This window comes from Carnobacterium inhibens subsp. inhibens DSM 13024 (assembly GCF_000746825.1).
In the GTDB taxonomy this organism is placed as follows: Bacteria; Bacillota; Bacilli; order Lactobacillales; family Carnobacteriaceae; genus Carnobacterium_B; species Carnobacterium_B inhibens.
This window is the reverse complement of sequence record NZ_JQIV01000006.1, coordinates 519,043-749,728: the sequence shown is the minus strand read 5'-3', so window position 1 is coordinate 749,728 and position 230,686 is coordinate 519,043. Positions and strand designations below refer to the sequence as shown.

The 230,686-nt window shown below is 34.9% G+C and carries 199 protein-coding genes, 25 tRNA genes, 6 rRNA genes, 3 pseudogenes and 1 other annotated feature (1 of these 234 cut by a window edge); of the genes and pseudogenes, 199 read left to right on the top strand and 34 right to left on the bottom strand.

Annotated elements, in window-relative coordinates:
- From BR65_RS04710 to BR65_RS13445, 30 genes and pseudogenes are all read left to right on the top strand, one after another.
- Window positions 1-1,190, top strand: the final stretch of a protein-coding gene (locus BR65_RS04710) for a GW domain-containing glycosaminoglycan-binding protein (protein ID WP_034537012.1). The gene continues 1,705 nt to the left of window position 1, outside the view; 1,190 of the gene's 2,895 nt are visible here — the last part of the coding sequence; its start codon lies off the left edge, out of view; it ends in the stop codon at window positions 1,188-1,190.
- A gap of 464 nt (window positions 1,191-1,654) precedes the next feature.
- Window positions 1,655-2,614, top strand: coding sequence for a glycosyltransferase family 2 protein (locus BR65_RS04705; protein WP_034537011.1), 960 nt, complete (start codon window positions 1,655-1,657; stop codon window positions 2,612-2,614).
- Window positions 2,615-2,628: 14 nt separating this feature from the next.
- Window positions 2,629-3,681, top strand: coding sequence for a glycosyltransferase family 2 protein (locus BR65_RS04700; protein ID WP_034537009.1), 1,053 nt, complete (start codon window positions 2,629-2,631; stop codon window positions 3,679-3,681).
- 50 nt (window positions 3,682-3,731) lie between these two features.
- Window positions 3,732-4,709, top strand: coding sequence for a beta-1,6-N-acetylglucosaminyltransferase (locus tag BR65_RS04695; RefSeq protein WP_034537007.1), 978 nt, complete (start codon window positions 3,732-3,734; stop codon window positions 4,707-4,709).
- On the top strand, window positions 4,693-6,177 hold the full coding sequence (locus BR65_RS04690) for an O-antigen ligase family protein (RefSeq protein WP_034537005.1): 1,485 nt from the start codon (window positions 4,693-4,695) through the stop codon (window positions 6,175-6,177). The genes BR65_RS04695 and BR65_RS04690 overlap by 17 nt, the downstream gene beginning before the upstream one ends.
- A gap of 2 nt (window positions 6,178-6,179) precedes the next feature.
- Window positions 6,180-7,250 carry a polysialyltransferase family glycosyltransferase gene (locus BR65_RS13450; RefSeq protein ID WP_051932656.1) on the top strand — a complete coding sequence of 357 codons (1,071 nt, stop codon included), beginning with the start codon at window positions 6,180-6,182 and terminating at the stop codon, window positions 7,248-7,250.
- A 34-nt stretch (window positions 7,251-7,284) separates the two neighbouring features.
- Window positions 7,285-8,688 (top strand): oligosaccharide flippase family protein, encoded by a 1,404-nt coding sequence (locus tag BR65_RS04680; protein WP_051932653.1) that lies wholly within the window; start codon window positions 7,285-7,287, stop codon window positions 8,686-8,688.
- Window positions 8,689-8,714: 26 nt separating this feature from the next.
- On the top strand, window positions 8,715-9,701 hold the full coding sequence (locus BR65_RS04675; protein WP_034537004.1) for a Gfo/Idh/MocA family protein: 987 nt from the start codon (window positions 8,715-8,717) through the stop codon (window positions 9,699-9,701).
- Entirely contained in the window at window positions 9,698-10,612 is a 915-nt protein-coding gene (locus tag BR65_RS04670; protein ID WP_034537003.1) for a Gfo/Idh/MocA family oxidoreductase, read from the top strand. The genes BR65_RS04675 and BR65_RS04670 overlap by 4 nt, the downstream gene beginning before the upstream one ends.
- The gene (locus BR65_RS04665; RefSeq protein WP_034537002.1) at window positions 10,613-11,380 is read left to right on the top strand and encodes an acylneuraminate cytidylyltransferase family protein; all 768 of its coding nucleotides are present in this window, start codon (window positions 10,613-10,615) and stop codon (window positions 11,378-11,380) included.
- Window positions 11,381-11,517: 137 nt separating this feature from the next.
- Entirely contained in the window at window positions 11,518-14,847 is a 3,330-nt protein-coding gene (locus BR65_RS04660; protein ID WP_034537001.1) for a GW dipeptide domain-containing protein, read from the top strand.
- Between the two features lie 182 nt (window positions 14,848-15,029).
- Complete coding sequence (locus BR65_RS04655) at window positions 15,030-15,992, top strand: LCP family glycopolymer transferase (RefSeq protein ID WP_051932651.1); 963 nt, start codon at window positions 15,030-15,032, stop codon at window positions 15,990-15,992.
- A gap of 178 nt (window positions 15,993-16,170) precedes the next feature.
- Window positions 16,171-17,336 (top strand): annotated as a pseudogene (locus BR65_RS04650) (nucleotide sugar dehydrogenase).
- A gap of 35 nt (window positions 17,337-17,371) precedes the next feature.
- On the top strand, window positions 17,372-18,256 hold the full coding sequence (gene galU / locus BR65_RS04645; protein ID WP_034537000.1) for a UTP--glucose-1-phosphate uridylyltransferase GalU: 885 nt from the start codon (window positions 17,372-17,374) through the stop codon (window positions 18,254-18,256).
- A gap of 211 nt (window positions 18,257-18,467) precedes the next feature.
- Window positions 18,468-19,208: a YveK family protein gene (locus BR65_RS04640; RefSeq protein WP_034536998.1), complete on the top strand. Its 741-nt coding sequence runs from the start codon at window positions 18,468-18,470 to the stop codon at window positions 19,206-19,208.
- Window positions 19,209-19,222: 14 nt separating this feature from the next.
- Window positions 19,223-19,930, top strand: coding sequence for a CpsD/CapB family tyrosine-protein kinase (locus BR65_RS04635; RefSeq protein ID WP_034536993.1), 708 nt, complete (start codon window positions 19,223-19,225; stop codon window positions 19,928-19,930).
- A 451-nt stretch (window positions 19,931-20,381) separates the two neighbouring features.
- Complete coding sequence (locus BR65_RS04630) at window positions 20,382-22,268, top strand: nucleoside-diphosphate sugar epimerase/dehydratase (protein ID WP_034536992.1); 1,887 nt, start codon at window positions 20,382-20,384, stop codon at window positions 22,266-22,268.
- The gene (locus tag BR65_RS04625; protein WP_034536990.1) at window positions 22,237-22,860 is read left to right on the top strand and encodes a sugar transferase; all 624 of its coding nucleotides are present in this window, start codon (window positions 22,237-22,239) and stop codon (window positions 22,858-22,860) included. Before BR65_RS04630 ends, BR65_RS04625 begins: the two co-directional genes overlap by 32 nt.
- A complete protein-coding gene (locus BR65_RS04620; RefSeq protein ID WP_034536988.1) occupies window positions 22,853-23,719 on the top strand; it encodes an NAD-dependent epimerase/dehydratase family protein in 867 nt (288 codons plus the stop codon). The genes BR65_RS04625 and BR65_RS04620 overlap by 8 nt, the downstream gene beginning before the upstream one ends.
- A 10-nt stretch (window positions 23,720-23,729) precedes the next feature.
- Window positions 23,730-24,944 (top strand): glycosyltransferase family 4 protein, encoded by a 1,215-nt coding sequence (locus BR65_RS04615; protein ID WP_034536987.1) that lies wholly within the window; start codon window positions 23,730-23,732, stop codon window positions 24,942-24,944.
- Between the two features lie 22 nt (window positions 24,945-24,966).
- A complete protein-coding gene (locus BR65_RS04610; RefSeq protein ID WP_034536985.1) occupies window positions 24,967-25,989 on the top strand; it encodes a polysaccharide biosynthesis protein in 1,023 nt (340 codons plus the stop codon).
- Window positions 25,989-26,843 (top strand): SDR family oxidoreductase, encoded by an 855-nt coding sequence (locus BR65_RS04605; RefSeq protein WP_034536984.1) that lies wholly within the window; start codon window positions 25,989-25,991, stop codon window positions 26,841-26,843. Before BR65_RS04610 ends, BR65_RS04605 begins: the two co-directional genes overlap by 1 nt.
- A gap of 10 nt (window positions 26,844-26,853) precedes the next feature.
- The gene (gene wecB / locus BR65_RS04600; RefSeq protein ID WP_034536982.1) at window positions 26,854-27,981 is read left to right on the top strand and encodes a non-hydrolyzing UDP-N-acetylglucosamine 2-epimerase; all 1,128 of its coding nucleotides are present in this window, start codon (window positions 26,854-26,856) and stop codon (window positions 27,979-27,981) included.
- Between the two features lie 44 nt (window positions 27,982-28,025).
- Complete coding sequence (locus BR65_RS04595) at window positions 28,026-29,363, top strand: hypothetical protein (RefSeq protein ID WP_034536981.1); 1,338 nt, start codon at window positions 28,026-28,028, stop codon at window positions 29,361-29,363.
- Between the two features lie 39 nt (window positions 29,364-29,402).
- On the top strand, window positions 29,403-30,677 hold the full coding sequence (locus tag BR65_RS04590; protein ID WP_034536980.1) for a glycosyltransferase family protein: 1,275 nt from the start codon (window positions 29,403-29,405) through the stop codon (window positions 30,675-30,677).
- 41 nt (window positions 30,678-30,718) lie between these two features.
- Window positions 30,719-31,591: a glycosyltransferase family 2 protein gene (locus BR65_RS04585; protein WP_051932649.1), complete on the top strand. Its 873-nt coding sequence runs from the start codon at window positions 30,719-30,721 to the stop codon at window positions 31,589-31,591.
- A 50-nt stretch (window positions 31,592-31,641) separates the two neighbouring features.
- Entirely contained in the window at window positions 31,642-32,961 is a 1,320-nt protein-coding gene (locus BR65_RS04580) for a nucleotide sugar dehydrogenase (protein WP_034536979.1), read from the top strand.
- Window positions 32,962-33,013: 52 nt separating this feature from the next.
- The gene (locus tag BR65_RS04575; protein WP_034536977.1) at window positions 33,014-34,438 is read left to right on the top strand and encodes an oligosaccharide flippase family protein; all 1,425 of its coding nucleotides are present in this window, start codon (window positions 33,014-33,016) and stop codon (window positions 34,436-34,438) included.
- Between the two features lie 1,020 nt (window positions 34,439-35,458).
- A pseudogene (locus BR65_RS04570) lies at window positions 35,459-36,534 on the top strand (PTS transporter subunit EIIC); the annotation flags it as partial.
- 361 nt (window positions 36,535-36,895) lie between these two features.
- Window positions 36,896-37,087, top strand: coding sequence for a hypothetical protein (locus tag BR65_RS13445; RefSeq protein ID WP_051932645.1), 192 nt, complete (start codon window positions 36,896-36,898; stop codon window positions 37,085-37,087).
- Between the two features lie 143 nt (window positions 37,088-37,230).
- On the opposite strand, the pseudogene BR65_RS04560 reads toward BR65_RS13445, so the two are convergent.
- Window positions 37,231-38,411, bottom strand: a pseudogene (locus BR65_RS04560) (IS256-like element ISEf1 family transposase).
- Between the two features lie 438 nt (window positions 38,412-38,849).
- On the opposite strand from BR65_RS04560, the gene BR65_RS04555 reads away from it, so the two are divergent.
- The 7 genes from BR65_RS04555 (at window position 38,850) to BR65_RS04530 (ending at window position 46,682) form a co-directional block, all read left to right on the top strand.
- Complete coding sequence (locus BR65_RS04555) at window positions 38,850-39,626, top strand: zinc ribbon domain-containing protein (protein ID WP_034536975.1); 777 nt, start codon at window positions 38,850-38,852, stop codon at window positions 39,624-39,626.
- A 24-nt stretch (window positions 39,627-39,650) separates the two neighbouring features.
- Window positions 39,651-41,060 carry a zinc ribbon domain-containing protein gene (locus BR65_RS04550; protein WP_034536973.1) on the top strand — a complete coding sequence of 470 codons (1,410 nt, stop codon included), beginning with the start codon at window positions 39,651-39,653 and terminating at the stop codon, window positions 41,058-41,060.
- 21 nt (window positions 41,061-41,081) lie between these two features.
- Window positions 41,082-41,417 (top strand): TM2 domain-containing protein, encoded by a 336-nt coding sequence (locus BR65_RS04545; RefSeq protein ID WP_211251484.1) that lies wholly within the window; start codon window positions 41,082-41,084, stop codon window positions 41,415-41,417.
- A 342-nt stretch (window positions 41,418-41,759) separates the two neighbouring features.
- Window positions 41,760-42,995, top strand: a complete 1,236-nt coding sequence (locus BR65_RS04540) for a hypothetical protein (RefSeq protein WP_034536971.1) — start codon at window positions 41,760-41,762, stop codon at window positions 42,993-42,995.
- 393 nt (window positions 42,996-43,388) lie between these two features.
- A complete protein-coding gene (locus BR65_RS13810; protein WP_156098846.1) occupies window positions 43,389-43,556 on the top strand; it encodes a hypothetical protein in 168 nt (55 codons plus the stop codon).
- Window positions 43,557-43,885: 329 nt separating this feature from the next.
- Window positions 43,886-45,223 carry an FAD-dependent oxidoreductase gene (locus BR65_RS04535; protein WP_034536966.1) on the top strand — a complete coding sequence of 446 codons (1,338 nt, stop codon included), beginning with the start codon at window positions 43,886-43,888 and terminating at the stop codon, window positions 45,221-45,223.
- Window positions 45,213-46,682, top strand: coding sequence for an AcpB/EbpR/MafR family transcriptional regulator (locus tag BR65_RS04530; RefSeq protein WP_034538612.1), 1,470 nt, complete (start codon window positions 45,213-45,215; stop codon window positions 46,680-46,682). Before BR65_RS04535 ends, BR65_RS04530 begins: the two co-directional genes overlap by 11 nt.
- Window positions 46,683-46,933: 251 nt before the next feature.
- Here BR65_RS04530 and BR65_RS04525 read toward each other — a convergent pair whose 3' ends face one another.
- Entirely contained in the window at window positions 46,934-47,851 is a 918-nt protein-coding gene (locus BR65_RS04525; protein WP_034536965.1) for a nuclease-related domain-containing protein, read from the bottom strand.
- Window positions 47,852-48,339: 488 nt separating this feature from the next.
- Between BR65_RS04525 and glpK the strand changes: the two genes are divergently transcribed.
- The 5 genes from glpK (at window position 48,340) to BR65_RS04500 (ending at window position 54,479) form a co-directional block, all read left to right on the top strand.
- Entirely contained in the window at window positions 48,340-49,845 is a 1,506-nt protein-coding gene (glpK, locus tag BR65_RS04520; protein ID WP_034536964.1) for a glycerol kinase GlpK, read from the top strand.
- Window positions 49,846-49,861: 16 nt separating this feature from the next.
- A complete protein-coding gene (gene glpO, locus BR65_RS04515; protein WP_034536962.1) occupies window positions 49,862-51,700 on the top strand; it encodes a type 1 glycerol-3-phosphate oxidase in 1,839 nt (612 codons plus the stop codon).
- A complete protein-coding gene (locus tag BR65_RS04510) occupies window positions 51,697-52,413 on the top strand; it encodes an MIP/aquaporin family protein (protein ID WP_034536961.1) in 717 nt (238 codons plus the stop codon). The genes glpO and BR65_RS04510 overlap by 4 nt, the downstream gene beginning before the upstream one ends.
- Before the next feature lie 222 nt (window positions 52,414-52,635).
- Entirely contained in the window at window positions 52,636-53,403 is a 768-nt protein-coding gene (locus tag BR65_RS04505) for a tyrosine-protein phosphatase (protein WP_034536957.1), read from the top strand.
- A 260-nt stretch (window positions 53,404-53,663) separates the two neighbouring features.
- Window positions 53,664-54,479, top strand: a complete 816-nt coding sequence (locus BR65_RS04500; RefSeq protein WP_034536955.1) for an SGNH/GDSL hydrolase family protein — start codon at window positions 53,664-53,666, stop codon at window positions 54,477-54,479.
- Between the two features lie 60 nt (window positions 54,480-54,539).
- Here BR65_RS04500 and BR65_RS13805 read toward each other — a convergent pair whose 3' ends face one another.
- On the bottom strand, window positions 54,540-54,689 hold the full coding sequence (locus tag BR65_RS13805; protein ID WP_244877146.1) for a hypothetical protein: 150 nt from the start codon (window positions 54,687-54,689) through the stop codon (window positions 54,540-54,542).
- Window positions 54,690-55,055: 366 nt separating this feature from the next.
- On the opposite strand from BR65_RS13805, the gene BR65_RS04495 reads away from it, so the two are divergent.
- The 9 genes from BR65_RS04495 (at window position 55,056) to BR65_RS04455 (ending at window position 62,835) form a co-directional block, all read left to right on the top strand.
- Window positions 55,056-55,361 carry a PTS sugar transporter subunit IIB gene (locus tag BR65_RS04495; RefSeq protein WP_034536953.1) on the top strand — a complete coding sequence of 102 codons (306 nt, stop codon included), beginning with the start codon at window positions 55,056-55,058 and terminating at the stop codon, window positions 55,359-55,361.
- 57 nt (window positions 55,362-55,418) lie between these two features.
- Entirely contained in the window at window positions 55,419-56,741 is a 1,323-nt protein-coding gene (locus tag BR65_RS04490) for a PTS sugar transporter subunit IIC (RefSeq protein WP_034536952.1), read from the top strand.
- An 89-nt stretch (window positions 56,742-56,830) separates the two neighbouring features.
- Window positions 56,831-57,133: a hypothetical protein gene (locus tag BR65_RS04485; RefSeq protein WP_034536950.1), complete on the top strand. Its 303-nt coding sequence runs from the start codon at window positions 56,831-56,833 to the stop codon at window positions 57,131-57,133.
- A 46-nt stretch (window positions 57,134-57,179) separates the two neighbouring features.
- Window positions 57,180-58,355, top strand: coding sequence for a GNAT family N-acetyltransferase (locus tag BR65_RS04480; protein ID WP_034536949.1), 1,176 nt, complete (start codon window positions 57,180-57,182; stop codon window positions 58,353-58,355).
- Window positions 58,356-58,379: 24 nt separating this feature from the next.
- Complete coding sequence (locus tag BR65_RS04475) at window positions 58,380-59,471, top strand: DUF871 domain-containing protein (protein ID WP_034536947.1); 1,092 nt, start codon at window positions 58,380-58,382, stop codon at window positions 59,469-59,471.
- Between the two features lie 14 nt (window positions 59,472-59,485).
- Window positions 59,486-59,806, top strand: a complete 321-nt coding sequence (locus BR65_RS04470) for a PTS lactose/cellobiose transporter subunit IIA (RefSeq protein ID WP_034536945.1) — start codon at window positions 59,486-59,488, stop codon at window positions 59,804-59,806.
- A 13-nt stretch (window positions 59,807-59,819) separates the two neighbouring features.
- Window positions 59,820-60,956, top strand: coding sequence for an anhydro-N-acetylmuramic acid kinase AnmK (anmK, locus tag BR65_RS04465; RefSeq protein ID WP_034536944.1), 1,137 nt, complete (start codon window positions 59,820-59,822; stop codon window positions 60,954-60,956).
- Between the two features lie 53 nt (window positions 60,957-61,009).
- Window positions 61,010-61,861: a MurR/RpiR family transcriptional regulator gene (locus BR65_RS04460; protein ID WP_034536942.1), complete on the top strand. Its 852-nt coding sequence runs from the start codon at window positions 61,010-61,012 to the stop codon at window positions 61,859-61,861.
- Window positions 61,862-62,124: 263 nt separating this feature from the next.
- On the top strand, window positions 62,125-62,835 hold the full coding sequence (locus tag BR65_RS04455) for a GntR family transcriptional regulator (protein WP_034536940.1): 711 nt from the start codon (window positions 62,125-62,127) through the stop codon (window positions 62,833-62,835).
- A gap of 60 nt (window positions 62,836-62,895) precedes the next feature.
- Here the strand turns inward: BR65_RS04455 and BR65_RS04450 are convergent, their stop codons facing one another.
- On the bottom strand, window positions 62,896-64,095 hold the full coding sequence (locus BR65_RS04450) for an enolase C-terminal domain-like protein (protein ID WP_034536939.1): 1,200 nt from the start codon (window positions 64,093-64,095) through the stop codon (window positions 62,896-62,898).
- 264 nt (window positions 64,096-64,359) lie between these two features.
- Between BR65_RS04450 and BR65_RS04445 the strand changes: the two genes are divergently transcribed.
- From BR65_RS04445 to BR65_RS04435, 3 genes are read left to right on the top strand one after another with little or no spacing between them, the layout of a single operon-like run.
- Entirely contained in the window at window positions 64,360-66,189 is a 1,830-nt protein-coding gene (locus BR65_RS04445) for a glucose PTS transporter subunit IIA (protein ID WP_034536937.1), read from the top strand.
- Between the two features lie 38 nt (window positions 66,190-66,227).
- Window positions 66,228-66,878, top strand: a complete 651-nt coding sequence (locus BR65_RS04440; RefSeq protein WP_034536936.1) for a bifunctional 4-hydroxy-2-oxoglutarate aldolase/2-dehydro-3-deoxy-phosphogluconate aldolase — start codon at window positions 66,228-66,230, stop codon at window positions 66,876-66,878.
- A 1-nt stretch (window position 66,879) separates the two neighbouring features.
- The gene (locus BR65_RS04435; RefSeq protein ID WP_034536934.1) at window positions 66,880-67,893 is read left to right on the top strand and encodes a sugar kinase; all 1,014 of its coding nucleotides are present in this window, start codon (window positions 66,880-66,882) and stop codon (window positions 67,891-67,893) included.
- Window positions 67,894-68,203: 310 nt separating this feature from the next.
- Here BR65_RS04435 and BR65_RS04430 read toward each other — a convergent pair whose 3' ends face one another.
- The 3 genes from BR65_RS04430 to BR65_RS04420 are packed head-to-tail and all read right to left on the bottom strand — an operon-like array spanning window position 68,204 to window position 71,711.
- On the bottom strand, window positions 68,204-69,595 hold the full coding sequence (locus BR65_RS04430; protein WP_034536932.1) for a PTS transporter subunit EIIC: 1,392 nt from the start codon (window positions 69,593-69,595) through the stop codon (window positions 68,204-68,206).
- 15 nt (window positions 69,596-69,610) lie between these two features.
- Window positions 69,611-70,339, bottom strand: coding sequence for a chitin disaccharide deacetylase (gene chbG, locus BR65_RS04425; protein ID WP_034536930.1), 729 nt, complete (start codon window positions 70,337-70,339; stop codon window positions 69,611-69,613).
- A 49-nt stretch (window positions 70,340-70,388) separates the two neighbouring features.
- Window positions 70,389-71,711, bottom strand: a complete 1,323-nt coding sequence (locus BR65_RS04420; protein WP_034536928.1) for a family 4 glycosyl hydrolase — start codon at window positions 71,709-71,711, stop codon at window positions 70,389-70,391.
- A 110-nt stretch (window positions 71,712-71,821) separates the two neighbouring features.
- Here BR65_RS04420 and BR65_RS04415 point away from each other — a divergent pair, with 110 nt between their 5' ends.
- The 6 genes from BR65_RS04415 (at window position 71,822) to BR65_RS04390 (ending at window position 77,886) form a co-directional block, all read left to right on the top strand.
- A complete protein-coding gene (locus tag BR65_RS04415) occupies window positions 71,822-72,547 on the top strand; it encodes a GntR family transcriptional regulator (protein ID WP_169741891.1) in 726 nt (241 codons plus the stop codon).
- A 302-nt stretch (window positions 72,548-72,849) separates the two neighbouring features.
- On the top strand, window positions 72,850-73,632 hold the full coding sequence (locus tag BR65_RS04410) for a MurR/RpiR family transcriptional regulator (RefSeq protein ID WP_034536926.1): 783 nt from the start codon (window positions 72,850-72,852) through the stop codon (window positions 73,630-73,632).
- A gap of 121 nt (window positions 73,633-73,753) precedes the next feature.
- A complete protein-coding gene (gene malX, locus BR65_RS04405; protein ID WP_034536924.1) occupies window positions 73,754-75,316 on the top strand; it encodes a maltose/glucose-specific PTS transporter subunit IIBC in 1,563 nt (520 codons plus the stop codon).
- 19 nt (window positions 75,317-75,335) lie between these two features.
- A complete protein-coding gene (locus tag BR65_RS04400; RefSeq protein WP_034538610.1) occupies window positions 75,336-76,538 on the top strand; it encodes a MalY/PatB family protein in 1,203 nt (400 codons plus the stop codon).
- A 182-nt stretch (window positions 76,539-76,720) separates the two neighbouring features.
- On the top strand, window positions 76,721-77,428 hold the full coding sequence (locus BR65_RS04395; protein WP_034536923.1) for a nuclease-related domain-containing protein: 708 nt from the start codon (window positions 76,721-76,723) through the stop codon (window positions 77,426-77,428).
- A 176-nt stretch (window positions 77,429-77,604) separates the two neighbouring features.
- On the top strand, window positions 77,605-77,886 hold the full coding sequence (locus tag BR65_RS04390; RefSeq protein WP_023178323.1) for a hypothetical protein: 282 nt from the start codon (window positions 77,605-77,607) through the stop codon (window positions 77,884-77,886).
- 221 nt (window positions 77,887-78,107) lie between these two features.
- On the opposite strand, the gene BR65_RS04385 is transcribed toward BR65_RS04390, so the two are convergent.
- On the bottom strand, window positions 78,108-79,028 hold the full coding sequence (locus tag BR65_RS04385; protein WP_023178321.1) for a helix-turn-helix domain-containing protein: 921 nt from the start codon (window positions 79,026-79,028) through the stop codon (window positions 78,108-78,110).
- A 229-nt stretch (window positions 79,029-79,257) separates the two neighbouring features.
- On the opposite strand from BR65_RS04385, the gene BR65_RS04380 reads away from it, so the two are divergent.
- From BR65_RS04380 to BR65_RS04360, 4 genes are all read left to right on the top strand, one after another.
- Complete coding sequence (locus BR65_RS04380; RefSeq protein WP_034536921.1) at window positions 79,258-79,482, top strand: hypothetical protein; 225 nt, start codon at window positions 79,258-79,260, stop codon at window positions 79,480-79,482.
- 462 nt (window positions 79,483-79,944) lie between these two features.
- Window positions 79,945-81,390 (top strand): amidase, encoded by a 1,446-nt coding sequence (locus BR65_RS04375; RefSeq protein ID WP_034538609.1) that lies wholly within the window; start codon window positions 79,945-79,947, stop codon window positions 81,388-81,390.
- Between the two features lie 342 nt (window positions 81,391-81,732).
- Window positions 81,733-83,124 carry a hypothetical protein gene (locus BR65_RS04365; protein WP_034536919.1) on the top strand — a complete coding sequence of 464 codons (1,392 nt, stop codon included), beginning with the start codon at window positions 81,733-81,735 and terminating at the stop codon, window positions 83,122-83,124.
- 145 nt (window positions 83,125-83,269) lie between these two features.
- Window positions 83,270-83,815 carry a sigma-70 family RNA polymerase sigma factor gene (locus tag BR65_RS04360; protein ID WP_034536918.1) on the top strand — a complete coding sequence of 182 codons (546 nt, stop codon included), beginning with the start codon at window positions 83,270-83,272 and terminating at the stop codon, window positions 83,813-83,815.
- Window positions 83,816-83,856: 41 nt separating this feature from the next.
- Here BR65_RS04360 and BR65_RS04355 read toward each other — a convergent pair whose 3' ends face one another.
- Window positions 83,857-84,789, bottom strand: a complete 933-nt coding sequence (locus BR65_RS04355) for a competence protein ComK (RefSeq protein WP_034536917.1) — start codon at window positions 84,787-84,789, stop codon at window positions 83,857-83,859.
- 283 nt (window positions 84,790-85,072) lie between these two features.
- On the opposite strand from BR65_RS04355, the gene BR65_RS04350 reads away from it, so the two are divergent.
- From BR65_RS04350 to BR65_RS04305, 10 genes are all read left to right on the top strand, one after another.
- The gene (locus tag BR65_RS04350) at window positions 85,073-85,957 is read left to right on the top strand and encodes a VOC family protein (RefSeq protein ID WP_034536916.1); all 885 of its coding nucleotides are present in this window, start codon (window positions 85,073-85,075) and stop codon (window positions 85,955-85,957) included.
- 54 nt (window positions 85,958-86,011) lie between these two features.
- Window positions 86,012-86,533, top strand: coding sequence for a dihydrofolate reductase family protein (locus tag BR65_RS04345; protein ID WP_034536915.1), 522 nt, complete (start codon window positions 86,012-86,014; stop codon window positions 86,531-86,533).
- A 255-nt stretch (window positions 86,534-86,788) separates the two neighbouring features.
- Complete coding sequence (locus BR65_RS04340; protein ID WP_034536913.1) at window positions 86,789-87,772, top strand: LacI family DNA-binding transcriptional regulator; 984 nt, start codon at window positions 86,789-86,791, stop codon at window positions 87,770-87,772.
- The gene (rbsK, locus tag BR65_RS04335; protein WP_034536911.1) at window positions 87,765-88,670 is read left to right on the top strand and encodes a ribokinase; all 906 of its coding nucleotides are present in this window, start codon (window positions 87,765-87,767) and stop codon (window positions 88,668-88,670) included. The genes BR65_RS04340 and rbsK overlap by 8 nt, the downstream gene beginning before the upstream one ends.
- Window positions 88,645-89,043 carry a D-ribose pyranase gene (rbsD, locus tag BR65_RS04330; RefSeq protein ID WP_023178303.1) on the top strand — a complete coding sequence of 133 codons (399 nt, stop codon included), beginning with the start codon at window positions 88,645-88,647 and terminating at the stop codon, window positions 89,041-89,043. The genes rbsK and rbsD overlap by 26 nt, the downstream gene beginning before the upstream one ends.
- A gap of 12 nt (window positions 89,044-89,055) precedes the next feature.
- A complete protein-coding gene (locus BR65_RS04325; protein WP_034536909.1) occupies window positions 89,056-90,537 on the top strand; it encodes a sugar ABC transporter ATP-binding protein in 1,482 nt (493 codons plus the stop codon).
- Between the two features lies 1 nt (window position 90,538).
- Window positions 90,539-91,510, top strand: coding sequence for an ABC transporter permease (locus BR65_RS04320; protein ID WP_034536907.1), 972 nt, complete (start codon window positions 90,539-90,541; stop codon window positions 91,508-91,510).
- Window positions 91,511-91,524: 14 nt separating this feature from the next.
- Window positions 91,525-92,463, top strand: a complete 939-nt coding sequence (locus BR65_RS04315) for a D-ribose ABC transporter substrate-binding protein (RefSeq protein ID WP_034536905.1) — start codon at window positions 91,525-91,527, stop codon at window positions 92,461-92,463.
- A 316-nt stretch (window positions 92,464-92,779) separates the two neighbouring features.
- A complete protein-coding gene (locus tag BR65_RS04310) occupies window positions 92,780-93,538 on the top strand; it encodes an alpha/beta hydrolase (RefSeq protein ID WP_034536903.1) in 759 nt (252 codons plus the stop codon).
- Between the two features lie 619 nt (window positions 93,539-94,157).
- Window positions 94,158-94,778, top strand: coding sequence for a VanZ family protein (locus BR65_RS04305; RefSeq protein WP_051932641.1), 621 nt, complete (start codon window positions 94,158-94,160; stop codon window positions 94,776-94,778).
- 65 nt (window positions 94,779-94,843) lie between these two features.
- Here BR65_RS04305 and BR65_RS04300 read toward each other — a convergent pair whose 3' ends face one another.
- Entirely contained in the window at window positions 94,844-95,467 is a 624-nt protein-coding gene (locus BR65_RS04300) for a histidine phosphatase family protein (protein ID WP_034536901.1), read from the bottom strand.
- Between the two features lie 280 nt (window positions 95,468-95,747).
- Between BR65_RS04300 and BR65_RS04295 the strand changes: the two genes are divergently transcribed.
- The 10 genes from BR65_RS04295 to BR65_RS04250 all read left to right on the top strand — a co-directional run bounded on the left by BR65_RS04295 (window position 95,748) and on the right by BR65_RS04250 (window position 105,769).
- Complete coding sequence (locus BR65_RS04295; RefSeq protein WP_034536899.1) at window positions 95,748-96,824, top strand: DUF871 domain-containing protein; 1,077 nt, start codon at window positions 95,748-95,750, stop codon at window positions 96,822-96,824.
- A gap of 4 nt (window positions 96,825-96,828) precedes the next feature.
- Complete coding sequence (gene murQ, locus BR65_RS04290) at window positions 96,829-97,719, top strand: N-acetylmuramic acid 6-phosphate etherase (protein WP_034536896.1); 891 nt, start codon at window positions 96,829-96,831, stop codon at window positions 97,717-97,719.
- Window positions 97,720-97,737: 18 nt separating this feature from the next.
- Window positions 97,738-99,237, top strand: a complete 1,500-nt coding sequence (locus BR65_RS04285) for a PTS transporter subunit EIIC (protein WP_034536894.1) — start codon at window positions 97,738-97,740, stop codon at window positions 99,235-99,237.
- A gap of 127 nt (window positions 99,238-99,364) precedes the next feature.
- Window positions 99,365-100,222, top strand: coding sequence for a MurR/RpiR family transcriptional regulator (locus tag BR65_RS04280; protein WP_034536892.1), 858 nt, complete (start codon window positions 99,365-99,367; stop codon window positions 100,220-100,222).
- Between the two features lie 192 nt (window positions 100,223-100,414).
- Complete coding sequence (locus BR65_RS04275; protein ID WP_034536891.1) at window positions 100,415-100,672, top strand: hypothetical protein; 258 nt, start codon at window positions 100,415-100,417, stop codon at window positions 100,670-100,672.
- Window positions 100,673-100,716: 44 nt separating this feature from the next.
- Window positions 100,717-101,526 carry a Cof-type HAD-IIB family hydrolase gene (locus BR65_RS04270; protein ID WP_034538607.1) on the top strand — a complete coding sequence of 270 codons (810 nt, stop codon included), beginning with the start codon at window positions 100,717-100,719 and terminating at the stop codon, window positions 101,524-101,526.
- Between the two features lie 320 nt (window positions 101,527-101,846).
- On the top strand, window positions 101,847-102,170 hold the full coding sequence (locus tag BR65_RS04265) for a four-helix bundle copper-binding protein (RefSeq protein WP_034536887.1): 324 nt from the start codon (window positions 101,847-101,849) through the stop codon (window positions 102,168-102,170).
- A gap of 357 nt (window positions 102,171-102,527) precedes the next feature.
- Window positions 102,528-103,487, top strand: a complete 960-nt coding sequence (locus BR65_RS04260; protein WP_034536885.1) for a glycosyltransferase family 2 protein — start codon at window positions 102,528-102,530, stop codon at window positions 103,485-103,487.
- Between the two features lie 193 nt (window positions 103,488-103,680).
- Entirely contained in the window at window positions 103,681-105,072 is a 1,392-nt protein-coding gene (gene lpdA, locus BR65_RS04255; protein WP_034536883.1) for a dihydrolipoyl dehydrogenase, read from the top strand.
- A gap of 151 nt (window positions 105,073-105,223) precedes the next feature.
- On the top strand, window positions 105,224-105,769 hold the full coding sequence (locus BR65_RS04250; protein WP_034536882.1) for a hypothetical protein: 546 nt from the start codon (window positions 105,224-105,226) through the stop codon (window positions 105,767-105,769).
- 118 nt (window positions 105,770-105,887) lie between these two features.
- On the opposite strand, the gene glmS is transcribed toward BR65_RS04250, so the two are convergent.
- Complete coding sequence (gene glmS / locus BR65_RS04245; protein WP_023178254.1) at window positions 105,888-107,696, bottom strand: glutamine--fructose-6-phosphate transaminase (isomerizing); 1,809 nt, start codon at window positions 107,694-107,696, stop codon at window positions 105,888-105,890.
- Window positions 107,697-108,091: 395 nt separating this feature from the next.
- On the opposite strand from glmS, the gene BR65_RS04240 reads away from it, so the two are divergent.
- From BR65_RS04240 to BR65_RS04225, 4 genes are all read left to right on the top strand, one after another.
- Window positions 108,092-109,552 carry a PTS mannitol transporter subunit IIBC gene (locus tag BR65_RS04240; RefSeq protein WP_034536881.1) on the top strand — a complete coding sequence of 487 codons (1,461 nt, stop codon included), beginning with the start codon at window positions 108,092-108,094 and terminating at the stop codon, window positions 109,550-109,552.
- A gap of 98 nt (window positions 109,553-109,650) precedes the next feature.
- The gene (locus BR65_RS04235) at window positions 109,651-111,744 is read left to right on the top strand and encodes a BglG family transcription antiterminator (protein WP_081901350.1); all 2,094 of its coding nucleotides are present in this window, start codon (window positions 109,651-109,653) and stop codon (window positions 111,742-111,744) included.
- A gap of 21 nt (window positions 111,745-111,765) precedes the next feature.
- Window positions 111,766-112,206 (top strand): PTS mannitol transporter subunit IIA, encoded by a 441-nt coding sequence (locus BR65_RS04230; protein ID WP_034536877.1) that lies wholly within the window; start codon window positions 111,766-111,768, stop codon window positions 112,204-112,206.
- 1 nt (window position 112,207) lies between these two features.
- Window positions 112,208-113,356: a mannitol-1-phosphate 5-dehydrogenase gene (locus tag BR65_RS04225; protein WP_034536874.1), complete on the top strand. Its 1,149-nt coding sequence runs from the start codon at window positions 112,208-112,210 to the stop codon at window positions 113,354-113,356.
- Window positions 113,357-113,391: 35 nt separating this feature from the next.
- Here the strand turns inward: BR65_RS04225 and BR65_RS04220 are convergent, their stop codons facing one another.
- The 4 genes from BR65_RS04220 to BR65_RS04205 all read right to left on the bottom strand — a co-directional run bounded on the left by BR65_RS04220 (window position 113,392) and on the right by BR65_RS04205 (window position 115,816).
- Window positions 113,392-114,060: a deoxynucleoside kinase gene (locus BR65_RS04220; protein ID WP_023178251.1), complete on the bottom strand. Its 669-nt coding sequence runs from the start codon at window positions 114,058-114,060 to the stop codon at window positions 113,392-113,394.
- Window positions 114,061-114,167: 107 nt separating this feature from the next.
- Entirely contained in the window at window positions 114,168-115,268 is a 1,101-nt protein-coding gene (locus BR65_RS04215) for a peptidoglycan-binding protein (protein ID WP_034536872.1), read from the bottom strand.
- A gap of 73 nt (window positions 115,269-115,341) precedes the next feature.
- The gene (locus BR65_RS04210; protein WP_034536870.1) at window positions 115,342-115,566 is read right to left on the bottom strand and encodes a DUF2922 domain-containing protein; all 225 of its coding nucleotides are present in this window, start codon (window positions 115,564-115,566) and stop codon (window positions 115,342-115,344) included.
- Between the two features lie 46 nt (window positions 115,567-115,612).
- Window positions 115,613-115,816 (bottom strand): DUF1659 domain-containing protein, encoded by a 204-nt coding sequence (locus BR65_RS04205; protein ID WP_034536868.1) that lies wholly within the window; start codon window positions 115,814-115,816, stop codon window positions 115,613-115,615.
- A 371-nt stretch (window positions 115,817-116,187) separates the two neighbouring features.
- Here BR65_RS04205 and BR65_RS04200 point away from each other — a divergent pair, with 371 nt between their 5' ends.
- From BR65_RS04200 to BR65_RS04160, 9 genes are all read left to right on the top strand, one after another.
- On the top strand, window positions 116,188-116,943 hold the full coding sequence (locus tag BR65_RS04200; protein ID WP_034536866.1) for a hypothetical protein: 756 nt from the start codon (window positions 116,188-116,190) through the stop codon (window positions 116,941-116,943).
- Window positions 116,944-117,068: 125 nt separating this feature from the next.
- Window positions 117,069-118,172, top strand: a complete 1,104-nt coding sequence (locus tag BR65_RS04195; protein WP_244877145.1) for a cation diffusion facilitator family transporter — start codon at window positions 117,069-117,071, stop codon at window positions 118,170-118,172.
- 173 nt (window positions 118,173-118,345) lie between these two features.
- Window positions 118,346-119,284 (top strand): YflT domain-containing protein, encoded by a 939-nt coding sequence (locus tag BR65_RS04190; protein ID WP_034536863.1) that lies wholly within the window; start codon window positions 118,346-118,348, stop codon window positions 119,282-119,284.
- Window positions 119,285-119,519: 235 nt separating this feature from the next.
- Window positions 119,520-120,389, top strand: coding sequence for an SDR family oxidoreductase (locus tag BR65_RS04185; RefSeq protein ID WP_034536862.1), 870 nt, complete (start codon window positions 119,520-119,522; stop codon window positions 120,387-120,389).
- 157 nt (window positions 120,390-120,546) lie between these two features.
- Window positions 120,547-121,488, top strand: coding sequence for a general stress protein (locus tag BR65_RS04180; RefSeq protein WP_034536861.1), 942 nt, complete (start codon window positions 120,547-120,549; stop codon window positions 121,486-121,488).
- Window positions 121,489-121,627: 139 nt separating this feature from the next.
- Entirely contained in the window at window positions 121,628-122,482 is an 855-nt protein-coding gene (gene recX / locus BR65_RS04175; protein ID WP_051932639.1) for a recombination regulator RecX, read from the top strand.
- Window positions 122,479-123,693 carry an A/G-specific adenine glycosylase gene (mutY, locus tag BR65_RS04170; protein WP_034536860.1) on the top strand — a complete coding sequence of 405 codons (1,215 nt, stop codon included), beginning with the start codon at window positions 122,479-122,481 and terminating at the stop codon, window positions 123,691-123,693. The genes recX and mutY overlap by 4 nt, the downstream gene beginning before the upstream one ends.
- Window positions 123,694-123,939: 246 nt before the next feature.
- Window positions 123,940-124,476: a nucleoside tri-diphosphate phosphatase gene (gene ntdP / locus BR65_RS04165; RefSeq protein ID WP_023178240.1), complete on the top strand. Its 537-nt coding sequence runs from the start codon at window positions 123,940-123,942 to the stop codon at window positions 124,474-124,476.
- 193 nt (window positions 124,477-124,669) lie between these two features.
- Window positions 124,670-125,512, top strand: coding sequence for a hypothetical protein (locus tag BR65_RS04160; protein WP_034536859.1), 843 nt, complete (start codon window positions 124,670-124,672; stop codon window positions 125,510-125,512).
- 69 nt (window positions 125,513-125,581) lie between these two features.
- Here BR65_RS04160 and BR65_RS04155 read toward each other — a convergent pair whose 3' ends face one another.
- Together BR65_RS04155 and BR65_RS04150 are read right to left on the bottom strand one after the other, a co-directional pair.
- Window positions 125,582-126,679: an FUSC family protein gene (locus BR65_RS04155; RefSeq protein WP_034536858.1), complete on the bottom strand. Its 1,098-nt coding sequence runs from the start codon at window positions 126,677-126,679 to the stop codon at window positions 125,582-125,584.
- A 126-nt stretch (window positions 126,680-126,805) separates the two neighbouring features.
- Window positions 126,806-128,098 (bottom strand): glutamate-1-semialdehyde 2,1-aminomutase, encoded by a 1,293-nt coding sequence (locus BR65_RS04150; RefSeq protein ID WP_034536857.1) that lies wholly within the window; start codon window positions 128,096-128,098, stop codon window positions 126,806-126,808.
- A gap of 234 nt (window positions 128,099-128,332) precedes the next feature.
- Here BR65_RS04150 and BR65_RS04145 point away from each other — a divergent pair, with 234 nt between their 5' ends.
- The 3 genes from BR65_RS04145 to BR65_RS04135 all read left to right on the top strand — a co-directional run bounded on the left by BR65_RS04145 (window position 128,333) and on the right by BR65_RS04135 (window position 130,853).
- Window positions 128,333-128,797: a Fur family transcriptional regulator gene (locus BR65_RS04145; RefSeq protein ID WP_023178235.1), complete on the top strand. Its 465-nt coding sequence runs from the start codon at window positions 128,333-128,335 to the stop codon at window positions 128,795-128,797.
- A gap of 169 nt (window positions 128,798-128,966) precedes the next feature.
- The gene (locus BR65_RS04140; protein WP_034536855.1) at window positions 128,967-129,920 is read left to right on the top strand and encodes a LacI family DNA-binding transcriptional regulator; all 954 of its coding nucleotides are present in this window, start codon (window positions 128,967-128,969) and stop codon (window positions 129,918-129,920) included.
- A gap of 42 nt (window positions 129,921-129,962) precedes the next feature.
- Window positions 129,963-130,853, top strand: a complete 891-nt coding sequence (locus BR65_RS04135) for a diacylglycerol/lipid kinase family protein (protein WP_034536853.1) — start codon at window positions 129,963-129,965, stop codon at window positions 130,851-130,853.
- A gap of 573 nt (window positions 130,854-131,426) precedes the next feature.
- On the opposite strand, the gene BR65_RS04130 is transcribed toward BR65_RS04135, so the two are convergent.
- Window positions 131,427-132,806, bottom strand: a complete 1,380-nt coding sequence (locus BR65_RS04130; RefSeq protein WP_023178230.1) for a D-serine ammonia-lyase — start codon at window positions 132,804-132,806, stop codon at window positions 131,427-131,429.
- Window positions 132,807-133,033: 227 nt separating this feature from the next.
- Here BR65_RS04130 and BR65_RS04125 point away from each other — a divergent pair, with 227 nt between their 5' ends.
- From BR65_RS04125 to BR65_RS04000, 26 genes are all read left to right on the top strand, one after another.
- Window positions 133,034-134,737: a glycoside hydrolase family 13 protein gene (locus BR65_RS04125; protein WP_034536850.1), complete on the top strand. Its 1,704-nt coding sequence runs from the start codon at window positions 133,034-133,036 to the stop codon at window positions 134,735-134,737.
- 123 nt (window positions 134,738-134,860) lie between these two features.
- The gene (locus BR65_RS04120) at window positions 134,861-136,540 is read left to right on the top strand and encodes an alpha-glucosidase (RefSeq protein WP_034536848.1); all 1,680 of its coding nucleotides are present in this window, start codon (window positions 134,861-134,863) and stop codon (window positions 136,538-136,540) included.
- 57 nt (window positions 136,541-136,597) lie between these two features.
- On the top strand, window positions 136,598-138,379 hold the full coding sequence (locus BR65_RS04115; protein WP_023178224.1) for a glycoside hydrolase family 13 protein: 1,782 nt from the start codon (window positions 136,598-136,600) through the stop codon (window positions 138,377-138,379).
- A 125-nt stretch (window positions 138,380-138,504) separates the two neighbouring features.
- Window positions 138,505-139,779 carry an extracellular solute-binding protein gene (locus BR65_RS04110; RefSeq protein WP_034536846.1) on the top strand — a complete coding sequence of 425 codons (1,275 nt, stop codon included), beginning with the start codon at window positions 138,505-138,507 and terminating at the stop codon, window positions 139,777-139,779.
- 209 nt (window positions 139,780-139,988) lie between these two features.
- A complete protein-coding gene (locus tag BR65_RS04105) occupies window positions 139,989-141,269 on the top strand; it encodes an extracellular solute-binding protein (RefSeq protein ID WP_023178220.1) in 1,281 nt (426 codons plus the stop codon).
- An 82-nt stretch (window positions 141,270-141,351) separates the two neighbouring features.
- Window positions 141,352-142,662 carry a sugar ABC transporter permease gene (locus tag BR65_RS04100; protein ID WP_023178219.1) on the top strand — a complete coding sequence of 437 codons (1,311 nt, stop codon included), beginning with the start codon at window positions 141,352-141,354 and terminating at the stop codon, window positions 142,660-142,662.
- A gap of 1 nt (window position 142,663) precedes the next feature.
- A complete protein-coding gene (locus BR65_RS04095) occupies window positions 142,664-143,515 on the top strand; it encodes a sugar ABC transporter permease (RefSeq protein WP_023178217.1) in 852 nt (283 codons plus the stop codon).
- Window positions 143,516-143,556: 41 nt separating this feature from the next.
- A complete protein-coding gene (locus BR65_RS04090) occupies window positions 143,557-144,417 on the top strand; it encodes a DUF1189 family protein (protein WP_034536844.1) in 861 nt (286 codons plus the stop codon).
- A complete protein-coding gene (locus tag BR65_RS04085; protein WP_034536842.1) occupies window positions 144,410-146,689 on the top strand; it encodes a glycoside hydrolase family 65 protein in 2,280 nt (759 codons plus the stop codon). The genes BR65_RS04090 and BR65_RS04085 overlap by 8 nt, the downstream gene beginning before the upstream one ends.
- A gap of 111 nt (window positions 146,690-146,800) precedes the next feature.
- Window positions 146,801-147,460: a beta-phosphoglucomutase gene (gene pgmB, locus BR65_RS04080; protein ID WP_034536840.1), complete on the top strand. Its 660-nt coding sequence runs from the start codon at window positions 146,801-146,803 to the stop codon at window positions 147,458-147,460.
- Between the two features lie 12 nt (window positions 147,461-147,472).
- On the top strand, window positions 147,473-149,101 hold the full coding sequence (locus BR65_RS04075) for a glycoside hydrolase family 13 protein (RefSeq protein ID WP_034536838.1): 1,629 nt from the start codon (window positions 147,473-147,475) through the stop codon (window positions 149,099-149,101).
- A 548-nt stretch (window positions 149,102-149,649) separates the two neighbouring features.
- Window positions 149,650-151,211 (top strand): 16S ribosomal RNA (locus tag BR65_RS04070).
- Between the two features lie 215 nt (window positions 151,212-151,426).
- A 23S ribosomal RNA gene (locus BR65_RS04065) occupies window positions 151,427-154,347 on the top strand.
- A gap of 91 nt (window positions 154,348-154,438) precedes the next feature.
- Window positions 154,439-154,554, top strand: a 5S ribosomal RNA gene (gene rrf, locus BR65_RS04060).
- Together the 16S, 23S and 5S rRNA genes with 12 tRNA genes alongside form the textbook arrangement of a ribosomal RNA operon.
- A gap of 16 nt (window positions 154,555-154,570) precedes the next feature.
- Window positions 154,571-154,644 (top strand) — tRNA-Asn (locus BR65_RS04055).
- Window positions 154,645-154,703: 59 nt separating this feature from the next.
- Window positions 154,704-154,792, top strand: a tRNA-Ser gene (locus tag BR65_RS04050).
- A 12-nt stretch (window positions 154,793-154,804) separates the two neighbouring features.
- A tRNA-Glu gene (locus tag BR65_RS04045) sits at window positions 154,805-154,876 on the top strand.
- Window positions 154,877-154,927: 51 nt separating this feature from the next.
- Window positions 154,928-155,000 (top strand) — tRNA-Val (locus BR65_RS04040).
- 11 nt (window positions 155,001-155,011) lie between these two features.
- Window positions 155,012-155,084: transfer RNA gene (locus tag BR65_RS04035), tRNA-Asp, on the top strand.
- 38 nt (window positions 155,085-155,122) lie between these two features.
- Window positions 155,123-155,198 (top strand) — tRNA-Phe (locus tag BR65_RS04030).
- A 5-nt stretch (window positions 155,199-155,203) separates the two neighbouring features.
- Window positions 155,204-155,287, top strand: a tRNA-Tyr gene (locus tag BR65_RS04025).
- Between the two features lie 33 nt (window positions 155,288-155,320).
- Window positions 155,321-155,394, top strand: a tRNA-Trp gene (locus tag BR65_RS04020).
- A 35-nt stretch (window positions 155,395-155,429) separates the two neighbouring features.
- Window positions 155,430-155,502, top strand: a tRNA-His gene (locus tag BR65_RS04015).
- Between the two features lie 10 nt (window positions 155,503-155,512).
- Window positions 155,513-155,584: transfer RNA gene (locus BR65_RS04010), tRNA-Gln, on the top strand.
- 33 nt (window positions 155,585-155,617) lie between these two features.
- Window positions 155,618-155,688 (top strand) — tRNA-Cys (locus BR65_RS04005).
- A gap of 33 nt (window positions 155,689-155,721) precedes the next feature.
- Window positions 155,722-155,805 (top strand) — tRNA-Leu (locus tag BR65_RS04000).
- A gap of 204 nt (window positions 155,806-156,009) precedes the next feature.
- Here the strand turns inward: BR65_RS04000 and BR65_RS03995 are convergent.
- Window positions 156,010-157,197, bottom strand: coding sequence for an ROK family transcriptional regulator (locus BR65_RS03995; RefSeq protein ID WP_034536831.1), 1,188 nt, complete (start codon window positions 157,195-157,197; stop codon window positions 156,010-156,012).
- A gap of 364 nt (window positions 157,198-157,561) precedes the next feature.
- On the opposite strand from BR65_RS03995, the gene BR65_RS03990 reads away from it, so the two are divergent.
- The 21 genes from BR65_RS03990 to BR65_RS03890 all read left to right on the top strand — a co-directional run bounded on the left by BR65_RS03990 (window position 157,562) and on the right by BR65_RS03890 (window position 171,150).
- Entirely contained in the window at window positions 157,562-158,461 is a 900-nt protein-coding gene (locus BR65_RS03990) for a DUF7916 family protein (RefSeq protein WP_034536829.1), read from the top strand.
- 62 nt (window positions 158,462-158,523) lie between these two features.
- Window positions 158,524-159,816, top strand: coding sequence for a PTS sugar transporter subunit IIC (locus BR65_RS03985; RefSeq protein WP_081901349.1), 1,293 nt, complete (start codon window positions 158,524-158,526; stop codon window positions 159,814-159,816).
- Between the two features lie 213 nt (window positions 159,817-160,029).
- The gene (locus tag BR65_RS03980) at window positions 160,030-161,379 is read left to right on the top strand and encodes a PTS sugar transporter subunit IIC (protein ID WP_034536826.1); all 1,350 of its coding nucleotides are present in this window, start codon (window positions 160,030-160,032) and stop codon (window positions 161,377-161,379) included.
- Window positions 161,380-161,616: 237 nt separating this feature from the next.
- A complete protein-coding gene (locus tag BR65_RS03975; protein ID WP_034536825.1) occupies window positions 161,617-162,336 on the top strand; it encodes a GntR family transcriptional regulator in 720 nt (239 codons plus the stop codon).
- A 419-nt stretch (window positions 162,337-162,755) separates the two neighbouring features.
- A 16S ribosomal RNA gene (locus BR65_RS03970) occupies window positions 162,756-164,317 on the top strand.
- 216 nt (window positions 164,318-164,533) lie between these two features.
- Window positions 164,534-167,454: ribosomal RNA gene (locus tag BR65_RS03965) — 23S ribosomal RNA — on the top strand.
- Between the two features lie 91 nt (window positions 167,455-167,545).
- Window positions 167,546-167,661 (top strand): 5S ribosomal RNA (gene rrf / locus BR65_RS03960).
- Window positions 167,662-167,677: 16 nt separating this feature from the next.
- Window positions 167,678-167,751, top strand: a tRNA-Asn gene (locus tag BR65_RS03955).
- A gap of 60 nt (window positions 167,752-167,811) precedes the next feature.
- Window positions 167,812-167,900 (top strand) — tRNA-Ser (locus tag BR65_RS03950).
- A gap of 12 nt (window positions 167,901-167,912) precedes the next feature.
- Window positions 167,913-167,984: transfer RNA gene (locus BR65_RS03945), tRNA-Glu, on the top strand.
- A 51-nt stretch (window positions 167,985-168,035) separates the two neighbouring features.
- Window positions 168,036-168,108, top strand: a tRNA-Val gene (locus BR65_RS03940).
- 11 nt (window positions 168,109-168,119) lie between these two features.
- Window positions 168,120-168,192, top strand: a tRNA-Asp gene (locus BR65_RS03935).
- A 39-nt stretch (window positions 168,193-168,231) separates the two neighbouring features.
- A tRNA-Phe gene (locus BR65_RS03930) sits at window positions 168,232-168,307 on the top strand.
- 5 nt (window positions 168,308-168,312) lie between these two features.
- Window positions 168,313-168,396: transfer RNA gene (locus BR65_RS03925), tRNA-Tyr, on the top strand.
- 33 nt (window positions 168,397-168,429) lie between these two features.
- A tRNA-Trp gene (locus tag BR65_RS03920) sits at window positions 168,430-168,503 on the top strand.
- Between the two features lie 35 nt (window positions 168,504-168,538).
- A tRNA-His gene (locus tag BR65_RS03915) sits at window positions 168,539-168,611 on the top strand.
- A 10-nt stretch (window positions 168,612-168,621) separates the two neighbouring features.
- A tRNA-Gln gene (locus tag BR65_RS03910) sits at window positions 168,622-168,693 on the top strand.
- A gap of 33 nt (window positions 168,694-168,726) precedes the next feature.
- Window positions 168,727-168,797, top strand: a tRNA-Cys gene (locus BR65_RS03905).
- A gap of 33 nt (window positions 168,798-168,830) precedes the next feature.
- Window positions 168,831-168,914 (top strand) — tRNA-Leu (locus tag BR65_RS03900).
- Window positions 168,915-169,238: 324 nt separating this feature from the next.
- Window positions 169,239-170,498 carry an aspartate aminotransferase type Ic gene (locus BR65_RS03895; protein ID WP_034536824.1) on the top strand — a complete coding sequence of 420 codons (1,260 nt, stop codon included), beginning with the start codon at window positions 169,239-169,241 and terminating at the stop codon, window positions 170,496-170,498.
- A gap of 142 nt (window positions 170,499-170,640) precedes the next feature.
- A complete protein-coding gene (locus BR65_RS03890) occupies window positions 170,641-171,150 on the top strand; it encodes a YtxH domain-containing protein (RefSeq protein ID WP_034536823.1) in 510 nt (169 codons plus the stop codon).
- A 60-nt stretch (window positions 171,151-171,210) separates the two neighbouring features.
- Here the strand turns inward: BR65_RS03890 and BR65_RS03885 are convergent, their stop codons facing one another.
- On the bottom strand, window positions 171,211-171,645 hold the full coding sequence (locus BR65_RS03885; protein ID WP_034536818.1) for a DUF2188 domain-containing protein: 435 nt from the start codon (window positions 171,643-171,645) through the stop codon (window positions 171,211-171,213).
- 203 nt (window positions 171,646-171,848) lie between these two features.
- Between BR65_RS03885 and BR65_RS03880 the strand changes: the two genes are divergently transcribed.
- From BR65_RS03880 to BR65_RS03860, 5 genes are all read left to right on the top strand, one after another.
- Window positions 171,849-172,697, top strand: a complete 849-nt coding sequence (locus BR65_RS03880; protein ID WP_034536817.1) for a methyltransferase domain-containing protein — start codon at window positions 171,849-171,851, stop codon at window positions 172,695-172,697.
- A gap of 359 nt (window positions 172,698-173,056) precedes the next feature.
- Window positions 173,057-174,223: a tRNA epoxyqueuosine(34) reductase QueG gene (queG, locus tag BR65_RS03875; RefSeq protein WP_023178189.1), complete on the top strand. Its 1,167-nt coding sequence runs from the start codon at window positions 173,057-173,059 to the stop codon at window positions 174,221-174,223.
- A gap of 39 nt (window positions 174,224-174,262) precedes the next feature.
- On the top strand, window positions 174,263-174,772 hold the full coding sequence (gene trmL, locus BR65_RS03870) for a tRNA (uridine(34)/cytosine(34)/5-carboxymethylaminomethyluridine(34)-2'-O)-methyltransferase TrmL (RefSeq protein ID WP_034536815.1): 510 nt from the start codon (window positions 174,263-174,265) through the stop codon (window positions 174,770-174,772).
- A gap of 189 nt (window positions 174,773-174,961) precedes the next feature.
- Window positions 174,962-176,221: a thiolase family protein gene (locus tag BR65_RS03865; protein ID WP_034536814.1), complete on the top strand. Its 1,260-nt coding sequence runs from the start codon at window positions 174,962-174,964 to the stop codon at window positions 176,219-176,221.
- Window positions 176,218-176,751 carry an acyl-CoA thioesterase gene (locus tag BR65_RS03860; protein WP_023178184.1) on the top strand — a complete coding sequence of 178 codons (534 nt, stop codon included), beginning with the start codon at window positions 176,218-176,220 and terminating at the stop codon, window positions 176,749-176,751. Before BR65_RS03865 ends, BR65_RS03860 begins: the two co-directional genes overlap by 4 nt.
- 133 nt (window positions 176,752-176,884) lie before the next feature.
- On the opposite strand, the gene argS is transcribed toward BR65_RS03860, so the two are convergent.
- A complete protein-coding gene (gene argS, locus BR65_RS03855; protein WP_034536813.1) occupies window positions 176,885-178,579 on the bottom strand; it encodes an arginine--tRNA ligase in 1,695 nt (564 codons plus the stop codon).
- A gap of 101 nt (window positions 178,580-178,680) precedes the next feature.
- Window positions 178,681-178,919, bottom strand: a binding site (T-box leader).
- A gap of 171 nt (window positions 178,920-179,090) precedes the next feature.
- Here argS and argR point away from each other — a divergent pair.
- The 3 genes from argR (at window position 179,091) to BR65_RS03840 (ending at window position 182,029) form a co-directional block, all read left to right on the top strand.
- A complete protein-coding gene (argR, locus tag BR65_RS03850; protein WP_023178180.1) occupies window positions 179,091-179,546 on the top strand; it encodes an arginine repressor in 456 nt (151 codons plus the stop codon).
- A 32-nt stretch (window positions 179,547-179,578) separates the two neighbouring features.
- On the top strand, window positions 179,579-181,105 hold the full coding sequence (locus BR65_RS03845) for a phosphohexomutase domain-containing protein (protein WP_244877144.1): 1,527 nt from the start codon (window positions 179,579-179,581) through the stop codon (window positions 181,103-181,105).
- A gap of 63 nt (window positions 181,106-181,168) precedes the next feature.
- The gene (locus BR65_RS03840; RefSeq protein ID WP_023178175.1) at window positions 181,169-182,029 is read left to right on the top strand and encodes an aldo/keto reductase; all 861 of its coding nucleotides are present in this window, start codon (window positions 181,169-181,171) and stop codon (window positions 182,027-182,029) included.
- A 54-nt stretch (window positions 182,030-182,083) separates the two neighbouring features.
- Here the strand turns inward: BR65_RS03840 and zwf are convergent, their stop codons facing one another.
- A complete protein-coding gene (gene zwf, locus BR65_RS03835) occupies window positions 182,084-183,580 on the bottom strand; it encodes a glucose-6-phosphate dehydrogenase (protein ID WP_023178173.1) in 1,497 nt (498 codons plus the stop codon).
- A gap of 359 nt (window positions 183,581-183,939) precedes the next feature.
- On the opposite strand from zwf, the gene BR65_RS03830 reads away from it, so the two are divergent.
- Window positions 183,940-185,289 (top strand): DEAD/DEAH box helicase, encoded by a 1,350-nt coding sequence (locus BR65_RS03830; protein WP_034536810.1) that lies wholly within the window; start codon window positions 183,940-183,942, stop codon window positions 185,287-185,289.
- A 72-nt stretch (window positions 185,290-185,361) separates the two neighbouring features.
- Here BR65_RS03830 and BR65_RS03825 read toward each other — a convergent pair whose 3' ends face one another.
- Window positions 185,362-186,132 (bottom strand): DUF1189 domain-containing protein, encoded by a 771-nt coding sequence (locus tag BR65_RS03825; protein ID WP_023178169.1) that lies wholly within the window; start codon window positions 186,130-186,132, stop codon window positions 185,362-185,364.
- 245 nt (window positions 186,133-186,377) lie between these two features.
- Between BR65_RS03825 and BR65_RS03820 the strand changes: the two genes are divergently transcribed.
- Together BR65_RS03820 and BR65_RS03815 are read left to right on the top strand one after the other, a co-directional pair.
- Window positions 186,378-186,986 carry a superoxide dismutase gene (locus BR65_RS03820; protein ID WP_034536807.1) on the top strand — a complete coding sequence of 203 codons (609 nt, stop codon included), beginning with the start codon at window positions 186,378-186,380 and terminating at the stop codon, window positions 186,984-186,986.
- 348 nt (window positions 186,987-187,334) lie between these two features.
- On the top strand, window positions 187,335-187,868 hold the full coding sequence (locus BR65_RS03815) for a hypothetical protein (RefSeq protein ID WP_034536804.1): 534 nt from the start codon (window positions 187,335-187,337) through the stop codon (window positions 187,866-187,868).
- Window positions 187,869-188,021: 153 nt separating this feature from the next.
- Here BR65_RS03815 and BR65_RS03810 read toward each other — a convergent pair whose 3' ends face one another.
- Both BR65_RS03810 and BR65_RS03805 read right to left on the bottom strand, forming a co-directional pair.
- On the bottom strand, window positions 188,022-188,660 hold the full coding sequence (locus BR65_RS03810) for a pentapeptide repeat-containing protein (protein WP_034536802.1): 639 nt from the start codon (window positions 188,658-188,660) through the stop codon (window positions 188,022-188,024).
- A gap of 12 nt (window positions 188,661-188,672) precedes the next feature.
- A complete protein-coding gene (locus BR65_RS03805) occupies window positions 188,673-191,432 on the bottom strand; it encodes a YfhO family protein (RefSeq protein WP_034536800.1) in 2,760 nt (919 codons plus the stop codon).
- Window positions 191,433-191,585: 153 nt separating this feature from the next.
- Here BR65_RS03805 and BR65_RS03800 point away from each other — a divergent pair, with 153 nt between their 5' ends.
- From BR65_RS03800 to BR65_RS03760, 9 genes are all read left to right on the top strand, one after another.
- Window positions 191,586-193,706 carry a peptidoglycan D,D-transpeptidase FtsI family protein gene (locus BR65_RS03800; RefSeq protein ID WP_034536797.1) on the top strand — a complete coding sequence of 707 codons (2,121 nt, stop codon included), beginning with the start codon at window positions 191,586-191,588 and terminating at the stop codon, window positions 193,704-193,706.
- A gap of 210 nt (window positions 193,707-193,916) precedes the next feature.
- Window positions 193,917-194,267 (top strand): hypothetical protein, encoded by a 351-nt coding sequence (locus BR65_RS03795; protein WP_023178155.1) that lies wholly within the window; start codon window positions 193,917-193,919, stop codon window positions 194,265-194,267.
- Between the two features lie 24 nt (window positions 194,268-194,291).
- Window positions 194,292-194,804, top strand: coding sequence for an MltG/YceG/YrrL family protein (locus BR65_RS03790; RefSeq protein WP_023178152.1), 513 nt, complete (start codon window positions 194,292-194,294; stop codon window positions 194,802-194,804).
- Window positions 194,805-194,948: 144 nt separating this feature from the next.
- Window positions 194,949-195,098: a 50S ribosomal protein L33 gene (gene rpmG, locus BR65_RS03785; protein ID WP_034536796.1), complete on the top strand. Its 150-nt coding sequence runs from the start codon at window positions 194,949-194,951 to the stop codon at window positions 195,096-195,098.
- A gap of 169 nt (window positions 195,099-195,267) precedes the next feature.
- A complete protein-coding gene (locus tag BR65_RS03780; RefSeq protein ID WP_034536794.1) occupies window positions 195,268-195,570 on the top strand; it encodes a hypothetical protein in 303 nt (100 codons plus the stop codon).
- A gap of 246 nt (window positions 195,571-195,816) precedes the next feature.
- On the top strand, window positions 195,817-196,506 hold the full coding sequence (locus BR65_RS03775; RefSeq protein WP_023178146.1) for a rhomboid family intramembrane serine protease: 690 nt from the start codon (window positions 195,817-195,819) through the stop codon (window positions 196,504-196,506).
- An 11-nt stretch (window positions 196,507-196,517) separates the two neighbouring features.
- Window positions 196,518-196,730: a YqgQ family protein gene (locus tag BR65_RS03770; protein ID WP_023178144.1), complete on the top strand. Its 213-nt coding sequence runs from the start codon at window positions 196,518-196,520 to the stop codon at window positions 196,728-196,730.
- A 24-nt stretch (window positions 196,731-196,754) separates the two neighbouring features.
- Complete coding sequence (locus BR65_RS03765) at window positions 196,755-197,729, top strand: ROK family glucokinase (RefSeq protein WP_023178142.1); 975 nt, start codon at window positions 196,755-196,757, stop codon at window positions 197,727-197,729.
- A gap of 262 nt (window positions 197,730-197,991) precedes the next feature.
- Window positions 197,992-198,474: a GNAT family N-acetyltransferase gene (locus tag BR65_RS03760; RefSeq protein ID WP_244877143.1), complete on the top strand. Its 483-nt coding sequence runs from the start codon at window positions 197,992-197,994 to the stop codon at window positions 198,472-198,474.
- A gap of 286 nt (window positions 198,475-198,760) precedes the next feature.
- Here the strand turns inward: BR65_RS03760 and BR65_RS13440 are convergent, their stop codons facing one another.
- Window positions 198,761-199,078 carry a helix-turn-helix domain-containing protein gene (locus tag BR65_RS13440; protein ID WP_051932635.1) on the bottom strand — a complete coding sequence of 106 codons (318 nt, stop codon included), beginning with the start codon at window positions 199,076-199,078 and terminating at the stop codon, window positions 198,761-198,763.
- Between the two features lie 351 nt (window positions 199,079-199,429).
- Between BR65_RS13440 and BR65_RS03750 the strand changes: the two genes are divergently transcribed.
- The 6 genes from BR65_RS03750 to BR65_RS13800 all read left to right on the top strand — a co-directional run bounded on the left by BR65_RS03750 (window position 199,430) and on the right by BR65_RS13800 (window position 202,789).
- On the top strand, window positions 199,430-199,642 hold the full coding sequence (locus tag BR65_RS03750; RefSeq protein WP_034536790.1) for a hypothetical protein: 213 nt from the start codon (window positions 199,430-199,432) through the stop codon (window positions 199,640-199,642).
- Between the two features lie 247 nt (window positions 199,643-199,889).
- Complete coding sequence (locus tag BR65_RS03745) at window positions 199,890-200,330, top strand: hypothetical protein (protein ID WP_034536789.1); 441 nt, start codon at window positions 199,890-199,892, stop codon at window positions 200,328-200,330.
- A gap of 794 nt (window positions 200,331-201,124) precedes the next feature.
- Window positions 201,125-201,316, top strand: coding sequence for a hypothetical protein (locus BR65_RS03735; RefSeq protein WP_023178125.1), 192 nt, complete (start codon window positions 201,125-201,127; stop codon window positions 201,314-201,316).
- A 183-nt stretch (window positions 201,317-201,499) separates the two neighbouring features.
- Window positions 201,500-201,889: a hypothetical protein gene (locus BR65_RS03730; protein WP_023178123.1), complete on the top strand. Its 390-nt coding sequence runs from the start codon at window positions 201,500-201,502 to the stop codon at window positions 201,887-201,889.
- 211 nt (window positions 201,890-202,100) lie between these two features.
- Window positions 202,101-202,295, top strand: coding sequence for a hypothetical protein (locus BR65_RS03725; protein WP_034536785.1), 195 nt, complete (start codon window positions 202,101-202,103; stop codon window positions 202,293-202,295).
- A gap of 335 nt (window positions 202,296-202,630) precedes the next feature.
- Entirely contained in the window at window positions 202,631-202,789 is a 159-nt protein-coding gene (locus tag BR65_RS13800) for a hypothetical protein (protein ID WP_023178119.1), read from the top strand.
- A 410-nt stretch (window positions 202,790-203,199) separates the two neighbouring features.
- On the opposite strand, the gene BR65_RS13795 is transcribed toward BR65_RS13800, so the two are convergent.
- The 5 genes from BR65_RS13795 to BR65_RS03705 all read right to left on the bottom strand — a co-directional run bounded on the left by BR65_RS13795 (window position 203,200) and on the right by BR65_RS03705 (window position 204,686).
- On the bottom strand, window positions 203,200-203,376 hold the full coding sequence (locus BR65_RS13795) for a hypothetical protein (protein ID WP_156098844.1): 177 nt from the start codon (window positions 203,374-203,376) through the stop codon (window positions 203,200-203,202).
- Window positions 203,377-203,484: 108 nt separating this feature from the next.
- Window positions 203,485-203,721, bottom strand: a complete 237-nt coding sequence (locus BR65_RS03720; RefSeq protein WP_023178113.1) for a hypothetical protein — start codon at window positions 203,719-203,721, stop codon at window positions 203,485-203,487.
- A 52-nt stretch (window positions 203,722-203,773) separates the two neighbouring features.
- A complete protein-coding gene (locus BR65_RS03715) occupies window positions 203,774-204,016 on the bottom strand; it encodes a hypothetical protein (RefSeq protein ID WP_023178111.1) in 243 nt (80 codons plus the stop codon).
- Between the two features lie 55 nt (window positions 204,017-204,071).
- Window positions 204,072-204,293: a hypothetical protein gene (locus BR65_RS03710; protein WP_034536783.1), complete on the bottom strand. Its 222-nt coding sequence runs from the start codon at window positions 204,291-204,293 to the stop codon at window positions 204,072-204,074.
- A gap of 150 nt (window positions 204,294-204,443) precedes the next feature.
- Complete coding sequence (locus tag BR65_RS03705; protein WP_034536782.1) at window positions 204,444-204,686, bottom strand: hypothetical protein; 243 nt, start codon at window positions 204,684-204,686, stop codon at window positions 204,444-204,446.
- Window positions 204,687-204,970: 284 nt separating this feature from the next.
- Between BR65_RS03705 and BR65_RS13950 the strand changes: the two genes are divergently transcribed.
- The 4 genes from BR65_RS13950 (at window position 204,971) to BR65_RS03690 (ending at window position 207,588) form a co-directional block, all read left to right on the top strand.
- Window positions 204,971-205,126, top strand: a complete 156-nt coding sequence (locus tag BR65_RS13950) for a hypothetical protein (RefSeq protein ID WP_023178105.1) — start codon at window positions 204,971-204,973, stop codon at window positions 205,124-205,126.
- Between the two features lie 121 nt (window positions 205,127-205,247).
- Window positions 205,248-205,697, top strand: coding sequence for a hypothetical protein (locus tag BR65_RS03700; protein WP_023178100.1), 450 nt, complete (start codon window positions 205,248-205,250; stop codon window positions 205,695-205,697).
- Window positions 205,698-205,975: 278 nt separating this feature from the next.
- Complete coding sequence (locus tag BR65_RS03695) at window positions 205,976-207,085, top strand: YqgU-like beta propeller domain-containing protein (RefSeq protein ID WP_034536781.1); 1,110 nt, start codon at window positions 205,976-205,978, stop codon at window positions 207,083-207,085.
- Window positions 207,086-207,192: 107 nt separating this feature from the next.
- Window positions 207,193-207,588 (top strand): rhodanese-like domain-containing protein, encoded by a 396-nt coding sequence (locus BR65_RS03690; protein WP_023178096.1) that lies wholly within the window; start codon window positions 207,193-207,195, stop codon window positions 207,586-207,588.
- A gap of 54 nt (window positions 207,589-207,642) precedes the next feature.
- Here BR65_RS03690 and BR65_RS03685 read toward each other — a convergent pair whose 3' ends face one another.
- Complete coding sequence (locus tag BR65_RS03685; protein ID WP_051932633.1) at window positions 207,643-208,917, bottom strand: Y-family DNA polymerase; 1,275 nt, start codon at window positions 208,915-208,917, stop codon at window positions 207,643-207,645.
- Window positions 208,918-209,054: 137 nt separating this feature from the next.
- Complete coding sequence (locus BR65_RS03680) at window positions 209,055-209,285, bottom strand: excisionase family DNA-binding protein (RefSeq protein ID WP_034536779.1); 231 nt, start codon at window positions 209,283-209,285, stop codon at window positions 209,055-209,057.
- Window positions 209,286-209,432: 147 nt separating this feature from the next.
- Here BR65_RS03680 and BR65_RS03675 point away from each other — a divergent pair, with 147 nt between their 5' ends.
- The 8 genes from BR65_RS03675 to glnA (BR65_RS03640) all read left to right on the top strand — a co-directional run bounded on the left by BR65_RS03675 (window position 209,433) and on the right by glnA (BR65_RS03640) (window position 217,573).
- A complete protein-coding gene (locus tag BR65_RS03675) occupies window positions 209,433-210,170 on the top strand; it encodes a glycerophosphodiester phosphodiesterase (protein ID WP_034536778.1) in 738 nt (245 codons plus the stop codon).
- Window positions 210,157-211,110 carry a tRNA (adenosine(37)-N6)-dimethylallyltransferase MiaA gene (gene miaA / locus BR65_RS03670; protein WP_023178090.1) on the top strand — a complete coding sequence of 318 codons (954 nt, stop codon included), beginning with the start codon at window positions 210,157-210,159 and terminating at the stop codon, window positions 211,108-211,110. Before BR65_RS03675 ends, miaA begins: the two co-directional genes overlap by 14 nt.
- A 43-nt stretch (window positions 211,111-211,153) precedes the next feature.
- Window positions 211,154-212,416 carry a GTPase HflX gene (gene hflX / locus BR65_RS03665; protein WP_034536776.1) on the top strand — a complete coding sequence of 421 codons (1,263 nt, stop codon included), beginning with the start codon at window positions 211,154-211,156 and terminating at the stop codon, window positions 212,414-212,416.
- The gene (locus BR65_RS03660) at window positions 212,413-213,669 is read left to right on the top strand and encodes a methionine gamma-lyase family protein (RefSeq protein WP_034536775.1); all 1,257 of its coding nucleotides are present in this window, start codon (window positions 212,413-212,415) and stop codon (window positions 213,667-213,669) included. Before hflX ends, BR65_RS03660 begins: the two co-directional genes overlap by 4 nt.
- Before the next feature lie 120 nt (window positions 213,670-213,789).
- Window positions 213,790-214,155 carry a MerR family transcriptional regulator gene (locus BR65_RS03655; RefSeq protein ID WP_034536774.1) on the top strand — a complete coding sequence of 122 codons (366 nt, stop codon included), beginning with the start codon at window positions 213,790-213,792 and terminating at the stop codon, window positions 214,153-214,155.
- A gap of 71 nt (window positions 214,156-214,226) precedes the next feature.
- Window positions 214,227-215,561: a type I glutamate--ammonia ligase gene (glnA, locus tag BR65_RS03650; protein WP_023178082.1), complete on the top strand. Its 1,335-nt coding sequence runs from the start codon at window positions 214,227-214,229 to the stop codon at window positions 215,559-215,561.
- Window positions 215,562-215,796: 235 nt separating this feature from the next.
- On the top strand, window positions 215,797-216,189 hold the full coding sequence (locus tag BR65_RS03645) for a MerR family transcriptional regulator (protein ID WP_023178081.1): 393 nt from the start codon (window positions 215,797-215,799) through the stop codon (window positions 216,187-216,189).
- Between the two features lie 43 nt (window positions 216,190-216,232).
- A complete protein-coding gene (gene glnA / locus BR65_RS03640) occupies window positions 216,233-217,573 on the top strand; it encodes a type I glutamate--ammonia ligase (RefSeq protein ID WP_023178079.1) in 1,341 nt (446 codons plus the stop codon).
- Between the two features lie 198 nt (window positions 217,574-217,771).
- Here the strand turns inward: glnA (BR65_RS03640) and BR65_RS03635 are convergent, their stop codons facing one another.
- A complete protein-coding gene (locus tag BR65_RS03635; protein ID WP_034536773.1) occupies window positions 217,772-218,149 on the bottom strand; it encodes a PH domain-containing protein in 378 nt (125 codons plus the stop codon).
- Window positions 218,150-218,308: 159 nt separating this feature from the next.
- Here BR65_RS03635 and BR65_RS03630 point away from each other — a divergent pair.
- The 14 genes from BR65_RS03630 to BR65_RS03565 all read left to right on the top strand — a co-directional run bounded on the left by BR65_RS03630 (window position 218,309) and on the right by BR65_RS03565 (window position 230,453).
- A tRNA-Arg gene (locus BR65_RS03630) sits at window positions 218,309-218,382 on the top strand.
- Window positions 218,383-218,851: 469 nt separating this feature from the next.
- Complete coding sequence (nrdH, locus tag BR65_RS03625; RefSeq protein WP_023178077.1) at window positions 218,852-219,085, top strand: glutaredoxin-like protein NrdH; 234 nt, start codon at window positions 218,852-218,854, stop codon at window positions 219,083-219,085.
- On the top strand, window positions 219,082-219,447 hold the full coding sequence (gene nrdI / locus BR65_RS03620) for a class Ib ribonucleoside-diphosphate reductase assembly flavoprotein NrdI (protein ID WP_023178076.1): 366 nt from the start codon (window positions 219,082-219,084) through the stop codon (window positions 219,445-219,447). Before nrdH ends, nrdI begins: the two co-directional genes overlap by 4 nt.
- Window positions 219,434-221,617: a class 1b ribonucleoside-diphosphate reductase subunit alpha gene (nrdE, locus tag BR65_RS03615; RefSeq protein WP_051932631.1), complete on the top strand. Its 2,184-nt coding sequence runs from the start codon at window positions 219,434-219,436 to the stop codon at window positions 221,615-221,617. The genes nrdI and nrdE overlap by 14 nt, the downstream gene beginning before the upstream one ends.
- A gap of 15 nt (window positions 221,618-221,632) precedes the next feature.
- Window positions 221,633-222,595, top strand: a complete 963-nt coding sequence (gene nrdF / locus BR65_RS03610) for a class 1b ribonucleoside-diphosphate reductase subunit beta (protein ID WP_023178074.1) — start codon at window positions 221,633-221,635, stop codon at window positions 222,593-222,595.
- A 139-nt stretch (window positions 222,596-222,734) separates the two neighbouring features.
- Window positions 222,735-223,649, top strand: a complete 915-nt coding sequence (locus BR65_RS03605) for a DUF975 family protein (protein ID WP_034536772.1) — start codon at window positions 222,735-222,737, stop codon at window positions 223,647-223,649.
- Window positions 223,650-223,924: 275 nt separating this feature from the next.
- Window positions 223,925-225,082: a hypothetical protein gene (locus BR65_RS03600; protein WP_034536771.1), complete on the top strand. Its 1,158-nt coding sequence runs from the start codon at window positions 223,925-223,927 to the stop codon at window positions 225,080-225,082.
- A 76-nt stretch (window positions 225,083-225,158) separates the two neighbouring features.
- Window positions 225,159-225,839: a lipoprotein gene (locus tag BR65_RS03595; RefSeq protein WP_081901347.1), complete on the top strand. Its 681-nt coding sequence runs from the start codon at window positions 225,159-225,161 to the stop codon at window positions 225,837-225,839.
- 187 nt (window positions 225,840-226,026) lie between these two features.
- Window positions 226,027-226,581, top strand: coding sequence for a CDP-alcohol phosphatidyltransferase family protein (locus BR65_RS03590; protein WP_034536769.1), 555 nt, complete (start codon window positions 226,027-226,029; stop codon window positions 226,579-226,581).
- 21 nt (window positions 226,582-226,602) lie between these two features.
- Entirely contained in the window at window positions 226,603-227,280 is a 678-nt protein-coding gene (locus tag BR65_RS03585; RefSeq protein WP_034536768.1) for a CBS domain-containing protein, read from the top strand.
- 32 nt (window positions 227,281-227,312) lie between these two features.
- Window positions 227,313-227,870 (top strand): AAA family ATPase, encoded by a 558-nt coding sequence (locus BR65_RS03580; RefSeq protein ID WP_034536766.1) that lies wholly within the window; start codon window positions 227,313-227,315, stop codon window positions 227,868-227,870.
- Between the two features lie 190 nt (window positions 227,871-228,060).
- A complete protein-coding gene (locus BR65_RS03575; protein WP_034536764.1) occupies window positions 228,061-228,627 on the top strand; it encodes an NADPH-dependent FMN reductase in 567 nt (188 codons plus the stop codon).
- A gap of 889 nt (window positions 228,628-229,516) precedes the next feature.
- Window positions 229,517-229,954: a MarR family winged helix-turn-helix transcriptional regulator gene (locus BR65_RS03570; protein ID WP_023178063.1), complete on the top strand. Its 438-nt coding sequence runs from the start codon at window positions 229,517-229,519 to the stop codon at window positions 229,952-229,954.
- 154 nt (window positions 229,955-230,108) lie between these two features.
- Window positions 230,109-230,453 carry a DUF2187 family protein gene (locus BR65_RS03565; RefSeq protein WP_023178061.1) on the top strand — a complete coding sequence of 115 codons (345 nt, stop codon included), beginning with the start codon at window positions 230,109-230,111 and terminating at the stop codon, window positions 230,451-230,453.
- Window positions 230,454-230,686 lie beyond the last annotated feature (233 nt).

The following is a 230,686-nucleotide window of genomic DNA, read 5'->3' as shown; positions in this document are numbered from 1 at the left end:
GCAGCTTAAATGATTACGTTAATAAACAATTAACCATAACAAAAGAAGCGACCTTACCAGACGGCTCTAAATGGGTGGAATTCTCAGTAGACGGAAAAGTAATCGGCTGGGTAGGCGAAAAAGGAATTGATACAAGTATTATTCCAGTAAACTACACTGCAATGCCAGTAGCAGACGCTTATAACTATGGTGTGTGGAGCAATTACACAGGAAGCAACAATAAACGTGTAGGCAGCTTAAATGATTATGTTAATAAACAATTAACCATAACAAAAGAAGCGACCTTACCAGACGGCTCTAAATGGGTGGAATTCTCAGTAGACGGAAAAGTAATCGGCTGGGTAGGCGAAAAAGGAATTGATACAAATATTATTCCAGTAAACTACACTGCAATGCCAGTAACAGATGCTTATAACTATGGTGTGTGGAGCAGTTACACAGGAAGCAACAATAAGCGTGTAGGCAGCTTAAATGATTATGTTAATAAACAATTAACCATAACAAAAGAAGCAACTTTACCAGACGGCTCTAAATGGGTGGAATTCTCAGTAAACGGAAAAGTAATCGGCTGGGTAGGACAAAAAGGAATTACCTTGAATAAAGCTAAAGCAGCAATGATGCCTATTCAGGAAAAAACTGAAACGGCTGATGTAGTTACTGTAGAAAACATCAATGGAACTCCTGTTGCTGAATCTAGCGACTATGGTATTTGGGATAGTTATCAACCTGATAGCACTAAAGTTGGAGAGTTATCTTTCTATACCAATAAAATAGTAACTGTAACGCAAAAGGCTATATTTGAGGATGGAAAAGAGTGGTTTGAAATTTCTGTAAATGGTAATATCATTGGATGGGTATCAAAAACAGGAATTGATATTGTAGATAATACTGAAAACCAAACTTCTGAGGAAACAGTTGTTGAGTCTGAAACTCAAGAACTAATTGAACCAGAAGATACTGAAGCAAGTACAGTAATTACTGGCGTTCCTGTAAAGGAAGCTGATCAATTTGAAATTAAAGACGGTTATTCTGATGATAGTAATGTTATTGGAGAGTTAGCAGACTATATTAGTGAAGAATTTGTTGTTACACAAAAAGTTAAATTAAAAGATCAAACTGAATGGTTTGAAATTACTCTTGATAATAAGAGTATTGGGTGGGTACAAAGTGAAGCATTAGAAATAAAATAAGTTTCATATTTATTTTATTTGATTGTATGTACCAAATTTCAATAGTATAAACAAAAAAAGTTTTTAGATGGAATCTTCCTCTAAAAACTTTTTTGTTTATTTTATGAAAAGAATTGGAGTATTTAAGAAGTAGCACTAGTGATACCCTATTAATTATCTAGTAGTCAATAGTGCTTGAAAATATGTAAGGGATATACATTTTTCTCAGTAGAATATATCAGAAAAAATAATACAAAATTAATAAATGAATGTTAAAATTACTTTTGACGTTAATGAGTGTATAAATTTATGGTATAATATTTTTCGGTGTACTTAATAGTAGAGAACTTAAAATAAATAGATTAGGAGAATTTGTTTTACTTGAAAATTTTTTACATAAAAACTTATTCTTTAATAAAAACCATACTAAATAGAGTGTTTATTAGTGTAATAAGTATAGAGATATGAAATGAGGGTAAGGAATTATGTTGTTGAGTGTAATAATGCCCGTTTATAATGTTGAAAAAACATTGAGTAGGGCTATTGAAAGTATCTTAAACCAATCTTTTAGCAACTTAGAATTAATATTGGTGAACGATGGTTCAACAGACAAAAGTAGTGAGATTTGTGAAGAATATGCCTTGAAAGATAAGCGCATCAGTATTATTAACAAAATAAACGGAGGATTATCATCAGCCCGTAACGAAGGACTCAAAAATACTAAAGGCGACTTTGTTACATTTATTGACAGTGATGATTATTTAGATCTTAATACTTATCAGCTATTTTATGAAAAATTATTAAAAGAAAAGATAGATCTTTATATTTTTAATGTTTGTCGTATTCGAAACAATAAAGAAGAGATATTAGATAGTATAGAAAAAAAGGTTGAAGGTTCTGAAGAAATAATAAAAAGTTTTTTCATGTATAAAGGAATCGATTTTTACGCTTGGAATAAGATTTATAAAAAGGAACTGTTTGATGGATTAATATACCCAGAGAATACATTGTATGAGGATATAGTGACTAGTTATAGAGTAGTACAGCGTGCCCAAAAAGCTTATGTGACAGATAAAGTAGGATACTACTATATAGATAATCCTGAAAGTATAGTTAATAGTCAATTTAATCCTAAACAATACGATAATGTTTCGCAACGCGAGATACTATTAAATAACATTTTAAAAGATTATCCCAACTTGAGCCTGTACGCTCTGGATAAATTATTAGATGGTTTTTTATCTACTGGGTATAAGATTGGTTCATCCATAAAAAATGAAACAACAAGTAAATATCTTAAATTGATAAGAAAAGATATCGCGGAAAATAAAAAGTTAATGAAAAAAAATCCATTATCAAGTAAAGCTAAGTTAATTGCATTAAAATTACTTGAAGTAAATATAAACGTCTACACCTTTTTATATCGTAAAGTATTAAAGAAATAATGAAAATGAATTAAATGAATGGACTGATAAAAATGCCTTTCTTTAGTATTGTTATGCCAGTGTATAATTCTGAAAATAGTGTAGCTAAAACAATTGATAGTGTTTTAAACCAAGACTTTAAAAATTTTGAGTTTATTATCGTCAATGACGGATCGACGGATAAGACACTAAGCATACTTAAAGGATACAGTAATATGGATGACAGAATTTTGGTAAAAACAATAGAAAATTCTGGGCCAGGAAAAGCTCGAAATAGTGGAATTGAAGAAGCATCTGGAGAATTTTTATTTTTATTAGATGCTGATGATCAATTGGCAAAAGATACACTATCTTCTTATTATAATGATTTAGAAAAGGACGATTATGATTTAATTATATCGTCTTATTTATTACAAGTTATGGATAAGGACATTCTTTTGTCTGAAAAGAAAATTGGAGCAGCATATCAAGAAATAAAAGATCATGAATTGTTTTTAGATAATATCTATTCTTTAATGAATAAACAACTTATGTATGTGGTATGGAACAAAATATATAAGTTATCAATCATCAAAGAGGAAAATATAAGATTTCGAAATTATAGCAGTTGCGAAGATAGATTATTTAATATAGATTATTTTCATCATGTTGAAAATTGCTTAGTTACTGATAAAATAATGTATCAATATTCTTTTGATGGAAAAAAAAGTTTGACCAACAAATTTCTTGTGAACAAATTTGATACTTTTGTTGAATTTAGAAGATCTTTGTTAGCACTAACTCTAAAAAATAAGCAAGGTACAGAAGCCTTATTTTTAAAAGGTGTGATGTCTTGTATTATTCCAGTTCATTCAAAAGACTGTTCTTTAAGTTTTAAAGAGAAAATAAACTATATAAAAAATATATTGAATAGTAAAGATGTTATAGAAGCTTGCAATGACTCTTTAACCGACTCGCCGATAAGAAAATTAACTAAGCTATTATTTAAAAGTAAACTTACACTGCTTAATTATTTTTCCTCAATGATGATGTATTATTTAAGTGTACTGTCGCCAAGAATGATTGAGAAAATAAAACAAAGTTTTTAAAGTGTAGATGTGATAGCTATAAAAGATAAACGATTTAGGAGAAAAATGAAATGAATGAAGAAAAAATATGTTATTTAATACTTGCGTATAATGATCCAGAGAATTTATATCGTTTAATAAATCGATTAAACGACCGTGCGGATTTTTATATTCATATTGATAAAAAATCTGAAATCAAAGAATTCACTACTCTTTTTGAGGACTATCCTAATGTCACTTTTATCAAAGATCGTGTAAAAGTTTACTGGGGTGGTTTTTCAATTGTGCAAGCTGAATTGAATTTAGTAGAAACTGCTTTAAGTAAGAATAATTCTTATATGCGTTACGTTTTATTGTCTGGTTCAGATTATCCAATTAAAGATACAAAAGAAATCCACCGTTTCTTTGAGCAAAACAAAGATACAGAATTTATTAGAGGTATAAATTTAGACGAATTAGAGAATAAAGAACTATTTGGTCTGCATATAGATTTATGGCAAAAACATGATTATCCTTGGATTAATAAAGCAAATACGAAGTCTTTTAAACTATTTCGTGCTGCTATTAATAGGGTATTGCGTAAATTTCCTCTACCAAAATCTATTCGACATCATAAATTCGATTTGTATCACGGATCTCAATGGTGGGCATTAACTGAAAATTGTTTAAGAGAACTACTTGATACTTATCATTCTAATGAACGTGATTATTTGAATTTTAAGATTGGCTTTGCATCAGACGAAAAATTTTTCCATACACTATTTTTTAATTCATCCTATGCGAGCAGAAACCAAGTTAATGGACCAGACCAACCAATTGCTGTAAAAGATAGAACAGAAACATCAATGCAAACCTCATTACTGGCTAATATTCATATAATTGATAAATCAATGACAAAGTGGTTTAGTTATAAAGATTTTGATGAAATTATAGCAAGTGATAAATTATTTGTTCGTAAGGTTAGCACAGAAAAATCTGAAAAACTACTGGATGCCATTGATCAGCATATTTTAGGAAATGAGGTAAAAGCAAATGAACAAATTGAATAAAACAATTTTTAATAGAGATCTTTTTAGAATAGTAAACTTGGTGGTTTTTATTTTTTATTTTGTTCCAAGTGATTTTAATCTAGAAAATATACCCATGAAAATAACATTTGCATGGGGAATATTTATTTTAATAAAAGATTTCTTTACTGAAAGAACAATGTTTAAAATGCCTTATTGGTATGTTTTACTAGCACTAGGGGCTTCTTATCTGATTTCAGTTGTACTAAATTACCCTTATAATTTTATGGATTCAGTTTATAATTGGATCTATCTTGTCACTACCTTATTCTTGTTTTATCCTATTGATTACAAACAGAAAGATGAAGCTATCAAACGGAACTATTCATTTTTTATAGATATTTTTGTTAGTATTGTATGTGTTCTATCATTTATTTCAGTTTTTCTTTTTATATTTGATATAGCTTATACAGTTCCAACTGGAACTGTAGGTATAATAGCAAGACAGGGTTTTACTGAGAGTCGTCTATTTGGATTGTACACTAGTCCAAACGTAGGAGCATTATTTGGCTTTCTTTCAATTGTTCTGTCAGTAGTTAATAATATCCTGAAAAGAGGAAACTGGAAAAGTTTTTCATGGCTATATATTGTTAACTTAGTTGTCCAGTATCTGTTTTATATTTTAGCATCTTCACGCGGAACACAATTAACGGCAAATATGTTTTTTATCATTTTATTTGTATTATTATCTTTACAAGTGATTTTAACAAAAAAAGAAGTTGCTAAAAGACTTAAAAATATTTTTGTGTATTTTATATTAAGTTTTCTTGCTTTAAATGTAGTGACGGTTGTTATTGAATCAGGATTGAGTTATGTCCCTGGAACGGTAACAAGTATTGTAGATATAGAAGAAGCCTTTACGAAAGATAATTCTTCGGGTGAAACGACAAAAAAAGATAGTAAAAAGAATGGCTTTAAAGTTGAAAAGGTAGATATTCAGCATTCTGAAGAAGGAGCGGAAGTGTCATCCGGTAGATTATCAATTTGGACAGCAGGATTAACAGCTATGAAACAAAGTCCTTTATTTGGTTTAGCAGATGCTGATTTATACCGAAATGGAGATACTACAAAACAAATTGATGAGAATCTTTTATCAGAGTTAGATAAAAAGGAATTGAAAAGAGCCCATGGTAACATGCATAATACGTATGTAGCTGTTTTAGTAAAATCAGGGATTGTAGGATTCGTTATTCTAGGCACGTTTATGGTTCTTATTTTGAAAGATAATGTTATTTACGTATTTAATATAAAAGAAAAAATGGATGAACCATTAAATCAAGTGTTTTTAATATTGTTGAGTTTGATTTTGGCACTATTATTTGAAGACTTAGTAGAAAATCATTTGATCTTTAATAATCGAGATGTTACTAGTTTGATTTTTTGGTATACACTTGGCTTTATGCCATTTTTGCGACTGCATCAACAAAAAGAAATTGTGATGGTGAAATAAGTATGATTGCTTTTATAGCTTGGACTCCCCTTCATGTAATGAACATTATTAATACAAAAGTAAATTTTTTTTCTTCAGAAAAAAGTGATTTGTACATTTATGGAGAATTTTCTAATTCTAAACAACTTTATGAATCAATAAAGAAACAAAAATTATTTACGAATGTTTTTTATATTGAACCAGATAAAATAGGAAGTAAGTATACAAGAATTCTCAATCTTATAATCAATAAAAACAATTTTATTGATTATAAAGAGCAATATAGTCAACTATTTATTCAAGGCGAGAATTACTTTTCAAAGATTATTTACGGTCAATCAAAGAAGAAAAATCCGCAGTTAATCTTGAATTACATTGAAGATGGTTTAGGAGCTTATGTAGGTTCAAAAGTTTTAGACATAACCAATAAAAAAAATAAAGTTATTGATTTTTTTAATCCATATTCTATTTTTAAAAGTAAATTATCAAATTGTTTTGTATATGAACCTGATTTAGTCGAAGTTAAAGAAGATGCCAATTATCATACGCTAAAAAAATTAACTGATTCTAATCAAGCTACTTCTATTATAAAAAAAATATTTGGATTAAAATCTCAAAAAGATATTTTCCCGGGAACACTACTGTATTTAGATCAACCGTTAGAATCTGATCAATTTAAAGTTAATGAGAAAATGATATTTGATGAAGTATCTAATTTAGCCCCCCAAAAAGATTTTTGGATTAAATTACATCCAAGGTCTAATAAAAATAAGTATAAAGATTTTCAAGTTATTGAGACTTCATTACCATGGGAGCTTTACTTTTTAAATTATGACTTTAGTGATACTACCATTATATCACCAGTTTCAACAGCGGCTTTTAGTCCTAAGTTGATGATGGGAATATACTCGCCAGTAGTGCTATTGCCAAAAATGATCAAAACCCAACAACCAAGTGTGGGTGAGGATGATCGGACTTTAAAAATGCTTGATAGTATTATCTTTTTTTCTGAAAAGTTTAGTCATTTAGATATAGGTAAGAGTTACTTGCCAGAAACAATAGATGATTTAAAATTAATAATAAAAAATAATTAATTTTTAGGAAGCAAAAAGTTAGGAGTAAATAATTTTGAAATATATAGATAAACTAAAAACTAGTTCATTATTAAAGTCTAGCTTTTGGTATACAATTGGAAACTTTTTTGTGAAGGGTATTTCATTTCTGACAATTCCTATTTTTACTAATGTTATGACAGTTGAAGAATATGGTTTAGTAAATAACTTTACAGCCATTGCATCAATTGTCACTTTATTCATTGGCTTAAGTCTAAATGGAGCTATAAACAATGCAAACTTTGAATTTAAAGAAGATATAAAAGGGTTTATGTCATCTGTTTTATTTCTTTCGACCATTAGTTTAGCCATTTTTTTATTGATAGGAAATAGTTTGTACTTCATTAAAGATAGTTATTTTGATCTTTCACAGGTGATTTTTAATATTATGGTTTTATATAGTTATGGAAATTTTTTGATTTCCTATTTATCTGCCTATTTTACTATTAATGTCGCTTATTTTAAGTTTCTAGCACTCTCTATCAGTAGTACGATACTAAATATAGGGGTATCCCTTATTTTTATGTTTACTATTCTTGATAACAATCATTATCTGGCAAGAGTTGTTGGTGGAACAGTAGCCTTAACATTTATAGGCTCAATCATTTATATTGCAATTATGATTAAAGGGAAAACACTAATAAAAAAAGAGTATTGGGTATTTGCATTAAAAATTTGTATACCATTGATTCCTCATTCTTTGGCAAATGTCCTATTAAGCCAATTTGACCGTGTAATGATTAATACGTATTCAGGAGCTTTTGATGCCGGTATCTATTCTTATATTTATAACTTGGGTGTAGTCCTAAATGTTGTATGGTTATCAACAAATAATGCATGGGTGCCTTGGTTTTATGGGAAAATGGCTGCCGGTGAGGAAAAAGGTATTAAAAAAACAGCAAATTACTATACCATATTATTTGGAGCAGTAACATTAATTAGCATGTTAGTCTTGATTGATGTTGCAAAGATTATGGCTCCTAGTGAATACTTAGAAGGAATTCCTTTGATTATTCCTATCTTATTAGCTTACTACTTTCAATTCTTATATAGTTTTCCTGTTAATGCAGAATTCTTTGAAAAGAAAACAAGTTATATTGCAATTGGGACAGTTATGAGTGCTTTAGTGAATGTTGTACTGAATGTCATCTTTATACCTAAATATGGTTATATAGCAGCAGGGTATACAACAGTTTTCACTTACTTCTTATTGTTTATTTTCCATTATAACCTTGCAAAAAGGTTTATTGGAAAACAACTCTTTGATACAAAAGTGATTACATTAGTTTCAACAATTGTTGTAGGAATGTCTTTTATTCTATACTTTTTAACAGACTATACACTTATTCGTTATGGAATTGTTGCTGTACTGAGTGCGGTCTTATACTTTAGCTTTAAGAAAGTTAACTTTAAGAAATAAACAGGAGATTTGAAAGGAGAACGCATATGAAAATTGGTGTAATTGGTTTAGGCTCAATGGGAAAGAGAAGACTTCGTTTGATGACAGAATTCTTTCCAGAAATAACCTTAATTGGAGTAGATTCTCGTAAGGATCGACAAGACGAAGTGAAAGACCTTTTCAATATACAAACTTATGAAAGTTTACAAGAAGCAGTAAGAGAAGGACAGATTGAAGCTGTATGTATCTGTACTTCTCCCATTAGCCATGAAAGTATTATTTTAGAAGCTTTAAAAACAAACTTGCATGTTTTTACGGAAATTAATTTATTGAATCATTATTATGAAGAAGCGATGCAATTAGCAAAAGAAAAGAACTTACATCTATATCTTTCTTCAACTTTTCTTCATCGACGTGAAATTAAATTGTTTGAAGAAGCTGTAAAGAAAGATCCAAAAGTGACATATCGCTATCATGTGGGTCAATACTTGCCAGATTGGCATCCTTGGGAGTCTTATAAAGACTTCTTCGTAGCCAACAAGAAAACGAATGGTTGTCGTGAAATTTTTGCTATTGAACTCCCTTGGATTTCAAAAGTTTTTGGAGATATTGAATCTTTTGAAATTCAAAAACAAAAAATTAGTTCCTTGGAAATAGATTATCCAGATAATTACGCATTAGTAGTGAAGCACCATTCAGGAATTATTGGTACTTTGAATGTGAATATTTTATCTCGAGTTGCGAAACGGGATTTAGATATCATTGGAGAACAAACACAAATTTCATGGAATGGTTCACCAGACGGGTTGTACCAGTGGGATGAAGCAACTAAAGAGATGACCAAAAAAGACTTGTATACCGGTTACATGGATAATCAAAATTATTCTAAAACCATTATTGAAGATGCTTATCTAGAAGAAATAAAAGAATATATCGCGCTATTGAAAGGCGAAATAACGACAACATTGTATTCATTTAAGAAAGATCAAGCTATTATTGAACTGATTAATCAGTTTGAAGGTGATTTAGCATGAAGGTGATTTTCTTTGGACTTGGTTCTATAGGACAAAAGCATTATCGAAACCTACAAATGATTTGTAAAGAAAGAGATATTCCACTCGATGTATCTGCTTATCGTTCAAGAAAAGCAGAACACGAAACGCCTTCAGATATTCATATGATTTATGAAACAAATGAAATTGCAGACGATTACGATGTTGCTTTTATTACGAATCCCACTTCACTACATTTGGAAACACTCCATATGATTAAAAATAAGGCGAAATATTTCTTTGTGGAAAAACCCATTTTTGAAATATCTTATGCTGTTGATGAGTTTATTGAAAATAAAGAAGCCTATTACATTGCTGCTCCTTTAAGATATAAAAGTATCATGACAGAGTTAAAGAAATTTATTGAAGATAAGCAAGTATACAATGCACGCGTTATTTGCTCATCCTATCTTCCTGAGTGGCGTAAGGATGATTATAAAAAAAGTTATTCTGCTGACCCTAATCTTGGTGGCGGAATTGAGCTAGACTGCATTCATGAGTTGGACTATGTCATCAGCCTATTTGGTTTTCCCACTGAAACGAAGGCGATGTATGCAAAAAAATCGCATTTAGAAATTAAGTCTAATGATTCTGCAGCTTATTTACTAGATTATGACGATAAAATAGTTGAAGTACATTTAGATTATTATGGTCAATTCTCACAACGAAAAATTGAGATCATTACAGATGATGATTTAATAGTCTGCGATTTTCTTGAAAATAGTTTAACATCTAAACGTACAGGAGAGTTCATTCAAGTAAAAGAAGATCCTAATCAAATGTATCTAAATGAATTAACTTATTTTATTGACAATGTAATGACTAGTAAAGAAAATAATAACAATATCGTTCATGCAAATGAAGTGTTAAAAATTGCTAAGGAGACAAATTAAATGAATATCTTATTTACCATTTGTGGTAGAGCAGGCTCTAAAGGATTAGCTAGTAAAAACCTAAAAACGTTTCATGGTTATCCTTTAATTGCGTATACTTTAGCTGCGATAGATTTATTTAAAAAACGTTCTGATTATGAAGTAGATGTAGCACTAAACACAGATAGCAACCGATTGAAAAACATGATTGCAGAGTACCCTGAAGTTTTAATTATTGAACGTAAAGAAGAACATGCTACAGATACTGCTGGGAAAATGTCCGTTATTCGTAATTCTTACCAAGAAGCAAAACGAATACAATCAAAAGAATACGATTATGTCATTGATTTAGATTTGACCTCTCCTTTAAGAACGGTAGAAGATATCTTCAACTTAATTAAGAAGAAAAAAACATTTCCTGAATTGGATGTGGTATTCTCTGTCGTTGAATCTAGAAGAAATCCTTACTTTAATATGGTTAAAGAAGAAGGGGAGTCTGTTTCATTAGTAAATGCATCTGCGTTCACCTCAAGACAAGAGGCACCTATCATCTATGATATGAATGCTTCAATGTACCTCTATGATCCAAATTTTTTACAAGACAATGAATATATTTTTAATGGCAAATGTGGAGTTATACAAATGAAAGATTATATGGTTTTAGATATTGATTCTGAAGAGGACTTTAAATGGATGGAATATATTTATTTGAAACTGTTAAAAGAAGAAATAGGTATCCAAGATATTTATAACCATATACCTAAAATGATGATCTTTTCTGAAGAATAGTTTCAATTTGTGAACAATTGGTTAACAAAACAAAAAATATTTCTTTTAAAAAGGAGAAAACTAAAAGTTGTTTTTAGTTTTCTCCTTTTTTTTTGGTATAGTTGAATGTAGAAAAGAAAAGGGGAGTAATAAAAAGAATGAAAAAATTTGAATTTGTAACCTTGTTTAGTGCTTTAGCTTTATTTACAACTTTATCCATTGATCCATCTAATACATACGCTTTAGAAAATAATGAGGATTCGACTAACAATGTAACTGTTTATAGCAATGAGAAATCAATTTACATAAATCCTGTCTATAAGGATGCTCAAACTGTGACTGGAATTGCGGCTCCAAATCAAAAAGTAGTAGTGGAGAGTGAAACTGAATATGAAATCAGTGGCATTACTAATGATGTGGGTGAATTCTCTTTGAATATTCCGTTACAAGAAGAAGGAGCAAAATTAATAGTAACCCTTCTAGATGATACAAATGAAATAGTAAGCAAAAAGGATATTGTTGTAACTTCAGATGTTCCAACAGAAGTAGAATCCCAAGAAAAAGATCTTTTAAATCGTTTTACAATAGGTGAGGTAACGCCAACTAATATTACAGGGAAAACTGATCCAAATACAGAAGTTAGTGTAGTACTAGAAAACGGAGAAGTGATTCAAGGATTAGCCACTACCGATGGAAATTTTAATATCTCTATTCCAACCCAACAAATTGGATCTAAACTAATCATTAATGCCATAGAAAATCAATCTTTAGAAGTATTTGTAGAAGCGGATAATTCAAAAGATTTAACTGAAGAAATACCCGCTATCATAGAAGAAGTTATTTTAGAACAACCACAAATAGAACCGTTATACATAGATAGCAGAGTTATCAAAGGTAAAACAATACCTAATGTTGATTTAACTATTGAATTAAATGATGGCAGTGTCATAAATGAGAAAGTGAAGAGTAATGGGATTTTTGAAATAAACATAGCTAATTTATCTAAAAGTAAAACTATTTCAGTAAAAATAAACAATGAAGCGGGTCATGAAAGCGAACTTCTTATTGTAGCAATAAATGCAAGAGAAATCCCCGTAGTTGAAGAAATCAAAAAAGAACAATTACCTGAACTTATTGTTCCAAAAAAAGAAGAAGTAGCCAAAGTAACGGATAGCCAAGTACCACTTAAAGCAACCTTAAAAGCTAAAGCAGTAGTCAAAAATGGTACTACCTATTACTATATAAAAGGTAAGGACACACTGAGTTCTGTAGCGAAAAAATACAATGTCTCAGTACAACAACTGATAGAATGGAATGCTATAGCAAATCCTAATGTAATTAAACAAGGTACGATCATAAGTATTAATGGGAAAAACGTTTTAGGTTCATATAATAAAGAAAATAAACAGTTTTCTACTTCATCAGAATTCGTAGCCTATATTGCAGAGTATGCTAAAAAAGCTGCTTATAATGGAAATGGAAAAGATTTATACGCATCCGTAATGACTGCTCAAAGTGTTTTAGAAAGCGGATATGGGAAAAGTCATTTAGCTCTTTCTGGAAATAACCTATTTGGGGTAAAAGGATCGTACAATGGGTATTCTATAATTATGGAGACCTGGGAAGAAGTAAATGGAAAAGTTGTTACCATTGATGATTACTTTAGAGTGTATCCCACTTTTCTTGAATCATTATTAGATAATGCAAATAAATTGAGAAACGGTGTATCCTGGAATGGCAATTATTACAATGGAGCGTGGGTTGAAAATACAACTAACCATACAGACGCAACAAGTTGGCTAACGAGTCGTTATGCGACAGATTCATCATATAATAAAAAGTTGAATTCAATTATAGAAAACTTTAATTTAACACAATACGATAAAACAAAACTTTATACACCTATGGTTACAAAAAATGTAGCCTACAAAGGCAAATTATTAAATAAAGATGAATCTATTTATTCAGAACCTCTAGGGAAACCAGGTTATAAAACAATTGGCAATACTAAATCTTACTATGGAAAAGAAATTCAAGTATTTAAAGAAACTAGCGATGGTTTATATGCTCTAATTACTTATAACGGAAAAGAAATAGGATGGATCAGCACAAAAAGTATCAGAGTGACCTCTACTAAAGCGACACCTACTGAAGAAGCATATAATTATGGAGTTTGGAGTAGTCCTACTAATGGAAAAAGAGTAACGGGATTATCTGCTTATTTTGGTAAGTCGATAGAAGTAATTGGTGAAAAAAATGTCAATGGCACAATATGGGTCCAATTTACTTATAACGATAAGGTAGTAGGATGGGTTTCAAAAGCAGGAATAGCTATCGGTCTTAATCCTAATCAAGTTCCCCAAGCTACTAATTTATATGGTACACCGGTCTCTAATGCTTATGATTATGGAATTTGGAGTCAGTATAATGGTGGTTCAAAGGTTACAGGACTAGCTACATACTCTAATAAAGAAATTCAAATTACAAAATCTGTAGTTGATTTAGCTGGGAATGAAAAAGTACAGTTATCTATTAATGGAAAAGTAATAGGCTGGGTAGCGAAACAAGCGATTGAATTTGGAGTTAAACCAGTTAATTATACAGCTATGACTGTACCAGATGCATATAATTATGGAGTATGGAGTGATTACAAAGGAAATAATAAGAGAGTAGCTGGCTTGAACGATTATTCTGGTAGTCAATTAAAAGTTGTTAAAGAGGCTACAGTGTCAGGAATTAAGTGGATCCAGTTTTCAGCTAATAACAAAATAATCGGCTGGGTATCAGCAGCTGGAATCGATACAAACGTTAAACCTGTAAGCTATACAGGAATGCCAATGCCAGATGCGTATAATTATGGAGTATGGAATGATTATAAAGGCGACAATAAACGAGTAGCGGGCCTAAACAATTATGTTGATCAACAATTAAAAGTAATAAAAGAAACAAAAGCAGCAAACGGCACAAAATGGGTTCAGTTTTCAGCGAATAACAAAGTAATAGGTTGGGTATCAGCAACTGGAATCGATACAAACATAGTTCCTGTAAGTTATACAGGAATGCCAATGCCAGATGCGTATAATTATGGAGTGTGGAATGATTATAAAGGCAATAACAAACGAGTAGCGGGTCTAAACAACTATGCGGGACAACAATTAAAAGTAATAAAAGAAACAAAAGCAGCAAACGGCTCAAAGTGGGTTCAGTTTTCAGCGAATGGAAAAATAATCGGCTGGGTATCTGCCGCTGGAATTGATACAAAGGTAGTACCAGTGAGTTATACAGGAATGCCTGTATCAGATGCGCATAATTATGGAGTATGGAGCTATTATAAAGGTAGTAACAAACGGGTAGCTGGCTTAAATGAATATGTTGGAAAACAACTAAAGGTAGTGAATGAAGCAAAATTACCAAATGGAACAAAATGGGTACAATTCTCAGCGAATGGAAAAGTAATTGGTTGGGTATCCGTCGCTGGAATCAATTAAGTTTCTGCAAAAAAAATAAATTAGTATAACTTTTATTGTATTTATTTAACAAAATAACAAGCTAGATAAAATTTATGGTAAACTATACTTTGTTGCCGTATGAATTATTTTTGGTAACTGTCTTGAAATTTGAAATGTAGCAAAAATTATGTTTTCAATAATATAAAAGAGGATGATAAAACATGGCACAATCAAGATCTGAAATAAGAAGTCCAAAAAAGAAACCAAAGAAAAAAAGAAAAGGTTTAAAGATTTTTCTGATTATTGTATTAGTACTGTTTATTGTGCTAGGTCTTTTTATTTGGAAAATCTATAGTGATGTAGCTGGTACAACAGAAAAAATTTATAAAGATGTTGAAACAGAAGAAGTTCGTGAAGATGCGGTTGATATAAGTAAGAAAGATCCGTTTTCCATTCTGTTATTAGGTGTAGATACCGGAGATTTAGGTAGAACAGAGCAAGGTCGTTCAGACACGATGATGGTTATGACAGTGAATCCTAATACAGATAAAACTACAATTGTCAGCATTCCTCGTGACACACGTACTGAAATTGTTGGTCATGGAACAACTGATAAAATCAACCATGCCTATGCATTTGGTGGAACAGCTATGTCAGTGAATACGGTTCAAAACATGTTAAATATACCAATTGATTACTATGTTGAAGTTAATATGCAAGGCCTTCAGGATGTCGTTAACGCTGTAGGGGGAGTGCAAGTAACTAGTCCACTAACATTCTCTTCGGAGGGTTATAATTTTACAGAGGGTGTTTCTGCTTCCTTAGATGGGAAAGCTGCACTTGCTTATTCTAGAATGCGTTATGAAGATCCTGCTGGAGATAATGGCCGCCAAGAAAGACAAAGACAAATTATACAAGCAACTGTTGAAAAAGTAGCTTCATTATCTACTATTTCAAATTATCAAGATATTTTAGGTTCATTAGAAAATAATATGCAAACGAATCTTGAATTTGACGATATGGTAAAAATATTTAATAATTATCGTTCAGCTGCTGGAAATATTCAACAAGAGCAACTTGAAGCTTCTGGTACTACAATTGATGGTATATATTATGGTATTGCTTCAGATGAAGAATTAAATAGAGTTACAGGGTTGTTGAAAGAACAATTGGAATTAAATTAATCAAAAAGACACTAGAAGTTTTACCTAGTGTCTTTTTGTTCTAACCGAATTCATTTTATATATCGAAGTTTCAGTATATAGCGGACTAATTGTTTTTATAGCAGTAATCTGCTATTATTAATTTGTTAGTTTGAATTTTCTTTTTTTATTTAAGATAAAAGTTAAAGGAGTAGTCAATTTGAAAATTACAGTAGTTGGAACTGGTTATGTCGGATTATCCAATGCGGTTCTATTGGCGCAACAAAATGAAGTTACAGCATTAGAAATCATTGAAGAAAAAGTTGAACTAATAAACAATAAAAAATCGCCCATAGTAGACAAAGAAATTGAAGAATATTTATCAACAAAAGTATTGAATTTAACTGCCACAACGGATAAAAAAACTGCGTACAAAGATGCTAAGTATGTTATCATTGCCACACCTACTAACTATGATGATAAAAAAATCACTTTGATACTTCTACCGTAGAAAGTGTAATTGAAGATATCTTAGAATATAATTCGGAAGCTACAATGATTATAAAATCAACTGTACCAGTAGGCTATACTAAAGAAACAAGAGAAAAGTATGGTGTAGACAACATTATTTTTGCTCCAGAATTTTTGCGTGAAGGAAAAGCGCTTTACGATAATCTTTATCCATCGCGCATTATTGTAGGTGAACAGACAGAAGAAGCTAAAGCTTATGCAAATTTATTAGTAGAAGCAGCAATTAAAGAAAATATTGACGTTTTATTCATGAATTCAACAGAAGCAGAAGCAGTTAAGTTGTTTTCAAATACTTACTTAGCCTTGCGTGTAGCTTATTTTAATGAATTAGATACGTATGCAGAAGTTAGAGGATTAGATACAAAATCAATCGTTGAAGGTGTAGGTTTAGATCCAAGAATTGGGACACATTATAACAATCCTTCATTCGGATATGGTGGGTATTGCTTACCAAAAGACACTAAACAACTACTTGCTAACTATGAAGATGTACCAAATAATATTATTGGTGCGATTGTAGATGCAAACCGTACACGTAAAGATCATGTAGCAAATATGATCTTAAAACGCGATCCAAAAATAGTCGGAATCTATCGATTGACTATGAAAACAGATTCAGATAACTTTAGAGCTTCATCTACACAAGGGATTATGAAACGTATCAAGGCAAAAGGAATTGAAGTAGTGGTTTATGAACCCGTTTTAAAAGATCAGACATTCTATAATTCAAAAGTGATTCGTAATTTCGATGAATTTAAAAAGGTTTCAGATGTGATTGTTTCAAATCGACTAGCTGAAGAATTAATGGATGTACAAGAAAAAGTTTATACGAGAGATTTGTTCCATACAGACTAATAATTGATGGGAATATAATAATGGAGGTAATGAATATGTCAAAAGTAAGAAAAGCTGTTATACCCGCAGCAGGATTAGGGACTCGATTTTTACCAGCTACGAAGGCTACAGCGAAAGAAATGTTACCGATTGTAGATAAACCAACAATTCAGTTTATTATTGAAGAAGCGATTGATTCAGGAATTGAAGAAATTTTAATCGTTACTGGAAGAAGCAAACGATCAATTGAAGATCATTTTGATTCTAACTTTGAATTAGAACAAAATCTACAAGAAAAAGAAAAGTTCGAATTATTAAAATTAATTGAAAGTACTACAAAGATTAAATTGCATTTTGTGCGTCAGTCGTACCCTAAAGGATTGGGAGATGCGGTTTTACATGGTAAAAGTTTTGTAGGAAATGAACCCTTTATTGTATTGCTTGGTGACGACTTGATGGTTGATGAAATTCCATTGACGAAACAATTAATGAATCATTACGATGAAACTCAATCTTCAGTGTTGGCTACAATGCGTGTTCCACATAAAGACACATCTAAGTATGGAATTATCGATATTGATGGAGAAGTTTCTAAAGATTTATATAAAGTTAATCACTTTGTTGAAAAACCAAAACCAGATGATGCTCCTAGTGATTTAGCGATTATTGGTCGGTATCTATTAATACCTGAGATTTTTGAAGTATTAGAAAATCAAGAACCAGGTGCTGGAAACGAAGTACAATTAACGGATGCTATTGAAACGCTTAATAAAACACAACAAGTTTTAGCCCATGAATTCAAAGGGAAACGTTATGATGTTGGGGACAAATTTGGTTATATGATGACAAATATCGAATATGGACTTGAACATAAAGAGATTAAAGATAATTTAAAAGAATATATTATTAAATTAAGTAAAGAATTAGATGGTAGGTTATAATTTCAGAAATAAAGAGCTAATAGTATGCTCTTTATTTTTTTATAGATTACAAATAAATAATAAAATGATAGAAAATTATTAAAGAAATAAAATAAAAAAAACATTTTTTTGTCACAATTAAGTTCACAAAGAAAATTCGTATGGTATACTAATTAAAGTTATAAAAAATTTAATATTGATTTAATAAAAAAGGTATAAGCAGGAGGAAAACATGGAAGAAGAAATAAGTTTGACAGAATTATTTAGTACATTAAAAAAACGCTTGTCAATGATCATGAGTTTAGGTCTGATTGGTTTGATTGTAGCGGCTGGCTTTACATTTTTTATTGCAACTCCACAGTATAATGCTACAACTCAAATATTGGTAAATCGGACAACAGAATCTGCGGAAGGACTTCAACTTACTGATATCAATACTAACGTGCAGATGATCAATACATATAAAGACATTATAAAAGGTCCAGTTATATTAAATGAAGTTCGCGAAACTTTAGGAACAAATTTAACAGCAACTGAATTATCAAATAAAGTTGAAATTACAACGCAAGAAAATTCACAAGTTTTTTCATTAACAGTAACTGATGAAAGTCCATACGAAGCCACAGATATTGCAAACGCGGTTGCTAATACTTTCCAAAGTGAAATAGGGAATATTATGAATGTAAAAAATGTGACCATTATTTCTGAAGCAGTACCTAATACCAATCAAATTTCTCCAAATAATTTATTAAATTTAGTGATTGGTTTACTTATTGGATTAATGATAGGTGTAGGGATTGCATTTTTATTAGAATTTATGGATAAAACAGTCAGAGATGAGCGGTTCATTACAGAAAATTTAGGCTGGTCAGTACTGGGAAATGTTTCTGAAATGTCAAATGATGAATTACATGCTGAAGTAAAAGTTAAACGACCAGAATTAAATTCTAGAAGAACGAAAAGTAGAGTATAAAAGAGGTGAGAGAAGTGTTTAATAAAAAGAAGAAACAAATAGAAACAAATGAACGACCTAGTTTAGTAACTTTAACAAGACCAAGTTCAGTCATTGCAGAGCAATTCAGAACGATCCGTACAAACATTCAATTTTCAATGGTAGATAAAAATCTGAAAACACTCGTTATTACTTCAGCTGGCCCAGGAGCAGGAAAGTCAACGATATCAGCTAATTTAGCAGTTACATTTGCCATGCAAGGAAAAAAAGTTTTGATTGTCGATGCTGATATGCGTAAACCGACAGTTCACAAAACATTTCGATTACCAAATCGTGATGGATTGACAACTTTATTGACAGAAAAAGAAGTTGAAATCAAAAATATTGCTCATCATTTGGATACCGAAGGACTATTTATTATTACAAGTGGCGTTATTCCGCCTAATCCATCTGAACTATTAGCATCTAATCGAATGAATCAACTAATGACAGAATTTGAAGAGTTATTTGATCTGATTATCTTTGATATGCCACCAGTTATTGCGGTTACAGATGCCCAAGTAATGGCAAGTAAAGCTGATGGTACTATCTTTGTGGTTAATAAGAATGGTGCAGACAAAGAAATGGTGACGAAATCAAAAGAATTACTAGAAAAAGTAAAAGCAAATGTTATTGGTGTAGTGTTCAATAGAGTGGAATTGAAAGGTGATAATAATTATTATTACTATGGGGAAAGTGAGTGAATGTGATGATGAACTCACTTTATCATCACTTCTTTTAAATTAGTTCCGCAACTAAATAATTAGAGGGTTCTTAGCAATAGACATCCTTTCTTTGCTAAGAAGGTCACTTTTTTCTTAGGTACAGTATAAAAAAATAAATAATGTATACATTATTTATTTTTTTATATACTAACTTGTTGAAATTTTACAGGAGAAACTAAATAATCGAGCTATTTCAGTTAAAATAAAATCATAATAAAAAGTACATATATTAGGAGATTTATTTAGAAAATATCTCTTTGAAAAAAATTAGTTCATAAATACAAATATTATTTACTAATCTATATTTTCTATGAATACGATTCTACATTTTACGTAAGCTTTAATTTGAAATATTTAAAGCTAATACAATAAAAAAACTAAATTCACAAAACTTTTTTATTGTATTTTAAAGGAGGAGTTCAGAAAAATTATGAGTAGGAAAATAAAAAAAAGTATTCTGATTGGATTTGATAGTCTTTCTATATTGACATCAGGATGGATAGCATATTTCTTTTTAGATCCTTATATTGCACTTACAGTTCAATCATTTACTACAACTTTAGGATTAACAATCATTATTTATCTAATCTTTGCAACTCAATACAAGTTATTTTCTAAGATTAATCGCTATACAAGTATACGTGAATCTCTAGCTGTAGTAGCTTGTGTTTCTTTTTCATTTATTGCTTCTGGACTTATTTCTGTAGTGTTGTTACAGACAGTAAGTTTTAGGTTTATTGTATTGACTTATATCTTTTCATTAGCAAGTATAGTTGGAAGTAGAATTCTGTGGCGTATCTTTAATGAACACCAATATAAGAAGTTACATGGACACTTAGTTGAACAACAAATCAGAACACTTGTTGTAGGTGCTGGTAATGGTGGCAGTGTTTTTATACGTAGCTTAAAACGCAACCCTAGTGATGTAAAAGTTGTTGGAATTGTTGATGATGATTTTTCGAAATTAAAAACGTTGATGTATGAAGTACCTATAATCGGAAATATAAAGGATATTCCTGAACTGGTGAAAAAATATAGAGCTCAGCAAATTACAATTGCCATCCCTTCTTTAAAACCAAAAGAGTATGAAAGAATATTAGATATTTGTAATCAAGCGGAGATCACGGTTAATCAAATGCCTTCTATAGAAGACGTTTTACAAGGGAAATTATCTGTTAGTCAATTTAGAGAAATTGATGTTGTAGATTTATTAGGACGGGATGAAGTCAAATTAGACATGCAAAAAATTTCTACAAAGCTTTCTGGTAAAACAGTATTAGTGAGTGGCGCAGGAGGGTCAATTGGCTCAGAGATTTGTCGTCAAATTGCAAGATTCTCACCAAAAAAAATTATTTTGTTAGGACATGGTGAGAACTCTATTTATCAAATTAATAAAGAACTAAATAATAAGTACACTGGACAAATTGAAATTGTTCCTATAATTGCAGATATTCAAGATCGTAATAGAATTTTTGAAGTTATGCAACAATACATACCAGATCGTGTTTATCATGCTGCAGCTCATAAGCATGTACCCATGATGGAATACAATCCAAGAGAAGCCGTTAAAAATAATATATATGGTACTAAAAATATGGCTGAAGCTGCTAAGGCAGCAGGAGTAAATAGTTTTGTCATGATTTCAACTGATAAAGCCGTGAATCCTCCGAATATTATGGGAGCAACTAAGCGTGTTGCTGAAATGATTGTTACTGGACTAAATGAACCAGGAAACACAAAATTTGCAGCAGTGCGATTTGGCAATGTCTTAGGCAGCCGTGGAAGTGTTGTGCCTTTATTTAAGGAACAAATTAAAAGTGGTGGACCGGTTACTGTGACTGACTTTCGCATGACTCGTTACTTCATGACAATACCAGAAGCTAGTCGGTTAGTTATTCAAGCTGGAGCCTTGGCTCAAGGTGGAGAGATTTTTATACTGGATATGGGAGAACCTGTTAAAATTGTTGATTTAGCTAAAAAAGTGGTCAAACTTAGCGGATTTACAGAAAATGAAATTCCTATCCTTGAAACGGGTATTAGACCTGGAGAAAAACTTTACGAAGAATTATTAGTAGATAGCGAACAATCTGATCAACAAGTGTATGAAAAAATATTTGTTGGCAAAGTAACAGACAAACCATTAAGCAATGTTATGGAATTTGTATATACCTTAGATGACTGTAGCAGTGAAGAACTTAAAGAACGTTTGATTGGATTCGCAAACGAGAAGTCAGAAAAAAAAACTGTTCAGCACTTCCAAAACAAAAAGGAAGGAGTTAATACTGATGTACAAGAAAATGTTCAAACGAGTTATTGATGTCGTATTGACATTAATTGGTCTAATCATATTATCTCCAATATTTTTACTTATCGCTTTAGCTATTAAATTGGATTCAAAAGGGCCGATTTTTTTCAAGCAAAAAAGAGTTGGGAAAAATAAAGTATTGTTTATGATTTATAAATTTAGGACTATGAAAGTAGATACCCCAAGTGATGCACCCACTCATTTATTGAAGAAGCCAGATTTTTTTATTACAAAAGCAGGTAAATTTTTAAGGAAAACAAGTTTAGATGAATTACCTCAATTGATTAATATCCTTAAAGGTGAAATGAGTATCATTGGTCCAAGACCAGCTTTGTGGAATCAATATGATTTAGTAAATGAACGCGATAAATTCCATGCTAATGATATTTATCCAGGGCTAACCGGTTGGGCTCAAATCAATGGACGGGATGAACTTCCTATTCAAAAAAAAGCAGTTTTAGATGGTGAATACATGAAGAATATAAGTTTTCTATTTGATGTGAAATGCTTTATTGGCACTATTATTAGCGTGGTAAAAAATGATGGTGTTGTCGAAGGTGGAACGGGATCACTGAAGAATCGCGAGGCAATGAAAAATGACTAAAAAAATTTTAATAACCGGTAAAAATAGCTATGTTGGAAATCAACTAGCTGAATGGCTGAATAAAGAATCAGAGAAATATGAAGTTATTAAAGTATCTGTGCGAGATAATAAATGGAAAGAAATTGATTTTTCAATTTTTGATGTTGTTGTACATGTTGCTGGAATTGCTCACCAAGATACAAAAGTCAATCAAGAAGACTTGTATTACAAAATCAATACTGATTTAACGATTGAACTCGCAAATAAAGCAAAATCAAGCGGCGTCAAACAGTTTATTTTCATGAGTAGCATGATTGTTTATGGAGCAAGTAGTAAAATTGGCGAAACAAAGGTAATAACTAGAGAGACTATACCTGAACCGATTAATTTTTATGGTAATAGCAAACTTTTAGCAGAAAAGGGAATATTACCGTTACAATCAGATAATTTTGAGATTGCTATTATACGTCCGCCAATGATTTATGGTAAAGGATCAAAGGGGAATTATCCATTATTGGCTAAGTTTGCGAAAATATCTCCTGTTTTTCCAGATATTGATAATCAAAGAAGTATGTTGTATATTGATAATTTAACAGAATTTATTCGATTAGTAATTGATAATGAAGAAAAAGGAATTTATTTCCCTCAAAATAAAGAATACGTAAAAACTGCTGAAATGGTTCAAGTGATTGCAGAAAGTACAGGAAAAAAATTCATGCTAGTTAAATACTTTAATTCTCTTATGACTAACTTGGGTAAACATTCAACTATAATCAATAAAGTTTTTGGAAGTTTTGTATATGATCTAGAATTATCTGATTACAAAGAAAATTATAGAGTTAAAGATTTAAGGGAATCGATAAAAAATACGGAACCTTAGGAGGGATTATATGCAAAAACATATTTTGGTCATCTCACAATATTTTTTTCCTGAGCAATTTCGTATTAATGATATGTGTGAAGAGTGGATAGCTCGTGGATATAAGGTTACGGTTGTAACAGGAATACCTAACTACCCAGCCGGAAAATTTTTTGACGGGTATGGATTATTTATCAAAAAAAGAGAAAGATACAAAGGAATTGACATTATTCGTCTGCCTATCATTCCTAGAGGTAATAACTCTATTATGTTATTCTTAAATTATCTTTCATTTGTGATGTCTGGTTTTTTTTGGCAATTATTTACTAAAATCAAAGCAGATCGAGTATTTATATTTGAAGTTTCTCCCATGACACAAGCTTTACCTGGAGTATGGTATGGAAAAAAAAGAAAGATTCCTTGTTATTTGTACGTGACTGATCTTTGGCCAGAGAATGTTGAAATCGCTGGAGGTATAAATAATAAATATATTCTTAATGCTATAGGGTTTATGGTGGATTATATTTATAAAAAATGTGATCGTATTTTCACATCATCAGAAAGTTTTATTCAAGCAATTAGTGATCGAGGAGTTAACAAAAACAAAATTGAATTTTGGCCACAGTATGCAGAAAGTTACTATAAACCATTGAAAAAAACTTCTGTTAGTGTACCAGAAATACCACTTGATGGAAGATTTAATATTATATTTGCAGGTAATATTGGTTTTGCTCAAGGTCTCAATATACTTCCTGAAGTAGCAAAACTTTTAAAAGAAGGAGGAACGAAAGTAAGGTTCAATATTGTTGGAGATGGTCGTTTTAAAAATATTTTGAAAGACAAAGTTAATGAATGTGGAGTAGCCGAATCATTTAACTTCATAGATAAACAACCCCAAAAGCGAATTCCTGAATTTATGGCTGTAAGTGACGCTAGTTTAATAAGCTTATCAAAGAGTAAAGTTTTTTCTATCACGTTGCCTGCTAAAATGCAATCTTGCTTAGCATGTGGTATTCCAATTATAGCATCAGCTGATGGAGAAATTCAAAAAGTCATTAATAAAGCCAAAGCTGGTGTATGTAGTGGTGCAGGGGATGTAGTGAATTTAGTTGAAAATATTAAATTCCTTGTTCAATTACCTGTTGAAGAACATAAAAAAATGTCGAAAAATGCTGTTAATTATTATAATGAAAATTTTAATAAAGAGATACTTTTAAATCGTTTAGATAAATGGTTTAGCAAATAAAAATTGATAGGAGATTATATATATGTTTAAAGATAAAACGCTTTTAATTACAGGAGGCACTGGTTCTTTTGGGAATGCAGTTATGAAGAGATTTTTACATACAAATGTTAAAGAAATACGTATTTTTTCTCGTGATGAAAAAAAACAAGATGATATGAGAAGAATTTACAAAGATGAAAAATTAAAATTTTATATTGGTGATGTTAGAGACTTAGCTAGTGTGAAAAATGCGATGCATGATGTTGACTATGTCTTTCATGCAGCAGCATTAAAGCAAGTTCCCTCTTGTGAATTTTTCCCTCTTGAAGCTGTAAAAACTAATATCATGGGAACAGATAATGTAGTTACTGGTGCAATAGAAATGGGGATAAAAAAAGTTATTTGTTTATCAACTGATAAGGCTGCATATCCAATTAACGCGATGGGTATTTCAAAAGCAATGATGGAAAAAGTATTTGTTGCTAAATCAAAAACTGTGAATCCAGAAAATACATTAATTTGTGGTACAAGGTATGGAAATGTAATGGCTTCAAGAGGTTCTGTAATCCCATTATTTATTGATCAAATAAAAAATGGACAGCCTTTGACAGTAACTGATCCTAAGATGACTCGTTTTTTGATGAGTCTTGAAGAAGCAGTAGAATTAGTTGTTTTTGCCTTTGAAAATGCTGAAGCTGGGGACATTATGGTCCAAAAAGCACCAGCTTCTACAATAGGTGATTTAGCTCAAGCAGTGAAAGAATTATTTAATGTAGATAGTGAAATTAAGACAATTGGTACTCGTCATGGAGAAAAATTATATGAAACACTTTTAACAAAAGAAGAGCATGTAGTGTCCAAAGATATGGGTGGTTTTTATAGAGTTCCAGCTGACAAGAGAGAGTTGAATTATGATAAATACTTTGTAGAAGGAAATGAGCACATACAAAAAACTGAAGATTATAATTCGCATAATACAGAACGATTAAATGTAGAACAAGTTAAAGAGAAGTTACTCAAAATTGATTATATTCAAGAAGAATTAAAGAGATGGGAGAGTAGATAATGAAGGTATTGGTTTTAGGTGGTTCGGGCATGGCAGGTCACACTATTTCCGTTTATTTTAAAGAAGCGGGATATGACGTAACTGTATTTACTCGTAATAAAGTATTTTTTTGTAAAGATATTAATGGAGACATTACTGATTTTAACAGATTAAAGAAAATTTTAAATGAAGGTAATTATGATGCAGTAATAAATGCCATTGGTATTCTTAATCAAGATGCTGAGGATAATAAATCCACAGCAGTTTTATTAAATAGTTATTTGCCTCACTTCTTAAGCGATGTAACAAAAAAAATGAAAACACGCGTTATTCATATGAGTACAGATTGTGTATTTTCCGGAAAAACAGGTGGTTATACAGAATATGATTTTAAAGATGGCAAAACTTTTTATGATAGATCAAAAGCCCTAGGCGAACTTGAAAATGATAAAGATTTGACATTTAGAAACTCTATTATTGGTCCAGATATGAATGAAGAAGGTATTGGTTTATTCAATTGGTTTATGAAGCAAGAATATCAAACTAATGGGTACACAAAAGCCATATGGACAGGAGTTACTACATTGACACTAGCTAAAGCTATGGAGCAAGCGTTAAAAGAAAATCTAACTGGAGTATATAATCTTGTTAACAATGAAATAATAAGTAAATATAACTTAATTAAGTTATTTAATAAGTATTTTAAGGGAAATGAAATAGATATTCTTCCAAGCGAGCAACTTTCCTTGGATAAATCCTTAATTAACAGTAGAAAGGATTTTAATTTCCAAGTACCTGACTATGAAACCATGGTGAAAGAAATGAAACAGTGGGTGTATACACATAAAGAATTTTACCCCCACTACTTTAAATAGGAGGAAAAATATGAAAAAATTAAAATTAATGACTATTGTAGGGACACGTCCGGAAATAATTAAGCTTTCTGAAGTTATAAAAAAGAGTGATAAATACTTTAATCATATACTTGTTCATACTGGGCAAAATTATGATTTTGCTTTAAATGAAGTTTTTTTTAAAAATCTAGGTATAAGAAAACCAGATCATTATCTAAATGTTGTGGGAGATAATTTAGGTCAAACGATGGGAAATGTTCTAGCTAAATCATATGAGATATTAGTAAAGGAACAGCCAGATGCCTTACTGGTATTAGGTGATACGAACTCATGTTTGAGTGTTATTTCAGCTAAAAGACTTAAGATACCCATTTTTCATATGGAAGCAGGTAATAGATGTTTTGATGAAAATTTACCCGAAGAAATAAATAGAAGAATTGTTGACCATACTAGTGATGTTAATCTTTGTTATACAGAACATGCTAGAAATTATTTAAACTGGGAAGGTGTTTCTAAAGAGAGAACCTATGTGATTGGATCACCAATGGCAGAAATATTAAAGATAAATGCAAATAAAATAAATAATAGTAAAGTACTTGAAACTTTATCTTTAAAAAAAGGGAAATATATATTACTTTCAGCGCATAGAGAAGAAAATATAGATAATGAAGATAATTTTATAGCTTTAATGGAAGCTGTAAATTCAATGGCAGAAAATTATAATCTTCCTATTATTTATAGTACTCATCCAAGAAGTAAAAAGTTTATAGAGCAAAGAAATTTTAAGTTTCATTCAAATGTAAGAAGTTTACAACCCTTTGACTTTGCTGATTATAATCATCTTCAACAAAATGCGTTTTGTGTTGTATCTGATAGTGGTACAATTGCAGAAGAAGCATCATACTTCAAATTCCCTGCAGTATCTGTAAGAACCAGTACAGAGCGACCTGAAGCTTTTGATAAAGGAAATATGGTAATTGGTAGTATTACAACAGAACAGGTCCTTCAAGCAGTTGACATGGCGGTAGAAATGAATTTACATGGTGATATTGGGGAAGATGTTCCAAACTATATTGATGAAAATGTAAGTACAAAAGTTATTAAATTAATTCAGAGTTATACAGGAGTGGTTAATAAAATGGTATGGAGAAAATCATAATAAACTTAAATGATAATACTGAAAAGTAAGGTGAGAATGTATTAATGGAAAACAAAAAAACGATGGAATCCAAAGTATATATTCATAGAAATATTCTTGTTTTTCCTATGTTAATGGTTCAAATGTACTTAATAGTAGTAGTAATATTGTATAGATTAGGACCATGGGAGTGGCCCACTCATAGACCAGTTTTATTTTATTTTCTAATATTTCTTTTCCAACTTTTTTTTGGAATAGGTTATTTAATTGGGATAAAAAAAGAAATATCTATAAAAAAACTTGAAAAAAAGAATATAAAAAAAATTTTATCATTTATGATAGTTATCAATTTGATTTATACTATTTTTAATTTTATGCATACAGTTGGACTTAGCTCGTTCTCAATTAGCACAGTACTAGAATCTTTTGTTAATGGTATTCAAAATCCTTCAAGTCAATATCAAATGAAATTTAATGCAGATAAATTTGGTGGTTCTTATTTTACATATTTTTCTGTACTAACTTCTCCAATTATGTGGCCTACTTTGCCACTATCTTTTTATTATTTTAAAAGTCTTGATTTAAAATATAAAATTATTGTAGTTTTTAGTTTATTTTTTGAATTAGCTAGATGGGTAGCAACTGGAACAAGCAAAGGAATCATCGATTTAATTGTTATTTTATTGGTGGTGATAGTTACAAAACATATGCGTAGTAGAATTATTGATAATAGAAAAAAATTTTTTGATTTAAAAAAATATAGATTTAGCATTATTATGGTAATAATGCTTGTTATAGGAATGCTGTTTTTTTCTAATAATGTTGGTGACAGAGTAAATCAGAATTGGTCGGATTATAGTAGCGGTAATGGTAATGTTACTATAAATCATGATTCTTTTTTAATGAAATTAACCCCTGACAATTTAAAACCTACGTTAATTTATTTGACATCATATTTGACTCAGGGATATTATGCTTTTTCTTTAGCCTTAGACTTAAAGTTTCAACCTATGTTTGGTATTGGCAATTCTATGTTTCTAATAGAAAATATTAATGAGTTATTTGGATTAAATTTATATGAACAAACGTATCAATATAGAATGAGTATTTTTGGATGGGATCCATATGTTAATTGGCATAGTTTTTATGTGTGGGTTGCAAATGATGTTCATTTCTTTGGTGTAATCATAATTATGTTTTTAATAGGATACTTATTTGGAATAACATATAAAAATGTGTTAGTAAATAACGATTCAATAGCACTGATATTACTTTGTTTGACAACATTAATAATTATATATATTCCAGCTAATAACCAAGTATTATCTTACCCTACAACTTTTATAACATTTTGGGTCTTATTGTTTTATTGGAACTTTAGAAAAAAATATAAATTTGTTTAAAAAAAGAATTAATATTTTGATTAGGAAAAGGTGATAACATTGAAAATAGTTTTTATAACAAATAGTTATTACCCATATTTTTCAGCTATAGGGAAATGTATTTATAACCTTGTAACTGAAATGAAAAATGAGCATGAGGTAATAGTATTATCTAATATGAACATGAGTGGCTTATCTGAGGAGGATATATTTGATGGTCACAAAGTAATGAGAGTAAGAACTAAAGATATGAAACAAAGAGATGAAATTAATAAATTTAATCATAATGACAAATTATTTATAAATACTATAAACTCAGTAAAGATGCTAACATTGAGAACATTAGATTATCTTAAAATAATTAGTGGAAGTACAACTATCCAAAAATCATTAACAAAAGAATACTTACGAGTTTTATCTAGCTTAAAAAATGTTGATATAATAATACCTACTTGTTATCCATTTGAGGCAATTATTGCTTCTCAAACTTACAAAAAAAAATATAACAAAAATATTAAGGTTATTCCACTATTGTTTGATAAATATAGCGATAGTCCTACTCTACACAGAAATAATTTAAATAAAAATCTAAAGTATAAAAAACATTTAGCACTAGAAGAAGAAATAATTAAAGATGCTGAAAAAGTTTTTTATGTTGATTCTTGGATTGATCATATGGAAAATCATTTTAGTAAATTCAGTGAAAAGCTTGTGCATATTGAACATCCTTTAATTATAAATTATGCTCCAAAATTACTTGATAAAAAAATAGAAAGTAATAGCAATTTTATTGATATTATATACACTGGTGTACTTGACAAAAAAGTAAGGCCTCCTTTCAAAACTTTAAAAATTATTTCTAAGATATTAGAAAAAAATAAAAAATTCAGATTTCATTTTTATGTTCTTGGAAATTGTGATAAGGAACTTAATGAATATCATATAAAGTATCCACAAAACATTTTCAATCATGGTCAAGTTCAAAGTGATATCGCATTGTCCAAAATTATGGAAAGTAATATTCTTCTATCAATTGGCAATACTGATGTTTCACTAATTCCAAGTAAAATATTTGAATACATGTCGTGCGGTAAACCTATAATTCATTTCTATACTTCAGAAGAAGATAGAATAATTTCGTTACTTAAAGAATATAATCTGGGTTACTGTGTAAAACAGGATGAAGGTAGTAATGAATATAAAATCAATCAAATAATTAATTTTTTTGAAGTGAATAAAGCTAATAATGTTTCTTTTGACGAAGTTGAGCAAATTTTTTTTAAAGCAACCCCTAAATTCATCAGTGAAAAAATAATAGATAGTATTATAAATTAAATTTTTACTTGTTATTAAAGATATGTTAAGGTGGTAAAAAAATGGATATAAGTGTTATTATACCTTTTTACAATAAAGTAGAGTGGTTATATGATGCAATTAACAGTATTAATGAAAAAGATAATTTATCATTTGAAATTATTATTGTTGATGATGGGTCTAAGGAAAAAATAGATCTCAATAAAATAATTAGAAATAAAAAGCATATAAAAATAATTAGACAAACTAATCAAGGTCCTGGGAAAGCCAGAAATAACGGCATTTCTAAAGCAGTAGGAGATTATATTGCATTTCTTGATTCAGATGATTTATTTGTAAATGATAAATTAAGTATTCAATTAGAGTTTATGAGGAAATATGATTTTACATGGTCACATAGTTCATATTTTAAATTTTATGAAAATGGAAAAAAAGAGTTAGTAGATAATAGAAATTATGATGGAATGATTTTTCCAGATTGTTTTGCGTATAATCCTATTGCAACACCTACCGTTATGGTTAAAAGAATGGCATTAGAAAATCCCAAGAAAAGATTTTCAGAAAAAATGAGATTTGGACAAGATGGTTTTTTGTGGAGTCAGCTTGCAGCTTATTATTCAGTGGGTGTAATACCTGAGGCATTGTCTCAGGTTAGAATGCGAGGAACTAATGCAACTTTAAAGGCAAAAAACCATTTATATGTGAAATCTAAAATGTATAGTTATATGAAGCAAAGTGACAAATACTATAATGGAAGAAAAATACCATTATTATTAAAAATTATTTTTGCGATTTCAGATTTTAATTATAGTATTTTAGAATTATTTCCTCATCAATATTTGGATAAACCTTATATGGAAAAAATATCTAGATTTTTATATGCATTTCCATACTTTGTATTAAGAATTTATAGGCATAAAAATATTAGTTTATAACAAATATTTATCTTTTAACTAGAAAAATAAAAATGAAAGAGGTAAAATTAATGAATTTATATTATGATTTATTTAATAAAAAAGAAAAAATTGCAATTGTTGGATTAGGTTATGTTGGAATGCCACTTGCAGTTGCGTTTGCAAAAAAAGTGGATGTAATAGGTTTTGATCTTAATGAAAAAAAAATTGAGTTATACAAGTCTGGCATAGATCCAACTAATGAAGTAGGTGATAATGTAATAAAGGAAACTACCGTTAAGTTTACTTCTGAAGAAAATAGTTTAAAAGAAGCTAAATTTCATATTATTGCAGTACCAACACCAATTAATTCAGATAAAACACCTAACCTTTCACCAGTTGAAGGGGCAAGTAAGTTAGTTGGGCGAAACTTAGTTAAAGGTTCCTTTGTTGTTTATGAATCTACTGTATATCCTGGTGTTACTGAGGATATATGCATCCCAATATTGGAAAAAGAATCTGGATTAAAATGTGGTATTGATTTTAAGGTAGGCTACTCTCCAGAACGCATTAATCCTGGTGATAAAGTACATAAATTAGAAAATATTATTAAAATAGTTTCTGGAATAGATGACGAAAGTCTTGATGAGATTGCAAAAGTATATGAGTTAATAATCGAAGCTGGTGTCCATAGAGCTGGTTCAATTAAAGTAGCAGAAGCTGCTAAAGTAGTGGAAAATAGTCAACGTGATATTAACATTGCTTTTATGAATGAGCTTGCAATGGTATTTGACCGTATGGAAATTGATACAAAAGAAGTTATAGATGCAATGAATACTAAATGGAATGCTCTTGAATTTTATCCTGGTCTTGTTGGTGGACATTGTATTGGTATTGACCCATATTACTTTATTTATGAAGCAGAAAAGTTAGGGTATCATAGTCAAATAATTTTATCAGGCAGAAAAATTAACGATGGTATGGGTAAATTTGTTGCTGAAGCAATAATAAAAAAACTTATCTTAGCTAATAAAGTTGTTAGAAAATCTAAAGTTGTTATATTTGGTATGACTTTTAAGGAAAATACGCCTGATACTAGAAACTCAAAAGTAGTGGATATTATTGATAATCTTAAAGAGTATGGAATCAATCCAATTATTGTTGATCCTGAAGCTGATGCTGATGAAGCAAGACAAGAATACGGTATTGATTTAATAGATATTAAAGATGTTAAAGATATTGATTGCTTAGTATTGGCAGTTGCACATGATGCATTTAAAAATATGAGTTGGGAAAAAATAGATTCATTGTATGGTGATTTTGAAAATGAGAACAAAATTTTAATTGACACCAAGAGTATTTTGGATAAAAAAGAACTTAAAGAAAAAGGTTATAGTTACTGGTCATTGTAATTAATAAAATTTTATGAAGTAATGATTGTAAAATAATATAATGTGAGAGGGTATGATATTGGGAAATAAAGCAACACTTTTTTTAAAAAACTTCTCTTATACAATTATTTCTAATTTAATTTCTTTAATTATTTCAACGCTTGTTGTTTTAATTATTCCTAAAATCTTAGGCATAGAAGAGTATGGATATTGGCAGTTATACATATTCTACTCTTCTTATGTTGGTTTCTTGCATTTGGGTTGGAGTGATGGTATTTATTTGAGATATGGTGGAGAAAATTACAATGCTCTAGATAAGAAAACTTTCTCCTCACAATTTTATTTAATGATTTGTTTTCAATTATTAATTGCAATGATAATTTCAATAGCATCTGTTATGATGATTACAAATAGTGATAAAGTATTTATTTTTAATATGGTAGCACTAAATTTGTTTATAGTTAATGTACTTTCAATTCTTTTACTAACACTTCAAGCAACCAATCGTATTAAGTACTATGCCCATATTAACATTTTAAGTAGGGTATCATACATAATGTTAATTTTGATGTTCTTATTTTTAGGAATAAGAGAATATAAAATCATGATTTTTGCAGATTTGATAGGGAAAATTATATCTTTAATTTATGCAATATATATTTGTAAAGATATTGTATTTCACAAACTTAATTCTTTCGTTGTTGGTATAACTGAAGCAATAGAAAATATTAGTGTAGGAATAAAATTAATGTTTGCAAATATTGCAAGCATGTTGATTATTGGAGTTGTTCGATTCGGTATCGAGTATTCATGGGATGTTGCAACGTTCGGGAAAATTTCACTTACGCTTAGTGTTTCAAATCTATTAATGATATTTATTAATGCAATTGGAATTGTTATTTTTCCGATTTTAAGAAAACTTAATCAAGAATCTTTGCCCGAATTGTATTCTGTTATTAAAGATTTACTTATGACAATATTATTTGGAATTTTATTGTTATACTTTCCTATAAAGGTAATGTTATCAAATTGGTTACCAAATTATGCAGATAGTTTAACTTATATGGCATTACTTTTTCCAATAAGTATCTACGAAGGGAAAATGGGTCTCCTTATTAATACCTATTTAAAAACTTTAAGAAAAGAAAAGTATATGATGCTGATTAATATTATAATTTTATTAATTAGTATAGTTGCTACATTATTTACTACTATAATTTTTAAAAATCTTAATGCTGCGATACTAACAATTTTAGTAGTCATTTCAATACGAAGTATAGTTGCTGAATTGTATTTGTCTAAAATATTAGGAGTAAAAGTAACCAAAGACATTTTCTATGAAATTATACTAACTATATTGTTTGTCTTAATTGGATGGCAATTACCAGCAATGGCTGGATTCCTAATATATTTAATAGCAATTTCTTTTTATCTATTGCTAAAAAAGAATGATATTTTATTGTCCTTTAATCGTATTAAAAAATATATTTATAATTAAATTAAAGAAATGAGGACAAATAACATATTACAATTACGATAATGAAATTATTGAATTTGGAAGGTTACAGTAGTGACCATTTGTTTATTAAATTATATGATTGGAATTATTAAAAGGATTACTGTTGATGGTAGCAAACATTTTATATTAACAAAGCTAATATAAATTATTCAGCAAAAAAAATAGTATTATTTTACTCTCTGATAGGATGAAATTCACTTAAATAGGCTGTACAATAAATGATGGTAGTGAGAAAATCTCATTAACGTCATTTGTTTTTGTCTAAATAAAAAATTAATTTTCCTGTATAATTAAATTCATAACAACTAATCCAGAGGTGGAACTCACTTGTTTACAACAAATGAGTTGCATTTTTCCGACTTACTATCGCTCTTAGTATAAGGCAAGAGAATTGACTTTTACGGACAAATTAACGATGGTAAAAACTCAAGTCTTAGGAAAGACATAAGATGCTCAGTCTATCAAAATTTTTTAGATAATGTAGACAGTTATTAACTTTAAAACCATAGAGTAATGAAAAAGGTACCTGTGAAACAGATTTAGGATATGAGGTATTTAAGCTTAAAAAAACTAATATTAAGTTACTGAATTATCAAATAAATTACTTAGTTAAGTTAGTTTTGATAAAGCAGTTGATAAAAAAGGATATTCTGTTACACAAAACACTATTTAGAAAAGCTAGCTGGTCTTACACTAATAGTTTATTCTGAAAGCTTTTATTATGATTATATTGATATGAGTTCCAGATTTACGATCAACTTGTTAATGGATTTAATCATATTTGAATATGTTAAGTAAAAAAAGTAAAAGAATGTTAACGTTTGAAATTGATGGATCTCCTTACATTAAATGTAACTCTTTTCGAATCAACGAAAACGCTCGCTATATAAATTATAAAACATTAACTTAGAGTTATAAATATATAGTAAAGGAGATAAGAAGATGGGAAAAGGTAAGGGGAGTTTATGGTAATTTTTTCAAGGATTATGAAAGACTTTTATGTTTCCAGTAGCATTATTTGCATTTATGGGTCTGATTTTAGGGATTTGGATTTCATTTACCAGTGCTACAACAATAGAGAGCATGCCTTTTTTTAGGTTTCTTTCAACGATTAGTGGTTTTGCTTTTACTTATTTGCCTGTGTTGTTTGCGATGGACATTCCTTTAGGATTAGCTAGACACCATAAAGGGGTTGCGGCTTTTTTAGGATTAGTTGGTTACATCATTATGAATTTATCCATTAATTTTTATCTAACCCTGAAGCTTTGAGAGAAGCTGGACAAGTTATGGTAATGGGAATTCAAACTCTTGAAATGGGTGTACTTGGAGGGATTATTGTTGGGATCATAGTCTCATCATTGCACAAACATTTTTCTGAGATTCAGCTTCCTGACACTTTTGCATTTTTTGGAGGAGCTAGATTCGTTCCAATCATTACTTCAATCGTTTTAGATGTAGTAGGTTTGTTATTGCCTTTAATTTGACCTATATTCGGTGCAGCGATTACTGGAATCGGAAACTTGATTCAAAGATCAGGAGTTTTTGGTCCATTCCTCTTTGGAGCTGGAGAAAGGCTTTTACTGCCAAAAGGCTTGCATCACATACTTGTTTCAATGATTAGATTTACAGAAGCTGGTGGGACACAAATTGTTGATGGAAATACGGTCTTAGGCGCTCTAAATATATTTTATGCTCAGTTACAAAATGGCATGGACATTAGTCCAAGTGCTACAGCATTTTTACCGCAAGGTAAAATGGCAACCTTCATGTTTGGTTTGCCAGCTGTTGCTTTAGCGATGTATAAAACAGCTAGACCAGAAAAGAGATCTAAGAGTAAAGGATTGTTGATTTCAGGAGTTCTAGCAACTTTTGTCACAGGGATTACTGAACCAATTGAGTTCTTATTTTTATTTGTCTCACCACTTCTTTACTTGTTCCATGTGATTATGACTGGTTTAGGATTTATGGTGATGGCTTTATTGACTGTGAAAATTGGAAATTCAGATGGTGGTATTTTAGATTTTTTGATTTTTGGAGTTTTGCAAGGATCTGAAACGAAATGGTATTTAGTCCTAAACCAATTGTAGGGACAGCTGAAAAATTAACAAATATTGCTATTTGTACATCGACTAGTAAAACATTTAATACTTCTGGGTTGATAGGATCCTAGGCGTTGATCCCAGATATGGAATTGCAAAATGATTTTTAGACATACTAAAAAATAGAGATGGATTATCTTCAGCCAGCATAATGGGAATAGAAAGGTCATAGCTGGGTACAATGACTGCCAAGAATGGGTGGATGGATTAAATACGTACATTACTGAAAATATGAATTTTACTTTTGATTACTTGAAACAAAACATTCCAGAAATCAAATTTACTATTCCAGAATCAACATTTCTAGCTTGGCTTGATAAGCGGACTTCCTTTTAATATGAATGAGATTCAGCAAGCATTAGTTATTATTGGTGCAATCGCTATTATGGAGGGCTCGATTTATGGAGAAGAAGGACAATATTTTTTGAGGATGAATTTAGGTTGTTCAAGTGAGAAATTAAAAGATGGTCTAGAATGGTTAAAGAACTCGGTTGATCAGCTAAAGAATGATGCAAATATATTAAAATAATAAGAAATATATTAAATGAATAATAAATTAGTAAAAGTACATTAGAGAGTCAATCAACTCACTAATGTACTTTTAGTTTGTTATGAAAAAGGGGAGCGTCAATAATTTTGTGTAAATAAATCGTCCTTCTGCAAAATAATTAGTTACTCAGTAAACATTGAAACTAATGTATCGGTTACTTGTTGGAAACCTTTATGGCTTCTGTTTAGAAATTTTTGATTGTATGTATCAAAAATGCTGACTAGAAAGCGTTCTAGGGATTCTTCATTTTGAAACTGCTCTTTTCTGCGGCTGTACTTTTTAATTTGCTTATTGAAAGACTCGATTAGATTGGTTGAGTAAATGGTTCTACGAATACTGGGTGGAAACTCATAAAAAGTCAATAAATCTTGGTTTTCTATGAGTGACTGCGTCACTTTAGGATAATTTTTCTTCCATTTCTCAATCATACAGGATAAGAATGTATTCGCTTCTTCCTTTGAGTTAGCTTGATAAACAGCCTTAAAGTCATCACAGATTTCTTTTCGGTCTTTGACACGTACTTTATGAGCAATATTACGAGATACATGGATACAACAATGCTGATATTTTGCTTTAGGATAAATTTGTTGGATGGTATCTTTCATGCCTTTTAAGCCATCCGTAATAAAAAGCAAGACTTCTTGAACTCCTCTGGAGTTAATATCCTGTAGCAGCTCATTCCAAACGTATGTTGATTCAGTCGGAGCAATCGCATAACTCAGTACTTCTTTAGTGCCGTCTTCTCGTATACCAATGGCAATATAAATCGCTTCTTTGGATACGGTTTGGCGTTTTAATGGAATATATAAGTAGCGTCCATAAAAATAGCGACGTACTTATCATTTAAGGCTCTGGATTTAAAGGCGTTTACTTCTTCAGTCAGAACTTTAGTCATGTTGGACATGGTTTGTGGAGTATAGTGATGCCCATACATTTTTTCGATTAAATCAGCAATTTCAGACATCGTAACACCTTTTTCGAATAAATGGATAATAGTGGTTTCCAATGTATCGTTTGTTCTTTTGTAGGCTGGTAAAGTTTGTTGTTTAAACTCACCATTACGATCTCTAGGTATTTCCAATGTTAATTCACCATATTCGGTTTTGATTGATCGAAAGTAAGAACCGTTTCTCGAATTACCTGAATTAAAACCAGTGCGATCATATTTTTCGTAATCTAAAAAAGCCGTTAATTCAGTCCGTAGGAGTGTGTTTATCGCTTTTTCTAAGTGCGAACGGAATAATTCATTTAAATCGCCTTTATTGACTAGAGTTTGCACAATTTCTGTAGTAAAATCATTCATAGGGAAGTCCTCTTTTCTGTGAATTGGTTGTCGTTAACTTTATTCTACAGAAGGGACTTCCTTTTTTGTATGAATTTTTTCATTTACACAAAATATTTTACACTCTCTGAAAAAGCACAACAGCCTAAAAGTTTAATATATTTTTTTCATAACTTTTTATATTAATGAATATAAATTAAATAACACTATTAATATTTAGTTGTATGTGACCGATATAAATAATGACGGTATAAATTCACTATGAAAATCAATTTTTAAGAAATAGGTAAATTAATATTACATACAATGTTTTTTGAAAAATTAAATGAAAGGAAGTTAATTTTAAGTTGATTTAAAGTTAGGATAAAGGACATTTCATAATCAATGATAGCTATAACTTGAAAAATTTTCATTTTATATTCGTTTATTAAAATACATTAATTTTGGAGGAATAAAAGAATGAAGTATTGTTCAAACTGTGGAAAAGAAGTAAAAGAGGGTTCAAAATTTTGTAATAGTTGTGGTGCAATTACAGCTACTGAAGGGGTACCAAATCAACAAGTTGATTCATCTAAAAGCGAACAAGTAATTAACTTAAGTTCTATCAATATAGATAAAGAAAAACTTTCAAAAATGTCAAATGGCTATTTTTCGTATTTTAAAACTACTTTAGTAAAACCCTCAGAAAGTTTTCATGAAACAGCATCTATCAATGGTGTGATTCATTTTGTGTTACTTAGTTTAATACAAGTAATAAGCTTATGGTTTCTATCATTAGATAGCTATAGTTATCAATATGTTTCAATCGATTTTGGAACTCTTTTAGGATTATTAATTGCTTTAGTTCTATTTAATTTCCTTTCTGTGTTTGTTGTACATGGTGTGAAAAAAGTTGCTTATAAATCTAATGATTCTTTTCTTGCAACAACTACACAATATGGAGGTTTTTTTACTGCTCTAATAGTCCTACAAGGAATTATCCTGATTCTTTCACTTATTTCAAGTGAAGAGTTTGCAGTTCTTATAAGTATTCTATATCTGCTATCGCTTGTCGTTTCGGTTTTCGCATTTGTAAACTATATTTACAAAAGTGAGACACTCGTAAAAATAGATAAGTATTATATTGGAATCATAGCTGCCTTAGTATTATTTATTGTCTGGTTTATAGTTGCTAGAATCGGTGCAGCCGCAATGATGACAATAGTAGAAGATATTGTTATGGATTCTTTATTTTAGGTTGATTTAAGGGAGAGTATAAAAATGATATGTGAAAAATGTAGTTGTGTAAATGAAGATAGTGCGAAGTTTTGTGAAAAATGTGGCCATTTATTAGGAACTGAACCATCAAATAAACAAAAAGGTGAGGAAGTTCATGTATCCGGAAAAACTAGTAATAAAGTCGATTTATCTAAAGTTACAACAAAAATAAAAAAATTCACGAAAGTACAAAAAATTGGAATTATTGTTATTACTGTAATTATTCTTTTACTTGCCGGAGGATTTGCTTTTGCTAAAAATTATTATTCAAAAGAAAACCAAGTAAATCGCTATATTGAAATAATTAATACTGGAGATGCAACAAAGATTGCGAAAGCTATCTCTACTGAAGACTTGAATTTTGAGTTGATAGAAGAAAATTTACAACCTTATGCGGATTACGTAAAGGAAGATAAAGAATATGTACATTTGTTATCCACTCGTATGAAAAATGAATATGAATCTGAAGATCCTTCTTATGATATATATTTGAAAAAAGATGGTAAAGATTTATTATTTTTTAATCACTACGAAATGATGATTAATCCTGTTTATGCGGAATTAAGTACTAATATGGAAGAAGCAGTGATTACGTTAAATGGGAATGAAATTGGAACAGCCGATCGTTCAGAATATACACAAAAAGTCGGACCGCTGTCTCCTGGAAGATATACGTTTGTATCATCTATCGAACAGTATGGTTCACCATTGGTAAATGAACAAGAGGTTTTCTTTAGCGGTGAAGATGGTATGAATTATGTTGATCTATCTCTATCCGGTGTGAATATTGATGTTACTTCGAACCTAACAGATGGCATAGTTTATTTGAACGACAAGCAAATTGGTCAATTAGAAGAAGGCGAAGGATCGTTTGGTCCTCTTTCTTGGAATGAGAATAGTTATCTAAGTATCAAAAAAGAATTTACTAATGAAACACTTGAATCTGCTCAATTTGAACTTCTGGACTATGATGAGAGCTATTACATCGATTTGGTATTAGTGGATGAGTATGCAGCTCAGGAATTTATGTATACAATCTATCAATTGACCGAAAATTTATCTTATTATGGTGATGAATATGACGACTCGTATAAAGAAGAGCTAGCAGAGTGGATGGTTGATGGTGAACAGAATGAGATCTATCAAACGCTCTATAGTAACGCAATAAAAAGCTATGATGATGAAACTATATCGTCTGTGCTTTATAACACGGAGGTTAAAGAAGTACAGCAAGTTGATGCATATGAATATGAAGTTACTTATGATTTAACAGTTGATACTAGTTATTCTTATGATTCAGATAAAGAAGATTTTGAAGAAGTCATTCCATTTAAAGCAACTGTCGTAATGATAGAATCAGATGAATATGAAGATGATTATGATGCGCTATTAAAAACATTGGAAGTACAATAAAACTTAAAGGGGTAATATAAAATGTATAGTCAATTATCTAATGAAGAAAAAATGTTAGTAAACTCAGAAGTTGCTAATAATAAAAAAAGTGTTGGAGTTTCGTACCTTCTTTGGTTTTTCTTAAGTTCTTTAGGGATACATAGAATGTATTTAGGACGAAAAGGTAGTGGAATTACGTTACTGGTATTAAGTGTGCTAGGTTGGATAACACTTGCGTTTTTCATAGGCTGGATATTTTTACTGGTAGTGGGTGTATGGGTACTTGTAGATGCTTTCTTATTACCGGGTATAGTAAAAAAAGCAAATGATGATTTGACAGAAGAATATGCTAAAAAGGCCTTAGCTGGCAGAGCCTAAACGGATCATTAAGAAAGATTGTTGCAAAGAATAGAATAAATAATTAATTCATTTCTTAAATGGAAATGATACAAAAAAGTGATAGGTATTTGGAGACATCTCTTATTATAAATTTTTATAACTTTATAGTAAGAGATGATTCAAATTAAATATAACCAATAAAAATTCAAATCTTGAAGATGCAAATGATTTAATTTAGAAGTGAATTACATAGTAAAGGTTAAAAAAGAACTGAATTCTCGTTCTAAATAATATACATAATAACCTGAATGATTCTTACTATTCATAAAATGCTATTTTTAAAATTTATCTGAATTATTCTACTAAATTGGAGGAATTATATTGAAAAAAATATGTTTATTAGGTTCTTGTTTATTATCGTTGAGCCTTTTTTTTGGTTGTAGTAATCATGATAATTTAAACACTATCGACAACACTAAGAGTACAAATAGTTCACAGATTACAGAATCGACGACCTCAAACACGACCTCTTTCAAAGAAAAAATAGAGAATAAAAGTGAGCCAATGAATTTAGAGAAGATTACTCAATTTGATTATGAGCATCTCTCTGGTGAATGGAGACAAGTAGCAAAATCAAAAAATGGCGATATGGAAGATAATTGGACTATTGACGATCTAAACGATACTCTGACTATAAAGGGGAATAAAATCTCAGCTAAAATACATTTTGATGAAAATACAACACCTATCATATTAGAAGGGGATTCACTAACATTTAGAAATGAAATATATAAAGTGGTTTTCCAAAAAAGAGAAGATAGAGATGAACAGCTACGTACTGCTAGCGATTCCAATACTGTAGATTTGTCCTTTACTCCGAAAAATAATGTGATTAAATATGGTGGTTGGGGACTTACACCAAATACAGTAAACCCCTTAAAAGAAACAATAAGTGTACATTGGACTGAAAATTATGGTAGTGATGATTCAAAAGAATCTTTTGGGTATACAGCACTCTTTCAGCGAGAGAATATTTCTCCAAAAGATATTAATAAAGAAGAAGTTGCTAGAGATATCATTTCCACAGAGGACGTACAAAAATATATAGATGCGTATAATGAATTTTCACTGAAAGGCAATCCAATGCCACCAGAGCAGCGTGGAAGTGCACCATTGTCAGACGAGTTTCTTGAAGAAGTCGGGCTTTCAGCAGAAAAATATTACGAAATAATGTGGGGCGTGTACGACTACTACGGAAACGCTTATAATCAAGGTCTAGTTACAGAAGATTTAAACAACTTTGGAATAAGTCAAGCCCACAAGAAGTTGAAAGAAGGATATTATGGCTCTAACTCCGATAAAACAGCCCAATATGTTACAAAAGATCATGTATTAGACTATGTAAATAAATATGTTAAAGAGACTACTGGCTGGGAACTTGAATATCCAGAAGTAGAAATAATTGATACTGAATATTATAAAGTATACTTTTATGCCAAAGATCCTAGCCTTACTCAAATAGAAGGGTATTTTAAAGTAACAACAGAAGGTATGGTTTCTAGATACTCCAATATGGGAAGCAGGCTTACGATTCCAGAGCAAGTAAATTTACCGTAAAAACTAATATTTACTAATTAGCGGAGTTATTAAGAGGAATGACTGTGTTTCTTGAAGACTATATTAAAAACGAAAAAAATTTTCGCTTTCTGAATTTTTAGAATTGACTGTAATCCACTTCTAAAATTTAACTACCTTTCAGATGATGAAAACAAACGAATGTGTGTATGTAACAACTACCAATTGGGAAATTTCGGAATACTCCCAAAAAAAGGCGGGATAAATCCTCTTCGTGCGCAAGCTCCATATTACGATTATTTCAACAGCTTCATAATATGAGCTGAATGATTATTATAATGACGAACTAGACTGCATAGACGATAAGTTAAAAGAAGCAATCTTTTTAAATAAAGATTATTTTAATAGATTCTCTAATTAGATAGATTGTATTATTTGAGAAGAAGAGACAGTGCACAAGAAAATGCAGAAAACAATCGGCTGGTCGAACAATATAAAGCCGATGAAGCAATGGATGAGCAACAGACTTATGAAGAACACTTCAAAGAGCTGAAGCGATATAACGACCAAATAGAAGAAGATAAACGTCATTACAGATATTGATTTCGCTGGTCTCTCTATAAACTCACAGTCAATTGATGGTACGTTTATTTTTCTTATGAAATCTTCCTTTTATCGAATATTCTCACAAATTTTAGAAGTATGAATTATTCAGGATAATAGATTTTAATTAATAAAGAGGAGAATCTGTTCCAAGAATGTATTTTAATTTAAAAACCTTGATAGTATTGAGACCTCTTAAATAGTGGAATCTGTACTATTTTTTTTGGCAAAAATAAACTTAAGACCTTCTAACCGTTAATTTCCGCCTGCATGAAATTTTCCTTTCATATGTTATACTAATTGAAAACACATTGACGAGGAGTAATAGCATGAAAGTAGTTATTATAGGAGCTTCTTTTGCTGGGGTAGCAGCGGCTTTAGAAGTACGAAAAAAATATTCTGATGCAGAAATTATTTTGCTGGAAAAGCAGACTACTTTAGGTTACATTCCGAATGGACTGCATTTGTACTGGGAAAACAAAATTTCTGACTTAGATGCAGCTTACTTCATCACGAAAGAACAATTGGAAAAGCAAAACATCCATTGCTATTTAGAAGTGTCTGTTGAAAAGATCCACACGGTACATAAATCAGTCGACTATATATACGATGAGAAAGAAGCGACGATCACTTATGACAAGTTGATTATTGCAACGGGTTCGAGCCAGCTGTCGCAAAAAATAAGCGGCAGTGGTGGCGAAAGTGTCTTAAAGTACAAACGGCATCATGAAGCCAAAGCTGCACTAGCCAAAGTTGAAGCTAGCCAAAGTGTAGCTATTATTGGAGCTGGCCAAGTTGGAGTAGAAGCAGCCGATTTGCTGAGCCAGCAGCAAAAGCAAGTCACGTTGATTGAAAGCATGGACTATGTGTTATTCAAGTATTTTGATCAAGACATGATTCAGCCGTTGCAGCAGAAAATGCTGGAAAAGGGAATCGATTTGCGTTTGAACAAAACAGTTTCTTCTATTGAAGCTGAAGTAGATCAACAGGCAACGATTCGATTTGGAAATGAAGCAGTTACGAGTGATACTGTTATTTTAGGTGTGAATGTGAGACCGGACTTGCACTTTTTAGATGAACACATTAGGCTTCACATGGATCAAACGATTGCAGTTGATCGCTATATGCGTACATCGGTGGAAGATGTCTTTGCCGTTGGGGATTGCATCCAACTGACTTTTGGAGAAGACGACGAAACGGTGTACATTCCGCTCGTGAATAACGCCGTCCGGACAGGAGTTGTGGCGGCTGCTAATCTTATTCAACCAGAGATGGCTTTCAAAGGTTCCTTGCGCACAATTGGAACTTCCATATTTGAGTACTACATTGCCAGCACCGGCATAACAGAAGCCGAAAGTTTGTTTACGGGTCAAACGGTTAAGGCTTATCGTCAAGAAGTGCGCTTAACCAGTCTGCTGGATTCTGATATTGTAACGATTAAATGGATATACGATGAAATCAGCCATGTCTTACTTGGCGCTCAACTGATTTCGACTTCGAATATGTTAGAAAAAATCAATACATTGGCGTTGGCTATTCAAACGAAACAAACTTTGGAAGATTTGCAGCAAAAAGATTATTTCTTCCATCCCGCATATTCCCAAATGATTTCAGCCACCAATTTTAATTCGTGGCAAGAAGTGAGGGATGACGAAAATGAAAGTTGAACACTTCCTTGAGAAAAATGAAGTCAGAGAAGTCACGATTTTTAAACAACTCGTGTTGAATGGCGGAAAACTTTCTTATGTGGAAATGCTGGATTATTTGGCTGTCGCTAAAGCTTCACTTGATAAAGATTTGGAATCTATCTCGTTCCGGATTCAATCGCTTGCAGATCAAGTGAGTGTCAGCTATGACGGACAGTACATTTTCTTAACCATGAGCGATGAATTTTCTTTGCAGCAAATTTATCAGCTCTATTTGAGCCAGTCAGTCAAAGTGAAGCTGATCAGTTTTTTATTTGAACATCAAGAATTTTCAATTATTCAGTTGGCACAACAGCTGATGATCAGCGACTCATCTTTATTTCGTAAAATTAAAGAATTGAACAGCTATTTGAAAGAATTTGGTATCAAGATCCGTAATGGAAAATTGCATGGGGAAGAGTTGAATATTCGCTATTTCTACTTTCAATTTTACAGCTATATCGAAGAAAAAGAAGCTCTTGTCGTTTCGCATTCTGATAAGCAAATCACTCAAATGGTGCAAGCTATGGAAAGTTTTCTGCACGTCACGATTGAACCAGAAAACAGACAACGTCTCAATGTTTGGATGCTCATTAGTAAAAACCGTGTCCATTTTAAAGAGAAGAAATACACACACTTGCGTGAACAAATGCAACCCTATTTAGAAGATCCGTTGCACCAAAAAATCCGCCTTATGGTCTTGCGGTACTTCAGCCGCTATTCGATTGAAGTCGATGAAGAAGAAGCCATGCTGCACTTTGCCTTTTTACTGGCTTTCCCCATACTGAATGAACACGATTTTCATGAGTACACATTGGAGCGTGACCGTCGTGCACCTATTGCGACATTGGATACGTACGTCGTGGAAACCATTATTATTCATTACAAGTTTCGCAGACTGCCTTACATGGTGGAGCGCGATATGTATTATCATCTTTCTCATATTCACACAAAGTTGTATTTCTTCCAAGGCGATATCGAAGTTTATGATTATGAAGAAATGCTATCCAAAGAGAAACAGTTTACTGGTAGGAACTTGGTTTCATTTGCACATACCTTACTGTCCATCAGTACAGATAAATTCGGGATCAATAAAGCAGAAGAAAATAGTCTGGTGAAAATGGAACTGCTGAAATACATTAGTTTACTGGCTATTATTTCCTTTAAGATGACGACCATTATACAAATAGGGATTGATTTAAAAATGGAAAGCATTTATACCGAAACGCTGAATCAGCTGCTCATACTAAATATGCGCCATATTAACGGCATACATGTAGAAGCCTGTCAGCCCAATAAAGTGTACGATCTCATTCTTACTAATGAGCAACCGACCCAAAAGGACCGCTATGGTGATGCCCAAGTATATGTCCTCTCTGAAATTTTGTCATCCTTCGATATGGAAAATATCCAAAGAATTGTGCAACAGTTAAATGTCTAATGTAAGAGTTAAAATACTTTAAAAGCTGGAAAAAAAGTATTTGTCTGCCTTAAGTGTAAGTTATAAAGATACTTAAGGTCCTTAAAATAGGATTAGGCACCTTATCTCTCAAAATCCCTTCAACATATAGTAGGTAAATCCATTTTATATACCTTAACGTTACCTTTTATGATGAATTGCGGTACGTAACGTCCTAAATAAAAAAATAACCATCTAAAAGTGATGTGCTCACTATGGATGGTTATTTGTGCTTAGAAATAATAGGAGCCCTTGCCTGTACTTGCTGCCTTATAGTCTTTTTGCAAGACAGAACGAATCCTCCTTGCAGCACAAACACCGCCGCACCAATTATAGATGGCAGCTGTCGTCAGTTTTCTATCTGGAAATAATCGTTTATACTCCAACACGTGCCTTGAAATTAGAGTTGAAACTCGTTCATTATTTCCGCAGGCTTTGCATGTGCAGAATATACTTCTAGGCTCAATCTCCGGTATGAATTGCTCGCATTCTAAGCAAATGATGCCTTTTTTACATTCCTTATAAGTATATTCCGGCACACCATTTAAATAAGGTTTTGTTTGAGCAGACAGTTCGCATAATGTTTTAGCGAGAAGAAAGTGTTTTGGTGAAAGAGCTTCTAACCGTGCAGTTAAATTTCTGAAATGCTTTGGGAAAGTTGCACGTACCAAAGTTTTTTGTATATTTTTTACATCGTATAACATAAATTCAGGGTGCACAAACGCTACAAAAGGTTTGATGGGTAGTTTCATTTGATGAGTTTCTAATAAGCTTTGCAACAATGAAGTATGCCGATTGATTCTTTCTGTAGGGCTATGGAAGGAGTTCCCAGATAGGGTAGATACCAGAAATCCATCGTTGTATATATATTCCCCACCATAATTTTTTATTTCATAAAGCAAAATTTCTTGAGCAGTGATGATCAATGCATCAATTTGAAAGTCAGTGCTGCCGATTGCTAGTGGTAGATCATTCAAAACGAGACAATCACATGTTAGTCCAGTTGTCAGTGTATCGAAGTAACACTCACCTTGATAACCTTTTACTTGGTTCTGGTACTCATTGCAGCTTTCTTGAGAAAACTTAATCCGATTTTTCAAATACTCCAGTATAAGTAACTTGTCAGACTTTTCACGTTTTTTATAAATCATTATTTTGCACACTCCTTTTTATATGAATATCCGCAAAAAATTACTTTCTAGTTTTTCGTGCCTGCAAATGTAATTTCGTTTATTATAAATTGACTTTTACATACTGATTAGATCATTTCGGGCGCAGCCGAAATGCAACTAATGTAAAATTATCTCAATAAATGGATTTATGAACCTTAACGATAGAATGTTTCTATTGTTGCGGACTTAAAAAGGGGTTTATGGACTTTATTCGTTAATTTGGCTGATAGGTAAGGTGCATACCCTGTTGTTAAGGACCATAAGTTAGTTAGTTTAGACTGGATAAGGTTCTTAATTACTAAGTTTATTCGACCTAATCCAACCAATCCAAAAAGCACAAAATTTAAAAACCTCTCAAAAAATTGCAAAAGCCAAAAAAAGATGACATTTTTTCACTAAGAAAAACGGTTACAATAAGTACATGAAGAAATAGAAATCGCTTGCAAAAGCTTAGGAGGAAATTTAACATGACAGAGAAAAAATACATTATGGCTATCGATCAAGGAACAACAAGTTCAAGAGCAATTATTTACGATAAGAAAACAAATACGATTGGGAGCTCACAAAAAGAGTTTACGCAAATTTTCCCACAAAGTGGTTGGGTAGAACACAATCCAAATGAAATCTGGAATTCAGTACAATCTGTAATTGCTGGAGCATTTATTGAATCCGGTGTCAAACCAGAAGAAATTGCTGCAATTGGGATCACAAACCAACGTGAAACAACGATTATCTGGGATAAAAAAACAGGACGTCCGATTTACAATGCGATTGTTTGGCAATCACGCCAATCAGCACCGATTGCTTCTAAATTAAATGAAGATGGATATTCTGAAATGATTCATGAAAAAACAGGATTGATTATTGACTCTTATTTCTCAGCTACTAAAATTCGCTGGATCCTTGACCATGTAGAAGGCGCACAAGAACGCGCTGAAAAAGGTGAGTTGATGTTTGGAACGGTGGACACATGGTTAGTATGGAAATTAACGGGTGGAGATTCATTCGTTACGGATTATTCAAATGCCAGCCGTACAATGTTATTCAATATTCATAAATTAGAATGGGATCAAGAAATCTTAGACTTATTGAATATTCCAAGCGTTATGATGCCAGAAGTGAAGTCCAACTCAGAAGTTTACGGAAACACAACGAACTACCATTTCTATGGAGCGAATATTCCTATCTCAGGAATGGCTGGAGACCAACAAGCTGCTTTATTTGGTCAAATGGCTTTTGAACCTGGAATGGTGAAAAACACTTACGGTACGGGTTCATTTATCGTCATGAATACAGGTGAAAAACCACAATTGTCAGAAAATAATTTGTTAACAACGATTGGGTATGGAATCAATGGCAAAATTTACTATGCTTTAGAAGGAAGTATTTTTGTATCCGGTTCTTCAATCCAATGGTTGCGTGACGGATTAAAAATGATTGAAAATTCAGCTGACTCAGAAGCACTTGCTAAAGCGTCTAAAAACGACAACGAAGTATTTGTGGTACCAGCCTTCACTGGACTTGGAGCACCTTACTGGGATTCAGATGCACGTGGATCTGTCTTTGGGTTGAACCGTGGAACGACTAAAGAAGACTTTGTTAAAGCAACTTTACAATCTATTGCTTACCAATCACGCGATGTTATTGATACAATGAACAAAGACGCAGGTATTGATATTCCATTGTTGAAAGTAGATGGCGGAGCTGCAAATAACGACTGGTTATTGCAATTCCAAGCAGATATCTTAGGCACAAAAGTCCAACGTGCACACAACTTAGAAACGACTGCTTTAGGTGCAGCTTACTTAGCTGGTTTAGCTGTTGGATTCTGGGAAAGTATGGACGAAATCAAAGACATGTACGAAGAAGGCGGTATCTTCGAGCCACAAATGTCAGATGCAGAGCGCGAAAAATTATACAAAAACTGGAAATTAGCTGTTAAAGCTACACAAGTGTTTAAACCAGAAGCTTAAAAGGAGGAAACGATTTATGGTTTTTTCAATTGAACGAAGAAAACAAGATATTAAAGCTTTAAAAGAAGAAACATTGGACGTTTTAATTATTGGTGGAGGAATCACAGGTGCTGGGACTGCTTTGCAAGCCAGCGCTTCTGGTCTTAAAACAGGGCTTGTGGAGATGCAAGACTTTGCTGAAGGAACCTCTTCACGCTCAACGAAATTAGTTCACGGAGGATTGCGCTATTTGAAAAACTTCGATGTTGAAGTTGTAGCGGATACGGTTCAAGAACGTGCTGTCGTTCAAGGAATCGCACCACACATTCCCAAAGCTGACCCAATGATTTTGCCAATCTATGACGAACCTGGTTCTACGTTCTCTATGTTCTCTTTAAAAGTAGCAATGGATCTATACGATCAATTAGCTAGTGTTACTGGAACAAAATATGCGAATTACACATTAACAAAAGAGGAAGTTCTAGAACGCGAACCACAACTAAAAAGTGAAGGTTTATTAGGTGCAGGAGTTTACTTGGACTACCGCAACAACGATGCTCGTTTAGTGATTGAGAACATCAAACGTGCTGCTGCAGATGGCGGACACATGGTCAGCCGTATGAAAGTTGTCAATATCTTACATGATGAAAACAATAAAGCTAGTGGAGCAACAGTAGAAGATTTGCTAACGGGTGAAACATTTGACATCAAAGCTCGAGTTATCTTGAATTCAACTGGTCCTTGGTCGGATACGATTCGCCAAATGGATGCTAAATTAGACGCTGTACCACAAATGCGCCCTACAAAAGGGGTTCACTTAGTTGTAGACAGCAAGAAATTATACGTTCCACAACCAACTTATTTCGACACAGGAAAAAATGATGGCCGTATGGTATTCGTGATTCCTCGTGAAGAAAAAACATATTTTGGAACAACAGATACAGATTACAAAGGCGATTTTGCACATCCAACCGTTGACCAAGAAGACGTCGATTATTTATTAGAAGTCGTTAATAACCGTTACCCTTCAGCTGATATTAAGCTTGACGATATCGAATCAAGTTGGGCAGGATTGCGTCCGTTGATTTCATCAAATGGCGGATCTGACTACAACGGAGGGAACAGTAAACCAATCAAAGACGAAAGTTTTGATAAAGTGATTTCTACGATCGAGCAATTCCAAAAAGGGAAAGTTGACCGTTATACTGTAGAAGACGTATTGAAAAACATCGAAACAGGCAATTCAGAATCAGAAGATAACCCTTCAGCGATTTCTCGTGGAAGTGCGTTGGATATTGATGAAGATGGCTTGATTACAGTAGCGGGTGGGAAGTTGACAGACTACCGTAAGATGGCTATCGGCGCAATGAAGGCTGTGATTGAAATCTTAGAAAACAACTTCAACATCTCTTACGAATTGATTGATTCTGCTAAATACCCCGTATCTGGTGGAGAAATCAACCCGCAAGAAGTGGATGAAGAAACCGAAAAATTAGCACAATTAGGTATTGAAAAAGGCTTGATTGAATCTGAAGCAACTTACCTTGCTCACTTATACGGGTCAAACGCGCCGAAAGTATTTGCTTTAATTGATGAAATCGAACAAATCGAAGGATTAACATTGGCAGATACCGCAAGTTTACGGTATGCTATGGATGAAGAGATGGCGTTAACACCAGCGGACTTCTTAATCCGTCGCACAAATCACATGTTGTTTATGCGCGACACTTTAGATGGTATAATAGAACCAGTGATTGCTGAAATGGCCCGCTATTATGGCTGGACAGATGAAGCAAAAGCTGCTCACACTGTGAAATTAAACACTGCAATTGCAGAGTCTGATTTAAAAAAATTAAAAGGAGATGGAAATAGATGAGTGGAGATATGTTACAAATTTTCAGCGAGTTCTTAGGAACGATGATGCTAGTGTTGCTTGGAGACGGAGTATGTGCTGCCGTTAACTTGAAAAAAAGTAAAGCTGAAGCATCAGGATGGGTTGTCATTGCACTTGGATGGGGAGCAGCCGTAACGATCGCAGTATATGTTGCAGGATCTATGGGACCAGCACATTTGAACCCAGCTGTAACACTTGGTATGGCTATTATTGGTAATTTTGATTGGGCATTAGTATTGCCGTTTATTATTGCACAAGTACTTGGAGGTATTTTGGGAGCTGTTCTAGTATGGTTAACTTATATGCCACACTTTAAAGAAACAAAAGACCAAGGTAATATTTTAGGTACTTTTGCAACAGGTCCAGCTATTCGTAACACTGTTGGCAACGTAATGTCAGAAGTTATCGGTACATTCGTATTGGTATTTGCACTTATGATGTTTGGTAAAAACACATTTACTGATGGATTAAACCCATTAGTAGTTGGGGTCTTAATTCTTTCAATTGGTCTTTCTCTTGGAGGATCAACAGGGTACGCAATCAACCCTGCACGTGACTTAGGTCCGCGTATTGCGCATCAATTGTTACCTATCGCAAACAAAGGAAACTCTGACTGGGGTTACTCTTGGATTCCAATAGTAGCACCAATGATTGGTGGAGCTATCGCTGCATTCCTTTATATAGCAATTACTTAAATTATAATCAGCAAGAAGCCTTACGTTTCTACAACTAGTTTGTAGAGATGTGAGGCTATTTTTTTGAAAAACAGTTAAGAAGTTAACCTAGAGATTTCTTTTCTATAGAGAGTCTTCTTTATTAAGAAAAAAATAAGAAGAACTGGACCATCTAGTTTTTTTTAAAAGTTTGATTTATAATGAGCTATAATTTAAGTGAGCAAAACTAAAGGAGAATAATACATGATTGATTTACATTGCCATATTTTACCAGGTATAGATGATGGGGCAAAAGATATGGAAGATTCTATGGACATGGCGCGCGAAGCTGTAGCCGAAGGAATCACACATATTTTAGCGTCACCCCATTATAAAAATGGACATTGGGATAATGAAAAACAAGATATTTTGAGCTTAGTCGATGAAGTGCAGCAAGAACTAGATGCCAGAGGGATTCCACTAACTATTTTCCCTGGACAAGAAGTTCGCATCAATGGAGAATTTTTTGAAGATATTGAAGAAGATAAACTCCAATTTATTGATGAAGGAAACCAGTACATTTTAATTGAGTTTCCGACACCAACGATTCCTCAATATGCTGAAACACTCTTTTTTGAAATGCAAAGAGAGGGCATCACACCGATCATCGTTCATCCAGAACGGAATCATGCGATATTGAAAGATCCTAATAAATTGTTATCGTTTGTTGAAAAAGGAGCTTTGGCGCAACTAACAGCTGCTAGTTACACTGGAGGATTCGGCAAAGAGATCCAAAAAATCAGTAAGCAATTGATTGAAGCAAATTTAGTGCATTATATTGCTTCGGATGCACACAATGTCGGTTCACGTTCTTTTCATATGAAAGAGGCTTATCAAAAATTAGAAAAAGAGTTCGGTCCTGAAAAAGCTTCCGAATACCATCAAGTCACTAAAGACTTGATCAACGGGGAACCCATTTATACTGCAACACCTCAACCAATAAAAAAAGCTAAATTTTTAGGGTTATTTTAGTGGGGAAATTATAGATTTAAGAATAATAGTTCAGTAGCCAAAAAAAGCGGTTATTGCATTTGATGTAATGAGCGTTTTTTTGGTACGTTTAGGGAAATGCAGTGCTATGAGCAAACTGAAATTTCATTTAAAAGCAAATAAGTTAGGGTTGTAGGCTATTGTTTAAAAAAAACAACTATCTAAAGAGTCGGAAATTTGCCTTATTTTAAGATAGTAAATCATGGTATACTGCATTCATTAATAAGGTGGAGGATTCGATTATGAAACAAAAAAAGAAACTACATCAAAAGAATTCAACATTTGGAATAGTGATTTTGTTAATGGCTATTTTTATTATCTTTTTTAATATTACCAAAGAAAATCATACTTTAGCTCAGAAGAATGAAAATTATAAATTATCAGATACATATCGGAATGAAAGCTTGTTAGACCGTGCGATGTTTGTGACTGAACGCGATGACGAGGTAACAATCGCTGTTCTAGGCAGCAGTGTAACGTTTGGGAAAGGTGCTACTGAAGATCAACCTGTGTGGGGTGATTTACTGGAAGCTGGTCTAAATGAGATGGATGGAATTATTGCTAAAGTAATCAATCATGGGTATAGCGGATATAGTACTGCTGATCTGATTTCAAGGGAAAAAATTGAGGCAGTTATTAAAGATAATCCGGATATCATTATTTTTGAATTGTGTTTGATCAATAATAATCGCTATCCGCAGAATGATATCAATCAAACAAAACTAGATATTCAATGGATCATGGATCGTTTCAGTGAGGAGCTGCCCGATACTTTAGTTATACTGCAAACAGCAAATCCTACTATTTACAATGATGTATTCTTGGAAGATGGTAAAGTAACTTATGATCAATACAATAATGAGATCGCTGAATACGTCAAAGCACAACAATGGCCATTTATTGATACCTATCATTTGATGCAAAATAAAATGGAAGTCCAAAATCTTTCAATTGAAGAAATGTTGGACGATAATGTCCATCCCAATGGAGTTGGCTATAACCTGTGGTTTGAATTGTTGAAAGAACGATTGAATATGCCGGTGAAGGAACTTCATTAAGAATAAAAGAGTAACCCAAAGAGACAGCCATTTTTATGGCTGCTTTTTTAGTTTAAGCGTTCATTTATTTCTAGCATCTGTTATGTGTAGTATGATCAATTGCATATTCATCAAATGAAATGTTTCTTCATCAGGCAATACCATCCTTTTGTCCAAAGCTTCTATGGCACGCAAATAGTTCGATTTGTTCCGCTTTTTGATTACTATCATAAAGTTCGCCTCCTCTTTATTTAAAGTACGCAAAAAATAAGAGGACAATTCAAGGGTTCATAAACTATAACTAGATAGTGAATCTGTATGTGGACTTAATTTATCAAGGTATATCTTCTATTTTTTAATAATTGTAAAGTAAATTGGTTATTTTGGTTTTTTTATTTCAATTTATCGTTATTTATATTGAAATAAAATTCCGGTTAAGCTATACTCTATTGAAAGGGGATACATATTTAGTATAGAGGCTTTGATAAGGAGGGTAGCAATAAAAGAATATGATGAAATAAATTTGAAGCTAGATAGATAAATACTAAAGTACCCTTAACAAAAATTCAATTCAATTCGATAATAGGAGGAAAAAAGATGAAAGTTATCATGGTTTGTTCTGGTGGAATGTCAAGTGCAATCGTGGTTAAAGCAATTAAAGCGGAAGCTGCAAAACAGGATTTTGATTTGGATATGATCGCAGTAGGGTCTGGAGCAGTGGAAGATGAATTAAAAGATGGCGACTACAAATTGTTATTGGTAGCACCTCAAGTAAAACACCAATATGCAACATTTGAAAAATACGCAAATGAAAACGGTGTCCCAATTGATAAAGTTGAACCAATGGGCTATACACCAATTGGAGCGCCAAAAACATTAGAGTTGATTAAAAAGTACCGTTAATTTTTTACTTGATTCATGCATTTGTTTATTATTATAGATTGTAAAAGGAGAGTAAATATGACGAATTTTCTGAATTGGCTTGAAACAAAATTCATGCCGCCTTTAGCTAAGTTATCGGAACAAAAACATTTAAAAGCCATCCGTGATGGGGTTATCTCGACATTATCTTTAATTATTATTGGGTGTTTCTTCTTAGTTATTGGAAATCCACCAATCGCGTCTTGGGCTGAAGCAATTGCACCGTATGCAGCACAAATTGCGATTCCGTTCCGTATCACAACTGGTCTAATGTCATTATATGCAGCTTATGGTATGGGGTATAGTTTATCAAAATCTTATAAGTTAGATGGAGTTTCCGGTGGGGTTCTTTCGTTAGCAACCTTTTTAATGTTAACGGTTCCAGTGAACGTTGATGCCTCCCTTCCTGAAGGCGAAGCAATTGGTTGGGTTCTGCCAATGGGAAATCTTGGTGGATCAGGAATGTTTTCAGCTATTTTAGCCATGGTTTTTGCAGTTGAAGTGCTACGTTTATTTAAGCAAAAAAACTTAATGCTTAAAATGCCAGAACAAGTACCAGAATCAGTTGCCAGAAGTTTTGAAGCATTGATCCCAGGTACATTTGTGATTGTCTTTGTTTGGATTATCCGCGTCTTGCTTGGATTTGACATCAACCAAATTCTGATTAATATCTTTACACCATTAAACAATATTTTAGGAAATAATTTATTAGGTGTTTTGCTGCCAGTAGTCTTGATCACCATGTTATGGGCAGCTGGAGTGCACGGTGTCAGTGTTATTGGTTCAATCGTGCGTCCAATGTGGCTAGTTATGCTTGAAGCAAATGGTCAAGCGTTGGTTAGTGGAACACCTGGTAATGAATTGCCGTATATCGCACCTGAACAATTCTACCAATGGTTAGTATGGATCGGTGGATCTGGTGCAACACTATCGTTATGTATTTTATTGTTGTTTACCAAATCAGCTTATTTAAAACAAGTTGGACGTTTTTCAATTATTCCGTCTATCTTTAATATCAATGAACCATTGATTTTTGGAACACCGATCGTAATGAATCCGATCTTAGCGATTCCATTCGTAGTTGCTCCATCAGTGACAACTACGATCAGTTATTTTGCAGTGAAATTCGGGGTCATTAACGGTTTCTCAGTAAATGCTCCGTGGACTTTGCCAGCTCCAATTGGTGCATTTTTATCAGCTGGAAATGACTGGAAAGCTGCAGCTTTAGTTATGATCAATATGACGATTGCTGCTTTGATTTACTATCCATTCGTTAAAGTTTACGATAAGAAAATGGTAGAAGAAGAACATTCGGAAATGGCAGAAAAAAATAATCTGCAAACAGATACAGTAGCGGGTTAATACGCTATAGAATAAGGATAAACTATTAGAAATGTGGTTGGGACTTTTGTCTCAGCCCTTTCTTAGTTTAATAAAAGGAGGAACCATAAGTGAGAATTGCACTCATTATTTTTCTAATCATTTTTGTATTAGCAGGTGTTAAGTTGGTCGGTTTCTTACAGAAAAAAAACATCTATATTAATCGATGGATCTTTGGGTTTTCGGCTTTCTTAGTCGTTTTGATTCCAACGATTCTCTTTCAAAATTTGCCAACAGCAGTAAATTACGGATTGTATTTGTTATCAGGACTTTGCGCGATCATGTTTTTTGAAACAGGTCGTATTATGATTGAAAAGAACCAAGTAAAAGGTGTCATTCGTGCTAGTCAATTTCCAAAAAAGAAAACGAAATAAGCTTATTGGATTTTCGTTTATCAATAATTAAAGAAGGTGAACAGAAATGCTAGACTACCGTAAGATACGAGAAGATGAAATCCATCAAATGGTCGCTATCAGAGATTACTGTTTTCGCAATCACTATACTGGACAAACGTTGGAAGACTTTCTTCACTGGGCTAAAGTCAGCAACTCTATTGGAGCATTTAATGGAGAATCATTAGCCGGGCAAGTCATGGCGTTTCCACTAGAAATAGCTATCCATGGACAGCTGTTCCCAATGGGCGGCATTTCATTTGTGGCTACTTATCCTGAGTACCGTAATGAGGGTGTGATGAAACAATTATTGATGCGAGTATTAGAAGAGATGCGTGCTCAAGGACAATTGGTATCCGTTTTAGGACCTTTTTCCGTTTCTTTTTACCGTCATTTTGGCTGGGATCTTTTTTTTGATAAAGTACAGTACAAGTTTCCCTCTCATCTATTTTCAATGAAAAAAGGCGATATGGGGAACATTGAACGCTTCAATTATAAGGAGAATCGTGAACAACTAGCTCGTGTAAAAGAAGTGTACCAAACGTATGCCCTTAAAACGAATGGGCTGATGATTCGCAATGAAGAATGGTGGAAACGTCTTGAAATGAGACAGCCGGATGCTTTATTTGCCTTAAGTATCGACAAGAATGGACAGCCTCAAGGCTTTATCCGTTACGTGATGAACGACTTGACTTTTGAAGTGTTGGATCAGATTGCACTTAATGTGTCAGCCGAACAAGCTTTATGGGAATTCATCCGAGTCCATCGTTCAAACTTTACAGAAGTCATCGGTACATCAGCTGTTCATCAATCATTTGGCAGTCAATGGGATGAACCCCAATTCAAAAAAGAAGTCGTGCACGATACAATGATTCGGATTGTAGACGTTGAGCGCTTTTTAGCCGCTTATCCTTTTCAAGCGTTAACCAAGCGGCTGTATCTGAAAGTGACGGATGTTTTTGCTCCATGGAACCAAGGGATTTATGCCATTGATTCTCAAAGTGTTGTTAAGGTGAATGAGCAAGAAGTTGCACGAGAAAACTGTCTGGAGATGGATATTGCAAGTCTGTCCTCTTATCTAGCAGGCTACCATGAATTGAACTGGTACCATTATCACGAAAAAGTTATTGCTTCAGAGTGTGTTTTAAACGAATGGGATCGAGTTGTTCCCAAAGAGCAGCCGCAATTTTATGGGCATTTTTAATTTTAAAGAAAAGAGGAAATTAGAATGAGAAGATTAGGCATTTCAGTTTATCCAAACCATAGTTCAGTTCCAGAAATCAGAGAGTATATTGATTTGGCCGCACGTTACAATTTCAAACGAGTGTTCACATGTTTGTTATCGGTAGAAGGGGATAAAGAAACGATCGTCCAAGAGTTCACAGATGTGATTATGCATGCAAAAGAAAAAGGCATGGAAGTGATTGCGGATGTCAGTCCAAAAGTATTTGGCGAACTCGGAATCAGTTACAATGACTTGACGTTTTTCAAAGAAATCGGTGCAGATGGTATTCGTTTAGATATGGGCTTTACTGGGAATGAAGAATCGATTATGACTTTTAATCCGCAAGGCTTAAAAATTGAATTGAATATCAGCAGTGGAACAAAGTACTTAGACAATATTATGAGCTATCAAGCCAATGCGGCTAATTTAATGGGGTGTCACAATTTTTACCCACACCGCTACACGGGTTTGAATTATGATCATTTTATCGAAACGAGTAAGCAATACAAAGAACATGGGCTAGTAACGGCTGCTTTTGTGAATTCACCATCTGCTCACATTGGTCCTTGGCCGGTAGATGAAGGGTTATGTACATTGGATATGCACCGAGAATGGCCGATCGACGTGCAAGCCAAGCATTTGTGGGCTACTGAAGTGATCGATGATGTGATTATTGCCAATGCTTTTGCAAGTGAAGCAGAACTTCAAGCATTGAGTAAATTGAATCCTTACCAATTAACACTGACATGCGAATTAGAAGCAGACGTTCCTGAATTGGAAGCAAAAATCGTTACAGAAGAATTTCACTTTAACCGTGGAGACGTATCGGACTATGTGATCCGTTCGACGCAAAGCCGTGTGAAATATAAAGGGCATGAATTTGTTCCGTTCAACACACCGGACATGAAAAAAGGCGACATTATTATCGAAACTTCTTTATATGCGCATTATGCCGGTGAATTACAAGTAGCTTTGCAGCCAATGAAAAACTCCGGGAAATCTAATGTTGTCGGACATGTGCTAGAAGAAGAGCAATTTTTACTGGATTATTTAAAACCGTGGCAAAAATTTCAATTTAGCTTAAAAATCAACTAAAGGAGATGAAGTAAATGGAAGACTTAGAAATGATCATTTTTGATATTATTGGGCATGGGGGAAATGCTCGTGCGTTAGCGTATGAAGCTTTAGAAAAAGCTCGTGCTGGTTCATATGAAGAATGCGACCAATTAATGGAAGAGTGCAAAAAAGAAATGAATCTGGCTCACAATACCCAAACGAAATTGGTTCAAGATGAGATTCGCGGAGAAGACATCAAAATCAGCTTGCTGTTGATTCATGCGCAAGACCAATTGATGACGTCAATGGCGGAACAAACCTTAATCATGCAAATGATCGAGATGCAAAAAGAATTGAATGCTCTAAAAAAATAATCGAGGTGATAAAATGGCCTTTGCAGTCGGAATCATGTCAGGCACATCATTAGATGGAGTCGATGCAGCACTCGTGGAGATTCATGGAACGAATACCGATACAACTGTTCAATTGATGGAATTTGCAACACTTCCATTAGGCACTGAAATAGTCAAAAAAATCAAAGAGGTCTTATCGATCGAAACGTCTTCAGTCGATAAAATCTGCAGTTTGAATGTGGAGTTAGGATATGTCTTTAGTGAAGCCGTTAAAGCTGTTTGTGAGAAAGCAGACTTCCCACTTGAACAAGTTGATTTTGTCGCTTCACATGGTCAAACAATTTACCATTTGCCAGTTCCTAGATCTCATCAGTTAGCTTCTACTTTGCAAATTGGGGAGTCATCAGTTATCGCGGAAGAAACTAAAACAATGGTCGTATCCGATTTTAGAACACGAGACATGGCCGTAAATGGTCAAGGTGCTCCAATTGTGCCGTATTCTGAATTTGTCTTATATCGAGACGCTGAACGGACACGTTTATTGCAAAATATTGGTGGCATCGGCAACGTGACGGTAATCCCTGCTGGAGCGCAAATGGAAGATGTTCTTGCGTTTGATACAGGACCTGGGAATATGATTATTGATGAATTGTGCCAGCACTTTTATCAAGAAAATTACGATAATAATGGTGAGCATGCGGCTATTGGGAAAGTAGATCAAGCCTTGCTAAGTGAAATGATGGCTCATCCGTATATTGAAAGACCGTACCCTAAAACAACCGGACGAGAAGATTTTGGTGTGGAGTATACTGCTGCTTTGATTGAAAAATGGAAAAATACGGTAGCGCCAGATGATTTTATTGCAACAGCTACTCAATTTACTGCGCAGTCCATTGTAGTAAATATTCGTGACTTTATGGATCACCAGTCGGATTTGATTATTGGTGGAGGAGGAAGTTACAATCCTGTTTTGGTTCAGATGATTAAAGAACAATTGCCGGGTAAAACAGTCCTTATCCAGGAAGAAGTAGGCTTTTCTTCTGAAGCTAAAGAAGCGGTTGCGATGACTATATTAGCGAACCAGACCATTCATCATTTGCCAAGCAATGTGCCAAGTGCCACAGGGGCGACAAAACCCGTCATATTAGGAAAAATAACGTATGCTCATTAGATTGCTTTCTTTTGAAAATTCCTGTATCTTTTGATTATACGAGGTGAAACAGCATGATTAGAAATAATATTTTAGGTCGAATTAAAAGTGTCCTTGATGATCTTCCTAATTCTGAAAGGAAAATCGGCGAGTACATTCTTACAAATCCTGAAGAAACAATCAAAATGACAACTGCTCAACTGGGAACAGCTGCAGAATCGAATTCGACCGCTGTTATTCGTTTGTGCAACCGTATTGGAGTTAATGGGTTCACCAAACTCAAAGTCGATTTATCCGCAGAAATCGTATCCATAGATGAATCGGGTTATGCAGAAATAGAAGCGGAAGAAACTATCAGCGATATTAAAAGTAAACTATTGGCTAATGCTTTTAAATCAATGGAAGAAACCAGTGCATTGATGAATGAGTTTGACATTGAGCGTGTCGTTGAACTGATTGAAGCAGCTTCTATCGTTTATGTGTATGGTGTAGGGAATTCGCGTATTATCGCTGAAAATATGGTTCAGAAATGGAGTAGAGTAGGCAAAATAGTTGTCTGCCCTACCGATAATCATCAATTGGTATCGATGCTAGGAGCGGCTCCAAAAAATGCACTTTTTTTTGGCATCTCCAATTCAGGAGAAACGAAAGAAATTATCGAACTCATCAAACTAGCCAAAAAAAGTTCCTTAAAAACCATTGGGCTGACCCAATTCGGTCAAAATAGTCTAGCGAATAAAGCTGACTATACGATACAAACTGTAAAAACAATTGAGACAGACAATCAGTTTATTTCGAGCTCGCTACATGCACAACTCATTGCGATAGATGTTCTATTTTACGCATTCTTGTCTAAAAATTATATAACTAGTACTGAGAGAATTAAACAATCAAGAGAAGAAATGGATCAGTATAAGAATAGATAGGAATGTTAGTAATTTCATAAAGTTAATTAGTGGATACTTAAGAGGAAATCTTAGGTATTCTTTTTTTGATTAAATTTAAATCGTTTAGCTTAGAACATACAATTATTTTTAAGTCATCTATTAGTTTGGGATTTGTCTTTCTTAGAGGGTAAGTTATACTAATAATGAATCTGATATAATAAAAGATTTTATTATACTAGTATTAAAAACAGTCTAAACGGTAGTATTAATGCGTAAAAAAACATGGAAATAGGAGATTTGTTATGAAAAAACGTGAATTTGTAGTCCAAGATATATTAAGTAAAATTTATCAAGAACATTATTCAGATGGTAAGTTGCCTACGCAAAGAAGTTTAGCTATTCAATATGAAGTTTCACGATATACGATACAAGAAGCTATCAATAGCTTAAGTGATATTGGCGTAGTTCAAGTCGTTCAAGGGTCAGGAACATTTATCCGCAAAGATGCTAAACAAAATCCTTTGATTTATAACTCTTTGACAAGAAATTCCTATGATAGAATCAGTTCAAAAATAGTTTTTTTGGAAAAGCAACCTGCTTTAGAAGAAGACCGACAAATTTTTGAATTAGATGACGAACAATTTGTTTGGGTCTTTCAGCGTATTCGAATAGTAAACTATAAAATAACACAAATTGAGACATCAAAATTACCGGTTTCACTTTTTCCTGATTTAACTTCTAGCATTGTTGAAGACTCTATCCAAAAATATGTACAGCAATCAGGATATGATATTTCACATTATATAACGAGTTACACTCCCGTTTTAATCACTAAGAAACAATCTGAATTATTGCTTTGCAAGAAAGGTACTCCAGCAATGAAAATTATTAACCGTGGTATTTTGAAAACTGGACAAGTTTATGAATACAGTGAAGTAACAGCTATTGATTATACATGCACTTATATTATTCCCTTTAATAAGGAAAGCCATCAGACTAGACAAAATGACTGATTGAAAAAGACCCTACCACATATTATTTATATATGTAGTAGGGTCTTTTCTAGTATTTGATTAAGGAGTAACGATTGTGCCATCAGGTGTACGACTTTGTGTCCATTCATGAGGTCGATAGACAATTGGATACTCTTCAGCTAATTCTTCATTGAAATCAACACCGATCCCAGGTTTATCAATAGGATAAAAGTAGCCTTTTTCAGCTACTGGTACATGTGAAAAGAGGCTAGCTGTATTTTCAGGAATTACTATATTTTCTTGTACAGCAGCATTATGAAGATGGATGTTTAAGTGTGTATTTACAGCAATACCAATTGGAGTAATATCAGATGGAGTATGCCAAGCCATCCGGATTCCCATAGCATCACAAAAATGTGCCAACTTAATAGCAGGTGTGATTCCACCTAGTTGTGAGACATGTGCACGCATATAATCTATTTCACGGTTCTTAACGAGAGACTGCCATTCCATTGGGTTATTAAATAATTCGCCGGTAGCAATTGGAGTAGATGATTGAGAACGAATTTGTTTTAACCATTCATTTTGATCAGGTGGTAATAGATCTTCTAAAAAAAATAAATTAAATTCTTCAGATTTTTTAGCAAATTGAACTGCTTGATTTGGATAAAGACGTTCGTGGACATCATGGAGCATTTGGAATGAGTTGCCATATTTATTTCGAATAGCAGCAAACATTTTCAAGGTTGTATCCATGTATTGGTATTGATCAAAATAAGAACCTTCAGAGGTGTTTTTAGGCGTATTCAATTCAGTAGCTGGCCCGCCATAAAAACCTAGTTGACAACGGATGTATTGGTAACCTTCTGAAAGGATACTGTCGATTTCTCCGTAGAGATCATCTAAATTGTCTGCCACTGCATGTGTATAACTGGCAATAGCATCTCTAGATTTTCCACCTAATAATTGATAAAGTGGCATATCACATAATTTTCCTTTAATATCCCAAAGAGCCATATCTATTCCTGAAATGGCATTATTAATTACTGGTCCGTTTCTCCAATAAGAGTTAACCGTCATCATTTGCCACAAATCTTCAATATTATTAGCATCTTTACCGATTAGTAGAGGTTTTAAATACTCGTCAACCATGCCCTTAACCGCTAATGGGCGTTGTTGGAAAGTTGCACAACCATAACCAATGACTCCTCTATTTGTTTCTACTTTTACTACTACTAAATTATGGCGATCTGGTTTGATGGTATAGCTTTTGATATCTGTGATTATCGTTGGTTTCATGTTCAAACCTCTTTTCCTTTTTTTAAGACTACATGTATATTGAAACATGTAATAGGAGCGACTGTCAATTTGGTATGAAAAGATGGAGGTATATGAATAAAAACCAGTCCAATAATAAAATGAAAACCTAAAAACGCTGTTATATCAAAGGATTACTCTGCTTTTTCCGTATTTAGGACTGTTTTTATAATTTAGCATATTGTGCTATTATTCAAGTTGTAAACGGAAACAAAAAATAAACAGAGAAAAAGGGTGGGGAATCAAATGAAAAAAGAAGACGTTGCAAAACAAATCATTCAACATGTCGGCGGCGAAGCAAATATAAATAATGCATGGCATTGTATGACTCGTTTAAGATTTAATCTTAAAGATAAAGAAAAGGTAAACTATAAAGAACTAGAAAAGATACCTGGTGTAGTAGGTACAAAATTTCAAAGCGATCAATTGCAAATCGTTATCGGGACAAATGTAGCTGATTATTATGAAATATTAGCTAAAGAGTTAGGTATCGAAAATGAATCAGATAGCAACGATAATCAACAAAGTGAGAAAAAAGGATTAGTATCTTTATTCATGGACACGGTTTCTGGTGTTTTTGGGCCAATAGTACCAGCTATTGCAGGTGCTGGTATGATAAAAGGATTGATGGCTGGTCTGGTTGCTTTGAATGTTATTTCTAATGAAACACCAACTTTTCAAGTAATTGACATGTTAGCTAGTGGAGTATTTACGTTCTTACCATTTTTTGTAGCAGCTTCTGCAGCACGTATTTTTAAAACCAATCAATACCTAGCCATTGCAATTGCTGCAACATTACAATTTCCAACAATGACTGCAGCTGCAGCATCAGGCGAAATCTCAAGCTTTATGCTTTTCGGCATCCTTCCTGTACCCGTATTTAACTATGCCGGAACGGTCATTCCTATCATTTTTGCTGTTTTAGCACTAAGTTATATTTATCGGTGGGTTGACAAAGTTTTACCAGAAATTTTACGTACTGTATTTACACCAACGATTTCATTATTTGTTGGAGGATTAATTGCTTTAACGGTAATAGGGCCTATCGGAATTCATGCTGGTAATCTGCTTGCTGCTGGAGTGAGTTGGTTGTTTACTATTTCGCCAATTTTAGCCGGTGTGGTAGTTGGATTGATCAGACCCATCGCTATTCTTACAGGCTTACATCATGCTATGACACCAATTGCGTTGCAAAACTTTGCTAATCAAGGTTACGACATGTTAATGCCAATGATGTTTATGGCTAATATGGCTATAACAGGTGCAACGGTTGCTTTATATAAAAAAGTTCAAACAAAAGAAGAAAAATCGATTATCTTATCAGCAGCATTTTCAGGATTGTTAGGTATTACTGAGCCTGCTTTATTCGGGGTATTAACAAAGTATAAAAAAGCGTTTCTTGCAGCGACTATTGGTAGTGCAATTTCTTCTGCTTTCATAAGTTTCTTTGGAGTAAGAATTTATGGATATATTTTATCAAGTATTTTCAGTCTACCAGCTTATATTGGTCAATATTTTATTTATGCAGTGTTAGGAATTATTATTGCAATCGGAGTTTCGTTTGCCATTACTAGTTTTTTAGTACCAAAACAAACAATAGAGGAAAGTTCAAACGAAGTTCAATTGAGTGCCGTTACGGATGGCTTGTATGTTCCTTTAGAAGATGTAAATGATGATGTATTTTCAACAAAAATGATTGGTGACGGTTATGCTATGAAATCTACATCAGGAGATATTTATTCACCTGTTTCTGGTACAGTTAAAACAATTTTTCCAACGAAACATGCGGTTGGTCTAGTAACAGAAAATGGACTTGAAATTCTTGTTCATATGGGAATTGATACAATGAGTTTAAATGGAGAAGCATTTGATATTTTTGTCAAAGTAGGAGAATCTGTAACACCTAAGACAAAAATTGCTCATATTAATTTAGAAAAAATTAAACAAGCTCAAAAAGATGATACGATCATTGTTGTTGTCACTAATATGGACAAAGTTCAAAGATTATCAGGTGAAAGTAATCTGGAAGGTGAACATCTTGCAGGAAGTACTTTAGGAAATGCTATTTTATCTTAAGTAGTAAGAGATCATAATTTTTTTAAGGAGTTTTAAGAATGAAAAAGATGAATATTTTACAACGAATAGAAGAAGCAGGAGTCATAGCTGTTCTTAGAGGTGAAACGAAAGAAGAAGTTTTAAAAACGAGTCACGCGGTTATTAAGGGCGGAATTAGAAGTATAGAATTAACCTTTACTGTTCCAGAAGCTAATGAAATCATAAAAGAATTGGCTGAGGATTACAAAGACCATGATGATGTGGTTATTGGAGCTGGAACAGTACTAGATGCAACAACAGCTCGCTTAGCCATTATGGCTGGTGCTCAATATATTGTGAGTCCGAGCTTTAACCCAGCTACTGCAGAAATGTGTAACCTTTATCAAATTCCTTACCTACCAGGATGCATGACCATCACTGAGATGGAAACAGCACTTAAAAGCGGTGTTGATATTGTCAAACTATTCCCTGGAAGCGTGTATGGTCCTAGTGTGGTTAAAGCATTTAAAGCTCCATTGCCTTATTTAAATATCATGCCTACAGGTGGAGTCAGCATAGACAATATGGCAGATTGGTTCAATGAAGGCGTAGTGGCTGTCGGAGTTGGCGGGAACTTATTAGAGCCAGTAAAAACCGGAGATTTTGATAAAGTGACAGATCTAGCAGCACAATATATGGATAAATACTACGAAATAAAGGGACAAAGATAATATGGGGAAAGTTGTAACTTTGGGAGAAATCATGATGCGGCTCTCAACAAATCCTGGAGAACGATTAGCACATGCACAACAACTTGATGTTTGTTATGGAGGAGGAGAAGCGAATGTAGCCATTTCGCTTGCCAACTATGGTCATGAAGTAGCCTTTGCCAGCAAAGTTCCCAATAATATTTTAGGCCAATCCGTTAAAAAATTTCTGAATAGTTATGGAGTATTCACTACACATCTGCTTTTTGGTGGTCAACGTTTAGGATTGTATTATATGGAAGCTGGAGTAGGTAAGCGGTCCGCAAATGTGATTTACGATCGAGCGGGTTCTAGTTTTGGTGATATGAAAAAAATTGAGTGGGATTTAGATGCTCTTTTCGAAGGCGTCGATTTATTTCATATTTCTGGAATTACTTCTGCACTTTCGAAAGAATGGAAGAAGCTGACAATGAACTTAATCAAAGCTGCTAAGAAGGCAGGTGTTAAGATTAGTTTTGATATCAATTACCGTTCTAAATTGTGGAGTTTAGAGGAAGCAAGGGAAATAATCAAACTGATTTTGCCGTATGTAGATTATTGTTCAGCTGGAGATATGGATGCCAGGTATCTTCTGAATATTTCTGAGAACAGTGAAAATAAGGATATCAAAAATGAAATGATTTATTATTATCAAGAAATGCAAAAACTATTCCCTAATATTGAAGTTTTTTACTCAACCAAAAGAATCATTCATTCAGCAACTAAAAACGATTTGACCGGTAATTTATGGATAGATAAAAAATATTATGAGTCTGATTGTCATCATATAAATCCTATTATAGACCGTATAGGAGGTGGAGACGCCTTTTCTGGTGGCGTTTTGCATGGTCTTCTATGCCAAAATGATCCTCAAACGATTATAAATTTTGCTGCAGCAGCATCTGCATTGAAACATACGGTCCAAGGAGATTGTAATCAATTTAGTGTTTCTGAAGTAAACAGTTTTTTAGAGACAGGATCTGGAAAGATAAATCGTTGAGATCAATATTTAGTTATAGGATAGATTAATAATTAATACAGAATTTTCAGTTGCAACAAATTAAACAATAAATGACCATTGTTTAATTTGTTGCAACACAGCAATGGACATTTATGAATACTTATCATTTGATACAAATTGATAATATCCATCCAGATAGCGTAGATTATAGAATCTCATTTGAACTATTAAATGAATGGCTGAATGTTTTCGCTGAAAATGTTACATTAATATTATACAGAACACAAAAAGGCAGTCACTTTTGGCTGCCTTTTTGAGTTTTTTCAGTTTGGTTGATTGAACATGGAAATTAAATTATTTTATCTAATTCAGTTCTAACTGTAGTAACTTCAGGCCCAATTACAACTTGAACATGGTTACCTTTCATCAATACCCCTTTAGCTCCTGTTTGAAGAATCTTTTCTTTATTGACTATAGATGAGTCTAAAACGTCAATACGTAATCTAGTAATACAATTATCTACATTATCTATATTTTCTTGTCCACCTAAAAATTCTAATACTTTTTTTGCCATGTAAGCATGATTGCTGTGAGATAACTTATATGATTTTTCTTCATCTGTTACTTCATCACTGATTGTTTCAGGAGCTATTTGTCCAATAATTGGAACTTGTTTATATTTAATCACAAAGTAAAATGTGAAATAATATAGTAAGAAAAATATAATTCCAATTGGAATGACCCATAATGGATTATCAGCTATCCCGAAGTTTGCAAGATAATCAATCACACTTGCGCCCCATGAAAACCCAAGACGTACATTAAACAAATAAAGAATAGCACCTGCTAAACCAGTATATACGGCATGGATAAAGTAAAGTAGAGGAGATGTAAATAAGAAAGTAAATTCAATGGGTTCTGTAATACCAGTTAAAAAGGAAGTACCAGTTCCAGAACTCATCAATGTTTTAGTTTGGTTTTTGTCATATCTAGCTGCCTTGTAAATTGCTAATGCAATAGCTGGAACACCGAACATCATCACTAAGTAGAATCCGCCAATGAAGTAACCCGCTGTTGGATCACCGTTTAAGAAACGTGTAATCTCTCCATGCACTACCTCTCCAGAAGCAGTAGTGTAAGATCCCATACCAAAATAAATATACGTATTTAAAACATGATGAAGTCCAATAGGAATCAAAGCTCGATTAAAGAATCCGAATAAGAAAATTCCAATCGCACCCAATCCCATTAAAGTTTGGGCAAATGTATCGATTCCACTTTGAGCAAATGGCCACACTATTGTTAACAGCCAAGCAATAGGTAACATAACTATAATGATCATTGTAATAGGAAATTTCTCGCCGGAAAAGAATGCTAACATGTCTGGCAACTTAGTATCTTTAAATCTATTGAATATTGCTGCAGCTACTAAACCAGCTAGAATCCCACCAAAAACGTTCATGCTTTGTTCTGGAGCAACTAGAGCGAAGGCTTCTTTTAAAATAATGATTGCTAGATAACCTACTAGTGCGGGAATTCCTTTGTTTTTCCCTTTGGACAAACCAATGGCAATACCAATGGCAATCAATTCATCCATTCTAGTGATAATAGAACCAGCTGCTTGAAAAATTGGAATATTCAATAAATCTGGTGCAGTTAAACGAAATAAAATACCTGCGATAGGCATAGCAACGATGGGAAGCAATAACGAACGACCTAATTTTTGCATAAAAGTATTCATTGATGATACTCCTCTCTAAATGCTTTCGAATGTTGTCAGCTCAATAGTTTTATGGTTGGAAAAAAGAGTCTTGATTCTTGGATGCGTCAATAACTCTAATTCTTCTGTTCTAGGATAAGTATAAGATGAATGATTCAATAAAAACTTATCTATAAAAGCAGGATGGCACATGAGTTCAACTGAATTGTATTCTTCAAATACCTTTTCTAAAGTTTCGGAGCTTTGAATAACGGTTTCCATGGTATAGATAAAACCATCCGTTGTTCTTCTATTAGAATCTGTGTTAGTAAAGTTGTTTCTGACTGGTAAATGGTATTCATCCGCTAATTTTAAATAAATGGCGTTAAAATCACCAAAAAGATTTGCATGATGATGAGTATCTACATGTGTGGGTTTAATACCAGTAGCTAGAATTTTTTCGATTTGTGCTTTCCATTCATCATAAATTTCTTGTTCATCAATGATAAACGAGCCTTTATAATAAGCTTGATTACGAAAATTCCCGTCTACATCAATGATGGTTTTTAAGTTTGATAAGACAGGTTTTCCGGTTGTCAGTGCCAAGTGGATTCCAATACCAAGGTCAGGATATTGTTCGTGTAGATTAAGTGCTTGTTCAAATCCGGGCATATTGGCCATCATTGTTGTTGAAGTAAGAACTCCTTCTTTATGAGCTTCTATAATTCCATAATTGACCCCAGCAGAGTAGCCAAAATCATCTGCGTTGATTATCAGTTTTTTCATAAAATAGTCAATTCCTCCTTTAGTAATTTAATATTCGTTTTTTTATTGATTAAGCAAAATTTGGCCAGTAATCTTTATTGGCTTCTAATAAGTCATTTAAGATATCATTTGCTATATTAGCATTTACCACTGTTCGATTAAGGGTTAGTGCTTGTAATAATTTTAGTCGGCTGCCTTCAAAATAAGCATCAACGGTTAATTTTTCATAGGCATATTGGCTTTCCATCAGACCTTTATAAAAGGTGCCAATTTCTCCTACTTGAATTGGTTTAACACCATTGCTAGTAATGAGAGCGGGAACTTCAATAATGGCTTCTTTTGGGATATTTGGAATCGTTCCATTATTTTTAGTCATTACAATAAATTTTTCATTTTTGTTATAAGCAAATGACTCAGCTATTTTAACCATATAAACGCCATGAACATCGCCTTCTAGTTTTTCATCTGCTATTGTTTGACGAGCTGAAATGCGTTCACACATTTCAAAGACTTCTTTAGCTCTTCCACCAATTACTTGGCTAGCTCGTGTGTATTTAGGATTTTCTTTTTCAACCATTTTTTTAGGGTAAAGGTAGTATTGCAAATAAGTATTAGGAATATATTCAGGGAAATCTCGTAAAGTTTGTTCAACTTGTTTGAAAGTTGCAATCCAAGAAGGATCCTCAGCTATTTCCGATTCAGGTTGGAGACCTTCTGATAGAATTTTATTCTTTATTTCGTCAGTTAAGTTGTGTCCCTCTGTATCATAGATATCAGTAAACCAGCCAAAATGATTTAGGCCAAAGTATCCTGGATCCAAGTCCCATACGCTTCTGTTGATTAGGGTAGCTAATCCATTCATAATTGAAATTGGCATATCGCAAATATTGATCAGACGATGATCTTCAGGGAAAACACGTTTCAATGCTTCAGCAACGATTGCAGCTGGATTTGTATAATTTAGTATCCATGCGTCTTTAGAATAAAATCGAATATCTTCTACTAGTTCAATCATATCTTTAATGGATCTTAAACCATAAGCCATTCCACCAGGACCACAGGTTTCTTGACCGACTATTCCATGTGATAGAGGGATTTCTTCATCTTTTATTCGCATTTCAAGACCGCCTGTACGGATTTGTACAAAAATAAAATCTTTATCTTTATAAGCTGTTTCTTTATCACTGGTTACAATAAATTCTTCCAAGTCTGGATATTTTTCTTTAATAACAACTTTACTGGCTTCAGCAACTTTCTGTTGGCGTTCAATATCAGTGTCATAAAAAGTAATACTGGCTAAAGGAAAGTTATCTTTTTCAGAAATCAGGCTCATTAACAATCCTAAAGTATATGTGCTCCCTCCACCGGCTATCGTTAAATGTTGTTTTTCCATATAAACACTCCTTTTTTTGTAAACGCTTTTAATTAACAATACAACTATAATACAACTTTAAAAAAGTTGCAACATTTTTATAAAATTTGTATTATAAAGTTATAAGGAAGGTGAGTAATATAAAACCTAAATCACATTTATATTTAGAAATTGCCAAAGATATAAAAGAGAAAATTCAACAAGGTAAATTCCTGCCTGGCGATCCAATCCCTTCTGAAAATCTCTTATCTAAAGAATATTCTGTTAGTCGTGTGACGATTAGAAAAGCTATTGAAAATCTTGTAGAAACGAATTTAGTTGAAAAAAAACATGGTAGTGGAACCTATGTAAAAGAGAAGTCCTATGAGCACAAACTTTATTCTTTAAAAAGTTTTACAGAAGATATGGAAAGTAGTGGAGAAAAAGTCAGAAGTGAAATTTTAAGATATGAAATTATTGAAGCTCCTAAAAAAGTTGCTTACCAATTGAATAGAGAGGAAAATGTTAAAGTTTATTTTATTAGAAGGAAAAGGTTAGCAAATGAAAAAGCGCTAGTAGTAGAAGATACGTATTTGCCGATTGAACTATTTCCTGATTTGACTTATGAAACGATGATGCATTCAAAATATAAATTTATTGAAAGTCACCAGCACTACAAGATTAAAGAAAGCCAACAAATATTTTTACCTATCTTACCTAATAATGACATTAGAAAAATACTAGCTATTGATGATAACGTACCTATACTAAAACTGGAATCTACTGGTTTATTGACCAACGGGTTGTACTTTGAATACTCAGAAGTTTACTTTAAAAGTGAGGATTACAACTTTACCATTACGGCTAAAAGAGAGTAATGGAAGAATTTTAATCGTAAAAGAATAGCACGCTTTATCTAAATTGATATGACAGCTACTGAAAAAATGAAGAAATGGACCAATAAAAAAAAGATAACAAAGTTTATAATTCCATAAATTTAGTTAGTGGATACTTAAGACGAGATTTTAAGTATTCTTTTTTACATTTAATATTTTTTATTTTTATTATTTTAAGTTATGATGAGTTAGATAGAATAGTTATATAAATGTTATGTAGGTTTTATTAAGATAGGAAATTATTTTTACTAATAAGTAAATTAAACATAGGAGAGTGAGAAAGTTTGTCAGAGGCTAATCTCTTTTTTAAGAAATTATTGGTTAAACGAAAAGAATTGAGTACATTAGAATCTCAAGTATTAGAATACATGTTGAAATACCCAAATAAAGTATCAGAACTAAACATAGAGGACTTTGCTAACACTATCTATGTATCGACTGCTACTGTTAGCCGTACATGTAAGAAATTAGGTTTTAAAGGTTACCAACAATTAAAATATGCTTTAGATCAGTACAAAGGAACAAAAGAAGAGAAACATCAGGAAAAACAAGGAGTTGGAGAAATAGCTAGACACATTAGCCGTTTTAAAAACGAAATGAATCAAACGGTGAATGCTTTAAATACAGAAAATATAATACAAGCAGTTGATTTATTAAATGCTAGCCAATTAGTGGAGTTTTTTGGTGTAGGAGCGTCTTTTTCATTTTGCAGTGAGGCTGCAAGAAAGCTGACATTTGCAGGGAAAATAGCTTCTGCTAGAAATGACTGGGATGAGTTAAGAGCGGTTGCTAATCATTTAAAGCCAACAGATATTGCTATTTTAATATCTCATAGTGGTGAAACCCTACACCTGATAGAATATGCTACTATTTTAAAACAGAGGCGTGTACCATTGATTCTTTTAACAGGTACGCAAGGTAGTCAAATAGAATCTTTTGCTGATTTAACCCTTATGGCTTATTCAGAAAGTCATTATTACGATGAAATTGATATGAGTTCTAGATTTACTCTTAACTTGTTAATGGATCTAGTAATCATTGAGTACATCAAGCAACACAACAAATAAATAGTTACTTTTTGTATATCCTTACATTCCTTGTAACACTTTTCAAAAATTATGTAAACGCTTGCTAGAGGCGTGACGAAAAGGTATCTTGAAGATACAAAAGAGTAAGGGAGAGAAAATAATGAAAAAGGGTAAGGGAAGTTTTTGGGAGTTTTTTCAAGGATTGGGCAAAACATTCATGTTGCCGGTCGCTTTATTAGCGTTTATGGGATTGATGTTGGGAATAGGCAGCTCATTTACAAGTGCAACGACTCTTGAAATTATGCCTTTTCTTAACAATGAGTATTTGCAAATATTCTTCCGTTTTTTATCTACTATAGGCGGATTTGCTTTTACGTATTTACCTGTCTTGTTTGCAATGGCGATTCCTTTAGGATTAGCCCGCTATGATAAAGGAGTAGCAGCGTTTTCTGGACTAGTTGGATACATCATCATGAACTTATCCATTAATTTTTATCTAACTGAAGCCAATATCTTGGCTGATCCAAAATTTTTGAGAGAAGCAGGGCAAGGAATGGTTATGGGCATCCAAACGATTGAAATGGGTGTTCTAGGTGGGATTATTGTAGGTATTGTTGTTTCATCGCTACATAAACGGTTCTCTGAAATCCAATTGCCAGATGCATTCGCGTTTTTTGGTGGAGCTAGGTTTGTGCCAATCATTACATCTTTAGTTTTAAGTATAGTTGGTTTGCTATTGCCAATGATCTGGCCAATATTTGGAGCAGCAATTACAGGTATTGGAAATCTGATTCAAAGTGCTGGAAGCTTTGGCCCATTCTTGTTTGGTGCTGGAGAAAGACTGTTATTACCAACTGGGTTGCATCATATTCTAGTATCGATGATTCGATTTACAGAAGCTGGTGGAACACAAATTGTTGATGGAAATACTGTCTCGGGAGCATTAAATATTTTCTATGCTCAATTGCAAGAAGGACTTCCAATCAGTGCAGATGCTACCGCTTTTCTATCACAAGGGAAAATGCCGACCTTTATGTTTGGTCTGCCTGCTGCTGCATTAGCCATGTATAAAACAGCTAGACCAGAAAATAGATCGGCAATTAAAGGATTATTAATTTCTGGTGTTTTAGCAACTTTTGTAACCGGGATTACCGAACCGATTGAATTCTTATTCTTATTTGTTTCTCCATTATTGTACTTATTCCATGTGATTATGACTGGATTAGGTTTTATGGTAATGGCTTTACTGAACGTTAAAATTGGAAATACCGATGGTGGAATTTTAGACTTCCTTATTTTTGGCGTATTACAAGGAAACCAAACAAAGTGGTATTTGGTCTTGTTAGTAGGAGCAGCTTGGTTTGCTATCTATTACTTCGTATTTAAATTTGCTATTGAGAGATTTAACTTAAAAACACCAGGAAGAGAACTCGTTAATAAAGACAACACAAATTATTCAGAAGAAGAGTTAGGCCATAAGAAAAAAGGGAAATATGATGCTCCTGTTATTCTATCTGCTTTAGGTGGTACTGAAAATATAGCTTCATTGGACAATTGCGTTACTCGGTTAAGGTTAGTGGTTCATAATATGGATGAAGTTGATGAAGAAGTATTAAAGGCTAATGGAGCATTGGGAGTGATGAAATTAGACGATCAGAATCTTCAAGTCATCATCGGAACTCAAGTAGCTTCATTAAAAAACCAATTAGAACGATTAATCTAACGAAAAGGGTGCGGTAGTGTTGGAAAAAAATGTATTTAATGAATTGATTGACAGGAAAGGAACGTACTGTACGCAGTGGGATTATATAGAAGACCGTTTTGGGGTAAATGATTTATTGCCCTTTACTATTTCTGATATGGATTTTGCTGTCCCTGACGTTATTAATAACGCGCTAAAAAAGAGAGAGTCTCATCCAATATACGGCTATACTAGATGGAACCATATTGATTTTAAACAATCAATTGTCTCATGGTATAAAGAACGATTTGCAACCCAAGTTGATTTAGATTGGATCGTCTATTCACCTTCTGTCATTTATACTATCTCACGCTTAATTGAATTAAAATCGGAGGTAGGAGAACAAGTAGTCATTCAAACACCAGCCTATGATGCTTTTTTTAAAACAATTCGCACGAATAAACGAGAGATAGCAGAAAATCCGCTTCACTATATTAACGGAATTTATTCAATAGATTTTGACGATTTAGAGCAAAAATTAGCTGATGAAAAAACTACGATTTTCTTATTGTGCAGCCCTCAGAATCCAACAGGTAGAGTTTGGACAAAAGAAGAGTTGACTAAAATGATTGAGTTATGTGATCGTTACCATGTATTCTTGATTTCCGATGAGATTCATATGGATATTGTTCGAGAAACTTATCAACATCTTCCAGTTGTTTCAGTGCCAACAAAATTTGAACAAATAGCTATCTGTTCTTCCGCAAGTAAAACGTTTAATACTTCGGGTCTGATAGGTTCCTATGCATTGATACCAGATAAAAGATTGCAAGAAGATTTTTTAGAAGTATTGAAAAATAGAGATGGTTTGTCATCTGCGAGCATTATGGGTATTGAAAGCATCATGGCAGGTTATAGCAGTGGGCAAAATTGGGTAGACGAATTGAATGAGTATATTTCAAGTAATCTAACTGTCGTAGCTAATTACTTAAAATTACAGATTCCAGAAATTAAGTTTACCATCCCAGAATCAACATTCTTAGCCTGGATCGATATCAGTGGATTGCCTTTCGAGATGGAAGATCTGCAACAGGCTCTTATCGAAATTGGAGAAGTTGCTATTATGGACGGATCAATCTATGGAGTACAAGGAAAAGACTTCCTTCGGATGAATATCGGTTGTCCGCGAAAGAAAGTAATGGATGGTTTAGAAGGGTTAAAAAAAGCTGTGGATTATTTGAAAATGAATAAAAACAACAGTTGATAAAGAATAGAAAGGCAAGTCATTTCAGAAACAATTTTTCAGTTTGATACAATTTAAAAAGTTAGAAAAACACTTAAGAATGAATCTTAAGTGTTTTTCATTGAATCCTTTATTTTTATTCTACTCAACTTAAGGTATGATTAGTAAGGAATGAAATAAGAAATGTGGAGGAAATAGAATTAATGGTAGCACTTATAGGAATGTTATTTGTTATGTATATACTAGTATTTGGAATAATCATTTTCATGAACTATTTGGATTTTAATGATTCAAATTATCAACGCGCAAGTAATCATACTTTTTGGCAAACTTTCTTTGATAAAGGAAACATGGGTGAATACAATATATATCGGACTCTTGAAAAAATAAAAGGGACAAAATTAATATTGACGAATCTTTATATTCCTAAAGAGGATGGTAGTACGACCGAAATTGATTTGGTTATGATAACAAAATATGGATTTTTTGTTATTGAATCAAAAAATTATAGCGGATGGATATTTGGAGATGAAAAACATCGTAATTGGACTCAGACTTTTCCAAATAAAAAGAAGTTCAAATTTTTTAATCCTATTTGGCAAAATAAAGGTCACATTAAAGCTTTGCAAGAAGCTTTAGATATTACTGATGAATCATTGATGCAGTCTTTTATTATTTTCAGTAATAATTGTGAACTAAAGAAAATAACCGTTACGAGTTCAAATGTGAGTGTGGGAAAAAGAAATCAGCTAAAAGCATTACTTAAAAGAGAATTACAAAATACTTCACCAAAGCTAACAACAGAGGATATAAAATACTATTTCCAAATACTTAAACCCTTTATGCATGCTGATGATGAAACAAAGCAATTACATATTGAAACAATCAAAGGAAAACTAAGTAAATTGTAAGAGGTATAAAAGGAAGTATATCTAAAATCCAGAAAAGTGGACAAAGAAACACAGAAAATAATCTTATTTATTCAAGATGTCAACTAGTTTAAATCTATTTGGTGAGTGTTCCATTCGTACCAATCCCAAAGTTGTGATATGATTTACTTGAAGACAGAACTATTGGAGGAAAGACAATGGAAATGACACTATATCGTACAATCAATGTAAAAAGCCCTGAAAAAATCATTACGCTGAAAAAGCCTTATGAATCAAAAGATGTTCCTCAAAAAGGCGATTTGATTAAAGATTCAATGTTTGTGGATCCAGCTAAAATTGAAGTGATTTCAGTTGATAAAAATGAAGATACGTATGATATTCATTTGAGGCCAGTAGAAATTAGTTATGCAACCGATGAACACAACAAGAATATGGTAAATGCATATAAAGCTAATGGCTGGGAAAGTGATTCTTATTAAAAATGAAGTAAAGGCTGCCTAACTCAAAGTTAGTTCAGCCTTTTTCAATTACCTAAATTTTTATTGCTATAGAAAAATCTGGAACCGTTTCTCAAGAAGAGAAGCGGCTTTTTTACTGTCCCAAAAAGCACAAAACTGGACAAGTTCTGTGGATTTACTCGCTATCTTGTCCATTACCGCTGATAATGTAAATTAAATGCATTTTTTATTCCAAATCAGTCTCAACTGATTAAAATCTCAGTTTTCACATTATCTTTAGGGTTGCTTGAATAGAGATTAAAGAAGTTCTCTGGGTCTTTTTCAAGCAATGCTTTTAAATCATGTTTATTCAAACTATCTAAAATATGAATGGCTCTGTCAATGAGTCCTGGTTCAGATGTATCACCGGTTTTAGTCATACAAACTTCTTTTCGGACCAACGAAATAGCCAACATGACCGAGCAGTCGTTTTGTGAGCTTTCTGTCTCCATTTGCTTAATATAGAATAAAGCTTGTTCGTATTTTTTATCTATCATCAGCAAATTGGTCACATGCAGTAAAAAACTGATTTTTAAAGTGATCGTTTCTTCAATATTTGGGTATTGAGCTAAATTTGACAAGGCCCGATCTGTTAAGCGAGAGGCAGTTTCACTGTCAAATAAATACAAAATGCTATTCATGATATGCAATTCTGCTAAGTACCAATTATCCAACGTCTCCATGCGTTTCCAGACTTGCTTTGCATAATCCTTCGCTTTTGTTAAGTCGTGTTCATCTAATAAAACAATGTACCCACGACAAGCGTCAAGAATATCCATTGTCAATTGGTCGTAACGCTTCCGTACTAATTCTTCGCCCTTTTCAATAATCTCATCGAGCAATTCACGAGTTGGTTTTTTTTCTAATTGTTTAAATAAATAGAGAATGGTTTCTTTTTGTCCTAATTCACAATCATTTAAGATATAGATAAATTCGTCGTGTGTCATATCCATATGATCCAGTATAGCAAGATACTTGGAAAGAGTAGGTGTGATATCATCATTTTCAAACTTTGTGTAAGTTGAACGAGCCATAGTATCATCCGAAATCTCTTTTTGGGTATACCCCTTATTTTCTCTGATTTTTTTTAAAGTCGAACCAATTGGAACATGTATGTCAGACATTTGACAGCCTCCTAATAATAGCATAGTTATTATGATAACCTTTTGTAATAATCCAGTTTGTAACAGGTATAATAAAGCAGTAAACAAACTCGTTTAACTAAAGATATAAGCGTATAAATAATTAAAAACGGTTATTTTTTATAAAAGAACCGGGAAGTAGGGAAAGAATATTACAAATGAAAATCAGCTAGACAAACTAGCAGTCCATAAACAAGTAAAATATATTTATGTGGTTATAGGAAGAGACGAGACGATTCAACTAGATGTAGAGGAATCGGATGTTCTAGTCAACGCTGATGGCGTCTTGGACTGTCCCATAGATACTGTATTGCGCAAAAATAATTATACGTTTGATGATTTAAATAGTTGGCTAGCTAAAGAAATACAATTTATTATGATTAAAAATGATGTGGAGCAGATTATTCATCGTATTTTTTTAAATATGAATCTCTGAATGATTTCAAGTTATTCTAGCATAAATAAACACAAATAAGATTAAAAATTCATAAAATATGATTGGGAATTTGTAAATATGAACAATTTATGACAAATAAAAAAAGGCTGCTCTTTCTAAAATTAAAAGCGTTATTTGTCTGTTAAAAAACAATGCTGTAATGAATATTTTTTTAAGGGTAAGTGAATAATTATGCATAAAATAAGGAGCTAATCATAAGCAGTAAGGAATGTAATTAATTGAAGAATCTGACAAAGAGAGGGCTGTTCTAGTTTTAGGAACGCTCTTTTTTTTGTGAATGCAAAATTGTTTTTTTAAGGTGATAGAAATTAAAAGAATAGAAGAATGTTGCTCTTTTTTAATCGTTTGTTCTGTCAGCTATTCTTTTTCTCTTTTTGCGATGCTACAGTAGAAAAGGAGCATTAACAGAAATGAGGGAGCAAAGTGGAAACTATAAATCGAATAAAAGACGGCTTGTATTATGCACAACAATTACGCGAGAAAAAACTGTCTTCTAAAGAATTAATTGAAGAATCTTTTCGAATCATTGAAAAAGAAAATCCGTTGTTGAACGCTGTGACACATACGAGAAAAGAAAAAGCGTTGGCTGAAGCAGAGTCACGTAATTTTTCCAATCAAGTGTATGGCGGCGTACCGATTTTATTAAAAGGATTGGGTCAATCGTTAGTAGGGGAGCCCAATACATCTGGATCAAAGTTATTAAAAAACACGGTCGCTCAAACTACAAGTCATTATGTAACGGCATTACAAAAAGCAGGATTTGTGGTGATTGGTCAAACGAATGTCCCTGAATTTGCTTTTAAAAATATTACGGAGCCCGAACTGTACGGACCAGCCCGCAATCCATGGAATCCTGATCATACTCCAGGCGGTTCGAGCGGTGGTGCTTCAGCAAGTGTGGCTGCTGGAATGGTCCCGATTGCTGGGGCAAGTGATGGCGGGGGTTCGATTCGCATCCCAGCGTCTTTCACTGGATTAATTGGTTTGAAACCGACTCGCGGCCGTACACCGATTGGGCCGGGAGTTGGCAGAAGCTGGCAAGGAGCTTCAATCAGTTTTGCTTTAACAAAATCGATGCGTGATACAGCAGCGATGTTAGACGCTTTACAAGTTATTCAACCAGCTGCAGCTTTTCAAACGCCTTTATTTGAAGCCGGGTATTTAAAAATACTTCATAACGCGCAACCGAAAACCTTTCGCATAGCTTTTTCGCTTGAATCTCCGATCCATTCTGCTGTAAGCCAAGAAGCTAAACAAGCCGTGTTAAAAACAGTTAAGTGGCTAGAAGCGAATGGGCATCAAGTAATCGAGAAAACGCCAGAAATTGACGGAATTCAATTGATGGAATCGTATTACATGATGAATTCAGGTGAAACAACAGCGATGATGGAAGGGATTGAAAAAAGTTTGCAGCGGTCATTGACGATTGACGACATGGAATTGGTCACCTGGGTACTGTATAATGCAGGGAAATCTATTTCAGCCGCCAGCTATTCTAATACCTTAACGACTTGGGATCAAGCAGCTGAAGTGATGGCAAACTTCAATGAATCCTATGATTTGTACTTGACTCCAGCTACTGCAGAAGCTGCTCCAAAAGTTGGTGTTCAATGGCAAGACGAAGCCACTATTGACCGAATGCGTCGCATTCACGAATTCTCAACAGCCCAACAACAGCAAATTGTTTGGGACATGTTTGACAAAAGTCTGCCGATTACGCCGTTTGGCATGCAAGCTAATTTAACGGGTCAACCTTCGATTAGTCTGCCAGTCCATTTAACCAAGACTGGTTTACCATTAGGTGTGCAATTTACCGCTCCTAAAGGCAGAGAAGACTGGTTGCTAATGATTGGGCGAGCATTGGAAGCAGATGGACAATTTATTTAATGAATGAAACTGAGATGAAAATCTCAGTTTTTCTTTATATATGTATACGAATATTTATTCTAAAACGTGCTCCAAAAAGCAAACCCGACGTCCACTTCGCGAACAATGCTCGATGGTCGATGACCATACCGCGCTTATTCGTTCCAGTTGCCCTAGCTCTTGTGGCTTTAGCCGCTTAGAGATAAGGTATGCGTTAGAAGATTCGGGTCTAACCGCTTTTGTCCCACTCTTTTTCTATGTCTATTTGGTGTCAAATGCGTCAAAAAGATTGATTAACTTTTTGAATGCGTTAAACTAGCTAAGGGATCAAGAGACTACATAAAGAATGGAAGATACTTAAAAATGAAAAAAAGGTTCATGCACATACTTTTAGTATTAGGCTTAATGCTACTGGTGAATTATGGCAACCAAACTGTTTGGGCTGCTCCGTCTGAAGAAATAGAAAGCACTCCAGCAATTGAAAATGAAAAAGAAGAAGCGGATACAGAAAATACACTTATTGTGAGTGACAAAGTGATTGTTGAACCAAAAAAAGCACAATTTGGAGAACAAGTGACTTTCGGCTTAACTCTTTTGGAAGAACCAGCTTTTGAAACGATTGTATTAAACTATTACTCGGATGAAACAAAAGCTGAAAAAGAAGTAACGTTAACTTATGATAGTGAAACACAGTGTTATACAGGTCAATTAGAAAGTGGCTCAACATCTGTCGGTCAATGGCAGTTGATACAAGCGATCGGGATGAATCAAGAGAGTGAACCACTCATTTTAGAAACGATTCCTTTAATGAATGAGGATCAAGAGCTAAAGCAAAGTGATTTTGAAGTTCTTGCGCACCCTTCTGCCTTACTGGATCTTTCCTCAATCAAATTTGAACCAAAAGACGTTAAAGTTGGTGAGAAGCTCCAGTTTAGTTTAAAGACAAATGAAAATACAGTAGTGACAAATGGGGCTGTCGTTTTTCGCTCAATAGCTTCTATAGATGAAGAAGGCAATCATGCGCAACTCACGCTTCAATTAATGTATAACGAAGAAACGAAAGCTTATGAAGGTGAATCTTCCAGCTTCACCAATGAAATGATAGGTGAGTGGGTGATTGATTCTATTCAAGCCACAGATGGCAAAGGTAATCCGTTCATATTATACAATCAATTTGTAATCGAACACGATAGAGCGAACGTACAAGTCCAAATTGATGAACTGAAAAAACAACTAGCTGAAGCACAAAGTGTAGATGAATTGGATGAGCTTGAACAACAAAAACAAATTAATCAATTAACTGAAAACATCCAGCAGTTGGAAAAGTCAAAGGACAGTAAAGAGAAGTTACTTCAAGCCGATCTTTCACTTGGAGACTTTACAGTGGTAGAACAACCGATAGAAGAAGACACTAGACCCATTGAGGAAGAAGTTCCAGTAAAGAATCAAGAAGAACAAGTAGGGAAAAAAGATTCAGACCTTCCATTGGTAAAACCATTTGCACCCAAGAAGCAAAGAGATGATTTATTAGAAACAAATGTGCTAGATGATGTATTAAAAAAAGAACAGAAGCCAAACGATAATAGTGAAAAAAAGACAGCAGCAAATGAATCAATCCAATCAATGGAATCTTCTCCTAAAGCCGAAGAAAAAAACAGTCAAGAAGAGTCAGAATCGACGATCTTTTCCAATGGAACGTTGCTGATCGTAGTTGCGGCTTTTGTTCTGATCAATGGATTTATCTTTAAATTTTAAACCGAGCTCTTTTGCCTTCAAACTTTCTGATAAAAGAAAGTTTGAAGGTTTTTTTGTCGTGTTTGCTTCATTGCTGGTTTTACACAAACTAAGTAAGCTATACGTGTACAAGGCCTTGTAACACCATTTGAAGGGTTTGAAACTAATGATTAGAACATTAAGCGAAGACAACGAAAGAGCTTTTTTCGATCAACATGCCGGAATCGTCCATGGAGTTTTGAAGAAATTAGGAGTAAGTCGAATGCACTCAGATTACGATGATTTTGTGCAGCAAGGTTTATTAAAGTTAGTAGAAGCTTATGAAGCCTTTCCGCAAGATCTGGAACATGCTGAATTTTTGTATCAGTTTACCGGATTTGCTTATAAAAAAGTACAGTGGCATATGCTCGATTTGTTAAGAAAACAGCAACGAAAGTGGGCAAATGAAATGTCTTGGCCAGAAGATCTAGAAAAAAATCAACCAGATACGCATGCACCTTTTGAACAATCTTACCAAGAAATGGATCTATTGAAAGAAATGCTGCCGTTATTAACCAAAAATGAACAAGCTTATTTATTAGACGCGGTCGTCTATCGTTTATCGGTTACAGAGATCGCAAAAAAACAAGGTGTTAGCCGCAAAACAGTCTACCAATGGAAGAAAAGAGTGGCGGAAAAGCTGTCCCACTTTTTACTTATTTTAAAAGACTGAAAAAAACGCTTAGACCAAATTTTTGGTCTAAGCGTTTTTGTTTAATCTTTAGGAAAGGATGGATTGTTTGTTAGGGTACCTCTAAAATGATCTCTAACTTCATCAAGGTAAGGATTTTCTTCTCCCAGAACTTTAACGAGAATATCTTGTGCTTTGTAATTGGATAAAAAGACCATAACTTTATCTAATGAAAAAAAGACGGAAGTAAAAGTAGGGTTCTTCAGGCGTCTCTGGACAACATTTAGTTCTTCCGAAAAGTAAGGCGCAAGGGTATGACCGTAATTGCTGAGCAGTTCATCGACCACTGCATGCAGAAGATGCGTAAGGACAGCTGAACGCTCTACTTGATCATAAAAACTATGAGCTGAAACGATAAGCTGCAATTCATGATGATTTCTAAAGGTTACTTGCATACAATTTTCTTTTTTATCTTCAACAGCTGAGAGAATGTGGTGCAGTCCATACCAACTGGTTGAGTCATTGGCGGCTCCTTTTTCAGGCACAAATATTTCGTCACCAGAAACAAAAGGACAGCGGTGATGAAAGCCTAAACTTTTTCCAATATGCTGAATATAGGTGTAATCTAAGGGCTTTTGACTGAAGTATCGGTTCATGATGGTACGTGATTCTTCTTTTGTTTTTAAAGGCGGCTCATCTAGTTGGAAAACAATAGTATTAAACGGCGTTTCTTGAACATCTCGAATATCTTTTATGTAAAATGATTTTGCATTTAATAATATATGTGTTTGCTCAAAAGCAATGGCGAGTGAAGATGAAAGACTATGATCTGTAATGGATAATGGATCGATTGTATTTCGATACCAAGTCGTTTTGTAAGAGTACTGTGATTCACAAACTTCGTCTAAATAATAAGCAGGTTTCTTTGAGGGTATGGTATTATTAAATTGAAAATAACCGTTTCGCCACTTGCTGTAATACGTTAGATATTGATTGCGTTCAAAATCTTCTTTCATTCTTCTGTCCCCATTCCATTAAGCTATTTGTTAAAAAACTAACATATTAACATTGTAATCGTTTTCATATCGTGCAGCACTTAGATTCTCATCTTTATAATTAATTTATTATCGTTTTTTAATTCCTTTCCTTTAATTGCAATTTAAGATTGAAAACGATTTAAAATGAACAAGAAAGATATTTTTACAAATTTTTCTCGGTGTCGTATACTCAATTAAACGAGATCAATGTAAAAGTAAAATTTGGTTGCTACATAACTATAGATACAAGGAGGCTTTATTTATGCAAAAAATTGTTCCTCATTTTTGGTATGACAAAGAGGCTGGAGAAGCAGCAGAACTCTACACGTCTTTATTCGAGCAGTCTTCTATTGATAGTAAGACAAGAATTTACGATACTCCTTCAGGAACTGCGGAAACAGTAACGATGACAATTGCTGGTCAATCCTTTATGTCTATATCAGCTGGACCATTTTTTAAATTTACACCGTTGATATCCCTTCAAGTAATGTGCAGTACGTTAGCAGAAGTCAATCGGTTATGGCAACAATTGTCAAAGGGCGGCAATGTTCTTATGCCGCTTGAAGCCTATCCTTTTAGTGAAAAATATGGCTGGACAGAAGATAAATATGGTCTTTCATGGCAAATTATTTATTTGCCCGATCAACCGATTGCGCAAAAAATCACTCCTTCCATATTGTTTACAGACGAACAATATGGAAAAGCTAAAGCAGCCATGGAATTTTATACCACTGTATTTCCTAATGCTGCGATTGATGGATTTGACTACTATGCTGAGGATGATCCGCAAGGGCAAGGCGGAAAAGTCCAATATGGCTTATTTAATCTTGAAGGACAGAATTTCGTCGCAATGGATAGCGGAATAACACATGATTATAAATTTAACGAATCCGTTTCGTTTATTGTAAACTGCGAGACGCAAAAAGAAATTGATTACTACTGGGACAAACTATCTTATGTACCTGAAGCGGAGCAATGTGGATGGTTAAAGGATAAATTTGGTGTATCGTGGCAAATTGTCCCAGCTAATATGAATGAGTTGATGAGCACAAAAGATACGGAGCAACTGAATCGTGTAACACAGGCTTTTCTTAAAATGAAAAAGTTTGATATCGCTGAATTAAAAAGAGCGACTGAAGAGGAATAATCATCCTAATTTAAAACATGAGATTAGATAGTGGTTAAAAAGGAGTTGGAACTAATGAGAAAAATCATTATGAATTTAGCAATGAGCCTAGATGGTTTTATCGCTAATGAAGATGGCAGCTTCGATTGGATAAAAGGATATGAGGACAGTTCATTAAACACAGATAATCCTTATAATTATGAAATGCTTTTAGAGGATATCGACATTGTAGTAATGGGAAAAAGATGCTACGAGCAAGATATGCATTTGGAATTTGCAGATATAACGGTTTACGTAGCAACCCATTCGAGCATTTCTGACTACGACAACCTCAAGTTTTGCAGCAGTGAAATCGTTGAAGTAATAAAAGAAGAACAGCAAAAGCCAGGAAAAGATATTATGTTATTTGGCGGTGGTCAACTGATCGATGCATTTTTAAAAGCGGATTGTATTGATGAATACATTATTGGGTTGATACCAGTGATTTTAGGAAAAGGCAGGCCTTTATTTTATGGCGGCCACCCTCCAATTGAACTTAAATTAGAAGAGTATATGATAGATAATGGAATTGTTATTTTAAGATATGTAAACAGGTGAAGTTAATGATATGAAAAGACATTCAAAAAAGTAATTGAATGTCTTTTTGCTGCCGTCCATGCTAAAAACTGAACCAATGACTTATTTAATCGGTTTAGAAAATAGGACCTTCCAATAATGGGTAAATTAGGTATAATAATGGGAATAGATTAAAAAACAAAATTCTTTTATGTAAAACGCTTGCATAATTTTTATTGAGGTGCTATTATTTGTATGTAATCGGTTCCACATTAGTTCAGAAGGGTGAGTGAAAACATGACAACGATAAAAGAAGTAGCCAAATTGGCCGGCGTATCGGTAGCGACTGTTTCAAGAGCATTGAATAATAGTGGCTATGTCAGTGAAGAAGCTCGAAAAAAAGTAGAATCAGCTGTAAAAGAGCTGAACTTTTATCCTAATGAAGTGGCACGGTCGTTGTACCAAAAGAAATCAAAATTAATAGGCTTATTGTTACCGGATATTGCTAACCCATTTTTTCCTTTGATTGCTAAAGGGGTAGAAGATGGCGTTAATCAACGAGGTTATAGCTTATTGTTAGGCAATGTCGAAGATGACCTTGAAAAAGAAAAAGATTACTTAAAGATCTTCGCACAAAACAATATAGCGGGAGTCATTTCAGCCGTTCAAGGTGATATAAAAGATCTCCAAAATATGCCTTTTGTGTTATTAGACAGAGTAGAAAGTGATCAAAATTTCTCAGTTCATTCAGATGATTATACAGGCGGAATGATGGCTGCAGAAGCAATTGTTTCCAGGGATCCCAAAGAAATCGTCATTATGGTAGGACCAAAAGAAGTACCGAGTTCAGCTGTTCGTTTAGCTGGAAATCAAAAAGTTTTAACAGACCATCAATTAGACTATCAGATATTTCAAACGTCTAGTTTCAAATTGGAATTAGCCGAACAGACTGCTGAACAATTTTTTGACACATACCCAAACGTTGATAGCGTCATTGCTTCTAATGATGTCTATGCTATGGCTGTGATGAAAGAAGCTTTAAAAAGAGGTCATCGTATTCCCGAAGATGTTCAAATCATTGGGTATGATGATATGCCTTTTAGCAGAATGATGTATCCGGGATTGGCTACTATTGCTCAACCGGCTTATGAAATTGGGTATAGAGGTGCAAAGCTTTTATGTGATATTCTTGAAAAAGGATTTGTTGAAGTGAGTCGTATCCAATTACCTGTAACATTAAAAATTAGAGAATCAGTAAGAAAGAAGGATGAAGATGAGTAAAATTACCGTAATCGGAAGCATCTCTACAGATTTTGTAGTGACAGCTGATAAAAGACCAGAAGTTGGGGAAACCATCACCGGAAAGGAATTTAATACGACCTTTGGCGGTAAAGGAGCTAACCAAGCAGTTGCAAGTGCTCGTTTAGGTGGAGACGTTTATATGGCGGGAACCGTTGGAACAGATATTTTTGCAACCGAACTATTGGCAAATCTTTCAACAAATAATATTCATGTAGACTATGTGGAACCCGTTACACATGTTCCATCTGGATCAGCTCATATCACGATCGTTGAGGGAGATAACAGCATCGTGTACATTCCTGGAGCGAATAATGCCATCGGTACCAAAAGAATTGAAGGGTTAAGCGAACTGATTAAAACAAGCACGATCGTTGTCGTTCAAAATGAATTGCCGCAAGAAGTGGTAGACCAAATTATTGAAATGTGCTACGAATTTAGCGTAAAGGTAATCTATAATCCAGCTCCTGCTAGAAAAGTTAACCAAAGTGTATTAGAAAAAGCAACGTATCTAACACCTAATGAAAGTGAATTTAAATTGCTTTTCCCAGAACTAACGATTTCTGAAGGACTAGCAAAATATCCGAATCAGTTGATCATAACGATGGGATCTAAGGGTGTCTATTATCATGATGGTACGAGTGAAAAACAGATTTCTTCTTATACCGTTACACCAGTCGACACAACAGGTGCCGGAGATACATTTAACGGCGCATTTGCAGTGGCGCTTACAGCAGGGTTGGATTTGGAATCCAGTATTCGATTCGGAAATTTAGCTGCATCATTATCCATCAAAAAATTTGGTGCTCAAGGTGGAATGCCTTCATTAATAGAAATGAAAGAGAGTGAACATTATGAAAAAACATGGCATATTGAATAGTGAGATTGCAAAAGTATTAACAGACTTAGGTCACACGGATAAAATCGCGATTGGAGATGCGGGTTTACCTGTACCGGATGGTGTGAAAAAAATTGATTTAGCATTGACGTTGTCTGAACCTGCTTTTATCTCTGTCTTACAAGTTGTCTTAAGTGATATGAAAGTAGAAGCGGTCGTATTAGCGGAAGAGATCAAAGAACAAAATGCCGGCCAACTTGCAGCAGTAAAAGCAGAGTTAACGGAAAATGAACGTATTTCTTACGTTAGCCATGAAGAGTTTAAAGAACAATTAAAAGATGTAAAAGCAGTTATTCGCACAGGTGAGGCAACACCTTATTCCAATATAATCTTGCAATCGGGTGTTTTATTTTAGGAGGTGTGTCAGATGGAAGTGAAAATGACAGGCATAAAAAAAAGTTTTGGCAACAATTCAGTTCTAAGAGGAGTGGACTTCGATATTCAAGCTGGCGAAGTTCATGCACTGATGGGAGAAAATGGGGCCGGTAAATCTACACTAATGAATATTTTGACTGGACTGCATAAAGCAGATGCTGGTGAAATTAGAATCAATGGAGAAAATAAACGTTTTGAGAATCCTAAAGAAGCAGAAGAACACGGAGTAAGTTTTATTCACCAAGAAATGAATACTTGGCCAGAAATGACGGTATTGGAGAATTTATTTATTGGGAAAGAGCTTAAAAATAAAATGGGATGGATCAATACCAAAGAAATGAGAGCGCTTGCTGATGCGACGTTCGAAGAGTTGGGGGTCCATATTGATTTAGATACAGATGTCAAAACACTCTCAGTTGGTCAACAGCAAATGATCGAAATTGCCAAATCATTGATGACCAATGCGCAAGTCATCATTATGGATGAACCGACAGCTGCGTTAACTGAAAGAGAGATTGATGTGTTGTTCGGTATTATAGCGACATTGAAAAAGAAGAAAGTAGCCATTATTTATATCTCTCACCGAATGGAAGAGATTTTTAAAATCAGTGACCGTATCACCGTAATGCGCGATGGAGTATCGATCGACACGTCCATGACTAAAAAAACTACCAATGATGAAGTGGTACGCAAAATGGTTGGTCGTGATTTGGAAGATTATTACCCAACCAAGCATTCTAAAATTGGAGAAGTTGTATTTGAAACAAAAGGTTTGTCGCAAGAAAATCGATTTGAAAATATTTCCTTTACTGTGAAATCAGGCGAAATCGTTGGTTTTTCAGGTTTAATGGGTGCTGGAAGAACAGAAATCATGCGTAGCCTGTTTGGAATCGATGAACTAGAACAAGGTGAAATTTATCTTGAAGGTGAAAAAATAACTATTAAGAATCCAAGTATGGCTATTCAACAAGGCATCGGTTTCTTAACAGAAAACCGAAAAGAAGAAGGGTTGATCTTAGATTATTCAATTCGCGATAACATCAGCTTACCTTCGATCGACGGATTTAGTAAAAAAGGTTTGATCGATACAAAAGCAGAAGCAGATTTTGCACAACTGTTAATGGAACGTTTGCACGTTAAAGCAGAAGATCAATTTGACAGTGTCTCTAGTTTGTCAGGCGGAAATCAACAAAAAGTGGTATTAGCAAAATGGATCGGTATCGGATCAAAAGTCTTGATCTTGGATGAACCAACTCGAGGTGTGGACGTCGGAGCGAAACGTGAGATTTATCAATTGATGAATGAATTAGCTGATAGAGGCGTAGCCATCATCATGGTTTCAAGTGATTTACCTGAAATTCTTGGGGTAAGTGACCGAATCATTGTGGTTCATGAAGGACATATCGCAGGAGAATTAAGCAAAACAGAAGCAACCGAAGAAAAAATAATGAAACTCGCAACGGGAGGGTACTAATATGTTAGAAACGAATGCAATCAAAACTGAAAAGAAAAAAGGAAGCCCGAAAGATTACCTCGGTAAATTAGGACCATTATTGGCACTTATCGTATTAGTCATCTTAGTTAGTATCGTAAATCCAAGTTTCATCGCTCCAACCAATTTACTAAACTTATTAAGACAAGTATCAACGAATGCATTGATTGCTTTTGGGATGACATTTGTCATTATCACAGGCGGAATCGATCTATCTGTTGGTTCAACATTAGCATTAAGCAGTGCATTAATGGCTGGAACGATCGCTGCAGGCATGGATCCATTGCTGGCAATGATTTTAAGTTTAGTCGTTGGAACGGTTTTTGGAGCAGTCAACGGTTTGTTGATCACCAAAGGAAACATGGCTCCATTTATCGCAACACTTGCAACAATGACGATTTACCGTGGGTTGACATTGGTTTATACAAACGGAAATCCAATTACTGGAATTGGTGACAGCTTTATTTTCAAATTTGTTGGACGTGGCTATTTATTTGGTATCCCATTCCCAGTTGTCTTGATGATTGTGAGTTTTATCTTACTGTATATCCTGTTACACAAAATGACGTTTGGTAGAAAAACTTTTGCGATAGGAGGGAACGAAAAAGCATCATTTATTGCGGGTATCAAAAATGATCGTATCAAAATAGGTATCTATGCTTTATCTGGTTTGATGGCTTCTCTAGCAGGGATCATTATTACCTCTCGATTGGACTCTGCACAACCAACAGCTGGTACATCTTATGAAATGGATGCCATTGCTTCTGTAGTATTAGGTGGAACAAGTTTATCTGGTGGACGCGGAAGATTAGTTGGAACCCTGATTGGGGCTTTGATTATTGGTACATTGAATAATGGAATGAATTTATTAGGTATATCAAGTTTCTACCAACAAGTCGTTAAGGGTATTGTAATCATTATTGCCGTTTTACTAGACAGAAAAAACAAAAAATAGGAGGAATTACGATTATGAAAAAAATGGTTGGATTAGCAACAGCAGCAGTGTTATTTTTAGCAGGATGTGGGGCAGCAACTTTAGAAGGCGAAAATACTACTGAAAGTGGCCCAGTTGAAGAAAAAGAAACCTCAGAATTGGTCGTAGGTGTCTCGATTTCTACACTGAATAATCCGTTTTTTGTTTCACTAGAACAAGGAATTACTGATTTGGCAGATGAACAAGGCACTAAAGTGAAAAGTGTTGACGCTCAAGATGATACAGCAAAACAAACAAATGACGTGGATGATTTGATCCAACAAGGCGTAGATATTTTATTGATCAACCCAGTGGATTCAGCTGCGATTACACCAGCCGTTGAATCAGCAAATGCTGCAGGTATCCCCGTTATTACGATCGACCGTTCAAGTGATGGCGGAGAAGTGGTTACATTAGTGGCTTCAGATAATGTTGAAGGTGGAGAAATGGCTGCTGAATACATCGAAAAAATTTCAGGAACTGATGCAAACACGGTTCAATTAGAAGGTGTACCAGGAGCATCAGCTACGCGAGAACGTGGCGAAGGGTTCACGAATATAGCAGAAGAGTCATTGACGGTATTAGATAGTCAAACAGCTAACTTTGACCGCGCAGAAGGATTAACCGTTATGGAAAATATGTTGCAATCTAATCCAGACATCCAAGCTGTTTTTGCCCAAAACGATGAAATGGCTTTAGGAGCAATTGAAGCGATTCAATCTGCTGGAAAAACAGGTGAGATCCAAGTTGTCGGTTTTGATGGGACAGAAGATGGCATCAAAGCTGTTGAAGATGGCAAATTAAGTGCAACAGTTGCTCAACAACCAGAAGAAATGGGTAAACTTGCTATGCAAGCTGCCTTCGATTACTTCTCTGGCGAAACGATTGAAGAATACATTGCTTCACCATTAGAATTAGTTACAAACGAAGAGTAGGATAAAGGAAAAGTTTTGAGGCTATTGTCTCAAAGGTTTTTCTTTTTAAAATGCTCGTCCTTAAGTCACAATTGCGATTACTTCAATGAACGGATAAGATTTCATGACTCGTTGTGGATTTCGCAGATGACTACTCGAATCGGTATCTTTCATAAGGTTTTGCAGTAGCCGAAGGAAGAAGTTGAAAAGCGGAAAATAATCCTATCGCTATTTAATTATAATGGAAGATAGGCCTAGCCTTTTTATAAAATGATTGATACTATTAAAGAACTAGAGAGTGAAAAGTCAAGCTTATTAAATAGTGGGAGGTACAATGATGGGTGTTATTTCTGGTCAAATCAATTCTTCAGAATTAGGATTCACGATTTCTTATAAAGCTATTCTGCCAGAGGAACGAACAGGACCATATCCCGTTTTGTACCTCTTACATGGATTATCAGATAATGATTCCAGTTGGCTGTATAACTCTTCAATAGCACGTTATGCATCGCAATACAATTTGGCTATTTTCATGCCTCAAGTTCATGTGAGCTACTATACTGACATGCATATGGGTCCGAATTACTGGAGTTTTTTAACAAAAGAATTTCCTCGGAAAATGAAAAATTTATTTAATATCTCTCATAATAGTGAAGAGACCTTTGTTGCGGGGCTGTCAATGGGTGGCTACGGCGCAATAAAATGGGGATTAACGTATCCAGATGAAGTAGGGGGAGTTGCTGCTCTGTCAGCTGCTGTAGATCCTTATAGGATATGGCAAGATGACCCGGGTAGAGACAAGCTTTTTAAACCGGCATTTGGATCAAAAGAGTCGTTTGTAGGATCCGAAAATGACTTATACGCTTTGCTAAAACAAGTAAAAAAAGAAACTAATCAACCGACCATTTTACAAATTTGCGGTACGGAAGATTCTCTTTATGCAGATAATTTAAAATTTGAAGAGGCTCTCCAAGAAACCTCTATCGACTATGCGTTTATTGAAAAACCTGGAGACCATAATTGGGCATTTTGGGACCAAGAAATACAAGTTGTATTGAAATGGATTCAAGAAATAATAGCAAAAAAAAGAAGTTGAGAAAATCTCAGCTTCTTTTTTTTGCTGCATATAGAATTTTATTAAGATGTGTTGTAAAATTAGTTCGCCGAGAGGAAAACACCCGCTCAACGTAGGTTTTCATTTGAGTAGATACAAAGAGCGTTCATTCGTTTAACTCAGAACTGTTTTCCTTTTGAGTAGATAGAATGAGCGCTAATTCGTTTAACTCAGAACCGTTTTCCATTTGAGTAGACAGAATTAGCCGTAATTTGACTAACTCAAACCCGATTTCCGTTTGAGTAGGTACAAAGAGCGTTCATTCGTTTAACTCAGAACCAATTTTCATTCGAGTAGATACAAAGAGCGTTCATTCGTTTAACTCAGAACCGATTTCCGTTTGAGTAGATACAATGAGCATTAATTCGTTCAACTCAAACCCAATTTCCATTTGAGTTGAAACAATAAGTCTTAATTCGACTAATTCAAAACCGCTTTTCTTTTATTATACTAAAAAATTAGGGTAGTCATCAGTTTCCAAACATGTCCTAACTGAAAGCATTATTTGATTGAATTTCATAGTGCTTATCTGTATACTTGAAAAATCATATTAGGCGAAAAAAGGTATGGAATACCTGTTGGACATAAAGGATGTATGGAAATGATTCTTGAAAATAAAAAATTAAAAAAAGGCTTGTCTTGGTTGGCCGTATTGTTATGGATGGGTTTGATTTTTTATTTTTCTCATCAAGTTCAACAACAATCTTGGAATTTAAGTCACACAGTATTGGGTATCAGTGTACAAGTTATTAAAATTGCTCAAGTTCTCATAGTGATTGGTTTGGCTGGTTTTGTTCTTATTAAATTAAAAAAACGAGGTATAACGATTGGCATAAAAGAATTAGTACTTATTCTCATCGCAGCTTATTTGTTATATACATTGTCTATTGAATTGCGACATATGCTTGTTCCACCAGATTTGCATCATTTTATCCGAAAAAATGCTCACTTTTTTATTTATTTGGTATTAGGCGTTTTAGTAAAAGTAGCTTTAATGAATAGTGGTGTAACGGGTTTTAAAGCAATTGGAATTGGGTTAGGCATTTGTGTCGGTTACGCTTTTTCAGACGAGATCCATCAATTAATAGTACCAGGCAGAGGCGGTCAGTTAAGTGATGTAGTGATCGACAGTTGCGGCTCAGGGCTAGGAATGATGTTGCAGATCTTATTCGTTAAACTGCTATTAAAAAGAAATCACAACAAGGTTTCAGAAAATGATTAAAAATAGATATAAAAAATAAGCTCGGCGAGATGCCAAGCTTATTTTTTTGTGAGAGTTTGTCTACTTTACAGCAAATGATCAATTTGGTTCCAATTATTTAAAGTAAATTGACCTTTTTCATACCCTAATTCAGAGATACTTGTGTTAGCCAACGGTTCTTTTGAACGAAGATCCTTTAAGTCAGTTCCGATCAATGACAAAAGTGTAGTCGTCCAGGTGATGCTGTGTCCCACAAATAAAAGATCGCGATCAGGAAATTGTTCGATAGAACGAAAGATCGCTCTGCTTCCTCTAGCAATCAGTTCTTGGTAGGTCTCTCCTTTAAATGCACTAGGATCGTATAAATCTGGACGTTGACGTAAATTATAAAAAGTATCGGGAGAAGTTTTTTGCCAATGTGGAATAAATGCTCCTTCCCAAGAACCATAACCGAATTCCTTTAAATCATCTGTGTATTGAACCTTAAAGTCTTGCTCGAATTGAGAAGTAATCAATCGAGTAGTTTCGACGACTCGTTCTTGTGGACTAGCGATAATCTGTTTAAGGTTATATTGTTTAAGGTGTTGACCTGTTTTTTTCGCATCTTCCAAACTCTGTGGCAATAATGGAGAATCAATATCTCCTCCTTGAACACGATTAGCTAAATTAAATTCAGTCATACCATGGCGGACAAAAAATAAACGTTGCATAAAAGACCTCCTGTATTAAAATATAATTTCATTTTAACATAAATAAAGTGTTAGAAACGGGCATATTTGGAATAGTTTTTTTGGGAAAATAAAATAAATTAGCTGAAAAAATATTAGTTTATGTAAAGGTATACATAATTTTTCCTTTTTAAATGAAGGTGTTAACTGTGTTTAGTTATCATTGGTCTATTTTTAATAAAAATTAAAGAAAGTATTGAAATTTTATTTTAAAGTGTTATGATTAGTCATGTCATTAAAACGATTTCAAAGGAGTGGTGATATGTTTGGTGTATCTGTCTTTCTTGGAGATGAGTTAACAATTGAAACAAAAAACTATCTGCAGACGATGAAAGACAGCGGATTTGAAGGAGTATTTACTTCTATGCATATTCCTGAAGACGATGCGTCTCAATACGTAACTAGAGTGAAGACGTTAGGTCAATGGACGCAAGAACTAGGTATGCAATTAATGGTCGATATTTCAGGGGAAGCTTTGAATAAAATCGGGTTTTCATTTGACCGGCCTGAAGAAATGCTGGCTATTGGAATTACAGGTTTAAGAATGGACTATCATATAACAAATCAAATTAGTGCTAAAGTCAGTCGTTCAATGACAGTTGCTCTTAATGCGAGTACCATTACTCAAGAAGATATCGATGAATTAAAGCAATACAATGCAAATTTTCAACAAATGGAAGCATGGCATAATTATTATCCGCGTCCTGAAACTGGATTAGATAAAGAGTTGTTTATTCGTAAAAATCACTGGTTGAAAACACTAGGTTTTAACGTAATGGCTTTTGTTCCAGGTAATGAAATATTACGAGGCCCATTGTTTTGTCAGCTGCCAACGTTAGAAAAACAGCGTGGAGTTCATCCTTTAGCTAGTGCAATTGAATTATTAAATGAGTGTGAAGTAGACGATGTTTACATTGGGGATCCAACGATCGATGACAGAACGAAACAGCAATTTTTTTATTATATTAAAAAGAAAACGTTATTATTTTCAATTAAAGAAATACAAGGTTCTGATTATTTACCTGTCATCGTAGGAAAACACCAAAATCGTTGGGATGCTGCTAGAGACGTGATCCGCAGTGCTGATGCACGTTTTAGAACGATTCCGACTATCGAACCACAACACATTCAAGAAAGAGTAAAAGGAAGCGTTACAGTAGATAATCGTCTATATGGACGTTATATGGGAGAAATCCAAGTGGTCAAACAACCGTTACCTAAAGATAAAAAAGTAACAGTTGTGGCACATGTTATCCCGGAAGATCTTACTTTGATCGACTGGTGCCAAGAAGGTCAATTATTTGAACTTCAACCGATACAAGACAATGAAAGAGGTTAAGAAAATGAATTTAGACAAATTAACAACCGAAACAAGAAATACGCAAACAATGAACTTAGACGAGCTTTCAGCAAGCGAAGTGATGACTTTAATGAATCAAGAAGATCAAAAAGTTGCAATAGCAGTTGAAAAAGAATTGCCTATGATCACAAAAGTTGTAGAAACGATCACGGAATCATTCAGTAAAGGCGGCCGTTTAATTTATATGGGTGCTGGAACAAGCGGACGTTTAGGAGTTTTAGATGCAGCTGAGTGTGTACCAACATTTAGTGTGGATCCAAGTATGGTACAAGGATTGATTGCAGGCGGAATGAAAGCTATGACCGTTGCAGTTGAAGGAGCAGAAGATTCAAAAACACTTGGAGCAGAAGATCTAGAAGCCATCCAATTAACAGATAAAGATGTGGTTGTAGGAATCGCAGCAAGCGGACGTACACCTTACGTTATTGGCGGATTAGAATACGCAACAAGCGTTGGAGCAAAAACAGCGACTATCTCATGCAACAAAGATGCTAAGATCAGTCAATTTGCCCAAATGCCCATTGAAGTAGATGCTGGTCCTGAAGTATTGACAGGTTCTACAAGATTAAAAGCTGGAACTGCTCAAAAATTGATTTTAAATATGCTGTCAACTGGGGCTATGATCGGTTCTGGAAAAGTGTATCAAAACTTAATGGTGGATGTTAAACCATCAAATGAAAAATTAGAAGAACGTTCAAAACGCATTATCATGCAAGCAACAGATTGTACGTATGAAGAAGCTAGTGAAACATTTGAAGCTGCTGATCACCAAGTAAAATTGGCAATCGTTATGATCTTAACGCATTCAAATAAAGAAACAGCAACTCAAAAATTAACAGAAGCTAAAGGGTTCATTCGTGAAACTTTAGCATAAAACTAGGAGGGTAAAAAGATGGCTGAAACAAAAGAGCAACGCATGGCTAGACAGATATATGAACAAGTTGGAGGTATGGGTAACGTTGATTCTGTTATTCACTGTATGACTCGTGTTCGTATGGATATCAAAGATAACGATAAAGTAAACTTTGATGGCTTGAAAAAGATTGACGGAGTTATGGGTGTTGTAGAAGATGATACCTTACAAGTCGTTGTTGGACCTGGTACAGTAAACAAAGTTGCGAACCAAATGGTAAGCATGGCAGGTGTTCGTTTAGGCGATAAAATTCCAGCTGGAAAATCAACGGCAACTGCATCAAATTCTGGTCGTTCTGAAGCGGAAAAACAAGCAGCTGCAAATAAAGCTGAATTGAAAAAGAAAAACAATACACCATTCAAACGTTTATTGAAAGACATTGCAAATATCTTTGTTCCACTGATCCCTGCATTTGTTGGAGCAGGAATTATCGGTGGAATCGCATCAATTTTCCAAAATATGATTACTGCTGGAACGATTACTGGAGAAAACTGGGTAACAATCGTTTTAGTCTTGAACATCATTAAAAGTGGATTGTTTGCTTACCTGAACGTATATGTAGGGATCAATGCTGCTAAAGTATTTGGTGCTACTGAAGGTCTTGGTGGGGTTATTGCTGGTGTGATTTATCTTCCAGGTATGTTGGTTGACGCACCATTAACAAATATCTTTACGGGTGACCCATTGTCTGCTGGACAAGGCGGAATTATCGGCGTTATCTTAGCGGTTTACCTATTGTCATTAGTAGAAAAGAACTTACGCAAAGTTATTCCAGATTCAATTGATATTATTGTGACACCAACAATCTCTTTATTAGTGATTGGATTGATCACTATCTTCTTGATCATGCCAATTGCAGGTGCAATCTCAACTAGTTTAGTTGGAGCTATTACTTGGGTACTAAATGTCGGTGGAGCATTTGCTGGATTTGTTTTAGGCGCATTGTTCTTACCAATGGTTATGTTTGGTTTACACCAAGTCTTAACACCAATTCATATTGAAATGATTGCTTCTCAAGGTATGACATTATTATTACCAATTTTAGCAATGGCTGGAGCTGGACAAGTTGGAGCTTCGATTGCATTGTGGGTTAAATGTCGTAAAAACAAACAATTAACAAACATGATCAAAGGTTCATTGCCAGTAGGTATTTTAGGAATTGGTGAACCATTGATTTATGCAGTAACATTACCTTTAGGTCGCCCATTCATTACTGCTTGTATTGGTGGCGGTATCGGTGGTGCTGTTATCGGATTATTTGGTGGAATTGGCGCAACAGCTATTGGACCAAGTGGATTAGCTTTGATTCCATTAATTGCTAACGGCAAATGGTGGGGCTATGTAGTAGGATTATTAGCAGCTTATGCTGGTGGATTCTTAGCTACTTACTTCTTTGGTGTTCCGAAATCAGCAATGGAACCAACTGAATTAGTTGGTTATGATTCAGATGAATTTGATGCTGACAGTATTGTTGGCTAAATCGATTTATACATTGTAAAATAACAGTAGCATTTAAAAAGGCATGTGAGTCTAACGATTTGCATGCCTTTTTTATCTATAAAGAAAAAAATCGAATCATTTTTAATAACTATGGAGGTTGCATGTTATGCAGAACAATGTCTTACTAATTATCAGAGAAAAAATGGCTGCTTTGCCGCAATCAGAAAAAAAGATAGCTGAAACGATTCTTAAAGACCCGGTAATGGTTATCCAAATGAGTGCAACTGATCTGGCAGCTGAAGCTGGATCTAGTTCAGCAGCGGTGATTCGTTTTTGCCGATCAATTGGTGTGAAAGGTTTTACGGAATTGAAATTACAATTATCGGCAGATTCGCAAGGCATCAAAGATAATTTATATACGGATATTTTGTCAGAAGAAAATTTGGAGCAAGTAAAAAAGAAAATGCTGATCAATACAAACCATCTTTTTAAAGAAACCAATAACGTATTGGATACAAAACAAATTGAACGCGTGTCTGAATTGCTGCATGAAAGTTCTGTTATCTATCTATATGGTTTAGGTGCTTCTCATATCGTGGCATCTGATATTCAACAAAAATTTAGTCGAATGGGTAAAATGGTCGTTTGTTCGCTTGATCAACATTTGTTGGTCACGTCAATGGCAGTTGCTGGCAAGAACGCGGTGTTTTTTGGTGTTTCAAACAGTGGTGAAAAAAAAGAAGTTCTGGCTTTAATGATCATGGCTAAAGAACTTGGATTGCATACAGTGTCGCTCACAAGTAATACTGAAAATGCTCTAAGTCTTGAAGCGGATGTTGCATTGAAAACAGCTTTTGCCCATGAAGCTCCTTTAAGAAGTGGCGCAACAATTTCATTATTAACTCAAATGTATGCTGTCGATATCTTATTTTATGATTATGCTTCTAAGCACTACGATCTAACTGTATCGAACTTAGAAAAATCAAAAACGGCTATAGTTCAGTACAATAAAAAATTTGATTAAAAGCTGGATAAAGAAGAATGAAAACCTGTAGCTAACTTAGAAGGTTTTCATTCTTTTTAGTGTTGTTTTAGTGTATAAGTTCTATAGGGAAAATATGCAATGGAACAACACTACAGATTTTTCAGAAATCGTGGTATGATAAAAGCAGATAAGTCGTTTGTATGTGATTGCAACATAGGGAGTGTGTCTATAGTGAAGAAAAGAAAAATCTCAACTTATTTCAGTGTTTATATAAATGAAAAAGAAGTCGTCATCCACTATGCGAACACAAAAGAACTTGCTCAAGAGTTTTTATTTAAACTAGAAGAAGATGCAGAGCGATTTTATCAGTCTTGTTTAGATATTGAAAAATCAATTGAAAATTTGTCAGCGTCTAAACAAGAAGTCACACACAATCAATGGGTAAAACAAACATTGAAAGACGTAGATTACGAATACGTTGAGTATTGATGATGTAGCTGTTGAGAAGGAATAGGTTATTGGAGGAGAAAGATTTGATCAAGTTAATCGCAATCGATATGGATGGTACATTATTAAATGAACACCATTTGGTAACAGAAGAAGTAAAACAAGCCATTAAAAAAGCTAGTGAAGCAGGAATCAAAATCGTTTTATGTACTGGCAGACCAGTGCATGCTGTTTATGATTACTTTAAAGAATTGGATTTACCGCAAGATGAAGAGGATTATGTGATTTCCTTAAATGGGACGGTTGTTCAGAAAACAACCGATTGGGAAATTGTTTACTCACATCAATTAGATCATAGTCAACTGAAAAGAGCAGAGAAGCTTATTGAACCGTTTAAAATGAATTTTACTTATTTTGATGAAAAAAATTATTATTATACTGGCGAAGCAACTGAAATGTTGCAATTTGATGCTGATTTATTGGGAATGGAAGCTATTCATTTGCCATTAGAAGAGTTGTCACCAGAATTAACGATTTTTAAAGCTATGTATGTAGCAGAGGAAGCTGAATTAAATCATTTGACTGCTTCTATGCCAGCATTTATTGCTGAAAACTTTTATCCAATCAGGAGTTTGTCTTATGTTTTCGAATTATTGCCTCAAGGAGCAAATAAAGGCGAAGCTTTGACAGGATTAGCCACTAAACTTGGATTTACAAAAGAGGAAGTAATGGCTATTGGAGACGGAGAAAATGATATTGATATGATGAAAGCAGCAGGTACAAGTGTCGCAATGGGAAATGCAGTAGATTCTATTAAACAAATTGCCAAACACGTATCAAAATCAAATCAAGAAGACGGAGTAGCGCACGCTATTTACGAATGGGCCTTGAAATAAGCCGTATATAAAACTTTTTCTACAGTAGTGGAAGAAACATATGGATTTTCCTTTCTAGTAAGTTGTGGCGACTTTACTCTAACTGAAAAGTTCATATGTTTCTTTTTTTGCGCAAAAAAAGACGTGAACAACTTTTTGTCTGCACCAAAAGTTTTGTAGCCATTTTTATATACGTTCGTCTACAATAAATCAATCTATAAGAGCTGTACATTTCTAAATTGGATCGTAGCTTCAGGAACGTACTGATTAATCGTATCATTTGATAGGGCTTTCTAAAAGCCTTATACTAAATGTGGATCAAAAATCTTAGGAGGGATAATATGCAAGAACAATTAGTAAAGATTTCAGAAAAAATGTTTGAATGCCAACGTGTATGTAATGAATGTTTTGATGCATGCCTAAAGGAAGATCATGTTCAAATGATGGCCGAATGCATTCGTTTAGATAGAGAGTGTGCAGACATCTGTGCTTTTGCTGCAACGGCTATTACCCGAGAAAGTTCTTTATCTGCTGATTTGATTGCTTTGTGCGCAACGATCTGTCAAGCTTGCGGAAAAGAATGTGAAAAACACGATCATGATCATTGTCAAAGATGTGCAAAAGTTTGTTTAGAATGTGCAGAACTTTGTCGCAGCTATACGTAATCCAATCATTTTCTATATCATTTTAGCAATTTGTGCAGCTCTAAGTACCTATACTATAGGTGATTTAAAGAGAGCTGTGCATATTTTTTTTACATAAAATTAAGTACCCGTTCAAATTAGGCGGTCCTGTAACAGGTAATCGTCCAGAAGGAAAACTGGCAGAAGGTCGTTGGAAGTTGTTCCGTTATTTCTGAAAACAGTGGATGGAGATAAGGAAGTATTAATAAAAAGACAAATGAATTTAACCTTTTTAAAACACATCAAACAGCGGCTTAAAAAGTGAAGGTTTTGGACATTTAAGGTAAAATATGAGTGAAGAAGGAAAACCATAACGCTTTGAAGAAAGGAGGACTCGTTATGCTATCAATTGTTGTTCCTGTATATAACGTTGATAAAGTATTAAGGCATTGTTTGAATAGTTTGAGGTTTCAATCTTATCGTAATATTGAAATTATATTAGTTAATGGTGAATCTACAGATATGAGTGCTGCTATATGTGAACGTTTTGCTCGGATCGACTCACGGTTTAAAGTGCTTCATAAAAAGGCAAGAGGTCTTTGCGAAGCATTAAATATAGGGTTGCTTTCTGCCAAAGGAGAATATATCAGCTTTGTAGATCCAGTTGATCGTATTGATGGTCTGATGTTTGAAAAATTACTTTTGACTATTATTCGGAATAATGCAGATATGGTCATTGCAAATCATGGAGAAGAATTGATTGAAGAAGACATGGATTTATTCAATTCTGCTCAAGCGGTCGTCTGGACAAAAGAGACTGCTTTACGAAAGATTACGGAACAATTTCAGCTCAAAAGTTTTTTATGTAACAAACTTTATTCAATAGAATTATTCAGAAGCAATCCAGTTCTAGAATTTGACTTGAATTTTGATCTATTTGGAGATTACTTAATGGCGGTCCAATGTATTTTGAAAAGTGAAAAAATTATGTATGATCCTAATTTACATTACCATTATTTAGCTTATAAACATGCCTCTTTTTTTAATGATCTCACAAAAGAAAAGCTTTCCGGACCTAAAGCACTGCTTAAAATCATTGATTTGACAGAAGAAATGAGTCATTTCAATGTTTCAGTTATAAAAGATCTTTACATCAATTACTCTATCCAACTGCTAATGCATCTTCTAAACGAACAGGAGAAAAATACACGCCACCTCAAAGAAGCAAAACAAAATCTCTATCACTTTTCCTTGAATGAACTTACAAATTATAAAATTATATTCTCATGTATGATGGCTCGGAAAATGACTTTTATCTATTTTTATTTTTGGAAATTAAAGCACGCTAAACTAAATTAATTAAATTATACACTAAGTTTTCGCATTCCTTTCCAATTTAACGGTTTTAAAATGTGTTCTCTTTGAATTAAATTCACATACTTTAGTATTTTCACTTGGAATATTCTTACGTTTCAAGTAAAATAGGAATGTGAAGCTATCTATTAGCTTTAAAAAAAGTGTGTAGATAAAAATGAAAAGGAGTTGACCTATTTTGGCAACTAATCAAAAAGAAACCGTTATAATTGGAGCAGGTCCAGGAGGCTATGTTGCAGCAATCAGAGCATCACAATTAGGACAAAAAGTAACAATTATTGAAAAAGAATACATCGGTGGAGTTTGTTTGAATGTCGGATGTATCCCTTCTAAAGCATTGATCACTGCTGGACATCATTTTCATAATGCACAACATTCTGAAACTTTTGGGATCACAACTTCAAATGTTACGTTGGATATCACAAAAATGCAACAATGGAAAGATACTAAAGTAGTAAACATGTTGACTCGCGGAGTTGAAGGTTTATTGAAAAAAAATAAAGTAGAAATCATTCGTGGAACAGCTACTTTTACGGATAAAAATCATTTAATAGTTGAAACTAAAGATGGATCTCAAGATCTTGAATTTAAAAATGTTGTTATTGCAACAGGTAGTTCACCATTAGCCGTTCCAGAAGTCCCATTTGGCGGACGTGTTGTGGATACAACTGGCGGATTGAATATTACTGAACTTCCAAAACGTTTAGTGATTGTAGGCGGCGGATATGTTGCGACTCAATTAGCATTTGCATTTAACAATTTTGGTTCTAAAGTAACGATTCTTGAAAAAGAAGATAGCATCATCAACTTCTTTGATAAAGATATGGTTAAATTAGTTAAGAAAAGTTACGCAGAAAAAGGCGTTGACGTTATTGAAGGCGTAAATATCACTAAATCTGCTCAAACCGATGATACTGTAACAGTCACTTATGAAAAAGACGGTAAAGAAGAATCAATCGAATCTGACTATGTTCTGGTTTCTGTAGGCCGCGTGCCTAACACATCTAAATTGAATTTAGAAGCTGTTGGCGTTAAATTATTAGAAAACGGCAGAATCGATGTTGATGAATCATTAAGAACAGGTGTTGAAGGGGTTTATGCTATCGGAGATATTACTCCAGGACCAGCATTTGCTCATAAAGCTAGCCATGACGCAAAAATTGTAGCAGAAGTTATTTCTGGTAAAGACTCTATTGTGAATTACAAAACGATGCCGGTTGCTGCTTATACAGAGCCTGAAATTGCGACAGTAGGATTAGCTGCTGATGAAGTAAAAGGCAACAAAGAGTACAAAGTAAGCAAATTCTCATTAGCTGGGAATGGTCGTGCTTTGTCATTAGATGCGAATGAAGGATTTGTTCGTATGATCACTGAAGAAAAAACAGGCAAAGTTGTTGGAGCTCAAGTTATTGGAGTAAGTGCTGGGGACGTTATTGCTGAATTAGCATTAGCTATCGAATTAGGTATGGTTGCTGAAGATATTTCATTAACGATCCACGCGCATCCATCTCTTGGAGAAGCCGTAATGGATACAGCTGAATTAGCTATGGGATTACCTATCCACATGTAAAATGATAAACTAAGAGCTTGAAGGTAAAGGATTTCCTTTACTTTCAAGCTTTTTTGTATTTAAATAATTATAAGATTAAAAGGTACATGACGAGTAGTATTGACGCTTCAAAAGAAATAAAAATCGATCGGAGAAGATTAAGGGGGATATGATGTCTGAAAAACCAAAAATGGCTTATCCTGTAAAATGGACCGGCTTAAAACCAGCGCGTTTTCGTAAATACAAATCTTGGATCAATTCAGTTAAGCCTGGAATTTGCGGTACTTATGTCAGTGCTGTTTTACTTCATGATGCTTTCAATCAAAAGTATACTATCGATTTGCAGAAAGAAAATGTGGTCAATGGATTACAAAACCTTGTTGAGGATACATTTGCTTATAAAGGGACCTATGTTTGGGATTTATGGTATGGGTTGAAATGGGTGTTAAAAGACAATGCTGATTTTAAAGTCAAGATGCATCTTATTCCGGAACGTAAAGTCATATCTTTATTAGATAGAAAAAATCCGATTCCAATTGCAGTGGGAACAACAAAATTATTTGGAAGTTCTTATAAGAATCACTGGGTGGTTGTCTATGCCTATGGATATAATGAGGAAAATAAATTATTTTTTAAAGCCTATGATAATCATGGACGATACACCGCTATTCTACCGGCTTCTCAAACGATCGGATGCGTATGGATAGAAACTGTCTAACAGTTGTACTGGATCATTCGATAAAAAGTAGAATAAGGAGAACTGATGTATTACGTAATTTAAATACAAAAAAACAATCATTGCAATTTTCGCAATGATTGTTTTTTTTAATGGAGTTTTATTCAACAGTAACACTTTTAGCTAGGTTTCTTGGTTTATCAACATCGTTTCCACGGTGTAAGCTAGTGTAGTAAGCAATCAATTGAGTTGGGATCACACTAACCAAAGGCGTTAACAAGTTGTGTACTTTTGGTAAAACATAAGCATCTCCAGGTTGGTTAAGCCCATCTAAAGAGATAATCATGCTGTGTGCACCACGAGAGATTACTTCTTGTGCATTTCCACGAGTATGTCCAGCAGTTGCTTCATCAGTAATGATAGAAATAACTGGAGTGCCTTCTTCGATCAAGGCAATCGTACCATGTTTTAATTCACCGGCTGCAAAGCCTTCTGTTTGAACATAAGAGACCTCTTTCAATTTAAGTGCAGCTTCCATTACAACATAGTAATCAATGCTGCGTCCGATGTAAAAGGCATTACGACTAATGCTTAAGTGCGTAACAGATAATTGTTCGAATATTTCTTTTTCATCAATAATCGATTCAATTGCTGAAGCTGCAATACCTAATTCATGTGCCATATCTACATTTAGTTCAAGACCTTTTTTGCGTCCTACAAGTTCACCAAGGATAGCAAGAACCGCAATTTGTGCTGTGTAAGCTTTTGTTGACGCAACAGCGATTTCTGGACCAGCATGTAATAATAAAGTATATTTTGCTTCTCTTGAAAGAGTAGAACCTGGTACGTTAGTTAATGTTAGAGAAGGGTACTTCAAGTCATTAACTTTAACCAATACTTGACGGCTGTCAGCTGTTTCACCACTTTGAGATAAGAAAATGAAGAATGGTTTTGCAGTTAGTAATGGAGTATTGTAGCCAAATTCACTAGATAAATGCACTTCAGTTGGAATGTTTGTCAAGTTTTCAATAATTTGTTTTCCGACCCATCCAGCGTTGTAACTTGTTCCACAAGCAATGATGTAAATGCGGTCACTAGCTATCATTTCTTCAAGAATAGTAGAATCGATTTCTAGTTCGCCATCGTCATTTTGGTAGTTTTGTACAATTTTACGCATAACAGCTGGCTGTTCATCAATTTCTTTTGCCATGTAGTGAGGGTAAGTACCTTTGCTTAAATCATTTGCATCTAATAATGCAGTGTATGAAGCGCGAGTGATCACATCACCAGCTAATGTTTCAATTTTAATATCATCCACTGTTAAAGTAGCAATTTCGCCATCCATCAGTTCGACAAATTGATTTGTTTCTTTAATCATTGCCATGGCATCGCTACAGATAACATTAAAACCATCACCTCTACCTAAAAGTAGGGGACTTTTATTTTTTGCTGCATACACAACATCAGGGTTTTCATTGTCGATCAAAGCTAAAGCGTAAGATCCTTTTAATGCAACGATTGCTTTTTTAAAAGCATCGATTGTTTCTAAACCTTCTTCTTCAACATACCAAGCGATCAATTGAACAATGATCTCAGTATCAGTATCGCTATGCAAAGTTGTATCTGTTAAAAAAGCATCTCTTACAGCATTGTAGTTTTCGATTACGCCATTGTGAACGAGGTTAAAACGACCGCTGTTTGATTGATGAGGATGTGCGTTTTCTACACTTGGAACTCCATGAGTTGCCCAACGTGTGTGCCCAATACCTGTTTTTGCAGGAACGTTATGGTCTACTTTTTCTCTTAAAGCAGCGATACGTCCTTTTTCTTTAAATAAATGACCTTCATCTTGATCATCCATTACATAAATACCAGCTGAATCATATCCGCGGTATTCTAACATTTCAAGTCCTTGTAATAAAATATCTTTTGCATCTTGTCTTCCAATATAGCCTACGATTCCGCACATGTTTAAATTCCCACTTTCTTTTTCTTAATAGATTTCATTGAAACGTTAACTTTTTTAGTTTAAGTATTAGGATGAAAATTTCTTTCTTAGATACATTTCTTTGCGTATATTTAAAATTGGTATATACCCTAAAAAAGTTAATAATCAGTTACGCAGGTTAATAATAAAGGATTGAAAAAATAAAGTCAACGTTTTTTTGAAAAGTGGTATATTGGTCTATATCAGTTGGGATACATGCCTTAATTAGAGCGAGCTTTATTAGTGGGTACATAAGTTTTTCGATAAGAGTGACTTTGACACAAAGTGTCGTGACAAACTCATCACTACACTTTATTGTAATCGGATACAACCCGCGGTAAACTTAATTTAACAAAAAAGTAAGAGGAGGAGTTACCGTGGAACAAACAGAAAAAAAGGGAGCGAAAGCTACCGTTCAACGCATAGGAAGTTATCTTAGTGGTATGGTTATGCCAAATATTGGTGCTTTTATTGCTTGGGGAATTATTACAGCATTGTTCATTGAGAAAGGCTGGTTTCCAAATGCAGATTTAGCTACAATGGTCGATCCCATGCTTAAATATTTATTGCCAACCTTGATTGGATATACAGGCGGAAGCATGGTATATGGGCAACGTGGAGCCGTTGTTGGGGCAATTGCAACGATGGGAGTTATCGTAGGATCAAGTGTTCCAATGTTTATTGGAGCTATGGCTTTAGGGCCTTTAGGCGGATACTTAGTGAAGAAATTTGATGATATCTTTAGAGATAAAATCAGAGCTGGATTTGAAATGTTAGTTAACAACTTTTCAAGTGGAATTATTGGATTTATTTTAGCTATTTTTGCATTTTATGCGGTAGGACCTTTTGTAACAACTTTAACAGACGCACTTGCAAGTGGAGTTGACTGGGTCGTTAATGCCGGACTATTACCTCTAGCAAATATTTTCATCGAACCTGCAAAAATCTTATTTTTGAATAACGCTATCAACCATGGTATATTGACACCATTAGGGATTGAACAGGCTGCCGAAACTGGGAAATCAATTCTTTTCTTACTTGAAGCTAATCCAGGACCTGGTTTAGGTTTATTGCTAGCTTACTCATTCTTTGGAAAAGGGGCTGCTAAATCATCTGCTCCAGGTGCAGTTCTGATTCATTTGATTGGTGGGATTCATGAAATTTACTTCCCATACGTATTAATGAAACCTATGTTATTTCTTTCTGTAATAGCAGGTGGGATTGCTGGTACTTTTACTAATACGATTTTAAATTCAGGTTTAGTAGCAGCAGCTTCTCCAGGATCTATTCTTGCTATCTTAGCAATGACACCAAGAGGAAGTTATATCAGTGTTATCTTAGGGGTTATCGTTGCAGCAGCAGTTTCCTTCTTAGTTGCTATGGTGATTCTTAAATCAGATAAATCAGAAGTTGCAATTGAAGAGGACAACTTCTCAGCAAAAGTTCAAGAAACACAATCACTAAAAGCTGAATCAAAAGGAGCAAACAAAGGAACAACAGCTCCAACAACTCAAGCAGTTGTAACAGATGATACTGCAGTTGTAGGTCAAAAAGACGTTAAAAAAATTATCTTTGCTTGTGATGCAGGTATGGGATCTAGTGCAATGGGAGCTTCCATTATGCGTAAAAAAGTAAAAGATGCAGGATTGGATATTTCAGTAACCAACTCAGCTATCAATAATTTAACGGATGAAGACGGCTTATTAGTGATTACGCAAAAAGAATTAACACCTCGTGCAAAACAAAAAACACCAAATGCAACACAAGTTTCAGTTGATAATTTCTTGAATAGTCCTAAATATGAAGAAATTGTTGAAACATTAAGAAACCAATCATAAGCATCTTATCTAGACAATAAGATGCACATAACAAAGGGATAAAAGCGGTGAGTGCTGATTCACTGCTTTTATCTGTTTAAATTTTGTCTAGAAACGAGATGAAAGAATTGTATATTTCCAAAAGGGAAAAAGAGATTATTGAAATCTTGCTTGAACAAAAAAACGGCGTCACTTTAGATTATTTAAGTGATGAGTTAAAGGTTAGCAATCGGACGATTTACAGAGAACTTTCCAGTCTTGAAAGCACGTTGGCTAAGTATCAAGTCAAATTGATACGAGAAGCAGATATTGGCTACCGTCTTGTCGGAAAGCCGGGTTCATTTAAAGAATTACAGCAGCAATTATCTGCTTCTCCAGAAGAGTTAACGGCTCAACAACGGCAAAGTGCTTTAGTGATCAAGCTATTGATGCAAGAAAAAGAAGTTAAAATGGAATCCCTTGCCATGGACCTTCAAGTCAGTGTTAGTACGATTCAAGCAGATTTAGTTTCTATTGAAGAAGTGTTTAAAGCGTACAAAATTGATATCGAGAGAAAAAAAGCTAAAGGCATACAAGCAATTGCTACTGAAAGCAGCCGTCGCTTGATTATTAGTGGATTGATTCATAGTGAAATCAATGAATATGATTTCTTCCAACTAATGGAAAGCGAAACTAAAAGCGACGCTAAAGAGTGGGAGACTGGTCAAAATCCATTTTTGAAACAATTAAATAAAGAAGATCTATACCATGTATATGCCGTGGTTAAGCAATTCGGCCAGCATTATTTTGAAGAAGTGACAGATAGTCAATTGCAGCGTTTAGTTATTTTGCTATGTGTTTCGATTATGAGATTACGTGAAGGGCATCAAATTCATTCTTTTAAAGCCTCTACTTTGTTAGCGGATAGCGATCAAACGAAAAGTATCGAAACGGCAACCGCTATTTATGATTTTATGCAAAAACTATATGGGATAGCCATAACGAAGGAAGAAATTCAATTTTTAGGACTCCAAATCCAAGGGCTGAATGTCCCGCTGCGTAATGAATTTCTCTCAGAAGAGTATGATACGGACTTAGGCTATAAAGTAAGAGAGTTGATTCGTTTGGTTTCGAATGAATTGGATTGGAATTTCAATCAAGATGAGACTCTTTTTCATGACCTTTTGGCGCATATTTCAGCTGCTATTAAACGAGCAATCGCACCTATGCCCGAAAGTAACAACCCTTTGTTAGATAAAATTCTGACTCATTATAGCGAGTTGAGCTTTTCTGTTAAAGAAAATTTAACACATGTTTTTCCAACGATTCATTTTTTACCGAATGAAATTGTTTATATTGTGATTCATTTCGCTTCAGCATATGAAAGACAACCTAAAGTACAAGAATTAAAAGCTTTGGTTATTTGTTCAAGTGGAGTGGGAACGGCAAAAATATTGGAAAGCCGCATTCGCAAATATATTCCAGAGATAACCGTCATTGAAATTTCTAGAATATCTAAGCTGCATCGGATCGATTTTGATGAATACGATTTGATTTTATCTACGATCTTTTTACAAGGATTTGAAACAGAATACAAAGTTGTGACCCCATTGTTGATGGATAACGAAATCAAGAGTATCCAATTGTACGTTCGTCAAATTATTTCTGAAAAGAAAAAGATAAAAGAGAAAAAAGAAAAGAACATTCTTACAAATCAAAAAGATGAATCAGAATTCAAAGAATTCTATCAAAAAATGTCGATTGCAAATGAGATCTTGGAAAATTTCAATGTGCATCAAACGGTTGGAACAAAGGAATTAAAACCCATTATTTCAGCTATCTGCAAAAGTTTGGAAGACGATATTTTAATAGATAGTGACCATATAGTTTATAAATTGATGGATCGAATGGAATTAGCTCCTATTGGACTTCCTAATACAAATATGGCATTGTTTCATTGTATCGATCCAACTATTAAACAATCGTTTTTTTCAATTTATGAATTGCCAAAATCTATTGAAGTACTTGGGATCGATCGGAATCCAATACAGATGCAGCGGATTTTAATGATGTTGGGTCCAGATCCATTAAGCGAGAACTCGCAAGAAATTTTAGGTTCGATCAGTTCAGCGATTGTTGAAAGTGATTTGACAATGGAAATCTTTAATTCAGGTTCGAAGCAATTGTTAAACAATTATTTAAGCAGCATCTTTTTAGAAAAATTAAAAAAATAAAAATTAAGGAGAGAATCATTTATGGGTATTTTAGAAGAAAACAGCATTAAATTAAATCAAGCATTTAACACAAAAGAAGAGGCAATTCGTGCGGCTGGTCAAGTATTAGTAGGAGGCCAATATGTAGAAGAAGGATATATTGCTGAAATGTTGAAGCGTGAAGAGAATGTATCAACGTATATGGGAAATTTTATTGCTATCCCACATGGTACAGAAAATTCAAAAGATTTAATCAATCAATCAGGCATTTCAGTTATTCAAATTCCTGGAGGGATAGATTTTGGTACTCCTGAAGAAGAAAAATTGGTAACCGTTGTTTTTGGAATTGCAGGGGTAGGCGATGAACATCTTGATATCCTTTCAAAAATAGCAGTTTATTGTTCAGAAGTTGAAAATGTTGTTAAGTTGGCAGATGCTTCATCTGAACGAGAAATCAAAGAATTATTAGAAGGGATTGAATAATATGTTAGCCATTCATTTTGGTGGAGGAAATATTGGTCGAGGATTTATCGGAGAAGTTTTGAATAAAAATGGCTTTGAAATTGCTTTTGTTGATGTAAATAAAGAAATTATCGATGCATTAAATGATAAACACGAATATACGATTGAATTGGCTCAAGAAGGCACACCTCAAATAAAAGTAAACAATGTCTATGGAATCAATAATGGAACTCATCCAGAAGAAGTAGTAGCATCATTTGAAAAGGCTGAACTTATAACAACGGCTATCGGTCCTAAAATTCTACCCTATATTGCACCATTAATCGCTAAAGGAATTCAAAAAAGAAAAGCTGCTCAATCAACTCAGCCGATTGATGTTGTTGCGTGTGAAAATATGATTGGGGGAAGTACATTCCTTAAAGAAGAAGTGTTAAAACATTTAGAAAAAGAAGACATGGACTACGTTGAACAATACATTGGATTTCCTGATGCTGCAGTTGATCGTATCGTTCCTTTACAGTCTCATGAAGATAAGTTATTTGTATCTGTTGAAGGGTACAAAGAGTGGGTCATTGATGAGTCTAAATTGAAAAATACTGATTTGCGTTTAAAAGGCGTCCATTATGCACCTAACTTAGAACCTTTTATTGAAAGAAAATTATTTACCGTAAACACTGGGCACGCAACTACAGCCTATGTAGGGAAATTTGAAGGATACAAAACGATCGATGAAGCTTTAAAAGATGATAAAGTAAAAGAACAAGTTGAAAATGTTTTAGCTGAAACAGGAGCTTTGATGGTCGAAAAATGGCAATTCAATGCTGAAGATCATAAAGCATATATCACTAAAATTCTATCTCGCTTTGTCAATCCTTATATATCAGACGATATAACTCGTGTAGCGAGAACCCCAATACGTAAACTTGGTTATGATGAACGATTCATACGTCCAATCAGAGAAGCAAATGAAAGAGGACTTGAAACAACATATTTAGTCAAAACAGTTGCCAAAGCTCTCTTGTATCGAGATTCGAATGATGAGGAAAGCCAACAATTAGAAAAATTGTTACAAAATAAATCAGTTGAAGAAGTAATTCGTGAAGTAACACAATTAAAAGACGAGACAGTGATTGATAGAATTGCTAAAGAATACAAACAGTTAGCACAATAAAAAAAATCAGTTGAGCATTTGCTCAGCTGATTTTTTTATCCAACGCATTTTTCATTTCGAACTTCGGCTAATTTTTCTGTAATCATTTCCATGACTTTTTCAGCATCTGCTAAATTTTCTAAATCATATTGGTTAATATCAATAACTAGAGTTGCACTTTTATCGTAAGAATTGAACCAGTTATCATATTGACTATGAAGATGGGTGTAATAGTCTAGTAACCCATTGTTTCCTTCGATTTGTTCAAAGGTACGACCGCGTTTTTCAATTCTATTTAATACAGTATCCAAAGAACCGCGTAAGTAAATCAAAAGATCTGGAGATTTTTTAGGCATATTGTCAAGTTCTTCCATCATATTGTCTAATAAATCCAAGTAAGTATCCATCTCAGCATCACTCATATTTCCTTCTTCATAATTGATGCGAGTAAACAATGCATCTTCATAAATAGAACGATCCAATACATTGTTCTCATGTTTGAAAGCTGCTTTTATACTTCTGAATCGTGTATTTAAAAAATAAATTTGTAATGAAAAAGCCCAACGTTCTGGATCTTTATAAAATTTTTCCAAAATCCGATTGTCATCCACACTTTCGTAGAAAGCCTCACTTCCTAATGCTTCTGAAATAAATTTTGTGTAGGTACTTTTACCAGCACCAATCATACCAGCTAAAACGATCACAGCTTTATTTTCCCCTTTCATGAACGGCCACACTCCTATCAAAGACCGATGTCTTCTTCTTTTGCGAATTCTAGTATACCATATTTGGAATGACTAAATAATTTATTTTTAAATGAAAATGGAGAGAATTAGTTAAATAACTTTTGATAGGTTAGTGGACCAACGATGCCATCAGATAAAAGTTTAGAGCTGGTTTGAAATTCTTTAGTTGCTTGTACCGTTTTAGGTCCAAAAGACTGATCGGGTGTGCCAACGATCAAGAAATTTTTTCCTAATAAGAAAGCTTGGACCACATAAACATCCCATCCATTCGAATTGATTTTTAGTGTTCGTAGTTTACTAGCCGTTTTAGGACCCCAATAACCATCTACTTCAGAACCCGTTGTTTTTTGAATCCACTTAATTAATTCTCTTTTGGTTAAAGTGTCAAATAATCCAGTCTGTGGAATGCCAATAGTGTGTTGGACTGCCTTTATTCGATCAGTTTGAGTGAACATTAATCCTTTGTTATTATCTAATGAAATAATGAGTTTTTGGCCAATTTTTATTGTCTCAGAGGATAAGCGATTAGCAGTTTTTAACCACGTAAGAGTGGTCTGGTATTTTTTTGAAATACTCCATAAAGAATCTCCTTTCACAACAGTATAGTAGAGACCGCTTTCGTGAGCAGGAAGGGGAGGTATGTCCGTTTTTGTAGGGCTTGAAGATAAGTCTTTAGAAAATTGATCTAGAGAGACACCATAGTGCATTAGGTAAGCATCTGGGTCAGAGTGAGTTGTGCCGCCTAAATTTTTTGAAACCCAATGATGTGTTTTTATGCCTTTCGCATTAAGATCTGTGCCCGTATTTAACCTACAAGGGATTCCCGCTTCACCAGCTAACTTTCGCAAAAGCCAGATATAAGCTTGGTAATCTTTTTGGAAACAGTCTGGATTTGACGTTCGAGCCAATTCGACTTGAGCATAAGCATGAGGATTAGCATATTTACCAGCACCATATTGCATTTTTCCTACTTGAGCAATTTGGATGATTCGGCCTCCGCCTCCGATCCAATGACTCGTAAAAGCTCCATTGTTAGCCGCTTGTCGCGTCATATAAGCAATCTCATTTTCTAAAGAAAGTGGACCGGTATTGTTGGCGTTTCCTGACTCGTGAGCAATGATAATACTTTGGCTGGTTAACTTTTTTTGTGAAAGAGGGATGAGTTGTTTTTCAATCAAATAGTTCATTTTTTTCCTCCTATAGAAAAATGAAAGAAGCGGAGCAGAAATACTGCGCCGCTTCTTTTCAATGAATGGTCTTTTATTCTACTTCAAAAATGTCTTCTACAACGCGTTCAACATAACGAGCTCCTACAACAGTTGCGTATGGGTTGGCTCCTTCTAGTTGAAACATATTCAATGAAATGATGGAATTCATTGCTTGCTGAGCTTTTTCAGTCGTTAAATTATGAATGGGGTCTTTAACGCTCATTGCTTTTGTCTTTCCTAAACTTGTACCGAACCTTAATTCCAATGATTTTGCCATATTATTTTCCTCCTTTAGTAGATAAGTTGTGAAAGATCAATTTTTTTTAACGAGTATAGGTATACTCTTCAACCATAACCGTTTGTAGATAAGGGAAAGTAGTTAGAGATTCTAATGCAAGGGTAAAGCCTTCTACTTGCTCAGGTGTAACATTGTTAATCGTGTTAGAATAACTGCGTTTCAGTGTCTTTTCGTTTGCAGCATCTTCAAAATGTACTTCAATTGACCCCTTTGTCCATTCTTTTTGCATTCTATATTCCTCCTTATGAAATAAGTTGTTGTGTAAGTTTTTGTCATGACATCTTACACCTCTAATAACGTTGAGCAGTAAAAGAGTGTTACCCATAAAAATTTAAATAGAATAATGATAAAATAGCCATCTAGACCAATTTGAATTCTAAAGGTTAGAAGATAAATTTAAACAGCCATACAATAGATGATGATGGAATAAATTTTACTATAGGTATAATGACCAAACTGAAAAGTAAGTTCAAAATAAAAAATAGTTTCTCTTGCAGGATGAAAGCAGTTTCTGTAGAATAAAAATAAATAGTGTTTTTTAATTAAAAGGCTTTAAAAAAATCAGTTAAGGATTATATTAATGATAAAAAGGAGTTTATTATGAATCTTAGGAAACTTGTCCAAGCCTATATTTTAAATCAAAAAGTTGGTAGCCCAATTTTTATTTCTGATATCATGGACCACATTGCTCAATATAATGATGAACAAAAACCTTGTACTCAAGTAAGGAAAAATGTGAATGTTATTTTGATGCGAATGGTAAATGAAGGCAAATGCTTAAAGCGTTTTGGAGCGGGTGTATACTATCGCGATGAAGTTATTAATACAGAAAAAAACGGGATAGATAGTATGGAATTGATTAAACGAACGTATATAAAAGATAAAAAAGGGTTGGTATTTGGCTATTTAACCGGTGAAATTTTCATGTATCAAATAAAGTTACTGGCAGATAGACCATGTGAGGTCGTTATTGCTACTAATGCAAAAAGAAATGCAATCTGTGAAATAGAGGATATAAACTTTAAATTGATCAATCCTCCTACAACAGTTTCAACTGAAAATTTCCGATACTTACAAGTGTTAGACCTTATCAAAAATGATTTGGCAAAGGGAAGCAATTTGCAGTATGAATATGCACTTAGCCACTTTATGAATAAATACCTACTAGAGGAAGCTAAGCTGGTGGCGTTAGCTGTAGAATACTATAGTCAAAAAGTTGTTCTTAAAGTAGCGGATTTTATCAGCAACAAAGTCTACTTAGATGAACAAAAAGAAGGGATCATTATTACAATAGATACTATAAATCCAAAAGAAATCAGTGAATCCATCGCAAAAGAGGTATCTGAAAGTGAGTAAAATGATAAAGAATAGTAGATAAGAAAAGCCAGAAAATCTTCTGGCTTTTCTTATACATTGACACATGATAAAATATTCATATGAAAACAAAATTGATTTACGTCTTAAGATAGGAGGACTAAAAAATGAAACAGTACGCAGTGCAAGGATTACATTGTGCCAATTGCGCTAAAAAGTTAGAAGCTCAACTGCAGCAATTAAAAAATGGCGAGATGATTCGATTGAATTATTCTACCAATCGAATTTATCTTCCAGATGAAATAGATCTAGATGTAGTAAAAAGAATTTTATTAGCAGATAAGATTCAAATCTTATCTGAGCAACAGGAGTTGATTGAAAACAAATCAGACCATCATCACGTTGCGGATCTCACGGGAAGTAATGGAGCAATAAAGAATATAAAAACCGTTTTTATTTTAAATTTAACTTTTTCATTAGCTGAATTTATTTTTGGAGTGTTATTTAATAGTGCAGCGATTTTATCAGATGCTGTGCACGACTTAGGTGATTCTTTATCCGTAGGATTAGCATGGGTATTTCAAAAAGTCTCCGTTAAAGAAGCAAATGAACGGTATAGTTTTGGACATAGACGATTCTCACTATTAGGGGCTCTAATTACTTCGGTCATCTTAATAGGCGGTTCTATTTTAGTCATTGTTAACAGTGTTCCATTACTGATTAATCCTCAACCGGTTAATTCGCGGGGAATGTTTTGGCTGTCAATTGTAGCAATCGCAATCAACGGCTATGCTGCTTGGTTGATTAGCAAAGGGACTTCAAAAAATGAAAAAGTTCTAAATTTGCATATGCTTGAAGATGTATTAGGTTGGGTTGGTGTGTTAATGGTTAGTATTGTTTTGACTTTTAGCAACTGGTTTATTTTAGATCCAATCTTATCTATTTTGATTGCTGGATACATTTTATCAAAAGCTATTCCCAATCTACTTGAAAATGCCTCTATCTTTTTAGAAGCTGTACCAAGAGGAGTAGATATAAAAGAATTGGAAAGAAAAATAAAACAACTGTCAAATGTACATGCTGTTTCTCATTTTCATATATGGTCAATAGATGGAGAAGAAAACGCATTAGCCATTACAGTATATAGTGATACAAAAGACAGCAAAGAACAGGAACGAATCAAAGAAGAGATACGTTATTTAATAAAGGATGCCAATGTAACACATTCGACTATTGAAATCGTTGTAGATGAAGAATTTTTTATCCAATAAAATGGAAAAACTCAATTCATACCGTGAATAAAGGCTTCTTCTTTGCTTGAGATATTAAATTTTGCTATCATAAAGATACATTAAGGATGTATGAAATAATCTTAACACTAGCAACTTTGAAGATAAGAGGATGACTTTCAGCATTACTAATACGAAATGGAGCGTGAATTCAAATGGATAGAAGAGTTGAAGGAACTTACACAACAAAAGAAGAAACAGTAAGTGCAGTAGAACGATTAATCAATGAAGGTTACGTGGCTGAAGAGATCGTTATTGTAACAAATGAAAAACATGAAAATGAATTAGAAGATCTAACGATGGTTGAAGTCGATTCGGTTGATCCAGGAGAAGGAATGTCACTTTGGGAAAAATTAAAAGAATCATTTAGTTTTGGTCGTTACAATTCTGAAGAAGCTTCTAGCCCATTTGAAGAATACGGTATCGCAGAAGATTCTGGAGAACACTACACAGAAGCGTTAGAAAATGGCGAAATTGTTATTTTAGTTAACAGTGCTGGTCCGTCAAATTCTCAACAGTTATCTCAAGTAAATCAAGAAGTTCTAAATGGAACAAACACTGATGAGAGTGCAGCAGAAGCAAACATAGCAAAAGATCCGGTTAAAGCTCCAACTAAAGAAAAAACGGATGCTGTCCCTGGTGAAGGAGAACAATTTGACCCGACTAAGGCTCAATCTTCAAGAGAAGACATTGAAGGAAATCCTGTTACAGCTCCAGATAAGGAAAATATGGATACAGCTACAGAAGGATCAATTAGTCCTAATACAGTAAACGAAAAGCAAACAGATAGTAAAAACGCTCCAACATCGAATGAAGTAAACGGCTCTTCTCTTGAATCAGATCCTGAGTTAACTGGAGATGAATCGACAGTCATTGCTGAAAATGAAGGACATGTATATCCTGACAATATCAGTAAAGGTGTAGTGGATGGCGGAAGTTCTTCACTTGATCCAACTCATATAAATGGGTCTGGAAAATCAGAAGAAACGAAGCCAGAGCAAAATTCTGAACAACTTGAAAGTGATGCTTATTATAGTGATAACTATGAAGAAGCAGGCGGAAAGTCTATTCAAAAAGATGAGGAAGAAAAATAATCGAAATAACGGAAAACAGAGGTTGGGACAATAGTTCCAGCCTCTGTTTTGTGTTCTGACCCTTTTTTAACTACGTATTTAACGTGAGCTTTGCCTAAGTTTCAGATCAGGTAACAAGCGTTAATTGGAAGCAAGTTCTACGCTGTAATCCAAACTAGGACAAGGCTTCTTATTTGTATTCGTTTTCTTAAGTTGATATGCTAGTTGTGTAGAAAAAATCAAGGAGGGAATAACCATGACAACTAATGAAAATGAAACTCAAAAGCCTAAAAAAGATTACTTGATCAATGATGATAGTGGGAACATGAATCCTGAACCGCAAACGGAAGATCCTAATTATAAAGCAGCGGGTAAGTTGGAAGGCAAGACTGCTATTATTACAGGCGGGGACAGTGGAATCGGTCAAGCTGTAGCCATTGCTTTTGCAAAAGAAGGTGCAGATGTAGCTATCGGCTATTTGGAATCTGAGGACGATGCGAATTACACGAAAAATCGAATTGAAAAGATCGGGCGCAAAGCTTTAGTATTCAAAGGTGATGTAGGTCAAGAATCATATGCACAAGAAGTTGTTTCTAAAGTAATGGAAGAATGGGGTCATTTAGATATTCTCGTCAATAATGCAGGAGAACAACACGTTCAAGAAAAAATTGGCGATATAACAGAGGAGCAATTGGACCGGACATTTAGAACCAATATTTTTAGTCAGTTCTATTTTGTTAAAGCAGCAATGCCACACTTGTCTCAAGGAGCGGCTATCATCAATACGACATCTATTACTGCTTACCGTGGAAGTGAACATTTACTTGATTACTCAGCTACTAAAGGGGCAATTACTGCTTTTACAAGGTCACTTTCACAAAATAGTGAAGTAATCGATAAAAAAATTCGTGTAAACGGGGTAGCACCAGGTCCAATATGGACTCCACTTATACCCGCAACATTTACAGAGGAACAATTAGAGAGCTGGGGCAAAGGCGGAGCAATTGAACGTGCCGGTCAAGCCTACGAATTGGCACCAACATATGTCTATCTAGCAAGTACAGATTCTAGTTATGTTTCTGGTCAAGTTTTACATGTTAATGGTGGAGTAGTCATAAATGGCTAAAATTGATTCTTAACTTTCGTTAAATTGCAACTAAATGAGCTTTAGAGTTCATTTCAAGTCGTCTATTTTGATAACTTATTTTTCATTTGTTAAAGTTAGTTATAGGAAATAGTAAATCGTTATGTAAAGTCGATAATCATAAAAGGGAGTGTTAAGTATGAGTAAAGTAGTCGTTGGTTCATTTTCAAATGTACAAGAAACATCAGCCTGTGTAGAACAATTATTAGCACAAGGTCATTCTAGTGACAGTATAAAAATTGTTACAACTAATCAAAACTTTTCAGCAATTAAAGAGCAATCAGGTGTAGAAGTAAACAAAGTTTCAACTGAACAAGATGATGAAAAATCTGCTTGGGACAAACTTAAAGATATGTTTGCTGATACAGACGCAGACGATAATGCACAATTAGAAAAATTCGGAGTTGATTCGACTAGTGCAGCTCAATATGCTGATTCTTTGAAAGCTGGAGAATACATTGTACTTTCAGATGAAACCACCGGATCAAATTCAAGTAATCAAGTGACACAAGAACCTAAGGAAACATCAAACCAAGTTGTGGGACAAGCTGGTGAGGGAGTACGTGTAGAAAAAAATGCTTCTCAACCAACAGATGATGATACTTTAGCTAATGATGGCGATGATCGCTTAAATAATGCAGAAGTACCACTAGAAACTAATTTTCCAGATACGGAAAGTTTAAACGAAGATACAAAAGTACAATCAGGTTTAACAGAAACTATTGTACCTGAAACGATTGAGGAAGATGATTTAATGGCAGACTCGATTAGAAATGAAGAAAATCCTAGATTGCAAGACAATCAAGAGGACGACTTTACGAATGGTGCTTTTAGCAAAGAACAAGATCGAAGAGACGATACTAGAGACGTGGTGACTCCTCCTATTGATCCATTAAATCATCAAGAGTACGATCCTAATGACAATCCATTACAAGGAACGCCTCCAACAGGTTCAGTACCAAAAGATGAACCAACTGGGCCAAGTTCACAAAACCAAGAAGAGTTAGATTTACCTAATTTTGATGGTAGCACATTATCTGGCCAACCAAGAAATGATCCAAAAAGAGATTTTCCAAATTAAAAAATAAAAAAAGAAGCGGCTCCGACTTAGGTCAGTGCCGCTTTTGTTATGCATCTACTTATGTAATACTGGTTTTTCGAACGTGTGTTTGTATTCGGTTTATGCTATAATAGAAAGACTGAGGCAGGAGTGTGAGTCTATGATAAATGGAAAAGAGAGTAAAAAGCAGGCATCTTCAACATCAACATTGCCTAAGATTACAAAAATTGAAGCGCAGAAACGAAAAGGACGCTACAATATTTATTTAGATGAAGAATATGCTTTTCCTGTTGATGAAGCTATTTTAATTAAACATATTTTGCACAAAGGGATGGAAATTTCAAAGACCTTCCGGCAGCAATTAGAAATAGAAGATGGCTACCGTAAAGCTTATACGAGAGCACTAGTATATCTGAATTATTCTTTGCGCTCAATAAAAGAAATTAAAGATGATTTGATTGCCCATGAGTTTACTGGTGAAACAGCTGATCAAGTGATTGAACAATTAAAAGAACAAGGCTACTTAAATGATTTAATGTATGCTGAAAGTTATACAAGAACCGCTGCAAATGTTAGCGGAAAGGGGCCTTACGTGATAAAAAGAGAATTGAAAAAACGTGGAGTTAAAGAGGAAACAATCGAAGAAGCGATGGAACAGTATCCATTTGATCAAATGGTGGAAAATGGTGTTGCGCTAGCAGAAAAAGTTATGCGTCGCTCCTCACAACATTCTTCAAGAGAGACAAGCAATAAAATCCGTCAAAATTTGATGCAAAAAGGATTTCAATCAGATGTGATCACTCAAGTATTGGAGCAGATCACAACCGAAAAAGAAGATGACGATGAATATGATGCATTAAAAACACAAGGTGATAAAATTTGGCGTAAACAATCCAAATTAACGGGATCTAAAAAGATTCAAAAAGTTAAAAGTGCCTTGTTTCAAAAAGGTTTTGCAGGAGATTTAATCACGCAGTATATCAATGAAAAAGAAATGGAAGAAGAGGACGAATGACAGAAATAGAATCGAAGATAGATGAAAAAGAGCAAAAAATACTTCATGGTATACCCATGTGGCCACAAGAAAAAATCAATCGGTTTAGAGAAACGCTTTTAAGTTGGTATGATATTGAAAAACGAGATCTGCCTTGGCGTAAAAATAATGATCCTTACCGTATTTGGGTTTCTGAGATCATGCTGCAACAAACAAGGGTAGATACGGTTATCCCTTATTACTTGAATTTCATGAATAATTTCCCAACGATAGAAGCATTAGCAAATGCGCATGAAGATGTGTTGTTAAAAGCTTGGGAAGGGTTAGGCTATTATTCACGAGTTCGTAATATGCAAAAAGCAGCCCAACAAATCATGGAAGATTACGATGGCGAAATGCCTAAAGACCCTAAAGAAATCAGTAAATTAAAAGGAATCGGACCCTATACTACTGGAGCAATCGCAAGTATGGCTTTTGGTTTGCCAGAACCTGCAGTTGACGGAAATGTTATGCGCGTATTGAGTCGCTTATTTGAAATTGATGCCGATATTGCTAAACCGGGCAACCGCAAAATTTTTGAAGCTATTATGCGAGAACTGATTGATCCCTATAAACCAGGCGATTTTAATCAAGCATTTATGGACTTGGGTTCAAGTATTTGTACACCTAAAAATTACCATCCTGAATTAAGCCCGGTTAAAGAATTTAATCAATCGTATCAAAATGGAACATGGGATAAATACCCTGTAAAAAGTAAAAAGAAAAAAGCCAAACCAGTTTATTATGTAGGGGCGATCATTAAAAATGCAGAGGGTGCATTTTTGCTAGAAAAGAGGCCAGAAAATGGATTGCTGGCTAATATGTGGACCTTTCCTTTAATTGAAGAAGAATCTGTCACTCATGAAGCAGAAATTAAAAAGGGAACCTTAACTGGAGTAACTGATGAAAATAAAACAGAACAGGTTATAAAAAATGTAATGGCTGAGCTAGAGGCAAAATATGCCGTCAAGCCAACGTTAATGGAGCAACCATTTGATGAAGTTCAACATATTTTTAGTCATTTAAAATGGTTTGTAGCTGTCTATTATGGACAGGTAGTAAAAGAAGAAGAGCCTATGTTCATTCCTGAAAATTGTTATTGGGTGCATCCTTCTGATTTTGACCACTATACATTTCCCGGTCCACAAACAAAAATGTGGCAAAGTTATCTTTCTAAGTTTAATCACAACTAATTCGAAAAAGTACCCATTCATTTTTTCAGTATTTATTGAAAAAATGAGTGGGTTTTTGTGTGAATAAAGGAATCTTGCTCTTAAATCAATTTTTTCTCATTTTTTTTTCATTATTTATTTGGTTTTATACTATAAAGATTAAGAGTTGTGATATAATAAATACGAGTCGAGTGCTTAGGCATTCTCTGGTTTATTATTTACTAATTTCTTGCGATTTTATGCGAGAAAAAGAAAGTTGGGTTAGGGATGCATATTCCAAAAGAAGGAGAATACATCACGATCCAAAGCTATAAACATGATGGCAGTTTACATCGCACGTGGAGAGATACAATGGTACTTAAGACAAGTGATCAATCGTTAATCGGAGTAAATGATCATACTCTAGTAACGGAATCGGATGGCCGAAGATGGCTAACTCGAGAACCAGCGATTGTTTATTTCCATAAGCATTATTGGTTCAATATCATTGCAATGATAAGAGATAATGGTGTTTCTTACTATTGTAATCTTGCTTCGCCTTACACACTAGATGAAGAAGGTTTGAAGTATATTGATTATGATTTAGATATCAAAGTCTTTCCTGATGGCGAAAAACGCTTATTGGATGTAGATGAGTATGAAGATCATAGCAAAAAGTGGAGTTACCCTGATGATATTGACCATATATTAAAAGAAAACGTGAAAATCTTAGTAGATTGGATCAATGAAGAAAAAGGTCCTTTCTCAAAAGAGTATGTTGACATATGGTACAAACGCTATCAACAGTTATCACTTAAGCAATGAGCTTATACTGGATAAGATGAGAGCAAGTTCTCTTGAATGAGTAAAAGGGGTAAGAGGTTCCAAATCTTTGGAGCCTCTTTATTCTTTACTAAAAAGGGTAGTGAATCTTATCGAATATATGGTAAACTGTTGAAAGATGACGTACAGAAGAAGTCAATAAAAAACAAAGTTTGATTTTAAGGAGTGAATAAATATGTCTAAAAAAGGCGGATTTGCTATTGTTCTGCTGGTTATTTTAGCATCTGGAGTGATCCTTTTCGGAATGAATTATTCTAAAAAGCAGCAAAAAGAATTAATGGCTGTTTCAGAACAAACAGACCAACAAGAACTAGGAAGTACGAAAGAAGATACAGCAGAACAGTTGGCTAACTATGAAAATAGTCGTCAAGAAATGTCTGTAATGGATTACATAAAGTATGTCAGCTTGGTAAAAGAAGAAGAAGTTTCAGTAAGTTTTTATGGAGATATCGCTGAAGAAGAACAATGGATCTCTGAAGCAGAACAATACATAAATGAACAAGCGAATAAAACGATAAAAGTAAATCGTTTGGTAAATCCTGATTATGATTCTTATAAACTGATCAGTGAAAATAAAGTAGTGGAACTCGCAGAAACAAAACCTGATGTTATTTTCTTTCAATTACCAGCTTATGCTGATCAAAAGTTAGACATTAGTTTGGTTGACTCTAGTGAATATTTAGCTATGAATTATGAAGCTATTAAAGATGCTTTACCTGAATCTTTAGTTGTGTTTATTTCTCCAAATCCAAGCAGCAGCGAAAAAGGGAACAATAATTCAAGAACACTTGACTACACTTCTTATTTAAATGAAATGTTGTCGACCATTCAAGACAACGGATGGATCAGTTTTGATCTTCATGAACGTTATCTGGAAAAATTAGAAGCGGATGGTGTAGCTTTAGAAAGCACATTATCAGAAAATGGAAGAACATTGAATACTGAGGGAACGGATCTATATAGTACATTATTCGAAGAGTCGCTCGATCAAAAAATAGATACTACGAGCGGAATGTAAAAAAACTGCAAAAAAAGAGAAGCAATGAATTCAATCATTGCTTCTCTTTTTTGTTTGGATTGAGTACTATTATTGTTCAACGTGCTCAATATTTGAAATTTCAGTATCAGGATTCCAATCGTTTCCTTTATAGCTGCTGACTAAGATATTTAAGTGCTCTAAATGTTCTTCATATTTTAAAATACTAGACATGATATGAATAACGGCATTGCTTTGGCCATAATCGTCATGCATATATTCTTCTAAACTTGCTTCATCAAAGAAAGATTGCATAAACTCTTTTCGAAGTGGTGCTTTATATGAAATGAAATTTACGCTGTCGGGTGAAACACGTCCATTAAATTTTAGCAATATTTGTTCGTGCGCCGTTAACAATGTTTCTAGACGTTCACGTATCAGAATACGCAAATCTTTTGGAAAATGGTTGAATGAGTTTTCGTAACTATGAAATGTGTGCGATAAATTATAAGCTTCTTTCGTAGTCTCAATAATTTGTCTGTAAACAACAACTTTACGCAATTTTTGTACACGGTCTTTTTTTCTTGTGAGCAGACCTTCATCTTTAAACAGGGAAAGGTATACATCCATACGATTCAACTCTGACTTGATCCATTTCAGGTCCTTTTTTAGAACAGGATATTGGCTGTTTTTCCGAACACTGGCACGTAGAAATTTCATGATCTCAGTAGTTGAATAGTCTGTAACGTGGTACAATTTTTCTTCGTATTTAGGCGGGAACAAAATAGTATTCACCAAAAATGCGATAAAAACTCCCATAATTGTAGCAGCCACCCTTATAGTGGCATAAAGAATAAAGTTATCTTCAGTCGTCTGCATGATAACAATCAACGTAACTGTAGCTAAGCCAATCACACTGCTAAGATTCATCTTGTTTAATATAGCGATCAAGACACAAGCGGCAACTCCTACAATGATAAAATGATTTCCCAATGTCAGTGTTATGCAGATCGCAACTAATGCACCAATCAAGTTAGCTATAATACGATCTTTCAGTGTTTTTATAGATTGCTTGACAGAAGGCTGCAAAGCAAAAATTGCTGAAATCGCAGCTAAAACACTGCCTGATGGAAAATTGAATAATAAAGGAATAGCTAAGGAAAGAGCTACCGCTATCCCTGTTTTGAGCGTTCGTGCTCCGATTCTCATAAATTAAGTTCACTCCGTTTATTGATAGTTGTACTTCAATGATAAACTCTTTGCCTAGAATAAGCAAAGAGTTTAGCGTAAATAGTCTGAAAATTGAGAGAATAAGAAAAAGGGCAACTTTAAGGATTAAACTAATTTAGAAAATGCTCTATCTATAGCACATTTTGTTTCATCTATGTCCTCTTGAGTATGCATGATAGTCAAAAACCAAGCTTCATATTTACTTGGAGCTAAATTGATACCTTCATCTAACATCGCTTTAAAGAATTTTCCGAAACGCTCGGTATCTGTATTTTCTGCATCAGCATAATCCTCGATTGGATGTTCTGAAAAGTAGACTGTCAATGATCCGCCAATTTGGTTAACCACAGTAGGAATATCGTATTTTTCTCCCGCTTCTAATAAAGCTTCTTTTAACTGAACAGCAAAATCAGCCATTCTTTCGTAAATACCAGGTTCTTGTAAAACCTCTAGACAGGCAATTCCAGCTTGCATGGAAAGAGGATTTCCAGCCATTGTTCCGGCTTGGTAAGCGGGTCCAAGAGGAGCTACAGTATCCATAATACGAGTTGGTCCACCATATGCTCCGATAGGCAATCCGCCACCAATTGATTTGCCAAAGGCAGTTAAATCAGGAACGACACCTAACATATCTTGAGCCGCACCATAATGGAAACGGAAATTCGTGATTACTTCATCGTAAATCACCAATGCTCCATATTCATGTGTAATTTCATTGACTGCTTCTAAAAATCCTGGTTTTGGAGCAACCATCCCGAAGTTTCCGACAATCGGTTCAACCAAAACAGCTGCTACTTGATCTCCCCATTTTTCCATAACCGCTTTATAGGATTCAACGTCATTGTACGGTACAGTAATGACTTCTTTAGATGTTCCTTTTGTGATGCCGCCAGAATCTGTGGTTCCTAAAGTAGCTGGTCCGCTGCCTGCTTCAACCAATACAAGGTCGAAGTGACCATGGTATTGACCTGTGAATTTTACAATCAATTCACGTTCTGTATACGCTCGTGCGACTCGAACCGTTGTCATAACGGCTTCAGTTCCAGAATTGGTAAAACGCACTTTATCCATTGAGGGAATAGCTTCCGTCAGCATTTTTGCAAAAATGACTTCATGTTCTGTAGGAGTCCCGAATAAAACACCTGTATCTGCAGCATGTTTAATCGCTTTTACAATATGTGGATGATTGAATCCTGTAATAATAGGACCATATGCGGCTAAGTAATCGATGTAACGATTTCCGTCAACATCATATAAATAAGCTCCATCTCCATGATCCATCGTGACAGGATTTCCTCCGCCAACACCTTTAAATGAACGACTGGGACTATTGACTCCTCCTACAATGACTTTATTTGCTTCTAAAGCTAAGCGGTCACTTTGAGTATGGTTTAACATAAATAATTGCCTCCTTAAAAAAGTAAAATCATTACTATTGTAAAACTCTTATCTTATAAGTGCAATCTTTCCTGTAAGGAAAGGACTAGGATTTATTTGCAAAGTTTGAACAGAAAAGTTATTATTAAAATGTAAACACTTATTATAAGATGATAATAAGTATTAAGTGATAATTAAATTTTATATCAGTTTATAAACAAATTTTAGCTAATTGATTTTGAGAGGAGGAGAAAGATGACTTCAAATCATTTAGTAGCCCAGTCGATTGAAAAATTAAAAAGAGCCCATATCCGTATCACACCACAACGTTATGGAATATTAGAATATCTAATTGAAAATGATAATCATCCAACAGCTGATGAAATCTATCAGGCTTTAGCCTCAAGATTTCCTAATATGAGTGTTGCTACCGTTTATAATAATTTACGCTTATTTACTAAAGTTGGTTTTGTAGACGAGATGAATTATGGCGATGCTTCAAGCCGATTTGATTTTACATCTGCACAACATTACCATGCAATCTGTGAGATTTGTGGTAGAATCGAAGATCTTTATTACCCTGGATTAGAAGATATCGGTGAAGTAACAACGAATTTAACGGGTTTTGAAGTGAAGCGTCATAGATTAGAAATTTATGGAATTTGCCCTGAATGTCAACAAAAGAGAGATGAAACAACTCATTCTACATTTCCTGTATAAGGATAGAATAGTTACTGAAAAATCACCTGATAAGGGTGATTTTTTATTCGCATATAGTTTTTAAAAATAGGAGCTAGATTGATATAAAAATGGATTCTCTATACTATGGATACTAAAGTGTACGAACTAGAAGTTATAAAGTATATAAATTATGTGAAAGGAGCATCTAATGTCAACCCTCAATGATGTTGCTAAAAAAGCAAATGTATCAAAAATGACTGTATCAAGAGTAATCAATCATCCTGAGCAGGTTACAGATGAGTTGAAAGTACTTGTATTTGAAGCGATGGAAGAACTCAACTATCGACCAAATGTTGCTGCGAAAGCATTAGTAAACAATCGCACGCAAGTTATTAAACTATTTATCCTGGAAGAAATGGACACAACTGAACCGTATTATATGCATTTATTAACTGGAATCGCGAGAGAGCTAGACAATCGACATTATTCTTTACAATTGGTCACTAAAAACAACTTTGACATTGGATCCTGTGATGGGTACATTATGTGCGGCATGCGTGAAAATGATTACGAATGGATCAGTGGAGCCACAAAACCGGTTGTATTATTTGGTGAAAATCGACACGGATATGATTTTGTTGATTCAAATAATAAAGAAGGTATCGCATGTGCTACTCAATATGGAATCGATTTAGGTTATAAAAAGATTATTTATATTGGAATCGATGTAAAAGAACCTTTTGAATATTCAAGAGAGAATGGATACATATCTACAATTCAAAAAAATAAATTGGATCCAGAGATTCGACGATTTGAAAACCGCTCACGTTATGCAGCTGATTTTATTAAAGAAAACTGGAATATTTTTGAACCTAGCACACTATTTATTTGCAGCTCAGATCGCTTAGCTATAGGGATACAACGGGGGATCCTTAGCATGGGCGGAGAAATCCCTTCTGATTTTGGGATCATTGGACATGATGGTGTGTTTTTGGATCAAATTGCATTTCCGCAATTGACTACTGTAAAACAGCCTGTTATCAAAATGGGTGAAGCTTGTGCTAAAATGATACTAAATAAAATTGAAAAGAAAAATGCTTCTCAAGGGGAATTGTTTTTCACACCTGAGCTTATTGTAAGAGGAACAACCACTGAACAATAAATCTTGTTGATATTAAAATTTAGATATGAGAGTAGGATCACCATGACTAAAGCTATGATTATCGTAAATCCTTCTTCAGGTGCAGAAGAGTCTGAGAACTATACTGAACAATTAAAAGAACAATTAAAAGCAGTTGCTTCTGAATTTGGCATCAAAAAAACCAAAAAATCAGGAGATGCTAAAGAATTTGCTGAAGAAGCTGCTTTAAATGATTATGAAGCTGTTTTTGTTTTGGGAGGAGATGGGACTGTTAGTGAGGCGGTGAATGGTTTGATGTTACATGAGTCTAAACTGCCATTAGGAATCATTCCGCTTGGAACGGTCAATAATGTTGCTCGAGCTATAGGTATTCCAATGAATCCGGAAAAGGCTATCGATTCATTAGAACAATTAACCGTTCAGCAAATCGATGTAGGAAAGTTGAATGACCGGTATTTTATCAGTTCGACTTCCGTTGGTCCTATACCTGAGTCCGTTCAAGAAGTAGATGTCGATATGAAAACAAAATTTGGCGTATTTGCTTATTTGATAGAAGGCATCAAGGCATTAAGAAATGATGAAACCTATACTTTTGAATTAGATATTGACGGAGAAAAATGGACAGCCGAGTACAGCCTGCTCTTGATTGCTATGAGTAACTTTGTCGGTGGTGTAGGTACAATTATTCCTGAAGCAGCTATCGATGACGGCTTGATTCATTTAGTTACATTAAAGGAAACGACTGCTAAAGAAAAATTAAGCTTAGTGCCCGAATTGTTTCAAAACAAAGAATACACGAAAGATCAATTGGAACATCGCTCTTTTAAAAAAGCAAAAATACGTTTGTTGGAAGATATAGATAAGGAAATAAATTGTACAGTTGACGGCGACAAAGGCCAGACCTTCCCTCTAGAAATAGAAGTATTGCCACAAGCTTTATCTGTTTTTGCCTAATTATTAATAATAGCCCTATAGCAGTTGTCGGGAATAATGTTATTCCTCAACTATTATAGGGTTATTTTTTTGTTTTATTCTGCGGGAGCGTTAAGAAGACGAATCTCTCTTTCTATCCGACATTCTTCGTCGAATTTTGTTAGAGAATCTGAACTATAGCGTGTCTATTCGACATTCTTAGCTAAATTTTGTTAAGGAATCTGAACTATAGAGTGTCTATCTAACATTCCAACTCAGATTTTGTTAAGGAATATGAAGTACGGTGCATCTATCTGACATTTCAACTCGAATTTTATTAGAAAATCTACACTATAGTGCGTCTATTCGACATTATTACTCAAATATTGTTAAAGAACCTGAACTATAGAGTGTCTATTCACCATTTCACGCCATTTTTTTTACCGAATTATGAACTAGGCAGCTTTGCGATAGCAGCAAACACTATTTAGTAAAGTATGGAAAACTTTTCGGTAACGAAAAGTCTCCGATCTTCTTTATGTAGAACCTTAAAACCTCCAGAAGTATAAAAATTCTGGAGGTTTTTTTAGTGCTATTTATTATTAGAAAAGCTCTTTATCTAGGTGTTGCGATTGCGTGAGATTGTAAGCCAACTTCATAAAATTGATCCATATCGTCTTTAGGAACCATACTTCCCCCGGTTGCCCAAGCAATATGTGTAGCTTGATCCATTTTGTCTGTTAAATCATGTTTTTCTAAATAAGATTTGCCTTCTTCAGATCGGCATAATCGTAAAGCACCCGGTACACCAGCTAAAGCTGCAGGCTCTAAATAAATTTTTTCTTTGTCAATGAGAGCACTCAACAAGCGATTTGTTTCAAAGTCATCAATAGTATAAGAACCGCTAAAGAAATGTTTCATTATATTCGCTACTAGTTTTGAAGTTCGAGGAACGGCTAAACCATCAGCAACGGTTAGTCCGTCTAAACCAAAATCTTTAACAGATACTTGATCGAATTTTCCAGTCATCAAACCCATTGTCATGGACGGAACGTGAGTTGGTTCAGCAAAGAAACAATGCACATTATCACCATAGATTTGTTTTAATCCGAAACTAATTCCGCCTGGTGAACCACCGATGCCACAAGGCAAATAAACAAATAAAGGATGATTTTCATCTACAAGGATATTTTCTTGTTCTAATTGTTTTTGCAAACGATTGGCTGCAACTGTATAACCTAAAAACAATTCAATGGAATGTTCATCATCAACATAATAACTCATTGGATCTAAATCGGATTGTTCGCGTCCTTTTTTTACTGCGTTTGTAAAATCTGATTCGTGCTCAATAACTGTTACCCCACGAAAACGCAATAAATCTTTTTTCCACTGTTTGGCTTCTACAGACATATGTACTGTCACGTCAAAGCCTAACATAGCGCCAACTGTTCCTACACTGATGCCGAGATTTCCAGTCGTTCCTACAGCAATTTTGTAATTTGAAAAAAAGGTTTTAAAGGCTTCCGTTGCAAATAGTGAATAGTCCTCATTCCAGCTTTTCAATAAGCCATGTTCTAAAGCTAATGTTTCAGCATGTTTCAATACTTCATAGATCGCTCCACGAGCTTTTATTGTTCCAGCAATCGGTAAGGTATCGTCTCTTTTTAATAAAAAGGTACCAGGTATTGAAGAATGGTAAACCGTTTCAAGGTACTCTTTCATAGAAGGAATAGAGGATAAAGGTGATTCAATGATCCCTTTAGATACTTCAGTTTCTGGAAAATCAATTCTTAAATAAGCAGCAAATCGGTTTAAGCGTGCTTCTGCATCATTGATATTCTCTTTTGTATAGGGTACTAATTTTGAAGCCTCTTCAAAAGGCAATTTAGCCGAGTTAATCCAAAAGATTTCTTTTAATGAAAGAATGTCTTTTAATTGGGGAATTTCTTTTTCCCATGCATCAACAGTTTTACCTGCAATACTCATACTTGTCATTATCCTACCTCTTTCTATATAGGCGTACGCCTATTGTAATTACTCAAAGATTACCATTTTTAATGGTTAAAATCTAGATTCATTCTTATTTCTAAGATGTTTATTAGAATAGGCTAACTTTAATGCTTTCTTAAAACAAAGTAATAATCATAAAAGTGGCAATCTTTTTTTTGTTTCCATACAATAATGGTGATCAGCTTCTATAAATGAATAGAGGAGTGAGTGTAATGAAAGAAACAGATTGGTGGAAAGAATCAATTTTTTATCAAGTTTACCCAAGGAGTTTTAAAGACACAAATGGAGATGGCCTTGGAGATCTTAAAGGGCTGATTCAACAATTAGATTACATTCAACAATTAGGCGTTACCGCCATTTGGCTTAACCCAATTTTTACATCTCCACAAGTTGATAATGGATACGATGTATCAGACTATTATACGATCGATCCAATTTTTGGAACAGTAGAAGATGCTATTGAATTGATTGAACAAGCACATAAAAGAGAGCTGAAAGTTATTTTTGATTTAGTGGTCAATCATACTTCTGATCAGCATGTTTGGTTCCAAGAAGCGTTAAAAGGACCAGAAAATCCGTATCGTGATTTTTATATTTGGGAAGATGCACGAAAAGGTGGTCATTTGCCAAATAACTGGGTCTCTGTTTTTGGAGGTTCAGTATGGGAAAAGGAACCGGTTGGAGATCAGTATTATTTTCATCTATTTAAAAAAGAAATGCCGGATTTAAATTGGGATAATCCAGAAGTTGAAAAAGCAATCTTAGATGTTGGGAAATTTTGGTTGGACCATGGAGTAGATGGTTTTCGTCTAGATGCATTTATTCATATGGATAAGGCTGATGATTTTTATCAAGTAGAAATGGAAAATGGACAAGAATTAGTATCTGCTCAAAAAATCAATGCTTTTTTGCCTAATATCAAAAACTACGTTCAAAATTTATCAATGGATCTGCGAAAAGTAAAAAAGGATATTTTTATTTTAGGCGAAGCGGCTTCAGCAGATGTAGACCTAGCATTCCAATACACGCATCCTGAAAATGATATGTGCAATGCCGTGGTTTCCTTTCTTATTTTTCCTGAAGATGAGACGATGAAAGATCCGCGATTGCCATTCAATATGCAATCAAGTCGATTAAATAAAAAGGCTTTTAAAGAGGTAATGTCAGCTTGGCAAGATAAAATGGATCCGTTTGGTGGTCCTGTATTGTATTGGAACAACCACGATATGCCTAGAGTAGTTTCGCGCTTTGGAAATGTCGAACAGTTTAGAGACAATAGCAGTAAAATGCTGGCAACTTTAATGTATCTACAAAAAGGAATTCCATTTATTTTCAATGGCGAAGAGATTGGTATGCGCAATTTGCACTATAACGATCGGAATCATTTTGACACGCCAGGAGCTGTTCCTTTTTACGAGAAAGCAAAGCAATTAGGCTATTCTGAAGAACACATTCTAAAAGAATTAAATCATACTGGACGAGATGTTAGTCGAGGAGCTATGCAATGGGATAATGCAACATTTGCTGGTTTTTCAACTGTCGAACCATGGAGCGGAGTAAATGTGGAAGAAAAGTACAATGTAGCAGCTCAACAAAAAGATCCAAAAAGTATCTTAATGTATTATCAAACATTACTGAAATTGAAAAAAACACCTTTATTTATAAATGGCTCATTTACTTTACATGAGACCAAAGATACCCTTTATGTTTATGAAAGAACTTATGAAGGCCAGCGTGCGATTGTTTGTTGTAATTTATCGGACACCGAAGAACACATTCAAGAGGATGGGATTTCAAAATCTGGTTGGAAAGTCATACTGCAGAATGAAGGCAATTCAATTGATAAAGATGCGATCACATTTGCTCCATATGGGACCATTGTATTTGCTTATGATGCCCAGCCTGAAAATGAATGATTAAAAAGGTGATCAATGAAGTTGTTACCGGTAACAACCGATTTTTAATTGTAAGTGCTTTCTGGATTCTGTAAGCTATTGAGTGAAAAGGAATTTAGCACAATTAAAGGTGGGTTGAGTAAAATGCAAGAAAAGTGGTGGGAGAACACAGTTGTGTATCAGATATACCCTAAAAGTTTTCAAGACACAAACGACGATGGAGTCGGTGATTTAAAAGGAATCATTCAACGATTGGATTATATCCAATCAATTGGAGTAAATATGATTTGGTTGAATCCAATTTTTGTTTCCCCTCAGGTGGATAACGGATATGATGTTGCAAATTATTATGCTATTGATGATCAATTTGGCACGATGTTGGATATGGAAAAGTTGATTGAAGAAGCTCATGAACGAGGCATCAAAGTCATGCTTGATTTTGTATTGAATCATACCTCAGATCAACATCCTTGGTTTCAAGAAGCTTTAAAAGGGCCAGATAACTTATACCGAGATTATTATATTTGGCATGAACCAGTAAAAAATCGTTCAGTACCCAATAATTGGGGTTCTTTTTTTGGTGGTTCTGTTTGGGAAAAAGAACCGCTTGGAGACTCTTTTTACTTTCATTTGTTTGCAAAAGAAATGCCGGATCTAAACTGGGAAAATCCTGAAGTCCGATTGGCAATGGCTGATTGTGCTGATTTTTGGCTAAAAAAAGGAATCGATGCTTTGAGATTGGATGCCTTTATTCATGTTGACAAACAAGCCGGTTTTCCTGATGTAGATATAGCAAATCCTAATGATATTGTTTTGGCAGAGAACTATTACGCTAATTTGCCAAAAACGATGGATTACATGAAAGAGTTTAGTCAGCGTATTCGCAAAGATCATCCAGATGTGTTTCTAGTAGGAGAAGCGGCATCCGCAAGTATTGAATTGGCAAAAAACTATACAGATCCTATCAATGAAGTTTGTGACAGTGTTATCACTTTTCGTTACTTTCCAGAAACAGAACAGACAAAAGATAAACGGCTGCCATTAAATTTGCAACATGGAAAGCTCGATCTAATAAAATTCAAACAGACTATGGCGCAATGGCAAGAAGAACTAGCAACAGTTGGCGGACCTGTGTTGTATTGGAACAATCATGATATGGCTCGTGCCGTTTCACGTTTTGGAGATGATAAACAGTACCGGGACAATAGCAGTAAGATGTTATCCACATTGATGTATTTACAAAAAGGGATTCCTTTCTTGCTAAATGGCGAAGAAATTGGAATGAAAAATTTAGTCATTGAAACAATAGAACAATTTGCTTTGCCTGGAGCAGATTTATTTTATGAAACGGCACTTGAATTAGGTTACTCAAAAGAATTTGCTTTAAAACACTTAAATGCGCGAAGCAAAGATGTAAGTAGAGGAGCCATGCAATGGGACGATTCAACTTATGCGGGATTCTCAAAGCAGTTTCCTTGGAGTGGCGTTAATCAAGAAGAAAAATACAATGTGATGGATCAAGAAACTGATGAAACCAGCATTTTGCAGTATTACAGAGCTGTATTAAAGTTGAAGCAAGAACCGTTATTTATTGAAGGGAAGTACAAACTTTTAGAAAGCAGTGTTGAAACGTATTGCTATGAACGCACGTTAGGGAAATCTAAAGCAGTCGTTTGCTGCAATATGACAGAAAAAAATCAAGTCGTTTCTATAAAAGACCTGATCACACAACCTTATACCATTAAATTAACAAATGAAGGAAATAGTATACAAGAGGAATCTCTAAACTTAAGTCCATATGGAACAATGGTTATCTCTATGTAGTAATGTTTACTACTATAATAAATGAAGACAACAATTAATGAAAAGAGGAAAAATAACATGGAAACAGCAGCAATTTACCACAGACCTGATAGCGAGTATGCTTATTTATATGAGGTTGATAACTTTCATATCCGTCTAAGAACAAAAAAGGGAGATGCAAAACAAGTTAGTTTGATCAGTGGGGATCCTTATTCTCATGGAACAGAAAAATGGTTTAAGAAAGACAAACCTATGAAATTAACAGCGAGTACGGATATCCATGATTATTGGATGATTGAAACATATGAAAAAACAAAGCGCATTGCTTATTGCTTCCATGTAGAAGGTTTTGATGAAAGCGAAGTACTTTATGGCGATCGCGGGGTATTTCCATTTACAGATGAATACTTAGAAGACGCGAATACCTTTTTTAGAATGCCGTACTTACATGAGATCGATCAAGTTAAAACGCCGGAATGGGTAAAAGAAACGGTATGGTACCAGATCTTCCCAGAACGTTTTGCTAATGGGGATAAGAAAAATGATCCAGAAGGTACATTGCCATGGGGCAGCAAAGAAAATCCAGGACGTGATGATTTTTATGGCGGCGACTTACAAGGTGTCATCGATCATTTGGATTATTTAGTTGATTTAGGAATCAATGGTATTTATTTCTGTCCACTTTTTAAAGCTAAATCAAATCATAAATACGATACGATTGACTATTTGGATATCGATCCTGATTTTGGAGATAAAGAACTTTTTAAAACATTGGTTCAAGAAGCACATAAACGTGGTATTCGAGTCATGCTGGATGCTGTCTTTAATCATCTAGGAATGGATTCCATGCAGTGGCAAGATGTTTTAGAAAACCAAGAAAACTCTCGTTACAAAGACTGGTTCCATATCAATGAATTTCCTGTTCAATCATTAGCAGATTTATCCGTTGAAGAACTAGAAAATGTCAACGAGCTAAGTTATGACACTTTTGCATTTACAGGACATATGCCAAAATTAAATACTCGTAATCTTGAAGTTCAAGAATTTTTATTAGACGTTACCACTTATTGGATCAATCAGTTTGACATTGATGCATGGCGCTTAGACGTTGCAAATGAAGTCGATCATCATTTTTGGAAGAAATTCCATCAAGCTTCTATTGATTTAAAAGAGGACTTTTATATTTTAGGTGAAATTTGGCATTCTTCGCAAAGTTGGCTGCAAGGTGATGAGTTCCACGCGGTCATGAACTATGCGTATACTGAAACCATTCAAAGTTTCTTTATGAAAGAAAATATATCCGCAAGTAAAATGGTGGCCGGATTGAATGAACAATTAATGTTGTACCGCAAACAAACCAATGAAGTGATGTTCAACATGCTAGATTCTCATGATACAGCACGTTTATTGACAATCAGCAATAATAATAAACAGTTAGCCAAAGCAGGGCTAGCATTTGTCTTCACTCAACATGGTTCGCCATGTATTTATTACGGTACTGAAATCGGGATGGATGGACACAATGATCCTGATTGCCGTAAATGCATGATCTGGGAAGAGGAAAAACAAGATAGCAATATGCTTGATTTCACTAAAGATTTGATTGCTTTTAGAAAGAACAATCAAGGTCTGCTAAGTTATGGAGAAATTGACTGGTTTGATATTCGTGATGATGAAAAAGTAGTTGGTTTCAAAAGGAAATTTGGTAATGAAGAGATTATTTGCTACTTTAACCAAGGTGAAAAAGACTTAGAGTTAGTTTTAGAACAAAAACCAGAAAGCTTGCTTAAAAATTTAGCTTATTCAGATAATAAATTATTATCGATCAAACAAAATGGATTTGCTATCTACAAAGCTTAACTAAAAATGATACAGGCGCTTATCTGAAAAGATTGAGCGTCTTTTTTCGCTATCAAATGGTAACGTTTGCAAAAGAATGCTGGTTGTATGATAATAAAGTTACATCAGAATAAGGAGGAGATCGTGTGGAAAAGAAAGAGTGGAAAAGAGGATTTATTGGTTTGGTATCTATGAGTGCCCTGTTGTTGGCAGCTTGTGGAAATGGAGAAGAGTCGAACGAAACAGGGTCGACCAGTGATGATGGAGAATCAACCACATTAACTATTGATGTGGATCCAAGGTATAGCGATTATGTTAATGAAATTATTCCAGCTTTTGAAGAAGAGCACAATGTAAAGATTGAAATTTCTGAGCGTGATATGTTTGATGGAATGGACGCTTTGCCATTAGACGGTCCTGCTGAGATCGGTTCGGATATACTTATTGCTCCTTATGATAGAGTAGGTACTTTGAGTCAGCAAGGACATTTAGCGGAAGTCACCTTGCCTGATGATGAGCGTTATGATGAAATGGATCAACGACAAGTGACTCTTGATGGAAAAGTTTATGGCGCACCATTTGTCATCGAGTCCTTAGTGATGTATTACAACAAAGACTTAATTGAACAAGCACCAGAAACATTTGATGATCTTGAAGCCTTATCTGAAGATGACACATATGCATTTGAAAACGAAGAAGGAAAGAACACCGCATTTTTAGCTAACTGGACAACGGCTTATCAATATATAGGTCTATTATCTGGTTATGGTGGGTATGTATTTGGCGAGAATGGAACAGATCCGTCAGATATCGGACTGAATTCACCTGAATCAGTTGAAGGCATCACATATATCACCGATTGGTACCAAAATGTTTGGCCGCAAGGAATGTTGGATGCAACGAGTTCAGAGAACTTTATGAATGAATTGTTTACCAGTGGAAAAACAGCAGCGGTCATCAATGGACCATGGGGTGCGAGTGGTTATGAAGAAGCCGGTATAAATTATGGTGTTTCAACGATCCCTACATTACCAAATGGAGAAGAGTATGAACCCTTTGCTGGTGGGGTAGCATGGGTCATCAGTAAATATTCCAAAAATCCTGAGTTAGCTCAAGAGTGGTTGGATTATGTAACAAATGCCGAAAACAGTGAAACATTGTATGAATTGACTTCGGAGATTCCAGCTAATCAAGAAGCTAGAACAACGGTCAGTGAAACTGGAAGTGAATTGTCTAAAGCCGTGATTGAACAATTTGATTCAGCTGTTCCAATGCCGAATATCCCAGAGATGACTGAAGTGTGGACTGGAGCAGAAACGATGATTTTTGATGCAGCTTCAGGTAATAAATCTCCTCAACAAGCGGCAGATGATGCTGTTCAATTTATTGAAGAAAATATTGAACAGAAGTATCAAAATTAAAAAGTCTTCTAATTGAAAATAAAAAATGCCGTTTATAAGAAATAATTATGAACGGCATTTTTTTTAAATGGTTGGATAAATCCCTTGAATGAATCCCTTGAATGAATCCTGTTACCGGTAACATACGGAAAACGTTTGCAGAAAGCGTTCTTATGCCTGATAATAAGGATGTAATCAAAAATAACTCATATTTGAGGGGGATAAATAAAATGAAGAAGACCGGTTGGAAAAAATATCTTTTAGGTTTGGTGTCTGCTAGTGCGTTGGTTCTTGCAGCTTGTGGAAGTGGGGAAGAAGCGACAGACAGCAGTTCAACATCTGGTGGAGATGAAGCTGAAAGCTCAACTTTACAAATTTCTGTTGATCAAGGCTACGTTGACTATGTAGAAGAGATCAAAGGGGCTTTTGAAGAAGAACACGGGGTTAAGATTGAAGTAACAGAACGTGATATGTTTGAACAATTAGAAGCATTGCCACTTGATGGTCCATCTGGAAATGCTCCAGATATCATGATGTCATCTTATGACCGAATGGGTTCTTTAGGACAACAAGGACATATCGCTGAAGTAACATTAGGAAATGATGCTCAATATAATGAAACAGATAAAGCTCAAGTTACTTTAGATGGAAAAATCTATGGAGCACCTGCTGTTATTGAAACATTAGTATTGTATTACAATACAGATCTATTAGAAGAAGCTCCAACGACTTTTGCAGATTTGGAAGAATTAGCTAAAGATGAACGTTTTGCTTTTGATGGAGAAGAAGGAAAAAACACAGGATTCTTAGCTAAATGGACTGACTTTTACTTTACGTATGGTTTAGTTTCGGGTTATGGCGGATACATCTTTGGTGAAGATGGAACTGACCCAACTGATATTGGACTAAACAATGAAGGTGCTGTTGAAGCTATTGAATATGCTACTGATTGGTTCAAAAATACATGGCCACAAGGTATGCAAGATGTAACAAGTTCTGATGCTTTTATCACAGATCAATACTTAAACGGTAAAGTTGGCGCATTCATTGGCGGACCTTGGCAAGCAGCTAGCTTAAAAGATGCTGGTGTAAATTACGGCGTTACAACTATCCCAACATTGAACAATGGCGAAGCATATGAAGCATTTGGTGGTGGAAAAGGATGGGTTGTCAGCAACTATTCTGAAAACAAAGATGTTGCTCAAGAATGGTTAGACTATGTGACAAATACTGAAAACCAAAACAAATTCTATGACGATACAAATGAAGTTCCTGCAAACCAAGACTCACGTGTCTATGCTACTGAGCAAGATGATGAATTGACAACAGCTGTAATCAATCAATACAAAGATGCACAACCAATGCCAAACATTCCTGAAATGGCTGAAGTTTGGACAGGTGCTGAAAACATGTTATTCGATGCAGCATCAGGAAACAAAACACCTAAAGAATCAGCTGATGATTCTGCTAAATTGATTAAAGAATCAATCGAACAAAAATACACAAATTAATTACTAAAAAATGAACAGATTTCGGCAGAGAATGTAGTTGTTCTCTGCCGAAAAATGTTAAAAGAAAAGGGAGGAGTTTAAAATGTCTTCTCAGACAAAACCTCAGAATATTAAAAATGAAAAAAAAGCAATGTTGTATTCAATTATCCCAGGACTAGGTCAATTTTATAACGGACAACGGTTCAAAGGGATCGTCTTTTTAGCTATCTTAGTCGCATTTGTTGTCGAGATGATTGTTTTTGGTTTTGATGCGTTTAACGGACTAATAACTTTAGGAAGTACTCCTATTGAAGATCATTCACTATTTATTATGATTGAAGGCACACTCCAACTCATTATAACAGTCATTTTCTTAGCCTTTTACGGTTTAAATATCTATGACGCTAAGCGCGTAGCAACCATTTGGAATAGAGGGCAAAAAGTTAATACTACACTTAAAGAAGTGATGTGGAATGTCTATAATGCAGGATTTCCTTATCTGCTGATCATACCAGCATACTTAATGATGGCCTTTACGATTATTTTCCCAGTGTTGGTTACATTATTTATGGCTTTTACAAATTACGACTTTTACCATATTCCTCCAGCTAATTTAATTGACTGGATTGGATTAAAAAACTTCGTGAATATTTTCTTCTTGAGCACATATCGTGATGCATTTACATCTGTTTTCAGTTGGACAATCATTTGGACATTTAGTGCGACAACACTGCAAATTATTATTGGAATCTTTACAGCTGTTATCGCTAACCAGTCATTTATTAAAGGAAAACGATTCTTTGGAGTTATTTTCTTATTACCATGGGCTGTACCAGCATTTATTACTATTTTATCGTTCTCAAATATTTTTAATGACAGTATCGGAGCCATTAATACTCAAGTTATTCCGTTATTGAATAATATTCCATTTGTAGAAATCGGGCGAATTGCGTGGAAAACAAATGCATTTTGGTCTAAGACAGCGATCATTATGATCCAAGGTTGGTTAGGGTTCCCGTATATCTACGTCATGACAACGAGTATCTTACAATCTATTCCTGAAGATTTATACGAAGCTGCAAAAATTGATGGTGCTAGTGCATTTCAACGGTTCAGAGAAATTACCATGCCAATGGTATTCATGGTAGCTGCTCCAACCTTTATTACGCAATACACCGGAAACTTTAACAACTTTTCAATGATCTACCTCTTCAATAATGGTGGGCCGGGAAGTGTAGGTGGTGGAGCAGGAGCTACGGATATCTTGATTTCATGGATCTATAAATTAACGACTGGAACTTCACCGCAATATTCTATGGCTGCTGCGATCACGTTGATCATTTCAGCTTTGGTTATCACTGTTTCCTTGTTAATCTTCAAGAAAACAAATGCATTTAATATGGAGGATGCATAATATGGGGAAATTTGTTAAATCACAAAAAACTTCTCGTTTCTTTAGTCAATTCTTTACGTATGTCTACATGATCTTATTGTCGATCATCATTATTTATCCATTGCTGATCACAGCTAGTTCAGCCTTTAAATCAGGGAACATAACGGCCTTTTCTTTAGACTTAAATGCGGAATGGACGTTAGCAAACTTTACTCGTTTATTTCAAGAGACACTTTACGGCACTTGGTATAAAAATACTTTAATTGTCGCTGTAGCTACAATGGTGATCCAAGTAGGCATTGTTACAATCGCTGGATATGCTTATAGCCGTTACAATTTTATGGGACGAAAGAAAAGTTTGATGTTTTTCTTAGTTATCCAAATGGTTCCTACTATGGCAGCTTTAACAGCATTTTATGTTATGGCCTTATTATTAGGCGCTTTAGACCAATTTTGGTTCTTGACCATGTTATATATTGGTGGTGGAATTCCAATGAACACTTGGTTAATGAAAGGATATTTTGATACAGTACCAAAAGATTTGGATGAATCAGCTAAACTAGATGGAGCAGGACATTTTAGAATTTTCTGGCAAATCGTTCTTCCACTTGTCAGACCTATGATTGCGGTTCAAGCACTATGGGCATTTATGACACCATTTGGTGATTACATGCTAGCTAGATTCTTATTAAGAAGCCCTGAAAAAATTACGGTTGCTGTAGGGTTGCAAACATTTATCAGCAATCCGCAAGACCAAAAAGTTGCTTTATTCGCAGCAGGCGCAATCTTGATTGCAGTTCCAATTTCAATCTTATTCTTCTTGTTGCAAAAGAATTTTGTCTCTGGCTTAACCACTGGAGGAACAAAAGGATAAGCATAAAGAGCTAAAACTAGTTAAAGAAAAGAAGTGAACCTATGAAAACAGATGCATTTCCGTTAAATTATTTTAAAAGTATTTGGTCGCCAACAAAAAGTTTCAAAAATCGTCATCAATTAAACTGGTTTCATATTTTTATTGTTTTGCTATTTGTTAACAGTTTATTGATGATACCCGTGTCATTAAATTACATGGAAATGGATACTTACCCTGTAGAAGGAACGTTGCCAAACTCGTTTGGTTTAATTGATGAGACTGACGTATTAAATCTGCAAGAAGGCACATACGAGAACGGTACGTTAGATTTACCGTCTTCGTTTGTCCGTACTTCTGATAAAGGAACGGTTGCTGGCTTGTTGTCAGATACAGAGATGGAACAAGCATTGGATGCGGAAAACGCACTGGTTTTCCAAAAAGATGCAATGATCATTAAAGAAGGCGATCAAACAGTAAGCACTGTTCCTTACACGAAAGATTTTGATTTATCAAAAGTAACTAACGTCAATGGTGTAAAAGAATCTCTTTCAAGACAATGGTTTATAAAAAATAGAGGATATGTAGTTGCTACGTTGATGTTTTTAGTATTCAGCATTACATTTGTTAGTACAATCTTTCTAACTTTTGGATCTGCTGTCTTCCTCTATTTAACAAAAAAAAGTGACTATTCTTCTATTAAAACATACAAAGAATCAGTTAACTTTATATCGAATTGTATGGGACTACCAACTTTAATCGCTTTAATCATTGGGTTGATTCAATTCGATATTGTTGTGATGCTGATGATCCAATCAGTAGGATTAGTAGTCATGTTATTGCTTGCCTTCTATCAAACAAGGTACAACGATGAAGCAAAAAAGTTTAAAGTAAAAAAGTCACTGGGGGTAAGGGTACATGATTAAGCGTTTATTCGATGTTGATCCTTGGAAAGTAAAATCAACGAAATTAGATAAAGCTGATAAAAGATTACAAGAAAGTTTAACTTCTATTGGAAATGGGTATATGGGGATGCGTGGAAACTTTGAAGAGGGATATTCAGGGGATTTTCACCTAGGAACGTATCTAGCAGGTGTCTGGTTTCCAGACAAAACTAGAGTCGGTTGGTGGAAAAACGGCTATCCAGAATACTTCGGAAAAGTGATCAATGCAACAAACTTCATTCCAGTCGAATTAATGGTTAATGACCGCAAAGTTGATCTCGCACTAGATGAGGTAAAAGAGTATGAAATTGAATTAGATATGAAAAAAGGAATTTTGTATCGTTCATATACTTGGGTTGAAGGAGAAACAGAGATTCGTTTCACTTTTAAACGCTTTGTTAGTATAGCATTAAAAGAATTGGCCGTCATCGAAGTCACCGCTGAAGTTATAAAAGGTGACGCTGTCATTGTATTTATCCCTAAAATGGATGGAAACGTGACAAATGAAGACAGCAATTATGAAGAAAATTTTTGGTTGGAAATGAAACGTGTTTCAGGAGAAAAGAGTAGTTTAACGACTAAAACGATTGAAAATCCGTTTGGCGTAGAACAATTTACTGTAACCACTATGATGCAAAATGTAACTGAAAACATTGAAAATAAAGAGTTTTCTGAAGGCTTTATGCAAGTTGAAGAAAAAATCACCTACGCGTTGAAAGCTGGTGAAAAAGCGAAAGTCACTAAATTTGTCAGCGTATTGACTAGTCGTGATGTTCAACCGGAAAATCAGGAAGCAATGGCTGCAGCTATCTTAGATCAAGCAATTGAACTAGGTGCAGAACAAGTAGAAGCTCAGCATGTAGCTCTTTGGGAAGAACGCTGGCGCAAAGCGGATGTAGTGATTGAAGGAGATGCTGAAAGTCAGCAAGGTATCCGTTTTAATATTTTCCAATTGTTTTCTACTTATTATGGAGAAGATAATCGTTTAAATATCGGACCAAAAGGATTTACTGGAGAGAAATATGGCGGAGCAACCTATTGGGATACAGAGGCATTTATTTTGCCGATGTACCTATCTATAGCAGATGAATCTGTTTCAGAGCAATTGTTGACTTACCGACATAATCAGCTTCCAGGTGCATTTCATAATGCTAAACAACAAGGCCTTCAAGGAGCCTTGTATCCGATGGTTACGTTTAACGGAATCGAAAGCCATAATGAATGGGAAATTACATTTGAGGAAATTCACCGTAATGGTACGATTGCTTATGCTATCTATAATTACACAAACTATACCGGTGATGAAGCTTTCCTAAGCACAAAAGGTATTGAGATGTTAGTAGCTATATCACGTTTCTGGGCTGATCGCGTGCATTATTCTAAACGCAACGGTCAATATATGATCCATGGCGTTACTGGTCCAAATGAATATGAGAATAATATCAATAATAACTGGTATACAAATACTATGGCAGCTTGGACATTGCGTTATACTTTGGAAAGTCTTGAAAAAATCTCATCTATAGTGGCAAATGAATTATATGTAACAGATGAAGAAAAGAATAAGTGGAGAGACATCATTGAAAAGATGTACTACCCTCACGATGAAGAATTAAATGTCTTTGTTCAACATGATACATTTTTAGATAAAGAAATCCTGACAACTGATGATCTTGATCCAGCTGAAAGACCAATAAATCAAAACTGGTCTTGGGATAAGATTTTACGTTCTTGTTTTATCAAACAAGCGGATGTCTTGCAAGGTATATACTATTTGAACGATGAGTTTACGTTAGAAGAAAAAGAAGCCAACTTTAATTTCTATGAGCCAATGACGGTTCATGAATCTTCACTTTCTGCATCCATCCACGCTATTTTAGCAGCAGAACTTGGCAAAAAAGAAAAAGCGGTTGAATTGTATGCACGTACGGCTCGTTTAGATTTAGACAACTACAACAATGACACAGAAGACGGGTTACACATTACTTCTATGAGTGGCGGATGGTTAGCTATCGTTCAAGGTTTTGCAGGTATGCGTACGGTTAATAACCGCTTATCCTTTAATCCATTCTGTCCAGAAAACTGGGATGGGTATACTTTCATGATTAAATATCGTGAACGTCTGTTGCATGTCTGTGTAACTCAAGTATCTGTAAGTGTACGTTTAGAAGAAGGCGAACCAATTGAATTGACACTATATGATAAAGAAATGGTGTTGACCAATGAAGTTCACAGTTCACTTTCTTTTTCTTAAACAATTAAATAAATGAACAGTGAGTTTAAATGACTATGAATAGGAGGAAGCTATCAAATCGATAAATTCATTTGATAGCTTTTCTTATTGCTAAAAAAGGAGAAGGTTACTATGATTAAAGGATTTATATTTGATTTAGACGGTGTGCTAACAGATACAGCGGAATACCATTACCTAGCCTGGAAAAAGTTGGCTGATAGATTAGGTATTCAATTAGATCGTAAAATGAATGAGCAATTAAAAGGAATCAGTCGAATGGATTCGCTTGATCGCATTTTAGCGATAGGCAATCAAATGGATCGTTACACGCTTGAAGAAAAAGAAAAGCTGGCAGATGAAAAAAATGAGGATTATAAAGAACTGATATTAGAGGTCACGCCAAATGATCTATTGCCTGGAATAGCGAATTTATTAGCGGATCTAAGAGCGAAAGATATCCGATTAGCATTAGCATCTGCTAGTAAAAATGGTCCTGTCATAATGGAAAGATTAGGTATTGCGGATATGTTTGATACTGTGGTCGATCCTGCAACTTTGGCAAAGGGAAAACCAGACCCGGAAATTTTTATTAAAGGTGCCCAACAGTTAAAGTTAAAACCAATCGAATGTGTTGGAGTAGAAGATGCTCAAGCTGGAATAGAATCAATCAATGCAGCAGGAATCTTTTCAGTCGGAGTTGGAACAAAAGAAATGATGAAAGAAGCCGATTATGCAGTAACGAGTACCCAAGAATTGAAATTGGAAGAAATACTAAAAAGAGCAAATCAATAAGGAGGATTCAATTTGGAAAAAAAATGGTGGCATAGTTCAGTAGTTTATCAAATTTATCCAAGAAGTTTTCAAGATAGCAATGGAGATGGAGTAGGCGACATTCAAGGTATAATCCAACGATTGGATTATTTAGCCGATTTAGGTATTGATGCTATATGGTTGAGTCCCGTTTATCAATCGCCAAATGACGATAATGGATACGACATTAGTGATTATCAGGCTATTTCTTCAGAATTCGGAACGATGGACGATATGGAAGAACTGATTAACGAAGCAAATAAATTGAATATCCGTATTGTTATGGACTTAGTGGTCAATCATACATCAGATGAACACGCTTGGTTTATTGAATCATCTAAAAGTAAAGATAATGACTACCGCGATTACTATATTTGGCGCGATGCTCAAAATAATGATGTTCCCAATGAGTTGAAATCTATTTTCAGCGGTTCAGCTTGGGAATTAGACGAGCAAACGAATCAATATTATCTGCATCTTTATAGTAAGAAACAACCAGATTTAAATTGGGAGAACCCAAAAGTCCGTAATGAAATTTGGGAAATGATGAATTTTTGGTTGGATAAGGGTATCGGCGGATTCCGAATGGACGTGATTGACCTAATTGGAAAAGTTCCAGATGAACTGATTACGGGTAACGGTCCTATGCTTCATACTTATCTTCAAGAAATGCATCAGGAAACCTTTGGGAAATTAGATGTTTTGACTGTTGGAGAAACATGGGGAGTAACAACTGAGGATGCTAAATTGTATTCAGCTTCTGAAAGAAATGAGTTGTCAATGGTGTTCCAATTCGAACACATAAGTCTTGATGAACAACCGGGAAAACCAAAATGGGACACTCAACCATTAGATTTCATTAAATTAAAGCAAGTTTTTACCAAATGGCAATTGGCTCTTGATGGAGATGGTTGGAATAGTTTGTTTTGGAACAATCACGATATTCCACGAATCGTATCTAGTTGGGGCAATGATAGCCCTCAATATCGAAGAGTATCTGCAAAAATGTTTGCAACGTTTTTACATTTTCTAAAAGGAACGCCTTATATCTATCAAGGAGAAGAAATTGGGTTAACGAATACACCGATTTCTTCTATAGATGAAGCAAATGATATTGAAAGTCTCAATATGTATAAAGAACGATTGAACGAAGGATACAATAAAAAAGATATTATCCAATCTATTAACAAAAAAGGTCGCGATAATGCGAGACGTCCTATACCATGGGATGATTCTTTGAATGGCGGATTTACCACAGGGACGCCATGGTTGGCGCTCAACCCTAACTATAAAGAATTGAATGTAAAAGAAGATCGACAAAACAAAGAATCTATTTTCAACTATTACAAAGAACTTATTCGTTTAAGAAAAGAACATGACCTTATTGTATGGGGTTCATATAAAGAATTATTGCCGAATGATCCTCAACTTTTCGTTTATGAAAGAAGTTACCAAGATGAAACTTGGCTGATTATTATTAATTTTTATGAGAAAGCAACAATTTATAAGAATCAAGATCAGAAAGTTGATACGATTATTATTAGTAATTATTCGGATAGCGGAAAGAATTTAGAACAGTTAAGTCTAAGACCATTTGAATCAGTGGTGTATAAATTGGACTAAGAACATAAAAGGCGAATGAAAAAAGCGAACGAAAACACTTTTTTATTTATGAAAGTTCCGAACTTAAGATCGTTATGAATATATATACGTATTTTGTTTTTTCGTAAATAAAAAAATGTTCGCTTTTTTGTTTTTTATGTAAAGAATGTAAAGATTATGGTTGACCAAAACAAATAGACTTGTTATAGTAAATGGTGTTGAAAGCATCATCGTAGTAACGATGCTAACAATTTTCCGAAAAATAATTAAATAATTTGTTTGACAGCATATGACAAATTGTGTTAATCTATTAGATGTCGCTAAGGCGATGTGAAAAGTAATAAATTGAATAAATATTCAATTTATTTAAAAAAAAGCTTGACGAACAAAAAAAACTGTTGTAAGATATAGAAGTTGTCACGAACAGTTGCAACAAGCTTTAGACCTTTGAAAACTAAACAAAGTAAGACGAACCAAATGTGAGGGTGACTCAGCAGTGCTGAGTCAACAGTAACAAATATAGTGAATAATTATTCGCTAGCAATCAATAATGAGCTTCAAGCATCATTTTATATGAGAGTTTGATCCTGGCTCAGGACGAACGCTGGCGGCATGCCTAATACATGCAAGTCGAACGCTTTTGTTTCACCGGGTGCTTGCACCCACCGAGACAAAAGAGTGGCGGACGGGTGAGTAACACGTGGGTAACCTGCCCATAAGAGGGGGATAACATCCGGAAACGGATGCTAATACCGCATATTTCCAATTGTCTCCTGACAGATGGAAAAAAGGTGGCTTCGGCTACCGCTTATGGATGGACCCGCGGCGTATTAGCTAGTTGGTGAGGTAATGGCTCACCAAGGCGATGATACGTAGCCGACCTGAGAGGGTGATCGGCCACACTGGGACTGAGACACGGCCCAGACTCCTACGGGAGGCAGCAGTAGGGAATCTTCCGCAATGGACGAAAGTCTGACGGAGCAATGCCGCGTGAGTGAAGAAGGTTTTCGGATCGTAAAACTCTGTTGTTAGAGAAGAACAAGGATGAGAGTAACTGCTCATCCCCTGACGGTATCTAACCAGAAAGCCACGGCTAACTACGTGCCAGCAGCCGCGGTAATACGTAGGTGGCAAGCGTTGTCCGGATTTATTGGGCGTAAAGCGAGCGCAGGCGGTTCTTTAAGTCTGATGTGAAAGCCCCCGGCTCAACCGGGGAGGGTCATTGGAAACTGGAGAACTTGAGTGCAGAAGAGGAGAGTGGAATTCCACGTGTAGCGGTGAAATGCGTAGATATGTGGAGGAACACCAGTGGCGAAGGCGACTCTCTGGTCTGTAACTGACGCTGAGGCTCGAAAGCGTGGGGAGCAAACAGGATTAGATACCCTGGTAGTCCACGCCGTAAACGATGAGTGCTAAGTGTTGGAGGGTTTCCGCCCTTCAGTGCTGCAGCTAACGCATTAAGCACTCCGCCTGGGGAGTACGACCGCAAGGTTGAAACTCAAAGGAATTGACGGGGACCCGCACAAGCGGTGGAGCATGTGGTTTAATTCGAAGCAACGCGAAGAACCTTACCAGGTCTTGACATCCTTTGACAATCCTAGAGATAGGACTTTCCCTTCGGGGACAAAGTGACAGGTGGTGCATGGTTGTCGTCAGCTCGTGTCGTGAGATGTTGGGTTAAGTCCCGCAACGAGCGCAACCCCTATTATTAGTTGCCAGCATTCAGTTGGGCACTCTAGTGAGACTGCCGGTGATAAACCGGAGGAAGGTGGGGATGACGTCAAATCATCATGCCCCTTATGACCTGGGCTACACACGTGCTACAATGGATGGTACAACGAGTCGCAAGGTCGCGAGGCCAAGCTAATCTCTTAAAGCCATTCTCAGTTCGGATTGCAGGCTGCAACTCGCCTGCATGAAGCCGGAATCGCTAGTAATCGCGGATCAGCACGCCGCGGTGAATACGTTCCCGGGTCTTGTACACACCGCCCGTCACACCACGAGAGTTTGTAACACCCGAAGTCGGTGAGGTAACCCTTTTGGGAGCCAGCCGCCTAAGGTGGGACAGATAATTGGGGTGAAGTCGTAACAAGGTAGCCGTATCGGAAGGTGCGGCTGGATCACCTCCTTTCTAAGGAATATAACGGAAACCCCACATTCGTACTTACTTTGTTTAGTTTTGAGAGGTCTAATCTTCTCAATAAATAGATGTTGTTCTTTGAAAACTGGATAAAGTTAAAAATTGTAATTCAAGTAAGAAACCAGAAACACACCGAAAAGTTTTAAAAATGAGTTTTTTAAGGTTCTCATCGTAAGATGAGTATTGAACATTAACGATTAACCATAGGTTAAGTTAATAAGGGCGCACGGTGAATGCCTTGGCACTAGGAGCCGATGAAGGACGGGACTAACGCCGATATGCTTTGGGGAGCTGTAAGTAAGCTTTGATCCAAAGATTTCCGAATGGGGGAACCCAGCATCTTTGATAGGATGTTACTGCTAACTGAATACATAGGTTAGTAGAGGTAGACGCAGAGAACTGAAACATCTAAGTACCTGCAGGAAGAGAAAGAAAAATCGATTCCCTGAGTAGCGGCGAGCGAAACGGGAATAGCCCAAACCAGAAAGCTTGCTTTCTGGGGTTGTAGGACTGAACACATAGAGTCATAAATGGATTTGGTAGGAGAAGCGACCTGGAAAGGTCTGCCGAAGAAGGTAAAAGCCCTGTATCCGAAACCACATCCACTCTGATCAGTATCCTGAGTACGGCGGAACACGAGAAATTCCGTCGGAATCCGGGAGGACCATCTCCCAAGGCTAAATACTCCCTAGTGACCGATAGTGAACCAGTACCGTGAGGGAAAGGTGAAAAGAACCTCGGAAGAGGAGTGAAATAGCCCCTGAAACCGTGTGCCTACAAATAGTTAAAGCCCGTTAATGGGTGATAGCGTGCCTTTTGTAGAATGAACCGGCGAGTTACGATCCCATGCGAGGTTAAGTTGATGAGACGGAGCCGTAGCGAAAGCGAGTCTGAATAGGGCGAATGAGTATGTGGTCGTAGACCCGAAACCAAGTGATCTACCCATGTCCAGGTTGAAGGTGCGGTAATACGCACTGGAGGACCGAACCCACGTATGTTGAAAAATGCGGGGATGAGGTGTGGGTAGCGGAGAAATTCCAATCGAACTTGGAGATAGCTGGTTCTCTCCGAAATAGCTTTAGGGCTAGCCTCGGAATTAGAATCATGGAGGTAGAGCAACTGTTTGGACTAGGGGCCCTTCTCGGGTTACCGAATTCAGATAAACTCCGAATGCCATTGATTTATATCCGGGAGTCAGACTGCGAGTGATAAGATCCGTAGTCGAAAGGGAAACAGCCCAGACCACCAGCTAAGGTCCCAAAGTTTATGTTAAGTGGAAAAGGATGTGGAGTTGCTTAGACAACTAGGATGTTGGCTCAGAAGCAGCCATCATTTAAAGAGTGCGTAATAGCTCACTAGTCGAGTGACCCTGCGCCGAAAATTTACCGGGGCTAAACATAACACCGAAGCTGTGGATAGAACCATTGGTTCTATGGTAGGAGAGCGTTCTAAGGGCGTTGAAGCTAGATCGTGAGGACTAGTGGAGCGCTTAGAAGTGAGAATGCCGGTATGAGTAGCGAAAGACGGGTGAGAATCCCGTCCACCGAATGACTAAGGTTTCCTGGGGAAGGCTCGTCCTCCCAGGGTTAGTCGGGACCTAAGTCGAGGCCGAATGGCGTAGACGATGGACAACAGGTTGAGATTCCTGTACCAGTTTGTTTTGTTTGAACAATGGAGGGACACAGTAGGCTAAGGAATACGCGCTGTTGGATATGCGCGTCCAAGCAACAAGTTTTGAAGTGAGTCAAATGCTTGCTTCTTTAAGAACAAGTTGTGATGGGGAGGGAAATTAAGTACCGAAGTTCCCGATGTCACACTGTCAAGAAAAGCTTCTAGTTAGAAACAAACTGCCCGTACCGCAAACCGACACAGGTAGTCGAGGAGAGAATCCTAAGGTGTGCGAGAGAACTCTCGTTAAGGAACTCGGCAAAATGACCCCGTAACTTCGGGAGAAGGGGTGCTGACCAATTGGTCAGCCGCAGTGAATAGGCCCAGGCGACTGTTTATCAAAAACACAGGTCTCTGCAAAATCGTAAGATGACGTATAGGGGCTGACGCCTGCCCGGTGCTGGAAGGTTAAGAGGATGGGTTAGCTCTCGGGCGAAGCTCAGAATTGAAGCCCCAGTAAACGGCGGCCGTAACTATAACGGTCCTAAGGTAGCGAAATTCCTTGTCGGGTAAGTTCCGACCCGCACGAAAGGCGTAACGATCTGGGCACTGTCTCAACGAGAGACTCGGTGAAATTATAGTACCTGTGAAGATGCAGGTTACCCGCGACAGGACGGAAAGACCCCATGGAGCTTTACTGCAGTTTGATATTGAGTGTTTGTACAGCTTGTACAGGATAGGTAGGAGCCATTGAAGCCAGGACGCCAGTCTTGGTGGAGGCGTTGGTGGGATACTACCCTTGCTGTATGACCACTCTAACCCACAGCCCTTATCGGGCTGGGAGACAGTGTCTGACGGGCAGTTTGACTGGGGCGGTCGCCTCCTAAAGTGTAACGGAGGCGCCCAAAGGTTCCCTCAGAATGGTTGGAAATCATTCGTAGAGTGTAAAGGCATAAGGGAGCTTGACTGCGAGACCTACAAGTCGAGCAGGGACGAAAGTCGGGCTTAGTGATCCGGTGGTTCCGCATGGAAGGGCCATCGCTCAACGGATAAAAGCTACCCTGGGGATAACAGGCTTATCTCCCCCAAGAGTCCACATCGACGGGGAGGTTTGGCACCTCGATGTCGGCTCATCGCATCCTGGGGCTGTAGTCGGTCCCAAGGGTTGGGCTGTTCGCCCATTAAAGCGGTACGCGAGCTGGGTTCAGAACGTCGTGAGACAGTTCGGTCCCTATCCGTCGCGGGCGTAGGAAATTTGAGAGGAGCTGTCCTTAGTACGAGAGGACCGGGATGGACACACCTCTGGTGTACCAGTTGTTCTGCCAAGGGCATTGCTGGGTAGCTATGTGTGGACGGGATAAACGCTGAAAGCATCTAAGCGTGAAGCCCCCCTCAAGATGAGATTTCCCATCACGTAAGTGAGTAAGACCCCTGAGAGATGATCAGGTTGATAGGTTGGAAGTGGAAGTCTAGCGATAGATGGAGCGGACCAATACTAATCGGTCGAGGACTTAACCAAAGAATAAACGGTGTACGACGGTTTCTAAATGAAGAACAAGTTTTTAACTTATCCAGTTTTGAGAGAACAACGTTCTCTAGATTGAAATTTGTGTGGTGGCGATGGCAAGAAGGTCACACCTGTTCCCATGCCGAACACAGCAGTTAAGCTTCTTAGCGCCGATGGTAGTGAAGGGTTTCCCTTTGTGAGAGTAGGACGCTGCCACGCAGATTCAATTAATTATTCCGCAATAGCTCAGTTGGTAGTAGCGCATGACTGTTAATCATGATGTCGTAGGTTCGAGTCCTACTTGCGGAGTACCATAGTCCATCTATGTAAATAAAAAACAAACGAGAATATCGTGGTGAACCGAATCTGGAGAGTTGTCCGAGCGGCCGAAGGAGCATGATTGGAAATCATGTAGGCGGTGAACACTGTCTCAAGGGTTCGAATCCCTTACTCTCCGTTTGAACATGAAGGCCCGTTGGTCAAGCGGTTAAGACACCGCCCTTTCACGGCGGTATCACGGGTTCGATTCCCGTACGGGTCATCAGTAACGACGTTACTGATTCATTAACTAGAAGTGACTAAGTAATCCTCAGGAGGTTTAGCTCAGCTGGGAGAGCATCTGCCTTACAAGCAGAGGGTCGGCGGTTCGATCCCGTCAACCTCCATTGTTTCAAAAGGTCTCGTGGTGTAGGGGTTAACATGTCTGCCTGTCACGCAGAAGATCGCGGGTTCGATTCCCGTCGAGACCGTTGGTTTGATAAATAAAATAAAAAACCATTCTTATAATGGCCTGGTAGCTCAGTTGGTAGAGCACTTGATTGAAGCTCAAGGTGTCGGCAGTTCGATTCTGTCCCAGGCCACCATTAATGGAGGGGTAGCGAAGTGGCTAAACGCGGCGGACTGTAAATCCGCTCCTTCGGGTTCGGCAGTTCGAATCTGCCCCCCTCCACCATTTTTTTAAAAAGAACGACCTTATTATTTAGATAGGGGTATAGTTTAAAGGTAGAACTATGGTCTCCAAAACCATCAGTGTGGGTTCAATTCCTACTACCCCTGCCATTTTTTAAAAAGTGGATAAAACAAGTAATACCATGGCGATTGTGGTGAAGTGGTTAACACACCGGATTGTGGTTCCGGCATGCGTGGGTTCGAACCCCATCAGTCGCCTTTTTTTTATTGGGCTATAGCCAAGCGGTAAGGCAAGGGACTTTGACTCCCTCATGCGTTGGTTCGAATCCAGCTAGCCCAGTTTAATTGAATCTATACATTCAACTAAAAAGATGGCGGTATAGCCAAGTGGTAAGGCAGAGGTCTGCAAAACCTTCATCACCGGTTCAAATCCGGTTACCGCCTTATGCCTAAAGATGAAAAATAAGCAGTCCATATGCCGGCGTGGCGGAACTGGTAGACGCGCTGGACTCAAAATCCTGTGCCCGCGAGGGCGTGCCGGTTCGATTCCGGCCGCCGGTATACTAAAGAGCTTCAAGAACATTTCGTTCTTGAAGCTCTTTTTTTTGTTTAATCAGCTCAATAAATCTTCATTTAAGTAGAGAAAGTTACTATAAGCTTTCATCAGTTCGCCTATCGTGTGATCAGTACTACATTTCATAGGGTGACTTGTTCATAAAATTTAGTAAATTAATAAAAACTCTAAATTGATTAATTAACAAAAAATCAATTAAGCAATTGTTTGGCTACGCAAAGACCAGCAGCTGATAAGGCACCGTTGATAGTTGAATAGTTTTTTATTTTTACTGGAATTTTTTTTTCGGTTGCCAATAAAGTCACGTTTTTTTCCAAATAATCTTTTATTAACTCTGAGAGTTGTACTTCTTTAAATAGTTCACCATGAATGATCATTTTGTTGGTATCAATCATCATAGATAAATTATTGATTGTAATTGAGAGATATTTAATAGCATTATGCAAGATATTTATTACACCTTCATCACCTAACTTATAAGCTTGTAAAATAGTATCAATAGTTAAGTGAGATCGATTAGATACGAGCTGCCTTAAATAAGTGCTATCAGAGTTATCAAAAAGAATTTGGGATTTTTTAATGATCCATGATTCACTAGCATAAGTTTGTAGACAGCCTCTTTTGCCACATTCGCAAAGTTCACCATCAGGATGAACAACAATATGTCCGACTTCACCCACTAATCGGTTATTGCTACCGTATAGCTTACTTTGGTAAATAGAGGAACAAAACATACCACGTCCTACGTGTAAAAAAGTTAAATTGTCATCCTTATTACTAAGACTAAACAATCGTTCGAATAAAGCCATACATTGGACATTATTTTTAAAATAAAGTGGTAGGTCAGTAGTAGATAATAACTGAGTTAAATTGAACTTTTTCCAGAATAAGTTATTAGTTAAAATAGTCTGTGTTTCTTCATTAAAATGTCCAGGTACTGCGATACCTATAGCTTGAGGGGAATACTTAGAGCTTTGGTCTATAAATAAATGCAATTCTGTAATGAAAAGTGATTCAGTAAGATTAGTTTCTGGTAGTAATGGGTTATGCTGTATAATCTTTTCTTTAAGTAAATTCCCTTTATTATCTATAAGGCAATAACAAAAGAATTTTTCAGATAACTCTACACCAACGTAAAAACTATGATTGGGAGAAATATCCACCAGAATTTTTTTTCTACCTGACTTATTTAGTTCAGTACTTAATTCCCCGGACTCATGGATAAGTTGATCACTGATTAGCTTCCGGGCAATTTCAGTTACCGTTGCGGGAGTAATCCCTGTCTCTTTTGAAATGTCAATTCTTGATATCGGCCCTTTTGTATAAATAGTATCCAAAATTTTAAATTGCAGCTCTAGTTGTCTTTTTGAAATTCCCATAAAATCCTCCTTTGCTTTACAAAGAGTATTATACTACGTTAATTATTATTTATAAATAATAAAACAACAAATTATGTTTGACAAGGCTATTATAATCGATTACTATGAGTTTATTGATAATAATTTATTATCAATTTAATTAACAAACACTGTTTTTGCACTTGGTTATTTATAATATATAATCAATTGATTATAGAAAAGAGAAGGTGAGGTTTATTAAGTAATATAAAATAAATAAATCTAAAAATAAAGTGGATAGAGCATTTACAAATTAGGGATGATCTATTTTCAACAATATGATAGCGGTAACAATATTTGAAGACAAATATATAAAAAATGACTATAAAGGTTAGGGAGTTGTATTATGACAAAAAGATTTATTAGTGCAAATAGCTCGGAAATATTAGAAATGACAGCTAGTGAACTCAAACAAAGTATTCGAGCAAGTGAAGGAAGAATTGTTATGTCTGAAAATGTAGTAACAAGAGAACCGTTTATAGAAGACATTACAAATGCTGAAATTGCTAGAGCTTTTGGAGCGGACTTAATTTTATTAAATGGAATAGATGTATTGAATCCTAAAGTTTCAGGGTTAGACGAAAGTGAAGAATCTTTTGTGGATCAACTACATAAATTAGTTGGACGTCCAATTGGAGTGAATCTAGAACCAGTTGATCAAGATGCATCTATGGCAGAAGATCGTTTGACTATTGCACAAGGAAGACAAGCAAATTTAGAGACAATTACTAAAATAGAAGCTTTAGGTCTAGATTTTGTTTGTTTGACAGGAAACCCTGGAACAGGTGTTACGAATGCACAAATTGAAAAAACGATTCGTATTACTAGAGAGAGATTTTCAGGATTGATTATCGCCGGTAAAATGCACGGAGCAGGAGTATCAGAGAGTATTGTTGATTCAGATACGGTTAAATCATTTATTGAGGCTGGAGCAGATATCATTTTGGTTCCTGCAGTTGGAACTGTTCCTGGTTTTGATGAAAAAGACTTAAAGGAAATTGTTCAGTTAGTGCATAATGAAGGAGCACTTGTATTATCTGCTATAGGGACGAGTCAAGAAAGTTCAGATGAAGATACAATCAAACAAATTGCTATAGCAAATAAAATTTGCGGTGTAGACATTCAACATATCGGTGACGCCGGTTATGCTGGGCTTGCGCCAGTTGAAAATATTTTTGCTTTGAGTAAAGCGATACGTGGTATGCGTCACACTGCTTCAATGATGGCAAGATCTATTCAAAGATAGACTCTATAAGTTGCTTTTGAGTAAGTAAATATAAATATGAGTTGAAAGAGGAGGAAAATTGTTTGAATAACATTAATGGGTTTTTAGAAGAAAAATTACTACCTATTGCTTCAAAAGTAGGAAATAACAAATTACTTGTTGCTATCCGTGATGGAATAACATTGTCAATGCCATTGATTATTATTGGTTCTTTATTTATGGTTGTAGCTAGCTTTCCGGTTCCGGGTTGGGAACAATGGCTTGGTGATATTGGTATTGCAGACTTTCTTTGGAAAGGTACAGATAGCAGTTTCGGTTTGATCGGGTTAATAGCTAGTTTTGGAATTGCCTACAGTTTGACTAATCAATTTGGAGTGGATGGAGTTCCATCTGGTATTATATCATTATCTTCTTTTATCGTAGTTACTCCATTCGTTTCTTCTGAAGCTGGTGCAGGTATGCCCACAACTTATATGGCAGCAAAAGGGTTATTTATTGCTATTATTATTGGGTTATTGAGCGGGTATATCTATCAATGGTTTATCAACCATAATATTCAGATTAAGTTGCCAGAAACTGTACCACCTGCAGTCGCAAAAAGTTTTAGTGCCATTATACCAGGAGCTTTTATTATTACTTTCTGGTTGATCATTTATGCAGTATTAACTATGTTAAACTTGCCAAATCTTCATGATATTGCCCAAGTTGTCTTAGGGGTGCCATTAGGATTGTTAGGCAATAATGTTTTTGGTACAGTTATTGTAGTTGCTCTAAACAGTTTATTCTGGTTTGTTGGTATTCACGGCGGAAATGTTGTTAACTCTGTGATGCAACCGTTATGGATAGCTAACTTAGATGAAAATCGTGCAGCATATCAAGCTGGTGCGGAATTGCAACATATTTTTACTATCTCTTTTATGGATAATTTTGTCTATATCGGTGGTGGCGGTGCAACGATCGGGTTAGTACTAATATTAGGGTATTTAGCCCGCAAGAAAAAAACAAGTCAACAAACAAAAGTATTGGCTCCAATTACTGTTGTACCAGGTATTTTTAATATTAATGAACCAACTATGTTTGGATTACCAGTAGTATTGAACGTAATGTTACTTGTACCGTTTATTCTTGCACCAATGGTTAATGTGGTCGTTGCATATCTTGCTATGGTGTCTGGGCTTGTTCCGCTGACTCGAACTGTTGCTTCGTGGACGATGCCTCCAATAATTAGTGGTTTCTTAACAACAGGTAGTATGAGTGGTTCAGTCTTGCAAATTTTACTCATAATTATAGATGTCTTGCTTTATCTACCGTTTTTCTTAGCTGTAGAGAAACAATTTAAAGCTGAAGAATTAGGAGAATTACCGGTTCAAAAATAATCACTATAAGAGATAGAAGAGTGTAATAAAAATGCTCAGTATATTTTCAGGCTCAATTTTTGTCTAAGACAGAAATTGAGCCTATTTTTTATAAAACTAAAGATTACCATGTTTTATAAAGTTGTAAAGACAAATTTATATTTTGTCTTTACATTTATAATGAAAAGGGTTACAATTCATTTGTATTAAACATACCTAAAGGAGGAGAAAAGAATGGAAGATAATAAGTGGATTGCAATGTTGGGGAATATGGCAAGTAAAATCAACAGTTACAAATACATTATTGCCATTAAGAATGCTTTTACTGCTTTAATACCGATCATTATTACAGGGGCTTTTGCTACACTGTTTTCTAATATGGTATTTGATTCAACAAATGGTCTGGCACAAATAGATGCTTTATCATTTTTGGAACAATTGAAACCTATTTCTCAGTCGATTAATTACGCGACAATGAATATGTTGACCATAAGTGCAGTATTTTTAATTGGTTTAGAAGTTGGGAACCTAAATAAGGAGAGCGGGTACTTTCCTGGATTGCTAGCTGTTATCAGTTACATATCTGTAAATCCTACCACTGTAGAATTATTAGTGGATGATAAAATGCGCGTAGTTGAAAATGTTTTATCACGAAATTATACTGATACCAAAGGATTATTCTTGGGTATGTTTATCGCTATTTTATCTGTTGAATTATTTACTTGGCTAGGCAAACAAGATAAATTAAATATTAAAATGCCTGATAGTGTACCATCTAATGTATCGAGAAGTTTTTCAGCATTGATTCCAACAGTCTTAACGTTTACGATCATTGCAACAGCTGGATTTGCAGTTTACCGTTTGTCTGGTATGTATCTATATGACATTATCTATACAATTGTTCAAGCACCTCTAGAAAATGTTATGCAAGGTTTACCTGGTGTGCTTATTCTAATGTTTGTTGCACAATTCTTCTGGGTGATCGGGATCCATGGAAATCAAATGATCAAACCAATCCGTGAACCATTATTGTTAGCTTCAATAGCAGTAAATACAGATGCATTTAATGCTGGAAAAGAAATACCAAATATCATTAATATGCCTTTCTGGGATATGTACATGAATATTGGTGGTTCGGGTGTAACGATTGGATTGCTATTTGCTATTTTTATCATTGGAAAACGAGACGATATGAAACAAATTGCTAAGTTATCAATGGGACCAAGTATATTCAATATTAACGAACCTGTTATATTCGGAATGCCGATTATGTTAAATCCTATTTTAGCTATTCCATTTATTATCACACCATTAATTACTGGGTTTATTGGTTATGTAGCAACTTATATTGGTTTTGCAGGAAAAGCAGTTGTTATGATACCTTGGACTACTCCGCCGATTATTAGTGCTTATCTAGCAACAGCAGGTAGTTTGGGAGCAGTTGCAACTCAATTGATCTGTATTGTGGTATCAACGCTCATTTATTTACCATTTGTAAAAATCTCTAACAGTCGTCAGTTGGTTGAAGACCCAACTCGAGAAAATGAAACTAAAGAAGTGGATGGCGTTATTGTGCATGATTAAGTTCTATAGGGAAATAATCTAAATATGCATTTGCTAGTTTCAAATTTTTTTTGATACCGATAAGCTGGTTAAAAAATGATCAGTTGAACGATTAAACTTGAAAAATCCCTATAAAAAAAACGGGGTTTTTCGAGTTTTTATTTGAATACAAAGGGTATTAGCAGGTATGTTATACTAAGATATAAAAAATTAATACGATAACTACAATATAGAATAAGAAGAAGCGAGTGAAGGGAAATGGCAAAATACAAACAAGTTGCAGAAGAGCTGCGCAAACAAATCAAACAAGGTGACTACCCTAAAAGCGGTCAATTAGCAAACCAAAATGAATTAGCAATAGCTTTTAATACAAGCCGGGTAACAATAAAGAAAGCTTTAGATTTGTTATCTATTGAAGGTTTGATATTTACAATTCAAGGATCTGGAACGTATGTTAAAAAAAATGTGATGCAACTTTCTAATACAGGAATTAAGATTGGACAAAATATTGGTTTAACACATCAAATAGATGAACAGACATCATTGGTCAATAAAGTGTTAGCTTTCAACGTACGTTTTCCAAATGATGAAGAATGCGAGCAATTGATGATCAAACAAGAAACACCTGTCTATGAAATTAAAAGGTTGAGAATTATCAATAATAAACCGTATTCGATAGAGTATTCGCTACTCCCAGTAAAATTAGTGCCAAATATTACTGCTGATATATTAGAACATTCAGTGTATGATTATATACGTCAAGACTTAGGTCTAGTATTTGGAGGCAATCAACAGTTTATAAAAGCTTCTCCTCCTAATGAAGAAGATAAAAAATATTTAAAATGTAAAGACACTGAACCGGTACTAGTTGTTACAAAAGTGATGTTTTTAGAAAACGGCAGACCGTTTGAATACTCTAAAGTAAAACATCGTTTTGATATGGTTGAAATGTGTTTTAACAATACGCAACAAGATTAAATGGTGTCTTGATTTTACTTGAGTATCTCAAACAAAGCGGTAAATTTAATGAATAAAAAAACAATTGTTTTATTTTCGTCCGTTTATTTGACTATTTACCATTAAAAAGAGTTGACAATTTTATTTAAACCATGTAAAGTAATAGGAGTTGTTAGACAGCTTGTTCGAAAAAAGAATGAATAAAAATTCTATTAAAACAATTTTTATAAATTTTTTATTAAAAAGATATTGACAATTTAAAAATAACTTGTTATTATATAGAAGTTGTCACGAACAGGTGCAACAAGCTTTAGACCTTTGAAAACTAAACAAAGTAAGACGAACCAAATGTGAGGGTGACTCAGCAGTGCTGAGTCAACAGTAACAAATATAGTGAATAATTATTCGCTAGCAATCAATAATGAGCTTCAAGCATCATTTTATATGAGAGTTTGATCCTGGCTCAGGACGAACGCTGGCGGCATGCCTAATACATGCAAGTCGAACGCTTTTGTTTCACCGGGTGCTTGCACCCACCGAGACAAAAGAGTGGCGGACGGGTGAGTAACACGTGGGTAACCTGCCCATAAGAGGGGGATAACATCCGGAAACGGATGCTAATACCGCATATTTCCAATTGTCTCCTGACAGATGGAAAAAAGGTGGCTTCGGCTACCGCTTATGGATGGACCCGCGGCGTATTAGCTAGTTGGTGAGGTAATGGCTCACCAAGGCGATGATACGTAGCCGACCTGAGAGGGTGATCGGCCACACTGGGACTGAGACACGGCCCAGACTCCTACGGGAGGCAGCAGTAGGGAATCTTCCGCAATGGACGAAAGTCTGACGGAGCAATGCCGCGTGAGTGAAGAAGGTTTTCGGATCGTAAAACTCTGTTGTTAGAGAAGAACAAGGATGAGAGTAACTGCTCATCCCCTGACGGTATCTAACCAGAAAGCCACGGCTAACTACGTGCCAGCAGCCGCGGTAATACGTAGGTGGCAAGCGTTGTCCGGATTTATTGGGCGTAAAGCGAGCGCAGGCGGTTCTTTAAGTCTGATGTGAAAGCCCCCGGCTCAACCGGGGAGGGTCATTGGAAACTGGAGAACTTGAGTGCAGAAGAGGAGAGTGGAATTCCACGTGTAGCGGTGAAATGCGTAGATATGTGGAGGAACACCAGTGGCGAAGGCGACTCTCTGGTCTGTAACTGACGCTGAGGCTCGAAAGCGTGGGGAGCAAACAGGATTAGATACCCTGGTAGTCCACGCCGTAAACGATGAGTGCTAAGTGTTGGAGGGTTTCCGCCCTTCAGTGCTGCAGCTAACGCATTAAGCACTCCGCCTGGGGAGTACGACCGCAAGGTTGAAACTCAAAGGAATTGACGGGGACCCGCACAAGCGGTGGAGCATGTGGTTTAATTCGAAGCAACGCGAAGAACCTTACCAGGTCTTGACATCCTTTGACAATCCTAGAGATAGGACTTTCCCTTCGGGGACAAAGTGACAGGTGGTGCATGGTTGTCGTCAGCTCGTGTCGTGAGATGTTGGGTTAAGTCCCGCAACGAGCGCAACCCCTATTATTAGTTGCCAGCATTCAGTTGGGCACTCTAGTGAGACTGCCGGTGATAAACCGGAGGAAGGTGGGGATGACGTCAAATCATCATGCCCCTTATGACCTGGGCTACACACGTGCTACAATGGATGGTACAACGAGTCGCAAGGTCGCGAGGCCAAGCTAATCTCTTAAAGCCATTCTCAGTTCGGATTGCAGGCTGCAACTCGCCTGCATGAAGCCGGAATCGCTAGTAATCGCGGATCAGCACGCCGCGGTGAATACGTTCCCGGGTCTTGTACACACCGCCCGTCACACCACGAGAGTTTGTAACACCCGAAGTCGGTGAGGTAACCCTTTTGGGAGCCAGCCGCCTAAGGTGGGACAGATAATTGGGGTGAAGTCGTAACAAGGTAGCCGTATCGGAAGGTGCGGCTGGATCACCTCCTTTCTAAGGAATATAACGGAAACCCACACATTCGTACTTACTTTGTTTAGTTTTGAGAGGTCTAATCTTCTCAATAAATAGATGTTGTTCTTTGAAAACTGGATAAAGTTAAAAATTGTAATTCAAGTAAGAAACCAGAAACACACCGAAAAGTTTTAAAAATGAGTTTTTTAAGGTTCTCATCGTAAGATGAGTATTGAACATTAACGATTAACCATAGGTTAAGTTAATAAGGGCGCACGGTGAATGCCTTGGCACTAGGAGCCGATGAAGGACGGGACTAACGCCGATATGCTTTGGGGAGCTGTAAGTAAGCTTTGATCCAAAGATTTCCGAATGGGGGAACCCAGCATCTTTGATAGGATGTTACTGCTAACTGAATACATAGGTTAGTAGAGGTAGACGCAGAGAACTGAAACATCTAAGTACCTGCAGGAAGAGAAAGAAAAATCGATTCCCTGAGTAGCGGCGAGCGAAACGGGAATAGCCCAAACCAGAAAGCTTGCTTTCTGGGGTTGTAGGACTGAACACATAGAGTCATAAATGGATTTGGTAGGAGAAGCGACCTGGAAAGGTCTGCCGAAGAAGGTAAAAGCCCTGTATCCGAAACCACATCCACTCTGATCAGTATCCTGAGTACGGCGGAACACGAGAAATTCCGTCGGAATCCGGGAGGACCATCTCCCAAGGCTAAATACTCCCTAGTGACCGATAGTGAACCAGTACCGTGAGGGAAAGGTGAAAAGAACCTCGGAAGAGGAGTGAAATAGCCCCTGAAACCGTGTGCCTACAAATAGTTAAAGCCCGTTAATGGGTGATAGCGTGCCTTTTGTAGAATGAACCGGCGAGTTACGATCCCATGCGAGGTTAAGTTGATGAGACGGAGCCGTAGCGAAAGCGAGTCTGAATAGGGCGAATGAGTATGTGGTCGTAGACCCGAAACCAAGTGATCTACCCATGTCCAGGTTGAAGGTGCGGTAATACGCACTGGAGGACCGAACCCACGTATGTTGAAAAATGCGGGGATGAGGTGTGGGTAGCGGAGAAATTCCAATCGAACTTGGAGATAGCTGGTTCTCTCCGAAATAGCTTTAGGGCTAGCCTCGGAATTAGAATCATGGAGGTAGAGCAACTGTTTGGACTAGGGGCCCTTCTCGGGTTACCGAATTCAGATAAACTCCGAATGCCATTGATTTATATCCGGGAGTCAGACTGCGAGTGATAAGATCCGTAGTCGAAAGGGAAACAGCCCAGACCACCAGCTAAGGTCCCAAAGTTTATGTTAAGTGGAAAAGGATGTGGAGTTGCTTAGACAACTAGGATGTTGGCTCAGAAGCAGCCATCATTTAAAGAGTGCGTAATAGCTCACTAGTCGAGTGACCCTGCGCCGAAAATTTACCGGGGCTAAACATAACACCGAAGCTGTGGATAGAACCATTGGTTCTATGGTAGGAGAGCGTTCTAAGGGCGTTGAAGCTAGATCGTGAGGACTAGTGGAGCGCTTAGAAGTGAGAATGCCGGTATGAGTAGCGAAAGACGGGTGAGAATCCCGTCCACCGAATGACTAAGGTTTCCTGGGGAAGGCTCGTCCTCCCAGGGTTAGTCGGGACCTAAGTCGAGGCCGAATGGCGTAGACGATGGACAACAGGTTGAGATTCCTGTACCAGTTTGTTTTGTTTGAACAATGGAGGGACACAGTAGGCTAAGGAATACGCGCTGTTGGATATGCGCGTCCAAGCAACAAGTTTTGAAGTGAGTCAAATGCTTGCTTCTTTAAGAACAAGTTGTGATGGGGAGGGAAATTAAGTACCGAAGTTCCCGATGTCACACTGTCAAGAAAAGCTTCTAGTTAGAAACAAACTGCCCGTACCGCAAACCGACACAGGTAGTCGAGGAGAGAATCCTAAGGTGTGCGAGAGAACTCTCGTTAAGGAACTCGGCAAAATGACCCCGTAACTTCGGGAGAAGGGGTGCTGACCAATTGGTCAGCCGCAGTGAATAGGCCCAGGCGACTGTTTATCAAAAACACAGGTCTCTGCAAAATCGTAAGATGACGTATAGGGGCTGACGCCTGCCCGGTGCTGGAAGGTTAAGAGGATGGGTTAGCTCTCGGGCGAAGCTCAGAATTGAAGCCCCAGTAAACGGCGGCCGTAACTATAACGGTCCTAAGGTAGCGAAATTCCTTGTCGGGTAAGTTCCGACCCGCACGAAAGGCGTAACGATCTGGGCACTGTCTCAACGAGAGACTCGGTGAAATTATAGTACCTGTGAAGATGCAGGTTACCCGCGACAGGACGGAAAGACCCCATGGAGCTTTACTGCAGTTTGATATTGAGTGTTTGTACAGCTTGTACAGGATAGGTAGGAGCCATTGAAGCCAGGACGCCAGTCTTGGTGGAGGCGTTGGTGGGATACTACCCTTGCTGTATGACCACTCTAACCCACAGCCCTTATCGGGCTGGGAGACAGTGTCTGACGGGCAGTTTGACTGGGGCGGTCGCCTCCTAAAGTGTAACGGAGGCGCCCAAAGGTTCCCTCAGAATGGTTGGAAATCATTCGCAGAGTGTAAAGGCATAAGGGAGCTTGACTGCGAGACCTACAAGTCGAGCAGGGACGAAAGTCGGGCTTAGTGATCCGGTGGTTCCGCATGGAAGGGCCATCGCTCAACGGATAAAAGCTACCCTGGGGATAACAGGCTTATCTCCCCCAAGAGTCCACATCGACGGGGAGGTTTGGCACCTCGATGTCGGCTCATCGCATCCTGGGGCTGTAGTCGGTCCCAAGGGTTGGGCTGTTCGCCCATTAAAGCGGTACGCGAGCTGGGTTCAGAACGTCGTGAGACAGTTCGGTCCCTATCCGTCGCGGGCGTAGGAAATTTGAGAGGAGCTGTCCTTAGTACGAGAGGACCGGGATGGACACACCTCTGGTGTACCAGTTGTTCTGCCAAGGGCATTGCTGGGTAGCTATGTGTGGACGGGATAAACGCTGAAAGCATCTAAGCGTGAAGCCCCCCTCAAGATGAGATTTCCCATCACGTAAGTGAGTAAGACCCCTGAGAGATGATCAGGTTGATAGGTTGGAAGTGGAAGTCTAGCGATAGATGGAGCGGACCAATACTAATCGGTCGAGGACTTAACCAAAGAATAAACGGTGTACGACGGTTTCTAAATGAAGAACAAGTTTTTAACTTATCCAGTTTTGAGAGAACAACGTTCTCTAGATTGAAATTTGTGTGGTGGCGATGGCAAGAAGGTCACACCTGTTCCCATGCCGAACACAGCAGTTAAGCTTCTTAGCGCCGATGGTAGTGAAGGGTTTCCCTTTGTGAGAGTAGGACGCTGCCACGCAGATTCAATTAATTATTCCGCAATAGCTCAGTTGGTAGTAGCGCATGACTGTTAATCATGATGTCGTAGGTTCGAGTCCTACTTGCGGAGTACCATAGTCCATCTATGTAAATAAAAAAACAAACGAGAATATCGTGGTGAACCGAATCTGGAGAGTTGTCCGAGCGGCCGAAGGAGCATGATTGGAAATCATGTAGGCGGTGAACACTGTCTCAAGGGTTCGAATCCCTTACTCTCCGTTTGAACATGAAGGCCCGTTGGTCAAGCGGTTAAGACACCGCCCTTTCACGGCGGTATCACGGGTTCGATTCCCGTACGGGTCATCAGTAACGACGTTACTGATTCATTAACTAGAAGTGACTAAGTAATCCTCAGGAGGTTTAGCTCAGCTGGGAGAGCATCTGCCTTACAAGCAGAGGGTCGGCGGTTCGATCCCGTCAACCTCCATTGTTTCAAAAGGTCTCGTGGTGTAGGGGTTAACATGTCTGCCTGTCACGCAGAAGATCGCGGGTTCGATTCCCGTCGAGACCGTTGGTTTGATAAATAAAATAAAAAAACCATTCTTATAATGGCCTGGTAGCTCAGTTGGTAGAGCACTTGATTGAAGCTCAAGGTGTCGGCAGTTCGATTCTGTCCCAGGCCACCATTAATGGAGGGGTAGCGAAGTGGCTAAACGCGGCGGACTGTAAATCCGCTCCTTCGGGTTCGGCAGTTCGAATCTGCCCCCCTCCACCATTTTTTTTAAAAGAACGACCTTATTATTTAGATAGGGGTATAGTTTAAAGGTAGAACTATGGTCTCCAAAACCATCAGTGTGGGTTCAATTCCTACTACCCCTGCCATTTTTTAAAAAGTGGATAAAACAAGTAATACCATGGCGATTGTGGTGAAGTGGTTAACACACCGGATTGTGGTTCCGGCATGCGTGGGTTCGAACCCCATCAGTCGCCTTTTTTTTATTGGGCTATAGCCAAGCGGTAAGGCAAGGGACTTTGACTCCCTCATGCGTTGGTTCGAATCCAGCTAGCCCAGTTTAATTGAATCTATACATTCAACTAAAAAGATGGCGGTATAGCCAAGTGGTAAGGCAGAGGTCTGCAAAACCTTCATCACCGGTTCAAATCCGGTTACCGCCTTATGCCTAAAGATGAAAAATAAGCAGTCCATATGCCGGCGTGGCGGAACTGGTAGACGCGCTGGACTCAAAATCCTGTGCCCGCGAGGGCGTGCCGGTTCGATTCCGGCCGCCGGTATACTAAAGAAATCAACGTATATAAAACGTTGGTTTCTTTTTTTGTCTAAAAATAAAGTATCCCTACAGGGATTTATTCATTATAGTAAGACGATCTGTTATGATAAAGGTGTAAAAAAGAGTTTTACGATTCATTCATTGTGAGCGTTCTTTATTAAGATTCAAGAGGTAACCATTTTTATTAGCTGCTATACTTTTAGTCAAATGGGACTTTGAGAAAAAATAATGGGCAAGCCAAGAGTTGAATCGTTAAGTTTGTTTTGCTTTCTTAATTATTCTTCGCTATACTTTTTACTAGAAGAGTATCTCGAGAGGAGTTAGTAGAATGACACAAACGATAGAAGAATCAATGAATCATCTTGAACACTTAAAAATAAAATACACTGACTGTTTAAAACATCCATTAAACTTAAATATAAAAAGAGGAATACCTAGTAAAGAACAATTACAGTTGTCTGAACCAATGCTAAATGTATTATCTTCTCCAACTGATTTTTTAAGCCAAGGTACGATAGATATTCGCAATTATGGAGAATTGACCGGAATATCTGAAGCAAAAGAGTTATTTTCAGAATTATTAGAAACTGAACGAGATGAGATCTTGATTGGTGGGAATTCCAGTTTAAACTTGATGTACTTAGTCATTACATCAAACTTATTTGCAAAAATAAAAAATCAAACCAATAAAAAACGGGTTAAATTTTTATGTCCAAGTCCAGGTTACGATCGTCATTTTGCCATGACTGAAAAATTAGGAATAGAAATGATTCCCATTGGATTAAACAATGACGGACCTGATATGGATGAAGTTAAAAAGCTTGTGGCGAACGATCCTACTATAAAAGGTATCTGGTGTGTTCCTACGTACAGCAATCCAACTGGGGTAACCTATTCAGATGAAGTAGTCGATCAATTGGCTAGTATGGAAACAAAAGCAGATGATTTTATGATTCTATGGGATAATGCTTATCTTGTTCATCATTTGACGAATGAAAAGAAAGCCGTTAAAAATATATTAACAGCTTGTAAAGCAGCAGGGAATCCAGAGCGTTCTTGGATGTTTTGTTCAACCTCAAAAGTTACTTTTCCTGGAGCAGGTGTAGCGGCTTTAGGAGCAAGTAAAAAGAATATTGATTTCATTGCAAAAGAACTTTCGTATCAAACGATAGGATTCGATAAAATCAATCAGATGCGTCACGTAAAATTTTTAAAAGATAAAAATCATATTTCTCAACATATGGATAAGCACGCTGCTATTTTAAAACCCAAATTTGATTTGATCAATCAAAAATTAATGCATTACTTTACCGGTAAAGATTGTGTCGAATGGACAGAACCAAAAGGTGGCTATTTTGTTCATTTAACTACACAACCAGGTTGCGCAACAGAGATTGTTGGAGCACTTGCTAAAATAGGAGTAGCCGTTACTGATGCGGGAGCCACCTATCCATACGGTAAAAATCCTTCTGACAACAGTATTCGTTTAGCTCCGACACCGGTATCGTTAGAAGACTTAGATGCAGCCATGGATGCGATTTGTTTATGTATTGAATACATTACGTTAAAAAAACAACAATCTTTATAAATAGAGAGAATTTTAGAAAATAAAAGGCTAACTTTGTTCATTTGAACATAAAAAGTGTAGAATAGGGATAGTAGAAAAAAAGTTAAATGGATTTAATAAATATGAGCAACGTTAGTTTTATCATAGAGAGGAAGATGAATAGATGTCAAAAGGAACATTTTGGTTAGGAGCAGCAATAGGAGGAGCAGCAGCTTATGCAGCAGCATACTTGTTTGCACCTAAATCTGGAGAAGAATACCAAAGAGAGCTGAAAGATAAAGCTGAAATGATTAAAGAATCATCGAGCGATTATATGTCTATTGCAAAAGAACGCGGTGGAGATTTTAAAGCTATTGCAACAGATGCTGCAGCTGGATTAAAAACAGACATGAAATTGGTTTCAAAACAATTATCAGAACAAATTAAAATGGATTCTCAAATTCTAAAATCTGACTTGCAAGACGTCAAAGATGGCGTACCAGGAAGTAAGGAAAATTTAAAAGCAAACTTGAGTGATGCATTGAATGAAGCAAAATATACTGCTACAAGTTTAAAAGATCAAGTAGCTCAAACAACTGTAGAAGCAAAAGACATTTCACGTGCCGTTATTGATGAAGCGAAAATGGAAATCGATGAAACAACTGCTGAAAATAAACCATTAGATAATTTTTAACCATAATTGGATAAAATAAGACACTAACGATGAGAGAAACTTTTATCGTTAGTGTCTTATTTATTTTTGACGTGAGCCATCTTTTTTGTAAATGATGACCTCAGAATCTTTATTTTCAGCAATTTCATGAGCTCGATCTACTGCATCCGATTTTTTATCGAATGTATCACTTGCCCGTTTAGCTTCTTTTGTTTTTACTACCCAATGATCGTCTTCATAAAAAACTTCAACAGCATTGTCTAATAGTTTTGGATTTGAACTTGATGTATCATGTTTATCTGATTTTTTAGGACTTTTTTCTTTATCAAATGCTTCTTTTTCTTCCTTCGAAGCATTATTCACCCATTCTTTAGCTTGTGAAATAGCAATTGGAATCGCACGATCATCTTCGTATCCATTGGCTAAAAGAGCATTTGCAATTTCAATCGTCTTTTTGCGCAACAGTGAGTCAAAATTCTTTAATGAAGCCGGGTAATCTTTCATATCCCATGGCATAAATTATCATCCTCTCTAAGATACTTGTGTTAATTATGTTATACCATTCATAGACCATTCAAACAAATAAAAAGGTTCTTAGAAGCTTTTTTGAGAGAATTTATGAAATAATTTCTGAATAGTGGTATATTGTTAAGCGGAGTATGTAAACAGGATACACAATATAAAGCACTCAAGTTAGATGAATTGAAAGAAGGTTGATTATGAAAAAAATAGAAAAAGCTGCAGGATTTATGAAAGAGCATAGTGAGCTGTTTCAGTGCCCAATATGTAAAGATTCATTTGATCAAGTAGATGGCAATAGCTTAAGTTGTATAAATGGTCATCTTTTTGATATTTCAAAAAAAGGGACCCTTTATTTTTTATTAAAAGGAACAAAAAACGAGTACGATAAGGACATGCTTTCTTCAAGGTTTAACATAGCAACTGCTGGGTTATTTCATCCTTTGCTCGATGAGCTTTATATTAGTATAGCTGAAAAACAAACCGGACATACTTTAGACGTCGGTTGTGGAGAAGGCTCTCAACTTGATTATTTAACTACTTTAGGTTTGCAAGGGCAAAAAATAGGTTTTGATATTTCAAAAGATGCGATTCAATTGGCAGCTACTCATTTTTCAAGTGCTTTTTGGTGTGTAGCTGATTTGGCGCAGTCTCCTTTTGCTTCAGCTCAATACGATACAATATTGAATATTTTTTCTCCTTCCAATTACAAAGAATTTGATCGTCTATTAAAAGAGGGTGGACAGGTGATCAAGGTCGTTCCTGAAAAAGATTATCTGATTGAATTGAGAAAATTATTTTACCGTGATCAAGAAGAAAAACAAACCTATTCAAATGATGTCGTTATTGCTAAATTTAAAGAGCATTTCCCGAAGTTGGAAATCAAACGAGTTAAGTACTCATTTGAACTAACACCAGCGCTATTTAATGACTTGATGAAGATGACACCGCTAAGTTGGGGTGCCAGTATAGATTCTAAAGAGTACGCATTAACTCACCCTTTGAAAAGGGTAACAATTGATGTTTGTGTCTTAATTGGGCAAAAATAAGGCAGGTTTGTGAACGAATTGTGAACTTTTTTCTTTGATATACCGTTTTCATGGAAAAACTCAGCCTCATATCCTTGCATCAATACCATGACGATGTTATATTACCTATAAGATATTAAACGTCATTCGTTTTTATCAGGAATCCATCAGATTTTGATAAAAGTTAATGAATTGTAAAAGTCTTAACTAACGTATTGTTTCGCAGTGCTGGACACCGAAGCGATGCGTTTTTTTGCGCACTTTTTTATTTAAACCGTTGAAAGATAGTACTTTTTAAAATAGAGACTAAAGATTTTTTGTTTTTATAGCATAAATGCGCTAAAATAGATAAGAAGATTTATCTTATGGGAGTGAAGCTTATGGTTGGAGAAGCAACTTCATTAAAAGAAAAGATCATTGAAGAAAGCAAGCGAATTGGGATTGATAAAATCGGGTTTACAACTGCTGATCCTTTTTCTGATCTTGAAGAGAAGTTAAAGCAGCAAAAAGAGTTGGGCCATCATTCTGGTTTTGAGCATAAAGTAATCGAAGAACGGATTTATCCTGAAATGATTTTTCAAAACCCTCGCTCCATTATTTCAATCGCTTTAGCTTATCCAACTAAAATAGAAAATCCACCGCCTAGAGTAAAAGGGGAACGACGTGGAGAATTTTCCCGAGCGTCTTGGGGGACCGATTACCATGATATCTTACGAGATAAAATGAATCAGTTAATCGAGTATATTAGAGCTGAGGCTGGAGAAACGGTCACCTACAAACCAATGGTAGACACCGGGGAACTAGTTGACGTAGCTGTAGCTCAACGAGCAGGTCTAGGTTTTATTGGCAGAAATGGCTTATTGATCACAGAAGAATTTGGTTCATATGTTTATTTAGCTGAGATCATTACAAATCTAGATTTTAAATCGGATATACCTGTTCCTTTTGGTTGTGGAGAATGCACACGTTGTATTGATGCATGTCCTACGGGAGCTTTACTAGGCGATGGACGAATGAATGCCCAACTCTGTCTTTCTTATCAGACTCAGACCAAAGGGATGATGGACGAACAATTTAGGCGGAAAATGGGCCATGTTATCTATGGTTGTGATATTTGTCAGGTTGTTTGTCCATATAATAAAGAAAAAAATTTCCATTTTCATCCTGAAATGGAACCTGAACCTGAAAGTGTTATGCCAAAACTAAAACCGTTACTCACCATCAGCAATCGTGAGTTTAAAGAAAATTTTGGTCACATGTCTGGTTCTTGGCGTGGAAAGAAACCTTTGCAGCGTAATGCGATTATTGCTTTAGGTAATTACCGTGATAAATCGGCTTTGCCAGATCTCTTACGGTGCATTGAAGAGGATAGTAGACCTGTGATCAGAGGCACAGCTGCATGGTCTTTAGCAAAAATCGTTTCTGTTAGAGATGAAATGGTGATTGAATTTTTAGAAGAAGCTTTAGCAAAAGAAGAAGACAAAGAAGCTTACCATGAGATAAATCAGGCAATAGAAACGATTAAGAATAAAAAAGAACGAAAATGATAATCGATTTTTGTATTATTTAGGAGGAAATGACTTAACATGACAAACCATATTGCTTTATTTGAACCTCAAATCCCTGCTAACACAGGTAATATAGCACGTACATGTGCAGCAACAAATACTCACTTGCATTTAATTGAACCTTTAGGATTCAAAACAGATGATAAACATTTGAAACGTGCAGGCTTAGATTATTGGAATGATGTGAACATCACCTACCATAAAAACTTAGAAGCTTTTATGGAAGTGGCACAAAATGGACAATTGCATTTGATCACTAAATTTGGTCATCGTGTGTATAGCGATATCGATTACGCAACGACTCCGGGAGATCATTATTTCCTATTTGGTAAAGAAACTACTGGATTGCCAGAGGAATTCATGAGAGAACATGAAGAAGATTGCTTGCGCATTCCGATGAATGATGAGCATGTTCGTTCGTTGAATTTATCTAATACAGCAGCTATTTTGATCTATGAAGCTCTTCGCCAACAAGAATTTAGAGGTATGGAATTAGCGCATCACTATGAAAACGATAAACTTGACTAATCCTAAAAACAAACTAGTGGACAATAAACACTAGTTTGTTTTTTTATGGACTGGATAAAAGACGAAGGCTAGCTTAAATGTAAAGCTTTTCTTAATATTGCTGAAACATAGAAATGTTATTTGATAATCTCATTTACAAGAATTATAATAAATAAGAATGCATCCCTATAAGTTAAGGAGAGGTTTATTATGCCAAGAATGAGAACGGATGATTCAATTGTAATTGTTGGGGCAGCACGCACACCAATTGGAGCTTACTTAGGAGGATTAAAAACAGTTCCTGCTGGAGAGTTAGGTGCTATTGCGTTAAATGAAGCCATTAAACGGGCTGGTATAAAGAGTGAAGAAATAGAAGAAGTGATAGCCGGTCAAGCAATGGGTACACAGGAAGAAAGTAATATCGGGCGTGTCATTGGACTGAAAGCTGGATTAAAGAAGCAATCGACAGGGATGACTGTCAATCGTATCTGTGGTTCTGGTATCCAGTCGGCTATTTCAGCAGCACAAGAATTGATGACAATGGACGTTGATTTTATTGCAGCTGGAGGAGTAGAAAGTCTTTCTCGTTCGGAGTACTATTTACCATTAGAATCAAGATGGGAAGGGTTTAAAGCAGGTAACTTCACTGTTATTGATGCAAACTTAGCACTTCATAAACATGCTCAACCGAATCCGGATTATCCTGAGATCACTCACATGGGGGATACAGCAGAAAAAGTTGCAGAAAGATATGCGATCACTCGTGAAGAACAAGATACATTTGCAGTTGATAGTCAACGAAAGGCCTCTTCTGCTATAGAAAGAGGTCGGCTTGCTCAAGAAATCGTTCCAGTAGAAGTGATCGGTCGAAGAAAAGGCGTTATAACAGTAGTCGATAAAGATGAACATCCTAGACCCGGCACGAATATGGAAAGTTTAGCACGTTTAAAACCTGCCTTTCGTAAAGATGGTAAAGGGACGATTACTGCTGGAAATGCATCCGGACTAAATGATGGAGCAGCTTTTGAGGTATTTACGAAAGCATCTGTTGCTAAAGAACGAGGACTTGATGTAATGGCTAAAATCGTTGATTTTGCTATAGCTGGTTGTGATCCTAATGTAATGGGTTTAGGACCGGTTTATGCAATCAATAAGGTTTTAAGTCAAAACAAACTAACTCTTGAAGACATTGATATTTTAGAAATCAATGAAGCATTTGCGGCTCAAACATTAGGATGTATGAAAGAATTAGGTATCGATCCTGGAACTGAGCTATACGAACGATTGAATCCAAATGGTGGAGCGATTGCATTGGGTCATCCATTAGGAATGTCAGGTGCGCGTATCATTACTTCACTTTGTTATGAATTTAAGAACCACCCTGAAAAAAAATATGCCATTGCATCAGCATGCATTGGCGGCGGTCAAGGAATCGCATTACTATTAGAGAATGGATCTGTTAATGAATGAAGGAAAAAAGACCTGTAAAAAATTGTCATGAATCATTAGTGGTCCAGACACATAGTATTTTTCCCAATCAATTAAATAATCACGGAACGTTATTTGGGGGAGAATTGATGAGTATGTTAGACGTAGCAGCTTCTATAGCTGTTACGAGGCATGCACGTACACAATCTGTAACGGCTTCAACAGACTCAGTAGATTTTTTGCATCCGATCCAAAGAAATGATGCTATCACAATTGAAACCTATGTATCTGGTGTAGGCAGCTCATCTGTAGAAGTATTCTGTAAAGTTATCGGAGAAAATCTGCTGACTGGTGAACAATATTTAGCGGTAACAGCCTTTTTAACTTTTGTTGCATTCAATACAGATAAGAGTAAGGCGATTGTACCGTTGATCGAACCTGAAACTGAAGAAGAGATATTTGTCTGTAGCGGCTATGAAGAACGTAAGAAAAATCGTTCGATCAAGCGTATATTTAATCAGCAATTTGCCGATAAGATTACTTTAACGAGCTCATTGTTTGATGAAGACTAACGAATTTGCATTGAATCCTCTACATGAATGCAAATGGACTATTTTACTAAAACTAAAGAGTATAAATACAAAAAAGATCAAGACGATTAGGCTATCGTCTTGATCTTTTTTTTTCAGTTAGGAAGAGAAAGGATTACATTTGATCTGGAGCTTTTACACCTAATAATCTTAAGTCTTCTTTTAAGATTGTTGCAACAGATTGGACAAGAGCTAAACGTGCAGGTCTTTGTGCATCATCAGCAAGGACTTTACTATTTGCATAGTATTTATTGAAAGCTTGAGCTAAGTGGATTGCATGTTTAGCAATAACCGATGGCTCAAATTTTTCATAAGCACGCAAAACATCTGTTGGATAGCTTTGCAATAATTTAACAATTTCCCAGCTGTAAGCATCATCCAAATGGTAGTTCACAGTCGTATCGATACCGGCTATACCAGATTTTCTAAGAATACTCATTGCACGAGCTCTTGTGTATTGTACGTATGGACCTGTTTCACCTTCGAAACGAACAACTTCTTCAATAGTAAAGTCAAAGTTGTTTAAACGATCATTTTTTAAGTCATGGAAGATAACAGCGCCGATACCCACTTGATCTGCAACGACTTCTTTATTTGGTAGATCCGTATTTTTTTCTTCGATTTGTTCAAGAGCAGAGGCTACAGCATCATCTAAAACTTCTTCAAGTAAAACGATTTTTCCTTTACGAGTAGATAATTTTTTACCGCCTTGAGTAATTAAGCCAAATGGAATATGGTACATATCATCTGCCCAGTCATAACCCATCTCTTTTAAAACAGCTTTTAATTGTTTAAAGTGATTGCTTTGTTCATTTCCAACAGCGTATAAAGATAAAGCAAAATCATACGTACGTTTACGATAGATAGCAGCAGCTAAATCACGAGTAATGTACAATGTTGCACCATCAGATTTTTTGATCAAAGCCGGATTTAAATTGTATTTTTCTAAATCAACAATCGTAGCTCCATCATTAACTGTTAACACATTTTTTTCTTCAAGTAAGTCTACAACTTCTTGCATTTTATCGTTATAGAAAGCTTCGCCATTAAATGAATCAAATGTAATGTCTAAACGTTCATAAACATGGTTAAATTCTTTTAGAGATTCATCACGGAACCATTTCCATAAACCTAAGGCTTCTTCGTCGCCATCTTCTAATTTTTTGAACCACTCACGAGCAGCATCATCTAACTCTGGTTTTTCTTCTGCTTCTTCATGGAATTGAACATATAAACGCAATAATTCACCAATAGGGTTTTCTTTTACAGCTTCTTCGCTGCCCCAAAGTTTGTAACCGACGATTAATTTACCAAATTGAGTACCCCAGTCGCCAAGATGATTAATTTTGATTGGGTTAAATCCAACTTTAGTTAAGATGTTCGCTAAAGCATTTCCGATTACAGTTGAACGCAAATGACCCATAGAAATTGGTTTTGCGATATTTGGAGAAGACATATCGATAGGAACATTTTTATTTTCACCGATCATAGAGTCTCCGTAGTGAGCGCCTTGTTCTAAAACTTCTTTTAAGACGGCAGCACTAACTTCTTGTTTATTTAAAAAGAAATTAAGGTAAGGTCCAACAACTTCAATTTTTTCAACGATAGGAGAGGTAACCGATTCTCCTAATTCAGCAGCAATTTGTTGAGGGGCTTTACGATAGGCCTTTGCTAGAGCGAATGCAGGAAAAGCGATATCCCCGTGTTCAACTGATTTTGGTTTTTCTAATAAGTTGACGATTTGTTCTATCGACAAAGCTTCACCGATTTGCTCGTTTAAAGCTTGAGCAACTGTTAATTTGTAATCCATTCTTTTTCCTCCTATGTGAGCGTCTGATTGCGCTCGAAAATTTTATATTTAAGTATTTTAGGCATAAAAAAAACGCCTATTTTTGATTCTATGCTAATCAAAAAAGAGACGAGGTTTTCCCGCGGTACCACTCTTGTTGTTTGTCAAATGACGAAACCACTTGTTTTTAGATAACGGCAAACAAAACCGAATAAGCTAGTATTCACTAAAATTGCATGAACGAGGATCATAGCTTAAATCTCTCCGAAGTGCGGTTCCTGAAAGCATCCATTGTTGGCTTACACCGTTCCAACTCGCTAAAAATGTTTTCTATCAGTACTCTCTTCGTCATAGAGTCTATATAATTGAACTTTATTTATTATAGCAAATTGCTCACAAGAATGCCATTGTTTTTAGAAAATAGAATTTTTATTCATATTTTAGTAAAAATATCGCAAAATATAAGCGTATACATCAATTATTTGTTATACTAAAAAAGAAGAATCGTTTAATTAGAAGGAGGCCTTGCAGTATGAAAAAATCTAATCGACAATTAGCAATCAAACAAATTATTACAAATCATGATATTGCTACTCAAGAGGAACTATTGCATTATCTCAAAGAAGAAGGGGTTGAGGCGACTCAAGCAACCATTTCAAGAGATATCAAAGAGATGCATTTAGTGAAAACTACTTCATCAAATGGGAATGTTAAGTACACGATATTCCAAAATAATCGTATGTCTAATGAAGAAAAATTACAATCAACATTAGGAGACGTTGTGATTCGGTTGACCCAAGTGCAGTTTACGAATGTATTGATGACAATACCTGGTAATGCTCACGTTGTGGCTGCATTGTTGGATGCCATTGATTTTCCAGAAATGGTTGGTACTGTAGGCGGAAATGATACTTGTCTAATTATTTCAAAAGATGAAGAAGATGCAAAAAAAATGAATGATTACTTAAACAAATGGATTGAATTATAAAAATAGCATAATACTGTATAGGAGGTATGTATGTGCCTGAGTTTGATTTAGCATCCTTGCAAAATGGATCAGATATTCGTGGAATAGCTTTGGAAACACCAGAGCACGAAGTAACGTTGACCGATGAACGTGTTGAAAAAATTGCTTATGGGTTTGCGGTATGGTTGAAAGAAGTAAAAAAAATAGTAGTAGAAGATGAACACGCTCCTGCAAAAGTTTCTGTTGGTCACGATAGCCGGCTTTCAGCGGATCGCATCAAATCTATTTTTATAAAAGGTTTGACGAAGGCAGGAATCGACGTGATAGATGTCGGGTTGTCTACTACTCCAGCTATGTTTATGTCTACTCAATATGAAGCCTACAAGTGTGACGGTGCTGTTATGATCACAGCTAGTCATCTGCCTTTTGAGTACAATGGATTAAAATTTTTTACAAAAGATGGCGGAGCAGAACACGAAGATATTGACTTTATTTTGCAACAAGCAGATGAGGAAAATATCACATGGAAGAATAAAGAAGGGAACGTTACGAAAGCTTCTCTTTTGAATGAATATGCAAAAGATTTGGTAAACAAGATTCGACTTGGAATCAATGATGCAAAACAATATGACCAACCGTTGACCGGTCGTCATATTGTGGTAGACGCTGGGAATGGCGCAGGAGGGTTTTTTGCTGAAAAAGTTTTGGTCCCATTAGGAGCAGATATCAGCGGAAGCCAATATTTAAATCCAGATGGTCATTTTCCAAATCATATTCCCAATCCGGATAACAAAGAGGCGATGAGAAGCATTCAAGATGCCGTAATTAGACATCATGCAGACATGGGTGTTATTTTTGATACCGATGTAGATCGATCAGCATTAGTTGACAGTAACGGGGATACGTTGAATCGAAATAATTTGATCGCAGTGATCTCAGCAATTTTGATTAAAGAAAACCCGGGTACGACAATTGTGACAAGTTCGGCAACATCAGAACACCTCAAAACGTTTATCACTTCTTTAGGTGGCAAACAGGATCGATACATCACCGGCTATCGGAATGTAATCAATCGTGGTATTCAATTAAACAAAGAGGGAACACCTACCAGTTTAGCAATTGAGACCAGCGGACACGCTGCTTTGTCAGAAAATTACTTTTTAGATGACGGAGCTTATTTAGTTGCAAAAATACTAATGGCAGATGCTGGTCTTAAAAAAGAAGGAAAGAACTTTTCTGATTTGATCACTTCTCTAAAGCAGCCTGTTGAAACGGATGAAGTACGATTTAAGATCTTATCTCAGGATGTACAAGCAACTGGACAAAGAGTCATGGAGAATTTTCAAGCTTATATAGAAACAGCAACAGACTTAACTGTTGAACCCGCTAATTTGGAAGGGGTCCGAGTTAATACTTCGGGACAGTATGGTATTGGTTGGATGTTGTTGCGTATGAGTTTGCATGAGCCTTTACTTGTTCTAAATCTTGAAAGCGATCAAGAGGGTTCTATAAAATTAGTGAGAGAAAAGCTAAAAACTTTTTTCTATGATCAATCTGTCTTAGATTCGTCTCGCTTGTAAAAAACAAGAGAAATGGTTTAAACTAAGTAATGTAAAAAAAGATAGCGAAGGAAGTGTATTAAAATGGGTGAACCGTTAGTAGAAAGCATTGAATTATATAATGGAGTGAAAATTCCTAAATTAGGACTAGGTTTATTTTTAATGAAAGATGAAGATGAATTGGTAAATGCTGTGAAATATGCAGTTGAAGTAGGTTACCGTCATTTTGATACAGCTACCATCTATGGCAATGAAGAATACTTAGCTCGCGGTTTGAAAGAAGCAGGAATCAAGAGAGAAGAAGTTTTCATTACCTCTAAAGTATGGAATTATGACCAAGGATATGACCAAACAAAAGTTGCATTTCAAGAAAGTTTGGATCGTTTAAACACAGACTACTTAGATTTATACTTAATTCATTGGGCTGCTCCAAAATTTGTTGAAACTTGGAAAGCAATTGTAGAATTATATGAAGAAGGAAAAATCAAAGCAATTGGGGTTTCTAACTTCCAAATTCATCACCTTGAAGAACTTAAAAACCAAGGATTGATGCAACCAATGATCAACCAAATTGAAACACATCCTGAATTCCCACAAAATGAATTGCATGAATACATGAAAGAAAATGGTATCATTCATGAAGCTTGGGGACCATTAGGTCAAGGGAAATCTGAATTATTGAACCACCCAATCTTGATGGAAATTGGCCAAAAATACTTCAAAACTCCAGCACAAATCATTATCCGCTGGCATTTAGAACGTGGAGAAGTAGTTATTCCAAAATCAATTCATGATAACCGTATTTTAGAAAATAGTGATGTATTCAACTTTTCTTTAACAGAAGAAGAGATGAAACAAATTGATTCATTAGAAACTGGAACAAGATATGGCAGCGATCCTGATGATCAAGAAAGATTACAAAAAACATCTATTAAACCTGAATAAAAAAAGTAGAAAAGCACATTGTGCTTTTCTACTTTTTTTTGTTTTCTTAACGAACTAAATTTCATCATTTGGCAGTGCTGGATTCCAATGCCAATTAAAGCCATCTTTTGCTAACAAGTCATCGCTTTCTGTGGGACCCATAGAACCACTTTGATAGCTAGGAAGTTCTGATTGATCTTGATCCCATGCTTGACGAATAACATCAACGAATTTCCAAGAAGAAGCTACTTCATCCCAATGCGTAAAGTTTGTTGCATCGCCGTTTAAACAGTCAAAAATCAATTTTTCATAAGCTTCTGGACTGTTTGCAACAGTTTCAGCTGAATGCTTGTGTTTAAGATTAAATGTATCAGTTTCTAATCCAATTCCAGCTTTTTTGGTATTTAACTGTAATGAGAAACCTTCAGTAGGTTGGATGAAAATACTCAATACATTTGGTGGTAATTCTTCTTCAACATCTTCACTAAATAAGTTTAGAGGTACATTTTTAAAGACAACATTAATTTGAGTTCCTTTTTCACCCATCCGTTTTCCAGTACGGATATAAAATGGAACGCCTTTCCAACGGAATGTATCAATTAAGACTTTACCTGCAACAAACGTTTCCGTTTGAGAATCTTCAGCAACATTCATTTCATTACGATAATTATTTAATAGACCAGATTCAGTTGATCCTATACCGTATTGAGCACGTACAAAATAATCTTTTACTTCTTCAGGTTTGTAAAGACGAACAGCTCGCAACGCCTTAATTTTTTCATTTCGAATATCTTTATCTTTTAATCGTGCTGGGGGTTCCATCGCTAAAAGCGAAACAATTTGTAAAATATGGTTTTGGACCATATCTCTTAGAGCACCACTTTTATCATAGTAACCGCCACGTTCTTCTACACCAAGAGATTCACTTAACGTAATTTGAATATTATCGATGTAACGATTATTCCACATGGATTCAATCATAGTATTCGCAAAACGAACAGTAGAAATATTTTGGACCATTTCTTTTCCAAGATAATGATCGATACGGAAGATTTGACTTTCATCGAATACTTCACGAAGTTGTTCATTTAAAATAGCTGCACTTTCGTAGTCATGTCCAAAAGGTTTTTCAATAATCAAACGATTAAAACCATTATCCGTTACTAAACCTTGTTGATCCAATTGCTGTGTAATAGTCCCAAAGAAATTAGGGGACATCGCTAAATAGAATAAACGATTGCCGTTAATTTGATAGTGATCATCCAATTTTTCAGCTAATACTTTAAGATTAACATAATGTTCTGCATCATTTACATTATGGGATTGATAGTAGAAGTGGTTTGCAAATTCTGTCGCATCTTCTTCCGAAATAATCAAATCTGTAAGTGTTTCTTTAACGATTTCTCGATAATAGTCATTTGTCCATTCTCTTCTAGCAGTACCAATTACTGCAAAATGTTCCTTTAAAAAGCCTTTTTTATATAGGCGATAAAGAGACGGATACAATTTTCTCTTTGCCAAATCTCCAGTTCCCCCAAAGATTGTAAATAAAACATTCTGTTCAGTTGTCATCTATCTTAATACCCCTCTTCTAGAACAAAGACGTTCATCTTTTCTAAAACTATTGTACTGGTTTCTGCCTTTGGAATCAATCTTTCATTGTTTCTTTCTATTAAAAAGTAAGAGATATCGTTCATCTTGTAGAGTTTAATAATCTTTTACTGAAATATGATCCAAAAATCAGGTTCAGCGTCCACTGTATGAATTATACTTAATGCTTCTATCACTTTTTGTCAGACTTCATTATACAGTGGAAGAGACGAAATGACTACTTTGCTGATCTATATAAACAGATTTAAGTAACGTATCCCTTCAGTTTATGGTATAATACAAAAGATGCAAAAGAGTATCAAGAGAAATGAGGCGATAAAATGGAACATACCTTTGAAAAGTTTGGGTTACAATCTTTTTTAATTGACGCAATAAACGACATTGGTTTTACAAAACCAACAGAAGTACAAGAAAGACTTATACCGGCTATCCAAAACGGGAGAAGTGTAATTGGTCAATCACAAACTGGTTCGGGAAAAACCCATACATTTTTACTTCCATTAGTAAATAAAATAGATCCATCACGCAAAGAAGTGCAAGTGGTGATCACTACACCAAGTAGAGAATTAGCAGAACAAATTTATCAAGCAGCACTTCAATTAGTTGATAAAGCACCTGAAAAAATTATTGTACAAAATTTTGTAGGTGGAACAGATAAAAAAAGACAAATGGCTAAATTAGTAGGTATCCAACCACACATTGTTATCGGAACACCAGGTAGAATTTTAGACTTAGTAAATGAAAATTCTTTATTGATTTATACTGCTCCAGTGTTAGTTATTGACGAAGCGGATATGACATTAGATATGGGATTTTTAACAGATGTCGATAAAATTGCAAGTAAACTGCCAGAAAAATTACAAATGTTGGTTTTCTCAGCTACGATACCAATAAAGTTGCAACCATTTTTGAAAAAATACATGTCTAATCCATTATTTGAACAAATCCAGCCGAAAGAAATCATTTCACCCTCTATTGAAAATTGGCTGATCTCTACAAAAGGAAAAGATAGAATTGATGTTATTTATGAGCTGCTAAACATTGGCCAACCGTATTTAGTGATGATTTTTGCCAACACTAAATCTAAAGTAGATGAATTAGCTGATGGACTTAAGTCTAGAGGGATCAAAGTGGCTAAAATTCATGGAGATATTCCTCCTCGTGAAAGAAAACGTGTCATGAAACAAGTACAAAACTTAGAGTATCAATTTGTCGTAGCAACAGATCTAGCTGCACGTGGTATTGATATTGAAGGTGTTTCTCACGTTATTAATGCTGAAATACCTAAAGATTTAAGTTTCTTTATTCACCGTGTTGGGAGAACAGGAAGAAACAATCTTAAAGGAACAGCTATTACACTGTATGCTCCAAGTGATGAAAATGTAATTGTTGATATCGAAAAATTAGGGATTACATTTGAACCAAAAATGATTCAAAAAGGTGAAATTGTAGAAACGTATGACCGAAAACGTCGTACGACTCGTGAAAACACGGCTACAGATGTAGTTGACCCTAGACTGAAAAGTAAGATCAGTCAAACGAAGAAAAAAGTAAAACCGGGCTATAAGAAAAAAATGTCACGGGCTATCAAAGAGAGCAGCGAGAAAAAACGTCGTGTTGAACGTCGTAGTCAAGCTAACGCAATCAAAAAAGCAAATAAGAAAAAATAAGTGTATAGTAGTTAAGTACAAAAAAAGATCTTGGGGATACTAGCATCCCAAGATCTTTTTTATGCCATTTTGTTAAGGTAAACGTTCAATTTTAGGAATCGTTCGTACAGCTAAATAATAAATAAACAATGTCATGATTGCTTTGATCTCCAATTGGAAAGAAGGAACCAAACCAAAAGTGTTCAATAAAGCGATAAACAATGTTGGTAATGTTGAAGCAAACAAGATGATTTTGAAATTATCACCAAATTTCAATGCTTTTCCGGTAATCAGAGCAATACAGTTGGCAAATAATGTATACAACAAAGTATAGAGAACAGTAACAAAAAGAGTTGCTAACCATAAAATAAGAAAAGTGAAAATTACAGCCGTTCCACTAAAGGACTGAATGTTAAAAAGAATATCAATGAACGTTGCGCTTGTTAAACCATTTAATTGAGCATAAGTTAATTGAATAGGGTAGCCTGGCAGATTAACATAAAGACGATCTTCTAATAATGCAATAGCGACGATATTTCCAATTTGATCTAGGTTAACATCTTCAACTGTTCTTTCTCCATTTGGGTCAAAGGTAAAAATAATCGAATTAGTCTTATAGATAAAACTTTTTACGGGTTCTTTTGTCACCAGCTGTTCATTTTCAATCGTGAATTCTGGAATACTACCTGCAATAATTTGACCGTCACGGCCAAACTCACTGATAAGAGTGCTTCCTTGAACCCATGTTGGAATAGCTGCAATAGTTGCGATAACTAATAAATACAGAATGATTTTCCCTTTTTTTAAAGATAAAGCCTGTACTAATTTTTCTGGGTGAAGCAGTGAATTTTTAAATAAACTCAATAATTGAATAATAATCTCTCCTGACTTGATTAAACTAACTGATTTTTTAACCGTTCTTTTTTTATAAACGAATCTCTTTGTTTTATTGTAGCGGTTAAATTTGATAAACTCAATAGGATAAAAGAATACAAAAAAACGATTCTGTTATTTTTTCATAGAAAATATACTCGAATACTTTGTATTTTTTATTGAAAGGTGTTACATTTATTATGGAAAGTTAATAAAGTTAATTGGAGGAATGGATAATGACATACGAATTACCAAAATTACCTTATGCATATGATGCATTAGAACCACATATCGATCAAGCAACAATGGAGTTCCATCATGATAAACATCATGCAACCTATGTTGAAAAAACAAATGCTGCTCTTGAAAAATACCCTGAGCTAGCAGAAAAATCAATCGAAGAATTAGTAGCGGGTTTAAATTCAGTTCCTGAAGAGATCCGTACAGCTATCCGTAACAATGGTGGCGGACATGCTAACCACAGTTTCTTCTGGGAAATTCTTTCACCAAATGGTGGCGGAGAACCAACTGGAGCTTTAAAAGAAGATATTGATGCTACTTTTGGAAGCTTTGACAAATTCAAAGAAGAAATTGAAACTGCTGGAGCTGGTCAATTTGGTTCAGGTTGGGCTTGGTTAGTTCTTAACAATGGAAAATTAGAAGTGACTGCAACTGCTAATCAAGATTCACCATTAACAGATGGAAAAACTCCTCTTTTCGGAGTAGATGTTTGGGAACATGCTTACTACTTGAACTACCAAAACAAACGTCCTGCTTACTTAAAAGCAGTATGGAATGTTGTTAACTGGGAAGAAGTAGCAAAACGTTACGAAGCAGCTAAATAATAATTTCTATAGTTTAAGGGGCTGGGATAAAAATTCCAGCCTCTTTTTTTATACGAATATTTATTCTAAAACGTGCTCCAAAAAGCAGACCCGACGTCCACTTCACGAACAATGCTCGATGGTCGATGACCATACTGCGCTTATTCGTTCCAGTTGCCCTAGCTCTTGCGACTTTAGCCGCTTAGAGATAGGGTATGCGTTAGAAGATTCGGGTCTAAACGCTTTTTTTCCCACTCTCTTTTTTAGCATGAAATAATATTGTCAATATTATGTAATCGTTTTCTTTTGTGGTGAAATAGTTTTTGAGATAAGAAGAAGGTGCATTTTAATCCGTTAGTAGTAGAGAGAATGGACAAACAGCTTGAAGGTATTTATCCATCAATCGAATCAGTATTAGAGAAAGTGCAACAGTTGCTGGGAAAGAATTTGGCTATCGATCAACAGACGCTCGTTACAAATAAGGACAAACAAGAGGTTTTAAGAGAATTTGAGACAGCAATTAGGGATGCTCTTTACGGTAATGATCCACTTCTTTTAAAAAAAGTTACTTGGTTAGTTCATCATGTAGAAGCAGATGAAATTTTTGCATTTGAAAAGTTTCATTTGAACGAAAAGGAAGAACAAGAACAATACAACCGAGCTATGGCTGAACTGAATTACGTATTGTTATTTGGGCAAACCACAAATAGCGATTACTGGTACCCAAAGAAACGGTTAGGGCAATCTATTACAGATCTTGAAGGAAATAAAGAGTTTAATCATCAGGCCGATTTTATTAACTCAGGATCAGCTAATAGTGATATTAGCAGTCCAAGGTTCAACGGCACCTACACTAACCAACCTTGGTTAGAACCTAATTCAGATAGAAATGCAACTAAATGAGGCTGGGACAAAACTACTTTTGTGAAAAAAGTAGTCCCACTTTCGTTTGTTTTGATAGAGATATAGAAAAATACACTCCCACTACTGAACAAAATAGTTCATAGTTTTGGGAGTGTATTTTTTTGAGAGACCTTTTGTCCCAGCCTCATGCATTTAGTCGATTAAAATACCTAAACTTTTTGCAATAGTTATTGCTTGTCCTGCATTAAATGTGCTGCCTTTTAACAACTCAAGCGATACTGAAAATATTTCAAATTCAGAATCACTAAAATTTAAACCCTTAAGAGGGGTACGCATAATGGACATGCTATTTAATTGGCAACGAACAAAATCGAGTTTTTTCCAATTAACTTCAAAAAATTCACTCTCAATAAGTGAACAATCTTGGAAGCGTACTTGTTTTATAGAAGCATAATTGAAAGAACTGTAATTTCCGATACAATGATCAAAAAAAGTATCTACAATTGATGCTTCTGCAAAGTTAGAACCTAGAAATTTGGTTTCTTTGAAAGTCGTACGATGGAAAGTAGCTCCAATCCATTCATTATTGCTCATGTTGCATCCTTCAAATACGACGTCTATACATTCAAAACGAGTAAACTGACACTCTTCAAAAGTAACATTGCTGAAAACAACATGTTGGAAACACACATTTTCTAGTTGTTTATTGGAAAGGGTACAATCCTTAAACTGACAATTTGTATAGTATGATTCATGCTCAATATCTTCAAAGTGAGAAGAAGTTAATTCATTAGGAATCCTAGGTTGAGCAATTTTTATTGTTGAGTTCATAAACAATCCCCTTTAGTAATATTTTTTTAAAAATACGGCACTTACAATCAGCGATAGTATAGAAAGAATGGCTAGAAGCGCACCCTCTAAAAATAAAGGTGTCGTATAGTTCATTTCAATTCTATGTGTTCCTTCGCTAATAGGAACAGCTAATAATCCTTCTAATGCTTCTTTCGTTTGGACTGGAATTCCATCGATTTTAACAGACCAGCCTTTACTGTAAGGTATGGTCGTCATTAAGACATCTTGTCCTTTTTGGATATCTACGCTGCCATTGAAGTAAGTGCTGCTGTAATCTTCAATTGTCATGCCACCAGCTTGTAAAGATTGAACGGCTGAGTCAAATGTAGAGGAATCTAAACGGTACAGTTGAAAATCTTTTAGACGTATCGTTGATTCTTTCAAGCCGATTTTAAACGTAATGGTATCTCCTTTATTTTGGCTAGCAATATTTAACACTAATTGATCGCGGTAAGTTTCATATTGCGTAAAGGGCTCACCATTTAAAAATAATTCAACATCTTCATCTTTAATGTTAGGACTTAACGTTATATAAAAGGAATCATCTGTTTCTGGTGTAAACTGAAAACTGACTGAAGCATCATTATTTAAGACTTGTTTTTGATACAATGACTCATTACCTGAGTTAGAACTGGTCACATTTTGATAAACTGTACTATCAAATTCAGTAGGGACAAAAAATTCTTCTGCAAGTTGATTCCCAGTTAAAGCCTGGAGAATATTTTCTTGCAATGCTATAGGCTGATCTTCTAACAGGGAAACATCTAAGATAGCAGAAGAGCTGCCAAATGCAAGAGATAGAGCATTTGGATTTTCATAGATAATTGTTTTGTCTGTTTCTCCAAGCTGTGCATAAGAGCGTAAATCAGGTTTTGTTTGCATAGCATTTAACTCGAATACTGCTTTTTGCTCCTCTGAAACCGTTGGAATCAATAGTGGGTCTAATAAAGTAGAATTTCTCATTGTTCGGTTAAATGATTCTTTCAAAGATGTGCTTTTAGACCCTAGAGGTTGATCTTTTTGAGCAAGATAAAGATTATCCTTTTCACTTATATAATAACGAATCGAAAATAGTGCATCCGTTACTAATGTCCCATTAGAGTAAGCCAAGAATCCATCGCCTACTGGAAATCCAAGACTGCCAAATAATGCAGGTATCGTTCGTTCGAAAGTTGAACTAAAATGAGTGACTCCTGGATAATTAGCTTGGAAACTATCATTCTTTGTTCGTAAATAGTTTTTTTCAATACGATAAAATTGGTCATCCATATCCTGGATTGCGTCAATATCTGTATCTAATCCTGTTTGGTAAAGTGTAAAATTATCTTGATCGACATAACTTAAACGGGATAAGTCAATTTGAGCATTTAAGCCCATTTCTACTGTAGTCAAAATAAAGAAAGCTATTGGTATCCACGTATATTTTTGCGGCTTGATAATCAATAAAAAGGTAATAATAAAAGTGAAAAGCACCGATAAAATGACTTGTTCCGTATAGATAAAATCGAATTCTGCATTATAGACATAAAAGCCAATCGAGACTGTGACAACCATACTAACAAACGTACTGATTGGCCGCATGCCTTCATAATGCATAAAGTTACGAAAACCAGTTAGCAACATGAAGAAACAAACAACAAAAGAAAAACGGTAAGGATACCAAATAGGGTACTGCATGGCATGCCATATTTTATTGAAGGCTTCTAAATTCATCGAAACTACAAAAAACACCATTACGGCTAAGGCTGTTATCCGTTCTCGTTTGGAAAAAGAACGGTTAAAGAAGTAACAGAAGAAAGATACTAATGCTAAACTTCCAATAAATAGATTGGGGTAACCAGAAGGCATTTGATCAAAATTAAAAGCACCAATAAATAGTTTTGACAGCATCTCTGGAAAGGGATAAGCTAATTCCCAATCAAATTCAAATTTTGTATAACTAGCTTTGCTTTCCATAAGTGAATGAAAAGTTGGAAGCAATAAAATTCCAGCTAGTCCAGCTCCTAATAAAGAATGCCAGATGAATAAGCCAACTGTAATAAAACTTTCTTTTAATTTAGTTTTCCATTTAGTCTCTTTTGGATAAGAAACGCTCACTAAGCGAAAAATAAAATAACAAATTAAAAACAAACAAATCATATAAGCAATATAATAATTTGCGAACAACATGATACCGAGAAAAATAGAATAAAGTAAGCCTTTCTTTTTATCGACTAAGCGTTCCAGTCCTAATACAATAAGCGGAAGAAAAATCAGACCGTCTAACCACATGATGTTTAATTGATTGACGATAGTATAGCCCATCAAAGCATAGCTGATCGAAAAAGCTGCTAAGATAAAACCTGTACCATTAAATGCTTTTTTTAATAGATAACCAAAGCTTAGCCCCGAAAGACTAATTTTTAATAAAGTGATGCAGGTGACTGCTAATGTGATTTGAGTATGTGGAAATAGTAAAAACAGTAAATTAAATGGACTAGTGAGATAATAAGCCCATAAACCTACCATATCTCCGCCTATAGCTTTAGAAAATGAATAGAAGAAAGTGCTAGGATCTTCAAAAAAGGTTTGTCTATAATAGGAATAAAAATCAATGTATTGTTGTCCTAAGTCGACCGTTAGCAAGGAATCATTTCCGAAAGGGTAGACACCTTGAAAAATATAAATAATCGACATGATTATAAAGGGGACAAAAAAAGATAACAATAAGGGCCATTGTTTTTTGATAAAGGTCGGCATTGTTTTTTGCATAATTTTCAACTCCATTAACGAACTTGTAATTCTTACATGTATTAGAATAGCATAGAATGAAGCGAAATAATTAAAGTTTTCTTTAATCAGTAGTTAATTCAGAACAAATTTGATACAATGAGACAAGTTAATTTGAACAGGAAGGTGTCATTTTTGAAAACAAATAAAAAGAACAATAATAAAAAGAAAAAGTCACATATTCCTTTTCGGTTGAATTTTTTATTCTTTACGGTATTTTTATTATTTGCTATGTTGATCCTACGATTGGGATATTTGCAGATTGTAAAAGGTGAGGAATTTGAAACAGAAGTTCAGAGAACAGAAACGACTTTAGCAACCGGAACTGTGCCACGGGGCGAAATCTATGATCATCAACACCGAAAGTTAGTTGGCAATGAGGCGCTTCAAGCTATTACGTATACAAGAGGAACTGGCGTTTCTGGTGAAGATATGGCTAAGATTGCTTTGAATTTGGCCAAGTATATTGAAATGCCAAATATTACTGAATTTGAACAAGGCAGTGATTTTGATTTATCGAAAAGAGACTTAAAAGATTTTTGGATCTCTTTGAATGAAGAAAAAGTAAATAAGCGTATCTCGGATAAACAAAAAGAATCATTAAGCGGTTCAGAATTGTACCAAGTTCAGGTGGATAAAGTTACCGATGAGGATATTCAATTTACTGAAGAAGAACAAGAAGCGGCAGCTATTTTTAAACGAATGAATAGCGCATACGCTTTGTCTACTATTAATATTAAAAGTGAAGATGTAACCAATGATGAAATTGCAAAAGTGAGTGAAAATCTTTTAACTTTACCTGGTGTTGATACTGGTACGGATTGGGTCAGAACTTATCCAGAAGAGAATATGCTCAAAAGTATCCTTGGAGACGTTACAAGCGAGTCTGAAGGTCTGCCAGAGAATAAAGCAGCCACTTATTTAGCACAAGGATACGCGCGAAATGATCGGGTAGGAAAAAGTTACCTTGAATTGCAATATGAAGAAGTGTTAAGCGGGTCAAAATCAAAATCGGAAACTGAAACCAATCAAAATGGCGATATCGTCAATACTATCCAAAGTTATGCTGGCGAAAAAGGCGATAACCTTGTCTTAACGACTGACATGGATTTTCAAAAAATTGTGCAAGACATCGCTAAACAATCTTTAGCTACCGAGAGTGAAGGGCTGAATGATAGCATATATGTTGTCGCAGCTGATCCAAATAATGGTGAAATTTTAGCGATGACCGGTCAAAAAAGGAATTCAAAAACCGGAAAAATTGAAGATCACACTTTAGATATTATTAATTCGAGTTTTCAAATGGGATCAGTCGTAAAACCAGCAACCGTATTAGCTGGATATATGGATGGAGCCATTACATTATCGGATAATGTATTAGTCGATGAACCTTTACAAATTAAAAGTTCTAAACCAATCAGTTCTGTATTTAATCGCTCGGGCAGCATTGCATTAAATGATATTACAGCGTTGGAGCGCTCTTCCAATGTTTACATGTCAAAAATAGCTTTGCGTATGGGTGGAGAATACGATTATTATAAAAATATGACCTTAGACATTGATTACAAGGCAGTTATTAAAAAAATGAGAAATTATTATGCTCAATTTGGATTAGGTGTGAAAACGGGAATTGACTTGCCAGGGGAAGGTTCAGGCTTTATAGGAACAGCTGATAATCCAGGATTGGCTTTACAGTTTTCTTTTGGTCAATATGATACGTATACACCGATTCAAATGCTGCAATACGTTTCAACCATTGCAAATGGCGGGAAACGCATTGCTCCTCGTCTAGTTGATGAAATTAGAGGAACAGATGCAGATGGAAATTTAGGCGCTATTCAAACCCAATTAGAAACAGAGGTTTTGAATATTGTCGATGTTGGAGAAGAAGAAATGGACCGTGTTCACCAAGGGATGTACCAAGTAGCTAATGGCGCTAACGGTTCAGCTACAAGTTACTTCACTGGCGCTGAATATACAATTGCCGGTAAAACCGGAACAGCTGAAGCTCCTTACTATGGGGATATAACAAGCAGAATAGGAGAACTGACAACTAACAGGACTTTTGTAGGATATGCTCCATATGATGATCCTGAAATTGCGATATTTGTCATTATTCCTTATCTGCCAAATACCAATAGTAATCACGAAAATACGATTGTTGCTCGTAAAGTTCTTGATGCTTATTTCCAAGTTGGCGATTATGCTGATCTTTCAAAAGAAATTGCTGATGAAAATGAGTCGGATACAGAATAACCAACATGTAAAAAGGTTTTGCCCTATCAAATAGGCAAAACCTTTTTTATACGTACATGGTTCAAATTTAACGAGTCCTTTACAAGGACACTATTCCTTTAGGTATAATTAACTAAAAGGATTAAATTATTAAGTTTATTTTACAGAGTATTTTTTTAAACTTAGGTATGTTAAACTTGATTTTGAGAATAAGAAGAAGAGGTGAAGTTAATGGACTTATGGATAATAGTGATTATCTTATTAGTCATTGCAATTGCATTAATGGGCTGGTCATTTTATAAAAAAGACAATGGCGAGAAAATTAAAGAAGAATTTGAAGAATTATCATTGCAATTGTTACAAGATATCTATAGTTTGAAAAAACGTGTTTCAATTTTAGAAGAAGAGTTAAATATTCAAACCAAAGAAACTCCTACTTCAGCTAAAATTCACGATGTTCTAAAAAAACATGTCATCAGTTTGTATACCCAAGGTGTAGCAGTAGAAGATATTGTTATGCAAACACGTTTATCTGAAGCAACTGTAAAGGTTGTTATTGATGAATATGTAAAAAGCAATTAATCTTTAATGAAGGAGAATGACAGAATGAGTAAACCGGCATTACGTTACTTATCATTAGGATTTTTAGTCTCGGCGATTGTTCTTGCAGGCTATCGACTTTTCCTTTATGATGCTCCAGCTGTTGCTTCAAAAGGTGAAGAAACGCAAGAGGTTGTATTAACTAAAGAAGAAGCATCCTATAAAGATAAGTATGAAGCATTGCTTGCTGAAACAGAAGTTGCTAATTTAGAAAAAGAATCTACAACAAGTGAATCTGAAGTTGTGGAAGAAGAAGCAACTAGTGAGTCAGCTGAAAGTGCAGAATCTGAGGTTGAAGAGCCTAGTGAAAAGAAAATTACGGTTGTAATCAATGATGGAGATCCAAGCAGCGTAGCTAGTCAACAATTAGCTGAACAAGGCCTGATTGATGATGCCTTTGATTTTGATAAATTTTTAGAAACTAACAGCTATGCATCACTTATCCGTCCTGGGTCATATGAAGTTTCAAGTGAAATGACCTATGATGAGTTGGCTAATGTGCTGATGGAGAATAATTAAATTAAAAAGAAGAGCGTAAAGTAAAAAAACTTTACAACCTCTAAAAAAATGCTGGCATGTTTAAATAAAAAGTGATATGATATTTAAGTCGGAAGACAATGAAAATATGTCTTCAAATACTGTTTAATGCTTGGAGGGAAAATCATGCGTGTAAACATCACATTGGAATGTACAGAATGTAAAGAACGTAATTACATCTCAAAGAAAAACAAACGTAACAATCCGGACCGTGTTGAATTCAAAAAATACTGCCCGCGCGAACGTGTTGTAACTTTACATCGTGAAACAAAATAACATTTTTGTTATTTCAATTCGCAAAAAATGAGATTAAATAGATTAAGACTTGAGTTTTTAACTCAAGTCTTTTTTTATATCCAATTTTTTACAAAAAGATCATTGTATTAGGTTCAATGTTGAGTATTTGCTATACTGAAAGTAACAAAATGAAAAGGTGGTTTTAAGAATGGATAAATGTGAAGTATTTTTAAGTAATGGAAAATCAATACTAGTCACTTGTTCTACTGAACAATTGCTGAATAAAGTAACAGATAAAGATGGAGAATTATTAGAGAATCTTGTTTTAATAGAAGAAGAAAGCGGAGCTTCTTGTTATTTAAACCCAAACCAAATTGTAACCGTTTCAGTTTCTCAATCAGAATCAGAACAAGATACGAACAATTCAAAAGAAGAGTCTGAAGGAGAACATACAGAAGAAAATTTAGATGCAATCCAAAACTTAAGTAAAGATATTGGAAACATGGAGTAACAACTTATAAACAACTGAATAAGGTAATGGAAAAAATACTGCTCAAGTTTAGATACAAATGCTAAACTTGAGCAGTATTTTTTAGTTTATCGTTTTAAAAAGGAACTTACGTATTTTTGCCAAGAATAAGATCCTTTATGTTATAATAAATGGTAAAGTTTGCTGATTATCAGATATGTAAAATCGATTAGGTAGATGATTTTAGTGAATAGAATGGAGTTGACTTTTTTGGAGTATCATACCAAAATGAAGATAAAGCGTTTTTTTAGAAAACCCGTGGTAACGTATGCTTTTTTATTTATTCAAATTCTAGCTTTTATTTTGATGACTTTGGATGGCGGAAGCACAAATACTGCTACTTTAGTGAAGTACGGAGCTAAGTTTAATCCTTATATTTTATTTGGAGAATGGTGGAGATTGATCACCCCAATATTCTTGCACATAGGATTTATGCATTTGCTCATGAATTCAGTTACCCTCTATTATTTAGGTGAACAGCTCGAGAGTGTATTTGGTCATTTACGTTTTGCTGGTATTTATTTACTCAGTGGAATAGCGGGAAATCTTGCGAGTTTTGCCTTCAGTGATTCTATATCTGCTGGTGCTAGTACTTCTTTGTTTGGATTATTTGGAACAGCTATTATGCTTGGTCAAACATTTAAAAACAATCCGGCAATCCAGCAAATTGCTAAAAGCTTTGGTACCTTGATCATTATTAATATCGTATTTGGGGTATTTAGTTCTTCTATTGATATGGCTGGGCATCTCGGCGGGTTAGCAGGAGGTTTTTTGATTGCGCATGCCATCAGTGTACCTAATCCAATGAAACATTGGAGGAAAAAGCGAATAATTTATGGCAGCCTTTTTGTTGTGATAATTATTATCTTGGCTCTTATAGGATACCTCTCTGCATCTACCGCAATCTTTGGACTTTAGGAAGTGAACTAATGAGAACATTATATGATGTACAACAGCTATTGAAGCGATTTGGTATTTTTGTCTATATCGGAAAACGGATATGGGATATTGAATTAATGATGGTTGAGATAAAGAAATTGCATGAAAATGGTTTAATAGAAAATGATGAATATTTACCCGCTTTACTTGTTTTAAAACGAGAACATCGAAAAGAAGTAGAATCAGAAACAAAAAATGATTAGAAACTTGAATGTGGAGGAATTAGAATGTCAAAGAAAATTATTGGAATCGATTTAGGCGGTACAACTGCTAAATTTGCTATTTTAACAAATGAAGGAGAGATTCAACAAAAATGGAGTATAGTAACGGATATTACCGATAAAGGTACTCATATTGTACCTGCCATCGTGGACTCTATTAATGAACAACTTGAAAAATATCAATTATCTCCTGAAGATTTTATAGGAATCGGCATGGGATCACCAGGTACGGTCGATCGTACTGAGGGAACCGTCATTGGTGCTTATAACCTGAATTGGACTACAAGCCAGCCTGTTAAACAATTGATCGAAGAAGGCACAGGTATTCCATTTGCTATCGATAACGATGCAAATGTAGCCGCTCTTGGTGAGCGTTGGAGAGGGGCTGGAGAAAATGAAGATGATGTTGTCTTTATTACTCTAGGAACCGGTGTTGGTGGAGGAATTATCGCTGGAGGACGTTTGGTCCATGGTATTGCAGGTGCTGCAGGAGAATTAGGCCATATTACAGTTGACCCAGAAGGATATGATTGTACATGTGGGAAAAAAGGCTGTCTCGAAACAGTAGCAAGTGCTACAGGAGTTGTCCGTTTAGCAAGAGACCTTTCAAATGAGTATTCTGGCGATTCTAAATTAAAATACAGTATTGATGATGGTCAATTGATCACGGCTAAAGATGTGTTTGATTTAGCAAAAGAGAATGATAAATTGGCAGTATCAGTCATTGATAAAGTGGCTTATTACTTAGGTATGGCTTGCGGCAGCGTCGCAAATGTATTAAATCCTTCTACTATTGTAATTGGTGGCGGAGTATCGCATGCAGGAGTATTTTTAACTGATCAAATTAAAACGTATTTTGATCAATTTACTTATCCTACGATTCGCAAAACAACAAAAATCAGATTAGCTGAATTAGGCAATAATGCAGGCGTTATTGGTGCAAGTTCTTTAATTAAAGAACATTTAAATGGTACATTATAAAACTTAAAAAATTGAATAAATAGCGTTAAAAAAAGTCACTAGTTTAAGACGATTGACGAGGCTTCTTAGGTAGGCTTCGTTAATCGTTTTTTTATATACTAAAATACAGAGAATAAAGAAAATACATGATTTTGAGAAAGATCGTATATTCAGGACCTCAAAAGAACGAAAAAATTAGTTTATAGGAGTGAATTATGAATAAAAATTTAACTAATCATAAAATAAACATTTATCCTATTAAGCCAAAAGATTTGGAAGTTATTTGGAAAATAGCTTATGGGCAGAAAAAAATAGTTGGATGAATTGGAATGGACCATATTTTAATAATCCTATTTATGAAAAAGCAGCATTTATTAATCAAGTTGGGGAAAAATGGATAGCGGAAGGCAATACTTGGAGCATTACATATAATAACGAAATTATTGGAACAGTTTCTTATTATTATGGTGATGGAAATTTAAATAAATGGCTTGAAGCTGGAATTTGTATATACAATCCTGAATATTGGAACAAAGGAATTTCTACTATTGCTTTAAAGTTATGGATTGATCATTTATTTGAAAATGTAACGAATTTACCTCACATCGGTTTTACTACTTGGTCTGGAAATAACGGAATGATGCGTGTAGGTGAAAAAGTAGGCATGACGTTAGAAGGAAGAATAAGAAAGGTTCGTTATTGGCAAAATCAATATTGGGATTCTATCAAGTACGGAATTCTTCGTGAAGAATGGAATAATCTATAGTTAAATTATCCATAAGGCTTTTTGTACCGATCCTTTTATGTTCCTATGTGAGTATATATAAGGATTTGGTATAACAAACTCTAGCTTTTAAGTAGTTATGATAATAGAGATTTAATAAAACAATGGGAGAGGAATAAATAATGAAAAAAAAGCTAACGTATTCATTAAAAAAGCAAATTGAATCTTTTTTTGATTTAGTTGGAACAATTTTCCATTCTATATTTTAATATAATTTTAACGAAAATAAAAAAGAACCTTGTAAGGTTCTTTTTTATTCACTACTATGTTAAAAAAAGACAGCAAAAAGAATAAGTGGTAGACCAAATCCTAAAATAAGTAGTTCAATAATATCTTCTGGCGTCATCTTAGAAATGGTTTCTAGAATACTACTAGTTGTTTTTTCCGGTGACGTTTTATTGAGTAAATCGTCTATGGAAAAATTATAAAATTCACTAAGTAGTTGGATCATTTCCAAATCGGGGATACTTTTACCTAACTCCCATTTAGATAATAACTGTCTAGAGATATTTAACTCTTTAGCGACAAAAGACTGAGACATTTTTCTGTCTTCACGTTCATATTTTAATCGTTCAGCTAACTCCATAAATTGAGCCTCCTAGTTTGTTAAGATAGATCTATACTTAATAGTTTCGCTTAAAATGACTAGTTCTGCAAGCAATAAATTGATGCAAACCCGCAACGAATTGGTGCATACATGCTGTAGGTTTGATTCATCATCGGTTCATTACATATCATTCACTAAAATACATTAAATTCTATAAAATAATGTATTATACCACTGTTTTTTGTTAAAATAAATTTATAAATATAGAAAAAATGGCTTGGAATGTTTTAAGAGGTCAGAAACGGGTACTGGGTCAGCAAGAAAAAATTTACTTATAAATAAAGTCACTATAGATTTTTTTATGAATTAGAAAACTGAAAGGAAGTAGTTATGAAAAATTATAAAAAGATTTTAGGCTATGTTTTAATTTTAGTAGCTGTATTACTATTAGTTCGTTTACCCAATATGGTCTATCCAATGCCTGATGAGGATGGAATGGATATTAACCTCTATATCCTAGAAGCGGTTTTAAACATAGTAAGGTATGTTGTTCTTTCCATATTCTCTTTTGTTTTAGGTATAAAACTTGCATTTAAGAATTAGATAGAATTTTTATTTGCTTATACATAAAAGTGCTTAGAATCATGTATTGCAAGAATAAGAGCTTTAGCATTTTTGATTAAGTGCTAAAGCTCTTATTTGTATTTATTTATGATTTTTGATAAATGTAAACCACTGGTTGCTAGATGTAAACCATTGTGTGCGTTACTTTCCAATCAAAGTGAGAGACAATAAGAGCTATAAATGAAGTCTTTCCATTCTTAATTTATAGTAACTAGGAGGCAGAGTAATGAAAAAGTATGATGACTATCAAAAATCTATGAGATATAAGTATGGCTATTTTTCCTTTCTATTTTTAAATAGCTTATTAGTATTAAATTATTTACTTGGATTATTTTTTAATTTGAAGTGGGGAGCAACTAAAGAGCTAGAAACCATGATTATACTGTTTGTAGTAGGAATATTTTTTGCAAATGCCTGTGTCTACCAAAATGCTTACTTTCATAAAAATGATGATAAAAAGAGCTACTCTTGGTTATTTTTAATAATAGGTGGAATCGGCTTATATACAACTTATCAAACTTATTTAATTTCTCCTGAAGAACTAATCATAAATGGGGAGATAGGCAGAGGAGCTATTCAATTATTTTCAGGTCTTATGTTTGTTTCTATTCCACTAACCTATTTTATAAGGAACAGAATAGATAGTAAAAGAAATAAAGACCAGTAGTGACCTTCAAGCTAAGAATTATGTTAAATAAGGTTTATATTAAGGGGAAAGGAGGCTTATAGTGAAGTTTATACAAAGAACAGTAGAACTTAAATGGCCTATATTGCTAGTTGAATTGTTTTTCTTGATTGGAGGAATTCTCCTCTTAATTAGCGGAATAAAATTGCAAAAAAAAAACAGAATAATAGCTTTAATTTGTGTGATTACTGGAAGCCTGCTTACGTTAATTTCTTTATACATTTTACTTATAACAGTCATATTTGGATATAATTCCTAATCAACTGCAATATAAATAAAGCATTAACTTTTAATAGTGTTTAATTATTTTACGGAGGTGTTAAGATGAAAAAATATCAAAAATTCCTGATAGTTGCATTGATAATATTGGCTATACTTATGTTTGCTCCTGTACTTTTATACTTAGTTTATAGTTGAATTGATACGTATACAAAATCTTGTTATTTCATGTATTTATGAAATGATAAAAGCTGATAAGAAAGGAATAACTATTGATGAAATTTAGTTTAACTTAAATCCTAGTTTCATGTCTCCTCTTATCTATAGTAACAATCATTATTGGTTATTTTTATGGGCCATACTTATTCCTATTCAAGATTTTGATCCTATAGATAGAGAAGAACTATTAAGAACACAAAAAGAGCTAGCATTGAATTATACAGTTGGGAAAAATATGCTCTATATTGGGTTCTTTGGTTTTATTTGTTCAGCAATTTGTCTGTTGTTAAATAAAATCAAGACCTTAAAAAATAAATTTAATAGGAGTTAGAGATTGAATGGGTCTTCCAACATTATTAAAAATTGTTACTGCGACGGATATGATGAGTATGATTATCCTTATTATTATGTGGGGAAATGAATTTTTAAATGGATACACTGACAACTTACTATTTAAAATTCTATTCATTTTGATTGGTTTTGTGCGTGTTTATTATTATATTAGAAAGTTAAAGTCCATAAATATATAGATAAAAAAATATTTCTTACTTGTAGGCTGGTTAACTGCCGCTTATTCATGTAAATAAACACACACACTTTGAGGAGTATATGTGTCATTATTGTCCAGTTAACTAATGCGCTTAATGATATAATTCATTTAAAAAATATTAGATAATAAAGTCAGATATGTAATTATTTGAGAGAGGTACAAAATGAAAAAATCTAAGCAATTGATTTTCACAAAAATTCTTTATAGTTTATTTACAATAATGACTATACTATCGCTTTTTATTGTTTATAAAAATAGCGACAATGATCTTTCTTTTAAATTCTTAGTAGGTTATATATTTCTTGTCTTCTTCATGCTAGCATACGTTCCTCTTATAGCCATTGTAAATACAAGGAAGTATAAATGGGTTTATATAAGAAAAAGTATCTTTAAATTTATTGCCTTATTTATTTTATTAAGTATTTTGAATTATGTTTTTGATTACATCATTAGGCCCTCTAAAATAGATTTATTCAGCATATTTTCTACTAGCGCAGGTTTATCTTTTGGTATTGCTTTTTTTAACATTATGTTTTTAAAAGAAGATAGATGAAATTAGATAAAATAATGTCTTTAGATATTAAAGCTGATAAATTACGTGCTAAGCAATCATAATTTTACATTTTGAAATGTTTGTATCTAAGGTGTTAAGATTCATCGCTTTGAGGAAAGGAATGAAGGCATGACTGTCACAATAAAGCGTAACACTGGTTGGGTTCGGTAAGGGTTCGAGAATTTCAGTAAAATTAAATGGAGAAAAAGTATTGAAGATTGCAGATTCTCAAAAAACAGAAATCATTATTCAAAATGACAAAGCATTTTTGCAAGTAACCCAATTCGGATCTAGAAGCAATAAAACAGAAGTTACAGACGGGGATACAGTTGAAATAACATCAGCAAGTAAGGAGTTATATACTTTATTACTCCTTACTTGCTTTTACTCTTATCCTGAATTTTAGTGCACATTCAACTTCACTTACATTTACAATGTATATAACCTTTCTTGTTTTTGGCTTCGTCATATTCTTTGGTAGTTTCTTTTTAGTAAATACATATCATCTAAAGATATTGGATAATAAAAGAAAAAATTGATCTCTTGATAAAAAATACATGAATTGTTTTAGAGATAAAATCACACATTGATATATGCAATTGTATAGATGTGTTTCCTAACACCGTTTAGGTTCTTCCAGTTCTTATAAAAAGAAACAAAATAAAAAAATTACAATAGTGTCAAAATAATTGTGGAGTGAAGTGTTTATTTCTAATCTCGACAATAAGGAGAGATAATCCAATGTTAAAATATATAGTCGCTAGTGGTATTGCTCTTAGTGCCCTATTTGTTTTATTAGAAATAGGGGTCAATATATTTGGGAATATGATAAAGATTAAGAGAGAAGCAGGAATTTCACTAAAAATTCAATTAATGAATGCAATAAAAAGTAAACAATGATCTGTATCTCCTTTATTTCAATCCAAGATAGATTTAATAAGATCTAATCGTTTTAGTGAATGGTACAAAAAGAGGACAAATTATATGGAAAAGTTTTTTTGAAAATGCTTTTGTCCATTTATGTTCTAATAAAAGATTTATTATTTGTCATTTTTTTCCTTGATCAACCCAATAATCGGTAATACCATCCAATTTAGACCAACTCCAACCAACGATAACGAGACCAATGACTGCTAAAAGCATTATTAACATTTTATCTCCTCCTGATACTTAATTGTTTATTTATAATAGTACATAGAACTAAACAAAGTAGTTTCCATAAAATCATATATCATTTTTATGAGAGAAGGGGGCATTTAAATGAGTTGCAACGTCCAACCATTATTGATTTCTTCACCCTTTTTGAAATATTAGTGTTTATTTTTTTTTGGACTATTTATAATATACATATTGAATATGAAATTTAGTTGGAAAATATAACTAGCTGTTCTTGCAACAGATCCTTCTTGAAAAATAAATAAAAGTCCTATAAAAAAATTAAATAGAGCTAGGTAAAAATTTGGTTGTTTAAAAATTTCTTTATTCAAAAAAACCCTCCTAAATTAGTGAATTCTTGTATATAGTATAAATTAATTCTTTTTTTATTGCTTCTATAGTAATTAATATAGGTAACTCGCTCAACCTTATATTTAATCCTAATTACTTTTTAACCGTAAACTGAAAATAAGTGCAATTAGATGGAAGAGCAAACCAATTACAAATAAGATTAACCCAAACTTAACTAAAAAGATATCGGCGTCTAACCATCTGCCTAAATCAAACTTATCTGTACCAACTGCAAGTATGGAGGGGGAAACTAATAGAAATCCTATTAATGATATTCCTAGAACTATAAAAGATAAAAATTGAAATGTAATTAGTAATTTTTTCATTGTTGTTCTCCTATTTTTAGTTTATTTTCAATGGAAATACTTTAAGCATTGTTTACCTACGTGATTTAGCTTTTTCAACTATTTTTTTCGCTTGAACTAAATCGATAGGATAATAGTCCTGTCTAATATTTTTAATAGTTTGTATTTCATTCATTACTTTTAAGTATTCTAAGGCATCTTTAATCATTTTAGATTGATTATATGAAAAGAGACTCTTTAATTTGTTTATTTCTGTCGCTTGAATATACGTTAGTCCTCCTAAAACTAGCACTACTGTCATTAATAAATAAATCATCAGCAAAACTCCTATTATATATTGATAAAACATTGTTTAGTAGAAAGTAGATAGTTTATTTTTTTATGTAGTTCTTAACAACTACTTTAATCATTACAATGATAGTTAATAATGGAATAGCCCAAATGAAACTAAAAAAAAATTCTGAAGTTAATGTATTTTTTATAGTGTCTTTATTGTTCAACATAATAATAAATTTAGTGCCTATAAGCGTTCCTGCAAATAATAAATAGTATTGACCAAGTATTTTAAGAAATTTTTTAATTTTATCTGACAATTTAATTTCCTTCTTTCTGCTAAATTAAAAGAGCTAGGCAGTCTTGAAACGAGTAAAATACATGTGGAGATTGGGATAATTCATTCTCTATTAACTCGTTTTTAACATCAATGCAGCGTGAAACAATGGTTGTGTAAAAGTTTAAGACCGTCATCTTTTCAAGGCATCTGAAACAATTAAACCGAATCCAAGTAGTAAACCAAGCACTATCCATAATCCTAAAATAGTAATGGCAACTACTCCAATTACTTCCCTGGGTGCGTGGCTGAATTCACGAAAAAGCTGACTCGTTTCTACATAATCAAAAATAAGTTCTTTTAGTCCATTAAATCCCATAAAGAGTAACGCATATAAAAAACCTTCTTTAAACCGAATCAATTTAGTTTTTTCCATTTTTATAGTAACTCCTTTTACCATTCAATCATTTCTATTTTGTTTAAATTATTGGTTCTGCTTTCCTTCAACTTTTCTCCTGATGTCAATTGCCTTCTTCCTTATTTATTTCTTATCTCCATCATACGGAAAGTGAAGAGTATTGGCTATAAACCATTAGTTGCATAGTAGCACCCATTGGTTGCTACTATGTAAACCAACACGTTCTTTTAATTTTATGAGATGAGATAGATAATTTGATTATGAATTATTTGGTTAGAAGAATGGCTATGGGAGATATTATAATGAAAAAAATAAGTAAAAAAAATTGTTATCAGATTGTATCGATCTTTACTTTTTGTGGTGCTATTTTGGCGGTATTAAACAAAGAAATCATTTTTGGCTATACTTTAATTATTCTAGGTTATTGTCTTCTTCGCAAATCAGATTTAGAAGGCTAAACAATCTAATGAATCTTTTAAACTGAATAATGGTTAAGATATATAAACTAACGAATAGAGGTTATGTAATGATGTCAAAAAAAAGAGCTAAGCCTATCCTAAAACTCGGGGAGAAAGTAAAATGACCAAAAAAAGTTTGTTGTCAGTAGTATTTCTTTTAGTAATCTTATTGCCTTTTATTTTGATCTTCGGTCGGGAATTCCTTTCAACAAACCCTGATAATCGTTATCGTGCATCTGGAACTTCCTCTACTGCTCATGAAATAAGGATAGATGACTATTATAGTGTTCAATCAATGTCTGCATCATTTTCAGTACTCCAATATGATAATGAAGAAATACATATTGAATTTGCGGACAGTATTGTTAAATTAAATTGGAATAATGATTATATTATTGCTTCTAGCAAAAAAGATGATCTGGATGTTTATTCAGATGTGTATTATTTAATAGTTATCAGAGACACCAGAGAAGTTGTCGAATATGATTCACTAGAACAATTTTCAAAGGAAATGAAAGCAAAGAATATTAACTTAGAATTGGAAAGAAAAGTAGCATTTGATTGGTATTAACTATTTAATTTAAAAGGCGCACTTATATACCAATTTTAAAAAAGTATTTATTGCTCAAGATGAGTGCAAAAAAGAACCCAGATATTCCATTTTTAAATGGTATCGTAGTTCTTTTTTTAGTGTTCCAAATGATTTCATTTAGGTATCTCTAGTAAGGTGAAGTAGGCTAATAAAGTGTAAAACGGCATAGCATATGCTATACTTTAGATGAAAGTTTTTGGAATGGTACTAGCAGGTAACCATACGATGTCAATTAATCAAAAAAATAAGGTGATGAGATGAAAAGGAAAAAGAAAAAATATATGATATTTAGTTTAGCTATTTTGCTTTTTTCTGCTTCCTTATTTTTATTGAGTTGCAACAAAAATCAAGATAATAAACCAACTGTGTCTGAAAAAAAGCCATTGTCTTATAAAGAAATTCCTATTGAATATGAAAGTTTTAGAAAAGTGATTGGATGGATGTCTGATGAAGAAGTATTGATTCATTCAGGCGAAGTAAATAATGATACATTATCTCTTTTTAATATTTTCACAGGAGAAACTGAGCCTATTTATGAAGCCGGATCGATTATTTTAACAGCTATTATTTCAGAAAATCAACAACAGATAGTGATTCAAGTTGCTAGCGAAAATGGTGGGGAGTTAAGAGTAATTGATAGGAGCGGTGCAGTTGTTCAAACATTGCCTTTAGAAACGAAAGGCTTTGTTAATGTGAACTGGAATCCAGCAGATCAACACCATATCTTTATTTCATACTACCAATCCGATTCTAATATGGTAGTTGGTGATTGGAATACAGAGACTAACGAGATTGTTTCTATACCATCTGCTTCATTAACGCCCTTGTGGTATTCAGCTAATCTATATTTATATGTAGATAATAAAGAGGATTTCTCTCTTGAAACGGGTGAGCTTTACATGGGAGATATTCGGACAAACGAAACACTGCGATTAAAGAGTCAAGTTTCAAGCTTTTTTATACATGATGATACATTCATTACATTTACACCTTCAGACTTTGCTGAAGATGAGTTGCTTCTAAGTTATCAGTATCCATTTATGGTTGATCAATCTTTCATGTCTATTCCCAAAGTGACCATGAATAATCGTCTTGTTTTTCCTTACTTAAGTCAGGCTGCAAGAAACACACCTGTCTATGGAGTATTTGCAAAAGAAGCGGCACAATTGGAACTTGAAACTGGGGAATTTGAGTTTGGAGAGTTGGATTTTGAGAATAAGACCATTAAGCCGATTATTGATCTCCCAGACAATGCGCCAATCTCAATGGCTCATAATGGGAAATATAGTTTATATGGTTGGCGATTTGAAAGTATTATAGATATTGAACAACAAAAAATCTATTCCTTAATTAGTATGCCTAATTAGAGTCAGTAACGAGAGTTGAAAAGGTCTTATATAAAAAAAGCTAGTAAAACAAACGATTCTTGTGTACAATTATCCCTGTAGAACAAGTTGAAAGGGGTACACAAGAAGTGAATATAGGTCAAATTATTAATGCAGTTTTATGGATTATTATTATAGTATGGGCAGGTTACGAAATTTACAGTTATTTCAAACGTAAAAACGCATCTGTGGAACTAACAGAAGAAGAGTTTAAAAAAGAAATGCGTAAAGTTCAATTAATTGATGTCCGCGAAAAGAAGGACTTTGATGCAGGGCACATTTTAGGAGCTAGAAACATTCCTTTTTCAACTTTTAAAACACGCAGCGTTGAAATAAGAAAAGATCAACCTATTTATCTTTATGATCATAATAAAGCGCTAAGTTTACGTGCTGCGCTTCGTTTACGTAAAGAGGGCCATACAGATATTTATCACCTTAAAGGTGGATACCGTGATTGGACTGGAAAAACTAAAACAGCTCATTAATGAGTAAAAAAGAGTTGAGACATTTTGTCTCAACTCTTTTTCTTATAATATGACTTAACCCTGGTGTCCGCTGACTAAGCCACTGCGTTTAATAGCTGTTCCTCCTGAGGTTAAACTACTAGCATGTACAAGGGAAGTGTAACCATACTTAAACCGAATGCGATCAATCACTTTTTCTAGTTCTTCACGGCTAATGGTCTGTTCAGCTGATTCGAATAAATCCAATTGTAAATCTGATTGGTAGTGTATTTTTCCGCAACTAATGGCTAATTGACGAACAGGTTCATTATTGTAGTGTTTTCTAAAAAGAAATAAACACGTCTCAATGATTTTTTGACTGGAAGAAGTAGGGAAAATTTTTAGTTGCTGATTGAACCCTTTATCCAGAATTTCTCCAGAAAAACGAATCGTTAAATGGATCATACCCGTTTGAGCATGATGGTTTCTCAGGCGAGCAGCTACTTGATCAGCCATTTCTCGAATAACTACTTCAATTTCGTATGCATCTATGTAATCACGATCTAATATTTGACTCTTGCCAAATGAACGAGATAGAGGAGTGTATTTCTGAGAGATAATACTTTGATCAATACCATGAGCATGATAAAAAAGTTGTTCTCCAATAGTTCCATGTATTTTTTTTAAGGAATGAACAGAGTATTGTGAAAGGTCATAAACAGAATCAATCCCCAAACGGTAAAGATTTGAATCCGTGCGCGATCCAATACCCCACATTTCTGTAATAGGTTGAATTTTCCAAAGGGTTTCGGGAACATCTTTATAATGCCATTCTGCAATGCCGTTTTTTTCTTTTTTTGCAGCATTATCTAAGGCTAATTTTGCCATGAGCGGATTATCTCCGATGCCAATCGTCACAAACAAACGAAGTCGTTGCCAGATCGTCATTTGGATCTTTAAAGCAATCTCTTTTGTAGAACCATATAAGGCATGCGAAGCGGTGACATCTAAAAAAGACTCATCAATACTATAAAGATGCAAATCTGTTTCTGCTACGAATTCCAAAAAGATAGCGTTAATCATAGCATTGACTTTTAAATACAAAGTCATGTGAGGTTCAACGATCTGAATAAAGGAATGTTTAGGAATCTCATATCGTCTTGATCCTGTTTTAATACCATATTCTTTCTTTACTCTAGGAGCAGCAGCTAAAACTAGTCCGCCATCTTGATCAGCTTTACTCATCACAACAACATATGAAGCTAAAGGGTGGAGGCCAAGTCTAACGGACTCGACAGAAGCAAAAAAAGAGGTCACATCAATGCATAAGATATCTCTTCTAGGTTCCTTTGAGTAATTCATTTTGATCATACCAAACGGCATCCTTTCGTATAAGCTTACCCTTATTATACGAACATACGTTCCTTTAGTAAAGAAAATAATAAGAAAAAAATAAAACAAGCTCAAGAAATAGCCATTTGGTCTACTTCTCTTAAGCTTGTTTTATGTTAATCTTCATCCTTTATATCAATATCCTCTGGAATGGGTTCATCTAAATACTCTTGTAATTCTTTTTTGTATTTTTCAATTTCGCGCAAATACAAATTGAATTGTTCTTTATAAATCAAGATAGTTTCGCCATCAGATAAAGTACGAATCTGTTTTTCACGAATAAGACGTACAATATCAGTCGTTGAAAGTTCTAAATAGTCTGCGGTTTCTTCGATGGTTAAATACATTTACCTGCCTCCTTACTACAGTTTCTATTGTACGTTACTTTTTGAGAAAAGACGACAGTTTCATGTGAGAAGAAAGCTGACTATAGGGCTTATTATAGAAATATGCTATAATTATTAGGAATGTAAGCGATGGAGGGATTGTAAGTTATGGACCGTACAAAGATTATTGCTCACCGAGGAAGTAAAGGCACACATCCAGAGAACACATTAGAAGCATTTCGAGAAGCTGTTCGAGTGGGAAGCGATGGCATTGAGCTAGATATTCATTTAAGTTTAGACAATGAACTAATTGTTATCCATGATGAATCAGTAGAACGGACAACGAATGGAAAAGGAAACGTTCAAAATTTAACATTAACCGAACTAAAACAACTAGATGCCGGAAGTTGGTATTCTCCTGAATTCAGTCATTGCTGTATTCCAACACTTCAAGAAGTTTTTAATTTACTTGAAGAAGTAGACTATCAAGGCCTTGTAAATATCGAATTAAAAACAGATAATTATTCTTACCCAGGAATCGTAGAAAAAGTATGGGCTTTTGTAACTGAAAAGGATTGGTCATTTAGTGTAGAATATTCCAGTTTTAACTATGAAACATTAGTTCAACTCAAAGAAGTAGATCCTACTTGTAAAATAGCGTTACTATTTGAAAATAATGGTGAAAATGTTACTTCTCTAAGTCCAACTATTCCTGTTAGAATGTGGCATCCGAAACTAAGCTGGTTTAAAGGTATTCGTAACTCCGAAATTCCAGTACGCATTTGGACAGTTAATAAGAATGAGGACATCCAATATTGTTTACAAAAACAAGTAGCAGGTATTATCACAGATTATCCTGAGAGAGCTCTTCACATAAGAAATAAATGGCAGTATGAAGGAGAATAAGGTGGAAAAGAAAAAAATTATTATCATTGTAGGACCAACAGCTGTTGGGAAAACAAGTTTAAGTCTCTCCTTAGCGCGGGAATTAAATGGAGAAATTATCAGTGGAGATTCTATGCAAATTTATCGCAATCTAACTATTGGAACAGCTAAAGTATCTAAGGAAGAACAAGGAGAAATACCGCATCATCTCATTGATGAAGTGGATGTAACGACTCCTTATGCTGTTTCTGATTTCCAAAAGAGAGCTCGGTCTTTAATTGAAGATATTTCAGTTAAAGGGAAAGTACCAATTATTGTAGGGGGTACAGGGTTATACATCGAATCTTTATTGTATGATGTGACGTTTGGTGGAAGCGGAGAAAATGATGAGGCTTTTCGTGAAGCACAAGAAGCGATAGCCGTAGAAAAAGGAAATCGCTATTTGTGGGAACAATTAAATCAAGTAGATTCAGCTGCTGCAGAAAAAATTCATTTTAATAATCGCAGACGTATTATCCGAGCGCTTGAAGTGTATCAGGTGACCGGTCAACTTTTTTCTAGTTATCAAAGTGAGCGTAAGGAAAAAGAGCTCCTTTATGATGCGAAAATTATTGGTCTAACAACTGATCGAGAAGAGTTATATAGTCGAATCAACCTTCGTGTAGAGCAAATGTTTGAAAAGGGTTTGATTGAAGAAGTAAAATGGTTATATGAACAACAATTGCCCGATGCACAAGCCGCAAAAGGAATCGGTTATAAAGAATTGTTTCCATATCTTGAAAATAAGATTACCTTACAAGAAGCAAAAGAGGCCATCCAGCAAAATTCAAGACGGTATGCTAAACGCCAGCTTACTTGGTTTAAAAACCGATTGGAAAATGTGGAGTGGGTTGATTTAGTGAGTCATCCTGAGAAAGAACAACAAGTAGTAGAAGAAGTCCGAGCATTTTTAAAAAAATAGTGTGGACAATGTGTTTAAAATACTAGAATAGAAGGTGAACGTAATGGAAACAAAAGAAACCGCTGAAACAGTCGAACGCGTTATCCTTGTAGGAGTTCAAACTAATGAAAGTAACCTGGATTTTGAATATTCTTTGAGAGAATTAGAACAATTGACGGAAACGGCTCTAGGTGAAGTAGTTGGAGAACTAACTCAAAAAAGAGAACGAGTAGATTCACGTACCTTTTTAGGTAAAGGCAAGATGGAAGAATTGGTTGCTTTAGTAGATGAGTTAGAAGCAGATACAGTTATTTTCAACCAAGGGCTGACACCTGGACAAACAAGAAATATTCAAAAAGTTTTAATGGATGAAGTGAAAGTCATTGACCGAATCCAATTGATTTTAGACATCTTTGCCATGCGTGCTAAAAGTAAAGAAGGTAAATTACAAGTTGAATTAGCTCAGTTGCAGTATTTACTACCTCGTTTAGCTGGTCAAGGGGTTAACTTGTCTCGACTAGGTGGGGGGATTGGAACACGTGGTCCAGGGGAAACAAAATTAGAAACCGATCGTCGACACATCCGTGATCAAATCACAGATATTAAACGTGATTTAACAGAAACAGAAAAGCACCGCAGTCGAACTCGTGAACAACGTAAAGAAAGCGGCACGTTTCAAATTGGTTTAATGGGATATACAAATGCTGGGAAATCAACGTTATTAAATAAGTTAACTCAAGCAGATACGTATGAAGAAAATCAATTATTTGCAACACTAGATCCTTTGACGCGTCAATTGCTGCTGCCTAGCGGAATGACAGTGACGCTTACCGATACCGTTGGTTTTATACAAGATTTGCCTACACAATTAATTGAATCGTTCAAATCGACCCTAGAAGAAACAAAAGGTGTTGATCTTCTCTTGCATGTCGTTGATGCTTCTGCGGAGAACTTGTCAGGACATGAACAAACGGTTATGCAATTGTTGAAAGAACTGGACATGGCAAAAATACCGATGTTAACGGTATATAATAAAAAAGATCTAGTCGAAGATGCTTTTTACCCCTCTCTTTTTCCTAATGTGGTGATTTCAGCGAATGATCCTGAAGACATTGATCACTTACTGTCCGTTATCATGGATAAAATGAAGGAATTGATGGTTTCTTATCGTCTTGAAATCAACGTAGATCAAGGAGAAAAATTGGTGCGCTTGAAAAGAGAAACATTAGTGATCTCAGAAGAATACGATGAAGAAAAAAATGTTTATATTGTTAAAGGCTACGCGAAAGCAGAGTCTAAATGGAATGGAGAGAATCAAACGTCATGAGTTGGAACAGTCATTATGCACCAGAATTAATTGAAAAAATAAAAGTAGTGGAAGAAAAAATAAAACCGATTCATGACCGCATACATGAAATAGCCTTATTCAATCAAAATAAGGTCATGCAAAGCTTTAGAAATAAAAAAGTTACGGAACAACATTTTAATCCTACGACTGGATACGGATACGATGATTTCGGGAGAGATACATTAGAAGAAGTATATGCAGAAGTTTTTGGAGCAGAAGCAGGATTAGTCCGCCCTCAAATTATTTCTGGAACACATGCTATCTCAACAGCCTTATTTGGTGTTATGCGCCCTGGAGATGATTTATTGTACATCTCTGGTGCTCCTTATGACACGTTGCTTGAAATTGTTGGAGTGACTGGAAACGGCATTGGCTCATTTAAAGAATACCAAATGGGTTTTGATCAAGTTGATTTATTGGCAGACGGAAAACCAGATTTTGATGCCATAAAAGAAAAAATGACGGCAAAAACTAAAATGGTCGCTATCCAACGTTCTAGAGGATACGCAAGCAGACCTTCATTTACGATTCGTCAAATAAAAGAAATGATTCAATTTGTCAAAGCAGTCAATCCTGAGGTCATCATTTTTGTCGATAATTGTTATGGCGAGTTTGTTGAAGAACAAGAACCGATTGAAGTTGGGGCGGATTTGATGGCAGGATCATTAATCAAAAATCCAGGTGGCGGATTGGCTAAAACAGGTGGTTACATTGTTGGGAAATTAGAATTGATTGAAGCTTGCGGCTACCGGTTAACAACACCAGGAATAGGAAGAGAGGCAGGTGCTTCTTTATACAGCCTTCAAGAAATGTATCAGGGCTTTTTCATGTCTCCGCATACGGTTGGAGAAGCAGTAAAAGGCGCTGTATACACAGCTGCTCTTTTAGAAGCTTGTGGCATAGAAAGTACACCCAAGTGGGATGATGAGCGAACAGACCTTATTCAAATGATTTCTTTGAATGATAAAGAAAAAATGATTAAATTTGCACAAACGATCCAAAAATATTCTCCAATTAATGCACATGTTTCTCCAATAGGTGCTTACATGCCTGGTTATGAAGATGATGTGATTATGGCGGCAGGAACATTTATACAAGGTTCCAGCATGGAATTAACAGCAGATGGTCCGATCCGTCCCCCATACACGCTGTATGTTCAAGGCGGGCTAACGTATGAGCATGTTAAGTTAGCAGTGAGTTCAGCTGTAGAAGAACTGTTTTTTCAAGGATAGAAAAAAAGAAAACCAGCTGTGCAGTGAAGCACATTAGAATATTCACTAAATGATGTAAGATTTTTGACAATTTTAATTGACCTTGTTACTGTAGTAATAGAGCTGGATGGGAGGACCCTCATGAACGAGAAAGAGCTAAGGCGTTCCATGTCTGTATTTCCAATTGGAACAGTAATGACTTTGACCGATCTAACAGCCCGTCAAATTCGTTATTATGAAGAACAGAAGCTGATTTGTCCTGAACGGAATGAAGGAAATAGAAGAATGTACTCGTTAAATGACATAGACGTGCTGCTTGAAATAAAAGATTACTTAGCCGAAGGAATCAATATGGCAGGTATTAAGCGTATTTATGAATTGAAAGAAAATGAAGAGGAAAACGATGAGCGTTCTGCTTTGACAGACGATGACGTCCGGCGAATCTTACAAGACGAGTTTCTAGCTTTAAGAGGAATTGATACAAAAGGCCCTTCGCGTTTCTTTTAAACTTTTTTATATTAAAATAAGGTAATGATTACTAAAAAAATGTCTAATAAAAGGGAGAAAATAAATACAAAATGAAAAAATTTACAAGGAAAGAAATCGAAATAAGTGCAAAAGAAGAAAATGTTCGGTATTTACGATTGATGTTTACGGATATAGATGGAATCATTAAAAATGTTGAGGTGCCTATTAGTCAACTAGAAAAAGTCATGGACAATAAAATGATGTTTGATGGCTCTTCCATTGATGGTTTTGTAAGAATTGAAGAAAGCGACATGATTTTGTGCCCAGATTTATCAACGTGGTTAATTTTCCCTTGGGAATCTGAAAACGGAAAAATTGCTCGTCTGATTTGTGATATTTATAATCCGGACGGTACACCATTTGCTGGAGATCCTAGAAACAACTTGAAGCGTGTTCTAAAACAAATGGAAGAACAAGGCTTTACAGAGTTTAATTTAGGACCCGAACCCGAATTTTTCTTATTTAAATTAGACGAAAATGGAAAACCAACGACTGAATTAAATGATAATGGCGGGTATTTCGATTTTGCTCCAACGGATTTAGGCGAAAACTGTCGCCGTGATATTGTGTTGCAACTAGAAGAATTAGGTTTTGAAATTGAAGCTAGTCATCATGAAACAGCTCCCGGTCAGCATGAGATAGACTGGAAATATGCAAGTGCCATAGAAGCATGTGACAATATCCAAACGTTTAAACTAATCGTAAAAACAGTTGCCCGCAAACATGGTTTGCATGCGACATTCATGCCTAAACCAATGTTTGGTGTAAGTGGTTCTGGAATGCATTTTAACATGTCTTTATTTAACAATCAGGGCAATGTTCTTTGTAATGAAGAAGATGAACTTGGTTTAAGTAAAACGGCTTATCATTTCTTAGCAGGTATATTGGATCATGCTTTAGGATATACGGCTATCTGTAATCCGACTGTAAACTCTTATAAACGATTGATTCCAGGATACGAAGCACCTGTTTATATCGCATGGAGTGCTCGTAATCGCTCACCACTTGTGCGTATTCCAAGCTCAAGAGGAGTTTCTACTCGTATTGAATTGCGGAGTGTTGATCCTAGTGCTAATCCTTATTTAGCCGTTGCAACATTGTTGTATTCAGGACTAGATGGAGTGAAAAAAGAAATGGAAGTACCTAAACCAATAGATCGCAATATCTATCGTATGTCTTCAGAAGAACGATACAAAAAAGGCATCAAAGATCTTCCATCTACTTTGCATAATGCTGTTAAATACTTGCAAGAAGATAAAGTCGTTCAAGAAGCTTTGGGTGAACATATCTATAGAAGTTTTGTCAGTGCTAAACATGTAGAGTGGGCTGCTTATCGTGAACAAGTTTCTGAATGGGAAAAAGAAAAATATCTAACCTTATATTAAAAAATAGACCAAAATGAAAAACCCCAATGGACAATTTTACTGTCCATTGGGTTTTTTTTTCGTTCTAATACAATTGGTATAGTTCAATTTTGAGTTTTTAATCGGAACAAATGAATGATTAAAAAATGAATCGTTCGTTTTGACGTGTTAGATTTTCTGACATAAGATGCATTTTTTTGTTGACAGAGAAAAAAAAGACTGCTATTCTATAAAAGTAATCGAAAGGAGGACTTAAATGAGTGAGAAAGAACTTAGACGTTCAAGGTCGGTTTTTCCGATTGGTACAGTTATGAAACTAACAGATTTAACTGCACGACAGATTCGCTACTATGAAGAACAGGATCTAATCCATCCTTTGCGGAATGAAGGAAATCGCCGAATGTATTCTTTAAATGATATTGATGTTCTTCTTGAGATTAAAGATTATTTATCAGATGGAATCAATATGGCGGGTATCAAACGCATTTATGAGCTGCAGGAGAATAAAGAAAAAGCTAGAGAACAAGAAGTAAATAAAGTTATGACAGATGATGACGTACGAAAAATCTTGCATGATGAATTTCTAGCGGTAAGTGGATTAAGTGCTAAAACGGCAAATTCGTTTCTTAATCAAAATCGAATAGGGTAATAACAAACTAAAAAGTTGCTAAGAGAAGGGAAGAAAAAAATGTATGGCTAAGTTTATGAGAAAAGAAATTGAAGAGGCGTCAAAAAAAGGAAATGTCCGTTTCTTGCGATTAATGTTTACTGATATTTTAGGTGTAATTAAAAATGTTGAGGTACCCATTAGTCAACTGAAAAAAGTATTGGATAATGAGTTAATGTTTGATGGCTCTTCAATCGAAGGATTTGTACGGATAGAAGAAAGCGATATGTATTTGAGACCGGATTTAGATACTTGGTTGATTTTCCCATGGGAAACGACTGAAGGTTCTGGTAAAATCGCTCGTCTGATTTGTGACGTATACAATCCAGATGGTACACCATTTGCTGGAGATCCTCGTTCTAACTTGAAGCGTACTTTGAAAGAAATGGAAGAACTTGGGTTTACTGAGTTTAATTTAGGACCTGAACCTGAATTTTTCCTTTTTAAATTAGACGAAAAAAATGAGCCCACTTTAGAGTTGAATGACGATGGAGGCTATTTTGATTTAGCTCCAACAGATTTAGGTGAAAATTGCCGTCGCGATATCGTATTGCAATTAGAAGATCTTGGTTTTGAAATCGAGGCTAGTCACCATGAAGTTGCACCAGGACAACATGAGATCGACTGGAAATATGCAAGTGCGATCGAAGCATGCGATAACATTCAAACATTTAAATTGATTGTAAAAACTGTCGCTCGTAAACATGGTTTACATGCTACGTTTATGCCTAAACCATTATATGGAGTCAATGGATCTGGAATGCATTTCAACTTATCTTTATTTACAAAAGAAGGTAATGCTTTTTACGATAAAGATGGGGATATGGAACTAAGTGATACAGCACGTCAATTTTTAGCTGGTATTTTAGATCACGCAAAAGCATTTACAGCAATCGTTAACCCTACTGTAAATTCATACAAACGTCTTGTACCCGGATATGAAGCGCCTGTATACATTGCATGGAGCGGCCGTAATCGCTCACCACTAATTCGTGTACCGCAATCAAGGGGAATGTCTACTCGTGTTGAATTACGTAGTGTCGACCCTAGCGCAAATCCATATTTAGCGATGGCTGTTCTTTTGAAAGCTGGGTTAGATGGTGTGAAAAATAAAATGGAAGCTCCAGTACCTATCAACCGCAATATTTATGTAATGAGCGAAAAAGATCGTTATGAAAATGGGATTTATGATTTACCTGGAACATTGCATGAAGCTTTAGGATACTTAGCAAAAGATAATACGATTAAAGCTGGTTTGGGTGATCATATTTATGAAAACTTTGTCAATGCTAAAAAAATCGAATGGGCTGCTTTTCGTGAGCAAGTGACTGAATGGGAAAGAGAACAATACTTGAAATTGTATTAAAAAGAAAAGAAGAGGCCGGGACAAAAATCCTAGCCTCCTCTTTTTATACGAATATTCATTCTAAAACGTGCTCCAAAAAGCAGACCCGACGTCCACTTCGCGAACAATGCTCGATGGTCGATGACCATACTGCGCTTATTCGTTCCAGTGATTCGGGTCTAAACGCTTTTTGTCTCACTCTCTTCTTTTTTACTTGGTTTAGAGTACAGCTAGTGCCAAAGCTTGTTGAATTGCTGTAATGTGTTTATCATTTGTAAACTGCAACGTAATAGCTGGTTCAGCAGCACTGGAAATAAAGATCTTCAATTCAGCATCTAAGTCAAAATGGCCGGTTGTTTCAACCAGAAAGCGACTAATCGACTTATATGGCAAAGAATGATAAGTCGTTTTTTTACCTGTGACACCTTGTTTATCAATGACAATTAAACGCTTATTGGTAAAAATAATTAAATCACGAACCAATTTAAACGCTAAATCGATTTCTTCAGTATCCAAAATGACACCTGATAGTTTTTTTCGAGCCTCATTCTCGCTGATGTTCCCGGCGTTTCCTAAAAGACCACCAATTAACCCCATTTTAAAACCTCCCTAACTTGTTTAATAATTATTGTAAAGGGTGTATTTATTAAATTCAACTGATTAAAATAACATTCTTTCTTAAATTTAAAATTTATTGGCAAAAAGTGTTGACTTTTTATTCATTATTACATATAATTAATTTTGTTGCTAGGACATGTCTCAGTAGCTCAGTTGGATAGAGCATCCGCCTTCTAAGCGGACGGTCGGGAGTTCGAATCTCTCCTGAGACATAAATTGATAAGTTAGAAAAGTTGACTACTCAGCTTTTCTAACTTTTTTTTAATGTTGAAAATAGAAAATTTTTCTTTTCTTTTCAGAAAAGGAAAATTAATTATAAGCGAATGAAACAAATAAAGATGTATACAGTATTATTCAAAAAAATGTAAAAATATTCTAAAATCTTTAATAAATTGATTTCGTGAGGATTAAAAAAATAAAAAAAGTTTTTTTAGATTTTTTTCAAATGTGAAAATTACACGAAGAAAGGTTTGGAGACAAATAACTGTAGGTTTCTCAACTGTTTATTGTTCACAAGCATGAATGACAAATACCACATATAGGAAAAAATGAATATGTCAATAGGAAAACCACTAGATATAGTGGTTTTTTTATTTGCCAGTGAGAGAGAATAAGTGTAGAATACGAATAGAGAAATAGATGAAAACGAACTTAAAAATGAATTATTAAGGAGAATGACCTATGACGCAAAAAACGATTATTGTTTACTCTAAACCAAACTGTATGCAATGTAATTTCACTAAAAAATATTTAGAAGATAAAGGTATTTCTTACGAGGTAAAAGATATCTTTGAATCAGAAGAAGCTTTAAATGAAGTTAAAGAACTTGGGTTTAGCTCTGTTCCTGTTATTTCTATAGAAGGACATGAAGCCTTTAATGGATTCCGCCCTGATCTCCTTGATCAATTAGCATGAAAGTCGTTTATATTAGTTTAACCGGCCAGACTAGAAAGTTTGTTAACAAACTCAGTATGGATTTGTTGGAATTGACGCCAACGAATCCATATATTGTTTTAGAAGAACCGTTCATTATTGTTGCACCAACGTATGATAAAGAAGCAACTGAATTATTAAACGATTTTATTGAAACAGCTGATAATAAAAGGTATTTAAAAGGGGTAGCTGGTGGTGGGAATTTGAATTTTGGTAAATTATTCGCTTTTACGGCAAAAGATCTGGCTCACGATTATCAAGTACCCTTATTACATACCTTTGAGTTTCAAGGCAATGAGGAAGATGTTGCACAATTAAAGAAAGTGGTGAATGATATTGGATAAACCTAAATTAGCCTCAAAACCAAAAGAGGTTACGTATTTTAAATTAAACAATGAATTGAATAGACCTGTGGATGGAAAGATTCCTTTAAATAAAGATCGTGAAGCGGTACGAGCTTACTTTTTGGAGCATGTTAATCCAAATACCGTTTTCTTTTATACACTTGAAGAAAAATTGAACTATCTAATTAAAGAAGAGTATATAGAAGAAGAGTTTTTATTGAAATACGAAAGAGAATTCATCCATTCATTATTTGATGATATTTACAGTCGGAAATTTAGATTCCGCTCATTTATGTCAGCTTTTAAATTTTATACACAATATGCTTTGAAAACGAATGATGGACAACGTTTCTTAGAACGCTATGAAGATCGAATCGTATTCAATGCGTTATATTTAGCTGATGGGGATACTGAATTAGCTCGCAAACTTGCGGATGAAATCGTAAATCAACGTTATCAACCTGCTACGCCAACATTCCTGAATGCAGGACGTAAGAGACGTGGAGAACTGGTTTCTTGTTTCTTGATCCAAGCAACGGATGATATGAACAGTATTGGCCGTGTAGTGAACAGTGCGTTGCAATTGTCTCGTATCGGTGGCGGAGTTGGTGTGAATTTATCTAATTTACGTGCTTCTGGAGATCCAATCAAAAAAATCGACAATGCTTCAAGCGGAGTTGTACCTGTAATGAAATTATTAGAAGACAGTTTTAGTTATTCTAATCAGCTTGGACAACGAAATGGAGCAGGAGCGGTCTATTTAAATGTTTTTCATCCAGATATCGTATCATTCCTTTCGACAAAGAAAGAGAATGCGGATGAAAAAATTCGTGTAAAAACACTTTCTCTTGGTTTAGTCGTACCGGATAAATTTTATGAATTAGCTGCTCATGATGAACAAATGTATCTTTTTAGTCCATATGATGTAGAACGAATTTACGGAGAACCATTTGCTTATATTGATATTACTAAAGAGTACGATAATATGGTGAATAATGAAGAAATCCGTAAATCAAAAATCAGTGCTCGTGAATTAGAAAATGAGATTTCTAAACTTCAACAGGAATCTGGTTATCCTTATATCATTAATATCGATACTGCGAATCGTGCAAACCCAGTATACGGAACTATTACAATGAGTAACTTGTGTAGTGAAATTTTACAAATCCAAGAACCATCATTAATTAATAATGATCAAACTTATGAGCATTTAGGAACGGATATCAGCTGTAACCTTGGTTCAACTAATATTGTGAACCTAATGAAATCGCCTAATTTTGGACAATCGATCGATACGATGGTGCGTGCATTAACCATGGTTACGGATCAATCCAGCATTGATGCAGTACCTTCCATTAAAAATGGGAACGATAAATACCATACGATTGGATTAGGAGCAATGGGATTACACACTTTCTTAGCTTTGAATCAAATTCATTATGGCTCACCAGAATCCGTTGAATTTACAGATGTGTACTTTAAGTTATTAAATTATTATACTTTGGCTTCTAGTAATAAAGTTGCTAAAGAAAGAGGGACAACTTTTTATAACTTTGAAAAATCTGCTTATGCAGATGGCACTTATTTTGATCACTATATTAACGAAAATTTTGCCTTTACGAGTAAAAAAGTTCAACAGTTATTTGAAGGGATACATGTACCTTCTGTAGAAGACTGGGCAGCTTTAAGAGAAGCAGTGATGAAAGATGGGTTATACCACCAAAATCGTTTAGCTGTAGCGCCAACGGGTTCAATTAGTTATGTAAATGAAACATCATCTAGTTTACACCCAATTACACGTTTAATTGAAGAACGTCAAGAGAAAAAGACTGGTAAAACCTATTATCCTGCTCCTTTCTTATCCAATGAAACGATGCCTTACTACTTGTCTGCTTATGATATGGACATGCGTAAAGTTATTGATGTTTATGCAGCAGCTCAAAAGCATATCGATCAAGGTATGAGTTTAACTCTCTTCTTACGCTCTGAAATTCCTGAAGGGTTGTATGAATGGAAAAATGGACGCACAACCAAACAAACAACACGTGACTTAAATATTTTACGTCATTATGCTTGGAAAAAAGGTGTTAAATCTATTTATTACGTTCGTACGTTTACGGAAAATTCAGAAGAAATTGGTTCAAATGCTTGTGAAAGCTGCACCATTTAAAAGGAGAGAACAAGAATGACAACGAACTATAAAGCAATTAACTGGAATAATATCGAAGACATGATCGACAAACTAACATGGGAAAAATTAGTTGAGCAATTTTGGACTGATACTCGAATTCCGTTATCAAATGACTTAGATGATTGGGCTCGACTTCCAAAAAATGAAAAAGATATGGTAGGGAAAGTTTTTGGAGGCTTAACCCTGCTAGACACTCTTCAATCACAAGATGGTGTTCAATCTTTGAAACAATCGATTCGAACACAACACGAAGAAGCTGTTTACAACAATATCCAATTTATGGAATCCATGCATGCGAAAAGTTACAGCGCGATTTTTAGTACGTTAAATAGCAAAATGGAAATCGATGAAATTTTTCAATGGACAAATACGAATGAATTGCTGCAAATAAAAGCTGGTACGATCAATGAGATTTACCATACTGGAACTGACTTGCAACGAAAAGTTGCCAGCGTAATGTTGGAGTCTTTCTTATTCTACTCAGGATTTTTTGCTCCGTTGCATTATTTAGGAAACAATAAATTGCCAAATGTGGCTGAAATCATTAAATTGATTTTACGCGATGAATCTGTTCATGGAACATATATCGGATATAAATTTCAAATTGCGTATAATCAATTACCCGATAATGAAAAAGAAGAGTTGAAAAATTGGACATATGACTTATTGTTTAAGTTGTATCAAAATGAAGTGAAATACGCAGAGTATCTGTATGATGAAATCGGTTGGACGGAACGTGTAAAAGTTTTTCTGAGATACAACGCTAACAAAGCTCTTCAAAATTTAGGTTTTGATCCTTTATTCCCTGATACGGCTAATGATGTGGATCCAGTTATTATGAATGGAATCTCTACTGGTACATCTAACCATGATTTTTTCTCACAGGTGGGAAATGGCTATTTACTTGGAATGGTTGAGTCAATGGAAAATGACGATTACGAAAAATGGACTGTATAAAGAAAAAAGGTTGATCAGATCTTCTGATCAACCTTTTTTTTCGAGAAATTAACTTGCCGTTAAATGGATAATTATTGTTAAGAAGCTTACTTTCGGTTATGATAAGTTAAGGGTCAGGTTAAAAAAGGAGGAGTTTAGTATGAAGAGACGTGAAATAAAAAAAACAGCAAAAAAGCTGTTAAAAGGAAATTGGAAAGTTGCTATTTTAAATTTAATTATTATTTCTGTTTTAACAAGTGTCATTAGTCAAGGTATATTAACTGTAATAGGAGCAGGCAGCTCGTTTACAATGATTGAATCTGTTATAGAAGGAAATGTTTATGACTCAACAGTAATGGCAGAACCAACTATTACAGCCAGTTTATTATCCCTACTTATCAGTACCCTTGTAGGGTTAATTTCATCTTTGATGTATGCTGGGTATGCATGGAATATCTTAGATAGAATAGACGGTGCTAAACTATCTATTGAGGGAATGTTTCAAACATTTAGAAAAGAACGTATTTTTAAAACGATAGGCTTGATTATTGTTATGTCTATTTTAATCATGCTGTGGTCTTTATTATTTATTATACCAGGAATCATTAAAAGTTATAGTTATAGTCAAGCATTGAACATCATGAGAGACAACCCTACAATTAGCATCATGGATGCATTAGATCAAAGCCGCAAAATGATGAAAGGCAAAAAATGGTCGTTCTTTTTACTGCAGCTTTCATTTATTTGGCTGTATATTGTTCCATTTCTTGTATATGCATTAATCCTGTTTGGGAGTGTCCAAACGATTGAAGCTAGACTAGATGCTGGACCGAATGAAGGAATTGCCATTATTATTGGTTTTCTTTTATTGTTTTTAGTATTCGTATTTCTAGCTCTTGTACTGTCATTTTACATCGAACCTTATCGAAGAACAGCTCAACAAGTTTTTTATCGTACATTGACGGATGGAGATACCTTCGATCCTTTTCATCCTGACTATCATGAAAAGGACAATCAAGATGAAAAGTATAATGAAGATTACGAAGGCAGACAATTAGATGATGTTGACTTTTAATTATCTATAAAACTAAAGGATTAGAAAATAAAGGAGTTGAAGATAAACTCAGTTATTTTCTAATCTTTTTTTATAAAATAACCTATTCAAGGTATATCTTTTTGTGAATACAGGTTTATAGGATACAATAAAAGTAGCAATAATAAGTTATAAAGATGCAGTATAATTCTTTCTATATTTTTGAGTTAAAAATTTAAATGAAACGGAGGGTATGTGTTTTTAGCAAAAAGCTAGTTTATATTGATAATAAGTACTTAAGAAAGGAGTAGAGAAAGATGAAAAAGTTGGGCTTTCTACTCGTTTTTGTTGTTGTATTGGCAGGGTGTGATGTTGGACAATTAGCTGAAAAAATAACTGAAGGAATTACGTCTACTTCTGAAAGTGCTGGTTCCATTGTTTCTAGTGGAGAAGAATCAAGTGAACCTGAAAGTTCTATTGGAGAAAAAGAAACTTCTATATCCATACAATCGTCCTCAGAAGAAATGAAGGAGACTGTCTCGGATGAGCTGAAATTAGTCCCGCAAGCAGATGAGATTAAAAATGGGTTAACTATTGAAACAGACGCTACTCTGGCATTGCTAGATGATTATGTAAAACAAAATCCAGATATGGGTTACGAGGATGATGTAACCGTTATCTATACTGGGGAAACTTTTGGTGAATCTCCTAATCTTGCAGGTATATTTTTTATTATTAATCGAACAGATACCGCAATGAAAAATATTCGTTTTACGTATACCTTTGGAAAATCAGAAAATGAATTGGTTTTTGATGAACATGCATTTAAGTTGACCGAAGAAAGTTTTGGAATCTTAGAACCAAATGCAGTTATGCCGATGTATTTAGTGGTTGATTCTACTAAAGAAGATCTCTTGAAAAATATGGAATCTACTCAAGTGGTAGAAGAGATCAACTCATTTGATTACGAAGAGGCTAATAAATCTGAAACATCGATTTCTTCTGACACGTCTACAGAACAAAAGCAAACAGAGGGCGCTGATTTATCATTTGTTATTCCTAAAGAGAATGCTGATAAAGGTCAAACATTAGACAATAATCCATTAATGGCTCAATTTGAACAATTGGTTTCAGAAAATCCTGACATGGGATTTGATAACGATGTAACCGTGATGTATTCTGGCGTGTATGATGAAGTTGATGGGAATACATTGGCTTACTTCTTTGTTATAAATAAAACAGAATTAACGTTAAAAAATATACATTACAAATTAAATTACGGCAATAAAGATGGAGAAATGGTATGGGATCAAAATGAATCGTTAGTGGCAGAAGAAATCTTTGGTCCTTTAGAACCAAATGCTGTTCTTCCTCTCACGATGACTGTTCCAAAAGACAAAGTGGATCTATTCTTTTCAATTACAAATGAGAATTTATCTATTTGGTTAGATGATTTTACTTATGAGGAATTATAAGTAAAAATCTATAAGAGAAATAAAAAGGGCTTTATCTGATAATTAAGGATAAAAAAAGGGAAGGATGATGATTAAAATGAAGAAAATATTGACGCTTTTAGGAGCAGTTGTTGTATTGGCAGGTTGTGATTTGATGGGAGGAGAAAGTGAGACAAGTTCCTCTACTGAAGTGAGTTCAACTAGTGCATCAAGTGAAATGATGAGTTCAGAAATGTCTTCTGAGTCTTCAGAAGAGATGTCCTCTCAATCATCAAGTATTATGAGTACACAAGAAACAATTACAGATTCTAGCAACTCAGGTGCAACAACTACAGAAATGGATATTCCACTTGTACCGCAAAAAATGGAATTAGATCAAAATCTTACATTAGAAAATGATTCGGTATTGCAAGAAATAGAAATGAGAATGGCTGAATCAGAAGAAATCGGTATTGAAAATGATGTTGCCATTCACTTTACTGGTATGTATCTAGGTGAAACAGGTGCAATGCAAGCTATCTTTATTATCGTAAACAGAATGGATGTAGCAATGACTAATATTGATGTTACAATCAGTTTTAGCACTGTAAATGGTGACGTTATTTTAGACAAAGCTAAATACAACCTGACCGAAGAATCTTTTGGAATTCTAGAACCAGACACAGCAATGCCAATCTATTTGGATATCCCACCAGAAAATGAAGAAAATTTCTTCAGCACTTCAAACATGGAAGACTTGGTTTATACGATTGATGAATTCGATTTTGATGAGAAGTAAAATAGTTTTTTTAAATGGATAACAGATAAAAGACAATCTATTTGCCGCTGAATGAAAGCAGTAAATAGGTTGTCTTTTTTTACAAGAATGGTTTAAAATAATACATAAAAGTAGTCTAAGTAGTGGTAAGAATGATAGGATTAACTTAACCACTAGATAGATTCTTAGATGAGAGGTGTGAGGTTAATTGAAATTACGAGGTAAAGATTTTTTTACGCTCCCTAATATTTTATCTTATGTACGGTTGCTGCTCATTCCTGTTTTTATGGTCCACTACCTTACAGCAACTGATGAGAGAGATTATCTTATATCTGGTATGATTATTGTTTTTTCGGGATTAACAGATCTGTTGGACGGAATAATTGCGCGAAAATTTAATCAAATAACAGAAGTAGGAAAACTGCTTGATCCTATTGCTGATAAACTTACTCAAGTCGCTGTTATCATTTGTTTAATGTTTCGCTATGAAAAAATGTGGATCATTGTTACTCTTTTCGTAGCAAAAGAACTTTTCATGGCGATAAATGACATTCTTCTCTATCGACAAGGTAAAAAACTTGATGGAGCAAAATGGTTTGGCAAAATATCTACAGCTGCTTTTTATGCATGTATGACATTTATGGTGGCGTTTCCTTCAATTGGACAGCCTGCAGCCATTAGTTTAATGAGCATTACTGGCTTTTTCTTAACGTTATCCTTCGTATTATATGGACGTGAGTTCTTTAATATGTATCGAAAATAATGCTATTCAAAGGAGAGAACAATGAATAATGCAGAACGTTTTATAGCAAGTTTCAATAGGATTCATAACTATCTTAGTTTTTTAGATAATGAAGATGAACATAAAAAACCTTTCTATCGACTACTAGATGAAAATGAATACCGTAATCCAGCGGTAAAAAAATATAAAAATGATTTACAGATTTTTGCGGATCTTAGAAACGTTATGGTGCACAAGAAGTTAGTTCCTAATAACTATATTGCTGAACCGACAGATAAAGTAGTTAAACATATTGAGCAAATTGAAGAAGAACTAAAAAGCCCTGAAAAAGTTTATCCCTTATTCAAAAGAGATGTCATCCATTTCAATTCTAGCGATTTGTTTACTAACGTTCTAAAAACGATCAACGAAAAAAAATTCACCCACTTTCCTATTTATAAAAATAAAGGTCTCATAGGATTGCTAACGGAAAAAGGAATCGCTGTTTGGTTGGCAAATCATGTAAAAGATGAACCCCTTAATATGAAAAGTATTTTGATAGAAGAAATCGTAGCAGAAGATAAAAATAGAAATAATTATTTATTTATTAAGACAACTATGTCAGTTGAAGTTGCTGCAGATCTAATGAAAAATGATCGTCGGCTAGAAGCCTTATTCATTACAGAAAATGGTAAAGTAACTGAATCTCCTTTGGGAATTATCACACCTTCAGATTTATAATCAAATATAGAAATTAGTATGGGAGGAAATGTATGAAGTTTGTACTTATATTTGGCCCTCAAGCTGTTGGAAAAATGACTGTAGGTCAAGAATTAGAAAAAATATCTGGATTAAAACTTTTTCACAATCATATGACAATCGAATTGCTTGAGCCATTTTTTAATTTTAGTCCTAAGATGTGGGAGTTATCTGACTTATTTAGAATGGAAATTTTTAAAGCCATATCAGAGAGTGATCAAGAAGGAATAATATTTACGTATGTTTGGGCATTTGATCAACAAGCGGACTGGGATTTTGTAGATACTATCTGTGGAATTTTTGAATCTAAAGACGCAACGACTTATTTGGTCGAACTTGAAGCGGATGTTAGCGAAAGACTTGATCGAAATAAAAGTGCAAACCGTCTTAAACATAAACCGACGAAGAGAAACGTTGAATGGTCAGATAACGAACTGAAATCAACGATGAAAGAACACAGACTGAATTCCTTTGAAGGTGAAATAAAAAAAGAAAATTATACAAGAATAACAAATACCAATTTAAGTGCTGAAGAAACAGCAAAAATCATATCGAGTACATTTAATTTATAATAGAGTAAGGAAAGCTAGCGTACAAAAGGAAATGGAATGGATAGAAAACAAGGTTACGGTTAGAAATTGAATTAGTTGCAACCTGAAAATGTATGTACTATACTTATTTTAAGTCAGTTAATGGAACGGTTTCATTAGCTGCTCAATCATATATTCATATTTTTAGATAATCAGAAGGAGGAAGAAATACATGACAAAAATTGGAATAATTACAGGTAGTACACGTCCGGGACGTAACAGCTTGCAAGTAGCACAATGGGTAAAAGAGTTAGCGGATAAACGTGGAGACGCAGAATACGAAATTGTAGACATTGCAGAATACCATTTACCACTATACAATGAACCAATCTCAGCAGCATATAGTCAAAACTATGTTACCCCAGAGGCTATTCCTTGGTCTAAAAAAATAGCTGAGTTAGATGGCTATGTTTTTATTACTCCTGAATACAATCATGGTATAACTTCAGCTTTAAAAAATGCAATCGATTATCTTTATCCAGAATGGAATAATAAAGCAGCAGGTATCGTAAGTTATGGGTCATCAGGTGGTGTAAGAGCTGCTGAGGCTTTACGTGTAGTTTTAGCCGAATTGCAAGTTGCAGATGTCCGTACACACCCAGCAATGTCTTTATTTACAGATTTTGTGAATATGAATGAATTCAAACCAGCCGACTTACACGCAGCTACTGTAAGTACGTTGTTAGATCAAGTTGTTGCATGGTCGACAACATTACAACCATTAAGAAATAAGGGTTAAACTAAAAATTAAATTAACTTATGAGACAACATATTTCCAATCTTTAAAATTGAAATTTTAGCGATTTGTTGTTATTATAATGGTGTAAAGAAGGACAAGGTACAATGTCTTCTTTGCTAGAGTCAGTGTAACAATCGACTCTAAAGTTAATAGTAGTTTTAGTACTATTAACTCAACTTCATAGCGTGGCTAAGTTCCTGAAAATAGAATAAGTCAAGATTGAAGTATCCAAAACCCACATGATGGAAAAAGAATTCATGTGCAAAATGACAATCTAGTAAATCAAGAGATTAGAAAAAAGTGTTAGAATAAAGGAACATCATAAAGGAACTAGCTACAAAATGAGGAAGAGGGTCTCTGTTTATTGAGAGACTCTCTTTTTTGTTTTAGTAGAGTGAATTAAGCTAATTCTATTGACTTGTTAACGCTTGCATGATATATTTACAGTGTAAAGAGAACATGCAAAGAAAGAGAGCATGGTGCTCTTTTAGGAAGCTAGTGAAAGTAGCTTTCAGGACGGTAGCCGAGTAAAGCTACTTTGTCCAAGTTCATTCATTTAGTTGATTGTTAAAGTATTGCCCATCAAAAAGAAAATCAATCAGATTTACTAAATGTTTGAACCTATCCAGTAAGCATGTTGTTCTAATGAGCAAATCGAAATGATCGGCCTAGATAGAAGCTGATATCAAAGATTTATTAGAACCATGCTGTAAGATTAAAGAAAAACGTTCTGATTAAGAGAACGTTTTTCTTTTTTTTGCAGGAATATTTATCTCTGAATATTGACAGTTACCTGCTCTTAATGGTATATTTCTCTCGAAATAAGAATATTAGTTTTAAAAGTAAATTAAGGATAATTTAGAAGTAAATAGGAAAGGTGATAAATACAATGACGGATTCAACTAAAGCATTAAAAACTTTGACGGTATTATTAAAATCTTCTTCAAGTGTCCAAGATGTTGTGAAAAAAGACATGATAAAATATGGTCTAAATTCAACAGAGTTTTCAGTTTTAGAACTTTTATACAATAAAGGCGATCAACCTATCCAATATATTGGTAAGAAAATTTTATTAGCCAGCAGCAGTATTACGTATGTCGTAGATAAATTGGAAAAAAAGGGGTTCATAAAACGTTGCCCTTCAGCTACGGATAGACGTGTAACCAATATTTCCATCTCTGAAAAAGGGACAGCATTTATGCAAGAAGCTTTTCCAAAACATGAACTATTGATTTCAGAGTTGTTCAATGTCCTTAATCAAGAAGAAATGACTACATTAACAGAATTATTAAAAAAAGTAGGGTATCATGCTAGTTCATTTAACTAATTAGAGACATGCACACATTCCAGAAGTATAAGCTATGTATGTGTTCTGTTTTTCTTGTGCTTCATTTTATTGCCAAAATGTGGTACAATGGTCTTTAGTAAAAGAATTCACTGGAATACGCTCAAATAAGAACCAAAGAAATGAGGGGATTTACATGGGGAAAATCATTACCGAAGAAATTCAATCTTTAGTGGAGGTTGAACTTCGAAAAGGTGCCAGCAAATCAAGAATTGCGACCCTTTTAGGCGTACCATATGACGAAGCAATCGTCATTATTGACGAAATAAAAGCTTCATTTAGACCAGATGTAGGAGATAGAATTATTTTTTCATTCCGAGACGAAAAAATGGCTGGAACGATTATCAAGTTATTGAATAATAGTGCAGTTGTAGAAATCTATTGGGATAAGTCTTCTGACAAAATGAAAGACATAATGGAAAGTAAAACTATAGTTAACTTTAAAGATATAGAAGAATTTATATCTGCTGAAGCTGACTAATAGAAAATATAAAAAGAGAGTTGAGACATAAAAGTGTCTTAACTCTTTTTTTATACAAAAAAAGAAAACGTTTTCTAATTAAGAGTTACTTTGATAATCAAAATATTTTTTTGCATTGAAAAGACTGATATAAAAGGATTATTATAAAAAAATCAAAAAACAGTGCATATTTTTTCTTGACACTTCCTATAAAAAATAATATAGTTTGATGGTCAAACAATTTGATTATCAAA

Excerpts from the sequence above, each read along its gene's own strand:
- BR65_RS04705 (WP_034537011.1), top strand. The coding sequence starts at position 1,655 with ATGTTGTTGAGTGTAATAATGCCCGTTTATAATGTTGAAAAAACATTG.
- BR65_RS04700 (WP_034537009.1), top strand. The coding sequence starts at position 2,629 with ATGAATGGACTGATAAAAATGCCTTTCTTTAGTATTGTTATGCCAGTG.
- BR65_RS04695 (WP_034537007.1), top strand. The coding sequence starts at position 3,732 with ATGAATGAAGAAAAAATATGTTATTTAATACTTGCGTATAATGATCCA.
- BR65_RS04690 (WP_034537005.1), top strand. The coding sequence starts at position 4,693 with ATGAACAAATTGAATAAAACAATTTTTAATAGAGATCTTTTTAGAATA.
- BR65_RS13450 (WP_051932656.1), top strand. The coding sequence starts at position 6,180 with ATGATTGCTTTTATAGCTTGGACTCCCCTTCATGTAATGAACATTATT.
- BR65_RS04675 (WP_034537004.1), top strand. The coding sequence starts at position 8,715 with ATGAAAATTGGTGTAATTGGTTTAGGCTCAATGGGAAAGAGAAGACTT.
- BR65_RS04670 (WP_034537003.1), top strand. The coding sequence starts at position 9,698 with ATGAAGGTGATTTTCTTTGGACTTGGTTCTATAGGACAAAAGCATTAT.
- BR65_RS04665 (WP_034537002.1), top strand. The coding sequence starts at position 10,613 with ATGAATATCTTATTTACCATTTGTGGTAGAGCAGGCTCTAAAGGATTA.
- BR65_RS04660 (WP_034537001.1), top strand. The coding sequence starts at position 11,518 with ATGAAAAAATTTGAATTTGTAACCTTGTTTAGTGCTTTAGCTTTATTT.
- BR65_RS04655 (WP_051932651.1), top strand. The coding sequence starts at position 15,030 with ATGGCACAATCAAGATCTGAAATAAGAAGTCCAAAAAAGAAACCAAAG.
- galU (WP_034537000.1), top strand. The coding sequence starts at position 17,372 with ATGTCAAAAGTAAGAAAAGCTGTTATACCCGCAGCAGGATTAGGGACT.
- BR65_RS04640 (WP_034536998.1), top strand. The coding sequence starts at position 18,468 with ATGGAAGAAGAAATAAGTTTGACAGAATTATTTAGTACATTAAAAAAA.
- BR65_RS04630 (WP_034536992.1), top strand. The coding sequence starts at position 20,382 with ATGAGTAGGAAAATAAAAAAAAGTATTCTGATTGGATTTGATAGTCTT.
- BR65_RS04625 (WP_034536990.1), top strand. The coding sequence starts at position 22,237 with ATGTACAAGAAAATGTTCAAACGAGTTATTGATGTCGTATTGACATTA.
- BR65_RS04620 (WP_034536988.1), top strand. The coding sequence starts at position 22,853 with ATGACTAAAAAAATTTTAATAACCGGTAAAAATAGCTATGTTGGAAAT.
- BR65_RS04615 (WP_034536987.1), top strand. The coding sequence starts at position 23,730 with ATGCAAAAACATATTTTGGTCATCTCACAATATTTTTTTCCTGAGCAA.
- BR65_RS04610 (WP_034536985.1), top strand. The coding sequence starts at position 24,967 with ATGTTTAAAGATAAAACGCTTTTAATTACAGGAGGCACTGGTTCTTTT.
- BR65_RS04605 (WP_034536984.1), top strand. The coding sequence starts at position 25,989 with ATGAAGGTATTGGTTTTAGGTGGTTCGGGCATGGCAGGTCACACTATT.
- wecB (WP_034536982.1), top strand. The coding sequence starts at position 26,854 with ATGAAAAAATTAAAATTAATGACTATTGTAGGGACACGTCCGGAAATA.
- BR65_RS04595 (WP_034536981.1), top strand. The coding sequence starts at position 28,026 with ATGGAAAACAAAAAAACGATGGAATCCAAAGTATATATTCATAGAAAT.
- BR65_RS04585 (WP_051932649.1), top strand. The coding sequence starts at position 30,719 with ATGGATATAAGTGTTATTATACCTTTTTACAATAAAGTAGAGTGGTTA.
- BR65_RS04580 (WP_034536979.1), top strand. The coding sequence starts at position 31,642 with ATGAATTTATATTATGATTTATTTAATAAAAAAGAAAAAATTGCAATT.
- BR65_RS04575 (WP_034536977.1), top strand. The coding sequence starts at position 33,014 with ATGATATTGGGAAATAAAGCAACACTTTTTTTAAAAAACTTCTCTTAT.
- BR65_RS13445 (WP_051932645.1), top strand. The coding sequence starts at position 36,896 with ATGAATGAGATTCAGCAAGCATTAGTTATTATTGGTGCAATCGCTATT.
- BR65_RS04555 (WP_034536975.1), top strand. The coding sequence starts at position 38,850 with ATGAAGTATTGTTCAAACTGTGGAAAAGAAGTAAAAGAGGGTTCAAAA.
- BR65_RS04550 (WP_034536973.1), top strand. The coding sequence starts at position 39,651 with ATGATATGTGAAAAATGTAGTTGTGTAAATGAAGATAGTGCGAAGTTT.
- BR65_RS04545 (WP_211251484.1), top strand. The coding sequence starts at position 41,082 with ATGTATAGTCAATTATCTAATGAAGAAAAAATGTTAGTAAACTCAGAA.
- BR65_RS04535 (WP_034536966.1), top strand. The coding sequence starts at position 43,886 with ATGAAAGTAGTTATTATAGGAGCTTCTTTTGCTGGGGTAGCAGCGGCT.
- BR65_RS04530 (WP_034538612.1), top strand. The coding sequence starts at position 45,213 with ATGAAAGTTGAACACTTCCTTGAGAAAAATGAAGTCAGAGAAGTCACG.
- BR65_RS04525 (WP_034536965.1), bottom strand. The coding sequence starts at position 47,851 with ATGATTTATAAAAAACGTGAAAAGTCTGACAAGTTACTTATACTGGAG.
- glpK (WP_034536964.1), top strand. The coding sequence starts at position 48,340 with ATGACAGAGAAAAAATACATTATGGCTATCGATCAAGGAACAACAAGT.
- glpO (WP_034536962.1), top strand. The coding sequence starts at position 49,862 with ATGGTTTTTTCAATTGAACGAAGAAAACAAGATATTAAAGCTTTAAAA.
- BR65_RS04510 (WP_034536961.1), top strand. The coding sequence starts at position 51,697 with ATGAGTGGAGATATGTTACAAATTTTCAGCGAGTTCTTAGGAACGATG.
- BR65_RS04505 (WP_034536957.1), top strand. The coding sequence starts at position 52,636 with ATGATTGATTTACATTGCCATATTTTACCAGGTATAGATGATGGGGCA.
- BR65_RS04500 (WP_034536955.1), top strand. The coding sequence starts at position 53,664 with ATGAAACAAAAAAAGAAACTACATCAAAAGAATTCAACATTTGGAATA.
- BR65_RS13805 (WP_244877146.1), bottom strand. The coding sequence starts at position 54,689 with ATGATAGTAATCAAAAAGCGGAACAAATCGAACTATTTGCGTGCCATA.
- BR65_RS04495 (WP_034536953.1), top strand. The coding sequence starts at position 55,056 with ATGAAAGTTATCATGGTTTGTTCTGGTGGAATGTCAAGTGCAATCGTG.
- BR65_RS04490 (WP_034536952.1), top strand. The coding sequence starts at position 55,419 with ATGACGAATTTTCTGAATTGGCTTGAAACAAAATTCATGCCGCCTTTA.
- BR65_RS04480 (WP_034536949.1), top strand. The coding sequence starts at position 57,180 with ATGCTAGACTACCGTAAGATACGAGAAGATGAAATCCATCAAATGGTC.
- BR65_RS04475 (WP_034536947.1), top strand. The coding sequence starts at position 58,380 with ATGAGAAGATTAGGCATTTCAGTTTATCCAAACCATAGTTCAGTTCCA.
- BR65_RS04470 (WP_034536945.1), top strand. The coding sequence starts at position 59,486 with ATGGAAGACTTAGAAATGATCATTTTTGATATTATTGGGCATGGGGGA.
- anmK (WP_034536944.1), top strand. The coding sequence starts at position 59,820 with ATGGCCTTTGCAGTCGGAATCATGTCAGGCACATCATTAGATGGAGTC.
- BR65_RS04460 (WP_034536942.1), top strand. The coding sequence starts at position 61,010 with ATGATTAGAAATAATATTTTAGGTCGAATTAAAAGTGTCCTTGATGAT.
- BR65_RS04455 (WP_034536940.1), top strand. The coding sequence starts at position 62,125 with ATGAAAAAACGTGAATTTGTAGTCCAAGATATATTAAGTAAAATTTAT.
- BR65_RS04450 (WP_034536939.1), bottom strand. The coding sequence starts at position 64,095 with ATGAAACCAACGATAATCACAGATATCAAAAGCTATACCATCAAACCA.
- BR65_RS04445 (WP_034536937.1), top strand. The coding sequence starts at position 64,360 with ATGAAAAAAGAAGACGTTGCAAAACAAATCATTCAACATGTCGGCGGC.
- BR65_RS04440 (WP_034536936.1), top strand. The coding sequence starts at position 66,228 with ATGAAAAAGATGAATATTTTACAACGAATAGAAGAAGCAGGAGTCATA.
- BR65_RS04435 (WP_034536934.1), top strand. The coding sequence starts at position 66,880 with ATGGGGAAAGTTGTAACTTTGGGAGAAATCATGATGCGGCTCTCAACA.
- BR65_RS04430 (WP_034536932.1), bottom strand. The coding sequence starts at position 69,595 with ATGAATACTTTTATGCAAAAATTAGGTCGTTCGTTATTGCTTCCCATC.
- chbG (WP_034536930.1), bottom strand. The coding sequence starts at position 70,339 with ATGAAAAAACTGATAATCAACGCAGATGATTTTGGCTACTCTGCTGGG.
- BR65_RS04420 (WP_034536928.1), bottom strand. The coding sequence starts at position 71,711 with ATGGAAAAACAACATTTAACGATAGCCGGTGGAGGGAGCACATATACT.
- malX (WP_034536924.1), top strand. The coding sequence starts at position 73,754 with ATGAAAAAGGGTAAGGGAAGTTTTTGGGAGTTTTTTCAAGGATTGGGC.
- BR65_RS04395 (WP_034536923.1), top strand. The coding sequence starts at position 76,721 with ATGGTAGCACTTATAGGAATGTTATTTGTTATGTATATACTAGTATTT.
- BR65_RS04390 (WP_023178323.1), top strand. The coding sequence starts at position 77,605 with ATGGAAATGACACTATATCGTACAATCAATGTAAAAAGCCCTGAAAAA.
- BR65_RS04385 (WP_023178321.1), bottom strand. The coding sequence starts at position 79,028 with ATGTCTGACATACATGTTCCAATTGGTTCGACTTTAAAAAAAATCAGA.
- BR65_RS04365 (WP_034536919.1), top strand. The coding sequence starts at position 81,733 with ATGAAAAAAAGGTTCATGCACATACTTTTAGTATTAGGCTTAATGCTA.
- BR65_RS04360 (WP_034536918.1), top strand. The coding sequence starts at position 83,270 with ATGATTAGAACATTAAGCGAAGACAACGAAAGAGCTTTTTTCGATCAA.
- BR65_RS04355 (WP_034536917.1), bottom strand. The coding sequence starts at position 84,789 with ATGAAAGAAGATTTTGAACGCAATCAATATCTAACGTATTACAGCAAG.
- BR65_RS04350 (WP_034536916.1), top strand. The coding sequence starts at position 85,073 with ATGCAAAAAATTGTTCCTCATTTTTGGTATGACAAAGAGGCTGGAGAA.
- BR65_RS04345 (WP_034536915.1), top strand. The coding sequence starts at position 86,012 with ATGAGAAAAATCATTATGAATTTAGCAATGAGCCTAGATGGTTTTATC.
- BR65_RS04340 (WP_034536913.1), top strand. The coding sequence starts at position 86,789 with ATGACAACGATAAAAGAAGTAGCCAAATTGGCCGGCGTATCGGTAGCG.
- rbsK (WP_034536911.1), top strand. The coding sequence starts at position 87,765 with ATGAGTAAAATTACCGTAATCGGAAGCATCTCTACAGATTTTGTAGTG.
- rbsD (WP_023178303.1), top strand. The coding sequence starts at position 88,645 with ATGAAAAAACATGGCATATTGAATAGTGAGATTGCAAAAGTATTAACA.
- BR65_RS04325 (WP_034536909.1), top strand. The coding sequence starts at position 89,056 with ATGGAAGTGAAAATGACAGGCATAAAAAAAAGTTTTGGCAACAATTCA.
- BR65_RS04320 (WP_034536907.1), top strand. The coding sequence starts at position 90,539 with ATGTTAGAAACGAATGCAATCAAAACTGAAAAGAAAAAAGGAAGCCCG.
- BR65_RS04315 (WP_034536905.1), top strand. The coding sequence starts at position 91,525 with ATGAAAAAAATGGTTGGATTAGCAACAGCAGCAGTGTTATTTTTAGCA.
- BR65_RS04310 (WP_034536903.1), top strand. The coding sequence starts at position 92,780 with ATGGGTGTTATTTCTGGTCAAATCAATTCTTCAGAATTAGGATTCACG.
- BR65_RS04305 (WP_051932641.1), top strand. The coding sequence starts at position 94,158 with ATGATTCTTGAAAATAAAAAATTAAAAAAAGGCTTGTCTTGGTTGGCC.
- BR65_RS04300 (WP_034536901.1), bottom strand. The coding sequence starts at position 95,467 with ATGCAACGTTTATTTTTTGTCCGCCATGGTATGACTGAATTTAATTTA.
- BR65_RS04295 (WP_034536899.1), top strand. The coding sequence starts at position 95,748 with ATGTTTGGTGTATCTGTCTTTCTTGGAGATGAGTTAACAATTGAAACA.
- murQ (WP_034536896.1), top strand. The coding sequence starts at position 96,829 with ATGAATTTAGACAAATTAACAACCGAAACAAGAAATACGCAAACAATG.
- BR65_RS04285 (WP_034536894.1), top strand. The coding sequence starts at position 97,738 with ATGGCTGAAACAAAAGAGCAACGCATGGCTAGACAGATATATGAACAA.
- BR65_RS04280 (WP_034536892.1), top strand. The coding sequence starts at position 99,365 with ATGCAGAACAATGTCTTACTAATTATCAGAGAAAAAATGGCTGCTTTG.
- BR65_RS04265 (WP_034536887.1), top strand. The coding sequence starts at position 101,847 with ATGCAAGAACAATTAGTAAAGATTTCAGAAAAAATGTTTGAATGCCAA.
- BR65_RS04260 (WP_034536885.1), top strand. The coding sequence starts at position 102,528 with ATGCTATCAATTGTTGTTCCTGTATATAACGTTGATAAAGTATTAAGG.
- BR65_RS04250 (WP_034536882.1), top strand. The coding sequence starts at position 105,224 with ATGTCTGAAAAACCAAAAATGGCTTATCCTGTAAAATGGACCGGCTTA.
- glmS (WP_023178254.1), bottom strand. The coding sequence starts at position 107,696 with ATGTGCGGAATCGTAGGCTATATTGGAAGACAAGATGCAAAAGATATT.
- BR65_RS04235 (WP_081901350.1), top strand. The coding sequence starts at position 109,651 with ATGAAAGAATTGTATATTTCCAAAAGGGAAAAAGAGATTATTGAAATC.
- BR65_RS04230 (WP_034536877.1), top strand. The coding sequence starts at position 111,766 with ATGGGTATTTTAGAAGAAAACAGCATTAAATTAAATCAAGCATTTAAC.
- BR65_RS04225 (WP_034536874.1), top strand. The coding sequence starts at position 112,208 with ATGTTAGCCATTCATTTTGGTGGAGGAAATATTGGTCGAGGATTTATC.
- BR65_RS04220 (WP_023178251.1), bottom strand. The coding sequence starts at position 114,060 with ATGAAAGGGGAAAATAAAGCTGTGATCGTTTTAGCTGGTATGATTGGT.
- BR65_RS04215 (WP_034536872.1), bottom strand. The coding sequence starts at position 115,268 with ATGAACTATTTGATTGAAAAACAACTCATCCCTCTTTCACAAAAAAAG.
- BR65_RS04210 (WP_034536870.1), bottom strand. The coding sequence starts at position 115,566 with ATGGCAAAATCATTGGAATTAAGGTTCGGTACAAGTTTAGGAAAGACA.
- BR65_RS04205 (WP_034536868.1), bottom strand. The coding sequence starts at position 115,816 with ATGCAAAAAGAATGGACAAAGGGGTCAATTGAAGTACATTTTGAAGAT.
- BR65_RS04200 (WP_034536866.1), top strand. The coding sequence starts at position 116,188 with ATGAATCTTAGGAAACTTGTCCAAGCCTATATTTTAAATCAAAAAGTT.
- BR65_RS04195 (WP_244877145.1), top strand. The coding sequence starts at position 117,069 with ATGAAACAGTACGCAGTGCAAGGATTACATTGTGCCAATTGCGCTAAA.
- BR65_RS04190 (WP_034536863.1), top strand. The coding sequence starts at position 118,346 with ATGGATAGAAGAGTTGAAGGAACTTACACAACAAAAGAAGAAACAGTA.
- BR65_RS04185 (WP_034536862.1), top strand. The coding sequence starts at position 119,520 with ATGACAACTAATGAAAATGAAACTCAAAAGCCTAAAAAAGATTACTTG.
- BR65_RS04180 (WP_034536861.1), top strand. The coding sequence starts at position 120,547 with ATGAGTAAAGTAGTCGTTGGTTCATTTTCAAATGTACAAGAAACATCA.
- recX (WP_051932639.1), top strand. The coding sequence starts at position 121,628 with ATGATAAATGGAAAAGAGAGTAAAAAGCAGGCATCTTCAACATCAACA.
- mutY (WP_034536860.1), top strand. The coding sequence starts at position 122,479 with ATGACAGAAATAGAATCGAAGATAGATGAAAAAGAGCAAAAAATACTT.
- ntdP (WP_023178240.1), top strand. The coding sequence starts at position 123,940 with ATGCATATTCCAAAAGAAGGAGAATACATCACGATCCAAAGCTATAAA.
- BR65_RS04160 (WP_034536859.1), top strand. The coding sequence starts at position 124,670 with ATGTCTAAAAAAGGCGGATTTGCTATTGTTCTGCTGGTTATTTTAGCA.
- BR65_RS04155 (WP_034536858.1), bottom strand. The coding sequence starts at position 126,679 with ATGAGAATCGGAGCACGAACGCTCAAAACAGGGATAGCGGTAGCTCTT.
- BR65_RS04150 (WP_034536857.1), bottom strand. The coding sequence starts at position 128,098 with ATGTTAAACCATACTCAAAGTGACCGCTTAGCTTTAGAAGCAAATAAA.
- BR65_RS04145 (WP_023178235.1), top strand. The coding sequence starts at position 128,333 with ATGACTTCAAATCATTTAGTAGCCCAGTCGATTGAAAAATTAAAAAGA.
- BR65_RS04140 (WP_034536855.1), top strand. The coding sequence starts at position 128,967 with ATGTCAACCCTCAATGATGTTGCTAAAAAAGCAAATGTATCAAAAATG.
- BR65_RS04135 (WP_034536853.1), top strand. The coding sequence starts at position 129,963 with ATGACTAAAGCTATGATTATCGTAAATCCTTCTTCAGGTGCAGAAGAG.
- BR65_RS04130 (WP_023178230.1), bottom strand. The coding sequence starts at position 132,806 with ATGACAAGTATGAGTATTGCAGGTAAAACTGTTGATGCATGGGAAAAA.
- BR65_RS04125 (WP_034536850.1), top strand. The coding sequence starts at position 133,034 with ATGAAAGAAACAGATTGGTGGAAAGAATCAATTTTTTATCAAGTTTAC.
- BR65_RS04120 (WP_034536848.1), top strand. The coding sequence starts at position 134,861 with ATGCAAGAAAAGTGGTGGGAGAACACAGTTGTGTATCAGATATACCCT.
- BR65_RS04115 (WP_023178224.1), top strand. The coding sequence starts at position 136,598 with ATGGAAACAGCAGCAATTTACCACAGACCTGATAGCGAGTATGCTTAT.
- BR65_RS04105 (WP_023178220.1), top strand. The coding sequence starts at position 139,989 with ATGAAGAAGACCGGTTGGAAAAAATATCTTTTAGGTTTGGTGTCTGCT.
- BR65_RS04100 (WP_023178219.1), top strand. The coding sequence starts at position 141,352 with ATGTCTTCTCAGACAAAACCTCAGAATATTAAAAATGAAAAAAAAGCA.
- BR65_RS04095 (WP_023178217.1), top strand. The coding sequence starts at position 142,664 with ATGGGGAAATTTGTTAAATCACAAAAAACTTCTCGTTTCTTTAGTCAA.
- BR65_RS04090 (WP_034536844.1), top strand. The coding sequence starts at position 143,557 with ATGAAAACAGATGCATTTCCGTTAAATTATTTTAAAAGTATTTGGTCG.
- BR65_RS04085 (WP_034536842.1), top strand. The coding sequence starts at position 144,410 with ATGATTAAGCGTTTATTCGATGTTGATCCTTGGAAAGTAAAATCAACG.
- pgmB (WP_034536840.1), top strand. The coding sequence starts at position 146,801 with ATGATTAAAGGATTTATATTTGATTTAGACGGTGTGCTAACAGATACA.
- BR65_RS03995 (WP_034536831.1), bottom strand. The coding sequence starts at position 157,197 with ATGGGAATTTCAAAAAGACAACTAGAGCTGCAATTTAAAATTTTGGAT.
- BR65_RS03990 (WP_034536829.1), top strand. The coding sequence starts at position 157,562 with ATGACAAAAAGATTTATTAGTGCAAATAGCTCGGAAATATTAGAAATG.
- BR65_RS03980 (WP_034536826.1), top strand. The coding sequence starts at position 160,030 with ATGGAAGATAATAAGTGGATTGCAATGTTGGGGAATATGGCAAGTAAA.
- BR65_RS03975 (WP_034536825.1), top strand. The coding sequence starts at position 161,617 with ATGGCAAAATACAAACAAGTTGCAGAAGAGCTGCGCAAACAAATCAAA.
- BR65_RS03895 (WP_034536824.1), top strand. The coding sequence starts at position 169,239 with ATGACACAAACGATAGAAGAATCAATGAATCATCTTGAACACTTAAAA.
- BR65_RS03890 (WP_034536823.1), top strand. The coding sequence starts at position 170,641 with ATGTCAAAAGGAACATTTTGGTTAGGAGCAGCAATAGGAGGAGCAGCA.
- BR65_RS03885 (WP_034536818.1), bottom strand. The coding sequence starts at position 171,645 with ATGCCATGGGATATGAAAGATTACCCGGCTTCATTAAAGAATTTTGAC.
- BR65_RS03880 (WP_034536817.1), top strand. The coding sequence starts at position 171,849 with ATGAAAAAAATAGAAAAAGCTGCAGGATTTATGAAAGAGCATAGTGAG.
- queG (WP_023178189.1), top strand. The coding sequence starts at position 173,057 with ATGGTTGGAGAAGCAACTTCATTAAAAGAAAAGATCATTGAAGAAAGC.
- trmL (WP_034536815.1), top strand. The coding sequence starts at position 174,263 with ATGACAAACCATATTGCTTTATTTGAACCTCAAATCCCTGCTAACACA.
- BR65_RS03865 (WP_034536814.1), top strand. The coding sequence starts at position 174,962 with ATGCCAAGAATGAGAACGGATGATTCAATTGTAATTGTTGGGGCAGCA.
- BR65_RS03860 (WP_023178184.1), top strand. The coding sequence starts at position 176,218 with ATGAAGGAAAAAAGACCTGTAAAAAATTGTCATGAATCATTAGTGGTC.
- argS (WP_034536813.1), bottom strand. The coding sequence starts at position 178,579 with ATGGATTACAAATTAACAGTTGCTCAAGCTTTAAACGAGCAAATCGGT.
- argR (WP_023178180.1), top strand. The coding sequence starts at position 179,091 with ATGAAAAAATCTAATCGACAATTAGCAATCAAACAAATTATTACAAAT.
- BR65_RS03840 (WP_023178175.1), top strand. The coding sequence starts at position 181,169 with ATGGGTGAACCGTTAGTAGAAAGCATTGAATTATATAATGGAGTGAAA.
- zwf (WP_023178173.1), bottom strand. The coding sequence starts at position 183,580 with ATGACAACTGAACAGAATGTTTTATTTACAATCTTTGGGGGAACTGGA.
- BR65_RS03830 (WP_034536810.1), top strand. The coding sequence starts at position 183,940 with ATGGAACATACCTTTGAAAAGTTTGGGTTACAATCTTTTTTAATTGAC.
- BR65_RS03820 (WP_034536807.1), top strand. The coding sequence starts at position 186,378 with ATGACATACGAATTACCAAAATTACCTTATGCATATGATGCATTAGAA.
- BR65_RS03815 (WP_034536804.1), top strand. The coding sequence starts at position 187,335 with ATGGACAAACAGCTTGAAGGTATTTATCCATCAATCGAATCAGTATTA.
- BR65_RS03810 (WP_034536802.1), bottom strand. The coding sequence starts at position 188,660 with ATGAACTCAACAATAAAAATTGCTCAACCTAGGATTCCTAATGAATTA.
- BR65_RS03805 (WP_034536800.1), bottom strand. The coding sequence starts at position 191,432 with ATGCAAAAAACAATGCCGACCTTTATCAAAAAACAATGGCCCTTATTG.
- BR65_RS03795 (WP_023178155.1), top strand. The coding sequence starts at position 193,917 with ATGGACTTATGGATAATAGTGATTATCTTATTAGTCATTGCAATTGCA.
- BR65_RS03790 (WP_023178152.1), top strand. The coding sequence starts at position 194,292 with ATGAGTAAACCGGCATTACGTTACTTATCATTAGGATTTTTAGTCTCG.
- rpmG (WP_034536796.1), top strand. The coding sequence starts at position 194,949 with ATGCGTGTAAACATCACATTGGAATGTACAGAATGTAAAGAACGTAAT.
- BR65_RS03780 (WP_034536794.1), top strand. The coding sequence starts at position 195,268 with ATGGATAAATGTGAAGTATTTTTAAGTAATGGAAAATCAATACTAGTC.
- BR65_RS03775 (WP_023178146.1), top strand. The coding sequence starts at position 195,817 with ATGAAGATAAAGCGTTTTTTTAGAAAACCCGTGGTAACGTATGCTTTT.
- BR65_RS03770 (WP_023178144.1), top strand. The coding sequence starts at position 196,518 with ATGAGAACATTATATGATGTACAACAGCTATTGAAGCGATTTGGTATT.
- BR65_RS03765 (WP_023178142.1), top strand. The coding sequence starts at position 196,755 with ATGTCAAAGAAAATTATTGGAATCGATTTAGGCGGTACAACTGCTAAA.
- BR65_RS13440 (WP_051932635.1), bottom strand. The coding sequence starts at position 199,078 with ATGGAGTTAGCTGAACGATTAAAATATGAACGTGAAGACAGAAAAATG.
- BR65_RS03750 (WP_034536790.1), top strand. The coding sequence starts at position 199,430 with ATGAAAAATTATAAAAAGATTTTAGGCTATGTTTTAATTTTAGTAGCT.
- BR65_RS03745 (WP_034536789.1), top strand. The coding sequence starts at position 199,890 with ATGAAAAAGTATGATGACTATCAAAAATCTATGAGATATAAGTATGGC.
- BR65_RS03735 (WP_023178125.1), top strand. The coding sequence starts at position 201,125 with ATGGGTCTTCCAACATTATTAAAAATTGTTACTGCGACGGATATGATG.
- BR65_RS03730 (WP_023178123.1), top strand. The coding sequence starts at position 201,500 with ATGAAAAAATCTAAGCAATTGATTTTCACAAAAATTCTTTATAGTTTA.
- BR65_RS13800 (WP_023178119.1), top strand. The coding sequence starts at position 202,631 with ATGTTAAAATATATAGTCGCTAGTGGTATTGCTCTTAGTGCCCTATTT.
- BR65_RS03720 (WP_023178113.1), bottom strand. The coding sequence starts at position 203,721 with ATGAAAAAATTACTAATTACATTTCAATTTTTATCTTTTATAGTTCTA.
- BR65_RS03715 (WP_023178111.1), bottom strand. The coding sequence starts at position 204,016 with ATGATTTATTTATTAATGACAGTAGTGCTAGTTTTAGGAGGACTAACG.
- BR65_RS03705 (WP_034536782.1), bottom strand. The coding sequence starts at position 204,686 with ATGGAAAAAACTAAATTGATTCGGTTTAAAGAAGGTTTTTTATATGCG.
- BR65_RS13950 (WP_023178105.1), top strand. The coding sequence starts at position 204,971 with ATGAAAAAAATAAGTAAAAAAAATTGTTATCAGATTGTATCGATCTTT.
- BR65_RS03700 (WP_023178100.1), top strand. The coding sequence starts at position 205,248 with ATGACCAAAAAAAGTTTGTTGTCAGTAGTATTTCTTTTAGTAATCTTA.
- BR65_RS03695 (WP_034536781.1), top strand. The coding sequence starts at position 205,976 with ATGAAAAGGAAAAAGAAAAAATATATGATATTTAGTTTAGCTATTTTG.
- BR65_RS03685 (WP_051932633.1), bottom strand. The coding sequence starts at position 208,917 with ATGATCAAAATGAATTACTCAAAGGAACCTAGAAGAGATATCTTATGC.
- BR65_RS03680 (WP_034536779.1), bottom strand. The coding sequence starts at position 209,285 with ATGTATTTAACCATCGAAGAAACCGCAGACTATTTAGAACTTTCAACG.
- BR65_RS03675 (WP_034536778.1), top strand. The coding sequence starts at position 209,433 with ATGGACCGTACAAAGATTATTGCTCACCGAGGAAGTAAAGGCACACAT.
- miaA (WP_023178090.1), top strand. The coding sequence starts at position 210,157 with ATGAAGGAGAATAAGGTGGAAAAGAAAAAAATTATTATCATTGTAGGA.
- hflX (WP_034536776.1), top strand. The coding sequence starts at position 211,154 with ATGGAAACAAAAGAAACCGCTGAAACAGTCGAACGCGTTATCCTTGTA.
- BR65_RS03660 (WP_034536775.1), top strand. The coding sequence starts at position 212,413 with ATGAGTTGGAACAGTCATTATGCACCAGAATTAATTGAAAAAATAAAA.
- BR65_RS03655 (WP_034536774.1), top strand. The coding sequence starts at position 213,790 with ATGAACGAGAAAGAGCTAAGGCGTTCCATGTCTGTATTTCCAATTGGA.
- glnA (WP_023178082.1), top strand. The coding sequence starts at position 214,227 with ATGAAAAAATTTACAAGGAAAGAAATCGAAATAAGTGCAAAAGAAGAA.
- BR65_RS03645 (WP_023178081.1), top strand. The coding sequence starts at position 215,797 with ATGAGTGAGAAAGAACTTAGACGTTCAAGGTCGGTTTTTCCGATTGGT.
- glnA (WP_023178079.1), top strand. The coding sequence starts at position 216,233 with ATGGCTAAGTTTATGAGAAAAGAAATTGAAGAGGCGTCAAAAAAAGGA.
- BR65_RS03635 (WP_034536773.1), bottom strand. The coding sequence starts at position 218,149 with ATGGGGTTAATTGGTGGTCTTTTAGGAAACGCCGGGAACATCAGCGAG.
- nrdH (WP_023178077.1), top strand. The coding sequence starts at position 218,852 with ATGACGCAAAAAACGATTATTGTTTACTCTAAACCAAACTGTATGCAA.
- nrdI (WP_023178076.1), top strand. The coding sequence starts at position 219,082 with ATGAAAGTCGTTTATATTAGTTTAACCGGCCAGACTAGAAAGTTTGTT.
- nrdE (WP_051932631.1), top strand. The coding sequence starts at position 219,434 with ATGATATTGGATAAACCTAAATTAGCCTCAAAACCAAAAGAGGTTACG.
- nrdF (WP_023178074.1), top strand. The coding sequence starts at position 221,633 with ATGACAACGAACTATAAAGCAATTAACTGGAATAATATCGAAGACATG.
- BR65_RS03605 (WP_034536772.1), top strand. The coding sequence starts at position 222,735 with ATGAAGAGACGTGAAATAAAAAAAACAGCAAAAAAGCTGTTAAAAGGA.
- BR65_RS03600 (WP_034536771.1), top strand. The coding sequence starts at position 223,925 with ATGAAAAAGTTGGGCTTTCTACTCGTTTTTGTTGTTGTATTGGCAGGG.
- BR65_RS03595 (WP_081901347.1), top strand. The coding sequence starts at position 225,159 with ATGAAGAAAATATTGACGCTTTTAGGAGCAGTTGTTGTATTGGCAGGT.
- BR65_RS03585 (WP_034536768.1), top strand. The coding sequence starts at position 226,603 with ATGAATAATGCAGAACGTTTTATAGCAAGTTTCAATAGGATTCATAAC.
- BR65_RS03580 (WP_034536766.1), top strand. The coding sequence starts at position 227,313 with ATGAAGTTTGTACTTATATTTGGCCCTCAAGCTGTTGGAAAAATGACT.
- BR65_RS03575 (WP_034536764.1), top strand. The coding sequence starts at position 228,061 with ATGACAAAAATTGGAATAATTACAGGTAGTACACGTCCGGGACGTAAC.
- BR65_RS03570 (WP_023178063.1), top strand. The coding sequence starts at position 229,517 with ATGACGGATTCAACTAAAGCATTAAAAACTTTGACGGTATTATTAAAA.
- BR65_RS03565 (WP_023178061.1), top strand. The coding sequence starts at position 230,109 with ATGGGGAAAATCATTACCGAAGAAATTCAATCTTTAGTGGAGGTTGAA.